168 protein-coding genes, 1 tRNA gene, 2 pseudogenes, 1 CRISPR repeat array and 1 riboswitch (1 of these 173 only partly in view) are annotated in these 230,686 nt (G+C 54.7%); of the genes and pseudogenes, 110 read left to right on the top strand and 61 right to left on the bottom strand.

The features are described from left to right. On the top strand, positions 1-849 hold the 3' portion of the coding sequence (locus QTO31_RS01135) for a hypothetical protein (RefSeq protein WP_301427835.1). 24 nt of this gene lie to the left of the window's left edge; only the last 849 of its 873 coding nucleotides appear in the window; the start codon falls outside the window, past its left edge; it ends in the stop codon at positions 847-849. Here the strand turns inward: QTO31_RS01135 and QTO31_RS01130 are convergent. Next, positions 800-1,747, bottom strand: a complete 948-nt coding sequence (locus QTO31_RS01130; protein WP_301427834.1) for a metallophosphoesterase — start codon at positions 1,745-1,747, stop codon at positions 800-802. The genes QTO31_RS01135 and QTO31_RS01130 overlap by 50 nt on opposite strands. A 237-nt stretch (positions 1,748-1,984) precedes the next feature. Here QTO31_RS01130 and uvrC point away from each other — a divergent pair, with 237 nt between their 5' ends. From uvrC to QTO31_RS01105, 5 genes are all read left to right on the top strand, one after another. After that, a complete protein-coding gene (gene uvrC / locus QTO31_RS01125) occupies positions 1,985-3,928 on the top strand; it encodes an excinuclease ABC subunit UvrC (RefSeq protein ID WP_301427833.1) in 1,944 nt (647 codons plus the stop codon). A 17-nt stretch (positions 3,929-3,945) separates the two neighbouring features. Beyond that, positions 3,946-5,553 carry a carboxyl transferase domain-containing protein gene (locus QTO31_RS01120; RefSeq protein ID WP_301427832.1) on the top strand — a complete coding sequence of 536 codons (1,608 nt, stop codon included), beginning with the start codon at positions 3,946-3,948 and terminating at the stop codon, positions 5,551-5,553. A gap of 7 nt (positions 5,554-5,560) precedes the next feature. Further along, positions 5,561-6,730, top strand: coding sequence for a DUF58 domain-containing protein (locus tag QTO31_RS01115; RefSeq protein WP_301427831.1), 1,170 nt, complete (start codon positions 5,561-5,563; stop codon positions 6,728-6,730). A 55-nt stretch (positions 6,731-6,785) separates the two neighbouring features. Then, positions 6,786-7,703, top strand: a complete 918-nt coding sequence (locus QTO31_RS01110; protein ID WP_301427830.1) for a pseudouridine-5'-phosphate glycosidase — start codon at positions 6,786-6,788, stop codon at positions 7,701-7,703. A gap of 233 nt (positions 7,704-7,936) precedes the next feature. Continuing rightward, a complete protein-coding gene (locus tag QTO31_RS01105) occupies positions 7,937-8,974 on the top strand; it encodes an RNA polymerase sigma factor RpoD/SigA (RefSeq protein WP_031459340.1) in 1,038 nt (345 codons plus the stop codon). Positions 8,975-9,275: 301 nt separating this feature from the next. Here QTO31_RS01105 and QTO31_RS01100 read toward each other — a convergent pair whose 3' ends face one another. The 4 genes from QTO31_RS01100 to QTO31_RS01090 form a co-directional block, all read right to left on the bottom strand. After that, positions 9,276-9,611: a DUF86 domain-containing protein gene (locus tag QTO31_RS01100; protein ID WP_301427829.1), complete on the bottom strand. Its 336-nt coding sequence runs from the start codon at positions 9,609-9,611 to the stop codon at positions 9,276-9,278. Beyond that, positions 9,608-9,910, bottom strand: coding sequence for a nucleotidyltransferase family protein (locus tag QTO31_RS01095; RefSeq protein ID WP_367620626.1), 303 nt, complete (start codon positions 9,908-9,910; stop codon positions 9,608-9,610). The genes QTO31_RS01100 and QTO31_RS01095 overlap by 4 nt, the downstream gene beginning before the upstream one ends. Beyond that, positions 9,885-10,028, bottom strand: a complete 144-nt coding sequence (locus QTO31_RS19205) for a nucleotidyltransferase family protein (RefSeq protein ID WP_367620606.1) — start codon at positions 10,026-10,028, stop codon at positions 9,885-9,887. The genes QTO31_RS01095 and QTO31_RS19205 overlap by 26 nt, the downstream gene beginning before the upstream one ends. A gap of 100 nt (positions 10,029-10,128) precedes the next feature. Further along, positions 10,129-13,674, bottom strand: a complete 3,546-nt coding sequence (locus tag QTO31_RS01090; RefSeq protein ID WP_301429426.1) for a class I SAM-dependent DNA methyltransferase — start codon at positions 13,672-13,674, stop codon at positions 10,129-10,131. Positions 13,675-14,285: 611 nt separating this feature from the next. On the opposite strand from QTO31_RS01090, the gene QTO31_RS01085 reads away from it, so the two are divergent. From QTO31_RS01085 to ftsH, 4 genes are all read left to right on the top strand, one after another. Further along, positions 14,286-14,360, top strand: a tRNA-Met gene (locus QTO31_RS01085). 50 nt (positions 14,361-14,410) lie between these two features. After that, entirely contained in the window at positions 14,411-15,835 is a 1,425-nt protein-coding gene (tilS, locus tag QTO31_RS01080; RefSeq protein ID WP_301427827.1) for a tRNA lysidine(34) synthetase TilS, read from the top strand. A gap of 7 nt (positions 15,836-15,842) precedes the next feature. Beyond that, positions 15,843-16,385 carry a hypoxanthine phosphoribosyltransferase gene (gene hpt / locus QTO31_RS01075; protein ID WP_031459349.1) on the top strand — a complete coding sequence of 181 codons (543 nt, stop codon included), beginning with the start codon at positions 15,843-15,845 and terminating at the stop codon, positions 16,383-16,385. Between the two features lie 200 nt (positions 16,386-16,585). Then, positions 16,586-18,541, top strand: coding sequence for an ATP-dependent zinc metalloprotease FtsH (gene ftsH / locus QTO31_RS01070; protein ID WP_301427826.1), 1,956 nt, complete (start codon positions 16,586-16,588; stop codon positions 18,539-18,541). A gap of 201 nt (positions 18,542-18,742) precedes the next feature. Here ftsH and QTO31_RS01065 read toward each other — a convergent pair whose 3' ends face one another. Continuing rightward, complete coding sequence (locus QTO31_RS01065) at positions 18,743-21,145, bottom strand: hypothetical protein (protein WP_301427825.1); 2,403 nt, start codon at positions 21,143-21,145, stop codon at positions 18,743-18,745. A 60-nt stretch (positions 21,146-21,205) separates the two neighbouring features. Here QTO31_RS01065 and QTO31_RS01060 point away from each other — a divergent pair, with 60 nt between their 5' ends. The 3 genes from QTO31_RS01060 to QTO31_RS01050 all read left to right on the top strand — a co-directional run bounded on the left by QTO31_RS01060 (position 21,206) and on the right by QTO31_RS01050 (position 24,921). Further along, positions 21,206-22,366: an aminotransferase class I/II-fold pyridoxal phosphate-dependent enzyme gene (locus QTO31_RS01060; protein WP_301427824.1), complete on the top strand. Its 1,161-nt coding sequence runs from the start codon at positions 21,206-21,208 to the stop codon at positions 22,364-22,366. A gap of 10 nt (positions 22,367-22,376) precedes the next feature. Continuing rightward, a complete protein-coding gene (locus QTO31_RS01055) occupies positions 22,377-22,694 on the top strand; it encodes a hypothetical protein (protein ID WP_031459353.1) in 318 nt (105 codons plus the stop codon). A gap of 148 nt (positions 22,695-22,842) precedes the next feature. Next, complete coding sequence (locus tag QTO31_RS01050) at positions 22,843-24,921, top strand: hypothetical protein (protein WP_301427823.1); 2,079 nt, start codon at positions 22,843-22,845, stop codon at positions 24,919-24,921. 124 nt (positions 24,922-25,045) lie between these two features. Here the strand turns inward: QTO31_RS01050 and QTO31_RS01045 are convergent, their stop codons facing one another. Beyond that, positions 25,046-25,969, bottom strand: coding sequence for a hypothetical protein (locus tag QTO31_RS01045; RefSeq protein ID WP_031459355.1), 924 nt, complete (start codon positions 25,967-25,969; stop codon positions 25,046-25,048). Then, the gene (locus QTO31_RS01040) at positions 25,966-28,233 is read right to left on the bottom strand and encodes a hypothetical protein (protein WP_301427822.1); all 2,268 of its coding nucleotides are present in this window, start codon (positions 28,231-28,233) and stop codon (positions 25,966-25,968) included. The genes QTO31_RS01045 and QTO31_RS01040 overlap by 4 nt, the downstream gene beginning before the upstream one ends. Positions 28,234-28,376: 143 nt before the next feature. On the opposite strand from QTO31_RS01040, the gene QTO31_RS01035 reads away from it, so the two are divergent. Beyond that, positions 28,377-29,849 (top strand): LuxR C-terminal-related transcriptional regulator, encoded by a 1,473-nt coding sequence (locus QTO31_RS01035; RefSeq protein ID WP_031459357.1) that lies wholly within the window; start codon positions 28,377-28,379, stop codon positions 29,847-29,849. 17 nt (positions 29,850-29,866) lie between these two features. Here QTO31_RS01035 and QTO31_RS01030 read toward each other — a convergent pair whose 3' ends face one another. From QTO31_RS01030 to QTO31_RS01015, 4 genes are all read right to left on the bottom strand, one after another. After that, the gene (locus tag QTO31_RS01030; protein WP_301427821.1) at positions 29,867-31,123 is read right to left on the bottom strand and encodes a glycosyltransferase; all 1,257 of its coding nucleotides are present in this window, start codon (positions 31,121-31,123) and stop codon (positions 29,867-29,869) included. A 7-nt stretch (positions 31,124-31,130) separates the two neighbouring features. After that, positions 31,131-32,288: a glycosyltransferase gene (locus QTO31_RS01025; protein WP_301427820.1), complete on the bottom strand. Its 1,158-nt coding sequence runs from the start codon at positions 32,286-32,288 to the stop codon at positions 31,131-31,133. Further along, a complete protein-coding gene (locus QTO31_RS01020; RefSeq protein WP_301427819.1) occupies positions 32,288-34,306 on the bottom strand; it encodes a hypothetical protein in 2,019 nt (672 codons plus the stop codon). Before QTO31_RS01020 ends, QTO31_RS01025 begins: the two co-directional genes overlap by 1 nt. A 168-nt stretch (positions 34,307-34,474) precedes the next feature. Continuing rightward, positions 34,475-35,224, bottom strand: coding sequence for a hypothetical protein (locus QTO31_RS01015; protein ID WP_301427818.1), 750 nt, complete (start codon positions 35,222-35,224; stop codon positions 34,475-34,477). A gap of 128 nt (positions 35,225-35,352) precedes the next feature. Here QTO31_RS01015 and QTO31_RS01010 point away from each other — a divergent pair, with 128 nt between their 5' ends. Then, on the top strand, positions 35,353-36,453 hold the full coding sequence (locus tag QTO31_RS01010; RefSeq protein ID WP_301427817.1) for a homoserine dehydrogenase: 1,101 nt from the start codon (positions 35,353-35,355) through the stop codon (positions 36,451-36,453). A 15-nt stretch (positions 36,454-36,468) separates the two neighbouring features. Next, a pseudogene (locus tag QTO31_RS01005) lies at positions 36,469-37,286 on the top strand (IS5 family transposase). A gap of 338 nt (positions 37,287-37,624) precedes the next feature. On the opposite strand, the gene QTO31_RS01000 reads toward QTO31_RS01005, so the two are convergent. Then, positions 37,625-40,378, bottom strand: coding sequence for a LuxR C-terminal-related transcriptional regulator (locus tag QTO31_RS01000; RefSeq protein WP_301427816.1), 2,754 nt, complete (start codon positions 40,376-40,378; stop codon positions 37,625-37,627). A 378-nt stretch (positions 40,379-40,756) separates the two neighbouring features. On the opposite strand from QTO31_RS01000, the gene QTO31_RS00995 reads away from it, so the two are divergent. From QTO31_RS00995 to QTO31_RS00980, 4 genes are all read left to right on the top strand, one after another. Continuing rightward, complete coding sequence (locus tag QTO31_RS00995) at positions 40,757-41,905, top strand: sugar ABC transporter substrate-binding protein (RefSeq protein WP_031459364.1); 1,149 nt, start codon at positions 40,757-40,759, stop codon at positions 41,903-41,905. Between the two features lie 119 nt (positions 41,906-42,024). After that, positions 42,025-43,548, top strand: coding sequence for an ATP-binding cassette domain-containing protein (locus QTO31_RS00990; RefSeq protein ID WP_301427815.1), 1,524 nt, complete (start codon positions 42,025-42,027; stop codon positions 43,546-43,548). Between the two features lie 67 nt (positions 43,549-43,615). Continuing rightward, positions 43,616-44,830, top strand: a complete 1,215-nt coding sequence (locus QTO31_RS00985) for a sugar ABC transporter permease (RefSeq protein WP_031459366.1) — start codon at positions 43,616-43,618, stop codon at positions 44,828-44,830. A gap of 1,286 nt (positions 44,831-46,116) precedes the next feature. Then, entirely contained in the window at positions 46,117-47,190 is a 1,074-nt protein-coding gene (locus tag QTO31_RS00980; RefSeq protein ID WP_301427814.1) for a response regulator transcription factor, read from the top strand. On the opposite strand, the gene QTO31_RS00975 is transcribed toward QTO31_RS00980, so the two are convergent. From QTO31_RS00975 to fabF, 4 genes are all read right to left on the bottom strand, one after another. After that, complete coding sequence (locus QTO31_RS00975; protein ID WP_301427813.1) at positions 47,187-48,779, bottom strand: ATP-binding cassette domain-containing protein; 1,593 nt, start codon at positions 48,777-48,779, stop codon at positions 47,187-47,189. The genes QTO31_RS00980 and QTO31_RS00975 overlap by 4 nt on opposite strands. Positions 48,780-48,850: 71 nt before the next feature. After that, entirely contained in the window at positions 48,851-53,965 is a 5,115-nt protein-coding gene (locus QTO31_RS00970) for a DEAD/DEAH box helicase (RefSeq protein ID WP_301427812.1), read from the bottom strand. Next, the gene (holB, locus tag QTO31_RS00965) at positions 53,962-55,002 is read right to left on the bottom strand and encodes a DNA polymerase III subunit delta' (protein WP_301427811.1); all 1,041 of its coding nucleotides are present in this window, start codon (positions 55,000-55,002) and stop codon (positions 53,962-53,964) included. The genes QTO31_RS00970 and holB overlap by 4 nt, the downstream gene beginning before the upstream one ends. A 45-nt stretch (positions 55,003-55,047) precedes the next feature. Next, positions 55,048-56,463 (bottom strand): beta-ketoacyl-ACP synthase II, encoded by a 1,416-nt coding sequence (gene fabF, locus QTO31_RS00960; RefSeq protein ID WP_301427810.1) that lies wholly within the window; start codon positions 56,461-56,463, stop codon positions 55,048-55,050. 110 nt (positions 56,464-56,573) lie between these two features. Here fabF and hisC point away from each other — a divergent pair, with 110 nt between their 5' ends. Genes hisC through QTO31_RS00935 form a run of 5 tightly spaced genes read left to right on the top strand, consistent with a single transcriptional unit; the run spans position 56,574 to position 60,357 of the window. Then, on the top strand, positions 56,574-57,680 hold the full coding sequence (gene hisC / locus QTO31_RS00955; RefSeq protein WP_031460124.1) for a histidinol-phosphate transaminase: 1,107 nt from the start codon (positions 56,574-56,576) through the stop codon (positions 57,678-57,680). Then, positions 57,677-58,462 carry a histidinol-phosphatase gene (gene hisN, locus QTO31_RS00950; RefSeq protein ID WP_301427809.1) on the top strand — a complete coding sequence of 262 codons (786 nt, stop codon included), beginning with the start codon at positions 57,677-57,679 and terminating at the stop codon, positions 58,460-58,462. The genes hisC and hisN overlap by 4 nt, the downstream gene beginning before the upstream one ends. Continuing rightward, positions 58,459-58,785 (top strand): nucleoside triphosphate pyrophosphohydrolase family protein, encoded by a 327-nt coding sequence (locus QTO31_RS00945; protein WP_031460126.1) that lies wholly within the window; start codon positions 58,459-58,461, stop codon positions 58,783-58,785. The genes hisN and QTO31_RS00945 overlap by 4 nt, the downstream gene beginning before the upstream one ends. Next, positions 58,757-59,374, top strand: coding sequence for an imidazoleglycerol-phosphate dehydratase HisB (hisB, locus tag QTO31_RS00940; RefSeq protein ID WP_301427808.1), 618 nt, complete (start codon positions 58,757-58,759; stop codon positions 59,372-59,374). The genes QTO31_RS00945 and hisB overlap by 29 nt, the downstream gene beginning before the upstream one ends. Next, complete coding sequence (locus tag QTO31_RS00935) at positions 59,371-60,357, top strand: PrsW family intramembrane metalloprotease (RefSeq protein ID WP_301427807.1); 987 nt, start codon at positions 59,371-59,373, stop codon at positions 60,355-60,357. The genes hisB and QTO31_RS00935 overlap by 4 nt, the downstream gene beginning before the upstream one ends. Before the next feature lie 15 nt (positions 60,358-60,372). Here QTO31_RS00935 and QTO31_RS00930 read toward each other — a convergent pair whose 3' ends face one another. Next, positions 60,373-60,951: a hypothetical protein gene (locus QTO31_RS00930; RefSeq protein WP_301427806.1), complete on the bottom strand. Its 579-nt coding sequence runs from the start codon at positions 60,949-60,951 to the stop codon at positions 60,373-60,375. 449 nt (positions 60,952-61,400) lie between these two features. Between QTO31_RS00930 and QTO31_RS00925 the strand changes: the two genes are divergently transcribed. Both QTO31_RS00925 and QTO31_RS00920 read left to right on the top strand, forming a co-directional pair. Next, positions 61,401-62,603 (top strand): aspartate aminotransferase family protein, encoded by a 1,203-nt coding sequence (locus tag QTO31_RS00925; protein WP_031460130.1) that lies wholly within the window; start codon positions 61,401-61,403, stop codon positions 62,601-62,603. Positions 62,604-62,670: 67 nt separating this feature from the next. After that, entirely contained in the window at positions 62,671-63,963 is a 1,293-nt protein-coding gene (locus QTO31_RS00920; RefSeq protein ID WP_031460131.1) for an adenylosuccinate synthase, read from the top strand. Positions 63,964-64,411: 448 nt separating this feature from the next. Here QTO31_RS00920 and QTO31_RS00915 read toward each other — a convergent pair whose 3' ends face one another. Genes QTO31_RS00915 through mltG form a run of 4 tightly spaced genes read right to left on the bottom strand, consistent with a single transcriptional unit; the run spans position 64,412 to position 67,844 of the window. Next, positions 64,412-65,182, bottom strand: coding sequence for an NDP-sugar synthase (locus tag QTO31_RS00915; protein ID WP_301427805.1), 771 nt, complete (start codon positions 65,180-65,182; stop codon positions 64,412-64,414). A 6-nt stretch (positions 65,183-65,188) separates the two neighbouring features. Then, a complete protein-coding gene (locus QTO31_RS00910) occupies positions 65,189-65,932 on the bottom strand; it encodes a prepilin peptidase (protein WP_031460133.1) in 744 nt (247 codons plus the stop codon). Next, positions 65,929-66,765, bottom strand: a complete 837-nt coding sequence (gene aroE / locus QTO31_RS00905) for a shikimate dehydrogenase (RefSeq protein ID WP_301427804.1) — start codon at positions 66,763-66,765, stop codon at positions 65,929-65,931. The genes QTO31_RS00910 and aroE overlap by 4 nt, the downstream gene beginning before the upstream one ends. Before the next feature lie 11 nt (positions 66,766-66,776). Next, a complete protein-coding gene (gene mltG / locus QTO31_RS00900; protein ID WP_301427803.1) occupies positions 66,777-67,844 on the bottom strand; it encodes an endolytic transglycosylase MltG in 1,068 nt (355 codons plus the stop codon). A gap of 312 nt (positions 67,845-68,156) precedes the next feature. Between mltG and QTO31_RS00895 the strand changes: the two genes are divergently transcribed. The 4 genes from QTO31_RS00895 (at position 68,157) to rlmD (ending at position 72,427) form a co-directional block, all read left to right on the top strand. Beyond that, positions 68,157-68,585: a hypothetical protein gene (locus QTO31_RS00895; RefSeq protein WP_301427802.1), complete on the top strand. Its 429-nt coding sequence runs from the start codon at positions 68,157-68,159 to the stop codon at positions 68,583-68,585. 19 nt (positions 68,586-68,604) lie between these two features. Then, entirely contained in the window at positions 68,605-69,936 is a 1,332-nt protein-coding gene (gene thrC, locus QTO31_RS00890) for a threonine synthase (protein ID WP_044231803.1), read from the top strand. Positions 69,937-69,954: 18 nt separating this feature from the next. Then, positions 69,955-70,962, top strand: a complete 1,008-nt coding sequence (locus tag QTO31_RS00885) for an STAS domain-containing protein (protein WP_301427801.1) — start codon at positions 69,955-69,957, stop codon at positions 70,960-70,962. Between the two features lie 274 nt (positions 70,963-71,236). Then, on the top strand, positions 71,237-72,427 hold the full coding sequence (gene rlmD / locus QTO31_RS00880; RefSeq protein WP_301427800.1) for a 23S rRNA (uracil(1939)-C(5))-methyltransferase RlmD: 1,191 nt from the start codon (positions 71,237-71,239) through the stop codon (positions 72,425-72,427). A 559-nt stretch (positions 72,428-72,986) separates the two neighbouring features. Here rlmD and QTO31_RS00875 read toward each other — a convergent pair. Then, positions 72,987-73,697: a plastocyanin/azurin family copper-binding protein gene (locus QTO31_RS00875; protein WP_301427799.1), complete on the bottom strand. Its 711-nt coding sequence runs from the start codon at positions 73,695-73,697 to the stop codon at positions 72,987-72,989. Positions 73,698-74,548: 851 nt separating this feature from the next. Between QTO31_RS00875 and QTO31_RS00870 the strand changes: the two genes are divergently transcribed. The 7 genes from QTO31_RS00870 (at position 74,549) to QTO31_RS00840 (ending at position 85,562) form a co-directional block, all read left to right on the top strand. Beyond that, a complete protein-coding gene (locus tag QTO31_RS00870; RefSeq protein ID WP_301427798.1) occupies positions 74,549-77,374 on the top strand; it encodes a response regulator in 2,826 nt (941 codons plus the stop codon). Between the two features lie 3 nt (positions 77,375-77,377). Further along, positions 77,378-79,441 carry a cellulose biosynthesis cyclic di-GMP-binding regulatory protein BcsB gene (locus QTO31_RS00865; RefSeq protein WP_301427797.1) on the top strand — a complete coding sequence of 688 codons (2,064 nt, stop codon included), beginning with the start codon at positions 77,378-77,380 and terminating at the stop codon, positions 79,439-79,441. A 10-nt stretch (positions 79,442-79,451) separates the two neighbouring features. Beyond that, on the top strand, positions 79,452-81,431 hold the full coding sequence (locus QTO31_RS00860; RefSeq protein ID WP_301427796.1) for a glycosyltransferase: 1,980 nt from the start codon (positions 79,452-79,454) through the stop codon (positions 81,429-81,431). Positions 81,432-81,468: 37 nt separating this feature from the next. Further along, positions 81,469-81,804 carry an STAS domain-containing protein gene (locus tag QTO31_RS00855; RefSeq protein ID WP_031460727.1) on the top strand — a complete coding sequence of 112 codons (336 nt, stop codon included), beginning with the start codon at positions 81,469-81,471 and terminating at the stop codon, positions 81,802-81,804. Between the two features lie 96 nt (positions 81,805-81,900). Then, positions 81,901-82,314 (top strand): ATP-binding protein, encoded by a 414-nt coding sequence (locus QTO31_RS00850; protein ID WP_035419693.1) that lies wholly within the window; start codon positions 81,901-81,903, stop codon positions 82,312-82,314. A 159-nt stretch (positions 82,315-82,473) separates the two neighbouring features. Next, positions 82,474-84,315 carry a translational GTPase TypA gene (typA, locus tag QTO31_RS00845; protein ID WP_301427795.1) on the top strand — a complete coding sequence of 614 codons (1,842 nt, stop codon included), beginning with the start codon at positions 82,474-82,476 and terminating at the stop codon, positions 84,313-84,315. A 302-nt stretch (positions 84,316-84,617) separates the two neighbouring features. After that, complete coding sequence (locus QTO31_RS00840) at positions 84,618-85,562, top strand: RNA polymerase sigma factor RpoD/SigA (protein ID WP_301427794.1); 945 nt, start codon at positions 84,618-84,620, stop codon at positions 85,560-85,562. Between the two features lie 636 nt (positions 85,563-86,198). On the opposite strand, the gene QTO31_RS00835 is transcribed toward QTO31_RS00840, so the two are convergent. Genes QTO31_RS00835 through QTO31_RS00825 form a run of 3 tightly spaced genes read right to left on the bottom strand, consistent with a single transcriptional unit; the run spans position 86,199 to position 88,947 of the window. Then, a complete protein-coding gene (locus tag QTO31_RS00835; protein WP_301427793.1) occupies positions 86,199-87,797 on the bottom strand; it encodes an Eco57I restriction-modification methylase domain-containing protein in 1,599 nt (532 codons plus the stop codon). A gap of 8 nt (positions 87,798-87,805) precedes the next feature. After that, positions 87,806-88,765, bottom strand: coding sequence for a XamI family restriction endonuclease (locus QTO31_RS00830; RefSeq protein WP_301427792.1), 960 nt, complete (start codon positions 88,763-88,765; stop codon positions 87,806-87,808). Between the two features lie 5 nt (positions 88,766-88,770). Next, positions 88,771-88,947 carry a hypothetical protein gene (locus QTO31_RS00825; protein ID WP_301427791.1) on the bottom strand — a complete coding sequence of 59 codons (177 nt, stop codon included), beginning with the start codon at positions 88,945-88,947 and terminating at the stop codon, positions 88,771-88,773. Positions 88,948-89,566: 619 nt separating this feature from the next. On the opposite strand from QTO31_RS00825, the gene QTO31_RS00820 reads away from it, so the two are divergent. The 5 genes from QTO31_RS00820 (at position 89,567) to QTO31_RS00800 (ending at position 95,721) form a co-directional block, all read left to right on the top strand. Further along, a complete protein-coding gene (locus QTO31_RS00820; protein WP_301427790.1) occupies positions 89,567-90,532 on the top strand; it encodes a GNAT family N-acetyltransferase in 966 nt (321 codons plus the stop codon). A 470-nt stretch (positions 90,533-91,002) separates the two neighbouring features. After that, entirely contained in the window at positions 91,003-91,650 is a 648-nt protein-coding gene (locus QTO31_RS00815; RefSeq protein ID WP_301427789.1) for a TetR/AcrR family transcriptional regulator, read from the top strand. Beyond that, a complete protein-coding gene (locus QTO31_RS00810; RefSeq protein ID WP_301427788.1) occupies positions 91,647-93,407 on the top strand; it encodes an efflux RND transporter periplasmic adaptor subunit in 1,761 nt (586 codons plus the stop codon). Before QTO31_RS00815 ends, QTO31_RS00810 begins: the two co-directional genes overlap by 4 nt. Positions 93,408-93,459: 52 nt before the next feature. After that, on the top strand, positions 93,460-94,260 hold the full coding sequence (locus tag QTO31_RS00805; protein ID WP_301427787.1) for an ABC transporter ATP-binding protein: 801 nt from the start codon (positions 93,460-93,462) through the stop codon (positions 94,258-94,260). 210 nt (positions 94,261-94,470) lie between these two features. Continuing rightward, complete coding sequence (locus QTO31_RS00800; RefSeq protein ID WP_301427786.1) at positions 94,471-95,721, top strand: ABC transporter permease; 1,251 nt, start codon at positions 94,471-94,473, stop codon at positions 95,719-95,721. A gap of 119 nt (positions 95,722-95,840) precedes the next feature. Here the strand turns inward: QTO31_RS00800 and QTO31_RS00795 are convergent, their stop codons facing one another. Then, a complete protein-coding gene (locus tag QTO31_RS00795; protein ID WP_031461301.1) occupies positions 95,841-96,503 on the bottom strand; it encodes an SH3 domain-containing protein in 663 nt (220 codons plus the stop codon). 1,021 nt (positions 96,504-97,524) lie between these two features. On the opposite strand from QTO31_RS00795, the gene QTO31_RS00790 reads away from it, so the two are divergent. The 5 genes from QTO31_RS00790 (at position 97,525) to QTO31_RS00770 (ending at position 104,123) form a co-directional block, all read left to right on the top strand. Next, a complete protein-coding gene (locus QTO31_RS00790; RefSeq protein ID WP_301427785.1) occupies positions 97,525-99,135 on the top strand; it encodes a gamma-glutamyltransferase family protein in 1,611 nt (536 codons plus the stop codon). A gap of 26 nt (positions 99,136-99,161) precedes the next feature. Next, on the top strand, positions 99,162-100,685 hold the full coding sequence (locus QTO31_RS00785; protein ID WP_301427784.1) for an acyl--CoA ligase: 1,524 nt from the start codon (positions 99,162-99,164) through the stop codon (positions 100,683-100,685). 281 nt (positions 100,686-100,966) lie between these two features. Beyond that, positions 100,967-101,923, top strand: a complete 957-nt coding sequence (coaA, locus tag QTO31_RS00780) for a type I pantothenate kinase (RefSeq protein ID WP_301427783.1) — start codon at positions 100,967-100,969, stop codon at positions 101,921-101,923. Positions 101,924-101,944: 21 nt separating this feature from the next. Then, complete coding sequence (locus tag QTO31_RS00775) at positions 101,945-102,925, top strand: 2-dehydropantoate 2-reductase (RefSeq protein ID WP_301427782.1); 981 nt, start codon at positions 101,945-101,947, stop codon at positions 102,923-102,925. Positions 102,926-103,241: 316 nt separating this feature from the next. After that, a complete protein-coding gene (locus QTO31_RS00770) occupies positions 103,242-104,123 on the top strand; it encodes an ABC transporter permease (RefSeq protein ID WP_301427781.1) in 882 nt (293 codons plus the stop codon). Between the two features lie 256 nt (positions 104,124-104,379). Here the strand turns inward: QTO31_RS00770 and QTO31_RS00765 are convergent, their stop codons facing one another. Next, entirely contained in the window at positions 104,380-107,541 is a 3,162-nt protein-coding gene (locus QTO31_RS00765; RefSeq protein ID WP_301427780.1) for a S8 family serine peptidase, read from the bottom strand. 1,224 nt (positions 107,542-108,765) lie between these two features. Here QTO31_RS00765 and QTO31_RS00760 point away from each other — a divergent pair. The 3 genes from QTO31_RS00760 to QTO31_RS00750 all read left to right on the top strand — a co-directional run bounded on the left by QTO31_RS00760 (position 108,766) and on the right by QTO31_RS00750 (position 110,665). Further along, positions 108,766-109,482, top strand: a complete 717-nt coding sequence (locus tag QTO31_RS00760) for a hypothetical protein (RefSeq protein WP_301427779.1) — start codon at positions 108,766-108,768, stop codon at positions 109,480-109,482. 70 nt (positions 109,483-109,552) lie between these two features. Continuing rightward, positions 109,553-109,951, top strand: a complete 399-nt coding sequence (locus QTO31_RS00755) for a hypothetical protein (protein WP_031459111.1) — start codon at positions 109,553-109,555, stop codon at positions 109,949-109,951. 48 nt (positions 109,952-109,999) lie between these two features. Further along, complete coding sequence (locus QTO31_RS00750; RefSeq protein ID WP_301427778.1) at positions 110,000-110,665, top strand: SOS response-associated peptidase; 666 nt, start codon at positions 110,000-110,002, stop codon at positions 110,663-110,665. Positions 110,666-110,708: 43 nt separating this feature from the next. On the opposite strand, the gene QTO31_RS00745 is transcribed toward QTO31_RS00750, so the two are convergent. Together QTO31_RS00745 and QTO31_RS00740 are read right to left on the bottom strand one after the other, a co-directional pair. Beyond that, positions 110,709-111,452 (bottom strand): response regulator, encoded by a 744-nt coding sequence (locus tag QTO31_RS00745; protein ID WP_031459109.1) that lies wholly within the window; start codon positions 111,450-111,452, stop codon positions 110,709-110,711. Further along, complete coding sequence (locus tag QTO31_RS00740) at positions 111,434-112,156, bottom strand: Maf family protein (RefSeq protein WP_031459108.1); 723 nt, start codon at positions 112,154-112,156, stop codon at positions 111,434-111,436. The genes QTO31_RS00745 and QTO31_RS00740 overlap by 19 nt, the downstream gene beginning before the upstream one ends. Positions 112,157-112,556: 400 nt before the next feature. Here QTO31_RS00740 and QTO31_RS00735 point away from each other — a divergent pair, with 400 nt between their 5' ends. The 19 genes from QTO31_RS00735 (at position 112,557) to QTO31_RS00645 (ending at position 134,167) form a co-directional block, all read left to right on the top strand. After that, positions 112,557-114,488: an ABC transporter substrate-binding protein gene (locus tag QTO31_RS00735; RefSeq protein ID WP_301427777.1), complete on the top strand. Its 1,932-nt coding sequence runs from the start codon at positions 112,557-112,559 to the stop codon at positions 114,486-114,488. Between the two features lie 128 nt (positions 114,489-114,616). Then, entirely contained in the window at positions 114,617-115,810 is a 1,194-nt protein-coding gene (locus QTO31_RS00730; RefSeq protein WP_301427776.1) for an ABC transporter permease, read from the top strand. Between the two features lie 60 nt (positions 115,811-115,870). Continuing rightward, positions 115,871-116,863: an ABC transporter permease gene (locus tag QTO31_RS00725; protein WP_301427775.1), complete on the top strand. Its 993-nt coding sequence runs from the start codon at positions 115,871-115,873 to the stop codon at positions 116,861-116,863. 79 nt (positions 116,864-116,942) lie between these two features. Then, positions 116,943-117,959: an ABC transporter ATP-binding protein gene (locus QTO31_RS00720; protein ID WP_031459104.1), complete on the top strand. Its 1,017-nt coding sequence runs from the start codon at positions 116,943-116,945 to the stop codon at positions 117,957-117,959. A 211-nt stretch (positions 117,960-118,170) separates the two neighbouring features. Beyond that, entirely contained in the window at positions 118,171-119,163 is a 993-nt protein-coding gene (locus tag QTO31_RS00715) for an ABC transporter ATP-binding protein (RefSeq protein WP_301427774.1), read from the top strand. 399 nt (positions 119,164-119,562) lie between these two features. Next, positions 119,563-120,789 carry an exonuclease SbcCD subunit D gene (locus QTO31_RS00710; RefSeq protein ID WP_031459102.1) on the top strand — a complete coding sequence of 409 codons (1,227 nt, stop codon included), beginning with the start codon at positions 119,563-119,565 and terminating at the stop codon, positions 120,787-120,789. A gap of 487 nt (positions 120,790-121,276) precedes the next feature. Continuing rightward, on the top strand, positions 121,277-122,290 hold the full coding sequence (locus QTO31_RS00705; protein WP_301427773.1) for a Gfo/Idh/MocA family protein: 1,014 nt from the start codon (positions 121,277-121,279) through the stop codon (positions 122,288-122,290). Positions 122,291-122,317: 27 nt separating this feature from the next. Continuing rightward, positions 122,318-123,433, top strand: a complete 1,116-nt coding sequence (locus QTO31_RS00700) for a DegT/DnrJ/EryC1/StrS family aminotransferase (protein WP_301427772.1) — start codon at positions 122,318-122,320, stop codon at positions 123,431-123,433. Between the two features lie 49 nt (positions 123,434-123,482). Next, on the top strand, positions 123,483-124,496 hold the full coding sequence (locus QTO31_RS00695; RefSeq protein WP_031459099.1) for an SDR family NAD(P)-dependent oxidoreductase: 1,014 nt from the start codon (positions 123,483-123,485) through the stop codon (positions 124,494-124,496). Beyond that, entirely contained in the window at positions 124,493-125,650 is a 1,158-nt protein-coding gene (locus QTO31_RS00690) for a DegT/DnrJ/EryC1/StrS family aminotransferase (protein ID WP_031459098.1), read from the top strand. Before QTO31_RS00695 ends, QTO31_RS00690 begins: the two co-directional genes overlap by 4 nt. A 17-nt stretch (positions 125,651-125,667) precedes the next feature. After that, on the top strand, positions 125,668-126,675 hold the full coding sequence (locus QTO31_RS00685) for a glycosyltransferase family 2 protein (protein ID WP_031459097.1): 1,008 nt from the start codon (positions 125,668-125,670) through the stop codon (positions 126,673-126,675). A 12-nt stretch (positions 126,676-126,687) separates the two neighbouring features. Then, positions 126,688-127,401, top strand: coding sequence for a polysaccharide deacetylase family protein (locus QTO31_RS00680; protein WP_031459096.1), 714 nt, complete (start codon positions 126,688-126,690; stop codon positions 127,399-127,401). A gap of 102 nt (positions 127,402-127,503) precedes the next feature. Further along, positions 127,504-128,448 carry a glycosyltransferase family 2 protein gene (locus QTO31_RS00675; protein ID WP_031459095.1) on the top strand — a complete coding sequence of 315 codons (945 nt, stop codon included), beginning with the start codon at positions 127,504-127,506 and terminating at the stop codon, positions 128,446-128,448. A gap of 18 nt (positions 128,449-128,466) precedes the next feature. Next, positions 128,467-129,405, top strand: coding sequence for a glycosyltransferase family 2 protein (locus QTO31_RS00670; protein ID WP_031459094.1), 939 nt, complete (start codon positions 128,467-128,469; stop codon positions 129,403-129,405). A gap of 197 nt (positions 129,406-129,602) precedes the next feature. Continuing rightward, the gene (locus QTO31_RS00665) at positions 129,603-130,520 is read left to right on the top strand and encodes a glycosyltransferase family 2 protein (RefSeq protein WP_301427771.1); all 918 of its coding nucleotides are present in this window, start codon (positions 129,603-129,605) and stop codon (positions 130,518-130,520) included. Between the two features lie 346 nt (positions 130,521-130,866). Further along, positions 130,867-131,409 carry an acyltransferase gene (locus QTO31_RS00660; RefSeq protein ID WP_031459092.1) on the top strand — a complete coding sequence of 181 codons (543 nt, stop codon included), beginning with the start codon at positions 130,867-130,869 and terminating at the stop codon, positions 131,407-131,409. 4 nt (positions 131,410-131,413) lie between these two features. Beyond that, complete coding sequence (gene epsD, locus QTO31_RS00655) at positions 131,414-132,418, top strand: exopolysaccharide biosynthesis glycosyltransferase EpsD (RefSeq protein ID WP_031459091.1); 1,005 nt, start codon at positions 131,414-131,416, stop codon at positions 132,416-132,418. Positions 132,419-132,429: 11 nt separating this feature from the next. After that, positions 132,430-133,044 (top strand): serine O-acetyltransferase, encoded by a 615-nt coding sequence (locus QTO31_RS00650; RefSeq protein WP_051871090.1) that lies wholly within the window; start codon positions 132,430-132,432, stop codon positions 133,042-133,044. 16 nt (positions 133,045-133,060) lie between these two features. Beyond that, positions 133,061-134,167, top strand: coding sequence for a glycosyltransferase family 4 protein (locus QTO31_RS00645; protein WP_035419149.1), 1,107 nt, complete (start codon positions 133,061-133,063; stop codon positions 134,165-134,167). A 77-nt stretch (positions 134,168-134,244) separates the two neighbouring features. Here the strand turns inward: QTO31_RS00645 and QTO31_RS00640 are convergent, their stop codons facing one another. The 8 genes and pseudogenes from QTO31_RS00640 to QTO31_RS00600 form a co-directional block, all read right to left on the bottom strand. Beyond that, positions 134,245-135,747: a sensor histidine kinase gene (locus tag QTO31_RS00640; protein ID WP_236631160.1), complete on the bottom strand. Its 1,503-nt coding sequence runs from the start codon at positions 135,745-135,747 to the stop codon at positions 134,245-134,247. 19 nt (positions 135,748-135,766) lie between these two features. Continuing rightward, positions 135,767-136,465, bottom strand: coding sequence for a response regulator transcription factor (locus QTO31_RS00635; RefSeq protein ID WP_301427770.1), 699 nt, complete (start codon positions 136,463-136,465; stop codon positions 135,767-135,769). A 309-nt stretch (positions 136,466-136,774) separates the two neighbouring features. Then, complete coding sequence (locus QTO31_RS00630; RefSeq protein WP_301427769.1) at positions 136,775-137,272, bottom strand: hypothetical protein; 498 nt, start codon at positions 137,270-137,272, stop codon at positions 136,775-136,777. A 197-nt stretch (positions 137,273-137,469) separates the two neighbouring features. Then, positions 137,470-140,460, bottom strand: a pseudogene (locus tag QTO31_RS00625) (aminotransferase class III-fold pyridoxal phosphate-dependent enzyme). A 139-nt stretch (positions 140,461-140,599) separates the two neighbouring features. After that, entirely contained in the window at positions 140,600-147,028 is a 6,429-nt protein-coding gene (gene pulA / locus QTO31_RS00615; RefSeq protein WP_301427766.1) for a pullulanase-type alpha-1,6-glucosidase, read from the bottom strand. A 1,054-nt stretch (positions 147,029-148,082) separates the two neighbouring features. After that, a complete protein-coding gene (locus tag QTO31_RS00610; protein ID WP_081910075.1) occupies positions 148,083-148,421 on the bottom strand; it encodes a zinc-ribbon domain containing protein in 339 nt (112 codons plus the stop codon). An 801-nt stretch (positions 148,422-149,222) separates the two neighbouring features. Then, a complete protein-coding gene (locus tag QTO31_RS00605; protein WP_031460351.1) occupies positions 149,223-150,623 on the bottom strand; it encodes an aspartate kinase in 1,401 nt (466 codons plus the stop codon). Positions 150,624-150,738: 115 nt separating this feature from the next. Further along, a complete protein-coding gene (locus QTO31_RS00600) occupies positions 150,739-151,707 on the bottom strand; it encodes a quinone oxidoreductase family protein (RefSeq protein WP_301427765.1) in 969 nt (322 codons plus the stop codon). A 206-nt stretch (positions 151,708-151,913) separates the two neighbouring features. Here QTO31_RS00600 and QTO31_RS00595 point away from each other — a divergent pair, with 206 nt between their 5' ends. From QTO31_RS00595 to QTO31_RS00550, 10 genes are all read left to right on the top strand, one after another. Further along, a complete protein-coding gene (locus tag QTO31_RS00595) occupies positions 151,914-152,543 on the top strand; it encodes a class I SAM-dependent methyltransferase (protein ID WP_301427764.1) in 630 nt (209 codons plus the stop codon). A gap of 39 nt (positions 152,544-152,582) precedes the next feature. After that, positions 152,583-153,890, top strand: a complete 1,308-nt coding sequence (locus QTO31_RS00590; RefSeq protein WP_031460348.1) for a CpXC domain-containing protein — start codon at positions 152,583-152,585, stop codon at positions 153,888-153,890. Positions 153,891-153,937: 47 nt separating this feature from the next. Then, positions 153,938-155,116: a glycosyltransferase family 9 protein gene (locus tag QTO31_RS00585; protein WP_301427763.1), complete on the top strand. Its 1,179-nt coding sequence runs from the start codon at positions 153,938-153,940 to the stop codon at positions 155,114-155,116. Between the two features lie 31 nt (positions 155,117-155,147). Continuing rightward, on the top strand, positions 155,148-155,534 hold the full coding sequence (locus QTO31_RS00580) for a LysM peptidoglycan-binding domain-containing protein (RefSeq protein ID WP_031460346.1): 387 nt from the start codon (positions 155,148-155,150) through the stop codon (positions 155,532-155,534). A 498-nt stretch (positions 155,535-156,032) separates the two neighbouring features. Continuing rightward, complete coding sequence (locus QTO31_RS00575) at positions 156,033-156,776, top strand: (Fe-S)-binding protein (RefSeq protein ID WP_301427762.1); 744 nt, start codon at positions 156,033-156,035, stop codon at positions 156,774-156,776. Positions 156,777-156,844: 68 nt separating this feature from the next. Next, positions 156,845-158,269: a LutB/LldF family L-lactate oxidation iron-sulfur protein gene (locus QTO31_RS00570; RefSeq protein WP_031460344.1), complete on the top strand. Its 1,425-nt coding sequence runs from the start codon at positions 156,845-156,847 to the stop codon at positions 158,267-158,269. 24 nt (positions 158,270-158,293) lie between these two features. Then, complete coding sequence (locus QTO31_RS00565; RefSeq protein WP_301427761.1) at positions 158,294-158,758, top strand: GNAT family N-acetyltransferase; 465 nt, start codon at positions 158,294-158,296, stop codon at positions 158,756-158,758. Continuing rightward, the gene (locus QTO31_RS00560) at positions 158,755-159,453 is read left to right on the top strand and encodes a lactate utilization protein C (protein WP_031460342.1); all 699 of its coding nucleotides are present in this window, start codon (positions 158,755-158,757) and stop codon (positions 159,451-159,453) included. The genes QTO31_RS00565 and QTO31_RS00560 overlap by 4 nt, the downstream gene beginning before the upstream one ends. Before the next feature lie 6 nt (positions 159,454-159,459). Further along, entirely contained in the window at positions 159,460-160,437 is a 978-nt protein-coding gene (locus QTO31_RS00555; protein WP_301427760.1) for a 2-hydroxyacid dehydrogenase, read from the top strand. Between the two features lie 403 nt (positions 160,438-160,840). Beyond that, positions 160,841-163,018 carry an ATP-dependent RecD-like DNA helicase gene (locus tag QTO31_RS00550; RefSeq protein ID WP_301427759.1) on the top strand — a complete coding sequence of 726 codons (2,178 nt, stop codon included), beginning with the start codon at positions 160,841-160,843 and terminating at the stop codon, positions 163,016-163,018. Positions 163,019-163,036: 18 nt separating this feature from the next. Here QTO31_RS00550 and mads4 read toward each other — a convergent pair whose 3' ends face one another. The 5 genes from mads4 to QTO31_RS00525 form a co-directional block, all read right to left on the bottom strand. Then, a complete protein-coding gene (gene mads4, locus QTO31_RS00545; RefSeq protein ID WP_301427758.1) occupies positions 163,037-163,663 on the bottom strand; it encodes a methylation-associated defense system protein MAD4 in 627 nt (208 codons plus the stop codon). Then, positions 163,660-163,938 carry an AAA family ATPase gene (locus tag QTO31_RS00540; RefSeq protein ID WP_301427757.1) on the bottom strand — a complete coding sequence of 93 codons (279 nt, stop codon included), beginning with the start codon at positions 163,936-163,938 and terminating at the stop codon, positions 163,660-163,662. The genes mads4 and QTO31_RS00540 overlap by 4 nt, the downstream gene beginning before the upstream one ends. Beyond that, a complete protein-coding gene (locus QTO31_RS00535; protein ID WP_301427756.1) occupies positions 163,919-164,923 on the bottom strand; it encodes an AAA family ATPase in 1,005 nt (334 codons plus the stop codon). The genes QTO31_RS00540 and QTO31_RS00535 overlap by 20 nt, the downstream gene beginning before the upstream one ends. Positions 164,924-165,060: 137 nt before the next feature. Continuing rightward, positions 165,061-166,116, bottom strand: coding sequence for an ABC transporter substrate-binding protein (locus tag QTO31_RS00530; protein ID WP_301427755.1), 1,056 nt, complete (start codon positions 166,114-166,116; stop codon positions 165,061-165,063). Positions 166,117-166,160: 44 nt separating this feature from the next. Beyond that, the gene (locus QTO31_RS00525) at positions 166,161-166,964 is read right to left on the bottom strand and encodes an ABC transporter permease (protein ID WP_031460336.1); all 804 of its coding nucleotides are present in this window, start codon (positions 166,962-166,964) and stop codon (positions 166,161-166,163) included. A 152-nt stretch (positions 166,965-167,116) separates the two neighbouring features. Then, positions 167,117-167,241: riboswitch (FMN riboswitch) on the bottom strand. A gap of 562 nt (positions 167,242-167,803) precedes the next feature. Between QTO31_RS00525 and QTO31_RS00520 the strand changes: the two genes are divergently transcribed. Further along, complete coding sequence (locus tag QTO31_RS00520; RefSeq protein WP_301427753.1) at positions 167,804-167,986, top strand: hypothetical protein; 183 nt, start codon at positions 167,804-167,806, stop codon at positions 167,984-167,986. 232 nt (positions 167,987-168,218) lie between these two features. Here the strand turns inward: QTO31_RS00520 and QTO31_RS00515 are convergent, their stop codons facing one another. Then, positions 168,219-169,124: a Uma2 family endonuclease gene (locus tag QTO31_RS00515; RefSeq protein WP_301427752.1), complete on the bottom strand. Its 906-nt coding sequence runs from the start codon at positions 169,122-169,124 to the stop codon at positions 168,219-168,221. A 279-nt stretch (positions 169,125-169,403) separates the two neighbouring features. Here QTO31_RS00515 and QTO31_RS00510 point away from each other — a divergent pair, with 279 nt between their 5' ends. Further along, positions 169,404-169,766: a helix-turn-helix domain-containing protein gene (locus QTO31_RS00510; RefSeq protein ID WP_367620625.1), complete on the top strand. Its 363-nt coding sequence runs from the start codon at positions 169,404-169,406 to the stop codon at positions 169,764-169,766. A gap of 376 nt (positions 169,767-170,142) precedes the next feature. On the opposite strand, the gene QTO31_RS00505 is transcribed toward QTO31_RS00510, so the two are convergent. Next, the gene (locus QTO31_RS00505) at positions 170,143-170,721 is read right to left on the bottom strand and encodes an RNA polymerase sigma factor (RefSeq protein ID WP_301427751.1); all 579 of its coding nucleotides are present in this window, start codon (positions 170,719-170,721) and stop codon (positions 170,143-170,145) included. 1,190 nt (positions 170,722-171,911) lie between these two features. On the opposite strand from QTO31_RS00505, the gene QTO31_RS00500 reads away from it, so the two are divergent. From QTO31_RS00500 to QTO31_RS00495, 3 genes are all read left to right on the top strand, one after another. Then, a complete protein-coding gene (locus tag QTO31_RS00500) occupies positions 171,912-172,676 on the top strand; it encodes a winged helix-turn-helix domain-containing protein (RefSeq protein ID WP_301427750.1) in 765 nt (254 codons plus the stop codon). Positions 172,677-173,158: 482 nt separating this feature from the next. Further along, the gene (locus tag QTO31_RS19200; protein ID WP_367620605.1) at positions 173,159-173,395 is read left to right on the top strand and encodes a helix-turn-helix domain-containing protein; all 237 of its coding nucleotides are present in this window, start codon (positions 173,159-173,161) and stop codon (positions 173,393-173,395) included. A gap of 4 nt (positions 173,396-173,399) precedes the next feature. After that, the gene (locus tag QTO31_RS00495; RefSeq protein ID WP_301427749.1) at positions 173,400-174,065 is read left to right on the top strand and encodes an IS630 family transposase; all 666 of its coding nucleotides are present in this window, start codon (positions 173,400-173,402) and stop codon (positions 174,063-174,065) included. 78 nt (positions 174,066-174,143) lie between these two features. On the opposite strand, the gene QTO31_RS00490 is transcribed toward QTO31_RS00495, so the two are convergent. From QTO31_RS00490 to QTO31_RS00470, 5 genes are all read right to left on the bottom strand, one after another. Then, positions 174,144-174,722: an RNA polymerase sigma factor gene (locus tag QTO31_RS00490; RefSeq protein ID WP_301427748.1), complete on the bottom strand. Its 579-nt coding sequence runs from the start codon at positions 174,720-174,722 to the stop codon at positions 174,144-174,146. 301 nt (positions 174,723-175,023) lie between these two features. After that, positions 175,024-179,663: a CRISPR direct-repeat array (repeat unit 37 nt; unit sequence GTTTCAATCCCCTCGCGGGGATTTTGGTTTTTTGAAG). A 172-nt stretch (positions 179,664-179,835) separates the two neighbouring features. Next, positions 179,836-180,117 (bottom strand): CRISPR-associated endonuclease Cas2, encoded by a 282-nt coding sequence (cas2, locus tag QTO31_RS00485; protein WP_031461333.1) that lies wholly within the window; start codon positions 180,115-180,117, stop codon positions 179,836-179,838. A gap of 19 nt (positions 180,118-180,136) precedes the next feature. Beyond that, positions 180,137-181,156 carry a CRISPR-associated endonuclease Cas1 gene (gene cas1 / locus QTO31_RS00480; protein ID WP_301427747.1) on the bottom strand — a complete coding sequence of 340 codons (1,020 nt, stop codon included), beginning with the start codon at positions 181,154-181,156 and terminating at the stop codon, positions 180,137-180,139. Beyond that, a complete protein-coding gene (gene cas6 / locus QTO31_RS00475) occupies positions 181,134-181,997 on the bottom strand; it encodes a CRISPR-associated endoribonuclease Cas6 (protein ID WP_301427746.1) in 864 nt (287 codons plus the stop codon). Before cas6 ends, cas1 begins: the two co-directional genes overlap by 23 nt. Before the next feature lie 166 nt (positions 181,998-182,163). Further along, a complete protein-coding gene (locus tag QTO31_RS00470; RefSeq protein WP_301427745.1) occupies positions 182,164-183,615 on the bottom strand; it encodes a hypothetical protein in 1,452 nt (483 codons plus the stop codon). Positions 183,616-184,453: 838 nt separating this feature from the next. Between QTO31_RS00470 and QTO31_RS00465 the strand changes: the two genes are divergently transcribed. Continuing rightward, entirely contained in the window at positions 184,454-185,341 is an 888-nt protein-coding gene (locus tag QTO31_RS00465) for a carotenoid biosynthesis protein (protein ID WP_236631297.1), read from the top strand. Here QTO31_RS00465 and QTO31_RS00460 read toward each other — a convergent pair. The 6 genes from QTO31_RS00460 to QTO31_RS00435 form a co-directional block, all read right to left on the bottom strand. Then, positions 185,262-186,068, bottom strand: coding sequence for a lysophospholipid acyltransferase family protein (locus QTO31_RS00460; RefSeq protein WP_031461112.1), 807 nt, complete (start codon positions 186,066-186,068; stop codon positions 185,262-185,264). The genes QTO31_RS00465 and QTO31_RS00460 overlap by 80 nt on opposite strands. Positions 186,069-186,082: 14 nt before the next feature. Further along, positions 186,083-186,565: a hypothetical protein gene (locus QTO31_RS00455; RefSeq protein ID WP_301427744.1), complete on the bottom strand. Its 483-nt coding sequence runs from the start codon at positions 186,563-186,565 to the stop codon at positions 186,083-186,085. 12 nt (positions 186,566-186,577) lie between these two features. Next, positions 186,578-187,666, bottom strand: a complete 1,089-nt coding sequence (gene dusB, locus QTO31_RS00450; protein ID WP_301427743.1) for a tRNA dihydrouridine synthase DusB — start codon at positions 187,664-187,666, stop codon at positions 186,578-186,580. Between the two features lie 322 nt (positions 187,667-187,988). Then, positions 187,989-189,170: a radical SAM family heme chaperone HemW gene (gene hemW, locus QTO31_RS00445; RefSeq protein WP_031461109.1), complete on the bottom strand. Its 1,182-nt coding sequence runs from the start codon at positions 189,168-189,170 to the stop codon at positions 187,989-187,991. Positions 189,171-189,173: 3 nt separating this feature from the next. Beyond that, positions 189,174-190,550, bottom strand: a complete 1,377-nt coding sequence (locus QTO31_RS00440; protein ID WP_031461108.1) for a TrkH family potassium uptake protein — start codon at positions 190,548-190,550, stop codon at positions 189,174-189,176. Continuing rightward, positions 190,547-191,218: a potassium channel family protein gene (locus tag QTO31_RS00435; RefSeq protein WP_031461107.1), complete on the bottom strand. Its 672-nt coding sequence runs from the start codon at positions 191,216-191,218 to the stop codon at positions 190,547-190,549. Before QTO31_RS00435 ends, QTO31_RS00440 begins: the two co-directional genes overlap by 4 nt. A 171-nt stretch (positions 191,219-191,389) precedes the next feature. Here QTO31_RS00435 and QTO31_RS00430 point away from each other — a divergent pair, with 171 nt between their 5' ends. The 6 genes from QTO31_RS00430 (at position 191,390) to cofC (ending at position 197,051) form a co-directional block, all read left to right on the top strand. Continuing rightward, a complete protein-coding gene (locus tag QTO31_RS00430; RefSeq protein WP_031461106.1) occupies positions 191,390-192,124 on the top strand; it encodes a Uma2 family endonuclease in 735 nt (244 codons plus the stop codon). 11 nt (positions 192,125-192,135) lie between these two features. Then, entirely contained in the window at positions 192,136-192,885 is a 750-nt protein-coding gene (locus tag QTO31_RS00425) for a Uma2 family endonuclease (RefSeq protein WP_051871204.1), read from the top strand. A gap of 855 nt (positions 192,886-193,740) precedes the next feature. Further along, a complete protein-coding gene (locus QTO31_RS00420; RefSeq protein WP_031461243.1) occupies positions 193,741-194,493 on the top strand; it encodes an SURF1 family protein in 753 nt (250 codons plus the stop codon). Positions 194,494-194,583: 90 nt separating this feature from the next. Continuing rightward, positions 194,584-195,435: a tetratricopeptide repeat protein gene (locus QTO31_RS00415; protein WP_031461242.1), complete on the top strand. Its 852-nt coding sequence runs from the start codon at positions 194,584-194,586 to the stop codon at positions 195,433-195,435. 51 nt (positions 195,436-195,486) lie between these two features. After that, positions 195,487-196,431: a 2-phospho-L-lactate transferase gene (gene cofD, locus QTO31_RS00410; RefSeq protein ID WP_301427740.1), complete on the top strand. Its 945-nt coding sequence runs from the start codon at positions 195,487-195,489 to the stop codon at positions 196,429-196,431. A gap of 17 nt (positions 196,432-196,448) precedes the next feature. After that, positions 196,449-197,051, top strand: a complete 603-nt coding sequence (cofC, locus tag QTO31_RS00405) for a 2-phospho-L-lactate guanylyltransferase (RefSeq protein ID WP_301427739.1) — start codon at positions 196,449-196,451, stop codon at positions 197,049-197,051. 75 nt (positions 197,052-197,126) lie between these two features. Here the strand turns inward: cofC and rarD are convergent, their stop codons facing one another. Then, positions 197,127-198,038, bottom strand: a complete 912-nt coding sequence (gene rarD, locus QTO31_RS00400; protein ID WP_301427738.1) for an EamA family transporter RarD — start codon at positions 198,036-198,038, stop codon at positions 197,127-197,129. Between the two features lie 315 nt (positions 198,039-198,353). Between rarD and QTO31_RS00395 the strand changes: the two genes are divergently transcribed. The 9 genes from QTO31_RS00395 (at position 198,354) to QTO31_RS00355 (ending at position 210,810) form a co-directional block, all read left to right on the top strand. Beyond that, the gene (locus tag QTO31_RS00395) at positions 198,354-201,323 is read left to right on the top strand and encodes a benzoate transporter (protein ID WP_301427737.1); all 2,970 of its coding nucleotides are present in this window, start codon (positions 198,354-198,356) and stop codon (positions 201,321-201,323) included. A 344-nt stretch (positions 201,324-201,667) separates the two neighbouring features. Continuing rightward, the gene (gene cas10 / locus QTO31_RS00390; protein WP_301427736.1) at positions 201,668-203,821 is read left to right on the top strand and encodes a type III-A CRISPR-associated protein Cas10/Csm1; all 2,154 of its coding nucleotides are present in this window, start codon (positions 201,668-201,670) and stop codon (positions 203,819-203,821) included. A gap of 31 nt (positions 203,822-203,852) precedes the next feature. After that, a complete protein-coding gene (gene csm2, locus QTO31_RS00385) occupies positions 203,853-204,296 on the top strand; it encodes a type III-A CRISPR-associated protein Csm2 (RefSeq protein ID WP_031458474.1) in 444 nt (147 codons plus the stop codon). Positions 204,297-204,315: 19 nt separating this feature from the next. Further along, positions 204,316-205,134, top strand: a complete 819-nt coding sequence (gene csm3 / locus QTO31_RS00380) for a type III-A CRISPR-associated RAMP protein Csm3 (protein WP_301427735.1) — start codon at positions 204,316-204,318, stop codon at positions 205,132-205,134. Positions 205,135-205,161: 27 nt separating this feature from the next. Then, the gene (csm4, locus tag QTO31_RS00375; protein WP_301427734.1) at positions 205,162-206,232 is read left to right on the top strand and encodes a type III-A CRISPR-associated RAMP protein Csm4; all 1,071 of its coding nucleotides are present in this window, start codon (positions 205,162-205,164) and stop codon (positions 206,230-206,232) included. A 19-nt stretch (positions 206,233-206,251) separates the two neighbouring features. Further along, positions 206,252-207,670, top strand: a complete 1,419-nt coding sequence (gene csm5 / locus QTO31_RS00370) for a type III-A CRISPR-associated RAMP protein Csm5 (protein ID WP_301427733.1) — start codon at positions 206,252-206,254, stop codon at positions 207,668-207,670. Beyond that, a complete protein-coding gene (locus tag QTO31_RS00365) occupies positions 207,667-209,142 on the top strand; it encodes a hypothetical protein (protein ID WP_301427732.1) in 1,476 nt (491 codons plus the stop codon). The genes csm5 and QTO31_RS00365 overlap by 4 nt, the downstream gene beginning before the upstream one ends. A gap of 171 nt (positions 209,143-209,313) precedes the next feature. Next, positions 209,314-209,739: a response regulator gene (locus QTO31_RS00360; RefSeq protein ID WP_031458470.1), complete on the top strand. Its 426-nt coding sequence runs from the start codon at positions 209,314-209,316 to the stop codon at positions 209,737-209,739. Between the two features lie 282 nt (positions 209,740-210,021). Further along, positions 210,022-210,810: an HAD-IIA family hydrolase gene (locus tag QTO31_RS00355; RefSeq protein ID WP_031458469.1), complete on the top strand. Its 789-nt coding sequence runs from the start codon at positions 210,022-210,024 to the stop codon at positions 210,808-210,810. 334 nt (positions 210,811-211,144) lie between these two features. Here the strand turns inward: QTO31_RS00355 and QTO31_RS00350 are convergent, their stop codons facing one another. Continuing rightward, positions 211,145-211,804 (bottom strand): HAD family hydrolase, encoded by a 660-nt coding sequence (locus tag QTO31_RS00350; RefSeq protein WP_031458468.1) that lies wholly within the window; start codon positions 211,802-211,804, stop codon positions 211,145-211,147. Positions 211,805-211,962: 158 nt separating this feature from the next. On the opposite strand from QTO31_RS00350, the gene QTO31_RS00345 reads away from it, so the two are divergent. Both QTO31_RS00345 and QTO31_RS00340 read left to right on the top strand, forming a co-directional pair. Beyond that, the gene (locus tag QTO31_RS00345; RefSeq protein WP_031458467.1) at positions 211,963-212,934 is read left to right on the top strand and encodes an AAA family ATPase; all 972 of its coding nucleotides are present in this window, start codon (positions 211,963-211,965) and stop codon (positions 212,932-212,934) included. A gap of 12 nt (positions 212,935-212,946) precedes the next feature. After that, positions 212,947-214,377: a VWA domain-containing protein gene (locus QTO31_RS00340; protein WP_031458466.1), complete on the top strand. Its 1,431-nt coding sequence runs from the start codon at positions 212,947-212,949 to the stop codon at positions 214,375-214,377. 286 nt (positions 214,378-214,663) lie between these two features. On the opposite strand, the gene QTO31_RS00335 is transcribed toward QTO31_RS00340, so the two are convergent. Beyond that, positions 214,664-215,260, bottom strand: a complete 597-nt coding sequence (locus QTO31_RS00335; protein WP_031458465.1) for a CDP-alcohol phosphatidyltransferase family protein — start codon at positions 215,258-215,260, stop codon at positions 214,664-214,666. Between the two features lie 303 nt (positions 215,261-215,563). Between QTO31_RS00335 and QTO31_RS00330 the strand changes: the two genes are divergently transcribed. Genes QTO31_RS00330 through QTO31_RS00310 form a run of 5 tightly spaced genes read left to right on the top strand, consistent with a single transcriptional unit; the run spans position 215,564 to position 222,922 of the window. After that, positions 215,564-217,501, top strand: coding sequence for a histidine kinase N-terminal 7TM domain-containing protein (locus QTO31_RS00330; RefSeq protein ID WP_301427731.1), 1,938 nt, complete (start codon positions 215,564-215,566; stop codon positions 217,499-217,501). After that, complete coding sequence (locus tag QTO31_RS00325; protein ID WP_031458463.1) at positions 217,476-217,856, top strand: response regulator; 381 nt, start codon at positions 217,476-217,478, stop codon at positions 217,854-217,856. The genes QTO31_RS00330 and QTO31_RS00325 overlap by 26 nt, the downstream gene beginning before the upstream one ends. Positions 217,857-217,876: 20 nt before the next feature. Further along, complete coding sequence (locus tag QTO31_RS00320; RefSeq protein ID WP_301427730.1) at positions 217,877-220,750, top strand: ATP-binding protein; 2,874 nt, start codon at positions 217,877-217,879, stop codon at positions 220,748-220,750. Further along, entirely contained in the window at positions 220,743-222,326 is a 1,584-nt protein-coding gene (locus QTO31_RS00315) for a response regulator (RefSeq protein WP_301427729.1), read from the top strand. The genes QTO31_RS00320 and QTO31_RS00315 overlap by 8 nt, the downstream gene beginning before the upstream one ends. Positions 222,327-222,328: 2 nt before the next feature. Beyond that, positions 222,329-222,922 (top strand): ATP-dependent Clp protease proteolytic subunit, encoded by a 594-nt coding sequence (locus tag QTO31_RS00310; protein WP_301427728.1) that lies wholly within the window; start codon positions 222,329-222,331, stop codon positions 222,920-222,922. Here QTO31_RS00310 and QTO31_RS00305 read toward each other — a convergent pair. Beyond that, positions 222,887-223,969 carry an alpha/beta hydrolase gene (locus QTO31_RS00305; RefSeq protein ID WP_301427727.1) on the bottom strand — a complete coding sequence of 361 codons (1,083 nt, stop codon included), beginning with the start codon at positions 223,967-223,969 and terminating at the stop codon, positions 222,887-222,889. The two genes, QTO31_RS00310 and QTO31_RS00305, sit on opposite strands and share 36 nt — an antisense overlap. 9 nt (positions 223,970-223,978) lie before the next feature. On the opposite strand from QTO31_RS00305, the gene mnmE reads away from it, so the two are divergent. After that, positions 223,979-225,337 (top strand): tRNA uridine-5-carboxymethylaminomethyl(34) synthesis GTPase MnmE, encoded by a 1,359-nt coding sequence (mnmE, locus tag QTO31_RS00300; protein WP_301427726.1) that lies wholly within the window; start codon positions 223,979-223,981, stop codon positions 225,335-225,337. 54 nt (positions 225,338-225,391) lie between these two features. Continuing rightward, positions 225,392-226,594: a phosphoglycerate kinase gene (locus QTO31_RS00295; protein ID WP_301427725.1), complete on the top strand. Its 1,203-nt coding sequence runs from the start codon at positions 225,392-225,394 to the stop codon at positions 226,592-226,594. A gap of 714 nt (positions 226,595-227,308) precedes the next feature. Here the strand turns inward: QTO31_RS00295 and QTO31_RS00290 are convergent. Next, positions 227,309-230,491, bottom strand: coding sequence for an SMP-30/gluconolactonase/LRE family protein (locus QTO31_RS00290; RefSeq protein WP_301427724.1), 3,183 nt, complete (start codon positions 230,489-230,491; stop codon positions 227,309-227,311). Between the last annotated feature and the right edge of the window lie 195 nt (positions 230,492-230,686).

Below are 230,686 nucleotides of genomic sequence, written 5' to 3'. Positions count from 1 at the left end.
TATGATCGGGCCTGCGTGATCGAACTGATCCGTACCCAGTCACCTGAAGCGGTACGTGCCCGCCTGCGCGCCGGTGATTTCGATGCTATGCTTGACCCAGAGGGACGTGCCTTATTAGACGAACTCTTGACGGCCTGGATTCAGCGTGCTCTTGGCTCGCTGACATTGCGGGATGCGATGCTTATCGATCCCTACCGGGCACGGCAGGTTTATGGGTTACTCTGCGCACTCTATGTTCGGCAGCGGGTAGCAATTAGCCCTGATCTGGCTGTCTACTTGCCAGCCGCACCGGCCGATCTCCCTTCCTTACCACCGCCTCTCGCCGCTTTACCCGAACTAGCAGCGTTGGCCGATCAGGCAGCACGAGAAGGGCTTGTTTTGGCCTGGCAGGCTCAATACTACGATTTTGCACCGCCGGGGAACTTGAACGATCTGACACCACCGTTGCCACAGCCATACCGTGATGAACCACTGTTCGAGCAACCTACCGGGCTGCGGCGCAATCTAGCGATTGCCCTGGCCTCGCTCGGTGTTGCCCTGTTAGTGGTGCCGTTGTTGTTCGGTTATATTCCCAGACACCCGGCCGGTTTGCCGTTAGCGCTCCTCACCCTGGCCCTATTGATTGGGATCAAGGCCGGCTTCTTCGGATACCTTGGCGCGTTATGTATCTGGTTGATCGCCAATCTACCCGCTTTTCGCCACGGTACCGCGTTAATCGATCTCTGGCCTGCTCTCCCACTGCTCATCGTCGGTTTGTGGCTCTTACGGCTCGACCGTCGGGTGTGGGCGATGTGGCGCTTTATTCATCGCCAGTTTCATCGACGACACGACGCAACCGGAACAGGCTGACTTCCGGTGGACAGCCAAAACGTAGCGGTAGGCCGCCAACACCGCGACTCACAAATAGCTGCATTCGGCCGACCCGGAAATGTCCCATATCGTAGCACCAGCCATGACGGGGAAGACAGAGTGGCCCGAGTCCGGGAAAGCGCACGTGCCCGCCGTGCGTGTGACCAGAGAGTTGGACATCGAAACCGGCTGCTGCCGCTTCGTCGGCAATATCCGGGCAATGGGCGAGCAACAGGCGAAAATCGTGTTCTGTGGCGCCACCGAGCGCCAGCTTCAGATCAGGACGACCATCCCAGTGATCATCTACTCCGGCCAGTAACAGCCGAGCACCGTTACGCTCGATAATGCGGTGTCGGTTGAGCAATAACTGGACATTGTGGTCACGCAGGATGGTTGTGATATACGGCATACCTTCCCAATAGTCATGATTGCCGGGGACGGCGTAGATACCGAATGGAGCTTGCAAGCGTTTCAAGACCTCAGGCAGATGAGAGATAGCTGATCGACGATGCACCAAATCACCGGTTAATACGATGATCTCTGGTTGAGCAGAGCGTAATTGTTCGATTGCCTGATGAGCGTTGGTCAAACTGTAGCGATGCCCCAGATGTAGATCACTCAATTGGCCGATAGTTAAACCGTCGAGACCGACAGGAAGGTTGGGAAAGCGTAGTTCATGGATGTTTAACTGTACGCGGCGAGGTTCGATAGCCAGGGCATAGCCGGCGCTGACCACGCCTGCTCCGGCCAGGGTCATTGCAATCGGTAAACCGCCGTAGAAACTGGCAATACCGGCCAGCATACTCCCGGCCAGACCAGCCCCGATCCAGCGGAGCGAATAGCGCAAGCGTGGCTGCTGTTTCGATTTGGTGCGTGCTGATGAGAGTGTCGTTGTCATAGGCGATACCTGTATGTGATGTTTCATTGCAGTGAATATACCATGTCTTTTACCGTCAGTAGTCAGTGAGTCAAGGGAATAGGGCAGGCTCGTCTATTTACAAAGAATACGCAGGATAGGCATACTCCATACGATTGCAGCCCATCCTGCGTGCTTACTTCCCCCCTCGCTGTTGACAATATACCATTAAGATGAATAATAGCTGAACAAGCGAACAGGAATGTTATACTAGGCACTATGGATCTCAGTCACACTGCTGTACGCGATCATGCCGCTTTTCTTGAGCGGCTCCGCTTAGTTCCCGATCAGCCGGGCGTCTATCTCTGGAAAGACGCACAGGGTCGTTTACTGTATGTGGGCAAGAGTAAACGCCTGCGCGACCGCATGCGCTCGTATTTTGGCTCGCCGCGTAGTCTGAATGGCAAAACCCGACGGTTAGTCAGTCATATTGCCGATTTTGAAATTATTGTCACTCAGAGCGAGTTAGAGGCGCTGTTGCTGGAAATGAACTTGATTAAACAGCACCGGCCGCCGTATAACATTCTGCTCAAAGATGATAAAACATATCCGTACATCAAGGTCACGGTCAACGAAGAGTGGCCACGGGTGTTTGCGACTCGTCAGGTGCTGAATGATGGCGCACGTTATTTTGGCCCCTACGCCAGTGCCGGTTCAGTCTACCAGGCACTCGATATTCTTAATCGGCTGTTCGCATTCCGGCCACCCTACGAGTGCAAAGACGATAAATTCAACCGCCATCGCAAGCAAGGAAAGCCATGCCTCTACTACCAGATGCGCCGTTGTCTAGGGCCGTGTGTACCTGGTCTGGTGACAAAAGAAGCCTATCGGCAGGCGATTGACGCTGTTTGTCGCTTCCTCGAAGGCAAGAGTGATCAGATCGTGCGCGAATTACGTGCGCAAATGGAGCAAGCCGCCGAACAATTGGAGTTCGAGCGAGCGGCCTATCTGCGTGATCGGATACAGGCAATCGAGAAGATATCGGAACGTCAGCAGGTGTTGCGCACCGTAGATACCGATCAGGATGTGATTGCCTTTGCCCGCGAAGACGGGAGTGCCGTCGTGCAGGTGCTCTTCATTCGCGGCGGGAAGCTGATTAACGCCGAGCCATTTACGCTGCAAGGCACAGAAGGCGAAAGCGATGAGGCATTGCTCGCTTCGTTCATTACCCAATTCTACCAGAATGCGCCAACCGTTCCACCTAGTTTACTGCTCGCTGAGCATATCGAAGAACCGTTGATTATCGCTTCGTGGCTGCAACAAAAGAGTGGTCATCGCGTCGAAATTACCGTTCCACGGCGCGGTGAGAAGCGGCAGTTGGTGGAAATGGCGGCGAATAATGCCCGCCAGAAGTTGCGCGAAATTCGCGAGCAGTGGCTCAATTCTGAACAGCGAGCCGTTGCTGCGCTGAGTGAGCTGCGTGATCTGCTTGAATTGCCTGCTCTACCCCGTCGGATCGAGTGCTACGATGTCTCAAATACTCAGGGACAGCATTCAGTGGCCAGTATGGTAGTGTTCGAGCACGGCGAACCGCGTCCTGCTTATTACCGCCGTTTTAAGATCAAGACCGTGAGTGGGGCAAACGATGTGGCTTCACTGCGCGAAGTAATCAGTCGGCGTTTCCGCCGGGCAGCCGAAGCATTAGGTGAGCAGCAGCTTGCCGTCGAAGAAGAAACCTCGACCGGTGAAGCATCCAGTACCGATCAACAGGCACTAGAACGCTGGGCCGAGTTGCCCGATCTGTTGTTGGTCGATGGTGGACAGGGACAGGTTGCGGCTGCTGTTGCCGCGCTACAGGAACTCGGTTTTGACCAGATTCCAGTAGTTGGTGTTGCTAAAGGCCCTGATCGTAACCGGTTTGATCTGGTGCGTATAGGGTGCGAACCGATCGTGCTGGCCCGCGATAGTAAGGCTCTGGCGCTGATCCAGCGGATTGATGAAGAAGCACATCGCTTTGCGATCACGTATCATCGCAAATTGCGTAGCAAAGCTGCGCTTCGTTCACCACTCGAAGATATTCCAGGGATCGGGCCAAAACGGAAGCGAGCGCTGCTCAAGGCGTTCGGTTCGATAGAGGGTATTCGGCGGGCCAGTATCGATGAAATTGCTGCCGTTCCTGGGATGACGCGCAAGCTTGCCGAAGAGCTGAAGAATCTATTGTAGTCGTCGGAGAGCATACTATGTCGATCATTCATTCGCACATTCAAACCAACAGTCCTGATTTTCAGGCCAATTTCGCTTATCATCAGGCGTTAGCCGCCGACTTACGTGCACGGCTGGCTGAGATACGCCAGGGTGGTGGCGCCGAGCAGCGTCGGCGTCACGAAGAACGAGGCAAGCTCTTCGTGCGTGACCGCATTGATACACTGATTGACCCTGATAGTGCATTTCTTGAAATTGGGGCGCTGGCTGCGTATAAGGTTTACGATGAAGAAGTTCCATCGGCTGGTATTGTTTGTGGTATTGGTCAGGTGGCCGGTCGACCGGTGATGATCATTGCTAATGATGCGACCGTCAAGGGCGGTACGTACTTTCCGCTTACCGTCAAGAAGCATTTACGCGCACAGGAGATTGCGCGGGAAAATCGGTTGCCGTGCATTTATCTGGTCGATAGCGGCGGCGCCTATCTGCCGCTGCAAAGCGAAGTCTTTCCCGACCGCGACCACTTTGGGCGAATTTTCTACAACCAGGCCCAGATGTCAGCCGAGGGCATTCCCCAAATTGCCTGCGTGATGGGCAGTTGTACCGCTGGTGGTGCCTACGTACCGGCGATGAGCGATGAAGTGGTGATTGTGAAGGGTAACGGTACCATCTTTTTAGGTGGGCCACCGCTGGTCAAGGCCGCTACCGGAGAGGAGGTCACTGCCGAAGAGCTAGGTGGGGCTGATGTTCATACTCGTATCTCTGGTGTCGCCGACTATTTTGCCAACGATGACCGTGAAGCATTGGCAATTGTGCGCGATATTGTCGCTCATTTGGGGCCGCGTCAGCGTGCACAATGGGAACTCCGTGATCCGGAACCGCCGCGCTACGATCCACGTGAGATTTATGGAATTCTACCCCGCGATTTTCGTCAGAGCTACGATGTTCGTGAGGTGATTGCGCGCATTGTAGACGGCAGTCGTTTCCATGAGTTCAAAGCGCGTTATGGTACAACGCTCGTGTGTGGTTTTGCCCACATTGAAGGATTTCCGGTTGGGATTCTGGCCAATAATGGTATTCTATTCAGCGAAAGTGCGCTGAAGGGTGCTCATTTCATCGAGTTGTGTTGTGCCCGCAGTATTCCGTTGGTCTTTTTGCAGAATATCACCGGCTTCATGGTTGGCAAGCAGTATGAAAATGGCGGGATCGCCAAAGATGGTGCGAAACTTGTGACCGCAGTGAGTTGCGCAAACGTACCAAAATTTACCGTCATTATCGGAGGGAGTTTCGGCGCCGGAAATTACGGTATGTGTGGGCGCGCCTACCAACCGCGTCAGCTCTGGATGTGGCCTAACGCTCGTATCAGTGTAATGGGGGGAATGCAGGCGGCAAACGTGCTGCTGACTATCCGGCGTGACAATCTGCGTGCCCGTGGTCAAGATATGACTCCCGAAGAGCAAGAGCGCTTTATGGCACCGATTTTGGCTAAGTATGAACAGGAGGGACATCCGTACTATGCCAGTGCCCGTTTGTGGGACGATGGGGTGATAGATCCGATAGAGACCAGGCGGGTATTGGCACTCGGTCTGGCAGCGGCAGCCGAGGCTCCAGTACAGCCGACCCGCTTTGGTGTCTTCCGCATGTAGGTCGGCTATGACGCTGCTCCGCTCGATAACCATCATTGCCATCGTCTGGATGATACTCGATCCGAATTTGATCATCGGGATGGTGGTATCCGCTTTGATCGGTGTTCAAGTGACAGGCTGGGCCTGGCCGCGCTTTGTGCGCAACCAGATTTCGTGGCAACGATCCGTACCCTCGGCATTGGCACCCGCTGAGCAGGCAGATGTCGTGCTACGGATTGTCTACCGTGGATGGTTACCCCTACCATACCTGATTGTGCGCGAAGACATTCCTGCCAGTCTGAGTGAGATGCCGCGTCGGCAATGGGTCGTTAGCTTACGTCCGGGTCAACAGTGCACACTCCGCTACCCGATACAGGGGCGGCAGCGTGGTTTGTATTGGCTCGGACCGCTCAAGATGTGGGTTGGTTCGGTGTTCGCGATCAACGAAGTGCAGCTTGGCGAACCGCAACAAACTCCGCTGACTATCGTGCCAATGGTGCTACCGTTCCAGTCGTTTTATCTACCAAATGCGTTGCCTTATAGTCAGGAGCGTTATCACCTGAGCCTGTTCGACGATCCGGCGCAGAAGATTGGGGTGCGTCAATACCAGACAGGTGATCCGCCGCGGCGTATTGATTGGAAGACCAGTGCTCGTGTGGGTGAGCTTCAGGTTCGCGAACTGGCACCAGTGGTCGCTCGTGAAACGCTGATCGTGCTGGCCTTCATGGAAAGCGAATACCCCGGTCGATTTTCGTATAACAATCGTGAGCGTGCGGTCGTTGCGGCTGCTTCACTAGCCGCTGCCTTAATCTATCGGCGTCAGCCGGTTGGTTTTCAGAGCAACGGTTATGATCCGCTGCTCCGCCAGCCTGTGGCGACACTGGCGCCAGCAGCCGGTGTCGAGCATCTGCGTGAAATCCTGCTCAGACTGGGACGAATCGAACCGGCAACCGACGGTGCGCCAATCGATCATATGCTCTCAGATAATCTGGCCCTGAGTCGTGGTGGAACATTGGTGCTGATTACCAGTTCACTCAATGCGCGTATTCTAGCGATCCTGCTGACCATTCGGCGCAGCGGAATCAAGGTTTCCATCGCGCTGGCCGATCCAGGCCCAACCGATCTGCTGCAAGCCAGACAACACGGCATCACAGCGTTCCAGATCAATCGCGATGGGGCAATTGTTCCAGATGTGTAAAACGTCGCGCCATCGAGCGTTTATGCCTGCGGAAGGTACAAGAGGAGAACTGTGTATGTTGCGCATTGCCGAAGAAGTCTCTACTGCTCTCGAAGAGGGCCGTGCCGTTGTTGCACTTGAAAGTACTCTCATCAGTCACGGCTTACCCTATCCACACAATCTGGCCGTTGCCGAGGGGTTGGAAGCTGAAGTTCGGGCAGCGGGTGCCGTGCCGGCAACGATTGGGCTGATTGAAGGGGTGCCGGTCATCGGGTTGAATGGGAATGAACTGGAGCGACTGGCCGCAGGTGGTGAACGAGTACGGAAGTTGAGTCGGCGCGACATCGGAGCAGCTATTGTAGATCACGCCGACGGCGCAACGACCGTTGCAGCGACCATGGCGCTGGCTGCGGCTGCCGGTATTGAAGTCTTTGCAACAGGTGGGATCGGTGGCGTTCATCGTGGTGCGATTCATAGCTGGGATGTCAGCGCTGATCTGACCGAACTGAGTCGCACGCCGGTGTTGGTGGTCTGTGCCGGTGCCAAGGCGATCCTCGATCTCCCGGCCACCCTCGAATACCTGGAAACCCATGGGGTACCGGTCGTTGGCTACCAAACCTCCGAGTTCCCCGCTTTCTACACCCCTCAGAGTGGCCTGCCGGTAGCCGCAGTGGCTGATAATGCGTTGACTGCCGCACGGATGTGGCGTATCCAACGCCGCTACAGTGCCTTTGCTGCCCCAGGTGGTATGGTACTCTGTGTGCCACCACCGGCCCAATATGCGCTTGACCGTGACGTGATCGAGGCTGCAATTGAGCGGGCGTTAGCGCGGGCTGAGGCCGAGGGCGTGCGTGGGCCGTCAGTAACCCCTTTCCTGCTCGCAGCAATGGCGGAAGAGACGGTTGGTGAGAGTATTGAAACCAACATCGCCTTGTTGCGCAACAACACTCGCGTGGCTGCTGAAGTAGCGCTTCGGATCAGCGAACTGGGCTAACCTTCAGGTGAACAAATGGTGTGCAAAGTACTTGACAAATTGTGTTATTGCTCGTATACTAACAAATGCTGTTATTAGATGTAACAGCGTAAACCGTCACATCCTCGACGGTTCACACCTCACACGTTACCCCGTTTCGTTACGTGCTGGGTGCCTCTGGTGGCGTCTCCGCAACGGCGGAGAAACTTGCTATTTGTCCCTTTGGTTGCATAGTTAAGCAGGAGTGCCCGCCAATGCTCAAGCGTCGACCATCAAGCTGGGAAAAAGAAGAGATAACGCTCTACACCCACGAGCACGATGAAAGTTTTGGGCACGAAGAGTCACTGTTTTCTCCCGATCTGAGTGATATTGATCGGGCAGAACCGACACTCGATGCGGTGCAACACTATTTGCAAGAGATTGGGCGTGTTGCGTTACTAACCGCTGCTGAAGAGGTGGAGTTAGCTGAACAGATCGAGCGTGGGAATGAGGCAGAAGCACGTCTGAACAGTGCCGTTGATCTGACCCCCCAGGAACGCTACGAATTACTTCAGGCCGTTCAGCGTGGTCAAGAGGCGCGTCGCCATTTAATTCAGGCGAATTTGCGTCTGGTAGTCAGTATTGCCAAGAAGTATGTTGGTCGTGGTCTGGCCCTGCTCGATCTGATCCAGGAAGGAAATATTGGGTTGATGCGGGCAGTTGAGAAGTTTGATTACCACAAAGGTAATCGCTTCAGCACGTATGCCACGTGGTGGATACGCCAGGCGGTAACGCGAGCACTAGCCGAGCAAGGGCGCACAATCCGGCTACCGGTGCATATGAGCGAGTCGGTTGGTCAGGTGAAGCGGATCGCCGAGCGTCTGGCTCAGTCGCTCGAACGCCAACCCACCGCAGAAGAGATTGCGATGGCGCTTGGTCAGCCGGTCGAACGGATTGAGCGTATCCTCGAAGCAGCACGGCGACCGGTTTCACTCGAAACACCGGTCGGTGATGATGGTGAGCATACGCTGGGCGACTTTCTGACCGACGAAGGACTGCCTACACCCAGTGAAATAGCGGCGCAAAAGCTGCTGCGTCGTGATCTCTGGGCAGCTCTCGACCAGCTCAACGACCGCGAACGGCGAATTATCGATTTGCGCTACGGTCTCCTGGACGGTCGCCGTCGAACGCTGGAAGAAGTTGGCCGAGCACTCGGTATGACCCGTGAACGGGCACGGCAGATCGAAGCCGAAGCGCTACGACGGTTGCGTAGCCCAGAGGTTGGTCAGCATTTGCGCGATTATTTGGAGTGAGCAGTGTTGATTCATTGCTGCGCTGTTATCTATCTCCACTTTCATCGCTCATATTCATCATCTGAGTACGTCTGAAAAATTCTTACCCTTCCTCTTTCATTGTGAGAGAGGAAGGGTCAAGAGTGTTTATCGCTCCGTATCCTTTGGTACGGCATTGTACCCTGTCATCCGATGTCCATACCAGAACCGATGTCGTGCGTTCCATCGTCCGAACATGATCGCACGCTGAGCTGTACCGCTGCTACACCAAACAATTTTTTGTAGGGTTTGCTCGTCTATCATGTAATGCATGCACTCACCTCTACGCATCATTTGTAGAGATGTACTTCTCAATCTCAGCAATAAGTGGTGGCAGTCCTTCCTGCACAGTTTTCCAGAGGATGTCCAGATTGATGTCGAAATAAGCATGGACGAGACGGTGCCGCATACCGACAATCTTGTTCCAGGGCAAGTCGGGCAGCGCTGCTCTGGATTGCGGACGTATCTGGTAAGCAGCCTCTCCGATGATCTCGATAGCTTTGACCAATGCCCACGTAAGCTGACGATCATGATCCAGATCACCCCGGTTACGGTGGCGAATAAATCCTACGGCCTCGCGAGCGGCATCAAGCATGTGCTGAAGTCGGATCAGAATCATTCCGCTGCATACTGTACCTCTGCTTCAGCGATGACTTGACTCCGGAAATACGGACTGAGATCCTCTGACGTGCGCAGGTCAACTGTTCGTCCTCCCAACAGCATCGAGAGTTCCTGTTCCAGGCCAGCAATATCAAAGAGGGTAGGAATGCGGTCTGGCTCGAACTCGACCAGAATATCCACATCACTATCCGGCCTGAAGTCGTCCCGTAACGCTGAACCGAAGACCGCCAGCCGCCGGATGCCGTGCTTCTGGCAGAATGCCGCAATACATTCAGGAGAGAGATGGATGTTTTTCATCATCACTATCCGGCCTGAAGTCGTCCCGTAACGCTGAACCGAAGACCGCCAGCCGCCGGATGCCGTGCTTCTGGCAGAATGCCGCAATACATTCAGGAGAGAGATGGATGTTTTTCATCGCTCAACCTCCGTTATCTTGCTTCCAGATATTCATACCTCTTTGCCTGCTCTTCTGTTGTTACGAGTGGATACCGGGCAGGGAATGCCTCGCCCGGAGTTTATCGCATGGCCTCACTGACTGCCAGCGGTGGGAGATTGAGAGATTCTAACATTTCTCGCACGATGCACCTGGCCTGCCGATGGTCGCGCGTAGCCTCCAGCGCTCGCTGGAGCAGCGTTTGAGCCGTCTCGCGCAGATACTGCTCGTATGCCTGTACCGCCTTGCTGATGATGATGGGATCGACAGGCACGTCGACCATGTACTGTCCTGGTCTCGCAGCGTAAACGATATAACGCGCCTGCTGTTCGTTTCCCTGGAATTTCCCCACCTCGTTATCACTTGCATCGAGCAGCGTATATTCTCCGAAAAAGTCTCTCCAGGATACCGGTCGACCGGTAAGCGCAACATCCATCATCTTCGGACGACCAGCAGGCAGGAAGGCGGTGATTGGCTTCAGACCGCCAGAGAGTCCTTCTCGACGAATTTTCTCTTTGATCTGTTCCAGGCTCAGGCCTTTTTCCCGCTTCTGGCGCGCAGCGCGTAAACCAGGCAGCGCCAGCCGCTCTTTCACCATCTCTACCAATCCCTCGTAGATGTCCGGCAAGTACCGGTCAGGTTCTAAACCCAGTGCTGCAAGAACCGCTTCGTCTAGCGCTCGACGGTCTTTTTGTTTGACTTCCAGGTCAATTTGCATAACTGCTCGCTTTTTTAATTTTTTGTACTCTTTGACTATTTTTCCTCGATTAGCCTCACAGATTTTGGAAGGATCAGGTATAAGAAGGGCACTAAGCTCAGGACCGATGATCTTCAATACACCATCACCGAGATTTTGCCTTCCAAGCATTTCGAGCAAAAGATAGGTCAGGGTGCTATTTACCAGAGACATGCTTAATTCAAACATGCTTGAATCGCTGAAATCCCACTCAAACATAACATCGCTGGCCAGTACTCCGGCATTTTCCAAAATGAAAAAACGTCGGTCGATAAAACCCATGGTGAGGAACGAAGCAGGCTTCCGCTCACCAAGCAGCCACCATGCCTTTCTTCCCTTCACACTGGGCACGTGAGACCAGGATTGACCCTGCGGGGTGTGTTGCTGTTCACCCCATTTCACATATTCATACGCCAATGGATACCTGTCCTGAAGTTCCTGGTGCGGATCGGGCAACGATGGATCAACAGGCGGCAGAAACAGGCGATAGCGAAGCTTTTGCGGCTCCACCACCAGACCGGCGGCTTCTTTCGGACTCTTGATGACCGGACGCAGGCATTCCTCCTCGATTTCCCCTTCCCAGCCCCGTGCGTTTTTCACCCGCAGCGTGCCAGGGGCGCTTCCCGATCCCAACGGCTCCAGGTAGAAGAAGTCGTTGATGCCGGTTTTGATGCCAAAACGCACCTTAGCCACCTGGCTCAAGGGGACAAGTTTGTCGCCAGCCCGCGCCAGAATGTCAAAATAGACCTGAGGCGCGCGGATGTAAAGTCCCCATTTGGCTGTTTCGCCTTTCGTCGTGAGTTCCGCCTCCAGCTCAGCCTGCGGTACCAGGCGGATGCGAAATGCGTCGGTTTCCACCGTGTGAATGCCACAGAGAGATTGTACCTGGCCGGTTGTCGGATCCCAGGCGGTTATACGGGCATCAGCAGTCTCAATGACCCGCACCAGGGCATCCACCTTCTGCCAGCGTTCCGCCTCACGCAGAAGCAGGTCCTGGGGCAGGAGTTCAGCCAGCGGCTTTTTCACCTTCACGAAGCGGACGATATTGCTGTTACGTTGTTCGGCATCTTCACGGCGCTCCAGGATAACGAAGGCCGTGTTGATAGCAGCATCCTCAAACCAGGGTTCGCACCAGGAAGCGACAATCGCAACAATCTTGAAATGGTTCAGGAAAAAGTGCTTGAGTTCTACGCCGTATGCCACATCCAGCCAGGCGTTTGAGGTCACGATCCCCATACGCCCGCCCTCTTTCAGAAGAGCCGCAGCGTGGTAGAAGAGATAGGCATAGATGTCAGCCTGACCGGATAGACGGAGAGCGATCCGTCCATCTTCGATCTGTTTCTGAAGCCATTCTTGACGCCTCGATCCATCATGTGCCATGCGTTGGAGTTCTACATCCCGAATGCCTTTCACAGTAAAAAGGTTTGGATCCTTCCATAACCATTCCCAGGCAATGGCCTGGACGATGGACGTTTTGTATCCCTCGATCTGACGTTCAATCAGTTCCTGGCGGATATACGGAAAATTACCGACCATGCCATCAAAAAGGGGGAGATCAATCGGAATTTTTTTATCGTCTGTCGCTTTTGGCGGAGGGAATGAAAAGGTTTTTCCGGGCTGAACCTGAAAGAAGTCGCTCACAACAATGCGCGGGAAATTGTTCCTGTCCCTCACGTCCTGTCGGAAGAGATTGATCGTTGCTAACTCGGCTGGGAAGTGGGCAACGTCAAATCCCCATAGCCTTTCTAGGATTTCGCAGTGCTTAGCCTGATAGCCGGAAAGCCAGCGTATGCGACTGTAGAGGCGGTTCAGGAAGGTACCCGATCCACAGGTGGGATCCACGTAGTGAGCCTGATCCTGATGGGCCACGAAGCCAATGATGAAATCTACCAGGTCCTCACGGGTGAAATACTGACCGAGCGCATGGCGTTCCTCCTCGGGGATCAACCCTTCCATAATCTGGCCGATGACATCTTCCTTGAGCAGGCCAAAGTCATAGCGGCGAAAATCCTCGAGAAGTTCGCGTAAGATAGACTCTGTGTTGGTGGGAAGTCCAAGTTCATCCAGTGGAGAAGGTTCAAAGACAGCCTGCCAGTCTACTGCCTGTGCTTTGGAGAACGCATCCCGAAGCACGTCGGCAATAGGTTGTGTGGTGTCGGGACGTAAGTCGGGCAATCCCGGATTATTGCGGCGTACTGTGAAGTAAAACAGGATTCGCACTGCCAGGGAATATGCCCAGTGGCGAGCCAGCAGTGCGTCCAGGTCTGTTAAGCCGGTAGGGTATCCCTGCTTCACTGCCCATCGATCCAGATGGTTGCGTTTCTTGAGATCCTTCTTCTGCTGGACGATGTGCTCCTGCAATACAGTAACCAGGCGATGAATGGCCTTCTCCAAAATGCCGATGAAGTAGAACTTATCCGGAACGAAGGGCATCAGGCTTTCCCCGCGTTTCAGACGAGCCAGGTCATCCAGAATGTTTCTGGCTTGCTCGACAGCCGCGGTGCGCTTGGGCACGACAGCCCATTCTTCTAGTGAATTCAGCACCGGCACAGGATAGGATTTGACTGAGCGAAGTGTTTTCCCTGCTACTTCGTAGAGTTCGCCGTTCTGAAAATTCCAGACCACAACATAACGGGCGCCCAGTGCATGAGCTTTGGAAGGAAGTCTGGAGAGGTCTTCCTTCCGACTAGGCGGCTTCAGTTCCCAGAAAGCAAAAGCCTGCTTTACACGCTGATAGGCAGTCCAGATCGTAATATCCGGGTATAAACCGCCAGCACGATGTTCAACAGTAGCTTTTTCAAAAGGAGTTCCGCCGTCCTGAATGATACGATCCAGTTCCGCTGCCAGATCGGCTGCTACTTCTCGTTCGGTAATGGTAGAGGATTGTTTCATCACGTATGTCTCAATCGAACCGGATGTTAGTCGAAAACCGCTTTTTGTCGCTACCACACAAATGATCTCTCGACCAGATTTCTGCGCTGCCGGAAGGAAAACTCTTCATCGGTACGTGTCTCAACGTAACTTTATCTTGTGCAAGAACCTCTGTCAAGCCTATTCTTAGAGAGGGTTTTTCAAAGTTCTCAGTTTTTGATCGAATGAACGGTCTATGAGCTATAAGAATGGAGATACCATAGACGAACATCAGGTTATGCTGATTCTCGACTCGTATCGTTTACCTCGAAGTGTGGTTTTCTAGCTCACATCTGCGACGCATGGTCGGAATACATCGCTTAACCCACTATCAACCCCAAGCCACCCCGCTTGCAAGGGGTAAATCCATTCCTGTCACGTGGAAATAGCATGATGGGCGAGTCAACGAAAGTCTTGTTTCAGACGTTCGTTGAAACGGCAGGCTACACACCTCCGCACGATGGATTGAGCACTCGCATCTTTCGTTAACTCCTCTCCTCACCTCTGCCAGGTAGGGTGAAAACGTTGAATCCCTAATTACCCTAACGAATCTCTTGACGAATTCGCCCTCCAGTGGTACACTTGAATGCCGTGCCGGGGTAGCTCAGCGGTAGAGCAAACGGCTCATAATCGTTAGGTCGCGGGTTCGAATCCCGCCTCCGGCACCAGTCGCCGGTGAGCAATTGCTCACCGGCGTTTCCGTTCATCGTGTGGTGCTATGCTCGACCAGTTGCATCAGTTCTTGCTTGTTGAGGGTGTTGGTCAGCCCACCAATCGGGTATTGGTTGCAGTGTCGGGGGGCAGCGATTCGCTGGCGCTCTTGCATATGCTCTCCATCCTGCGTGCTACCGGTGGGCCGATACCGATTGTTGCTCATCTCGACCACGGTCTGCGCGGGGCCGAGTCGGCCGCAGATGCCGATTTTGTCGCTTCTGTTGCAGCAGCGTGGGGGCTCCGGGCGATCATCGACAACGCTCGCCTTCCGTCGGGGACAACACCGGCTGAGGCGCGGACGGCTCGGTATACCTTTCTCGCTGCTACCGCCCTGGCCGAGCAGGTCGATGCTGTACTTGTTGCTCATCAGGCTGACGATCAGGCAGAAACGGTGTTGATGCACCTCCTGCGTGGCGCCGGTCCGGCTGGATTACGTGGTATGCGAACGCGGGTAGAATGGAGTGAGTGGGCAGCACCGCTGATTGGTGTCGGTCGTGTACCGTCGCATGGTCCGCCGTTGCTCCGTCCGTTACTCACGATCAGTCGGTCAGCCCTGGCAGCCTACTGTGCAACGCATCATCTAACACCCCGTGACGATCCGACGAATCGCAATCTTCACTACGTGCGAGCACGGGTTCGGCATCACCTACTTCCGCAGCTTGCGGCTGAAAATCCGCAAATTGTAGCTGCGCTGAACCGTACAGCTCGCATCTGCGCCGAAGACTATGACTTCATCCAACAGGCGCTTGCAGCGCAGTGGCCGATGCTGATCGTTGAGCAGCAGTCTGACCTAATCATCTTTGATCGCGCTGCCTTACGCTCGTTGCACCCGGCGCTGCGCCGGTATGCCCTGCGGCGGGCAATTGCCGAGCTGAGGGCTGAAGAACCGAGTCTGGCGCAAATGGACACCGCAATCCATCTGATCAATGCGCGGGCTGGTCGGCAGATGCAACTGACGGCGCAGGTCTGGCTGGTGTGCGATCAACGAACTGTTACGCTGCAACATGCTGGGGCGGTGTATCAGCGTGTTCCACAGTTAGAAGCTCCGGTAACGTTGCCCGAATGTGGGGTAGTGATGCTGGCGAATGGCTGGCAGTGTATCGTGCAGCCTGATCCCCCGCCACAGCCAGACCGCTGGTGGTTAGGGTTTATTGCACGACCATCTGGCCCCTTACGGCTGCGGACACGACGGCCTGGGGATCGCATGCGACCGTCTGGCGCACCGGGGCGTCGTCGTTTACAAGATCTGTTTGTTGATCTACGGGTGCCGCGTAGTCTGCGTGATCGATGGCCGCTCCTCGTTGATGCACACGACCAGATTCTCTGGGTGACAGGATTACGGGTTGCTGCCGACATTGCCTCCTCCGATCCGAATCAGGCTACAATGTGGATTGGAATAGTTCATCCGATTGAGGCAACACAGGAGTAAAAGGGATATGCGCCAAGACATCGATTACGTCTTGATCGACGAAGAGCGGCTTAAGCAACGTGTGACCGAGTTGGCTGCCGAAATAACTGCCGATTACCGCCACCTCAATGATCTGTTACTGGTTGGGGTGCTTAAAGGGTGTGCCATGTTCATGGTTGATCTGGCCCGCGCTATCGATCTGCCGCTAGCAATCGATTTCATTGCAGTTGCCAGCTACGGCGCCAGCACCGAATCATCGGGTGTCGTTCGGTTGATCAAAGACCTCGATACCGACATCTCGCATCGCCATGTATTGCTTGTCGAAGATATTATCGATAGTGGGCTAACGCTTGCCTATCTACGCTCGCAACTCTTGCGCCGCAATCCGGCCAGTTTGCGAATTTGTACCTTGCTCAACAAACCAGAACGGCGCACGGCCGATGTGCCGGTCGATTATATTGGTTTCAATATTCCCAATGCCTTCGTGGTTGGCTATGGCCTTGATTACGCTGAACGCTATCGCAATCTGCCGTTCATCGGTGTCTTGCGCCCAGAGGTGTATCAATCTTGATATTGTGATCCAGATTACACTTTGACTGTAATCTGTTCCCTTGCCGCCAGTGATCGGCTGATGTTATAATGCTGTACAAGCGGCAAAAACGATGGCTGATCGTCATCGGCGTCGCAATATCTTCGTTGTGGGGTATTCTCCTCAGCATCAGATGACAGCTCGGAAACTGAGATGAGGCAACCCCTCTAGAAAGACACGATATGAGTGATAACCGTTGGCTCAAAAATAGCTTTGTCTACCTCATCATTCTGGTGGCAGCGTTAGCGCTGTTCTTCCAGTATTTTGGGCAGGGCGCCAGCCAGACTGAAGAGAAAGGTATCGCTGACGTAATCGCTGATGCCCAGGTTGGTCTGGTCAGCGAAATTCAGGCCCAGGCTGGCGATGAGCAGATTATTGTTACTTACAAGGATGGCAAGAAATATCGCTCGCGGGTCGAGACATCAGACAGCGTGATGCGGTTGCTGGCTGATTACAATGTGCCACTGTACGATGAGAATGGTCGGCGGACGATTAACGTTACTGTGCAGCCAGCACCGGCCTGGGGTGGTTTGCTGAGCATCTTTACCATTCTTCTCCCCACGCTGCTGCTGATTGGGTTCTTCGTCTTCTTTATGCGGCAGGCTCAGGGCAGCAATAATCAGGCGATGTCCTTCGGCAAGAGCCGGGCGCGGATGTTTGCCGGTGACAAGCCTACGATTACCTTCGCTGATGTGGCTGGTCAGGAAGAGGCAAAGCAAGACCTGGCTGAAGTTGTTGAGTTTCTGAAGTTTCCTGACAAGTTTGCGGCTCTTGGGGCACGCATTCCGCGTGGTGTTTTGATGGTTGGCCCGCCCGGTACCGGTAAGACGTTGCTCTCGCGTGCGGTTGCCGGTGAAGCGGGTGTACCTTTCTTCAGTATCTCTGGCTCTGAATTCGTCGAGATGTTTGTGGGTGTTGGTGCTTCGCGTGTTCGTGACTTGTTCGATCAGGCGAAGCGGAATGCACCGTGTATCGTCTTCATTGATGAGATTGATGCTGTTGGTCGGCAGCGCGGCGCTGGTTTAGGTGGTTCACACGATGAACGTGAACAGACCCTCAACCAAATCCTGGTTGAGATGGACGGTTTCGATACCAACACAAATGTGATCGTTATTGCGGCAACCAACCGTCCTGACGTGCTCGATCCGGCGCTGGTTCGCCCTGGCCGTTTCGACCGGCAGGTTGTGCTCGACGCACCCGATGTACGGGGCCGCATTGATATTCTGAAGGTTCACGTGAGAGGAAAGCCACTGGCCGAGGATGTCAATCTCGAAGTCATCGCTCGTCAGACACCGGGCTTCTCGGGTGCCGATCTGATGAATGTGGTCAACGAGGCAGCGATCCTGGCGGCACGTCGCTCGAAGCGCAAGATCAGTATGGCCGAATTTCAGGATGCGGTCGAGAGAGTGGCAATCGGCGGTCCCGAGCGCCGTTCACGGGTAATGACTGATCGTCAGAAACTGGTGGTTGCGTACCACGAGGCCGGTCATGCTATTGTTGGTGCTGCATTACCGAAGGCCGACAAAGTGCAGAAGGTAACGATTATCCCACGTGGTCAGGCTGGCGGTTATACCCTCTTCTTGCCTGATGAGGATAGTTTGAACCTGCGCACCGTGTCGCAGTTCAAAGCCCGTCTGGCCGTTTCGCTGGGTGGTCGTGTTGCTGAAGAGATTGTTTTCGGTAATGATGAGGTCACCACAGGCGCTTCTGGTGACTTGATGCAGGTTACGCGGATTGCGCGGGCAATGGTGACGCGCTATGGGATGAGTCAGCGTCTGGGGCCGATGGTCTTCGGCGAGAAGGAAGAGTTGATCTTCCTTGGTCGTGAGATCAGCGAGCAGCGGAACTATAGCGACGACGTGGCGCGTCAGATTGATGAAGAGGTGCGAGCCATCGTCAATGAAGCCTACGAGACAGCGCAGCAAATCCTGCTCCAGAATCGGGCAGTGCTTGATGACATGGCAAATGCGTTGCTCGAATACGAGACACTTGATGGTGAGCAGCTTGAAGAGTTGATCCGGCGCGTCAAGCCTTTGGCACTCGATTTGAGCAAGAGTGCTCAGAATGGACGAGCGGGAGAGCACTCAACACAGCCCGATCAGATGGGTCTCGGCGGCGCCAATCCGCTACCGGCATAGTTGTCGCGATAAAAACTCAGTGACGTCGGTAAGGGGTAAGCATGAGCTTACCCCTTGCCAGTTTTATTGTGGCCGAAACCTGAAATACCACGCCGGCCTACTCGTGCGTGGTATCCCTTACCGTTTTGGATTTCATCATCGGTGTCGCAAACGCGACTGCAAACCGCAAATCCCGAAAGTCCCTAACCGCCAGGCGATGATCTATTCCGGCCAGCGATAGCGTACCCCTGGTGGGAGGTGTAGGGTTTCATCTCCCAAACGGCCAAGACTAAAGGTTGTACCGTCGAGGTTGCGTTCCAAGCGGGCGTACTCTGTCCACTGCACAATCCAGCCATGCCGTGATATTTCACCGCTCAACACTTGACCAAGCGTGGCGCTAACCTCTTCTGGTACGGAAAAACCAGTACAGATATTGATTGCTGGCGAATGGTCGTTACACTGATCGCTCCGCAGCGTCTCGGCCATGTAGAGTTCAATGCCCAGTGGTCGCATCTGAACGATGCCGTCGCGCCATTCGAGGCAGATGCGTTCAAAACATTGTAACCAGCCCCACGCGAACGGAACTGCTGGGGTTAGTGGCCAGCCACCCCGTTCCAGGGCACCGGCTTCGGCCCAGGCGCGCATGAAGGGAGCCGGCACAAAATAGCCAGTCTCGGTGAAAAACATGCCACCCTGTGCGGCAACCGGTATTCTGGCAATTGGTTGGGGGGCGGCTATCGCATTCCCATGCTCGTCGCGCAAACTCACGGTAAGTAGATAGTCGCCGGGTAGTAATGCTGGGGGTAACGTAATGGGTTGCAGATGGTCGATGGAAGCTGACTCTGGCCAGCGCGATGGGGGCAACGCGCCATAGACCAATGGCCGTTCATGCTGCGATATGAGACGCTCGTCGGCAGTGCGTAATTGCACCACAACCGTGAGATCATCCGCTGGCGCAGGAACTGTTCGCTGCCAAATCAGGTTCAAGACCACAAGATCACCAGGCTCGTAGGTGTTTGTAGTTGGTGATGCGATTTGTACGCCAACCAGTTGGATTCCGCCACCAAGCAGGGGGTGCAACGGTGACTGTGTTGAACCGGTAGCAATCGGTCGGTAACGGTCAATTACACCCAGTACACCGTCCTGGGCGTAACGGTGACGGATGATTGCAACCATTTCTGGTGTCAGCCAATTGCCAAGGTAATCGATCAGAATGAGGGGGAATTTGCCGTTTGCCAGCTCGTATAGCACGGTGGTCTGATCGACGTATCCCTGATCGAGTAGTTGGCGAAACTCGAAGACGGGGATGCGGGCGGTCAGGCCAGCACCGCTGGCTAGGCCGGGCAGATCGGTAAAGATGACACCACCAGATGCTTGTAGCTCGTCGGTTAGTGCGGCAGTCGTGCGGTTCAGTGCGGCTAAGACCGCTGCCTCACGTTGCGCATCGGCCCACAACCCGTAGTTCCCCAGGACAAAACGAGGTGGACTTGGCTCGATCAAACCTGCTGGTCGTAGGCGATTGGCGTCCCAAAGCGGAGGATAGTAGAGGAGGCTGAGAACGGTCAAGATGCTTAGCAGTGGTCGTGTACCTGGATAGGAGGATGTTTGGACAGACCACCCTGCACCACTCAGCCAGATTAAAGCAGCGTACCATTCGAAGAAGTAGTTGGCATACGCACCGACTTTACCGACACCAATAGCCTCGATAGTTCCGGCCAACAAGTATGTTAGTGCTGGGATAAGTATTGCCCGCCGAGGACTATACCAGATCGTGATACCACCGATGAGCGCAGTTAGTAATAGCGGCCACCGCAACCCCAATTGTTGTCGCCAGAAATCGGCGGCCAGGTTGGCTTCCCAACGATTAGCATTGGCAGCGACGACATGCAGGAGAAACCAGCCATGGCTCATCCACGACAATGCGGCCACGATGCTGCCGCCAACCAGACCAACGGTCGTGATATATGTCATGGCTGCTTTTGCCGCTGTTGATACTGGTTGGGAACGAGAGCGGTACCATACGACGGACAACATAGCAGCCGCAGCCGCTGGCCCGGCAATCAGTGATGGTTTGGTCAAGAGACAGCCAACGGCCAATAGACCGGCCAGTAGACCACGCTGAACTGCCGACAATCGTTCACAACCGGCTACCCACACTGCCCATAAACCGAGCGCTACGCCTAGCAGATCGACGCGCATCAGTGGCATCCACTCACGCACGACCGGAATGGTCAACCACAGCAGTGCTATCCAGGCTCCACGTTGCCCGATCAGTGCGGCCAGGGCAGCAGTGCTTGCCAATGCACCAAATAATGCTATCAGGCGTCCGGCTAGCAGTGGATCGCCGATGATCCGCGCCAAACTACCGGTAACGACAAGGTACAGTGGCGGGTAATTAACGACCAAAAATGGTGCCTGGGCAGGGTTTGCATATATCTGCCAGAATGCCCGTCCGGCCAGGAGTTGCTGGACCTGTGCCAGAAGTGGTCCCTCTCCGTAATCGAGTGGAAAAGGGAAACCGAGCAACAGGCGGATATGATCACTTGCGTACCAGAGGTACACGGCGATCAATCCGACCAGCGTACTCGTTATCAACCAACGTCCAATGAAGAGTGCAGAGCGCATATGGTAAGATAACAAATGTTGAGCAACGAGGCTCAGCTTTCACGCTAAAGGAGACCCGTTATGAACAGCCAACGTATTGCACGACGCATCCGCGCCGTTCCACCGTCGGGCATTCGCCGTTTTTTCGATATTGCCGCGACGATGCCCGATGTCATCTCGCTCGGTGTTGGCGAGCCTGATTTTATCACGCCTGAGCGAATCCGTGCTGCTGGTCAGGCCTCGATTGATCGTACTACTGCTTATACCTCTAATTCCGGTTTGCTCGAATTACGGATCGCCCTTGCCGATCATCTGGCACGACGTTATGGCGTACAGTACGATCCGGAGAGTGAACTCTTGATCACCGTTGGGGTGAGCGAGGCAATGTTAGGTGCAGCGCTGGCACTCCTCGATCCCGATGATGAGGTTCTGATTCCGGAACCTTGCTTTGTCGCCTACCCGGCGTGTGTTACTTTCGCCGATGCACGAGTGGTATATGTACCGACATCTGTCGCTGATGGTTTTCAAGTAAGTGGCGCAGCGCTGGAAGCAGCGGTAACGCCGCGCACGAAGGCAATCCTGATCGGCTACCCCAATAATCCAACCGGTGCGGTGCTTAGTCGTGAACGGCTGCTCGAAGTAGCGGCTGTTGCCGAACGTCACGATCTCATTGTTATCTCCGATGAAATCTATGACCGACTGGTGTACGGTGTTGAACACACATGTTTCGCCTCATTGCCCGGTATGCGTGAACGTACCGTTTTACTGGGTGGATTCTCGAAGGCATACGCGATGACCGGTTGGCGGCTCGGTTGGCTGGCGGCACCGGCAGAGATCGCTGCCGCGGTGCGTAAATTTCATCAGTATGCGATTATGTCGGCGCCAACCATGAGTCAGTATGCCGGTCTGGAAGCGCTGCTGCACGGAGAAGAGGCGGTGCAGGCGATGGTACACGAGTACAATCGTCGTCGGAAGGTGATCGTCTCGGGCTTGAACAGTATTGGTCTGCCGACGTTTGAGCCACAAGGGGCATTTTACGCTTTTCCACAGGTAAGCCACCTTGGTCTAAGCAGTGAAGCCTTTTGTGAGCAGTTGCTCCACAGCGAGCGGGTTGCCGTTGTGCCAGGTGATTCGTTTGGGCCGAGTGGAGCTGGATTTGTGCGCGCCTGTTATGCAACTGCGCTCAACAAGATTGAAGAGGCACTTGAGCGGATTGAGCGATTTGTTCGGCGTATTGCGTGAGGAGGGCAATATGTCATTGCCTGACGATGAAACAACCACTGAATTGCGTTGCGCTTTGACCGGACGACCGTTGACACCAGAGGAGGCGTATTGGGCGCCACCGCTGATCACTGCCCGACAGTTGATTACAACGTTTTTTAAGACGTTGTTTTCCAATCCGGCGGCGTTGGGAGCGATCTTCTTGAGCGAACTGCCGGATGTGCCCTACGCTCCTGAAGCACGTCCGCTTCTCGCCCGTCGCCGTTCGGTTGAGCAAGCGAAACTGCTTGCCCTGTTACTAGTGATCGCGGTGGTTGTAGTTGGTTTGATCTTTTGGCTGGTGCAGTAGCTGAGTCTGTGCAGGAAGTAAAGGGAGGGTCGGGGGTTCCTGGCCCGCCTTCGATAATGTGTTAAGGATCGGCTGGATGTTCTTCGTTGATCAGATGTGTTCGCGCTCATTCCTCACTTCTTTTCTTCACCACGATTGGTAACCACGTATGCCTGCCTGGAACATCAACCGACCAGGAATTGAAGACACACAGCCGCAACAAGAGGTGCGTTTGCTGGTATCCAGCACTGGTCAGCGCTGGTTGGTAAGTGCGCTCGCGGTAGCCCTGATTGTGGCGCTGGTTCCGGCAGGGCGCGTTTTGCTAGCAACGGGTTTCTGGCTACTTGTACCGGGATATGTTCTCGAACGCCACTTCCCCGGTACTCGCCCTCACTGGCTTGTGCGTATCGTCCTCTGGAATGGTATCGGTCTAAGCGTCTTACCAATCCTCTACCTGTGGTTAACCGCTGTCGGTACTGCATTGCCGCCATGGGTATTGATTGCTGGGGCAGGTGGATTATCAGTTGTTGCGCTGCGTATGGCATGGCACGATCTGGCAGCCATCCAGGGATCACCTTCGGGAATGACCTGGCTCTTGATGATTGTACTGGCAATCAGTGGCTGGCTGCGGGCCGTGCAGATTGCTGATCTGGCGTTGCCGGCGTGGGTTGATTCGGTACATCATGCGCTGATGATACGAGTTGCAGCCGAGACGGGACGGGTACCGTGGACACTGACCCCCTATTTGCCGGTTGTAGACATGCCGTATCACTGGGGCTATCACGTGGTCATTGCAGCCGCCTGGCAGCTTAGCAGTGGCGATTTGCCGACCGTCATGCTGTGGAGCGGACAGCTTCTCAACTGGTTGCAGGGTGTGGCTGCGGCTGCGTTGGCTTTGTTGAGCTGGCGACGACCGTCAGCAGCGGTGATTGCGGCGGCGGTTGTGGGTTGTATCTCGTGGATGCCGGCGTACTATGTGTCGTGGGGCAGGTATACGCAGTTAAGTGGCTTATTGCTCATCGTTGCTCTGGCGATAAGTTGGCACCACGAACTGAATGCCGGATCACGCCGTGAACGGTTTGGCTGGCTCTTACTGAGCGCTGTCATCGTTACCGGCCTGAGTTTGGTTCATATGCGGATGTTTGTCTTCGGTGTCGCCCTCCTTGTCGCGCAGAGTGTCGTCTGGACGTTGCGCCAAACGCGCTCGCGGATTGGTCTGCATATTCTCGAAACGGGATTCGTCGGTCTATTAGCGTTGGCCCTTGCTGGGCCGTGGTGGTTCTTACTGTTACGGCGAGTCCTGTTACCGGCTGCGATTGGCACTCGCAGTTTAACGAGCGGCGGTTCATACGTGCAGTTGAGCCACGATTTGATGTGGATAGGACCAAACGAATGGCTGGTGGCTTTGGCACTGATGGGGGGGATGATTGGACTGATCTATCGCCAACAAGCAGTGGCGGTGATGGTGCTCTGGGTTGGGGGTCTGGTCGTACTAACGAATTTGTGGTTGATCAGTTATCTTGTGCCACTGATCGGGGTCGTTTTGATCATGTACGCCATCGCCTGGCGCAAATGGCGGATAGCCGGTATAGGTGTGCTCTTACTGGCTGTCAATCCGGCGACAATCCGCTTCCCTTTTCTCTGGCTCTTGCCGGTTGATATTGCGGCAATCAGTCTTTTTCTGCCGATCAGTAATCTGATCGGTGGCATCGCTCTGATATGGCATACCACTCGCCTTCGGTGGTTGATGGGCGGTGCGGTTGGGGTGTTGGCGCTCACGCTCTGGGGTGCATACCAGCAGCGCTCAATTGTTAATCCGGTGACAGTTCTGGCAACTGCCGCCGATCAGGTGGCACTCGCGTGGATTGCCGAACACACCCCGCCAACGGCACGGTTTCTGATCAATGCCGCACCGTGGCTGCCCGGTGTAGCCCGCGGTACTGATGGTGGCTGGTGGATTTTACCGCTCACCGGACGCTGGACGAGCACGCCACCAGTGCTCTTTGTTCATAGTCAAGCGGATGTTGTGCAAGCGACCCAGCAGCGCAGTCAACAAATTATCGATTTTGGTAACGGTCAGCCGGTTGATCTTGACCAACTCATCGCCACAGAACGGATTGACTACATCTATACGTCGCCTGCCGGCCCATTACGACCCGAACACTTTGCCGGTAAGGCTGGTTATGAAGCTGTATTTGCGCAAGACGGGGTGGTGATCTATCGGGTGCGAACCAGCTCTGTTCCCTAAATGATGAGGAACGGAGAGTTTTCTAGCGTGGTGATGCGGTCAGAGAGATGTTAATCTCACTTTGCACGCTATGCGACGTAGGGATGCAGGGCTGCTGTGGGCATTTCCTCTCCGTTTACAGGTTTCAACGGCCTGTGGTAGCCAATACGGGCAACCACCATTCACGCATGGCGTATGCGATGGTCAGATAGACCACGAGCACAACCGACCACCAGGTATCGAAGTGCTGCCAGCGCCGAGGTTTTGGTCGAGAAACAAAGCCGACGATACCGATGAAGAGTAGAATTGCAAGACCACTCCCGGTTATATACAGCAGGTAGAGCGGTACATCGCGTTCAACAACGCCGTGCGTCCATTGTAGTAACGTGTTCAGGTCGGACGCAATTGGGCCAGCAGGTGGAAATGCTGGCGCCAGCGTTGCAATCAGGGCGGCAAAGGGATTGCTGGCAGCGACGATAATCGTGGCAATTGTTAGACTGGTGCTTGTCTTGGTTATCAGGAAAGACGCCAGGAACCATCCCAAGATTACAATGTAGGTCACAAACAGGCCAGCCGGTCGCTGTTGAATGAGCGTTATCCCTGCAAGAGCAAGGGTACTGATCAACCATGTTGTCGTCACAACGACGCTTAGCGCCCAACTGATTTCGGCCAGCCTCATGCTACCAAACAACGGTAGGATGCTAAAAAACGGCAATGTCACTATGATGCACAGCACCATGAGTGCCCACAACGCCAGTAAACGAGTGAGGAAATGTGCTGGTGATAACGACGGCGATGGATCAAACACGGGAAAGAAACTGATGGCAAGTAGCGGTGTCACTACCGTCAGCCAGCCCTGAAGTGTGAGACAAAGACCGGTCGCAAAGAGATGACCAATTTGCGCATTGAATAACGGTGTCAGACCGGTTTGATCTGCACCTATTGCTCCTGAGAGTTGGAATAACAGCAGACCAACGAACCATACGACGATCACCGTCCCAGGCAGCAGAAGACTCACGCGACGGTGGCGAATAAGGTGTTGCCACTCTGAGCGAAACAACGCGATCACGGTACAACTCCCCGTGCTCCACTAACAACAACGATGCACCCTATCTGGTCGAGTGTTCCGCTAAAACGTAATCGTAGCTCGCCATTACGCAAGAATCTGGCAGCGGCAGGAATGCTGAAATTGGACGGATCGGTGAGTGTAATCTCATCCCAATTCGCCGTTTGCCAGTTGTAGGCGCTTACCATAAGGTCACGGCCGGTAACCTGGTTCGTCGTCTGCAACTGCATCCGAATTGTATCAGCTTGAAATGATACGAGATCGGCTGGCAGGCGAAGCCGTATCTCGGCGGTACTACCACTGAGTTGAACCCCTTTGCTATTCGGACAAGCTAATGTGTCCTGCGATGAGGGGTCGATTCTTAGCCAGCCCATTGGAAGGATCAACCGTCCCTGGCCGGTAATGCGTAGGCGCATGACCAAAAGCGTTTCGCGCTGACCGATGAATGTTGACGCTGAATCGGTTGGGTCCTGATCAAGCCAGGCCACCAGGAAGGGACCAGGATCAAACCGATCGGGAAGTGCAGCTATTGCCGCATCAATAAAGGTGGTCAGGATGGCAGCCCGCCGTTTGATGTCACGTCCAATGAGCAACCCATTCTCGCGGAGATCGTTGACAATCTGTGTTCCGAGTGTCTCAGGATATGCAGAGCTGGCAAAGATAACCGGCCAGCGAGCTGCTGATCTAACGCCAGGTCGTAAATTCCCAAAAAAGATCATCTGATCGGCATAACTGACAAATACATTGCGCAGGGTAAAGGGACTATCATTTTGAACATCAACCCGTAATTGTTCCTGATCGATCACCAATGTCGCCCGAATCTGTGGTGCCGGTAGTTCCATCGTTGCCAGTATGCCCTGCCTTACCCAGGGGGTCAAGGTTAGGGTTACGGTCTTGGTAGCTTGAGGGAACGGCCCTCCTGTATCCGAGTCGGTGTTGATCGGCAACGGCTGTGTTACCACGGGATAGTTGAACGATACAACCTCGCGCCGTGGCATGGCCGACAACACTGTCAGGGCCGTTTGAGCACGAGCCTGCGTTTGATTGATGGGTTCAATGAGGGTCAGCCGTAGTGCAGTATGAGTCGGTGCTGCATTGGTAGTGGCCCACCACAGACTACCACCCGTACTGATCGTGGCAATATATATGAGCGTCATCACCGGAACGATACGGCGTCGCCACCACCACCATCCCACCACCGCCGGAATCACCAGCAGTGCATAGCCGGTCAGCGCGATGTATCCCTGAGCAACGGTCGGCGTATCAATAGGGGGTAACTGACTTAACACCGGGGTCAGCGTTTCGATTTGGCGACTAGCGATCTGCGAACTCTGCCCAATTCCGGTTGCGAAGAGCACAACCGGTTGCGCCAACGTGGACCAAAATCGCTCCTGCCCTTCCCAATCCTGCAAGGCTTTAGGTTCAAACGCCAGTTGGGTCACTCGGCCGCGACCAAAAGGATATTCAACCCATGGCGTTGAATCTGGATCGCCAACCGCGTATGCACCGCTACGCGGTTGCAACTTGACTCCTATCAGAGGATCGATCATCTCGGCGCCACCGCGCTCGCGTAACGGTTGCCGGTCAAGCGGGGTCACGCCAACAATCTGGGCTGCCCTAAGGTCTGGTGGAAGAAACGACTGAAGTGATACAGCGCTTGGGCCTCCGCCAATGATCACGTGACCACCACCGTATACCCACTCGAGTAGCGCCGATTGCTGTTCGGACGATAACGGGTCATCTAGTGCGAAGAAGGCCAGCACGCTCAAGTTGCTCAATCCGAGCGAATGATCGGGTACATCGGTTGGCTGCAAACTACCGGCTGCAAAGAGATCACTGGCGACCGGTGACGCGCCTAAGACGGCACGCATCCGCTCGACCGGACGCAACAGGAGAGGTACCTCTTGCCGCAACAATACGCTCTCGTTCGCGATAACGGTAATGATAACTGAACTTGTCGGCTGGGCAAGGAAGACGTAGAGCCATACCGTTTTCTCCTCATTGGCAGCAAGATCGATCGTGCGGGTGAATTGGACCGAAGCATCAGCCGGAGTTCCAGTGATCGTTACCGTGGTTGCTGCTCCCTTATTGCTGAGCGTAGCCTTGAGCGGCAACCATGCTCTGACGACATACTGACCGCCAAAGGGTGTAGACAGTTTAAGTGAAATATTTGGTTGAGCGAAGGCTGTTAGCGGCAACCCCCATAGCATTGCCTGAAGAGTCAGGGCCAGCAGGAGCACGATGGTATGTGATCGACAGGATCTCATAAGAACTTATTGTCAGGCTGGATTGATTGCAACTATTATACGTGAACCTTTGTCGCGGTGAATTCATTCCGTCTGCTCACGCCAAGCCACGCTCGCATATGTTATGATCAACGTAAACTGGTTGTATTGTAGTATATCAGGCTATGACGAACGAAAATCCAATCAGCGAGCGTGAGCGCGAGATACTCCGTCTTGTAGCTACCGGGGCAACCAATCAGCAGATTGCGATTGCATTAAACATTAGTGTCAACACGGTCAAGGTACATCTGCGGAACATCTTTGCCAAAATCGGTGTGGAATCGCGCACCGAGGCAACGGTTTACGCAATTCGGACCGGAATCGTGACAGTTGGTGAAACCGATATGTCACCTGCCGACGAGACGGCGTCGGTCAGTGTACAAGAGGGAGCGGCGATTGCCGAAGCAGCACAGCCACCGATTGCCGCACCGTCAGAACCTGAAACACTGCCAGTAGCGACCGGTACACCAACAGCATTGCCTGACATATCATCACCAGCCGATCAGATTTCAGATGCTGGAACAGTGTTGCCTGCAATACAAGAAACACCTTTATTACCGACGCAACCGGCTGCTCTGTCACCAGGAGAACTCTGGTGGCGGCGTCTGGTACCGTGGCTGGTTGTGGGGGTGGCGCTAATCGTCGTCGCTGTTACAATCCTCATGGTGAATGCACGTTCTGCTCAAATCACCGGAACCCCGGATCCAACCGTATCAACGATCATCAGTGGTCAGCAACGCTGGTTTCTGCGCCAACCATTGAGTGATCCGCGCGATCATTTTGCGCTGACCGGATACGATCTCGAACGGCGGTTGTACGTTATCGGTGGCGAACAACGCGGTATGGTCAGCGCCGCAGTTGACCGCTACGATCCCGAAACTGACCGCTGGGTACGGCTCACCGATAAGCCGACTGCGGTGAGTCATGCACGGGCTATTACGCTCCGCGGACGTATTTTCGTGCCTGGAGGAGAAGATGCGACCGGTACAGTGACCGATCGGCTTGAAATCTATGATCCGCGTGAGCAGCGTTGGTTTGTCGGTCCACCGTTGCCAGCACCGCGGAGCCGTTATGCGCTGGTGGCCTGGGAAGGGCAAATGTACTTGATCGGTGGTTGGGATGGTACTGCGCTACGCTCTGAGGTGTTTGTGTACGATCCGGTACGTGAACGTTGGGAAACGGGGCCTGCCTTATCGCAACCACGTCAGAACGCTGGCGTAGCAGTGGCCGGTGGACAGCTCTACATCGTGGGTGGAGAAGGGATCGATGGTGCGCTCCGTGATAGTGCCCGACTTGAGCCGGGCAACGACTCTGATCGACGCTGGATTGCGACCGCGCCACTCCCGCAGGCAATTGCGCGTCCGGTCGCAGTGGGGCTGCCAAGCACCTTGCTCATTTTCGATAGTGAGCGACGCCAGGGACTGACCTACGATATTGCGGCTGATGCGTGGAGCCAGACACCGTTACCGGCTGACGCATATGTCTCTCCTGACGCGGTATTGCTCGAATCGAACATCTATTTTTTGGGTGATAGTCGTGCGCAGGGGCGTTTAAGTGAGTATCGCGCCTTGTACGTTGTCTTCATCCCTGGCCAATAGGTTGCCGAGCTTATTGGTTATCTGCTCTCGTAGATAGTTGCCCAGCGAGCCGCCAGACGTTCCCAATCATAGCGACTGGCCTGAGCGGTTGCCGCAGCAGCCATTGCCATGCGGCGCTCTGGATCAAGCAATAGTTCTTGGATTGCGGCTGCCAGCGCCGCTGCATTTCCCGGTGGTACAACGATACCCGCTGTACCATACCCCAACATCTCGGCCCGATCGCCGATATCGCCGGTAATCACCGGTACACCAAGCGCCAGACTCTCGACAATCTTGAGTGGACAGCGGGCACGGGCAACTGAGTCATCATAGACTGGATCAACGCTAAGATCGGCCAGGGACAGCAATCCACGCACCAGCGCGTGGGGGACGTGCCCGGTCAAGATAACCTGTTCACGCCACGGTTGTCGTTCGATATAGGCCCGGATCAGTGGCAGGTCCTCGCCACCACCGATGATCAATAATGTTGCGTCAGGATGTTGGGCGACTATGAGATTGAAAGCCTGTAGCAACAAGTCAATCGGATGGTTATGCAAGGCCAGGGTGCCAGCATAGGCAATCACTGGCCCAGACTGCAACCCCAGCGCAGCCGCCAGTGCTACCCGAATCGGGAGCGGCGGGGCACGAAAATCTGTAGTCACGCCATTAGGGACAATGATGCATGGGCGGCCAGGCCGAGCCATCTGAGCAGCCAGGTATCGTGTATTCACGGTAATGCCCATTGCCAGTCTTGGCAACAGCCATTGCCAGAAAGCAAAGACAGCTCGTTGCCAATCTGCCGTAAAACGGTTGGCAGTTACTTCGTCATCATCGCAATCAACGAAAAACGATTGACCTCGCCAGAAGCACACTGCAACCAGTGCAGCCATGCCATTGATCGGTTGTGGTTTACCCAGATGGTACCAGGTTGCCGGTGAATGGAGAACCCCCCAAATCATCCCCAGCGTTGATTGCACAACTACGCGCAAGAGTTGAAAAGGGCTAAAACTCTGCGGTATGCTGCCGGTCTTACGGGCATGCATCTGTCCGACATACCAGACTTCTACCCCATCAACAACAAACCGGCGTTGAGTACATGCTGAAAAGTTGGGATGGAGCGCCAGTAGCCGCACCTGGAATCCTAATCGAACCAGACCACGGGCAATGTTGAGATAGCGACGGCCAGACGGACGATCAATCCCCATCGGTAAGAGGAAGACAACGCGGCGTGCAGGTGTCGCGGTTACTTGCTGACGGCCGGTAACGATAGAAAGCTTGTTGACAAGTCTCAGCACAGGGCTACTACTTCTCATTCAGTTCGCGTGCCAGATCGGTAATGATTCTCACCAGACGAGGCCACGACTCGGCTCGTTCGGCTGCTTCGGCCTGCACACGGGCAGCAAGGCAGGTCGCCAGATCATCTTGAAAATAGCGCACAATGGCTTGTGCCAGCGCAGTTGCATCCTGGGGCGGGACAATGAGTCCTGTCATCCCATCTTTGACCACCTCTGGCAGACCACCAACATTAGTGGTAATGACTGGTTTGCCAAAACCGAATGCCAACTGTACGACAGCACTTTGGGTTGCCGAGATATACGGCAACACAACGACATCAGCTGCTGAAAAGATTGCTGGCAGCTCTTCATTTGGTACATAGCGATTGACGAACGTTACTGCGTCAGTGACACCAAACTCGGCAGCATACCGTTCGTAATAGGCTTGTGATCCCCAAATTTCACCAACCACCAGTAAGTGCACATCAAGCTGATGCCGTACCTGAGCCAAAGCTTGGATCAGATACTCCAGACCCTTGTACGGCCGTACAAACCCAAAAAAGAGCAGGACACGCCGTCGATCAAGCAGCCGCCACTGATCGCGCAGCGCAGCAGTCGTTGCGGCTTTCGCTTCCTGCGAGACAGGCTCATATGTAGGTAGGAAGGCTTTGACAATCCTGGCTTGTGGGAGCAATGCTCGTGCCCGATAGCGATCAGGATCGCTGTGGACAATTAGCGCATCTGCACGCCGTAAAACCGTCATTGCCAATCTTCGATCAATCACACCACCGCCATCGTGTGGTAATACATTGTGACAAATCATCGCAATCTTCGTCGCCGGTGGTCGTTTGAGCAGACTTGAAATAACCGTCAGACTGGGTGTCCAATACGGAACCCACCACTGTAAGAGCAAGAGATCAGGCTGATCAGCACGTACCCGACGCACTAATCGCCACCAGGTCAAGGGATTCATTGGATCGAGAAGATACTCGCAATCGACCCGGAGCGCAGTGCGACTCGGATCACGATCACTACGACCGGGAAAGAGCCAGGTGGGATACTGACGGGTAAACGAGTAGAAGAACGTCGTATGACCAGCCGCACGAAGGTGATAAACCAGCATGGTACTGTACTGGGCAATTCCACCTCGAAAAGGATAGGTTGGACCAACAACTGCAAGTCGCACTAGCGAATCCTCCAAATACTCACCCCGTTCTGGCGGTAGATTAACTCATAAAATGGTGAAGCGTCGATCTGTGCTGGATCAAGATACTCGCCACCAGGATTGGCAGCCGGTCCGTTATAGAGAAAATCAAAGCCTGCTGCGCGTAATGCCGCTGCCGCCTCAGCACTGCCTATAGGGAATTGCTGAACTGTCTGATGAAGTACGGCAATCTGTCGCAACGTATCGGGTGGATCAGTCGCTTCAAATCCTACAGCCATTGGTAGTAAATTGGTACGGCGTCCGGTAAGAAAGCTCAACCACCATCCACCATCGCTACCGGCATACACATAACCACCGTAGGCAGAAAATCCGTTCACATAGATCGCCGCATCTGCCGGTAAATTGGTTTTAATCCACTCGGCTGCCGCTATATCAGCCGGAGTTGCCAGTTGATAGGAGGGATCAAGAATGCTGACCTGGATCGAGGTACCCCAGCCCAGTAAGCTCAGGGCCAGTATGATCTGAACTGCGATGATGGAACTATCCTTCCACTGCCAGGCTGATCGCATCAGGGTGGCAAACAGGCGTATCAGTGTCAGCCAACCAGCCCCAGCCGCTGGCGTAATAGCTACATATGCACCAATTAACACTGTAAATGTGGTGATCAAGCCCTGTCCATTCAGGCCGAGTAGTTGCGGATTCGCCGCCAGCCAGGCGAAGATAGCCCAGAGCGTCAGGACAATACCAGCCGCTTGTCGCCGCCACAACAGACTCGCCAGGCCCAGAACTGTCGGCAGGAAAAGACCCGTGCGAAATGCTGCCCCAATGATGTCGAGCGAGATGGGGTTGCTCACTTCAGAACTGGTATTCAAGAGGGCGGAAGCCAGACGCATGATCTGACCTTGTTGTACACGCCATAGCCATGGCCCGACCAGGAGACCTGCGCCGGCAGCACCGAGCAGGCCGACTACACTCATACGAAGCAAATACTGCCACCGGTGCGATGTGTGGAGGGCAAAAGCTGCCATTGCGTAGGCAAGGATAAAGCACATCGTCAGAATTGCTACTCGATAGTGACTGAGTAACAGAGCAGCGCTGGCAATACTGGTCAGGAATAATGGTTTAAGCAGGGTATGCCACGAAAGATGAGGCTGTAACGTCCGATCAAGTAAGGTCATCCAGGCCAGAGCCACTGCCGGTAAAACGGTTTGCCCGGCTAGTTGTGTATATCGTCCCCAATTCACGTAATATGCCGGATAGAGGCTGAGGAATCCGACCATCACGGCCGCCCAGAGACCAGTCAGTCGCGAATTGGTTAGTCGTGCCGTCAGTAAATATGTCAACGGTGCGGCCAACCCATTCATCACCTGCCCAACCAGGATCACTCCCTGTACGGCTGATACACCGCTTAACCAGTGCCACCAGGCCGCCATCGTATGGAAGGCGTAGTGATAGGTAAAGGTTACGGCTGGCGCATACGGTTGCCAGGAATGGAAAAGGCCGCCGTGATCTATCAGCAACTGAGTAATAACAGTATGATGGTATGAGTCACCAAAAAAACCAACTGGTACTTCACGTACAATAAAAAAGCGAACAGCTAGAGCAGTAATTGTGAGTAAAGCGATAGCTAATCCAATCAGATTTCGGTGATGATTTTGATGTAATGTACGTAGTTGTGGGGGCCAGAAAGCAAGGATGGAAAGCATCAGCATCATTAGCCATGCTGAGACACTATTCCAGCGCCATCCAATCAGATCACTCACGAGAAGTAAGAGCGGTAGTACGCCACAACTGAGGCTGGCTGCATATATCAACCGTTCAAACCAGATGAGAGGAGCCTGACACAGCCAGCGTAATACAGCAAGGCCAGGGAGCGTGAAGAGGATGATACCGCTAAGCAGCGTTAGCGGTGCATGAAGCAACGTTTGTGGGAGCCACCAGAGCAATCCAGGCGCTGCCATGCTCACGACAGCCGCCAACCAGATCACAGCTAACCAGATTGTCGAGTGGGATGATGTATCTTTACCTGCAACGATCACGCATCGATCCTCATGATGTCAGCCATAGAAAAGCGTGCTTATTGTAGCATGGCTCTTTACACAGCGTGCAAAAGGATTCCAGGTAGCTGCATCATTATCAATTACCACAAAAACCCTGTGATCACAATGACAGACCACAGGGTACAGTTCTTGTCTGATCAGAGAAAGCTACGCATTAAACTGTGTCCAGAACGCTTTCTCGTACTCTTTTGCGGCTCGTTCCACTTCATCCTTCGACAACATGTTCATCCGTACCAGCAATTGGCCTAAACTGTAACGCTTCCCTTGCTGATCGAGACGAATCTGTTCGGTGAGCACTGCTTCGAGTTGGGCCGCAGTAATATAGCCGTGCTCAACCAGATACTCCCCTAGAACCTGTGGGGCAGTACGGGCCCGGCTCCGTTCTTGCTGTTGAATGATCAATGCCTTTGCCAGCTTTGCTGGTGTGATTAATCCGCGCCGTAATAATAGTTGTCCGATCCGTCGATCGGAGACCAACAGACTACCCCGACGTTGCTCGGCCAATACCTCTTGTAATTCGGCTTCGGTAATGGCACCAATCGAGACGAGAATATCACCAATTAACCGAGGTTTCGGTTGTTCATGAAAGTATGGTGTTTTCACGTCCGAGAGCAGACGCATTGTGCGGATCTCATTCAGGCGTTGTTGGGCAAAGCGGTCGGCCGGGTCTACCGTTAACCGTGCCTCAAGGTAGGCAATGAGCAACTCTTCATCATCAGGTGCAAGGATCGATGCCCGTTCGAGACAATCTTTGCGCTGCTGCGGATCATGCACTAATTTGCTCAGGGCAACCCACGCATCTCGACATTGATGCCCTTCGAGCAAGTGCTTGCGGATACTTGCCATATCTTGTTGATGTTGTGCAACAAAGAGACACGGTACCAGACACTGTTTCATGAGGTTTTCCTACGATATAACGTCGTTGTTATGAAGCCTCTACAACAGAATGTGTGGTAATCTACACGTGTTGTAGATGCGTAGTCTTATATTATACATGCCTGGATTAGAATTGTGTGAGAGTATGTATGGACACTTTCAAGACAATCTTGACTGGTTTGGGCAATATTGGCCGTACTTTCCTCGAACTGCTGGTGGCTGATTCGGAGCGTTTTGCACTTCGTTATGGTTTCCAGTTGCGGATTATTGGGGTTGCCGACTCGACAGGTGTTGCGTTTGATCCTGACGGTTTTGATCTCCCTGCCATTATTGATTGTAAGCGTCGTCGGCTTGGTGTACGAGTGTTACCAACGTTCCGACCGGATCTCGATCCGATTAATCTTGCACGAACTGTTGATTATGATCTGCTGTTAGAAGCAACTCCTACCAACCTCCGTGATGGTCAGCCGGCGCTCGACATTGTTCGGGCGGCTTTGCAACGTGGTAAAGCTGCTGTCCTGGCCAGTAAAGGGCCATTGGTGCTGGCGTTTGCCGAATTAGCTGCTCTCAGCGATTGGGTAGATGATCTCTCACCGTACAGTGTGCGTCCACCGTTGCGGTTTTCTGGCGCCGTTGGCGGTGCGTTGCCAACCATCAATGTTGGTCTTCGTGATCTGGCCGGTGCCCGTATTGAACGGGCTGAGCTGGTTGTCAACAGTACGACTCAGGTGATTCTCGAACAGATGGCAACTGGTGCTGATTTTTCTACTGCCCTGGCCGAAGCCCAACGTCAGGGCATAGTTGAGCCTGATCCGTCTCTCGATGTTGATGGTTGGGACGCTGCCAGTAAGCTGGTTATTTTTGCCAACGCGGTGCTACGGCAACCAACCGTACTAACCGATGTGAACATACGCGGCATCCGTGAAGTGACAGCAGACGAGTTGGCGGCGGCGTGGAGTGCCGGTGGCCGAATCTCACTGGTCGCACGCGCGGATTGGCAGGCAAATGGCCGATATGTCTTCTCGGTTGCCCCAACCAGGCTAGCGGCCGATCATCCACTCGCTCGCCTCTCACGTGGCGAGATGGGTCTGGTGATCTATAGCGATACCGCCGGTCGCTCAACGCTCAGCAGTCTCGAAAATGGCCCACTAGGGACGTGTCAGGCGATGTTGCGCGATGTTATCGAACTCAGGCATCGATTGCGACACGCTAAGAGTGTGTCTGAAATTTTATCTGGTCGAGGGTTTTGATGGATACGTGATGGTATGAACGAACAAAACACACGAACTTCCTATCCTACTGACCTTATGGACGCTGAATGGCAACGGATTGCCCCCGCTCTGCCGGAACAGACGTCACCCCGAGGGCGGCATCGCGTCTATGCGTACCGGGAGATGCTGAACGCCATCTTCGCTATCGTGCGCAGCGGGTGCACCTGGCGGATGCGTCCTGATGACGTGCCTCCTTGGCAGACTGTGTCTCATTCCGTTCGGCGCTGGCAACGGGATGGGACCTGGGTACGCATCCATGCGGCCCTCCGCACGGACGTGCGCGTTGCCGCAGGGCGGGAGGCAGCACCGAGCGCTGCGATTCTGGATAGCCAGTCGGTCACAACGACCGAAAACGGGGGCCGCACGGGGCTGATGCTGGCAAAACCGTCCACGGACGCACACGCCATCTGCTGGTGGATCCCGTGGGCGTGGTGGTGATGGTGGTGGTGCATGCCGCCAATATCCAAGACCGCGACGGGGTGCGGTTGGTGGTGGGCAACCCCCATAGGAAGCAGTCGCGCCTGCGGATGATGTGAGCCGATGGGGGCGATGCTGGCCAGGTGGTGGAATGGGTGCAGCGCGTTGGTGGCTGGCCCCTGGCCAGCAGCAAGCGTCCCGATGGGGTATCGCGCTTCCACGTGTTGCCGAGACGCTGGGTGGTGGAACGGACGGTTGCCTGGCTGGGGAGGTATCGCCGCTTGAGGAAGGACGACGACGCACGCACCGCTACGAGCGAAGCGTTCATTTATGTCGCCATGATTCACGTTATGGTCAGACGGTTGGCCCGCATCCATATCAACGACTCTTCATAGAATTTTCAGACACTCTCTCAGAGGTAGGAAGCGTTGATCAACAGAATCTAGATTTTGATAATGGATGTCTACTCTTATCTAAATGTTCTTTTTTGAACAATGGTATATGCTTTCAAACACTTGGCATTCTAATCAGGTTTCGACCACACTCTGAAAGTACGGTGACAAACCAGCTCTTGGATTAACTGAGTGAATGGCTGACAGGCTGTTATTCAAATCATGCTCATCAGTATGTTTCTGCTCACTACATAGCAACCTTCCACACCTTCAGCTTCTCTTGTAAGTGTGGAAGGGGGGTAAATATGATACATTTTAGGTAAGGAATATGCAAACATGCGCTAAGGAATAAGGCCAAGTCGACGGCCACGAGCCACTGCCTGTGTGCGTGAAGCAACACCTAATTTGCTGAAAATGTTGTTAATATGTGATTTCACGGTACTCACGGCAATAATCAATTTGGCAGCGATTTCGTGGTTGCTGCGCCCTTCTGCCATCAGACGCAGAACCTCGATTTCACGCTGACTCAATGGTTCGGATAAGTCATTCGATGTGGGTGAGGTGGGGATGACCATCGACGATAGGTCATCGTTTTCAAACAGCGAGAAAATATATTCACCAAACGATGATAGCTGTTGACGATTCGCGAGCTGGCTGAGGATGCGGCGAAGTGGTTCACCTGCTTGCGAAAATGGTGCCACGATTCGTTCACCGGCAGCTAGTTCGAGGGCAGACATGATTGGCTCGGTGGCATCTTCACCAGCGGCTGCCAGCGCTAACCCGCGTAGCAGTGCTGCATCAAAGGGTAACAGGGTCTGCCAGAGTGCTCTTCCTGACAGTTCTCTCAGTTCAGTGGCCAGTTCACGGAGGGCCTGCACATCACCATTCGCAGTACCTTGAGCCAGCCGCCATTCATACTGTGCACGAGTGATATGCTCGCGTGCGTAGAAGATGGCCGTCGGCAGGTAGTAAAATTCTTGCGCTACCGATACGCTCTTTGTCAGTAGTTGTCTGGCAGCCGTTATATCTCCCTGTTCGAGCAGGATTTGTCCTTCCAGACCATCCAGTACTGCCAGTACCCAATGAACCTGACGTTGTTGAGCCAGAAAGCGGGTCTGACGGATCACGCGCAGCGCACCGGTCAGATCGCCCCGCGTTCGGGCAACGCGCGCCATGACCATCAAGAGACAGAGATAGCCAGTGATCTGCCCTGATTTGATCGAACTTTCAGCTTCAGCAAGTGCTGGCAGTGCACCGGCAAATTCGTGGCGGATATGGTAGAGTTCGGTAAGCCCTAGCAACGCTAATCCAATCCCTGGTACCGTTTGATGACGATAACGACGCATGATCTGTTCGAGCGTATCGCGACAGGCATGAATGGCCGTACTGAATGCGCCGCGCAGCATAAGGGTATAGGCATAATCACTACTTGCCATTGCAGAGACATAGGGCAGGCCAGCATTCAAACCATTAATCATCGCTTCCTTGAACGCTTGCTCGGCCTGAGATAGTTGGCCCTGAGCAAGGTAGACATAACCTAGGTCGTTAGCTACTCGCATGCGTAACGATTGATAGTCGCTGTGTAACCAGTTTAGGGCTTGCTTGCCCTCGCTGAGCGCCTGTGCGATATTGTCCTGCAAGATTGCCAGTCGCAAGCGCACAGCATTGAGTTCGCCGCGCAAGTTCGCAATCAGGCCAATCGGTGTGGCGGTACCACTCGCGACATCTGCTAGCGCACGTTCGGCCACTGCAATCCAATGGGATGCTTCTTCAGCTTGATAATTGGTGGTGGCCAGCCAGGCTCGCAACAGTGCTATACGGGGATGCTCTTCAAAAGCCTCTTCTGGAATAGCAGGTAACCATTGACGAAGCGTCTCCTCACTAACCTGTGAAACAATTGCCAGACCATTTGGTTCAAGCATAGCCACGATGTCGTCAATGGCATGCGCCTGCAAGGCGTGATGAACTGCCTGAACGAGCATTCCATGGGCAGCGTACCAGACGCCTGCGCGACGATGGAGCGTGGCGACCTGCTCTGGCGAACAACCCACGACTAACCGCTCACGTAAGACATCGGCGAACAGACGATGATACCGGTACCAGATACGCTCGGTATCAAGCGGAAACAAAAAGAGATTGTTTCGTTCCAATTCTGCGAGGATTGACTGACTGTACGATTGCGTCGATTGTCCGCCGACCGCGTAATCATTTACGCCCAGTACAGCATCGCACAGTGCACCACACAATCGGTCGAGGATCGAGGTTTGGAGCAAGAATTGTTGGATATGAGCGGGCAATTGGTTGAAGACATCTTCAAACAGATAATCTGCCACGTAACGATTACTGGGAATAGGATCATCAATCACTTCTCCCCGATTTATACGATCACGTAATGCCAGGGCAGCCAGTTGTAAGCCCGCCGGCCATCCTTCAGTGCTCTCTAACAAGGTGACAATCTGTTCGCGATTGAGAGGCAGTTCCATTATTTCCAGGAGGAACGTTGCAGTCTCTTCTGGATTGAAAGCCAGATCAAAACTACGCAATTCGGCCAGATAACCGCGTGCTCGCCAGCGTGCTAGCGGGAAGGGTGGATCGCTCCGGCTGAGAATGATCAGATGGCACAGGGGTGGAAGATGATCGACCAGAAATGTGATCATGTGGTGGATGTGCGAATCAGTGATCAGATGGTAATTATCCAGCGCAATGATTGTGGGGCTAGCTGTTTCGGCCAGATTATTGAGCAATTCCGCACACCATTGTTCAACATCGATCTCACTATCTTCGTTGATAAACGCTTGTAATCGATCACGCCGCTTGTCAGGCAGATGATGGAGTGCTGCGAGCAGATACGCAAGCATACGGCGAATGTCATTATCGGTACTATCGAGACTGACCCAGGCAATATATGGCCATTCTTTACGAGCCTCAACAAGCCATTCGGCCAGGAGTGATGTCTTACCATACCCTGCTGGGGCTGCAATCAAGACGAGTCGTCGATGCAGGGCCAGTCGTAGACGTTCGTGTAAGCGCGGGCGGGCGAGCAAGAAAGGGAGAGCTTCTGGTGGCTGTAATTTGGTGCGCACAAGCGGCATCATTATGCCACCTCCGTGCAATGATCATTGGTGAGACGATCACAGGTTGAAATATCGTTGCATCTTCTAGTCTACCATAGCTGATGGTAGAACGGTAGGTCATTGCCAGCAGGCCAGCCGAAGCCCTCCGTGCTTCTCGACGCTCTCTTTTCTCACGCCTCACAACTTAAGGGTTTTCCCCTAATTTCCTCTTAGGGGTAACTCCCCAACGGATTTCAGGGGTAGGCTGCTAGGCAAGTCGTATGGATCGTGCTTCAATAGCACCATCTGAATGCTGTCCTGCAATCGACACAAGGAGGTGTATCTACCGGCAAAGAAACGCTGTTTGTGGTTTAGTGCATTGCTCTGTTGTGTTGCCTTTTTACCTCAAGGAGGAATGTGATGTCAAAGAAGACTCTGTGGCTCATGCTGTCTTTGTTGACAGCCTTTGTGTTCCTACTGACTGCCTGTGGCGGCAGCAATACCGGTAATACCGGTGGAAGCAGTGGTGGTAGTACCGGTGGATCGAGCCAAAAACTTGCGGTTGGTATTGTCCTCCCGACTAAAGATGAACCCCGCTGGATTCAAGACGAAACCCGTTTCCGAGAGGCGCTCCAGCAGGCTGGTTACCAGGTTGAAATTCTCTTCAGCCAGGGTTCATCGGCGAAGGAAAAGGAGAATGTTGAGGCGCTGATTTCTAAGGGTATCAAGGTACTGATCATCTGCCCACACGATGGTACCGCCGCTGCTGCTGCGGCCGAGGCTGCACGCGCTGCTGGCGTAAAGGTCATCTCGTATGACCGCTTGATCCGCGAGACTGACGCGGTTGATTATTATGTGACCTTCGATAGCATTGCGGTAGGTGCCCAACAGGCGCAGTACCTGGTCGATCACGCTAGTGGCAGTGGCAATCCGCTCTACCTCTACGCCGGTGCTGCCTCTGACAACAACGCTTTCCTCTTCTTCGAGGGGGCATGGAAGGTTCTGCAGCCCAAGATTGCTGACGGTACCTTTGTGATCAAGAACTCCAGTGAGGCGGTTGCCTTGCAGAATAAGCTCAATCTGACCCGTGATGAGATGGCAAAGATTATCGGTCAGGTCACGACGAACTGGGATTTCAACACGGCGAAGAATCTGGCCGAAGCTAACCTGACCGCTGTTACTGCCGCCGATAAAGGCAAGGTCTATATCCTTGCCCCAAATGACGGTACGGCACGGGCGATTGCCGATGCCTTTGCCGCAGATAAAGATGTCACCCAGTATTTTGTGACCGGCCAGGACGCTGAGAAGGCTTCGGTGCAGTATATCATCGATGGCCGCCAGTCGATGACCGTGTTTAAGGATGTGCGGACACTGGTGAAAGATGCGATCAAGGCTGCGGTTGCTCTGCTCGAAAATAAGCAGCCTGAAGCGCGTGGTTCCTACAACAACGGGAAGAAGGACGTGCCCGCTATCCAATCGCCAGTTGTGACGGTGACACGTGAGAATGTGCGTGCTGCATTGATCGACTCGGGTTACTATAACGCTAGCGACTTCACCAATCTGCCCTGATCATAGCCTCTTCTGGTAGGCGACTGGAATTGTTGAGAGACAATTCCAGTCGCTCAAGCGTACCAGCACAGGCGATACAAAGACTATACATCCAGTACAAAAGTATAAGGCGGTGTAGCATGGAAACCCCGATTCTGGAAATGCGCCAGATTACCAAAGAATTCCCCGGTGTGCGTGCGCTTGATAACGTTACTTTCAGTGTCAAACGGGGCGAAATTCATTGTCTGGTGGGCGAAAATGGCGCCGGTAAATCAACGTTGATGAAAATCTTGAGCGGTGTCTATCCATACGGGTCGTACAGTGGCGAGATTTTGATAAATGGTCAGTCGCAGCGTTTCTTTGGCATCGCTGATAGCGAGCGGGTTGGCATTGGCATCATTTATCAAGAACTGGCGCTTGTTCCAGAAATGACAATCTACGAAAATATCTTTCTCGGTCATGAAATCTGTCGGAATGGTATTATCGATTGGAATGAAACCATCCGCCAGGCTAACGAGGTACTGCGCAAAGTGCGTTTAGCTGTGAATCCGGCAACTAAAATTCGTGATCTGGGGGTTGGCATCCAGCAATTGGTTGAAATTGCCAAGGCATTGAGTCGTGAAGTAAAGATTCTCATTCTCGATGAACCTACAGCAGCACTTAATGAGGATGATAGTGAGAATCTGTTGAACTTACTGCGTGAACTCCGCGATCAGGGTGTTACATGCATTCTTATCTCACATAAACTCAAAGAGGTGCTGTCGGTAGCAGACACAGTTACGGTGCTCCGTGATGGTAAGACGGTTTGCACACTTGACGCCCATAACGGTGAGGTTAACGAACAGGCACTGATTCGGAATATGGTCGGACGTGAAATTACCAATATCTATCCACCACGCAGTCACCGGGTCAGTGACGATGTCGTGCTTGAGTTACGCAACTGGACAGTCTATTCACCGGAGGCCGGACGTTATTTGTTGCGTGATGTGAATCTGCGCGTCCGTCGTGGCGAGATCGTTGGTCTGGCTGGACTGATGGGCGCCGGTCGGACTGAACTGGCTCTCAGCCTGTTTGGGAATGCACCGGGGTATCACATCAGTGGCGAACTATGGCTCAAAGGTCGCAAACGCACCTTCCACCATCCGCGTGAAGCCATTGCTGCCGGAATGGCCTATGTGTCTGAGGATCGCAAGACCAAGGGTCTGATCCTGATTCAAGACGTGCGCCAAAATCTTACCCTGGCTAACCTAAGAGCACTAGCGAACAACGGGGTAATCGACCGGAATGCCGAAATTCAAATCGCCGAGCAATATCGTCAGTCACTGAATATCAAGACCCCCACCATCGAACAGCCGGTCGGGAATCTCAGTGGTGGTAATCAGCAAAAGGTGTGTCTCGGCAAGTGGCTCTTTGTGCAGCCTGATGTCCTTATCCTCGATGAACCAACCCGTGGTATTGACGTAGGAGCGAAGTATGAAATCTACCAGTTGATGAATCGGCTGGTCGAAGATGGCATGAGCATCATCATGATCTCTTCAGAATTGCCAGAAGTTCTTGGTATGAGTGATCGGGTCTACGTCGTCTCTGGGGGTCGGATCAAGGGTGAATTACCGATTGCCGAGGCAACTCAGGAAAAGATTATGGCGCTGGCCGTTGATTATTAATGCTGTACAAGTTACCGACTGATATATCAGATGAAATATCGCCACCGAACATAGCAGGAGAGGTACCATGACGACCAGAGCACAGGTCAAACAGACAACGTTTCTGAGCAATCTACAAAGAGTATTGGGACAAAACATCCGACAATACGGCATGTTTATTGCCTTGTTCGTCATTATGATCATTTTTTCGATCACGACTAATGGTATCTTTATCTCATCTCGTAATCTGAGTAATTTAATCAACCAGACCGGCTATATCGCGGTGTTAGCGGTAGGTATGACGCTGGTGATCGTGATCCGCCATATTGACCTCTCGGTTGGCTTTCTAGCCGGTTTTCTCGGTGCAGTGGCAGCAATTGCTCTGCGTTTTTGGGAATTACCAACCATTGTTGTAGTGCCGATGGTCATGGTGATGGGCATGCTTGCCGGTTTACTGACCGCTTTGCCGGTGGCAGAGTTGAAAATACCATCGTTTGTTGCTTCGCTGGCCGGCTGGTTAATTTACCGTGGTGCATTACAACTGGTTACCGCCGGTACCGGAACGATTATCATCGAAGACGAAACGTTCAACGCGATTGGCAATGGCTTCATTCCCGATGTCCCGTTCAGTCTGGTACCTGGCTACCATACCCTCACCTTATTGCTTGGTCTGGTGGCAATTGTTGCCTACGTTTTGAGCGAAGTACGTACCCGCAGCAAGAAGCTGTCGTACAATTTCGAGGTCTTACCCCTCGATATGTTTGTACTCAAACTGGTCTTCATTTCGACCCTTATTGGTCTCCTGGCGTGGATCATGGCCGGTTACAATGGTCTTTCGTGGACGATGGTCATTGTGCTGGTCGTTGTCGCAATCTATCATTTCGTCACGACGCAGACTGTCCTTGGTCGGCATATTTATGCGGTTGGCGGTAACCCCGAAGCCGCCGAGTTGAGCGGGATCAGTGTCAAGCGGATTACCTATATCGTCTTTGCCTCGATGGGAATGCTCTCGGCGTTGTCGGGGGTGTTGTTTGCTTCGCGTCTACGCTCGGCAACGACGACTGCCGGTACGCTGTTTGAGCTTGATGCAATTGCTGCGGCCTATATCGGGGGAGTATCAGCAGCCGGTGGCGTCGGGAATGTTATTGGCTCGATCATCGGTGCGTTGGTCTATGTATCGTTGACCAGTGGCATGAACCTGATGGGTATCGATATTGCGTATCAATACATTGTGCGCGGCCTAGTGCTGGTCGCAGCCGTGATCTTTGATGTGACAACCCGTCGGCGTGGTCGGGCAGGGTAAGTCTGGTAGACCTATCGGCGGGAGACGTCATCGCAGTGGTGCGCAGGTGGAGTCGACACAACCCTCCAGGCTACCCCGCGAGCGTCACTCCCTTAGCCTCCCGCTTGCGAGCGGCTTGCCAAGCTGCCTGCGGGCAGGAGATAGAACGTAGAGGCGGCTTTCCAAGCCGCCCGCTGGAAGTGTGTAGAACGACGGGGCGGCGTTCCAAGCCACCTGCGGGCAGGAGGTAGCACGTAGAGGCGGCTTTTCAAGCCGCCCGCTGGAAGTGTGTAGAACGACGGGGCGGCGTTCCAAGCCACCTGCGGGCAGGAGATAGACGTAGAGGCGGCTTTCTAAGCCGCCTGCGGGCAGGATAGAACGACGAGGCGGCTTGCCAAGCTGCCTGCGGGCAGGAGATAGAACGTAGAGGCGGCGTTCCAAGCCGCCCGCTGGAAGTGTGTAGAACGACGGGGCGGCGTTCCAAGCCACCTGCGGGCAGGAGGTAGCACGTAGAGGCGGCTTTCTAAGCCGCCCGCGGGAAGTGTGTAGAACGATTGGGCGGCTTTCCAAGCCGCCCGCGGGCAGGAGGTAGCACGTAGAGGCGGCGTTCCCAGCCGCCTGCGGGCAGGAGGTAGCACGTAGAGGCGGCTTTTCAAGCCGCCCGCTGGAAGTGTGGAGAACGTAGAGGCGGCTTTTCAAGCCGCCCGCTGGAAGTGTGGAGAACGTAGAGGCGGCTTTTCAAGCCGCCCGCTGGGAGTGTGGAGAACGTAGAGGCGGCTTTTCAAGCCGCCTGCGGGCAGGAGGTAGCACGTAGAGGCGGCTTTTCAAGCCGCCTGCGGGCAGGAGGTAGCACGTAGAGGCGGCGTTCCCAGCCGCCTGCGGGCAGGAGGTAGCACGTAGAGGCGGCGTTCCCAGCCGCCTGCGGGCAGGGATGAAATCGAAGTCGACACAACCCCTCCAGATTCCCCGCGAGCGTCACTCCCTAAGCCTCCCGCTTACAAGGGGTGGGTTCTACACCCACCCCTTGCAGTGCATTGACGGGCGCGATCGGCGAGACAACAGAGGTTGACCGCAAACGTTGTTGGAACGAGAAGTTGCAGGTTTTCGTATGAGCTGTGGACAGGTCGGGAACCGGCCTCTTCCGTTTACCCCTTTCCTCACCTCTGCCGAGTAGGGTGAAGACCCTGAAAATCCTATCGCAGGTCGCCCCTCCTTGCTTTACATTCCTTTTTCAGCGATAATACTCCTCATCGTGATGCAACATGTGGCGCAGTGAAGCGTGCATCAATCATGGTGAGGACCTGGCGATGGGAACGACTCGCGTAGTACTGGCCGATGATCATGCCGTGGTGCGCGCCGGCTTACGCAGTGCACTGACCAGTGTGCCCGAATGCGAGGTGGTTGGCGAGGCAGCGAATGGCCCACAACTGCTGGCCGTTCTGGCTCAACATCAACCCGACCTGCTGGTTGTTGATGTAGCGATGCCGGACTTCGATCCCATTGCCACCATTCGCCGTATTCGTACTACCTATCCGGCAATGAAGATTCTGGTGGTCAGTGCCTACGATGATCAGTCTTACGTTGTCGGCCTGCTAGCAGCCGGTGTCAATGGTTACCACCTGAAAGATCAGCCGCTCAGTGACTTGCAACTGGCAGTTCAACGGATTATCGCTGGCGGTAACTGGATATCCGGCCCGTTGCTGAGCCGTCTCATTCAGGCCACCCCACAGCTTACCCGTTCACCGCAGATGGCCCTGACCCGCCGTCAACGTGAACTCTTGCGACTGATCGTGCAGGGGTATGACAATCGGCGCATGGCCCAGGAGATGGGTCTCAGCGTGAAGACAGTTGAGAATCATCTAACCGCACTCTACCGTGCGATTAACGTGAGCAGTCGGCTTGAAGCTTATCAGTTTGCACTTCAGCATCCCGAACTTCTTGCCGAGACAGGCTACGACGTTGTCCAGCATCATGAACCATCAGCGACTGGTACAGCACCTCTGACAGTTTTGGTCATCGACGATAACGAACGGTATCGCGTGCAACTCAAGCGGATGATTGCGAAAGCCTGTATCGATGCCTGGCTGTACGACGCCGAGGACTGTCACCAGGCGGTGCAATTACTGCAACAGATAACGCCCGATCTGATTTTTATTGATGTCATTCTAAACGATGGTGACGGAATTCAATGTTTGCGTCGGATCAAGACCCTTCAGCCTGGTGCGCGAGTTGTGCTGATCAGTGCATACCCAGATCGCGAATTCCGTCGTTTAGGGTTGGAATCTGGCGCCCTGGCCTTCCTTGATAAGAAAGACCTCGATGCCGCTGCAGTTCGTCAGGTCGTCGAGGATGCCATCCAGCGTAAGCACAAAGCGCTCTAGTTGATGCCGATCCCTTCGGTGGTTGGAAAGGGCGCCGGGTTAGGAATCTCTACCTGAAGTTCTAACCCGCCCCAGCTTGAAGGGCCGATCTGGAGCGTACCGCGCAGTAGTGAAACCCGTTCACTGATGCTGATCAGACCAAAGTGTCGCTGTTCTGACAAACTGCGCAGATCAGGCGGTGTCTCCATTCCACGTCCGTTGTCGGCCAGCCGAACCATGATCCCTGCAGCTGAGGTACGACGTACCTCCAGGAATACCTGGCTGGCACGGGCATGTTTGCGTACATTGTTCAATCCCTCTTGCACGATGCGAAAGACAGTGAGTTCGATGGTCTCTGACCAGCGATCCAGCGGTTCAACCAGGTTCAGCTCAACATGAATACCGGTTTGTTCACTCCACTGACTTACCAGAGAACGTAGTGCGGCAGCCAGGCCATGACTGTCGAGTGTCGGGGGGCGTAGATCGCTGCATATCTGACGCAACATCGCTACAACTTCACGAATACCGTGCCGGATGTTCTGCAACTCGGCCAGAACGGTCGGTTGTTCAAGTTCTTCTTCAACATGTTCGAGTTGATAGTTGAAGCTCAGCAAGTCTTGAATGACCTGATCGTGCAGCTCGCGTGCCAACGCTTTACGTTCGGCTTCGCGTTCGACGATGAGCCGGTGATTGGCTTCTTGCAATGCTCGATTAAGTTGATCAAGCGCAGTCATTTGGGTTTGTAATTGCCGTACCAACTCACGATTGAGTGAGTCTTGCTCGGCCAGGTTGTGTTGCAGTTGTTGTTGGCGCTGACGAAGCGATTCGGCTTGTTGTTGGGCCTGATAGTAATTCTCAAAGGCCCAAATCAGGGGTGTGACGCGCTCCTGACGAACTGAACCGACCATTAGCTCGACAACTTCGCGTGGTGTGGTGTTGGCGGTTGTACGTAAGGCGGCCTGCCGACCCTGGTACAAGACCAGCAGTCGGTTGGTAATGCTGAAGATCAGGTTGAGATCGTCGCTGCTGAGAATGATGCCAACGCCGGTTGCGGCCCGTTCACGTAGATACTGCAAGACAACCTGCTGGCGGGCGAAACTCAGTGCCGAGAACGATTCATCGAGGATCAGAATACGGAACGGACGCACGAATGCGCGAATAAGTGCAACCAGTTGTCTTTCTTCTTCGTTCAGATCACCGGTGCGTTGGTGGGCAAGACTGCGCGGCAATCCAAATCGTTCCAGCCACTGATACGCAATTGTTGCCATCGCTGCATGATCGAGTCGTCTGCGTCCATATTCACGCCCCAGAAAGATATTATTAAGTACCGGCATAAGTTCAACCAGGGGCGGGGTTTGGGGCACGAACTCAATGCCGAGCCGTTGCGCTGTTTGCGCTCGCCATTCCAGCGTAATACCCTCAATCTGCACGTCACCGCTAATGGGTGGATGGATACCGGCCAGCACCTGCAAGAGCACCGATTTCCCCGCACTGCGCAAACCAACCACCCCTAGGATGTCACCGGCCTGCAGATCAAAGGTGATCCCGCTCAGGATTGGTTTGGTGGCAAGGGTTATATTCAATTCACGTACACTCAGCAGGGGTTGCATACGATTCCATCTGGTATCCGCTTGTAACGTGCCACGAAAGGGCACATCTGAAATGTGCATCTGTTATGCTCTCACACCTTAAACACATCAGGGTATGACCGAATCTGTTCTTCCAGATTACGGTCGTAGCGGATAACGATGACTCGATACCCATGCGCACGGAGTTCACGTCGCACCTGCTCATCACGCGCACGCTGGTGTGGTTCATCGTGAACACTACCGTCACAGAACACGCAGATATTTGGATCGTAGAAAAAGTCAACGACACAATGTACGTCGTCAATCCGCTTTTGCGCACTATCGGGGAGTTGCGCATGCAATGCCTGCAACGTTTTCAGAAATCGCCGCTCAAGCTCGGATTTGGGATCGATCTGGGCCAGCAAGAAGGAAACTTGTTCATCATACGTGCGCCGGTTGTAGTCTTGCTGAAGCTGGGCGTGATGTAACTGGAGCAAAGCGTCACGAATGTGATGACGGTCAATATCTAAGATTTCGCGTTGGTTCGAGAAACTGAGTAAACAGTCGTAGCAAGCTGCGGTGCATTCGGGTTTCGTGTCTAGACCTTCGGTCGTGAAATGGCAGAGATCGAGAGCAGCCTGCACCATACGCTGAAATGCGTCTGGTTCTTCTATCAACCTCCTTAACACGCCAACACCACCTTCACTCTCTTCAATAAACATGAGTGAGAGCCAATCATCACACCCTACGACTTCAGTGGTAATCTCGTTGGTGTCAAGCTGGAATGCCTCGACCAATCCGAACAGTAACGCATATTTCAGGCTTGTCCAGAACTTAGAACTATGACGCCACTCTGGGACGCGGAACCGTATTAAGAGAATGTTTTTGGTCTCCTGAGCGTAGAGGAACACTCTTGTTCCTACCGGCTCGGTGTATGGCGGACCCTCCGCTTCGATGGATTGGGGTTTTTCCTTTTCGCCGATGACCGCACCATTGTTCAGATTGACGAGAAAGCCCTGCTCTCGAGCAAACAACCACCCCTTGTTAATCGTGAGAACGGTTGCCGCAGGAGCGTAGATCATATCGATCAGCGGTGTATTTCCATTGACGATTTGCGCCTTAAGCTGCCGCGTTGCTTGTGGAGCAAATTGGAATGTGGTGATGAGTTTGAACCCACGGCGACGCCGTTCTTCCTCATCGGAAGTGATCCGCTCTCGACGACGGGTGGTTACATTTGGCATTTCGAGGAGTGGGGCCAGATAACTGTTACTGCCATCGAAGCGGGTCTGGCAAACCGGACACAAATCGTGCTCGAGTGTAGTAAACGCACCACAGGTATAGCAGAGCTTCCGATCCATCCGACGGTCGTGCAGGCTAGCGGAGGTGGCGCGAAAGCCGGTTACTTCCCATTTTGCTCCCTCGTGGTAAATGTAGTTACCGGGTGCAAATTCGCGTAATCCCAAAACACGCGGACGGGGAATAAACTCACCCTCACCGCGTTGAATCCATGCCCGCACCGGCAGAGCCGGAAAGTTGTAGCCGGGGAGAAAGCCTTCGCTAGCCAGATAGCGGTATGGGTAGAAGTCACTCTCCTCGCTGGCAACATCGGTCTGCAAGAGCAAGTTGCGCTGACGCAATGCTTCGTTTTGTAGACGTTTTCCGCGTTCCTGATTATCTTTGTCGTTACTGTTGATGAGCGCACTTGCATCTGCTAATTGGCGGAGGGCGATTCGGTACAGTTCACGCCAGCGATTAAAAGCCTCATCAAATCGTCTTGGCGCTTCGGCAAGCGCCTCCTCGAGCCAACGCTCATTGTACCACGGTGCATCACGTCGCAAATCTTCGCTTAAGAGTGCAGCAACTACCTGTTCACGCACCTCACGCAAACTGGCCGGTGAAAGCTGTATCTGGTGCAGAGCATTCGGGTTGAGCGGTAGATCAGGGTGATTGAGATCGATGATGTTCCCAATCGAGTTACCGAGTGGCAGACGTACTGCGGCGAGCCATATCGCATGGAGGTGGGCACGCACCAGTGCTTCACCGGTCAGGTCAATGCGCAGCGCCTGCACACTCCCGGCCACCATCTCTTTCCGATTGCGGAAGAAGTATTGATCGTGTGGCCGATTGGCCCGGCAGTACGTGATGATCAATCCTGGTTGCCCCTGACGACCCGCACGACCACTGCGTTGGGCGTAGTTGGCCGGTGTCGGCGGAACGTTCCGCAGATGAACCAGCGAAAGTTCGGCAATGTCAATGCCTAGTTCCATGGTTGGTGAACAGACCAGGAACGGTAAACGCCGGTTCAGTGTCGGATCGTTCTGATCGGCTTTTGTCCAGCGAAAGCGCTTTTCCCGCCGTTCACGCTCGCCCTGGGCTACTACCTGTGCAGTGTGTTCACGGGCTTCCAATGCCGCAATTGCTTCGGCCTTTTGCAGGTAGAAATTTCGGAAGAAGGAATTTGGTCGGCGGGGATGTCGGTTACTATCGAGCAGGTCAGCGACACCGTTCACGCCGGTGCTTTCCGATCCGTCTGTTCCTGGTCGCCAGCACAAACAGGCAGCGTTGAGTTGAAAGCGCTGATGATCGTCAATGGGTGAGAGACGGGTAACCATGCCGTAAGCGATCAGTTGTTCGAGCAGCTCGCGAATGATGGCTTCATACGTATCCTGATCAAGCCGCATAACCTTGCGTAATTGCCGGGCAAATGCGCTCTTCCAGTTCAGAGAGATACCATTCACCGGCTTATTCGATGTCCCACGGATTTGTGCATACGTCGCCGCCTGAAAATCGTTCCCATCCTCGGTATCAAACCCCCAGAACTCGTTCAGATCGCTCGTGACTCGTTTACGCAATTCGCGCTGGTAATCTCCTTGCAGACAGCGCGTATCGATTGCTCGTCGCTGACGCATCGTATCGAGCAGGTAACGCACAATGTTTGCCCGTCGTTCTGGCGGAATACGCTGTAGCGATCCCTGCCACACCTTCTCATCAGTACAGAACTCGTGCAGCCCCTCGTATTCGATGCGAAGCAGACCAAGTTGTTCAAGATTAGGCTGGACAATACTCCGCCAGCCGCGTTGGAGGTCTTCGTAGAGCCAGTATTCAATCAGATCGGTGAACGTTTGCCAGACTCGCCGCGCCATTGGGGTACCTTCGCGCAATTCTGTGCTTCTGGCAATATCTCGCAAGGTAAGACCGCTGGACTTCACTACCTCCCTGGCGACATTGCTGTCGCGTAGCTCGTGGTGTGTGCGCAGGGCTTCAACCAGAGCGGCTCGAATCACCGCAATATGGACGAGATCGTTGAAGTGACCAGCTTGTAATGCGGCATCCTGGCGATTATCGACAAACGAGAGCAGGCGGTCGTATACGGTGTTGCTATCGCCAGCATCGGCGGCACGCCGTAAAAGCGAGATGGCGAGGATGGAAGTCGCACTCGACACGTTCTCACTGGAGAGGGAGCTGAGTTTCGCGTACTCACTGGTTTTGCCCTGGTACCATTTTTCACAGCGCAGACAGATCGTGAAGGGGCGTGGCTGAAACCACATGCGTTGCCCTGCAGAGAATGGCTGTTCGCTGAATCGACCATCTGGCGACACCCACACCTGTCTAGGGATACGTGCGCGCCAGTTTTTTTCAATGCGGCCTTTCGCGTCGTACCACTCGTCAGGGATCTTTTCATCACTCCAGTCGTCCGATTCCAGGGGCAGCATCAGATAACCACGTTGCTGGTTGTCATCGTTATCGTTATCGTCGATACCGTTGACGAGCATCTGCTCGTTCAGGTTGGGCAGCACATCACGGTTGTAAACGAGAACGTCATAGTACTCCTGACCACAATGACGACAAAAGACAAGGGGCAGGTACAGTCGCTGATTGCTGGTACGGATCAGACCATCGAGTGATATTTCGCGGGTCTGGCGGTCTTCAAGCGTGGCATACACCCGGTTGCTCTGCGAGATGAACTGGTGTAACTTAAACGCGAATGCCTTTCCGCCGCCAGGACGATTGATAGTGCTACCGTATTCCAGCATCTGTTGAATCTTCTGCCGGCACTCCTCTGGTGTTCGACCAACCTGATCGGCCAGTTCTTGCGCGGCTTCGCTGAGCGTGCGCGGTGATCGGCGCACCAGGCGGCCATCGGTGTCGGTCTGTACGCCAAGCGCGAATTCGATCCAGCGTGCCAGTGGATGGCGCTGCAACACATCCCAGCTTGTACTATCAGTGGCCGGCGGCAGCGGAGTTTCCCATGCTGCTCGAAGTTCAGTGTCTGTCGGTGGTCCCCCAATCGTTAGCGGTTTGAGGGTCTCTTCGATCACTTGATCGGCCTCGAACGAGTGTGCGAAGAAACGTGACGCAAAGTCGGCTACGACGCGCCGTCGATCAGTCGCCGAGGTGTTCGCACCAGCGACCATAGTAGCCGAGGTGCCGATGTGCAGAATGTCCTTTGCCGCATACCGTTGTTGCTTTATGCGTCGGATCAACATCGCCACGTCAGCCCCCTGGCGGCCGCGGTAGGTATGCAACTCATCGAACACCAGAAAACGTAACGCCTGCACTGCACCGCCGATCAGAAACTGGTCATCAGGCCGCACCATCATCAGTTCAGCCATTACGAAGTTCGTCAACAATATGTGAGGTGGATTGCGACGCAACTGGTCGCGCTGATCTTCACTGGTTTCGCCGGTATAGCGCGCAAATCGGATCGGGAACTCGTAACCGTACTGTTCACGGTACTGGTTTGCAAGCTGTTGTAATGCCTGCTCTTGCGAATTCACCAGCGCGTTCATTGGATAAATAATCAGCGCCTGCACACCATTGACTGTGTCGCGATGGCGCAACAGATTATCGATAATGGGTAAGAAATAACATGTACTTTTACCGGAACCGGTACCACTGGTAACGACAAAGCTCTTCCGTCGCTGCGCGCATTGAAGTGCGTCATACTGATGCTGATAGAGACGAAATGGTTGGTTCGTTGGCGTGCGAAAGAAGTGCGCCGTCTCTGGCTGAATGATTCCATCTTGTGCCAGCTCATCAACAGTAGGCGCCGCAGCGTATGCCGGACTTACCTGCACTAATGGCTCTGGCCATAGCCGCTGATCAGCAATCGTCCGCTCAACTGCTGCACGGATCCGATCATCGGCGATATGGATGAATGACTCGACAAACTGACGATAATCGTCAATAACCGCAGCGTGGAGATCGAAAATCGATGTTGAGTTCATGTCACATTCCTCCATGAGCCAGAGCGGGGGAAATGCAAGACCAGATGCTCGATAGCCAGTTGTGGATTCACATTCTCGTGCAACTGTTGACTCACTGTGATAATTTGTTGCAAGAAGGCAAACGCTGCTGCCGGTGGTATCTGCTGTGCCAGTCGGGTCAATGTTGCGCGCCGGTCAATGTTCGTCACCGCTTCAGCACAGTTGGCGCCGACGAACAGAATATCGCGCCACCAGCTTTGCCATAGATCAAGCCATTCCAGCACTGTTGCCTGATCGCCGGACCGGTACTCTTTGGCTCGTTGTTCAGCCCATTGCAGCGCAGCGGCCATATCGGCCTCGTGTAATCCAATGAATACGTCTAATCGCTCACGGCGGGTCGCTTGGGCAGCCGGATCGTTCAGCAAGTTGATCGCCCACCCGATCCGGCCATTGCTCCAGGCTGCCAGCGTATCGGCCTGCTCCGGCGACGCACCGCGGGCACGCAAGGCGGCTGCGATCTGATCACGTGGTAATGGGCGTAAACGCAAGACCCGACAGCGCGAGACAATCGTTGGCAGGAGGTCGTTGCTGTGGGCTACCAGCAAGAGGGTGGCGTAGTCGGGTGGCTCCTCCAGGGTCTTCAACATCGCATTAGCCGCCTCCTCGCTCAGCCGTTCAGCATCGTGGAGGATCAAAATTCGCCGTGATGCCTCATACGGACGCAGAGCCAGATCACGTTGCCACTCGCGGATAGTTGCAATTTTCAATTCTTTCTGGCGGGCGGCTTCCTCGGCCTTGGCGGCGGAGGCCTGGGTTGCCATACTGGCAACACGGACATCAGGATGACTCTCGCGTTCGATTCGACGACAGGTTCGACATTGCAGGCAGGGATCACCGGTTTGTTGCTCGCACAGCAATGCCTGGGCCATCCGAAGGGCCAGCAACGATTTACCGATCCCTGACGGGCCGGTAAAGAGGTAGGCGTGGGCGACACGCTGAGTGCGGATATTACTCCGCAGTTGTTCAATTGCCCATTCGTGACCGTATATGTGCCACATGGCTCAGGTCTGGGGTGATGGCCTGTTGTTGTTTAGTGTACCTGATTATGACATTTTGCGAAAGGCCAGGACGGCATTCACGCCGCCGAATCCGAACGAATTAGAAATAGCGACCTGTAACTCCGCCTGACGTGCGATATTCGGAACATAATCGAGATCGCATTCGGGGTCTGGATGTTCGAGATTAATCGTTGGTGGGATCAAGCCGTGGTGAAGGGTCAGAATAGTTGCTGCTGCTTCCACTGCGCCGGCAGCGCCGGTAAGGTGACCAATCATCGATTTAATTGAGCTTATGGGGACACTATAGGCATACTCACCGAATACCTTTTTGATCGCACGAGTTTCGGCAATATCGCCGGCTGGCGTACTGGTGGCATGGGCATTAATGTAATCGACCTGCTGTGGCGCTAGACGTGCTTGTTGTAATGCTCGTCGCATCGCCATAGCCGCCCCCTCGCCATCGGGGTCAGGTGCAGTCACGTGATAAGCATCAGCCGAGACACCGTACCCGATCAATTCGGCCAGAATGGGCGCTCCACGTCGTTGTGCGCTACTTAACCGTTCCAGTACTAATACAGCCGCTCCTTCACCGGGGATAAACCCATCACGGAGTGCGTCGAATGGTCGAGACGCTCGGGTGGGTTCGTGGTTGCTACGTGTACTGAGTGCTCGTAACACGCAAAATGCTGCCAGACTAAGTTCGGTGATCGGTGCTTCGGTACCACCGGCCAGCATAATTTCAGCATCTCCACGGCGAATCACCTCGGCGGCCTCACCAATTGCCTGAGCACCGGCTGCACAGGCCGTACAGATCGCTGTGGTGTAACCGCGCAGACCTAATTGAATTGCGACCTGACTGGAGGGCATATTCGGCAACGCTGCCGGAATGAAGAAGGGGCTGATTTTCATGCCACCACGCTGAACTAACGTGATCATTGCCTGTTCAACGTCTGGCATCGAGGTCGTCCCGCTAGCGATCAAGACCCCGATCTCATCACGGGCCATTCGTTCGAGCGGGAGACGAGCGTGTTCGACGGCCATCCGTGCTGCGGCAACAGCCATCTGGCCAGCCCGTGACATCCGGCGGGCCTCTTTGGCCTCGATAAACATCTGGGGTTGGAAGTCGTTGACTTGACCGGCCAACTGACAGGGGTAGTCACTCGGATCAAAGAAGGTAATCCGTCCAATGGCGCTTCTTCCGGCTGCCAGACCAGACCAAAATGGTTCAATCCCGACACCGAACGGCGAGATGACCCCCATACCGGTAACGACAATCCGCTGATCGGGAGGGAGATGGTCAGCTACGACCGGCTGTGGGTCAGCAACCGGTTCATCAGCCAGCACTTCAGCCAGTAATGCTTCAATTTGCGCTTCTATTGCGTCATCGGGCACATGCTCTCGCACGAGACCGAGCAATTCGGCTCGCAACGCTGCGCGCCGATCTAATGCTCGTGGGGTCATCACTTCCCTCCCTGTCATTCAACTGTTCAAGGTTTGAATTATACCACGCCCCGTTGCGCCTATGGTATCATACACTCTGGTGTGCTCTGTCTTGCCGCCACGGAGTTGCTATGATGTCCGTTATGCCCCATCTTGTTCGTCCTGAGATCGCTGACCTCGAGGCGTATACGCCAATTGTGCCGCTCGAGGTATTAGCTGCCCGTCTCGGTCTGCCGGTTGAGCAGATCGTGAAACTCGACGCAAACGAAAATCCGTATGGCCCCGCACCGGCGGCATTGGCTGCCTTACAAACGACAACAACGTACCATATTTACCCTGACCCCGAACAAACAGCGTTACGCACTGCACTGGCTGCGTATACGGGGCGCTCACCCGATGAAATTATCTGTGGCGCCGGCGCCGATGAACTGATTGATCTGGTCTTACGCCTGATCATCAATCCCGGTGATGCCATTATCGATTGTCCACCCACTTTTGGGATGTACCGGTTTGATGCCGGTATTTGTGGGGGTCGGGTGATCAGTGTTCCACGTCGCGCCGATTTCAGTCTCGATCTACCGGCGATTGTTCAGGCTGCGGCGCAGGGCGCGAAAGCCATTTTTCTCACTTCACCCAATAATCCGACCGGTAACCCATTGCCACGTGACGAATTGTTGCAGATTCTCGAATTACCCCTGCTGGTCGTTGTTGATGAAGCCTACATTGAATTCGCCGAACCGGGTCGCGCACCGGTCGGTGCGAGTGATCTGCTCGATTACTACCCAAATCTGGCGATTCTGCGCACCTTCAGTAAGTGGGCCGGATTGGCTGGGTTACGGGTTGGCTATGGGCTTTTTCCGCGTTGGTTGAGCGAGCAGCTTTGGAAGATCAAACAGCCGTACAACGTATCAGTTGCGGCGCAGGCGGCAGCAGTTGCCTCGCTCGCTGTCGCTGACGAGTTGCGTCAGCGAGTACAGGCGATTGTCGCCGAACGCGAGCGTCTCTTTGCCCGCCTCCAGACATTTTCGTACCTGACCCCCTTCCCCAGTCTGGCGAACTTTATTCTCTGTCGCGTCGAAGGGCGTGATGCCCGTCAGCTAAAATTGGCGCTCGAACGACGTGGAGTGTTAGTACGGCATTACCAGACACCACTGTTGAACGGCTATATTCGGATTAGTGTCGGTACGCCAGCTCAGACCGATGTGCTACTCGCAACCCTGGCTGAGGTGATCCAATGAGTACATCGCTTGAAAAAATGCTTGATTTTGCCCGCCAGATTGCTTACGAAGCCGGTCGGATCACGCTTCAGTATTTTCAACGGGGGGTCACGGTTGAGCGTAAAGTGGATGAATCGCCGGTGACCATCGCTGATCGCGCTGCCGAACGCCATTTGCGGGCCATGATCCAGGCATCATACCCCGATCATGCAGTACTCGGTGAGGAAGACGGTCTGAGTGGGAGCGAACATGCAACCTACCGTTGGGTGCTTGATCCCATTGATGGTACTAAGAGCTTTGTGCGTGGTGTGCCGCTCTACGGGGTGTTGATCGGCCTGTTGCGCGAAGGTGAGCCGGTCCTTGGCGTGATCCATCTGCCGGCGCTCGCCGAAACGGTTGCGGCTGCTCAAGGTCTTGGCTGCTTTTGGAACAATCAGCCCTGCCGTGTCTCGTCCATTTCAACCCTCCGCGAGAGTCTGGTCGTTGGAACCACCGCTCACGACTACGAGCGATACGCAAAGGCGGCTGCTTTCCAGCGTATTCTGGCCCGTGCTGCGCTCTTCCGTACTTGGGGCGATTGTTATGGCTATGTGTTGGTCGCAACCGGTCGGGCCGAGGTTGCCCTTGATCCGGCAATGAACGTCTGGGATGCTGCAGCACTGTTGCCGATCTTGACTGAAGCTGGCGGGACGTACACCGACTGGCAGGGCACACCAACCATTTACAATCAAGAAGGTATCGGGAGTAATCGACACGTCTTACCTGAGCTGTTGGCGCTTATCTCAGGCGAGGAACAGGTATGAACGCCGATCAATATCAACAACTGGCCCTGCGTACTTTGGCTGCCGGTTTGGATGCTCGTGAACGTTTGATCAATGCAGCACTCGGCCTGAGCGGTGAAGCCGGTGAGTTTGCTGACACGGTCAAAAAACACCTCTTCCACGGTCACCCTCTAGAGCGCGAAGAACTGTTGAAAGAGGTAGGTGATATTCTCTGGTACGCCGCGCTGGCCTGCGATGCGCTTGATGCTTCGCTTGGCGCAGTCATGGCGGCTAATATCGAAAAATTACGTCGTCGTTATCCGGAGGGATTTAGCAGTGAGCGAAGTCAGCAGCGCAGTGAATAGGGTTCGGCGGGCAACCATCGAGCGCACCACCGGCGAAACGAGTATTGTACTGTCGCTTACCATCGACGGTAGTGGATACGCTGATGTACAGACCGGGATCGGATTTCTCGATCATATGCTTACCCTGTGGGCACGTCACGGTCTCTTTGACCTTACCGTCCGTGCGCAGGGTGATCTTCAGGTTGATGAACATCACACGGCGGAAGATGTGTGTATCTGTCTGGGACGCGCAATCGATCAGGCGCTGGCCGAGCGGGCCGGGATTGTCCGTACTGCCCATAGCTTTGTGCCAATGGATGAAGCCCTGGCCCTGGTTGCCGTTGATCTGGGGGGACGCCCCTACTGTGTCGTGCAGGCCGATTTTGCGACCCCGCGTGTGGGGCAGTTAGGAACCGATCTGATCGCTCACCTGTTTGAGAGTATTGCTTTCAACGGTCGTCTCAATCTGCACGCACAGGTACTGTACGGGCGCAATGATCATCACAAGATCGAGGCGTTGTTTAAGGCATGTGGACGTGCACTTGATGCTGCTACCCGTATCGATCCGCGTCTGGGTGGGACGGTACCGAGTACAAAGGGCGTGATATGATCGGGTTTATCGCTGCGGCAATCCTCAGCTTTGTACCGGCTTTTATGTACGCTGCGATTGCCTACTGGCTCGACCGCTTCGAGAAGGAGCCACGTCTTCTGCTGTTTGGCGCCTTTCTGTGGGGCGCATTTGTGGCAACACTTGGCGCAATTGTCTGGACGGGTCTGGCACAGGCCTCACTGGCCATCTTTATTGGCGAGGCTTCTGCCGAAATAGCGGGCACAACGCTCTTAGCACCGCTAGTCGAAGAAAGTCTCAAGGGGATTGCCGTAGTAATCATTATGCTCGCCTTTCCCGAAGAGTTTGACTCGCGACTCGACGGCATGCTCTATGCTGCGATTACTGCGCTGGGTTTCGCCGCTACCGAAAATCTGCTGTATCTCTATTTCTTTGGTTACAGTGAAAATGGTGTTGGCGGGCTGATCTCACTCTTCATCCTGCGCGTCATTTTGGGTGGCTGGGGGCACGCTGTCTACACAGCCTGGATCGGGCTTGGCCTGGCTATGTCTCGGCTCCATCCCAACCCACTGATCCGCTTCATCGCTCCCTTTGCCGGATGGCTATTAGCGATTTGCTTACATGCTCTTCACAACACGATGGCTGTCTTCCTGGCCGGTGAATTTGGTCTGACCGGTCTTGGTCTGACCTTGCTGGTTGACTGGTCATCCTGGATTGTCGTCTTGGGGCTGGTCATTTGGGAGATTCGGCGAGAACAGCAATATATCGCGACGTATCTGGCCGAGGAGGTAGCGGCTGGCATCATCTCACCGGCTCATTACGTTGCCGCGAAATCGTTTAGCGGTCAGCTCCGCAACCGAATACGCAGCAAAGCAGCCAGCCGCTTTTACGAAGCATGCGCCGAATTAGCGCACAAAAAACATCACTACATTAACGGTGTGGGTGATCAGCGCAATACCATTGCCCGTATCAATCAGTTACGCCGTGAACTGGCCCGCCTGGCACCAGAAGTGCCCACGGCGTAGCACAAGAGGTGTTGTTTATCCGCCTAAATGGGTGACAATTCGTTGGCGTGTGCGCCGGTACGACCGTTGACACAGCTCGTTCAGCATTCGCTGCTCGGCCTGTACTCTGCGACGCTCTTCCTCGCACCGTTCTGTCTCTTGAATTGCGTGCGCCAACCGCGCTGCCATCGTCTGCAACTCTGCCTGAATAGCCTTGTGAGACGGTAGTGCAGGTTGGATCAGATCGACAACGATTGCCAGCCGACGTAGATTGTTCAGCAGATCGGTTGCCATCCAGGCACCGTCGGCTGGCGATTCTTCCACGAGCTGCCAACATGGTGCATCGGTGCCAACAGCGTCAATCACCTGCTGGCGCACATGGGTGTAGAGGCGTTGAGCTTGCACCTCGCATTCCCAACGTCTTGCCAGCGCTGTCCGCCATGCAGCTAATGCTGCTGCGCTTTGTTCTTGCTGTTCGGCCACCATCGCCCGCAGTTGAGTGTGATACGCTAATTCCTCTTCAGCGAATGGCAATCGGTTCCGTAATTGCTCGAGCAGCGTAATGATCTGGTTGAGTGGATCGGCAGGCGGGGTTTGGAGGATAATGGCTGTCACGGCAATCCTCATTGCATATAGAATACGATCACTACATAGTATCGTAGCCGAAACCTTGCCTGGCGTCTATAGTACCACGGGGTGATTCCCGAATAGGACTTCCTTTGATCTTCCATAAGACCCTGATCAAAAACTCGGAGCACATGCGACTATTGCGAGAGGGTTCCAGGTTCTTTTCCATTCCACTTCCCCTTCCGCAAGCAGCGAGTGACGGCTCAGGGGGAAGATGAGCAGGTACCAGGCATGTGCTGTGGCACAGCCACCGAACACGTTGAAAGCCCCACTATTGTACGTCGTCTCGCTGACGTTCCCCATCGCAGAGAGCCGGTAAAATCATTTGGATACCATCGTAGCGCCTGATCAAAAGCCCAAGGAACATACCTGCAAACGGCTGCCGGTGGTATAATTGCGCTGTGCGTTCTCATGAACTAGAACGGAAAGGACAGACTATGACCGGCGAGCGCGCCGCAGATATTATTCAGGCCGATCACGAGTACCTCTTGCAGAGCTATGTACGGGCCAATTTCGTTATCGAACGCGGCGAGGGTGTCTATCTCTACGATAGCGAAGGTCGTCGCTACCTCGATTTTGTGGCCGGAATCGCCGTGAATGCGCTTGGTTATGGTGATCGTGATGTACTTGAGGCGATCAATGCCCAGGCTGAACGACTGATCCATGTTTCCAACCTTTACCACACACGACCGGCCATTGAGCTGGCGAAACTGCTGGTGCAGAGCAGTCCGGCCTTTGCTAAGGCCTTCTTTTGCAACAGTGGTGCGGAAGCCATCGAAGGGGCGATCAAATTCTCGCGTCGCTATGCGCGTGCCCATTTCGGTGAAGGTAAAACGACCATTGTCGCCTTCGATGGCAGCTTCCACGGTCGTACAATGGGGGCGGTGGCGATTACGGCTCGCGAAAAATACCGTGAACCTTTTATGCCGGTGATGCCTGGCGTGCGCTTTGCTCGCTACAATGATCTGGCCTCGCTGGCAGAAGTGATGGGGCATGATGTCTGCGCGGTAGTTATCGAACCGGTGCAGGGTGAAGGTGGCTTGCGTGCCGCCGAGCCGACGTTCATGCAAGGGGTACGTGATCTCTGTCATCAGTACGGTGCGCTTCTGGTGCTTGACGAAATACAATGCGGTGTTGGTCGTACCGGTACACTCTGGGCTCACGAACAGCTCGGTGTGCAGCCTGACATGATGACCGTCGCGAAGCCGCTGGCCGGTGGTTTACCCATTGGTGCTGTCCTGATGGGTCAGCATGTGGCCGATACAATTCATCCTGGCGATCACGGTACGACGTTCGGTGGGAATCCTCTCGCCACTGCGGTTGGGACAGTCGTATTCCGCAAAATCAGCGATCCGAACTTCCTGAACCATGTCCGGCAAGTGAGTAATTATTTTGACGAGGCGTTACACGATTTCGCTGCCGACCACTCTGATCAGGTGCTTGAACTGCGTGGACGTGGGTTGATGCGCGGTATTCGGATTGCCGGTTCGGCCAGTGCCGTGCGAGAAGCAGCCCATCGCCACGGTCTCCTGGTTGCGACAGCGGGTGAAGATGTTATTCGCTTGCTGCCACCACTGATCATTCAACCAGAACACGTTGACGAGGCGCTCGCAGGTCTGCGTGCAGCGTTGCGTTCCTGATCGTGGTTCAGAGATGGATAGCTGAAGGAATAGACATACTACGCATGCTACCACAAGGAGAGAGACGATGCCTGTTGTTGCATTAATCGGTGCTCAGTGGGGTGATGAGGGCAAAGGTCATCTGGTTGATCTGCTGGCAGCCCGCGCACGACTGGTTATTCGGTATGGTGGCGGTAACAATGCCGGTCATACGGTTGTTAATCATCTCGGCACCTTCAAGCTGCATCTGGTACCTTCGGGAATCTTTGATCCGGGCATCGTCAATGTGATCGGTCCTGGGGTCGTGATCAACCCAGAAGTCTTGATCAAAGAGATCGACGATCTTGAGGCACGTGGCGTATCAACGGCGAAGTTGTTTGTCAGTGATCGCGCCCACGTGATTATGCCCTATCACATTCAGCTTGACCAGTTGCAGGAAGAGGCTCGTGGTGAGGGAAAGATCGGCACTACCGGTCGTGGAATTGGCCCGGCCTTTGCCGACAAGATGAGCCGTTCAGGGATACGGATGGGCGATCTACTGCACGAAGAGACTCTGCTCAACCGCTTACGCCTGGTACTGGAAGAGAAGAATCGTCTGTTGACCCGCTTGTACAATGCGCGCCCACTTTCGTTGCACGATACGTATCTGACCTACTTAGAGTATGGACGACGACTAGCGAATCATATTACTGATGTTCATCCCATCATTCAACGGGCATTAGAGAAGGATTTGCCGGTGTTGCTTGAGGGTGCCCAGGGCGCATTACTTGATATTGACCATGGAACGTATCCTTTTGTGACGTCTTCGCCGCCCGGAGCAGCCGGTGCCTGCCAGGGGAGTGGCATTGGGCCAACGCGCATCAATTCGGTGATTGGGGTCGTCAAGGCATACACGACTCGTGTTGGTGAAGGCCCATTTCCGACCGAGGTTGATGGTGCTGTTGCCGATGTTCTGCGGCAGATCGGTACCCCCTGGGCTGAAGTCGGGACAACAACCGGTCGTTTGCGGCGGGTAGGATGGTTCGATGCGGTCATGACACGCTACGCGGCTCAAGTCAATGGAATCGATACCCTGGCAATTACGAAACTCGATGTTCTTGACGGGTTAGAGACGCTTAAAATCTGTACTGGCTATAAGTTGAACGACGCAATTCTGGAATATCCGCCAACGACGACGGCCCTCTTTGATCAGATCGAGCCGGTTTACGAAGAGTTGCCGGGTTGGGCAGAACCGACCCGCCATGTCCGGCGCTTCGCCGATCTCCCGGAGGCAGCCCAGGCGTATATCGCACGAATCTGTCAGTTGGTAGGCGCCCGGCTTGGCATCGTCTCGGTTGGCCCCGGTCGTGATCATACGATTATGGTGGCCGATGTGTTTTAAATGATTGTTATGACATCTCCGACCTGTGTAGTTATCATCGAGTGGCTTCAAGTTCTCGGCAGAGAGCTTCCGCTTTAGCGCAAGCAATGATTACATGAAGGCACTGGCCGCGTTTAGAAAAGGGATTTTCGGAGTTCTCAGCTTTGGATGACTTTTGATACATAGACTATTCAAAACGGAGCAACACCGATAAACATCACATGCCTGCTTCCGCTGATGCGCGATCTTGCGGTCGCCTGGATGCACGGCTGAAAACCATTGTGTGGTCTGTCAAAACACCATCAGGGGCGGGTTCCAAACCCGCCCCTACCGCGACAGTGATGGACATGATCGCGAGTTACCCGGGAAGAGGCTATTGTCCAGACTCAGACCGGTAACTCGCCTCTTCCGCCCACGCTTCTGCTCTCTTTTGTGCCAGTTAGGTTGAAAACGTTGAGAAGTCTTGAGCCTACGCTCTCATCAACCGACAGGCCTGTGACCAGCCTATTGGCGTACCAATGTCGAGCGCCTGACCGTGTGGAAATGTCACTCCTTCGATGACCAGACCGCGCACGATCGCTGCCTGAAAAACAGCGCCAATGTGCAATTCTGGTCGCGTCTCACCACGCTGACGAGCGGTTCGATCTTCTGCTACCACCTCGTTCAGAACTTCTGTCACTGCTGGTGACCAGATCGCAGCCATCCACGTCCAGCGCAAATCGGTGTGGGCAGGTTTAATGACAATAGCCGTTACTCGACGGCCATCGACATCTAAGGCAACCATATCGGCTGTTTGCGGGTTTGGGCAGGGAAAGAGACCGAGCGTGAGATCGGGTTGTCTTGTGGTATGATGAGCGATAAGGGTCGCGTACACGTTTGCTGGCTCCAGAATGACATCGGGTAAACCGAGGACAACCGTTTGCCCTTGTATGAATGGTAGAGCGGCGGCAAGCGTATACGCTGCACCATACGGTTCGTGGACGACCAAATAGCCCAGGCGTGGTCCGAAAGCAGTACCGTCACCCAAATAATTCAGAATATCCCACTTACCAGGTCGTACCACAATCAATGCCCGCTCGATACCGGCAAGCTGCCATTGAGCCAGCAGATAGGTGATCACAGGACGAGGTCGCGAGCCATTCGGTGTCGTAAAAGCACCGACCGGTAAAAGTTCCTTGCTACACGGTAATGCGCCTAGACGTGTAGCCATACCTGCTGCCGGGATCAAGCCGATCATCATCTACCCTCATGTCAACTGGTACCCACCCAGAGCAATGTAGAGTAACACACCCAGGCATAAATACGCTCCGTAAGGAAGGTATTCTGGTGTCTGTCGCCCGAAGCGTCGGGCTAGCAAAATACCAGCAGCCACAAACCCGGCCATAAACACACCGTACAACAATGCTGGCCCAAGATGGCGCAGACCAAGGGCTGCCCCGATAAAGATTGCAAGATAGACATCGCCCAGGCCAAACGGTGCTGATTTTCCTGGAAACAAGATCAACGCGAGCAGATACAGAAAAAAGAAGCCAACACCACCGATCAGGCCCCCAAGCAGCAATTCACGCCAGCCTGCTCCAACAAATGACCCCCAAATAAAGGCAACTACGGCGCCGCCCAAAATAACAACCGTATAAATCCAGCGGTAGAGCCAGTCAACAACACCGGTGATAATCAAGATTCCTCCAACAAACGTCAGATACGCAAACAGTGGCCCCAAACCGTATAGATCGTAGAGCCGCCACAACCAGAGCGCACTGCCAATCTCAACGAGCGGGTAGATGACGGGTAATGACCGACCATCGGCGGCCCGGCCACGTTGTAGTACCCATCCCAACACCGGTAACAACTGCCACCATTGCAATGGTTGGCCGGTACGAATACAACGCGGCCAACCCAGTAACCGTCGCTCACGCGGTAAGCGAATAATGACGATGTTTAGGAAACTTCCTAGCACCAGACCAATCACAATCACCAATCCATCCATCATGGCCCGTGCTCCACACCAAAGGCAGCCTGCCACATCAACGCTCGCGGCGCTGGATGCCCTGTCCAACGCTCGAACGCCAGTGCTCCCTGTTCTACCAGCATCCCCCGCCCATCACGTACTTGTGCGCCACGAGCGGCTGCTGCTCGTAAGAGGGTCGTCTCACGGTAGACCATGTCGTAGACCAGACAATGCGTACCGACCGGTGGATCGGGAAGGGGTGTCTCATTGTCGCGCCAGCCCAGTGCTGTCGCGTTTATCAAGAGAGTACAACTGGCGACTGCCTCGTCCACTGCCGAATCACCTAGGGCCAGTGCACGAACACGCAACGCTGGCTGATTGGCAGCAATTGCTGCTGCCAGATCAATTGCCCGCATGAGACTTCGATTCACAATGGTTAGGCTGCTCACCCCAGCATCAGCCAACGCAAATGCTGCGGCTCGTGCTGCACCTGATGCTCCCAGGATAACCACCTCTTGACCGGTCGGTGTCCATCGGGCTGCCGCCAGATCGGCCAGCAACCCTGGTGCATCGGTATTTGTGCCCAACAAACGGCCATCAGATAGCCGCACAATCGTATTCACCGCACCAATTCTGGCAGCTATCGGTTCAATCTCATCGAGCAACGGCATCACCGCTTGTTTGTGCGGGAGCGTTACATTCGCGCCAAGCAATCCTGGTTGACGTAATTCGGCAAGGCGACTGACCAGTTCGGCAGTAGTTGTCTGAACCGCTCGATAACGCGCAGCAATGCCCAGCGCAGCCAGGGCAGCATTATGCATTGCTGGCGAACGCGAATGGGCTACCGGATCACCGATCAACCAAATTTCAGCCATAGTTGCTGATGTTATTGACACGCCAGCCACTCCGCTTCATAGACACGAAATTCTTCGATTGTCGTTGCAAATTTGTGTGAACCATCGCGTTCACAACTGGCGACAAAAAAGAGATATGGCGCCGACTCATCAGGTTGAGCAGCCGCAGTCAGTGCTGCCAGACCAGGAGCGGCAATTGGTCCTGGTGGCAGACCGGGCGTAACGCGGGTATTGTACGGACTTTGAATTGCCAGCTCTTCTACGGTCAAGTCGCGTTGCCACCAGGTGCCCTCAACCGGATCGTAGCCCAAGGCGTATTGCACTGTCGCATCGGCGCCGAGTAGACCACCGACGGTAGGCGCAAATTGTGGCTTCAGTCGGTTCCAAAACACTGCACTGATTTTGGGCATTTCGCTCAGTAATACTGCTTCACGCTGAATAATCGACGCCATCGTCACAATCTGGTGCACAGTTACGCCAGGGACACGTACCGAACGCTCAATGGTGCTGTACTGCTCGACAAAACGATCAAGCAATTTCCGCACAATTGTCTCGGCGTCCGCTGATGGCGCAAAGCGGTAAGTATCAGGGAAGAGATACCCTTCCAGCGTTGATCCAGAGGGCAGGCTACTGAGCAAAAAGTAGTCATCGCGGAAGCGATCACCGTTGCGGGCAACGGCGAGAAACTCCTCTTCGCTGACCAGACCGGCTGCCGCCATAATGGTAGCTATTTCTTCCAGCCGTAATCCCTCTGGGATCGTAATTTGAATATCATCAACGACTTTACCGCTCTGCAAGACGATCAAAATGTCGCTCATCGTCATTGTCGGGCTGAGGACGTAGCGACCGGCTTGAATCTGCTGATCTAGGCCACGCCAACGCACCAGGATGCGGAATAACATTGGCTGGCGGATCAGACCGGCGGCACTTAGCCGGGTAGCAATATCGTTGGCCGTTTCACCAGGTGCAACAACGAATTCAACCGGCTCACCAGTGGTTGCTGGGGTTGCCCGTAATTCACTGAGAAGAACATAACCGCCACACGAGATCACGAGCGCCAACAATGAGAGAGCGAGCAACAGTGCGCGGACATGCCGCATTGGTAATCCCTCCTTAACATCGGCAACAAGTGCCGATGCAGTATTTCGTTATCTGCGAGTGTGAGTTGATTGCACAGCAGTCTCTGCCAAAACAGCTCACAATGCAAGAGCAATTATAGCAGACCCAGGGTGTTATACCAATTCTGATACGAGAAACCGGATCTCAGCGTGCCCCCTGCGTTCCGTACCCCTCCAGGCGCCGCGAAAAGCCCTGAATAGCCTCTGCGGTCACGCTCACATGTTGCCCATTCAATGGTATGATAACGTTTGTGCATCGCGTTTCGTCTGATGACGCTTCATACGGAGAAGACAATGCGTGAATCGTCGCAACCATCGCTCTGGCGTCGGCTTCAGGCTGGCTGGTGGTATCTGTACGGTGTAGGCCTCTGCCAGCTTGGTCTGCGCACTATTGATCGGGAGGTATATCGCCGTGCCGTGCAGGCATTTGATCGCGCATTAGCGGCGTGTCCCGATCTCGCGCTAGCGCTCTACCGGCGTGGACTCATCCGAGGGCGTGAGTTAGGTGAGTACTATGCGGCTATCCGCGATCTCGAAGCGGCAACCCGCCTGCGACCCGACTGGCCAGAGCCGTATCTCCAACGCGGTCTCTTCCACCGCTTTCATCACCATAATCGGGCTGCCATTCCCGAACTCACCACGTATGTACGTCTCGCCCCAGCCGGATTCTGGCGAACTGAAGCCGAACGGATGCTGGCGTGTATTCAGGCTGAATTGGAATAGATTGCAGGAGCGCACGACGATGACAACCTATCGCGCATGGTTTGCCGCACAGGATGATCCGGAGGAGCGGTATCCCCTGACTGAGATCGTGTACTACAGCCGCTCAGGAGGATTGCTGGAAGTCCAGCACGATATGAATGCCCTGGCACAGCGTAGCCCCGAAGAGTGGAAAAAACTCTTCGATGATCGCTGGATGCGCACAACCTGGCCGTATGGCAGTGGCGTCTGGGGCAAGAAGGAATGGGTCTGCCCGATTGTGTCTGACGACAACGTGGTCAGCATGTTTGAAGGTGGTACCAATCTCTTCTGGGCTGAACGCTTCGGACGCGAGATCGGGTTGGAAGATCTCTGGATCAAGATGTGTGGCAATTCGCATACCGGCTCATTCAAAGATCTCGGCATGACCGTCCTGGTGAGCGTGGTCAAACAGATGATAAGTGAGGGAAAGCCAATCCGGGCGATTGCCTGCGCCTCTACCGGCGACACCTCAGCCGCACTTGCCGCATACGGAGCAGCAGCCGGTATTCCCACTATCGTTTTCCTGCCGAAAGGGAAAGTGAGTATTGCCCAATTGGTACAACCGGTAGCCCATGGTGCTCTGGTGTTGGCCCTTGATACCGATTTTGATGGCTGCATGCGGATCGTGCGCGAAATTACTGCCAATCCTGATAATGGCATCTATCTGGCCAATTCGCTCAACTCGCTCCGCATTGAAGGGCAAAAAACCGTTGGCATCGAGATCGTTCAGCAGTTTGACTGGGAAGTGCCAGACTGGATCATTATTCCTGGTGGGAATTTGGGCAACACGTTTGCTCTGGGTAAAGGTCTGTTGATGATGTACGAACTCGGCTTGATCGACCGTCTGCCGCGAATTGTGACGGCGCAGGCCGCTAACGCCAATCCGCTCTACCGCTCGTACCTAACCGGCTTTCGGGAATACGCGCCTATCAAGGCCCAGCCTACCGCTGCCAGTGCCATCCAGATCGGTGACCCGGTGAGCATTAACCGGGCGATCAGTATCTTACAACGCTTTAACGGCATCGTCGAGCAGGCCACCGAACAAGAGCTGGCCGATGCCGCAGCCCGTGCTGATCGTACCGGAGCGTATGCCTGCCCGCATACCGGAGTCGCTCTTGCCGCATTGATCAAACTGGTGGAACGTGGGGAAATTAAGCGCAGTGATCGCGTCGTAGTTATCTCTACAGCCCATGGCCTGAAATTCAGTCGCTTCAAAGTAGAATATCATGAAGGTACGCTCCGCGATGTGGTTGGGCAGTACACCAATCCGCCAATTGAGCTACCACCCGATATTGACGCGGTACGACGCATCATCGATCAACGATTCGGATGAAAACAGTGAGGAGGCTACGTGAAAATTACTCAACGACAGTTGGCGTTCATTCTCATGGCGGGTATGGCGGCTTATACCTTTGTGCGAGGGCTGCTAAATCTCGTCTTCGGTGATCCGATCTTAACCATCGTCCTGACGTGGGTTGTTTCGGCTATTTTCGGCCTGGCTACCTGGCTCTACTGGCGGGGCTGGGACGGTGCCCGTTTCTTTGCCACAGCCGGCATAACATTGGTCGTGGCGGCTGCGCTACCCCTAACGCAAGAGACAATAGTGATTTTTACCCCACTGGCATTTGCAGTCGCTATAACCAATACGCAATGGGTCGCCGGTGTTGGGTTGGCAATACTTTTGATCTTGCTTGGCCGTGATGTGCTTGAAAATGGGATCATAGATGGCATATACGCCAACATACCCATCCTTGCCAGCTATCTGGTGCAAGTGACAGCCTTTGCGGCTGCCCGCTTTGCACTCGACTCGGCTCGCATCGAGGCTGAACGCAATGCCGCTCGAGCTGAAGCAGCTCGTGCCGAAAGTGAAGCACGGGCTGTCGCTATTGAACAGCAGCAGCGCGAGTTAATCGAACAAAATCAACGACAGCAAGAGCTGCTCGAACTGGTAAGCCAGCTCGAAACCCCGGCGGTACGCATTGCTGATGGCGTGCTCCTGGCGCCACTGGTGGGCGGTATCGATAGCCGACGCGCTGGAAAGATCACGTCTCGTCTGCTGGAGCTGGTGTACGAACGGCGGGTTAACGTGGTGATCATCGATGTGGCCGGTGTACCGGTGATTGATACCGCCGTCGCCAATGCTTTGACCCAAACGGTGCGGGCGCTACGGCTGCTGGGCTGTCAGGTGATTCTGACCGGTATTTCATCACAGGTGGCCCTTACATTAACGCACATTGGGATCGATCTGAAAGAACTCGATGTAGCATCCTCACCCCAAGAAGCATTGCAGCGTTGGATGGCAGCTCAAGTGTCGATTATTCGTCCACAGCGCAACAATGCTGAGGATACCTTAAATTGAGGAGAGCGATCCCATCTAACGACAATAAGCACTTGTCTGAATGCTTGTCGGCACAAGACGGCGCTTTGCGCCGATAAGTGCATTCCGACCAATGGACATAGCGCACTGCACCGCGACGGGTAGGGCTGGCACTGCTGGGCAGCACCCGACCATTCGCATAGCCTGATCTCGTGATCACTACTCTGCCTTCTCATAGGGGCAGTGCGCACTTCACCTCTACTCCGACAACAGGACGTTTCGATAGGGTTTAATGTTCTCTCTTCGTGACTGGTGTATGACATCTTTTACTGTTAAAACGTTCCACAAGTCTATCATCAACCACGCGCTAGCCGGTCACCCCATCGAGCCGCGCTGTCCGCATACGCGGGAGTGCGGTGGTTGTGCGTTCCAGGATCGAGCATATGCCGATCAGGTCGCGGCAAAAGCAGCGGTATTGCGCGAGCTGTATGCAGCGAGTGGCATCGTCCTTACTGAGATGACCGTCGTGCCTTCACCTGATCCGTTTGGCTATCGCACACGCATGGATTATGTGGCGACGAAAGGACGTTTCGGGCTACGTGCACGTGGTCGGTTCAATTACATTGTTGAGCTAACAACCTGTCATTTGCTTCCGCCGCCAGCCTTTACCGCGGCACAGCATGTCTGGCAACGCGCCGTCACGCTGGGAATCCCCGATTACGATATCCGCTCCCATACTGGTTGCTTACGCTACATTGTGGTGCGGCGCAATCCCAATGACGAACTACTGCTGGCGGCGGTTACCACCGCTCAATGTGAGGAACAGACAATGGCCGAGCTGGCAACAACTGCGCTGAGTCAACCTGGTGTGATCGGTTTTCACTGGTTGATCAACGACACCCTCACCGACGTCTCGTTCGGTGAACGACGTCGGCATTGGGGTGCCGCCGAATTAGCGATGCGCATTGGTGACATCACCTGCTTCATTGGCCCCAATACCTTTTTTCAGAACAATATCTACCTGGCGCCACGCTTGATTCGCGATGCAGTTGCTGCCGCAGTACCCGAACCAGCGCTGCGGGTAGCAGACCTGTATGGTGGTGTGGGCGCGATCGGTTTACATCTGGCGCCACATGCAGATCGTGTGGATTGCGTGGAAACAGTAGCCGAGAGTGTCGATTTTGCAGCACGCAATGCGCTCGCTAATGGCGTAACCAACTTTAATCCCATTTGTGCTGACACCCTGGCATATTTGCAAGCACAGCCGACCGGTAGTTTGTCAGTTGTTGTCGCCGATCCGCCACGTACCGGCCTTGGCCCACAGGTTTGTAACGAACTGTTGCGCATCGCGCCACAACGGATTATCTATATCTCGTGTAATCCACTCACCCAGGTTGCCGATATACGTCTTCTTCAGGCTGGTTATCGTGTCCTCAATGTGCGGGGGTATGATATGTTTCCCCATACTCCGCATGTGGAAACAATGGCCGTATTAGAGCGTGCCTGAACACATTTAGCAAGAGCGTGTTATTCTCTGTACGGCACAGCGGGGGAACGAGAGGTAAAGAGTATTTTGAAATCTGCCCACAGCAATTCGGTGCTTCCTATCTGGTGATGATGCCATCGTTTCCCTAAACGGCATCAGTGTGCTACATAACAGCCGTCTATCACCCTCCTGGGAGCGCGGGCCTCCGGCCCGCCCATCACCCCCCCGCAAGCGGGTAGGAGGAAGTGGCCCCGATCACGCGCTGACGCGCTGCTGCCTGGGAACGCGGGCCTCCGGCCCGCCCATCACCCCCCCGCAAGCGGGGAGGAGGAAGTGGCCTCGACCACGCGCTGACGCGCTGCTACCTGGGAACGCGGGCCTCCGGCTCGCAAATGAGTCAGAAGGTGAACGAACGGAACCTTGTCTTGGCAAGCTATTGTCCAAAGATGCTGCGCAGTGTGAGCGTACCTGGTAATCTTGTGGTTACCCTGAACCCCTTCCACTCCCAAACGGGAGTAGAAGGGGTAAGGTGGAATGCAATTGATCTTCGGGCAAAGAATATTTGGAAACGGGTCTAAACTTATTGAGTCACCGTCAACGTTCCCTTCATCCCGGCCAGATAATGACCAGGGAACGTACAAATGTACAGATACGTCCCAGGCGGTGGTGTGCGGAAGGTTACACTTCCCGTCTGACCGGCATTGAGCATTGCCGTCCAAGCCAGCGCATTCGGTGTATCAGGCGGCGGCACAAAGAGGCCATCAGCATTATTCTGTGCAGCAGTATTCACGGCCTCCGCCACATCGTCGCCGCCATTCACCAGCACCCAGTTGTGTTGGACGCCCAGATTATTCTCGTTGATAAAATCAAGCCGCACAACAGTATTTGCCGGTACAGAGAGTGATTTCTCTACGAAGGCTAACGCATTTGGATCAGCACGCACTTCAATTGTGCGGTTTGGTGTCTCATCAACTACATTCGAGCCACCAGGAGCATTTGCTGCTTGAGCTGCTGGAGGCCGCGTCGGTTGGGCAGCCGCCGGAGCAGGCGTCGGGCGAGGGGTAGCTGTGGGACGTGGGATAGCCGTAGGACGTGGGCCAGCAGCGACAAAGCCACCTGCGCTTGCATTGGAGGCAATCATCACGATCAGCATAATCAAACCTGCGCCAAATGCCAGACCCATCATCACAATGAGCGGTGGGCCGCCAGCACTTCCGCCCGAAAAGGTAGAACCGCCATTACCGCTGCTGCGTGAACGGAAACTGCTTCTTCCAGAACCTCGCCAGCTCATCTGTAACCTCCTCTGTCTCGTCAGTGTGTGATATTCGGCACATTCCTAGTGTAGCACAAAATAAATCATTGATGTATAACGGATTTGCTGGTAGGAAAAGAAGATGTATAAAAAGATAAACGGTGTCTGATGTAGAACGGCTGGCTTCCTAGAGCCTTCCGAAATATCTTGTTGCAGGAATGAAGATTCAGGTGAGGCGGTTCACGAACCGTCTCGTGGCACGGTCGGGGCGCAGCGCCGCCGCGCCCGTCCTTCAAACGGTGAGAACACTGCCCTCTCGTTGGGAACCGGTTTTTCAAAGTATTCATTCTGCACGGCAGCGGAGAATATAGGGAAGCGGCAAGCGAAATGAACGTAAAAGCGTTAGCCTTCCGCTCGCACCAGAGGCGAGGAAGGGGAAGATGGCGGTAGAGCGAGAACTCGCTTCTCCCCATCCCTCTTTTCCTCATCATACCCGTCACGCAAGGTTAGTGGGGGATTCTAACCTCGCTACAGTGAACCTGGGGCGATGGTAATGGTTTCTAACCGTGTACCGCACAACGGAGGTTTGAAAGCCCGTGCTCCATAGAAAAAAGGGTAAGTTGGAGATGGTCGTGCGGGTATGAACGATGTTCATCGGCAAACGTGACTAAACTCTGAGATCGCCGAAACTCCCTCCAACCACAAGCGGGATTACCAAATGGGCACTGCACAGCTCTTCACTTCTGTTAGGATTTTGTAATTAAGCGTTTCGCTACCGTCGTATCACATCCCATGTGCAATAACGTTCAATGGGGTATGATAACAGAAATGTTATGATGTCACTGGGTCTCGGCTATCGCTAAGGTAAGTTATAGCCGAGGGAGTACAACATGAGCACAAACGTCAACGACCTGCACGCTCGTTTTGCCGCGTTGCAACAACAGTATCTTGATCAGCTTGCGAATAAGGTGGCGCAGATTGAATCTCTCTGGTCGCAGTGGCAGTCTGGTATCCTGACAGCAGGCGATCTGACGCAGTTACAGCGGATTGTGCACAATCTGGCCGGTTCAGGAGCAACATTTGGCTTGAAGGAGGTGAGTGAGGCGGCACGTGCGCTTGATGTTGCTCTACAAGCCTGGGTGAACGCTGCCGATCCGATGGGTGAACGGCCTGATCTGGTGCCGTTGATGGATCGACTGCTCACGAGCCTGCGGGAACGAACGCTGCAATCGTCGGTGTCTATCACCGCTGAGCCGGCAGTCCATGATGCAATTCTGATCTACGTTGCCGGTCGTAATGCTGAAGAGACCGCTGAATTGACTCGCCAGATCGCATATTTTGGCTATGCGACCGAGAGTTTTTTGTGTGGCGCCGATGTTGTGGCCGCCGTGGAACGTCAACAACCCCAGCTCGTTATTCTCGATGTTGATCTGCAAGAAGGTGCGCAAAGTGGGATCACGACCGCCGCTCTCTTGCGTGATCGGTATGGAGAAGGATTGCCAATTATCTTTACGGCCAGTTCCACCGATTTTAGCTTACGCCTGGCAGCGGTACGAGCTGGTGGACGTGGCTATTTTACTCGTCCCATTGATATTGGTCTGCTGATCGATCACATCGATCAGATGACCCAACGATTGCATAGTGAGCCGTATACGGTGCTCATCGTTGACGATTCACCCCTGATGGCCGAAGTTTACGCTCTTGCGTTGCGTACTGCCGGGATGCACGTTGTGCCAACAACCGATCCGATGCAGGTATCGAATTTGCTGGCTGAACTGCAACCTGATCTGATTTTGCTCGATATGTATATGCCTGATTGTAATGGGCAGGAACTGGCTGCAGTGATTCGTCAACAACCGGAGTATCATAGCATACCGATTGTTTTTCTTTCCGGTGAGACCGATCGAGCGGCGCAGTTGGCAGCTCTGGCACGGGGTGGTGATGATTTTTTGACTAAACCCATCAATCTGGATCATCTGGTCGCCGCCGTAAGTTCGCGGATTCAACGGGCGCGCACGATGCGTAGCCTGATGGTGCGTGATAGTTTGACCGGTCTCTTCAACCATAGCGTGACGCACGAGCTGTTGATGCGCGAGATAGCACGGGCACAGCGTCTTTCGCAACCCCTGTCAGTAATATTGATCGACATTGACCATTTCAAGCAGGTGAATGATCAGTACGGTCATCAGGTGGGTGATCGGGTGTTAAAGAGTCTTGCTCGTCTGTTACGCCAGCGGTTGCGGGCAACCGATATCGTTGGGCGCTACGGCGGTGAAGAGTTCTTGATTGTCATGCCTGATACTCGTGCCAGTAATGCTGCAATGGTGATCAATAGCTTGCGCGAACGATTTGCCCACATCGAGCATCAACGCGAGGGTGATCCATTGCGCGTGACCTTCTCTGCCGGTGTCGCAGAATGGAGTACGGGCCTGGATGCCGGTGCTTTGATTGAAAAGGCTGATGCCGCTCTGTATCAGGCGAAACAGAATGGACGTAATCAGGTGGTTGTTGCCGATAGAACCATCGGTCAGGCTCCGCTCCGTCATACTCTGCCGTTGCCAGCGCCCCGTTTCAGTCAGGCGCCGGTCGTGTTGGTCGTAGATGACGATCCCGACATCTGCCGCCTGTTACAGGTCTGGTTGTCTGAGGCTGGCTATCGGGTGGAAGTCGCGCAGAGTGGTCCTGGAGCGCTTCAGCGTATTGCCGAAGGTGATATTGATGTCGCGCTGGTCGATATTCTCATGCCGGAGATAAGCGGACTGGAGGTGCTTGATCAGATTCGTCGGCATGGGCCGGAGCCGGCAGTGATTATGACCACTGCATTCGGTTCCGAGCAGATTGCTGTCAACGCCATCCGGCACGGCGCCGACGATTATTTGCGGAAACCGATTGATCGCCACGAATTGTTGCTCGTTCTTGATCGTACCCTGACGAACCTGCGGCTGCGACGTGAGAATATGGCGTTGCAACGGCGACTCGATCAAAAGCGCCGTGAACTGGAAGCTGAAATTAAGCATGCAGCTCAGATTCAAGCTGAAATGCTCCCCCAACAGATACCACGCTTGCCGGGGTACAGTATTGCGGCGCGGTGTATCCCGGCGCGTGAGGTCGGCGGAGACTTTTACGACTGGCACTTTCCGGCACCCCATCTGTTCAATCTGACGTTCGGTGATGTGATGGGGAAGGGGATGTCGGCAGCACTACTGATGACCACTACTCGCGCTGTGATCCGTTCGGTCGCACGCGATACCCCCCCGGAAGTGAATATGCGCTATGCGGTAAATGCGCTTTATGCCGATCTTGATCGGACAAGTAGCTTTGTCACTTTGTGTCATTTGCAGTTGAATCTGCTCACCCATTCGCTTGCCTTCGTTGATGCCGGTCACGGCCTGGGTTTTATTCGTCGGTATGGTGGACGCTTCGACCGGCTTGAACCACGTGGTGCGCCGTTGGGTATCTTTGCCCACGAACCGTACCAACAGGGTGAGACGAAGCTGCATCCCGGTGATGCGTTGATTTTGTTTAGTGATGGCCTACTTGATCCATGGCCTGCGCTGACACGGGATCCACTGCAAATCAATGATCTGCTCGATGATGGGATGTCGGCAACGGCAATTGTCGATCGTTTGCTGGCTGTGCCTGCTCTCCTTGGCCCGCAGACCGACGATTTGACGGTCGTAGCATTGGTGCGTGATCGGAAACTTCCAGAAGAGTGATGTATGGTAGCCAAGAATATGATACGCCTCAGTCTGGTGCTCTTCCTTCTCGCTCAGTTGCTCGTTTTCCCAAGGCCAACGGCAGCGCAGGGCACAGTACTTCGCTTCGCAGATTTGGGCTACGGTGACCGCACCGCATTCGGTATTGATGCAGTGCTCGACTACTATTTTCCGATCCCAACCGGTCTGCGTCCGCTGAGCGATGGTCGGCTGACGTTGCGTTTTACCCATTCCCCGCTGTTGCGCGCCGACCGTTCGACATTGAGTGTCGTTTTGAATGGACGTGCGCTAAGCAGTGTGCGACTAACACCAGATAATGCTGATGGTGGAGAACTGTCGGTCGAGTTGCCGATTGCCGGTTTCGATGGGCCGGGTTTGTTTATTCAGGTCCGGCTGCATATGCGTCTGACTGACGATGAATGTGAGGAGGTACAAAATTCGGCTTTATGGACAGTTGTCCACGGCGATTCAACGTTGCAGATCGATCTACAGCCGGTTGAATCCGGTACGCTAGCCGATCTTGCTGCACTCTTTGCGCCGTTGCCTCTTAGTGCGCCAACGGTGCGATCTCCGCCTACGATTGTCTTGTCGCCGTTGAACGAAGCGGCGACCCGGATTGCCGCTGGTCGGGTTGCGTTTGCTATTGGTCGTTGGGCAGCGTTAGCCCGGCAAGCCCCTGTTCTGACGGTAGCTGATGCGATTCCTGGTCAACTACCATCAATCGTAGTCGCTCTGGGAACATTACCGGCTGGCGATTGGGGATCGGTGCGATGGAACGGAAGAATGTATGAAGTGGACGGACAGGAAGTGCCCGCTGAACACGGTTTGTTGGCGCTGGCGCCTACTTCGCCACCGCGATTACTGGTAGCCGGAGCAACCCCAACTGCTTTGCAACAGGCGGCATTGGCCCTGACCAGACCACTGCCGGCGATGTCGGTGGTAGCCGTTGCGCAACCGCCACCACAGGTAGGGGCAGCGGCATGGCGCGATGGCGCGGCTAGCTTTGCCCAACTGGGTGTTGAGCGTCGAAAAGTGACAGGTGCAGGCGAACATCAAATTGACATTGCTTTCGAGCGACCGGCGCATTGGGATTTGCGAGTAGGGGGAACGCTCGATCTGCACATTACAGCGGCGGCTGGTCTGACAGCGCAAACCTCTTGGGTAACGGCGATTGTCAACGGGATTACACTCGGTTCACAGCGTCTGCGTATTGAAACCAATTCACCCGAATCGTATCGGTTTGCGTTGCCCGCCGATCTGCTTAATAGCGATCTCGAAGGTACGCCGATCCGTCGGCTTGATCTCCAGATACGGCTCTATCTCGATCTGCCGAATATTGGTTGTGAAGAAGTGGATACTTCGGCTGCCTGGGCTGTAGTTGAGCCGACGTCGGCCTGGCGTTTACCTAGCGATCCGGCAGCCGCTCATGATCTTGGTCGCTTCCCGGCAACGTTGCTCGCCGATAGGGAAGCTCGCCTGGTACTGCCCGATCAGCCGACATTGGGTGATGTGCATGCCGGGCTAGAGTTGGCCGCAGCCGTTGGTCGTTGGGCCGCAATCGGTGATATGCGCCCGCCGTTGTTGCTGACGGCGAACGAGGTCGGGGATGATCGGCGTGGGCCATTGGCAGTACTGGGTCATCGTGAGCGTCATCCACTGATGGCGATGATCAACGATCCGAACGAGATGCCGTTTGTGTATCGTCCGGGGCGCACCAGGGCGGCAACACTGAGCATCGTACCGTCTCCCTGGCAAGCCGGTATGAACGTACTGGTGATCGATGCCACAGATAGCGATGGTTTACGGCTTGGTGTGCAGGCATTGCGTGAACGAGAATTGTTACAGGTGTTACGCGGCAATCAGGCCCAACTCGCCGCCGATCCTGATCCCGTCGTACTCTCGTTGTCGTCACCGCTGGCAGCGCCGCCCCAGACATTAACGCCGCGGGTTGAAGTTGTCTTGCTCGAACGATTCCCGGCCTGGCAGGTCGTTGGCGCGATCCTGTTGATTGCGCTTGTAGCAACTGCAATACTCGTGATCCGCATTCGCTGGTTGCGGCGGCGATAAGAGGTGATACATGCGTGTCGTATCCACCGCTCCTACGCGACAACGCCTCATCGATTGGGGGCGGGAAGAATGGGCTGCATTTCGGCGCGGCTTAATCAAAATTCTGGTTGTGACAAATCTGGTGCTGGGGGCGTACTATTTGCTCTGGCGGGGTACCGCTTCGCTGAACTGGGACGCCTGGCTCTTCGCCCTTGCCCTGTTCGCTGCAGAACTGTACAGTTACATAAGCAGCTTCTTGTTCGGGGTGACCGTCTTTCGCTTGCGTGAACGGGGTGAACCACCGCCAGCGCCGGCAGGATTACGGGTTGATGTCTACATTACCTGTTACAACGAACCAGTTGAACTGGTGCGCAAGACTGTGCGAGCGGCTGTGGCGATTCGTTATCCACACCAGACGTACCTCCTTGATGATGGCGACAATCCGGCCATGCGAGCAATGGCGTGTGAAGAGGGGTGTGGATATATCACCCGCTCAGCGGTGTGGAAGGGTTTTGATCGGCACGCAAAAGCCGGTAACCTGATGAATGCACTTGAGCAAACAACTGGTGACTACATTCTGGTGCTTGATGCCGATCAGGTTCCACTCCCGCAGATTCTGGATCGCACGCTAGGCTATTTTAACGATCCACGTGTGGCATTCGTGCAGACACCGCAGTATTTCATTAATGTGCCACCCGGCGATCCGTTTGGGAGCCAGGCGCCACTTTTTTACGGGCCAATTCAGCAAGGAAAAGATGGGTGGAACGCAGCGTTTTTCTGTGGCTCTAATGCCGTGCTACGACGTGAAGCGCTGGCCCGTACCGGCATTCACTTCTTTGTGCGTGATGTTGAGCGACGTATTCGGCGGGCATTGCGCGAAGCCGATACCGTGATACGACGCGCCCAACGAAAGTTGATGCGGACAGAACGGCAGCAGATCGCTCCGGCGTTACGTGCGCTGTGTCGCGCCGTCAGCGATGCCAGGCGAGAGCTGAATCGTGGTGATACGTTTCAAGAGGTAACTGAGCGCTTTCAGCACCGGGTCGAAGAAGCAGCCCGAATGGTTGTCGCTGCTGACTTGCAGCAAATTATGGCCGACCTGGCTGAAATCCAAGCGGCTGAAGCGGCTGAAATTATGCGTTCGCTGCACGATGAGGCTGTCCTTGCTGAACTCGCCAGGCGTGATCGATCACCACTGGCCGCCATCGAGACGGTACGCCAACTTGTTCCACTGCTCGTTAATGAGGCAATGGATTATCTACCTATCTCGACCATCTCGGTGACGGAAGATATGTCAACTTCAATGCGTCTCCATGCGACCGGTTGGCGTTCTGTGTACCACGACGAGATTCTGGCCCATGGGCTGGCGCCAGAAGATTTACGGAGTGCGTTGCAGCAGCGTCTACGCTGGGCGCAAGGAACGATACAGGTCTTTTTACGTGAAAATCCACTGCTGTTGCCGGGGTTGAGTATCGGGCAACGTATCGCGTATCTTGATACGATGTGGAGCTATTTTTCCGGTGTACCGACGGTCATTTACCTTATCGCGCCTGTGTTATTCCTCATGTTTGGCTTGTTGCCGGTGAATGCTCTTTCAGCAGAATTCTTCTGGCGCCTGACACCTTATCTGCTCGTCAATCAGTTGCTCTTTGCCGTTATCAGTTGGGGGAGACCGACCTGGCGTGGTCAGCAATATAGCCTGGCGCTCTTTCCGCTTTGGATTAAAGCAGTGGTCACTGCCGCGGCAAACGTCTGGTTTGGCAAGAAGCTGGGGTTTATCGTCACCCCAAAAACGCGCCAGGCAGGACGTTATCTGGGGTTAGTGCGCTGGCAGCTTTTGATGATGGTGTTGATAACAGTGGCCATTGGCGTAGGATTGTCGCAACTGGCATTAGGATGGCGTAGCGATGGCATGCCGGTACTTGTCAATGTCTTCTGGGCAGTGTACGATCTGATTATGCTCAGCGTGGTGATCGATGCCGCATTGTACCAACCCCCAGAGGAGCAGTAGATTCGCTATGCTAGACGATATTATTCGAGGAGCAGTGATGGAAATTACAATCAATCCGGCGGGTGAACAGGCAGCAGTGGTGCAGTTGCGAGGTAGACTTGACCTGTTAGTGGCGAGTGAGGTCAAGCAACGACTGGCAAAGGCCGTTCAAGAAGGCTTCCGGTTGCTGGTCATTGACATGAGTGACGTGAGTTTTGTTGATAGTTCGGGGCTTGGCGCCCTGATTGGTGGCCTGAAAGCGGCCCGCATGGCTGGCGGCGATCTACGTCTGGCGAGCGTGGGGGCACAGGCAATGGCAATGCTGGAACTGACAACGCTTAACCGTGTTTTGCGACCGTACCCAAATGTCGCCGAAGCGTTGCAGGCCGGTTGATAGAGCATGAGAACCTGAGATGTGAGCTGATGGTTGAACCTACCCGTAGCTCTCGCGATCTGAACAGCAGGTGAGGCAGCGGGGCAAGAGATACGTATGGATCGAATTGAGCACAACTATGAATTAAGTCCTGTGCCTGAAGAAGGAGTTGCTCAACTCCACGCTGCCCTGGTTGCTTTCTGGGCCAATACCGATATTGCACCCGACATCCAGATTCGGTTTACCATCGCTCTGGCTGAAGTGGTTGCAAATATTTTACAGCACGCCGTCGTTCCCGGTGATGCGCCGATCAAATTGCGTCTCCGCTGCACGCCGACCAGTCTTGAGGCGAGGCTAGTAGATAAAGGGCGTTCCTGGACGATGCCGACTACCGGATTTACCTTGCCCGCCGACCACGCAGAGAGAGGGCGGGGCCTGGCGATTGCCAATGCAGTTCTTGATACATTACAGTACCGGCGTTTTCGTGATCTGAATTGTTGGCGGTTAGTCCTGTTGCATCGTGCGGACTGATCCGATGCCGGGGTGATGAACGGAATAGACGGGAGAGGCGAAGCTTTTTTGCCCTCGTGCGTAATCGCGCAACCTGGAGTATAATGACAGTAGCCTTGGCGCTCAGGTTGAACCTGAGCGTTTTTTACGCATCTAACGGCTAACGACAGTGAAATGGGTATGATACAGCGAACTGATCTGCGCAATATCGCAATAATTGCTCACGTTGACCATGGTAAAACGACGTTGGTTGACGCAATGCTCAAACAGAGCCGCATCTTCCGCCACAACCAACAGGTAGAGGAGCGCGTCCTCGATAGCAATGCTCTCGAACGCGAACGCGGCATTACCATTCTGGCTAAAAACACTGCTGTGACCTACCGCGGGGTGAAGATTAACATTGTTGACACCCCTGGCCATGCCGATTTCGGCGGCGAGGTGGAACGGGTGATGAACATGGTTGACGGCGTGCTCTTGTTGGTCGATGCCGTTGATGGCCCCATGCCGCAGACGAAATTTGTGTTACGTAAGGCATTGCAGGCCGGTCATCAGGCAATCGTGGTCGTCAACAAAATCGACCGCCCCCAGGCCCGGCCCAACCACGTTGTCAACGAGACCTTCGATCTCTTCATTGATTTGGGGGCAACCGATGAGCAAGCTGAATTTGCTACCATCTATACCAATGCGCTCCTCGGTCACGCCGGACGCTCACCGCTCAAGTTGCACGATTCGCTCGAACCACTTTTCGAGTGTATTCTTGAGCGCATTCCACCGCCTACTGTTGATATTGAAGGTCCGGTGCAGTTTTTGGTAACGACCAGCAGTTACGACGAGTACAAAGGCAAGATTCTTACCGGCAGACTGGTGCGCGGTACTATTCGCAAAGGGCAGCCGCTGGTGCGCATCACCCGCGATGGCACGACTATACCGGTCAAAGTGAGCCAGATTTTCGTCTACAACGGACTTGAACGTCAGGAAGTGGAACAGGCGCAAGCCGGTGATATTATTGCGATTGCCGGTGTTGCTGATGCCGCCATTGGTGATACCATTGCTGATGCTCTCGCCCCCGAAGCGCTGCCACCGATCAAGGTCGAAGAACCGACGGTGCGCATGACCTTTGGTGTGAACACCAGCCCCTTCGCCGGTCGTGAGGGAACGTATGTCACGTCGCGAAAACTGCGTGAACGCCTCTTTCAAGAGATGGAACGTGATGTCGCGCTGCGTGTTGAAGAGACAGATAGCCCTGATGTCTTCATCGTTGCCGGACGTGGTGAATTGCACTTGGGCATCCTTATCGAAACAATGCGTCGCGAAGGCTACGAGTTTCAGGTCTCGAAGCCAGAAGTCATCTTCCGTGAAGCACCTGATGGCACACGCCTCGAACCGATGGAGCTGGTCGAGATCGAGGTGGCCAGTGAATATCAGGGCGTAGTCGTTGAACTGATGGGGAAGCGGCAGGGGCAGATGCGCGATATGCGCATTACCGAAGACGGTTCTGTTCACTACGTCTATCTTGTGCCAACTCGTGGTTTGCTCGGTTTTCGTCAGCTCTTTCTCACCGCTACCCGCGGGACCGGTATTATGAACAGTATTTTCTTCGGCTACGAACCTTACGTCGGTGAGATTGAGGTGCGTACCAATGGCAGCCTGATTGCGGCTGAAAGTGGTGTCGCGACAACTTACGCTATTCACGCTTTACAAGATCGCGGCGTTTTCTTCATCACACCCGGTCAGGAAGTTTACGAAGGCATGGTGGTCGGTCAACATATCCGCGATAACGATCTGGAAGTGAATGTCTGTAAAGAAAAGCATCTGACCAACATGCGTAATAATCGTGGCGCCGAGACGATCCGCATCGATCCACCACGACAACTATCACTCGATGACGCTATTGAATATATCGGCGACGACGAGCTGGTTGAAGTGACTCCCAAAGGGTGGCGTATCCGCAAGCGCCTGCTGAGCGCCGATGACCGGCGGCGTGAGAAGAAGCGCCGCGAGCTTGCGTTGAACGAACGCTAAATACTCATCGTTTTCTCATCTTTCTTTAACCTTCTCTTTATGCTACCCATCGATACTTTGTTTCGATGGGTAGCGAGTGTAACCACCTGATTCACAATCTTCCCCCTCACTCGCCACTCGCAGGTATCAGCGTATGCATGACGGCACTTCAACACCGGTGCCACCATCCCCGTGCCGTCAGCGCAACGGCAACATAATGTGCTGTTGGAAACCGCAGCGGTCAACACAACGTCATACAAGTAACCTGCAAGCGGTTGAGATGGCAGACACCGGCAGGTAGTACCGGTGCTCAAGGAGGTGTAATGAGTAACCCAACCACAATTGGCCGCAATGCATCCGATCCGATTGTGCTTTACCTGAATGAAATTGGTGCCGAACCACTGCTCACGTTCGAGCAAGAGCAGCAACTGGCCCAAACCATCGCGCAGGGACGCCGTGCCACTGAACGACTGAATAACGAACCGTTGCTGCCGGTTGCCGAGAAACAGCGCCTGATGGCGCAAGTCCATGCCGGTGAACAGGCACGGGCTCAGTTGATTAACTCTAACCTGCGGTTGGTTGTCAGTATCGCCCGGCGCTACCAGGGCCACGGGCTGACCCTGCTCGATCTGATTCAAGAAGGAAGTGTCGGGCTTATGCGCGCCGTCGATAAATTCGATGCCAGTCGTGGCTTAAAGTTTTCAACGTATGCCACCTACTGGATTCGGCAGAGCATTGGCCGCGCCATCGCCGATCACAGTCGCACAGTGCGTCTGCCGGTCCATCTCGGCGAACGGATCAGCCGTCTGTCACGTTTACGCCAGGAACTGGCGCAGAAACTTGACCGTGAACCAACCCTTGAGGAGCTGGCGGAAGCGTCTGGTCTGACTGTTGAGCAGGTGGAACGGGCCGAGCAAGCCTGTCTGACGCCAACATCTCTCGATGAACCCCATACCGACGATGGTAGTGGTGCGCTGGCCGAGATTCTGACCGATCCGCTCCAGCCCACACCGTTCGATGAGGTCAGTGAGGCAATGCTGCAAGCCGATGTGCAGCAAGCGTTAAAGCAGCTTTCACCGCGCGAACGCAACATTCTGCGCCTGCGCTACGGGCTAGACGGTGAACAGATACATACGCTGGAACAGATTGGTCAGCGGCTCCACCTCACTCGTGAGCGTGTGCGTCAGCTCGAACACGAAGCGTTACGAAAGCTCCGTGATCCGGCGTTACACCCACAGTTGCAGGGGTATGTGAATTCGACTTCGTAGTAAATCCGTAGCGCCCCTCACCTTCCCCTCAGCCCCCTTCCGCTCCCATCAGGGGAATAGGAAGGGGGTGATAGTTTGTCTGCTCAGTCCATCTTCCGCTCCTTGCCGAGGAACGGAAGGGGGAGGTGAGCGAGTGAGGATCGAGAAGGGAAAAGAAGGGCTGCTATGTTACCTACTTGGAACGAAACGCTGCATAAAGAGGCAGGAATCATCCACCCGACGCTAGGGCAATTGATCCACCATCCCCCCTGATGATGTTCTCATCGATATGAGTGTAGTCAGCAGTGCCGTTCTATTCCGTCAACCCGTGGTGCACAACGGTTTCAAGCGTCTCTGCTTCGATGCGTGCAATCGCTTGCGCCACACGTGAGATCAGCGAGGAAGAACGACAGTAGGGCAACGGCGCATTACGCAGTCCGGCAGCACGTTGGACGAGCGATCAAGCGTTGCAGCCAGACTAGTCTCACGGACTTCTTCATCGTCGGGCTTGCGGAGGGTACCCTTCGGATTGGCTTGCAATCGGCGTCATCGGTCGTACAGTCTCATGTTCGATCATTACCGATAGATTGGCTGGCTCTATGAACATGACGCTTCAAGCCGTATTCGTGTTGTGCTATCTTTTTCCAACGAACATCCTCAACCATCAAACAAGGTGTACTGATGGTGTGACGATGTACGCAATTCAGGCCAGCGCTCGACAAACGCCAATGCTGAAATGCGGGCGAGTTCGCCCGGTTCAATCTTATGGAGACCTCCCCCATAGACTCGCCCTTCACTCCGCAATTCATCCCCGGTCACTTGTGAAAGCAGTGCAAACACATCGGCAGCAGCATCAGGGTGCTGCTGCAAGAGGCGCTCCAGTCCGCCCTTTGGGTAGAGCATCAGGTAGAGATTGGTTGCAATCGCGTGCGATTGGTTCCAGATAAACCGGAATGGCCGCTTTGTCCCGACACCACGTCCCATGTATGTGCAGAGGAACGGCGCCGGATCACGCTGTTCCTGGCGATACCAGGGTTTTCGCCGGTCGATCAGGTAGCCATGCCTGATTCCGAGTGTCTCGGCAGTCTGGAGATACTCCCAGAGTGTCGGGAACTGCTCACATAACACCGATTCCGGCAGATCACAGTCAATAATGCACAGTTGTGGTTCGATGAGAGGATAGCCTTCCTGATCTGACGTAATGACTGTTGTTTTTAGGAAGCGGGGAGCTGGCAGGATGGGACGCAGGCAGCAAGGTGGAAATCTTCGTTGCTCGGCTATACGACGTTCGAGGATGAAAAACCGATTAGCGCCTGTTGCAATCCCGCGCCGGATGTGAAAGAGATCGCCCAACGTTAGGTCATCATTGGTACTCGATAGCCAGCGATCAGTCTGTGGATTATACGGGTAAACCGTCCATTTCCGTGCATGACGAAGCTGTTGGAGAGGTATGCTGTCACCGACCCTCGGGCTTAACAGCGTGCCTCCGAAGGTAAACTCAACGACGTGATCGGCAGGTGGTGGAGTCTTGTAGAATACCAGCACAGCCGATGATACCAGCGCATCGCTGAACTGCACGTCTGCCGGATCGAAGCGGTGAACCCGCATCAGCGTGACCTGGTCGGTTAGATAATGTCTCAGTGCCACACCATAGTTAACATCCATAAACTCTGAAGGAATCAGCCAAGCGGCGTAACCGCCATCTGCCATCCATGCAGTTGCCAGCAACACGAAGTAGACGTACAGTCCTGCGAGACCATGCACCTGAACGCCGGTTAGGCGAAATGTCAGTGCACGTAGTCGTTCTTTTTCTTCACAACTGAGATGATGATGGCGCACATACGGTGGGTTGGCAAGGATCAGGTTGGGCGAAACCGATCGGGGAAAACCGTCGATGATCCGAGTAAAATCTTCCTGCACAACATCGAGACCAGACAGCGCCCACAGGTCGCGGGCGGCATCACACAATGTCGGGTCGAGCTCGATACCAATCGCCGAGATAATCCGCTCTTGACCAAACACTGCAAGCGCAGCAGAAAAGAAACTGCCAGTACCGAGCGCAGGATCAGCGAAGCGGATCGTTGGGAGCTTGCTTCCTGCAATACGTTTAACATAACGAGTTATCTCGACTGCGAGAGGATAAGGAGTTGCAAACTGACCAAGGCGGTTTCGCTCGGTCGCAGGTTTGCTTATATCGAACGCAGCCTGGAAGGCCTGTCGCTGCAATTCAATCGGACGCACGTCGTTTGCTAGCATATCATCCTCTACAGCCCTAGATGTTTCAATTCATCGATTCGGTGTTCCCAAACCCAATCGATACCTTCAGCCGCAACGTAACCAAGGTAGTCGCTACCAAAATATCCGCACAGGAAGAGTACGAAGGTCACGTTTTGCCCAAAGGTCTCCCTTAACTGGCGAACCTTCATTGCCTCTTCCTTACGGCGCTTGTTCGTATTCGTGAAATCACCCGCTGATTTGGCTTCAATCAGCACTGGCAACCGATCTTGTCGTGGTTGGACTGGTTGAATAACAACATCAATCGGAATATTTACTTTGTGTATTGTACCAACAAGGACTTTCAAATGAAAAGTGAATGTTCCTGCTTCCATTTCTGTAATTGGCTTTTCTAAAGGGTGTGGCTGTTTGCGATAGCCGAGCTGTTCGAGATATTTACCGATTAAGGTGAGCTGTCGTTGCTCTTGGGCATTGCGAATGATTGGATTTGCTACTGAGCTGCATCGCCTGTCGGCGATAATAGTTGCGGATCGGTCACGTTCCTGGTCGTTTGGTGTCGTGCCACTGACCAGCCATGGGAAAATATCCCGATCTAACAATTGTGAAAGAATATCACAGATTTTCGTCAACGCTCTATCGAGGTCAGTAGACACAATTCTGTCTGGTAGTTCATCCTGTTCTAATCGTTCAATCAAGTTCCTGCTGACGCCTGTCAGTCCAACGAGTCGGTCAACGGCGAGCGGTGGTGCAGTACACATGCGCAGCGTAGGGAGTATGCCAGGATGTGAACGCAGTGTGGTCACATCGAGGCGACGCAGATCATCCGTTACGTGAAGCGCACGGATAACATGTTCAGTTGTGACTACCCGTGTCATTCGAAACGTCTCAGGCGCAAAGACGACAAACCATTGGTTGAAATAGTCAACCGACGCCGCAATATCTTTCTTCCAGCGATGTGGTTTATCGGCGTTGACAACTTGGCGACTCATAGCGATTATTCTTCCCTCCCGGCAATCTCGCCGAGGTCGCGGATCACCACGACGATGGTCTGCCAGTCGAGGTCGCGCCGCTGGATCGGTTGGGTCGTGAAGCCGCCCTGCTGCAGGAGGGGCAGGAGGGAGGTTGCTTCGTCGGCTGGAATGTCGATGGCAATATTCTGTTCGTAGGTCATCGGCGTTGGTTTGGTAGGAATAGGCGTTTATGTAATTATAGCATATCAAAACGTTTCAAAGTGCTTTTCCTACCCGATCAATCGTGATGGAGAAAATTAGGAGAGAGGACGGAGAAGCGGGTTTCCTAATCACCAGTAACGTTGAGGGAGCGCTCATCTTCCCGTGTAAACGGTGATCATCTGCTCTACCTCCCCCTGCTTCTCGCCACGTGGGAATGACTGTGAGGCGTGTCGGCCAACCTCAGCCGCTCTGACGCCTAATCACACCTTTCCGCTCCCCGTGGGCGCGGACGGGGGCTGGGGGGAGGGTGAGGGAGCAACCTCCCCCTTCCTCTCCCTCAAAGGGAGAGGAAGGGGGCTGGGGGGAAGGTGAGGGCGCCAGCCGTGCTCTAAATTCGTTGCACAGCGACCCTCGTTCCGAATAAGCGCCGACTCTCCTGCCGCATTGGTTCAACGCAGCCTCCACAGGGTTTACCCGATCTCAGATTGCCTCAGTCCCGAACGCTTTTTTCTAACAACATTGTCACACCAATTAGGGAATATTTCCCTGATTCTGGGCTTTATCGATGTGGTACAACAACTCACGACGGATGCTTCGGAAGTTAGGCTGAGGAACAGAATGCGTATCATTCAACCAGTTGAACCGCAATGCTGGTGGGAAATCGCCCGCGCTTGCTCGTATGCCACCTTCTTCCACACCCCACTCTGGACAGAACTGGCATGTGAGGTTAACTGTATGGTGCGAGATCGGACGATTGCCGCTATCTTTCCTAATGGCACCCGTGCTGTGTTGCCATTACTTGAGATTCGGCGCTTCGGTCCATTCGCATCGCTGATGTCAACCTTTGAAGGATGCTACGGTGGAATTATTGCCGATGGCCCGCTGAGCGCTACAGATGCGGCTAAACTCTATCGGCAGGTCTACCGTTGGGATATTAGCAACTTCTATTACCTGGCAAACCCGTTGGCGCCACCAGAAACCGTGGATACGACTTACCAGTTCGCCAATGAGATTACGTATCTCATCCATCTTGATCAAGACTTTGAAAGTATCTTTAGTCGCTTTGACAAGAGTGCGCGTACCAACTATCGGCGGGGTCTGCGTGAAGGAGTACGTATTCGGCGGGCAACATCGCTTGCCGACTATGAAGCCTACTATCGCGCCTACCGCGAAGCGGTGCGACGCTGGGGGGAAGATGAGCACTACGGGTATCCGTGGGAGTTCTTTACTCACGTCTTTGACTTCGAGCGGCGCTATCCCAACGAGATCACGCTGTGGGTGGTCGAACTAGATGGCGCTGTCGTTGGTGGTACGCTGGCTTTCTATTGGAATCAACACGTTACTGCATGGCATGGCACTGTTACCAACGAAGCCCTCAAGCGACGAGCGATGGTCGTGCTCGATGTTGAAATTGCCCGCGATGCTGCGGCGCGCGGGTTTCGCTATTACGACCTCAACACCAGCGCCGGGATCGAAGGTGTGATGCAGTACAAGCGCAATTTTGCCTCTGCCGCATATGCCATTGCCCGCTGCCGCTACCGTAGCCCGCTGATTCAGTCAGTCCGCGCTCTCGTTCAAAGTTAATCTCGTCGTTGCTCACTTATCCGATATCGGCGAGAATCATGGTAAAGCCGGGCATCGAATCTGCTCCATCGTTCCAACAATATTAGCCTATCTCAACAAGCTATCGAGACCGGGTTGGCGTCTGTCCCTACTGGTATGGCAACGATCTCATGTTCGCTTCCTGCAGATCACCCCGTTCGCTCCCGAACCGGGGAGCGGAAGTCGGGCAAAGCGACCAACCCAACCTGCCCTAACACCCAACCTCCCCCTGTGAGCGCGGATGAGGGCTAGGGGGAAGGGGCGGGCGCAACCTCCCCCCTCCTCTCCCACAGCGTGGGAGAGGAAGGGGGTTGGGGGGAAGGTGAGGACGATACCCACCCCCTTCTCACTCACAAAAATGGACAAAATCTTTGCAATATGTTGACAAAATATCTGCGCCGTGGTATATTACTGACCGGTTGGTAAGAATTTACTAGATTGATGTTTTAAAAATGACCGAAGCCGATGTGATGCCCGATCCACGCATTAGTGATAGCCCTACCGCATTGCGTATTCTCGATGTGGCGGCCCAACTCTTCATGCAGCGTGGCTATCGAGCAGTTTCTATCAATGACATCCTGCAGGCTGCTGGAGTTACAAAGCCAACCCTGTACTACTACTTCAAAGACAAAGAGGAACTCTTTGTGCAAATGGGGTTGCGCGTGCTGGCAGGAATGAGTCAACCACTGACCGGGCTGGCTACTGCTGACCGGCCTATCGATGAACGGTTGCGTGCTATGGCAACCGTCCTGGTGACCGGTTACGAGGGTGACATGCGCATGATGCGGCACGAGATGATGGAGCATCTCGACGAGCCAGCTCGGCGCCAGTTGAGTGCAGCGTTTTACCATCATCTCTTTAAGCCACTCGTGCGTGTGATGCGTGACGCGGTTGCCCATGGCCTGATCCGAGAGCATATCTCACCGGAGATGGCGACGATGTTGTTTCTCAACCTCTGTGAGGCGTTTCATGAACTAACCCCGCCAGGCCCTATGGCAGAGTGGGTTGGCCCGGTATCACCGAATCTTTTGGTTGAGCTTTTTCTGTACGGTGTCAGTACGCGAGTCGCACCGTATCCTTTGGAGGGAGTGAAGGAATGAGTACATTACCCCAGGCCCGACCTCGTTTTGGTTTACCACGTCTTTCCTGGCCGATGTTAATTGCAGGCGTTTTGCTGATCGCAGTACTCGCGACTATTCTGCTGCGCTTTTCCACCACGACAATCTCCGATTCATTGGCTAATCTCACGCTGGCGCCGGTTACTCGCGGCGATTTGCAGCTTACGGTTAAAGCAACCGGTTCAGTTGAACCAAACCAGACCGCCGAGTTGAGTCTGACCCTCCCTGGTCGAGTGCAAGAGGTACTGGTAACAGTTGGGCAAATGGTTGCCGCTGGCGATCCATTGTTACGGCTTGATGATCGTCAGTTGCGCGCCGACGTTGCGGCGGCTGAGGCTGCGGTAGCGCTGGCGCGGGCCGATTTGCAGGCGTTGCGCGAGCGTGCTACGCCCGAACAGCGCGCCGAAGCTGAGGCACTGGTAGCCGCTGCTCAGGCCGGTTTGGCACAAACGCAGGCCAGTGTAACGCCAAGTGATATTGCTGCGGCGCAGGCTGCGGTTGTTGAAGCCCGCGAGCGATTGCAGAAGTTATTAAATGGTGCGACAAGTGAACAGCGGACACGGTCAGAAGCGGCGCTTGTGCAGGCTCGGGCCGAGCTTGACCGGCAGCGCGAGCTGCTGTCGGCTGCCAAAGCAGAGGCTCAGGCCCGTGTTGAAGCGCAGGCAAACGCGCTCCGCAATGCGCAAAGTGCCTATAGCGATGCCTACTGGAACTGGGAGCATGTGAAGGCAAAGGGTACTGATCCCCGTACCGGACGCCCACTCAATGATGCCGAACAGCGTGACTACGAGCGGGCATTTGAACGGGCAGCACGAGCGCTAGCCGATGCTGAAGCAGCACTGGCACAGGCGCAGATTGCATATCAGACGGCTGTGCAAAACGAGATCAGCGGTCTGGCAGCCGCTGAAGCACGGGTGGCCAGCGCCAAAGCCGATCTTGATGCCTTACTAGCCGGGCCAGACAAAGATGCGATTGCCGCTGCACGTGCTCAACTGGCCCGCGCCGAGGCTGAATTGGCCCGACTGACCGGTGCGGCACGCCAAAACACGATTGCTGCTCAACAGGCACAACTGGCAGCCGCACAGGCCCGGCTGGCTCAGTTAACCGCCGATCCGCGGGCCAGTGATCTGGCTCGTGCCGAAGCGCGTCTGGCTCAGGCTCAGGCTCAACTGGAAGCAGCGCGCATTCGCCTGGAAGAAGCGACGCTCCGGGCTCCCTTTGCCGGTATGGTCGCTGCCGTTAATGTCGCACCTGGTGAAACTGTATCTAATCAGGCGCCAGTTGTGTTGATTGATGTTAGCCGATACCTGGTCAAGGTGACGGTTGACGAAGTTGATATTGCCCGCGTCAACGTAGGGCAGCCGGTTGAGGTAAGGGTTGATGCCCTTTCCGCACCGCCGTTCCGCGGTGAAGTAGTGAATATCGAGCCACTGCCTGCCGGTACGAATGGTGTAACTGCCTATCGAGTGACGATTGCCTTCGATCCGTCCGGTCAACCGGTACGACCGGGTATGACAACGAGTGCGTCAATTATTGCGGCGACGCGCACCAATGTGTTGCAGGTTCCGGCAAGTGCGGTGCGTAATGTTGGTGCTAAGACGCTGGTTGATGTTGTGACAGTCGATGCAAACGGCCAGCGCACGATCAGCGAACGCGCTGTGCTGGTTGGCTTGCGGGCTAACGGTTTGGTAGAAATTCAGAGTGGTCTGGCTGAGGGTGAGCAGGTTGTTGTGCGTTAGCCGTCAGATGAAGGCTAACGCCTATTCTTCCACTAGCAAGGAGTGATCGGCAATGACAGAATATATTGGTCGTCCGATTGTCGAGCTGCGCAACATTCGTAAGACATTCCCGACCGGTGATGGCGAGTTTGTTGCCCTTGACGATATAAGCCTGACGATTGAAGAAGGTGAGATGGTGGCGATTATGGGGCCGTCGGGAAGCGGGAAGAGCACGCTGATGACGATCATTGGGCTGCTCGATAACCCAACGAGCGGAGAGTACATCCTTGATGGAATGGATGTCTCACGCCTGAGCCGTCACGAACAGGCGCGTATTCGCAATCGCAAATTAGGCTTCGTTTTTCAGAACTTCAATCTCCTCCCCCGGCTGACTGCGCAGAAGAATGTCGAATTGCCGCTGGTCTACGGGCGGGTCAGTGCCCGTGAACGAGCTGAACGGGCAAGAGCTGCATTAGAGGCAGTAGGTCTGGGCCACAAACGTGACAGTCTGCCCAACACGCTGTCAGGTGGTCAAAAGCAGCGCGTGGCAATTGCGCGTGCATTAGTGCACGATCCGGCCATTATTCTGGCCGATGAGCCAACCGGCGCTCTCGATACTCGTACCGGCGCCGAGATTCTGGCGCTCTTCCGCCAACTCAATCGCGATCAGGGGCGCACGATCATTATCGTGACCCACGATCCTGAGATTGGTCGGCATATGGATCGCGTCATTGGGCTGCGCGATGGACGACTGGTTGATAACATTCTTAGCGAGTACTACGGTGTTGAGGTCTTGGAAGAGGTTGAGCGGTCGCACGGTCTTGAACCGGTACCGGTACCGGTGGTGCGCCGACCAACTGAAGAAGCCGCTTAGCAAAACGGCGTTACCCTGTACGCCTCGTGTCTCTGATCTTCACCTCTGTTGCTTACCCAGTTCGTTTTGGCACTGCTCCCTCTCGTGCGAGAGGGGGCAGGGGTGAGGATGGTCTGCCGGAACATGTAGTCGCACGTTCCGCAGAGCTGTAACGGATACATCTCTTGAGCGACATTGTTGCGAGAACTTCACAAATGCACAGAGGAGCCTATGCTCACCGAGTTGATTGGAATGGCTTTCGATAGCCTGCGCGCCAATAAGTTTCGTTCATTGCTGACCATGCTGGGTGTCATTATTGGCGCCGGTACCCTGGTAGCTGTGTTATCGCTGGGGAATGCGTTACAGGGGCAGGTGTTTGAACAATTTGTTGATTTGGGCACACGGCGCATTGCGGTAACACCGGGTGATCCTCGGGCGAAAGGGGCGCGTGATGTTCCCGGCTATGGCTTGCTCTCGCTCCAGGACTACCAGGTGCTGAACACGTTAGTGTCCAATCACCCTGACATCTTTCGGGCGATTGCGCCAGAAATCACGGTCAACACCCGAGTACGCGCCGGTGCGGTGTCTTTACAAACGTTGTTGGTCGGTACCAGCGCCGATTATCCACAGGTCCAACGCACGCCGATGCTTCACGGACGGTTCCTCACTCCGGCTGATGAGGCAGAAGGGGCACGAGTAGGTGTCTTGGGATGGTTGGTGGCCCGTGATCTCTTCGGCGCCGACAAAGCAGCATTGCGCGATGTGATTGGGCAAACTGTAGAGATTAACGGTCAACCAATCGAGATCGTTGGCATCATCAACGAAAACGGTGGCCCTTTCTCGACCGACAGTCGAATTTTTACTCCGGTCAGCACCATGCGGCTTCGCCTGATCGGTGATCTCGATCTGCCGGGGCGTGGATTGCGGATGAGCAGCATTCTGCTCGGTTTGCAGAGCGAGAAGCAGGTTAATGAAGCTGTAGCGTTGATCGAACGTACACTGCGTGCTGCACGCAACGTTCCCGATGGCGCTATCAACGACTTCAACTTGCAGACCCCAACGCAGGCGCTGAATGTACTGGCCGGGATCAGCACTGCCATTACCGGGTTTATTGCTGTGGTCGCCGGGATCAGCCTCGTTGTCGGCGGCATCGGTATTATGAACATTATGCTGGTGGCGGTAACCGAACGTACCCGTGAGATTGGGGTGCGTAAGGCACTGGGTGCTAGCGATGGCGATGTGCTCGGTCAGTTTGTGATGGAAGCAGTTGCGCTAAGCCTGGTAGGGAGTTTGATCGGGGTCATCGGCGCAATTGGGATCGTCTGGCTTATCAGCACGTTTAGCGGAATCAATACCGGTATCTCGTGGATCGGAATTATCCTGGCTTTGACATTTGCATCGGCTATCGGCGTTGGATTCGGCTACTATCCGGCGCGCCGGGCAGCGTTATTACCACCGATTGAAGCATTACGTTACGAGTAGGTGTTCAGCGTGCTGCACCCCCGCGCATCGTCCGGTGGTGACCAGCGCAATCGTAGCCACTTCCCCCTTCCTCTTCCCTTGTGGGAGAGGAAGGGGCCGGGGGAAGGTGAGGGGGCTATCTACTGGTTCTCATCGGTAACCAATTCGGTACCGGCTACCCACCCCTCTCGACCATCGGCAGTACGAATCTGCCACCACGGATAGCCGTCCTTCTCGTGAGGGCCGGCCAGTAATGTCAGTTTGGTACCGGGAGGTAGTCCATCGAGGACGGTTGACTCGAGACCGGGGGCACTGCGGAGACGTAGATTTTTACCACCCGCCTTCTGAACATACGCGGTACCGCCGATGTGTAGGCCATCAGTTGCCGGTGTGTCTGTTGCCAGTGTGCTTGTTGCCGGTGTACCAGGGCCAATCTTGAGGACACCGCTCGTACCAAAGGCGCCACTTACCGAACCGGTGATGCTCCCTGGTGCAGTTGTTGTTTCTCCGCCTGAAGTACTTGCGCTCTTACCACCACTTGAGGCACCGGTACCGGTTGCGGCTAGTTGATCTTTCAACCGTTTCAGCTCAGCTTCCATCTGCGCCATACGTGTTTCAGCATCGGCCAGCGCCTTACGCACCTTTTCGGCAGCAGCAGCATCCTGCTGTGCAGTTTCGAGCGCCTCTTGCAACCGCTTGATCTCTTGGGCCTGTCGCCCAATTTGATCGCTCATTGAGCGCATTGCCTCGCTAATCCCCTGATTCTTGTCCCCCTCGTCCTTCTTGCCACCGAAATTAATCATGTGAGGCTCCTTCCCTGTTTACGGTACCAGTACATGGTTCATTATAAGGCTTCGGCGATGATGAGAGTAGGATCAGCGTGATCAAAAACCTGGTCTTTTGATGCGGCTCGACAATAGCATCTCCATAATGGTCAGGGAAACGTTGGTGGATAACGCATGCGTCTCCCCGGCGGTTTCAGCGTCTGTGCTGTGGAGCACGCCTGGCGGCCCTCACCTTCCCCCTGGCCCCCTTCCTCTCCCATGCTGCGGGAGAGGAAGGGGGAGAGGACGGGGGGAGGGGGGGCTGCGCGCTGGGGTTCGGATACCACGTGCCCGCACCTACACAGACCTGCCACGCTGCGGGAGAGGACGGGGGGAGGGAGGGCTGAGAGAAAGAACGCTGAAAACCCCCTCACGTAAGCGTCGCATGAGAACGGTACGCGCCTGATGAAACGTTTTTGATCACCCTCTGAGAGATTGGCAACAGCGGCGTATGCAACAACTGCGATGAGGCAAGTATGCAGGATTAGGACGATCCCCAGACAATGGGTTAAAAAAGGGGGTAGCGCGATTTCAGGCATTGGACGGGGTATCGATAGGGGAGACGGGGCCGGAGGTGCAGCGGTGCTGCATCAGGCTCTGCTTCCATTCCCTGAGCGTGTCTCTGAATATTCCCTTGCTGACCAGGGATTGAAGGAATCATTAGCTTGCTGAAGTCAAGTTTTGGCATTTTACATAACTCAACTTTTTTCAGATGCGCTCAGAGGGCTGGCGGATCATTACAGGATCTCTGCGAAAAAGCTTAGTCTAGCGGAACGAAATCTGCCATACTAAGAGCCTATCCGGAATACTCTGTCGCAGAAGAAGATCGGTTGGGGCGCAGCGCCGCTGCGCCCGTACATCTATCAGGTTTCATCCGCTGTACTGTGAGATAATTATTTGGATAGGCACTAAAAACAATCCGCTTCTGTCACCCGATAGTTCGGTTCATTGTATAATCAAATATCTCATCACAATGTGTTTCGTGCAAAGGAGCCTTGTCATGGAACTCAACCTGCACTACTTCCCCTACCCTGGACGACGGATACCGGTAGTTGCCGAGCGTGGTGTGGTTGCCAGTAGCCATCCGCTGGCATCGCAGGCCGGTATGCAGATATTGCAGGCTGGCGGTAATGCGGTCGATGCCGCCATTGCTACTGCTGCGGCACTGACCGTTCTGGAACCGACTTCAAATGGTCTGGGTGGTGATGGCTTTGCGCTCATCTGGGCCGGTGATCAACTGTACGGTATCAACGGTTCGGGGGCAGCACCGGGCAGGTTGAGCGTTGATGCGTTGGCTGTCGCTAGCTATACCGAAATCCCCACCCATGGTTGGTGGCCGGTCACAGTACCGGGCGTCGTTAGATTGTGGGGTGATATGCACGATCGGTTTGGTCGGCTTCCCCTGGATCAGGTGCTGGCCCCGGCGATTACCTATGCTGCCGAAGGTGCACCAACTCCGCCGATGGTAGCATACTTCTGGGCACGCGGCGTAGAAGCGGCCCGCACCCGCCATGGCCCCGAATTTGCCGGTTTCTTACCAACTTTTAGCATCGATGGTCGTGCGCCGCGTCCTGGAGAACGCTTTGTCAGTCCTGGGCATGCCCGCACCTTACGCCTGATAGCCCGATATGGGGCTGATGTCTTCTACCAGGGTGAGATCGCTGAGGCGATTGATCGCTTTGCCCGTGAAACCGGTGGTCTGCTGCGTGCCGAGGATCTGGCTCACCATCGTTCTGAATGGGTAACGCCGATTAGTATGCAGTATCGCGGTTATACCGTTCACGAAATTCCGCCAAACGGTCAGGGTATCGCGGCGCTGATGGCCCTCGGTATTCTCGATCAGTTCGATCTTGTGCGCTATCCCCGTGACTCGGCTGCAGCGTTTCACTATCAGATCGAGGCGATGAAGCTAGCGTTTGCCGATACCTTCGCCTACGTAGCCGACCCGCGCAAGGCCGCTGTCCCGGTGGCCGATATGCTGAACCGTGAACGGTTAGCTGCTCGTTCTCACCTCATCGGTGAGCGCGCCAACACGTTCCAGCCCGACAATCTGCCACGTGGCGGAACCGTCTATTTCGCAACGGCTGATCGTGATGGTATGATGGTGAGCATGATTCAATCGACGTATATGGGGTTCGGTTCAGGGGTAGTGATCCCCGGCTACGGTATTGCGATGCACAATCGTGGTTGTGGTTTTGTGATGACACCCGGCCATCCGAATCAGGTTGCACCGGGCAAACGTCCATTTCATACCATTGTCCCCGGTTTTCTGAGTAAGGATGGCTTCCCTATCGGTCCCTTTGGCGTCATGGGGGCACATATGCAGCCGCAAGGTCACGTGCAGGTGATCGTTAACACGCTTGACTACGGCCTGCATCCTCAGGCAGCGCTCGATGCACCACGCTGGCGTTGGGAACGTGATGGAACTCTTCGGCTTGAGCTTGAAACACCCCGTCACGTTATCGAGGGGTTAGCAGCGCGTGGTCATCAAGTCGTGGTCGAGAGCGAATTAGGCGGTTTCGGGCGTGGTCAGATCATCTGGCGTCTGGCAAGTGGATGCTACGTAGCCGGTACCGAACCTCGTTGTGATGGATTGGCGATTGGTTGGTGACAGGTTCCATAGCAGGTGAGTACGTTATGACGATTAATCGCACATTGTTTGATCTTCTGTCGAATGGCGCCGACCGTGATGCGGCTTTGATTGCGCCGGGTGGTCCGGTCTGGAGCTTTGCCGATCTCCGTTCACAGGTACAACGCCTGGCCGAATGGCTCCAGAACCATGGACTAGGGCGTGGAGATCGGATCGCTATTGCGCTTGGCAACGGGCCGGCAATGGCAATCACCTTTCTGGCTGCGGCTACTGCCGCCACTGCTGCACCGCTCAACCCGAAATATCGACGTGATGAGTTTGCCTTTTACTACGAAGATACCAACGCTCGCGCCTTGATTGTAGCCCCCAACGAAGGTGAAGAGGCACGAGCAGCACTGCGTTCGGGCATGATGCTGATTGAAGCGTCATTTGATGCTCAACACCAGCTTGTGTTTGTCACCTCTGCTCAGGATGCTCCTGCTCGTCGTGATGGGCTGGCAACGCCTGACGACATCGCTATGATTCTGCACACCAGCGGGACGACCAGTCGCCCTAAGCGCGTACCCTTGCGTCACCGCAATCTGGTTGCCTCAACCGCAAATATTATTGCGACCTACCAGTTATGTGCTGCTGATCGATCACTCTGTGTGATGCCACTGTTCCACATTCACGGGATCGTTGCCTCGCTGCTCAGCCAATTGGCCGCTGGTGGTGCAGTTATCTGCCCACCTGGTTTCGATGGTCTCAAATTCTGGAGTTGGGTAGAGCAGGAACGACCAACCTGGTACTCGGCTGTACCAACAATGCACCAGGTCTTGCTGGCCCGCGCCAGCCGCAACTCGGCCATCATTGCCGCTCATCCGTTCCGCTTTATCCGCTCGTCGAGTGCACCATTGCCGCCGGTAGTAATGGAACAGATGGAACAGGTTTTTGCAGCGCCGGTCATTGAGAGTTATGGCATGACCGAAGCGGCCCACCAAATGACTTCAAATCCACTTCCGCCCGCCCGCCGAAAACCGGGGTCGGTAGGAATTGGATTTGGGGTAGAAGTGGCTATCATGGACGAAGAAGGCCACTTGCTGCCGGCAGGAACCAAAGGTGAGGTCGTGGTGCGCGGCCCAAATGTGATCGACGGTTACGAGAACAACCCCGAAGCAAATGCGGTGGCGTTCGTTAACGGCTGGTTCCGTACCGGTGATCAAGGGTATCTCGATGAAGATGGCTACCTGTGCCTCACCGGTCGTATCAAAGAGCTGATCAATCGTGGTGGTGAGAAGATTTCACCCCTCGAAATTGATGATGTGCTCTTGCGGCACCCGGCAGTTGCTGAAGCATTGGCCTTTGCCGTGCCTCATCCAACGCTTGGTGAAGAGGTGCACGCCGCTGTCGTGTTACGCGAGGGTATGAGTGTTGATGAGCGTGCATTGCGCGAACATTGCGCCCGTATGTTGGCCGATTTTAAAGTGCCACGGGCAATTCACATCCTGAGCGCGCTGCCACGGGGTGCTACCGGAAAGTTGCAACGCATAACGATGGCAAAGACGCTAGGGTTAGACAAGACAACAACTTGATCGGTGATGGATGTTTAAGAGGCAGGTTATGTCTTTCTATTGCGATAGTGGCTTGCTCCCTTTCCTTAGTTTTATGGATGGAAGGGGCAGAAAAAGGTGAGAACTGCCAGTTGTGCTCTGTACAGCCATGCGCTGGGCCACCGGTTCTGCTACCTGATCGGGCCGGCTTTCACTAGCGTATTGCTGGTGCGAAACAGGCGGTAGTCAGGAACCCTGTACCTTCCTCGAAAGAGTAGTGTATTGGTTTTAAATCCACTTCCCAACCGGAGACAGGAAACGGCATGATCCCGAAGCCAGAACTCGAACGCCGCCTTTCGCCATACCTGAGCTTTTCACGCTCAGAATGGGCAGCACTGCGTAACGGAACACCACTACCTCTTAGCGCAGACGAATTAGACTCATTGGTCAGCTTAAACGACAGCGTCTCGATGGAAGATGTTGCCGACATCTACCTGCCGCTGGTGCGGTTGCTCCAACTCTACTACGAAAACGCCTGTCACTTGTATCAGGCGACCAGCACCTTTCTTGGCTCGGCAACAGCGCGTGTGCCGTATGTCATTGGCATCGCGGGGAGTGTCGCGGTCGGTAAAAGCAGCACTGCCCGCATCTTGCAAGCCCTCCTTTCGCGTGGTCCTGGGCAACTCAAGGTTGATCTGGTCACAACTGATGGCTTTTTGTACCCTAATCGCGTCCTACAAGAACGGGGTATCATGCATCGGAAGGGGTTTCCCGAAAGCTACGATCGTCGGCGACTGTTACAGTTCATGGCCGACATCAAGTCGGGTTATGGGCCGGTAACGGCTCCGGTTTACTCGCACCTGATTTATGATATAGTTCCTGACCAAGTTCAGGTGGTCGATCATCCCGATGTGTTGATCGTCGAGGGGTTGAACGTTTTGCAACGTGGCGCCAATACCAGGAGGGAACCACAACTTTATGTGTCGGATTTTTTTGATTTCGCGATCTACGTTGATGCGAATGAACATGATCTGGAACGATGGTATATTGAACGATTTTTACGGTTGCGCGAAACAGCATTTCGTGATCCCTCGTCGTACTTTCGCCGTTACGCCGAACTGAGCGAGAGTGAGGCTATTGCAACTGCACGTCGCATCTGGCGCGAGATCAATTATGTGAATCTCAAGCAAAATATCGAACCGACACGTTGGAGCGCCGATCTGATTCTGGTTAAGGGATCACGCCATGAGCTTGAACGAGTGTATCTACGGAAACTCTAGTACTTAGCGAGAGGACAGCGTATGCGTATCTGCATTGTTGGCGCTGGTGCAATCGGCGGCTGGCTCGGCGCCAAACTGATTCAGGCTGGCGCTGACGTAACATTAATTGCACGGGGTGCACATCTGGCAGCAATTATCGCTAATGGCTTAACCATCGAGTATAGTGATGGGCGTCGTGAGGTCGTATACCCGACACTGGCGACAGCCGATATGAACGTTGCCGGGCCACACGATCTGGTCATTGTTGCCGTCAAAGCGCAGGCGTTGCCGGCACTCGCAGCCCCGATGCGTGTGCTTTACGGCCCTGATACAGCCGTTGTCTACGCTCAGAACGGGATTCCCTGGTGGTATTTCTTTCGACACGGCGGTCCATACGAAGGTCATCGGATCGAGGCAGTTGACCCCGGCGGGGTTATTGCGGCCAATACCGAGATCGAACGGGTTATTGGCTGTGTCGTCTATCCAGCAGCCGCCATTGAACGCCCTGGCGTAATTCGACATATCGAGGGCAATCGCTTCGCTCTTGGCGAACCAGACGGTAGCCGCAGCGAGCGTGTTGTCCGTCTGAGTAAATTACTCGAGTCGGTCGGTTTGCGTGCGCCGGTCAAGACTGATATTCGTAATGAAATCTGGCTGAAGCTGTGGGGTAATCTCTCATTCAACCCGATCAGTGCCCTGACTCGTGCGACCATTGATCGGATTATTGCCGATCAGGGTACCTATGCTCTGACAGTAGCAATGATGGCCGAAGCACAGCAAGTGGCCGAAAAACTGGGTGTTCGTTTCCCTATTTCTATCGAGCGTCGTATCCGAATGGCGGAAGAGATCGGCGCTCACAAGACGTCAATGTTGCAGGATATAGAAGCAAAACGTCCAACCGAGATTGATGCACTGTTAGGGGCAGTTGTTGAGCTGGCCGAATTGACTGGAACGCCGACTCCCACCCTGCGAGCTATTTATGCCGTGACCTCACTGCTTGATCGGATCAACTGTGGACGATGAAGGTATCTCGTTGCCCGTCTCGGGTCTGGGTACGATGGTTGTTTCGGTCATACCCTAGACATCATTCTGTTGCGGACACCTGCACGATAATGCAGATGCCGGGAATATGTTACCGGCAGGCGAATACGCTGAAATCTATCCCTACAATGTGAGTGTTGATGCGCGTTCTAAACGGTTTCGCAATCTACCTGTGGCGAACTGAAGCGCGAGCCGACGAGTGTAAGCACAACCAACCGTTCGTCTTGAAACCGAACCATTCTGGCGCCGATGAGCATTCATACCGGTTGATAATACGATTTCTCGCAAAGGAGCATCCATGCATCTGCCAATCGTCAATCCTGTGTTGACACGAGAACTCTTTGGCCGCATTCGAGGGCGTAACGCATGGCTCATTCTAACCGGCTACCTGACCATCATCGGTGCGATTACCCTCTTGATTTATGCCGTATTTGTCAGTTCGGCTATTCCCAACGATCCGGAAACTTCGCTCAGAATTGGTAAAGGTATCTTTTTTACCGTCATGACTGTGTCGTTAATACAGGTGTGCTTTCTTTCGCCCTCGCTTACGGCTGGTGCGATTGTTGGCGAAAAAGAGCGACAAACGTATGATCTGTTACTCGCCTCACCGCTCTCACCACTTCAGATTGTTACCGGTAAAGTATTGGCGGCGATTGCCTTCGCTTTGTTGCTGATTATGGCCTCTCTGCCCATTGCTGGTCTGGCCCTGTTGTTTGGCGGCATTACCGGCCAGGAAGTCTTTATCGGCGTCGTTGGTCTGTTGATAACGGCAATTGCATACGCCGCCATCGGTATATTCTGGTCAACTGTAATGCGCTCAACGCTCGGTGCAACGGTGATGGCTCAGGGCACAGTGCTGGTTATTTTACTCCTGGTGCCATTCCTCTATTTCGTTATTTCATTACTGATCGGTGCTTTTGATGGTCCCCCGTCGCCTTTGTATATCTACATAATGGGTACATTCCTATGTCTGCATCCGTTCATTGCCTTGGGGATGACCGTCGGCGCCCTCGAAAGTGGGAATGGCCCGCTCTTGTGGCAGCTTTCTTCCAGCATTGGCGATTTGTTCGTGCCCTCACCCTGGCTGGTGTACTCGGTTCTGATGATTCTGGTGACGATCACCTGCTTGGCTCTTGCTTGGCAGCGCATACAGTCGGCTGAAGATGATAGCGGTAGCTAGCCTGTCTGTGGTGTGCTGAAGCAACTCGCCACAGCGATCACACTGTTCTATCATCGTTGCAGCGAGGAATAAAATCCGTTGCACGAGGTCAGTGTTCTCGTAGGAAGCCGCAGTGGAAACGGCTTGATTCGGTCCGCACCTATCTATGCTGGAAGAAGGTCATTTGCTGTCACGATAGCGGGGCGACCAGATTGGACGCCCCGACTAGCAATGATGGAACAGATTACGGAAACAGTTTCATCCGTATTCATTCACATCAACGCACAATGATCGCACTGGCCTCGCGGCCTTCCGGCGCAAAGGAGTAGTGTAACAGAATACCCGAATCAGTCACATCAGCCGGGGCGCTAAACCGGTAGATTGTGGTATTGAGAGATCCCCTTTCCGGTACTACCCCACTCCCGACGTCAACATCAAACCGCGGTGCGCCCAATACAGTGCTCATACCTTCGATCTTGCTTAGCTCAAAGCCGGTAAAGTAATTGTCGTAGGTATAGGCATCAACATTGATCTGCTGACCAAGGCTGGTAACACCGATCTGACTTCCGCACATCGTCAGGACAGTGTTCGCGCTGTTGGTAGCGTGGCTGGTGAAGAAGAAGGCGCTGTACGGACCAGCCAATGGGCCAACAAAGAAAGCATTCCGGCCATCAGCCGCAAATGCTCCCGATGGTAGACTCAATTCTGCTGTAAAGCCAACATAGTCGGGTGTCCCATCGCGGTCGGTATCGAAGAGCAGGTCTATCTCCACCGGATAGTTTGAATGAGTGATTCGCTGGTGGGTAGTCACTGCAAACTGAACGATCGGGCTATTTGCCGGGCAGAAACCTGGGATACTGAAAGCTCGCACACCAACGTAGCGCAAATCCATTGGCGGCATTTGTATGCCGGCGCCAGGTGATGCTGTCACAAACGGATTTTCACCGATTAGCGTAAACGGATCGACACTCACCGGATTAGCGCCGGTGTTGGTTAAGCGGGCAGTGGCGGGGCTGGTTGTGGTAGCGCGCACTGAAGTTGGTGCACTAACGGTTCCCGCTGCACGTGGTATGACATGCCATGGCATGGTTAAGTCGTTGGTCGTACCTGCCGCATCAAGCACCAGGTAGCCATCATATTCAACGTCAGTTAGTGCCGCTCCGTTCCCGCCATTTGTTCCTGAATTCAAGACCCAGGTTGGTAGTTTCGTTGGATCGATACGCAGGGTCAGGGTAAAGGTACGCCGACTACGTGGTGGTACCGTAATTGTAGAAACAGAGGTACTCGGTGTCACTGCTCCACTGGCTGCATCGTTGCTATAGCGGAACGTGGGCGTGATGGTGTAGGTGAGAGGTGTATCACCATAGTTACGGACAACAATCGTCCGGCGCAGCGTTGTCGGATTACGTGTCGCATCAACTAATCCAAACGAAATCGTTGCCGCTCCATTTGAAAGCTCCCAGGCGCTGGCCTGCGCGGCAATTGCCCGGTTAATGCGTACTTCGCCACCGCCAATGCGTGTGATAGGAGCCAGCGCTGGGCCGAGGAAGGCCGGTGGACCGTTGTAGATATTCGTTTCAGCAGTGTTGATCAAGCGCGCTTTCAATTCCCACGGTGAGAGGCTCCAGTTCGACGCATTGTACAGTAGTGCAGCCGCTCCGGCCACCATTGGGGCTGCACCGGAAGTACCACCAAACGGCGCCACCCCAGTACCACTACCGGCTACTGCCGAAATGGATGCACCCGGAGCGCCGATTTCGGGCTTAATGATTTGACCGTACATAATCTGATTGCCGTAGGTCATCTGCCCTAACGTTGGCCCACGTGACGAGGTACCAACCACACTGCCGGCATTACTGAACGGCGTATCAAAACCAATCGTAGTAGTATTTCCCGTGCGCGCTTTAAGCGTATTGCCAGCAGCCTGTGTAATTGAGAGTACCGGTACGGTAGGTGTACCACCGCCAAAGCCAAAAACAGGCGGTACTGCACCGGCAACGTTGTTAGCTACAATCACTGCCACTGCACCAGCGGCAGCACCGTTTGAGCCCTTGATACTGATCGCACAGACACCCCGATCAACCAACAGGATTTGCCCGGTCAATGAACCAGGTGAATACGCTGTACAGCCGAGCGCGTTTCCCAATGCCTGACCGTATACCAGTGTTCCACTTACGGGCGTATTGGGAATCGGTGCCCACGGTTGGGCTACTCCGTAGACTGTCGTACTAAGGACGGTAATCGGGTACGAGGCATCGCTCGGCACAGCCGTCTGTGCTACCGAGAGGGCGGTTCGAGCGCCGGCCGGGGTACCGGTAATGTACGGACGATCCGCACTATTGCCGGCTGAAGCGACGACTAGGATGCCAAGCGGTTGCAGATTATCAACCGCAATGGCGGAATCATCGTCATAGTTTTGCCCATACGCAGCCCCAAGCGACATGTTCACAATGTGCATCCGATCATCGGTTACCCCGTCACCGTTAGGATCGGCAACCCAATCGAGACCTTGCAAGATGGCAACCCCGCTGCACGATGAAGATACCGCTGAACAGACCTTCACCGCAAAAAGATCAACTTCTGGTGCAACTCCTTGCTCACCACCGATAATGTCGGCGACATGGGTACCGTGACCGCCAGCACACGTGCCGCTGCTCAATCCAGGCGCGCCACAATCAATCGGATCAGGATCAGGCATCAGGGGCCCATTTGGCCAGACTTCGCCAACAAAGTCGTAACCGCCCTTCACGCGATCGGTTGGAAACAGTCCATCGAGAGTCTTGTTACGTGGATCGGCAGGGCTTGTCCCGTAGGCTGCCTGATAGGCTGCCAGCGTCCCAGGGCCACCAAACGCGGCATGTGTATAGTCAATACCGCTATCGAGTACAGCCACCCGTACACCTTTGCCCCGATAACCAGCAGCTTGCACCTCAGGTGTAGCCCCGATGTATGGTACCGTCTCCATCGGTGGTTGCGTTTCCCGTTCGTAATTCACGACTGGATTAATACGCACCACTTCAGTGTCACGAGCCAGCGCCGGTAACGCTGTACCATCAACCTCAACAATAACCGCATTCAATGCCACTCGCAACCGGGCCAGTTCGTTCAGGGTCGGATCGATAGCCCGTAAGCGCGCCAATACGCGCTCTTGCTGCTGGGTAATGCGTTGGAGCTGTGCCGCTTGCGCAGCCCCCTCAGGTACACGTGCCGTCGGATTTTCGCTCAAGCGAATGACAACCTCTTGCCGACCGCTAGCCCCAATGAGACTGGGAGAAAGGACGAGAGACCGGCCTTCAAGCATCGCCGGTTCTTCCAGACGTAGAGCTTCAATGTTTGGTAGCGGACGTGGCGGTTGTGCAGCGGATGGGGCAACGAGAGCTACGGTAAGGCCAATGCTTATGATCATCGCAAATAGATGACGTTTTGTGATCGATCTCATACACTCCTCAGCTTGTCAATGATACTACCAAACGAACAGGCTATCACACTGGTTGGTGCAACAAACGCTGATCACTACTTTGTGAGTTGCGAATTCCTCCTTTTCTAGGACGTGCGTAATCCTCCAAAATGCTGACGCATGGGTGAGATGAGTGTTCAGAATAGCGCACAGCAACACGTCAGAGTGTTGGATGCACTCTGCACACTCAGCAGCAACGTCGCTGGCAAGATAAGCTGAGGTGAGATGGAGATTTGCAGGCAAAAGGGTAAACTGATTAAACGTATTTGTCAAGCAGAATTTTCTGATCAACAATTAAAAATTCTTCATCTGAGTCATTGCTGCGATGACGTTTTGTTTATCTTTCCTTTACGGAATGCAGAAGCAATCACTGTAGAGACTGCACTGATACATCGTCGTTTTGGCAAGAAATAAAACCTGCCGTGCGGCGGTCAGTACAATTGGATACGGGTTTGTCTGCTGCCAGGGGAAGCCTGGACCTTGCCTAGCCTGCCCTACCCAGTAGAGGCGGACTCACGATCCGGCACTGGGAGAGTAGTGAACCAGAGGTTTTCAAAGTTTTCAGTACTCGTACTGCGAAGTGTGCCTCGTTTTCACTACCCGACAGTGGTGAGGTGAGGAGTGAGGGGCAGAGTAAAGAGAAAAGAGAGGACGAGTGAGCGGAAGAGGCGAGCGCCTAATCTGTTCGCAGCTTCTCATTCCGCTGGTGCTTTGCACCCAACCCCCTGTAGTATCACTGCATCACGCTCGTCAGCACATTGGAGGGACACCCCCCGCTGGCGGGGAGCAGGGTGGTGTGCTGAAATGCCAATCGATGGCTGCCAGTTGCATCCTGCACAATGCGGGCCGGAGGCCCGCGCTCCTAGGTAAAGAGGGGGAAAGATGGTCAGCTCGTTCCGATGGTGCTTTGCACCTAATCCCCTGTAGTGTCACTGCATCACGCTCGTCAGCGCATTGGAGGGACACCCCCCGCTGGTGGGGAGCGGGGTGGTGTGCTGAAATGCCAATCGATGGCTGCCAGTTGCATCCTGCACAATGCGGGCCGGAGGCCCGCGCTCCTAGGTAAAGAGGGGGAAAGACGGTCATTGGTGATCACGACCAAAACCTTAAAACGTTGAAAATCGTCAAAGGTTGAACTCACACCTTTCTCATTGTGGGCAAGTTGCGGTATACTACCAACAACACTACTCACCGCGGAGGTCCTCAGTGTCTGCCATTGATACGTTGTCAGTTGTCATTTCTGCTAGCGACGGCGCCCATCTCGAACGAGCGGTTATGGCTGCGCATATTGCCGCAACCCGGTATAGCCGTCACCACGAAATTATTATCGCCGCTGGCCCGACGGCATCTGCCGTCGCTACTCGCCTGGCTACGACCCGGCCACTCGTATATGCCACGTATCATTCTCAGCCACGTCGTGCCGCCTACTTGCTGCGCGATGCATGTTCACTGACAAGCAGTGATATAATTCTGGCGTTTGAAGCAACTGCCCCACCATCAACCCTGGCGCTCGAACGTCTGCTGGCAGCGTATACTGGTCAGGATGTCCTGGTTGGAATGCGGACACCGGCGCCGACCCATCCGTTGCAACGAACACACGCAGCTCTTATTCGTCGCATCCTGGTTAGCGATCAGGTTGATCCACTTCTGCCACTGGCACTCTTCCGGGCTGACCTGACCGATCTCCTCCCTGGTGATGGTGAATTAGCGCCGCCCCTTGCTCACTTGTACGCTATCGCTCGTCGCCGTCAGTATGTGACGGCTCAGATTGCCCTTCCTGCGCAGAGCGCTGGTGCCTATCGCACTGGAATCGCTGATCTGGCTGCATTACTGGGCCACGGTCCGGCTCGTGGTGCGCCGCCAGCGCTGGGGGTGCTGGCGGTTGTTGGCAGTCTCTGGTTGTTGTTACGCCGACGACGCTAAGTGCAACACATGGGTGTTGTCCTTCGTCTTCTATACTAGATGTAAGAGGAGTAAGACAAGGAGCAAACGTATGAGTCAACCTGAACAACAGCCCGATCAGTCGCCTGATCTCGGTGCAGAGCTTCGTGAGCTGGGTCAGCGCATCGAAACTGCTTTGCGGAGTGCCCTTGAAAGCGAGCGCGCTCGGCAAGTGCAACACGAACTGCTCAGTGGGTTGCGCACACTTGGCGAACAGGTGCAAACGGCAGTCAAGACGATTGCGGAACATCCGCGTGTGCACGAGCTGGCCGAACGTGGTCAACAAACGCTACATCAACTCCAGCAGAGCCAGGCGGCCCAAGAACTTCAACAAACGCTGGCCCGCGGGATTGCCCAGCTTAATGAACAACTGGCTGAGTTTATTAAGCAAATGCAATCACCGCCACCCGCTACCGGTGAGACGACTCGGCTCGATAAGGATGAATCTTGAGCTTCATCGGTTATCGCTGACCGCGTTTTCTCATCAAAAGGCTTGATCATGTGTGGACGGTACACGCTTGCGGTTTCGCCTGGAAAGCTATCAGATCGTTTTGCAGTCGAACCGCCATTTGATCTGAAACCGCGCTACAATATCGCCCCTACACAGGCAGTTGTCGCTGTGCGTGAGATCGACGGCCATCGCGAACTCGTTTCATTACGTTGGGGATTGATACCGGCGTGGGCAAAAGATGCCAGTATCGGTAATCGTTTGATCAATGCGCGGAGTGAAACGATCCTTGAAAAGCCGTCGTTTCGGACGGCTTTTCAGCGGCGGCGTTGTTTGATCCCTGCCTCGGGCTTTTACGAATGGCAAACACTGCCAGATGGTAAACAACCTTTTTACTTTACCCCTAGTGATGATGCTCTGATAGCATTTGCCGGTGTGTGGGAGCAGTGGCGTGCGCCTGATGGCTCGCTCATAGAGAGTTGCACAATTTTGACCACTAAGGCCAATGAAGTGGTGGCGCCAATTCACGACCGCATGCCGGTTATTGTGCCACCCGATCTCGATGCAGTCTGGTTGTATCCGACAAGTGATATTCAGCAGCTCTATAAACTTTGTCTTGCGCCGCCACCGATTGCGTTACGATGTTATCCGGTTAGCAAGGCCGTTAATCAGGTACGTAACGATAGTGAGGTATTGATACAGCCACAGGCGCAGTGAGCGTCTTTCCCTTTCTCCTATATTGTGGTAGCCGTAAAACGGTCTATTCTTCATCTTCACCGCTGCCCGACTGAATCTGCTGCGGAGTCTCAATCCAGCCACGACGCAGTGCGAGGATCACCGCCTGGGTTCGGTCATTGAGTGACAGTTTACGGAGAATTGATGAAATATGGTTTTTTACTGTCTGCGTACTGATCCCTAGCTCATCAGCGATCTCTTTGTTGCTATGCCCGGCAGCAATGCGTTCAAGCACTTCGATCTCACGTTCACTCAGGGGGGTAAAGACCTGTAAACTGGGATCACCGCCTACTGTCTGCACTTGCGGCAAATTACGAAACTGCGACAGGATTCGGCTTGCAACACGCGGTTCTTCCAGCAAAACATCGTTGATCACGTATTCACCGTAGGCCACCCGCCGCAGCGTTTCGGCGAGTGCTGCTGGTTTAATATCTTTTGAACGGTACGCTGCTGCACCGGCGCGCAGCGCATTAAACGCTGCTTCATCACTCTCGTGCATACTCAACATTACTACGGCGATGCTGGGGTACTGGCGACGAATCTGGCGTGTTAGCTCTAAACCACTCATGCCGGGCAAGTTCAGGTCAACAAGCATCACATTCGGTTCGTGACCGGCATCAACCTGTGCCAGCCAATGTAATGCTTCTTCACCATTCGCCGCCTCGCCAACAATCTGGATGTCCGGTTCGTTTGCCAGCGCCCACCGTACTCCCTGGCGAAACAGTGGATGATCATCAACAACCAGTAGTCTTACGGTTGAATTGACCATGGCGGTGGTTCCTTTCCTTGATTGCGCAGCCATGCGTGATATGCCTGTTCTGGGTCGATAGGAGGTTGTATACCGGCAACCTGTAACAACCTGGCTACTGCTGGTAACGGTAATCCTACTACATTGGTGTAGCTACCGTCGATGGCAGCAATCAGTGCAGCACCGCCACTTTGCAGGCCATATCCGCCAGCCTTATCGAGCGATTCGCCTGATGCAACATACGCGGCAATTTCATCCTCGGATAAAGAACGCATCGTGACCCGGCTGACCACCAGATCAAATAGCACCCGTCGTTGATCGTAGATGAACCCCTCAGTCCCCATATCGGGATGCATTACGATGCACAGACCGGTAAGAACGGTATGGGTACGACCGGCCAGCCGACGAAGCATCGCTATCGCATGATCTTGATTCTGTGGCTTACCCAAAACTGTTCCATCAATTGCAACTTCGGTATCGGCAGCCAAAACGATTGCATCAGGGTGTTGTTGACTGACATCAGCAGCTTTACGCCAGGCAACCAGGGTTGGATGCGCTTCCAATGGCAACGCAAGCGGTAACGCCGGTAGATGTTCGACCAAGTCAGGCGGTGGTGGCGCCGGATAGTCTTCAACCTGACTGACCAGACAGGTATACGAAACCCCAAGTTGGCCGAGTAATTCACGTCGGCGTGGCGACGCTGAAGCCAGGATGAGCGAACGCATAACCCTCCTGTTGTGACGTTCTATGACGACCTCAATCATAGCATGGCCGATAGTGACGCGCAAGACAAACACTTACAAAAATACCCTGCTATAAATCAGGAAGTTTTTCGGTTGACAGTCGCAAACACAACGAGTATAATCCCGCCTAACGATGTACAGTCTCTTCAACAATCGGTAGTTGTCGTTGCACCACGCCTCACGCTATTCAGTCCGCAAAAAGCAGGTTTGTATTATCTCAACATCTAAATTGATAGTGCAACCGGATAAGCGGCATGTAGATTCTGGAAAGGAGGTGCGCGGCAAAGAGTAAACGCAATGGCGCGGTTCGACTACCGTAGCGAAAAGAGGCTGGAAATCGTTGGTTTTATTGCCCTCAGATATTTAAGGAGGACACACACAGATGGTTAGCTTTACCAAACGCGCTGTTGCCATTATGATGGTGATGGCAATGGTTATTCCCATTCTGGCCGCATGTGGTACTGCACAACCGCAGGTGATCCGCGAGACGGTTGTTGTGGTGCAGACGGCCGAGCCAGTCCGTGAAACGGTTGTTGAGACGGTCGTAGTCACTGAGGCGGTTGCTCCAGAGCCGTACACCACACCACACCCGATTTTGAGTGACATCCGTGTGCGCCAGGCAATTGCCTACTGCACCAATCGCCCAGAGCTGATCGCTTCGGTTTACCCCTATCTCACGCCTGAGCAGCAGCAGGAACTGCTGATGGACACCTTCCTGCCGAAGGCGCACTGGGCAGCAGCCAAGGAGAACATTACCGTTTATCCGTTCGATCCAGAGAAGGGGAAGCAACTGCTCGAGGAAGCAGGCTGGACTGGATCACCGATCCGCAGCAATGCTAACGGTGAACCGCTGTCGTTGAGCTTTACGACAACTAATGCCCAGTTCCGGCAGACCTGGTCGGCTGTCTTTATTCGCCAGATGCAGGCATGTGGTATCCAGATTATTCCAACGTATGCGCCAGCCTCATGGTGGTTCGGCAGCAGCACCGGTTTGCGGCGCCGCGATTTCGAGCTGGGCGCCTTCGCTTGGGTTGGTCAGGCCGATCCCGGTGGTCAGACGCTCTACGCCTGTAATCAGATTCCGCTCCCCTCGAATAACTGGGAGGGTCAAAACTATATGGGTTGGTGCAACGAGCGGGCCAGCCGGGCGATTATTGCTGCCAACAATACCCTTGATCGGGCCGAGCGTATTCGCCAGTACGCCATCGTGCAGGAGGAATTCACCAAAGATATGGTGAGCCTGCCGCTCTTCAATCGGCTAGAGGCGTATGCTGCGACTAACCGACTCAAGAACTTCAAGCCAAACCCAACTGAGTACTACACGGCGAACGCCGATGAGTGGGAGTTGACCGAAGGTGACACGATCGTGTTAGGCTTCACCCAGGAGCCGCAGACAATGTGGAGCCTGATCGAGAGTGCTGCTGTACAGCGGGTTGCTTCGAACCTGCTCGGTGTTCCGGCAACGACCAGCTATGACTACGACTACCAGCCGGTGGGTCTGGATGGTCTCTCAACCATCGAAAGTGGCCGCGCTACCAATGTTGATGTCGAAGTTAAGGAAGGCGACATCGTCTGGAATACCGATGGTGAGGCAGTCCCGCTGGCGCCGGGTGTCGAGATTACCACTGCCGATGGTGAGACGATCACCTATCAGGGTGGTACGGTCAAGATGAAGCAATTGACCGTCACCGACAAGTGGATTTCGGGCATCAAGTGGGAAGATGGTGAGCCGTTGAAGAAGGCCGATTTCGAGCTGGCTTACAAGATCAACTGTGATCCGGATTCAGGTGCTACGTCGCTCACCTACTGCAACTCGATCAAGAGCATTGACTTCAAGAGCGATACCGAGTACACTGTTACCTTCCACCCTGGTGTGCAGTGGCCGACCTACTTCGCTGGCGCTGGTCTCGGAGCCTATCCGTCGCATCAGGTCTTGAGCGATGGCCGCAAGCTGGCTGATGTACCGGCAGCCGAGTGGCAGACCTTGCCCGAGATCATCGAGCGTCCGCTGAGCAATGGCCCCTACATCCTCAAGGAGTGGGTCAAGGGTCAGAGCATGACCTTCGAGGCGAACCCCAACTACTACAAGGGTGAGGTTAAGGTCAAGAAGGTGATCATTAAGTTCATCGCCGACACCAACCAGGCTGTGGCTCAGTTGCTAACTGGTGAAGTTGATGTACTGGGTAGTGAGACACTGGGCGCCGGTTCTGAAGTGCAAACCGTGATTGAGGCAGGTAAGGAAGGCAAGATTCAGGCCTTCGTGGTTGCCAGCCCGACCTGGGAGCACATTGATATGAACCTCTTCACCAAGTAATCGTTACCAGAACGGAAACAAGATGGCGGTGGGCAGTGTTGTTGCCCATCGCCATGCTATCTGTACTACAATAGTAATCCACGTCGGTAGACGTGACGGGTTTATGGCTACATCTAAGGAGCACTCCTATGGCAGGTTATCTTGCCCGTCGCTTCTTACAAATGTTACTCGTGGCATTAATTGCCGCCATCTGTTCGTATGGTATGTTGTACCTGGTTCCCGGCGGGCCGATTGATCAGTTGCTGGCAGAGCGGCAAAATACCGGTCAAAATCGAATTACAGAAGACGATATTCGCCGCTTTCGTGAGCGTTTTGAATTGGATATCTATTTACCATTTCGTTTTACCCGTTGGCTCATCGGCTGGCCAGCCGGGCCGTTACCCGGTGGAATCGGCGCTGACTGGCAGGTGGGTTGTGCCGTCCCAGGGCAGGTACGACTGCGTTACCCTGATGGTCGGGTGGAGGTCGTAGAAGAGGGCTGTGAAGTGCCAGTGACGATGACCGATCTCGTCGGTCGGAAGGTAAGTCGCGGCATTGTCTTCGGCGATTTTGGTATCTCGCAAGTGATGCTCCGTGGCCGTCCGGTCACTGACTTGATTATGACCCGTCTGCCGTACACGCTCTATTTAATGGGTGCTTCAATTTTCCTGTCGATCCTGATAGCGGTACCAATTGGGGTCTATTCGGCGGTCAGGCAGTATTCGCGCTTCGATTATGTGATGACAACGGTCGCCTTTATCGGCGCCTCACTCCCCAGCTTTGTCTTCGGTATCTTCGCTATTCTGCTCTTCTCAGTCCTGGCTAAAAATGCTGGGCTGCCATATCTCCCACCTGGCGATGCGGTTGGGGTCCGTGATTACACGATACCCTGGATCGGAACCGTCCAGGCCGGATCGTTCCTCGACCGGTTTCTGCGCTTCCTGATGCCGTGCGGCGTCCTGACGTTTATCAATATCGCTGGTTGGAGCCGTTTTGTGCGCGGAAGTATGCTTGAAGTGCTGAGCCTTGATTATGTGCGTACTGCACGGGCCAAAGGTGTCGCCGAACGAGTGGTTATTCTCAAGCATGCCCTGCGTAATTCGTTGATCCCCTTTGTAACCCTGTTGGCCGGTATCCTGGTTGCGCTCTTCAGCGGTGCATTGATTACCGAGACGGTGTTTAATTGGCCGGGTATTGGTCGCTTGTTTATTGATGCTCTTGGTCGTAATGATTATAATGTGGTAATGGCATTACTGATTATCAATGTTGTGTTATTGCTGATCGGGATTCTCATTACTGATATTCTGTACACGATTGTCGATCCGCGGATTCGACTAACGTAAATCGGTATTGCGACTGACAAAGGTGTTAGTCGTAGGTCAATCAATTCAAGGAGAGCTTTGATGACCACTAGCACGACTGCCGTGCCGCTTGAAGAGGTCGTCCCTCAGCGATCGGAAGGGCAATGGGCGATAGTTTTTCGTCGTTTTCGACGGCATCGGCTGGCAATGTTTTGTATTGGCATATTGGCGCTATTGCTGCTCTTATCGGCGGCAACGCCGCTTATCGCACCTTACGAACGCGATCAACCAAACCTGACTGGGCGCTTTCTGACACCACTGGGGGTTGATGCGGATGGTGGCTTTCACCTGCTGGGCACCGATCACCTTGGCCGCGATTACGCAACGCGATTGCTGTACGCTTCGCGGGTGTCACTCGGTACGGCGTTTATCGCGACTCTGATCTCTTCAACCATTGGCATCTTGCTGGGCATGCTGGCAGGATATTTTGGTGGATGGGTTGATACAATTATCAGTCGTACCCTCGAAATTGTTGCAACCTTCCCTACGCTCCTCCTCCTGCTGATTCTGGCATCAATTCTGGTACAGAACATCAACGCTGTACCGTTACCGTCCTGGGGGGCTTCACTGCTGGCGTTCATCTTTGCCGTTTCAGAGCGTGAAGCCCGCATCATTTTTGCGGTGATCCTGGTATTGGCCTTCTTTGGCTGGACGGGAACCGCTCGTTTAATGCGCGGAATGGTGCTCTCGGTACGCGAAAATGTCTACATCGAGTCGGCGCGTGCGCTGGGCGCCAGCAATGCGCGTATTCTGTTTCGGCATGTCTTTCCCAATGCCTTACCGCCGATGATTGTCGATTTCACGTTGGGCGTTAATGGTACGCTGGTTGCCGAATCGGCGTTGAGTTTCCTCGGTTTCGGCATTCAGGACCCAACACCAACCTGGGGGAATATGCTCGGCTACGCCCAAAGTTATATGTTTCAGTATCCATGGATGCCGCTTATCCCGGCAATGCCGATCCTGATTGCCTCAATCGCGATTAACTACATTGGTGATGGTTTGCGTGATGCGCTTGATCCGCGTCAGCGTGGCTGAAAAAGAGGCTCGTAGTTCCTTTTGCTCTCTAGGATCGCTGAGGGCATGAACGCTTGAGATATAAAGATACGGAGTAACTGTGGCAACTGTATCTCGTGTCGTAACCGGTGCAGAACGTTCGGTTGCCCGTCGTGGCGCTGAGTTACTGCGTGTAGAAGGGTTAAAAACCTACTTTTTCACTGAAGAAGGCGTGGTGCAGGCGGTGGATGGGGTCGATTTTACCCTCCACCGTGGTGAAACGCTCGGGATTGTCGGTGAGTCGGGGTCGGGTAAGAGCGTAACCTCGCTGTCAATCATGCGCCTGGTCAGCCCGCCTGGCCGTATTGTCGAGGGGAAGATCATTTTTGATGGGATCGATTTGCTTACCCTCGATTCTGAATCGATGCGCAAGATTCGCGGTGATCGGATCGCGATGATTTTTCAACAGCCAACGACTGCGCTGAATCCGGTATTCCGGGTTGGCGATCAAATTATCGAGACACTGGAGATTCATCAGGGATTGAAGGGTGAAGAGGCGCAGAAACGCTGTATTGAACTCCTTTCAATGGTCGGTTTACCCGATCCTCAGCGTCGGATGCGTCAGTATCCCCATGAATTGTCCGGTGGCCAATGTCAGCGGGTGATGATTGCCATGGCTTTGGCGTGTAATCCAGAGCTTTTGATCGCCGATGAACCGACAACTGCGCTGGATGTGACGATTCAGGCCCAGATTCTTGATCTGATGCGCGAGTTGCGCGAAAAGATTGACACGGCCATTATGTTGATCACGCATGATATGGGGGTGATCGCCGAAATGGCTGATAGTGTGGTCGTGATGTATGCCGGTCAGGTCGTTGAATATGCCGATGTCCGGTCGCTCTTTAGCGATCCAAAGCACCCCTATACACGCGGTTTGCTCAATTCTATGCCGGTACTTGGCGATACCCGCGAAGAATTGGAAGTTATCCCCGGCACAGTTCCCAGTTTGATCAATCCACCAAAGGGGTGTCGGTTTGCTTCACGTTGTAGCAAACGCTTCGAGAAGTGTGATCAGCCCCCACCGATGATCGAGCTAGGAACACAGCGGCGAGTGCGGTGCTGGCTGTATGAGGAATGAAGCGGGATGCGCGTTACAGCCTGGTAGTGCTCTTGCCGGCTTCTGATCGTAGAAAGTGTGATCAAAACAGCTTGCAGACGTTCGCCAGGCGTGATGATACGGTGATCTGGTAGGGTAGCATCCCCTCGTCCTACGGGTTTCCGTCTGTAGGAAAGCAACATCTGTCGCGTCCTGCAAAGCTGTTTTTACGATAAGTTCATGGAGTGAACGAATGGCGTCAATCTCATCGATCGATGACCCCTTACTTGAGGTTCGTAATCTCAAAAAGTATTTCCCGATTAAAGGTGGTTTTTTGCGCCGCACCGTTGCTGAGGTACGGGCAGTTGATGATGTCAGTTTCACCATTAAACGAGGTGAAACGTTAGGGCTGGTCGGCGAGAGTGGGTGTGGAAAGACCACGACTGGTCGCACGATCCTCCGTCTGGAACGGGCAACCGCTGGCGAAGTTGTGTTTGAGGGTCAGGACGTCATGCGGGCCAGTGGTCGCACCTTGAAGGCCCTGCGGCGCGATATGCAAATTATCTTTCAAGACCCTTATGCCTCACTTGATCCCCGCATTACCATCGGGGAAAGTGTGGCCGAAGGGTTAGTGATCCACGGGATCGGAACGCCGGCCGAACGGCGTGAGCGGGTGCGCGAGGTGCTGGCAAAGGTCGGTTTGAGCGCCTCGCACATGACACGCTTCCCCCACGAATTTTCCGGTGGTCAACGGCAACGAATTGGGATTGCTCGCGCTTTGATCATGGAGCCGAAACTGATTGTTTGTGATGAGCCGGTTTCTGCTCTCGATGTGTCGATTCAGTCGCAGGTGCTTAATCTCCTGCGTTCGCTGCAACGCGAGTTTGGTTTGACCTATCTTTTCATTGCGCATAACCTGGCAGTGGTGGAACACATCTCAGATCGGGTCGGTGTGATGTATCTGGGCAAGATGGTCGAACTGGCAACCAGTGAGGAGCTGTTCCGGGAACCACTCCACCCGTATACCAAAGCGTTAATTTCGGCTATTCCCAATCCTAATCCGTTTGCCAAACGGGAACGGATTGTATTGCAGGGTGATGTTCCCAGTCCTATTAATCCACCAAGCGGCTGTCGTTTCCATCCACGTTGCTGGATTGCCCGGTCTATCTGCAAGGAGCAGGAACCGGTCTTTGAAGAGAAACGCAAAGGGCATTGGGTAGCCTGCCATTTTGCCGGTCAGTTTTGATAAAATGAACCCCTTGCTGAGCTGATCAACCCTTCTCTGCACCAGCATAGTGTGCAGAAGGAAGTAATACCAGGCAAATATGAAACGGTTGTGAAGCCAATGTGCCATCGGTGAGCTGGTTGTCTGGAAGGCATGTGCGGTGAGTGGCTGATACCTTTCGCCTTCTTCCTGGCCCTCTGTCGCTCCTCTACCAGGAGCAACAAAGGGAAGTAGAAAGCGATGGATGACACACTAGTTGCACATTATCAGTACGCTCTGATGGATGATAAGAAACCCGCTCCTCGCGATCCAGCACGCCAGGAGCGGGTAGAATCACCTGGTGACACGTTGGTACAAGTTGATGGAAGGGATACCGCGTCGTTGCGCTCGTAAGCTCTACAATGTCCTGCTGAGGTCGCAATGATCCGCATGCTGCATCTGGCCGATCTGCATCTTGGGATAGAGAACTACGGTACTATCGACCCACGGCGTGGCCTACATTCGCGTCTGCTCGATTATCTTGAACGTCTTGATGAAGCAATCACCATTGGTCTAGATCACCAGATCGATATCTGTCTTATTGCTGGTGACGTATACAAAAATCGTTCTCCCAATCCGACGGTACAACGTGAGTTTGCCAGTCGCATTCGTCGTCTCCGCGAAGCAGGTGTCGCAGTTGTCATTTTGACCGGAAACCACGACATCTCACCGGCGCAAGGGCGTGCCCATTCGGTCGAAATCTTTGCGACGCTGGCGTTAGAAGGGATAACAGTAGCCGATCGCCTGCGGCTGCATCGGATTGATACTCGTCATGGGCAGATACAACTGATTGCTGTACCGTGGGTAACCCGTCAGATGTTGTTAACCCGTGAAGAGATGGCAGGTGCATCATTTGCATCGGTAGAATACGAATTACGACGGCGAATCGAACAGTTTATTGAACGTTCCGTCGAGGCGCTTGATCCCGACATCCCAACCGTTCTCGCATTCCACGGTACCGTTGAAGGCGCCCAACTCGGTACCGAGCGGGCTATGATCCTGGGGCAAGACCTGAGCTTGCCCCGTTCGGTGTTGGCTCAACCTGGCGTTGATTACGTGGCGTTAGGTCATATCCATCGCCACCAGTGTCTTGGTGAACGGCCACCAATGGTCTATCCCGGTAGTATCGAGCGCGTCGATTTTGGCGAGCGTGATGATCCAAAAGGATGTGTCCTGGTTGAACTGGTACGCGGTCAGACACGCTGGCAATTCGTACCCCTGGCCGCCCGTCCATTTGTCAGTATCGAGCATGATCTGCGGCGGAGCAGTGATCCGGTGCACGCACTACGTACATTCATCGAGCGTCACGATCTGCGTGACGCCGTTGTGCGTGTCCAGGTTCGATTGTCACGGGAACAGGCAGCTTTGCTGAAGGAAGAACAGGTACGTGAGTGGTTGCGTGCTGCGCGGGCTGGGGTCATCGCTACAATTGTGTTCGATGTCGAACGACCCGCCCGCCAGCGCTTTGCCGGTGTTGCCGAGGAACTGAGCAACGGTCTGACACCGTTACGGGCGCTGGAGCTGTACCTTAAGAGCAAACAGGTACCACCAGAGCGGATTGAGCAGTTACTGGCAGCGGCAAATGAGCTTATTGATAACCGCGAGTAATCGTGGTAGCGCGGAGCATAGCAGATTCTAGGGATTGTGTCTGAATTCATATCTGCTCTGATTGCCACGCTGTGAAATCTCATCAGGCGAGTAAGGTTGAGAAGCCTTATATTCCTATCGCTCGACGGACGGGTGGGTGAACGAAGTGTCTTTGCCCACCCAATTTGATTGTCGCTTACAGTGTCTTGAAATACGTTTGCACAACGTCTAACGAGATTTGACTCAAACGATGGCGGTCAATATCAACCCCATAGCATTGGTCTCAACCGTAATGCGTATTGTCGATGCAAAGGATCATCATTTTGCTTCACTTATCAAAGAACCTCTCATACCCTCCTGTAATTCTTTCACGTTCATATCATCTTTCCTACGTATGATGGCAGTGGTAAGACAGTGGTACGTTCATTCACTTATGATCACAGAAGTAAGGACAGAACCACTGTTCATTTCAATCTCATTGCAATCTCTGACAAAGGCAGGTGTCATCATGGTCGGAATTGGCGTCATTGGATATGGCTATTGGGGCCCCAATCTTGTCCGTAATTTCGCTCAGGTCACTGGCGCACGGGTAGTGGCTGTCTGTGATCAGCGTGCTGAACGACGGGCACTGGTCGAACAGGTGTATCCGTCGGTAAACACCTACGCTGATGTCAGCGAGATGCTCCGCAATCCGAAGGTAGATGCGGTAGCCGTAGCAACACCGGTCTCGTCACATTTTGAGTTGGCACTGATGGCATTGCAGGCCGGTAAGCATGTGCTGGTTGAGAAACCATTTACCGCTACCGTCGCTCAGGCTGAGCGATTAGTTGAAGAGGCTGAACGACGCCAATTAACGCTGATGGTTGATCATACGTTCATCTACACTAGTGCGGTGCGTAAGATTAAAGAACTGGTGGATAACGGTACACTCGGCACCCTCTACTACTACGATTCAGTGCGCGTCAATCTCGGGTTGTTCCAGAATGATGTGAATGTGCTCTGGGATCTGGCGGTGCATGATTTGTCGATTATGGATTATCTGGTCCAGTCGAGCCCGATCGTAGTCGCTGCGACTGGGATGGCGCATGTACCAGGAAAACCGGAAAACATGGCATATTTGACGTGTTATTTCCCCGATAACCTGATAGCTCATTTTCATGTGAACTGGATGGCGCCGGTCAAGATTCGTCAGACACTGATCGGCGGTTCGGAAAAGATGATCGTTTATGATGATATTGAAATGAGCGAGAAGGTTAAAGTCTACGACAAAGGCATTATTGTCAGTGAGAGTGAAGATGCGGTATATCAGCGCCATGTTGGCTACCGAACCGGTGATATGTGGGCGCCACGGCTCGACAATGTCGAGGCATTACGAATCGAAGCCGAGCATTTCGTTGATTGTGTACGAACTGGTCGGCGTCCGCTATCTGATGGTTACGCCGGTTTGCGCGTTATCCGCATTCTTGAAGCTGCTACGCAATCAATGGTCAATCGTGGACAGCCTGTTACGTTGTCGTGGTAACAACCAAGGCATATAAGGGAGTATCACATGATCCCGTTTGTTGATTTGAAGGCCCAGTATCTTTCCATCAAAGAAGAGATAGATCGGGCAGTTCTTGACACCCTTGCCAGTACCCAATTTGTGTTGGGGAAAGAGGTTGCGGCGTTTGAAGCGTTGTTTGCTGCGTATACCCAGTGTCAGTACGCGATAGGCGTCAACTCAGGCACTAGTGCTCTTCATCTTGCGTTATTGGCTGTCGGCGTAGGTCGTGGCGATGAAGTAATCACCACCCCTCATACCTTCATTGCAACCGTCTCGGCCATAGATTACACTGGCGCCCGTCCGGTCTTTGTCGATATTGATCCAGTGAGCTTTACCATTGACCCGAAACAGATCGAAGCGGTGATCACACCGCGCACCAAAGCGATTATTCCGGTACATCTGTATGGTCAGCCTGCTGACATGGATCCAATTATGGCCATTGCTCGCAAATATGGGCTGGCTGTAATCGAAGATGCAGCTCAGGCGCACGGTGCTGAATACAAGGGACGACGTGTCGGTAGCATCGGTGATGTAGGCTGCTTTAGTTTTTATCCTGGCAAAAATCTGGGTGCGTATGGCGAAGGTGGGGCAGTGACCACCAACAATCCTGAACTGGCCCGTACCATCCGAATGTTGCGTGATTGGGGCGCCGAGCGACGCTATCATCACGATCTGAAAGGGTTTAACTACCGGATGGAGGGAGTACAGGGGGCAATTCTACGGGTAAAGATGAACTATATCGAACACTGGACTGAGCTGCGGCGGGCGGCAGCGGCGCGCTACGATGCAATGCTGGCGCCGATGGGTATTCGTACACCGGTCGCTCTTCCTGAGCGTCGTCATGTCTACCATATTTATGCGATTCGCGATCGGCAACGTGATTCACTCCAGGCCTATTTGAACGATCATGGGATAAGTACCGGTATTCATTACCCGATCCCGGTTCATCTCCAGAAGGCATTCGCTGAATTGGGCTATCGGCCTGGCGATTTTCCACAGGCCGAAGCGGCAGCAGCAGAGGTGCTTTCATTGCCCATGTTTCCTGAGTTGACTGTTGAACAACAGCAGGTTGTGGCCCAAGCATTACAGGGTTGGATGGCGCACGTCGCAGCAAAGAGCTGATAATCTTTCGGACCGTATTTCGTGAGATTGATGTTCCAGGATAAAAACAATGACAGCAAAACGGATTTTAGTAACCGGCGGTGCAGGTTTCATCGGTAGTGAGCTGGTAACACAACTGGCTACTGCCGGTCATCGAGTTATTGTGGTTGATAATCTGGTCAACGGGAAACGGGCGAATCTGGCCCATCTGGCCGGGGCCGATGTTGAGCTGGTAGAGGCTGATATTCGTGATCGTGACGTCATGGCTCGCTTGTTGCCTGGTGTTGAGATTGTCTACCATCTGGCCTGTCTGGGTGTCAGACACAGCCTTCACAATCCGTTCGAGAACCACGAGGTGAATGCAACCGGTACGCTGATCTTGCTTGATCTGGCTCGACGTGCCGATGTACCGCGTTTTGTCTATGTGTCGAGTTCGGAAGTGTACGGTACTGCCCGATGGGTTCCTATGACGGAAGAGCACCCGACCTACCCGATGACCGTGTACGGTGGTGGAAAACTGGCCGGTGAGTGCTATACTCGTGCCTTCTGGGAAAGTTACCGCTACCCCACAGTAGTAGTACGTCCGTTTAACAGCTTTGGGCCACGGAGTCACCACGAGGGCGATAGTGGTGAAGTCATTCCCAAGTTTATGTTACGGGCGATGGCTGGTAAGCCGATGGTGATCTTCGGCGATGGCTCGCAGACCCGCGATTTCACGTATGTGAGTGATACAGCGCGAGGTATCATCCTGGCTGGCATGGTAGATGCTGCGGTCGGCGGTACGTTTAATCTTGGGCAAGGGCGCGAAATTTCGATCAATGAACTGGCACGCACCATTGCAGCGGTTGTTGGTCGGCCCAATGCACCAATTACGCATGATGCCCCACGTCCGGGCGATGTTTTGCGGCTCTACGCCGACAGCACCCGAGCTCAGCACGTATTGGGTTTTGTACCAACTGTCTCGCTTCACGAAGGCCTACAGCGTTTACATGAATGGTATCTGGGATGCGGAGTTGCGATTGAGGATTTGCTGGCCGAAGAGCGGGTCTACAACTGGAAAAAAGAGGAGAAGGTTAGTCTATGACAACAACAGCAAAACGGCATATTCCCCTCACCAGACCGGTAATGGGAGCGCCTGAGGCTGAAGCAGCCCAACGTGTTATTCTGTCGGGATGGATTACACAGGGGCCGGAGGTTGCTTCCTTCGAGCAAGAGTTTGCTGCCTATACCGGTGCTGAATATGCTGTAGCTGTATCAAACTGCACGACGGCATTACATCTGGCTTTGCTGGTGGTAGGTGTTGGCCCAGGCGATGAAGTGATCACGGTCAGTCATTCCTATATTGCGACGGCGAACAGTGTACGCTACTGTGGGGCCGTGCCGGTTTTCGTCGATATTGATCCGATGACACACAACATGGATCCGACCCTGATTGAGGCGGCTATTACCCCAAAGACAAAAGCAATTTTAACGGTTCATCAGATGGGGATGCCAGCAGATCTCGAGCGGATCCTGGCTATTGCTGATGCTTACCATCTGCCGGTTATCGAAGATGCGGCATGCGCGATTGGCAGCGAGATATTATTCCATGGGCGCTGGGAACGGATTGGAAAGCCGCACGGTGTGATTGCGTGCTTCTCATTCCATCCGCGCAAGGTGCTCAGTACTGGCGATGGTGGCATGCTAACGACGAACAACCCGATGTATGCCGAGCAGTTCCGCTTGTTGCGTCAACACGGAATGAGCGTTAATGATCGCGTGCGCCATTTAGCCAATCAAGTGATTTTCGAGGAATACAACGTGATAGGCTATAACTACCGTATGACCGACATTCAGGCGGCTGTTGGGCGCGAGCAGTTGCGGCGTTTGCCCGAAATCATTGTAGCGCGTCGCCGGTTAGCCGAACGATATGCGCAGATGTTGAGTGCAATCCCAGGAATAGAGGTACCGGTAGAGCCGCCATATGCCCGCACGAACTGGCAAAGCTATCCGATCTACTTGCCGGAATGGTGTGACCAGCGTGCGGTCATGCAATACATGCTCGATCACGGTGTTGCCACCCGGCGCGGGATCATGTGTGCTCATCGCGAAAAACCGTATTGGCGTCAGGAGGGATACCATCTACCAAAATCGGAATATGCACAGGATCGTAGCATCTTGCTCCCATTCTACCCGCAGATGACACCTGACGAGCAAGAGTATGTTGTTGCAACCCTGGCAGCAGCCTGTGCATCTTGATTATCAAGGAGTTGGCAATGACTGCCAGTAATGATTCGCCATTGTTATCAGTTACCGTTCTGAATTACAATTATGCTCATTTTCTGAGCCATTGCCTCGATTCAATCTTGCAGCAGAGCTTTACCGACTTTGAGGTTATTCTGATCAATGATCGTTCGACCGATAACTCATTAGCGGTCATCAAGCCATATTTGCGTGATCCACGAATACGATTCGTTGACCATGCACAGAATCAAGGATTCGTTGCCTCGTTGATTGAAGGCATGCAATTATCACGCGGGAAGTATCTCAGTGTGATTTCTGCCGATGACTGGGTGGTTTCACCACACGCCTTTGCTCGGCAGATCGAAATTCTCGAACGCCACCCACAGGTGGTGATGGCGTTTAGTGCTTACGGGCTTTATGCCGATGAGCAAACACTTAGTTTTGTGAGTCGAGCGGCGCCCGCTAGTTACGTGCGTGATGGGCGATCAGTCTTTGCCGATTTCCTGCTAAAAGGGTATCCACAACACAGTGGCACGATGATCCGGAAGAGTGCGTATCAGGCGATTGGTGGCTACGATCCGAAGTTACGCTGGTCACTTGATGCACAGATGTGGCTGGGATTGTGTCATTTTGGCGACATTGCCTATATCGATGAGATGCTCTACGCATATCGTCGCCATCCATCGAGTATGTCGAAGGACCCAACAGCGTTACGCAACGCGATTATTGAACTATTTAACATTTTTGACTGGACGTTTGGCCTGATGCCGGAGACCGAACGACGCAAACAACAATGGCTGTACCGCAAAGCACGTCAGCGGGCACTGATCTCATTTGCAGCCGATGCAGTCTTCAGCGGGAATGTCAGGTTAGGCTGGCAGTTTTACAAAGTCGGCCTGCAAGTAAGTCCGTGGGAGACCCTATTCCAGAAAGGAACGCTGGCCATTGCGCTGCGGGCGTTGTTGGGTGCCAGGCTGTATGATCGTTTATTCCGTCGTGCAGCGTCAACGTCCTCCGGGCGTCCAGTGGTGTCAGCCTGAGTGAGGAGCATTATGAATTTGCGTGCCACTGTTACCCGTACTATCGATCAGCTCGGCAATCTGTTCCTCAGTCCACCATACGGTGGGTTTGGTTACTACCACAATCATGGGCCACGCACGCGACGGGCAGTAGCCTTTACCTTCGATGATGGGCCGAGTAAGCCTTGTACCGAATTGTTACTCGATACCCTGGGTGAACTCGGCATTAAAGCGACATTTTTCTGCGTTGGGTTGAGTGTGCAGTGGCATCCCGATGTGGTGCAGCGGGCATTTGCTGAGGGACACGTTATCGGCAACCACTCAATGATGCATAGCCGTAAAGCTGGCTTGATGCCGTGGGGCGGTGACCACATCGATGAAGCAACCACCGCTATCAAGCAGGTGATTGGTCGGCGACCGCGTCTCTATCGGCCACCATGGGGCTGGTTAACGCCATGGGAAGGGTGGCGTCTGCAGCAGCGCGGATATACAGTGATTGGGTGGGATATTTATCCTGATGATTGGAAAGTGCCAGAGGTGCCGGCTGAACAGTTGGTTGCCCAAATCAAGCCATTGATCAGACCCGGTTCGATTATTTTGATGCATGACTCGGTTTCTAACCAATTTCGGTGGGAAAAGACTGAGACAGCACGAGCAGTACGTTTATTGACACCATGGTTGCTTGATAAGGGTTATGAGATTGTGACAGTGCCAGAGTTGTTAGGCGTACCAGCATATCACGTATGACATGTGTCTGTTAGCTGTGGTGGAATGTCATATCTGTATGAAGATCTGCAAGCCGGAGCGCCATCAGGTTGGTGAAGATAGGTGTATGATAGGGGCCAGGAGATGTGTAGGCCAACCATTAGCGCTGTAATCTGTACCCGTAATCGTGGTAAAAGCATCTGTGCAGCAGTCGCAAGTGTTCTAGCGAACGATCATCCTGCGTTTGAACTCATTGTCATTGATCAAAGCACGGATACCGTAACAGCCACCGCATTGCAGCAGTTTAAGCATGATCGGCGTTTGCGTTACATTGCTACCCACACGAAGGGTTTGGGTATTGCGCGAAACATTGGGTTGCGACTGGCCCATGCACCTCTAGTAGCCTTCACTGATGATGATTGCCGGGTGCCGACCGATTGGTTACGGATTATCGAAGATGAGCTGCACCGTGAACCTCAGGCTGCCGTTCTTTTCTGCAACGTACTGGAAGGACCGCACGATGCCAATGCCGGCTTTATCCCAGGCTATCAACGTCGCCAAAAAGTGGTTGTCAAAACGTTCAGTGGCAAATGTCGAGCTCGTGGAATTGGGGCCGGTATGGCGGTTCGGCGTGAATTGGTGTTAGCACTGGGTGGATTCGATGAAGCGTTGGGGGCTGGTGGACGTTTTCCATCGGCAGAGGATGCCGACATTGCGGTACGTGCGATTGCTTATGGGTGGAGTGTGATCGAGACACCAGCCACGTATGTTATTCACGATGGTTTTCGTACCTGGCGTGAAGCACGTGAGCTGGCTGCACGCGATTGGGAAGGTTTAGGAGCAGCTTACATTAAGCCGTTACGCGCTGGTCACTGGCGGGCTGGCATTGTGTTTTTGTACGAATTACTGGTGCCAGCCCTGCTTGAACCATTGTTGCCATTGCTCCGATTACGGCGACCCCGTGGCTTAGGACGGTTCATAGCATTTCTTCGCGGCAGTTTACGTGGTCTGGCTCATCCGATGGATCGTGAATACATGGTTTATCAGGGGGTGGCGATCCATCCTATGGTGATAGAGCGGTCATTGTAACTGTTAAGGATGAGATACATGCTAGTGTCGATCATTATTCCCACCAAACAGCGTCCACAGCCATTGTACAGTGCGGTGCAAAGTGTTTTTCGGAGTACGTATCAACCATTTGAACTCTTTGTGGTTGATCAAAGCTCTGATGATTCAGGTGCTGTGCTTCTGGAATCATTTCGCAGCGACCCTCGCTTTCATTATCTCTCCAATCGGCGTTCGGGCTTTGGGGCGGCTAGCTCACGCAATCTTGAAATTGCAGCCGGTCATGGCGCGATTGTCGCGTTGATTGATGATGACGTTGAAGTTACGCCGAACTGGTTAGAACAAATTGTTGCTGAGTTTAGCGCCGATCCTGAACTTGATTTCATTGCCGGACGGTTGACAGCTTCGCCATGCGATTCTGCGCAAGGGTATACACTTTATGCCTGGCCTGGATTGTCACGATGGCACTTTTCCCTGCATGCTTCAGGCGCAAATTTCAGTATGCGTCGGCGTCTGTTTGACCGTGTTGGCGGCTATGATGAATTTTGCGGGCCCGGTAGCCGGTTACGAGCCTCTGATGATACCGATCTATGCTGGCGGATTGTGCGCAGCGGTGCCCGTTATAAGATTTGTCCGCATATTGAGGTTATTCATACCCACGGCTTTCGACCACGCGATAAAGCGGAAGCTCTCTTTGCGCGTTATCAGTATGGGAATGGCGGTAATTTTGGTCGCTTTACGCGACGTGGCGATCTCTTCGCGGGGGTATGGTTTCTAGCTCGCGAATTCAGGCATATAGTACGTGCACTAATAGCAGTGTTAGGCGGGGATCGGCGTGAGTGGCTCTATTCCAGACAGCGGTTACGAGGTTTATGGGATGGTTTTTGTTTGCCACCCAATGGGGGATTTGTCAGTGGTAGCCGATTACAGCAGATGGCACTTTCTCTGGCCTTTACCTCAAGCGACTGTAGTTATCCATGATCTAAGGACGGTGGATTGGGTTGATACAGGTTGATCGCAGAGCGCAAAATTGTTGAACTGTGCAATACAGTACAGATGGGTCTCTCGTGTATAGACAGGTGGTATACAGGTTTCTAGAGTGGTCATCATCACGGAGCAGAAACCACGGTTTCCGATTAGAGAGCATAGGAGTGAGTAAGTATATTTTTCAGGTACTTATGAAACCACCAACTATCAGCGTTGTTATTTGCACGAGCGATCGTGGAACACAAATCATCAGTGCGGTCGAAAGCATTCTTGCTAATGATCATCCGGCTTTTGAACTGATAGTCATTGATCAGAGTAGGGATACGGCCACTGGATGTGCGTTACAACGGTTTGCACAGGATCGACGTTTCCGCTACATTCCTGTTCGGTTTAACGGATGGGCGCGTGGTCACAATCTCGGATTGCGCATGGCGCGATCGCCAATTGTTGCGATAACCGACGATGATTGCGTGGTACCCCCCGATTGGTTGCACACGATTGAGCAAGAATTGCAGGCTGAGCCACAGGTTGTGGTACTCTATTGCAATGTCTTGCCAGCTCCCCATGATCCCGATGCTGGGTTTGTGCCAGAGTTTCAGTGTTCTCAGCGTCTGGTCGTTCATACATTGCAAGATAAGTGGTATTTGCGTGGGATAGGGGCCGGGATGGCTGTTCGTCGCGACCAGGCACTGGCCATAGGTGGATTTGATGAAGCGCTAGGCCCTGGTGCTCGCTTTAAGTCGGCGGCAGATGTTGACATCGCGATACGGGCTATTTTGTTCGGTGGTTCTGTCGTAGGAACACCGGCGACGTATGTGATCCATTACGGTTTTCGCACTTGGGAAGAAGGCCGTCATTTGACAGCTCGCAATTGGGAGGGATTGGGTGCAACGTTTGTCAAGCCGTTGAAGGTTGGCTACTATCAGGCTGGGATTTTGATCTGGTACGAGTTGCGATTCGTTTTACTCGAACCGCTCCTGCCGCTCTTGAAATTGAAACGCCCTCACGGATTGGGACGATTTGTCGCGTTTACGCGCGGGGTGCTACGGGGATTAGTCCATCCGATAGATCGGAAGTCGCTGAAGTACAGAATTGAAAGTAGGTCTTAGGCCTCTCGTTGCGACGGTTCTCTTTTCGTATGGGAATAGGTTTCTCCCCCTCTATGCCTGTTACCGCACGAGTGGGGTAGGGTTCAAACCGCTCTGCCAGGGCATGAGTAATGATCGTTCCACACAATGCTGGGGCACAGAGCCGTTGCGCCTCTATCATGGTGTGGGATTGCTTCTCGCCGTCCACTCGCTCCTGTCAGGATGCAGGACGGATATTCGTATTGCCAGACCATCATTTGCAAAGAAACGTACAACGAAACTGTCAGCCGGTGAGATTGTTTTATTTAGCATTCGTTCATATCGCACGGGTAATGTGCATGTGGAATAATGATAGAGGGGATCGGTCATGTCGTCACGATCGCTAACTAATGTTGTGAGTGACATTCTGGCCGTGTTACGGGCACGCTGGTATTTGCGTAGTGCTGAATTAGGGCCGCGAGTCCGTTTGTGGGGGCGTCCCGTCGTTCATAATGATGGTCGGTTGATTATCGGTGAGCGGGTACGGCTCGTTTCGACGATTGTCCCGCTTGAGTTGGCGGTCGGGCATGGCGCTCGGCTGGAGATTGGGCCGGGAACGTTCATCAACTATGGTTGTTCCATTGCTGCAACCGAGCTGGTACAAATCGGCCCACGTTGTAATATCGGTACCTATGTCATGATTATGGATAACGATTTTCATCGTCTTGAACCGGAGCGGCGTCAGGAACGACCACCATCAGCACCGATAGTCCTAGAAGAGAATGTCTGGCTAGGTGGGCGGGTGACCGTTCTGAGTGGCGTTACCATTGGCAGTGGCAGTGTAGTTGGAGCCGGAAGTGTAGTAACCAAGAGTATTCCGCCGCGTACCCTGGCTGCCGGGGTACCGGCACGGGTCATTAAGCCATTGTAAGCGTATGAGTGATAAGCGATCTTTGTCTGTCAGCATTGTCATCCCAACGTATAACCGCCTGCCCCGCTTGCAGCGGGTGTTAGCGGCGCTGTCGGCACAACAGTATCCGTTGGATCAGTTTGAAGTGATTGTCGTCTCCGATGGCTCGACTGACGGGACGGCTGAGTATTTTCAGCAAGCTCGGTTTCCATTCGAGCTAACGTTTATCCAACAGCCCAATGCCGGGCCAGCAGCGGCGCGTAATCGTGGCGTAGCGGCGGCACGGAGCACAATGATTTTGTTTCTTGATGATGATGTTGTACCGGTACCTCATCTGGTGAGCGAACACCTTCGTTTGCATGCGGAACGGTCGTGCCGGGTCGTACTTGGGACGATGTTGACACCACCCGATGCTCAACTCTCGCCCTGGGTAGCCTGGGAGCAGGCAATGCTCGAAAAGCAATATCAGGCTATGACTGATGGTATCTGGCCGGCAACCGCTCGCCAGTTTTATACCGGTAATACATCATTGGCCCGTCAACTCGTCCTGGATGCGGGTGGTTTTGATGAGCGGTTTCGCCGTGCGGAAGATATTGAGCTGGCGTATCGGTTAGCTAAACTGGGTGTTGAGTTTGTCTTCGCACCGCAGGCTGCCGGTTATCACTACGCTGAGCGTAGTTTTGCTTCGTGGCTGACTACTCCTTACATTTACGGGCGTAACGATATTATCTTTGGCCGTGAGCAGCAGGTTGATCTGATAGGGTTTGTCCGTCGTGAGTTTGCGCAGCGGAATCGTCTGACCCGCTGGTTAGTTTGGACATTACTTGACCGTCCGCGGGCCAGCGCTGCGGCGCTAGTGCTCATGCCTAAGATTGCCCTGGTAGCTCATCGTTTACTTGGTGAGCGAGGTAGCCGACCGATTTACAGTGCCATCTTCAATCTTCGTTACTACCAAGGGGTGGCCGATGAATTGGGTGGACGAGATCACTTTCTGCGACCAGAGCATACTGTGAAGGCGGCTCATACTTGAGGGAGGTTTTCATGCTTGAACTCTTTTTGCAAGATGCCCGGCGTTGGGTTGTACCCGGCCAGATCAGCACGGCGCCGTTGAGCTTACGCCAGATTTTAGGCTTGCTCTTCCGTCACCTGCCGCTACGGGCAATGCTCTGGTTTCGTTTTGGCTCGTGGTGTAAGCAGCGCGGCATTCCCTTTATTCCCGGCTATGTACAACGACGGCTTTACCGCCGCTACGGGCTGGAAATTGTGGTAGGCGCCGATATTGGTGGTGGCCTGTATATTGCGCATCCAATTGGTACAGTGGTAGCACCCCAACGGATAGGTCGCAATTGTACGATTGTGGCCGCAGTGACAATTGGTATGCGTAATGAATGGGAATTTCCCATTATTGGCGATGAAGTTTTTATTGGCGCTGGCGCCCGCGTTTTAGGAGGAATTACCGTTGGTGATCGCGCACGGATCGGCGCCAATGCCGTTGTGACTCGTGATGTGCCACCTGGGGCGACAGTGGTCGGAATTCCGGCACGGGTAGTAAAGAAGGATGGAACCGAATCAAGCGCTGAGCAACTCTCCATCGCTCATCAAACGGCAGACAGTAATATGCAGGAGCCTGTGTCGCAGATAGAAGGAACTTCTTAAGTTAAGGAATAGTGATATGATCCGAGGTCTCTTTATCCTCGAACAGCATCTCGGACATCAGACATACGCGACGAATCTTCGTTGGGGCCTGGCGCAGCAGACAAAGATTGTGCCTGAATGGGCAGCAATTACATATGAAGCCTGTGGCTGGCTTGAGAAGATACCGTTACCGGCCAGGATACGGGGGGCACTGCGCGGACGATGCCAGGTGCGCACGATCCTTCGTCGAGCCAGGTATGATGTCGCCCTCTTCAATACACAGGTGCCAGCGGTGCTAGCGGGAAACATTGTTCAGCAGCGACCGTACCTGATTGCAACCGACATTACGCCGCGCCAGTATGATGCAATGGCGGCGTTTTATCAACACCACGCCGACCGGCCCGGTCTTGTGTCAACCATCAAACATCGGTTGAATGTCCGTTTGTTTCAGCGGGCAGCTTGGGTACTACCCTGGTCACATTGGGTTCGCGAATCGCTGATTCACGAGTATCATGTAAACCCCGAACGGATTCGCGTCATCCCGCCTGGACTCAATCTGTCGCAATGGCGGCCACGTGATGAGCGCACCGATGGCCCATTTCGTATTCTATTCGTTGGCGGCGATTTTGTGCGTAAAGGTGGTACGACACTCCTGGCCGCATTACAGCAACTGAAAACACCGGTCGAAGTTCACATTGTGACGCGCAGTGCCGTCGAGCCGACAACCGATGTCTATGTGTATCGTGATCTCACCCCTAATGCACCGCGCCTGATCGAATTATACCGGCAGGCCGATGTGTTTGTCTTTCCAACGCAAGCCGAAGCGTTCGGGATCGCTGCACTTGAAGCCATTGCCTGTGGGGTACCGGTGATCACTACGTCGGTGGGAGGTCTGACCGATATTGTGCAGGATGGGATTAATGGTTTTTTGGTACCGCCCAATGATCCGGAGGCGCTGGCCTCACACTTGCAACTCTTGATCGACCGACCGGAGACAAGGTGGCACATGGCGCGGGAAGCGCGGTTGCATGCAGAACGTCATTTTGACGCGATCAAGAATGCAGACTTTATTGCCGATCTGATGGTACAGACAGTTGAGCAGATCGGTTTGTCTCAGCCGGCGTATCGTCAGGTGCAATCGTGAGCGGCATGCCGGTACATCTGTTTGCTGCGCTAGCTTGCCTGCCGATTCAGGGTGACCGCGAAGGGAGAGACCTCCTCCTACCGTACCGCTTTGGAGGCAGACCGTTCCGGGGTCGGGATTACAGATGGTGTGTTTTCCAGAATGGACTGCCTGGATTGCGGCAGTGATACCGGTAACGAAAAGCTTACCGTGGTACCTTGACCGGGGGTACTGGTAGCCCAGATTTGCCCGCCATGTGCTTCCACCAATCGGCGGGCGATGGCTAAGCCCAGACCAGCTCCACCGCTGCTTCGACTGCGCGCTCTGTCAACCCGATAGAATCGTTCAAAGATGTACGGAAGATCTGCCGGATCGATGCCGGTACCGGTATCACGGACTGTAAAGCAGATACCGTTTTGATCACGGTGAGCGCTCACCACTACTTCACCACCAGTCGGAGTATGGCGCAGGGCATTGCCGATCAAGTTCCCCAACACCTGTGTAATCCGCTGCGGATCGACTTCGATGTCTGGCAGATGATCTTCAACGACGCTACTCAATTGTACTTCACGCTCAGTCGCCAGGGGGGAGAAGGAGCGCACTGCCTCGTTCACCAGCATAGCCGGTGATACTACTTCTCGATACAGCGGAAGTTGACCGGCATCGGCCAGAGCAAGTAAATGGAGATCGTTGATTAGCCGTTCGAGCAGGGCCACTTCGCTCAAGAGGGCTTCGATCTGTTCAGCATCTGCTTCATAGATACCATCCTGGATTCCTTCCAGGCGACCTTTAATGATTGAGAGCGGGGTACGCAGCTCGTGTGCAATATCGGCAGTAAGTTGGCGACGTTGTTGATCGGCGCGTTGCAATGCTTCGGCCATGCGGTTAAAACTATCGGCCAGTTCTGCCAGTTCGCGGACATTGGCCGGTTGAACACGACTCGAGTGATCACCACCGGCAATAGCCTGGGCGGCGCTGCTGATGTGGCGCAGGGGAGCACTGATCTGCCGGGAAAAGATCGTTGCCAACACTAATAAGACGGCCGTCAGGCCGAGACCAGCGCTTAGAATGCCCAACACCAGCGGACGTTGATTGAACGCACCAACCGGAAATGCTTCTTCGGTGTCAACTACCGAGATCACCAGCGTACCAACGTGTTGCCCTTCAACGACGATGGGAATGCGCCGCACGGCTTCGTTGCCGCCACGAGGTTCAAGCAGTCGGCGGCGACCGGCTACAACGCGCCCTCGCTCGTCGAGGAGCGATGCTGTACCTTTGATCCCGCCAAATGTCTGTGGCAACGGCCCCAGCCGTCGTTCGACATGACGCCACGAACCGTTTTGCCGGTAATAGGCAGCGAGGCGATCCACTTCGGCACGAGCAGCCTGTTCGGCCTCTATCCAGCGGAGACGTTCCGGATCACTTTGCCGCACGACTAACCAGAATGCAAGCACCATGCCACCGATCCCCAGGATGATGACCAGGATAAAGGCGGTGAGCATAAGATTGAAGATACGTGGCATCTTCTTCGAGCGCTGGTTGGTAGTGACCAACGTTGTCTCTTGCTGAAGGGTGCCTGGCCGTTCATCCGTTGCTGGCATAGTTCCCTCACTCTGGCTCCTATTCGCGATCGGCAAACTTATATCCTACGCCGTAGACAGTCAAAATGAAGCGCGGTGGACCGTCTGGATCAGGTTCGATCTTCCGGCGCAAGTTTTTAATATGAGCATCAATAGTACGGTCAAAACCGGTATAGCTGGTATTGTAGAGCTGATCGAGGAGTTGGGCACGTGTGAATGGACGTCCCGGTGCACTGGCCAGGATTGCAAGGAGGTCGAATTCAGTTGCAGTCAGATCAATAGTCTCCTGCCCACGCCTGACTATGCGGCGTTCGAGATCGATGATCAGCTCGCCAGTGTTGATGATTCTGGTCGGTTGCAGTGCACCTTCGCTCCGGCGTAACACGGCTCTGACGCGAGCCACCAGTTCACGTGGACTAAATGGTTTAGTAATGTAGTCATCGGCGCCCAACTCTAACCCGATCAAACGGTCGGTCTCTTCAACGCGGGCTGTGAGCATGATGATCGGAACGTGTGCAGTGAGCGTATCCTGGCGCAGTATTCGCGTGATGTCAAGACCATCCATACCGGGGAGCATGAGATCGAGCACGATCAAAGCCGGTTGTTCCTGCCGGGCTAAACGAAGGGCAGTTGGTCCGTCGCCAGCACTAATAACCTGAAATCCGGCACGTTCGAGGTAGTCGCGGGCAATCTTGACAATGCCAGGTTCATCATCAACTACAAGGATGGTACGCGCCATAGGTCACTCTTTTCTACGCTACCGCGTTCATCGCTTGTCTTTCACCGGATGTACCCAGCACATCCGAGTAAGAGTATTGTACTCCGGCCAAAGGTAGATTGGGTTGGGTAGGTGGCAGATGATGCGTACTCGCCAAGACTGAAAGTGATGATGTCCTTTCGACGACTGCCTCCGGCAAGAGTGTATACAACCTGTGTTAACGTTATCTTCGGGGCACGGCATGCCGTGCCCCAAAGCACCGTCGTCTTCCTGGTAGTTATCCTGTTAGATTGCTGATCAACGGGCAGTGGCACCATGGAAGACTTGCCACTATTCTACCCGTGGATCATGACCGGCTGGTGTGAGTGGTGGTTGTGGGGTTGTTGGTGGATTGGTTGACGGAGGTTGGTTCCTGCGCTGACGGAAAATCTTGAAGCCTAGCCATATGAGTAGTGCTAATGCTGCCAGTTTGAGCAGGCCATCGATAAACCTTATCAACCCACCAAACCAGTCTCGACCACCCATCACACCAAAGCCGTGTCCCCTGATACCGGGGTTCATCCATCCACCATGATCACGCCATGCCGGTGGTGCAACCTGCCCACGATCACCGCGTCCACGTCCTGGCGGCATAGCCTGACCTGGTGGTCCTCCACGTTCACCCCAACCGGGAGGCGCGACTTGTGGTGGGTTCGACCAGCCGGGCATTGTCCACATACGCCATGCCGACTGCTGGCTTACTGCCATGCTCCCGAATGCGACGATCAGTGCCACGAGTGAGACGCCAAGCGCTATCCAGGCTGGCCAGTTTGTTCGTTGTTGTTCCATCGTCCGTACTCCCTGGTTTATGATGATGTTACCTTCACTATCAGGATAGTTGGTAATTGTGAAGATATTGTGAAGGGATAGTGGATACTTTTCGATGCTGGTTGCTATCGGTATTATCGGTAGGAGCACGACGTTGCCTGGGGTGTGGACGAAGTGCCGCCTGCCCCTACCCATTTCGGATTGGGGGGATGATGTGTTCAGAGGCACACCGAGCGAATAATAAAGGTTTCGTTCAAAATTGCATCGAGCCGTTCGAGCAAGATAGTCAGTGCCGGACGGTCGAACGTTAATGGTGGCCGAATTTTCAGAACGTTATCGTAGGGGCCTTCGGTACCGATCAGGATGCGTTCGGCGCGTAATCGCTCTTTCACATACTTTGCCGCAGCCGAAGCTGGTGTTAGCGTTTCGCGGTTGGTTACCAGCTCGACGCCGATAAACAAGCCCATTCCTCGTACATCACCGATGATCAGGTGTCGTTGCTGGAGTTCGCGGAGACCGGCCAGCAGTTCGCTGCCGATCTGCGCTGCATGTGCCATCAATCGTTCTTCATCGACGATTCGTAGTACTTCTCGTCCAATCACGCACGAGAGGGTGCTGCCACCAAATGTTGAGAAGAATTCAAGACCGTTATCAAAAGCACGGGCGATTTCGGCTGTGGTAATAACGGCACCGATGGGATGGCCGTTCCCAAGCGGTTTGCCTAATACAACAATGTCGGGTACCACGTTCTGGCTCTCAAATGCCCAGTAGTAATGACCCAAGCGCCCTAACCCTGTCTGCACTTCGTCGGCAATACAGACGCCACCAGCAGCGCGCACTCGACGGTACACTGCCGCCAGGTAGCCAGGTGGTGGAATGATTTGCCCGGCTACGCTGGGGAAAGTTTCGGCGATAAAACCGGCCAGGCGTCGCCCACGATCAGCGATACGCGCTAATGCCTGATCAACCTCGGCAGCGTACCGCTCACTATCGGCACCGTAAGGGCCACGGTAGGGATCGGGGGCCGTTATCACTTCAACCCAATCGGGTTTACCACTACCGGCGGGATGGTTGAATTTGTAGGCCGAAATGTCAATCGCACCGGTTGTATGACCATGATAGCCGTGGTCAATTGTAATCATATCTCGCGCACCGGTGTAGGTGCGGGCCAGACGGAGTGCCAGTTCGTTTGCTTCTGAGCCAGAATTGACAAAGAAGCACACACTCAACGCTGGTGGGAGTTTGGCGAGAAGTTCGTGAGCGAACGCGATTTGGGCGGGATGCAGGTAGCGCGTATTAGTGTTGAGCATTTGCATCTGTTGAGCGACAACTGCCTGAAGTCGGGGATGGGCATGACCGACATGCGGAACATTGTTGTAGGCATCAAGGTACGTATGACCCAGCTCGTCGAACAGATAGTGTCGCCAGCCGCGGAAAAATGTGCAAGGTTCGGTGTAGCTAAGACGCAAATTACCGGCAAAGTGCTGGCGTCGTTCACGCAGCAGGTTGGTTTGGTCAAGCGGTTGGTATGCGACATACGCAGCGGGCAAGTTGAGGAGTGGTGCCGGATTTGGACAGACTGCCCGCCACCATTCCCATTCGGCAGGTGCAGCTACGCCAGGCCAGCTTCCGGCTACGGCGCGCAGATCAAGAATAAGCTGGAAGTGAAGGTGCGGCTGCCAGCCACCGTTGTTTGTGTTATTGCCCAGTGCGGCAAAGAGCTGTCCGGCTTCTATTGCTGAGCCTGGCCGGATATGATGAGTGCTGAGCGGATCGAGATGCCCGTAAAGGGTATAAAAACGATTTCCGTGAGGTGTCTGGTGTTCCAATACCACCATCCCGCCGAAGTCGAGCGGTGTGTTGAAATGCTCGATAGCTACCACAACCCCGCGCAAAGGTGCACAAACCGGTGTACCGGCTGGTGCGAAGAGGTCAACGCCGAGATGAATGGTGCGGCGTTCAGCCAGTGGCTGGTAATCAGTAAAAAAGGCTGCATCAGTATAGATTAAACGTGGTTCGCCGTAACGCCCGATGTGAACGGTATCCGGTGATGAGTCAGTCAATGCGTTCGCTTCAGCTTTTGTCAGCATGAAGGGGTCTTGCGGGAGTGGTCGTTCTGCGACAGCCAGGCAGACGAGCGGCGCATGAGTTAGATCGTGGCCCAGCACTGGGGCAAAATGACCACTTTCTGCCTCCAGCCATGCCAATACTTGCTCTGCTGCATCACTGATTGGTAGATGACAGGCGGCACGTAGTCGTGCAGCAACCAGATCAGCCTCCGTCTTAGCCGTTGCCGTCAATAAACGCCAGGCCGCAGCTTCCGAGATCGTAACTTAGGGATCGTCTGGTCGTTGCTGTTTCATTAGCGCCGCATTGATAACACTTACGGCCAGTCGTGTTCGTACCAGCGGCCAGAGCAGATCGATCTCGGTCGCAGTCAACGGCCATTCGGCGTGGTAGCCGGTGATAAGTTCACTCAGCGCACGGATTGGATCAGACTGATCGAGCACAGCATACGCCGCTGCAATAGCAAGTTCGCAGATACGGGGGGCAGCGCATAAATCGCCAAAGTCGAGAATACCACTAATAGTGATATGGCCGCAATCAGTTGCCGATACGAGCAGATTGTAGTCATTGAGATCATTGTGGATCGTCGTATGTTCTAGGCTGAGCAGTTGTGGTTTAAGACGGAGATACGTTTCCAATACTGCTGCAATGAGTTGACGGCGATCAGGGTCGTGAATGACCGTCAGGTGTTCGTAAGCCCATTCTGCCTGGAGAAGATTCCACTTTAACGGTCGATTCAGTTCTGGATGGGTAAAACTGAGTAACGCGAGATCAAGTCGGGCTGCCATTTGCCCCAAACCGGTACGCAGGGCTGCTGTTTGTGGCCGGAATGTGGCATAGGTTTCGCCCGGCAGCGCAGAAATGAGCCAAACGTATCGATCATGTTCGTTGACGTACATTGCACCGGTCGCTGTGCGTATAAGGCGCGGTACCGGTAGATCAGGGGCGAGTGTAGCCAGATGTTCGAGCACCATACATTGCAGTTCGACGAACGCTGGATCACAGTCTGGTCTCATCACCTTAAGGACATACCGCGTTTCGTCGGTTGTGGTTACCAGTAGATTGAGATCGTATTCTCCGGGTAAAGGGGTGAGACTGCCGGTGATACGGTAATGATCGGCAAGGGTGTCTTTCCACGACATAGAGTGTACTCCGTATGATTGATCTGACCGATCATACCATAGGAGTGGATAAAGAGTGACAGGGCGGGTTGAGACCTGCCCTGTCGATGTGCTTCACACTACTAACGGACAATCACTGACGGTTCCGTACCCCCTCCGATCACCACATGATTAATGGCACAAAGATGCGATGGGTTTGAGGAGCTGGCCCTGTTGCCGTCGCCGTCGGGGTCGCCGTTGGTGTGTTGGTCGCCGTCGGTGTGTTGGTCGGTGTGTTAGTGGGCGTGTTGGTCGCCGTCGGTGTGTTGGTCGCGGTGGCAGTCGCGGTCGGTGTGTTGGTGGGCGTGTTGGTCGCCGTTGGTGTGTTGGTCGCCGTCGGTGTGTTGGTCGCCGTTGGTGTGTTGGTCGCCGTCGGTGTGTTGGTCGCCGTCGGCGTGTTGGTCGGTGTGTTGGTGGGCGTGTTGGTCGCGGTGGCAGTCGCGGTCGGTGTGTTGGTGGGCGTGTTGGTCGCCGTTGGTGTGTTGGTCGCCGTCGGTGTGTTGGTCGCCGTCGGCGTGTTGGTCGGTGTGTTGGTGGGCGTGTTGGTCGCCGTCGGTGTGTTGGTCGTCGTCGGTGTGTTGGTCGCGGTGGCAGTCGCGGTCGGTGTGTTGGTGGGCGTGTTGGTCGGCGTCGGCGTGTTGGTCGGCGTGTTGGTCGCGGTAGCAGTCGCCGTCGGCGTGTTGGTGGGCGTGTTGGTCGCCGTCGGCGTGTTGGTCGGTGTGTTGGTGGGCGTGTTGGTCGGCGTCGGCGTGTTGGTCGGCGTGTTGGTCGCCGTCGGCGTGTTGGTCGGCGTGTTGGTCGCCGTCGGTGTGTTGGTCGGCGTCGGCGTGTTGGTCGGCGTCGGCGTGTTGGTCGGCGTGTTCGTAGCTACTGGCGCAAAGTTGGCAGTTAGTGAACGGTTATTTGTTGCCGGGAAGCTATAACTGGCAGTTGTGGCGACCACTGTAGACCCTTCCGTCCAGTTCACAAATGTGTAGCCACTTGCCGCTACTGCATTGACTGTCACCAGAGCGCCGTGCATATACACGCCGCCACCGCTCACCGTTCCACTCCCGCCTGGGGCAGCGTTGACCGTGATCTGGTATTGCGGACGGGCGTTGATGTGAATGGCAAAGGCATCCTGCGCAGACAGGCTATAGTTCACGATTTGACCACTGGCATTGACTTCAATCAGGGCACTGGCCGGTACCGGTGTTGTGGTACCGGAGAGAACGCAGATACCATTGACAAAGTCGTAGTGGACAATATCGCAGTAGAAGCCTGCTGGCAAGCCAGTTTGGTAAGTGGTTGTTGCTGACGTCAGACTGTTGTTAATGGCTACAAATCCTTTGTTGCCGCGCCCAAAGGCAATATGGTTGGTCGGTGTGCCACCAATGTTTTGCCAGTTGGTTACCGGTTCGCCGTTGGTCGTCTGGCGAAACTGCACCATGTTTGCAATAGCCGGATGGCGATGCTCGCAGACCCACTTGCCAAGATCGGCACTGGTGACGGGGTTGGGGTAGCTACCGGCACAGTTCGCCGGATATGCGCCTGCTGGCTGTCCAGGGCCGTATACCGGACGGGTATCGGCTCCCAGGCCTGGCCCCCACGTTGTGCCTCCATCGTTGCTGCTTGGTGGGCCAAGACTATCGCCAGCGTTACTGTTGGGATTGGTTGTCCAGTAATAACTCGACATTACTGATGGATGGCCGTAAGGGTAGGCGAGTGTGAAGATGTTCGCCAGCAGGTGTATTTTACCGTCGCGATGGTCAACGACACATGCACCACCGGGGCCGTGACCACGCTGATTGTCGTGGTTGTCAACGAAGATTTGGGCAAAGCGTGATGGCAGCAGGCCGTTGGTGAGGGTTTGCAGGCTGCTCAGAGAGCCGCCGCAGTTAAAGCTATTACCGATGACGCTCACACTGTAAGCAAATTCTGTGACATCGCCATAAGGCGTATATTCCCAGTCGCGGATGCGTTCGGTGGTGTCTATATCGATGACTTCACTAAAGATGTAGGGTTTGCTGCCCCCAGGGAGGGTCAAACCGGCAAGGATTGCACCAACTTCATGAGCAGCCATGTGTTTGGCAGCGTCGATACGGAAGCCTCGTACACCAGCATTGAGCAGGGATTGCAGGTAGTTGCGTAGTTTAGTTTGTACATCTGATTTGCCGGTATCGAGATCGGGTAACCCTGCCAGTTGGCAGCGCTGTACCTGATGACGATCCTTGTAATCAGTGATGAGACAATCGGGATGGAAATCGTCGGGCAGATATTGGGTACCGTAGAAGCGACTGGCTGCCGGTTGCGACTTGTATTGGGTACCCGCCGTTCCAGTAGCCGGGCTGCCAACTTCAATATCGGCCATGTGGTTGATCACCGCATCAACAATAACGTCTACACCGGCATTGTTGCAGTCGGTAACCATCTGCTGGAACTCGGCCCACGTCCCGCTGCGACTGGTAAAGCGCGTGGTATCGTGAGTAACCGGTTGGTAGCGTGCCCACCATGGGAAGTCGTTAGCGGGGTTCCCACCGAGATCAGCAGTCGGCACGATATGCTCGTTTGGTGGTGAGACTTGGACACCAGTGTAACCCTTTTGGGCAAGGAAGGTACATTCTTTAGCGACGTCGGCCCAGCGCCACTCGAAGAGATGCACAAAGACACCACCTGCCAGTTCAGGAGCACTGTCCGCAGTCGGGATAATCGTGATCAGACCGTCGCCCTGGTCGTCATCGGTGACATTACCGTTGATGTCGTAGCTATCTCCTTTCCACTTTGGCCCTTCACCTGGCTTCTTACAGTAGGTGGTAAAACCATAGGTACCCGGTGTCAGACTCTCTAAAACCGTCTTGGGGATCGTTGCCCGATACTCATCATTGTTCCCGATGTCGGTATTGTAGACCATTGGAAGATCGTTCCACGGCTGACCGTAGCGCCCCCAGTGCAGGTAACATGCGATGCCCGCTCCCTGCCCGACGCCAGGTGTCACCCCGGCCTCGTACACCTGTATGTAGACATCGAAACCGGAAGGGGCAAAACTTCCCTCGTTGATGGCATGGGCAACGCCGCCACGTGGGTACATCAAGCCAACCCAGTCAATCGTACTCGGTGGTTCAAGTGCTTGTGTTGAAACGAAGACAACCGTTGTCCGTGGTGGAATGGTAAAGGTATCGGTCGCGTCGTTGAAGGTTGCAGTAGCGATAACCGGATCATCATCTATACCATTGGTATGAAGTGGGTGTAGGGTGAAGCCGTTGGCGTTAGGAATCGTGATCGACTGAGCAACTTTGTTCGCGTTGAAAAAGACTAGAATATTTTCCCAGTTTGGATCGAGATCAGGATCAACCTCATCAGAAAGTCGCATCACGATCAGCGCATCACGACTGTTGTCGGTGTTGTAATGGCTGACACGGGCATTAATGGCCGACTCGGTGGTTAGCCGAAAGAGCGGTGAACTCATACGCAAGCGCAGGGTCTCGCGCATGTGTGCAGCAGCGAAGTTCATGTCGCTCGACGTAGGATCGAGTGCGTTGTTATTGAGCAAGGGCGTCATTATACCCCAGCGCGAAGCGTTATCCCACGACGGTGGCAAGCCGCGGCCAAAATTGTTGGCGCTGCGATCCCAATAGACACGGTTAAACCAGTCACCTGAGTCGTAGCTGTTGCGATCCAGCGATTTCGAGCGCAGAATATCCTGTCCCATGTGGAAGAAGGGAATACCCTGCGCTAAGCCGATCAGGCTCACCCCCATGTTCTGGCTACGGACGCGATCACTCATTGAAGTGGTTGGAATGCTACTCCCGATCCAGCCAGGGTTACCACTGCCGTCCCCGTTAGGTAATTTGAAAATATTCTGATCAAAGAGGGTTTCGTTGTCATGTTTTTCGACGTAGTTAATGGCCTCTTGTGGATCATCAGTGAAGGGGTTCCCCTGACCGTTCCAGTCGGTACCACTACCGCGCAATGCTGAACGCAGGGTATCCATGGTTACATGGAGATCACTCTGGAAGCGGTTGGGATAATTGTAGCCGTTCCAGTCGTAGCTCAGACCGTTGATAAAACCCTGACGGCGAATACCAACGCTGTCGGTACTGTAGCCACCATGAGCGGCATCGCGAATCACATCGTTAAAGAGACCGATGCCGCTGCCGGTCATATTGTGCTTGTGGGCATAGCAGTGCGGACAGACAGTAAGACCTTTGTCTTTGGCCGATCCGAAATCCCACCCTTCGCCGTACAGATATATTTTGCTCCCATCGACACCGTGGCTTGCCGGGGTGAGCGCTTGCAACGCCGCCTGTACATTGAGCATATTCTGACGGGTATGCAGGTTCATCAAGTCGAAGCGGAAGCCATCGATCTTATACGCTGTGGCGAAGCGCACGACCGTATCGATCATGAGCTTCTCCATCATGGCGTATTCGCTGGCGGTGTCGGCACAGCATGATGACTGATACAGGGTGCCGTTTGTGTCGTAGCGGTAGTAGTATCCGGGCACAATCTTATCAAGCACCGATTTGTCAGCCTGACCGCTGGCCGCCGTGTGGTTGTAGACAACATCCATTACCACCCGCAAGCCATTCTGGTTCAGAGTTTGTACCAGCTCACGGAACTCAAGGATGCGTGTCACTCCATCGGGATTGGTACTGTATGAGCCTTCTGGCACACCGTAATGATACGGGTCGTAGCCCCAGTTGAAGCTGTCGGTGTTCCGCGCTGCACCAACTACGGCCTGTGGATTACTCGAAGCCCGATCAGTGGCCGGGTTGAACGAAATTGTCGGTTCAGTACGGTCACTGGACTTCTCGATCACCGAGGCAATATCGAAGGTCGGCAGCAAATGAATGTGGGTCAAACCGGCTTGCCGTAACTGAAGCAGGTGGTTCATGCCGTCAGATAAGATGGTGTTTGGATGCGGGCCGGTACCATCGTAAGTAAAGGCGCGGTACGTGCCACGGTCGGCTGGGGCAACCGTAGAGTCATTAGCGCTAAAGTCACGAATGTGTACCTCGTAGATCACAATATCTTCCGGGTTGACAAGCGCCGGCTTGCTTAGCGTATCCCAACCGGCCGGTTTGAGGTCGGCATCATTGAGATTAACGAACTGGCTACGCACATCGTCCGCTGCTGCACCGTCTTGCGAGAGACTGACAGCGTAGGGATCGGTCACCAGGTTTGTGACCACTGCATCGAGTGACGGGACATAGACTTCAACGGCAAACAGATAAAACTGTCGATCCCAACTGGCATCACCGGTAATGCTCCAGACACCACTGGTCGGGTCGAGCGTCATTGGGTGGTCGGTGTAGGTGCTGGTCGTCGAGTTTGCAAACCGCCGTAACGAAACTGATTTAGCCGTTGGCGCCCAGAGTCTGACGGTCGGTATTGCACCGCTATAGCTTACCCCTAGCGTCTGAGTCGTGGCACTGGCTGCGTAGAGGTCATCGAGGACACCCTGAATCTGTACGCCGGTCGCGTCAATGCGCGACCCACTACCGTTATAAGCGGCAACCACCACCTGACCACGCAACAGATGACGCGCATCAGCGGCACTCAGCCCGGTCAGCAATCGGGTAAGGCCATTGGCATTCGGGTTCTTGACCGACCCGCTCACCGTGCCGCTTGCTGTCAAGGGAACGTAGCATGGTGTGGTCGGTGTTGGGAAGGTACATGTCGTTGTCTCGGCAGCGGTTGTTATCCCACCGTCAGGATCGTACAACAGGCGAAAGCTGGCTGCCGGGCCACCATTCCAGGCAATGGTATTCAGATCAAGCCACAGCGCCCGTGTCTGGGTTGGGGAAATTGCACTCGTTCCACTGCTGACGGTATAACTGTAGTTACTACTGCCGTTCGTATCGTAAGTGATCGTCATCAGATCAGCATCAGCACCGGCAATGCTGCTGACATCACCAGAACTAAACACGTAATAACTCACCGTGGTACCGGCGCTCTGAGCCGGAATGGTGGCACTGAATGATGTGCCACTGCCGGTCATCTTCACCACCGTCGAACTGCTCCAATTACCGTTGAGCGCATATCGTAGCCAGAGTGCCTGTTCAGAGGGTGGCGCCACATTCGTTGTCGCCGTCACCGTCACTGCCTGCCCGGCGGTGGGTGTTGTTGGCGTGCGGCTTACCCCGGTAATTGCCGCCGGTGATGCAGTAAGCTGGAAGACTACCCCACGCCCATCACCATCCCACTTGAAGACGTAGTAGCGGCCACTGATGTGGTTAAAAGTTATATTAGGTGCGCTGCTATTACTGCTGAGACCAGTAAAGATGCTACCAAAACTGATCGGAGTCGGGTCAAATTTTCCATACCACAGATTACTATTCTTGTAGAACTTGAACTGGGTGCTGGGATTGTCGGGGTTAGTTATTTGACCACTGACGTAGATAAAGGTACCACCGAGCGAGGCAGACATACTCCACGGTGTGGTACCCCAACCGTTCAAATTACTACGCACCTCTTCACCAGCGGCCAGAGCGGGTGGCGGAATGAGTAGGCGTAGCAAACCGGCGACGATCAGGAGCGCAATGAGCAGGTGGAAGGTGCGGCGGTGCATAACTTGACCTCTTTTGTGCGACAAGGCAGGCTGACTCCATTGGCATTTTGGTCTGGTGGTGGAAACCGGAAGCAATTATACCATGATTTAATTTTTTATGCAACAGTATTTAGGGCAACAATACCGTTTCGTATAGTTTTTTACCCTACTCGTCAGCGGTGAGGGGAGAGGAAAGAGAAACGAGTGCAGAAGAGGTTACATCCTGTGCTGATAGAGGTCTGTAGCTAGGCTCTCTGTGTTCTTGTCGATCACGCCTGTCAGCGCACGGCCAGGGCGAGTTTCACCTGCCTGCGCTCACTGACATAGATTTGCCAGCACACCAACGCGGGCCAGTGGCGTGCGTACCCATGGTTTGCGTAGGACCGTTGGCGGAAGGGGGAGGCTGGTCACCTCACCGCCAACTACCTGCCTCGGCTCTCCTTCCTCATAGCGGGCCGAATGATGGTGCACTCAAGCGATTGTGTACTGTGGGGGATCAGTGGCGGAGACGAGATGTTGGTTGGTGTCACTACGTTGTTGTATCGTCTGGTCAGCGCAGGTGCCCCGAAGCTGATCACGCTACACTTCTTCTCTGATCATTTGGACTACTGAAGACATGCTTTAGCAGTCTATAGCCCTTGCAGGCACTCTCCATACAGACGCTCAGGGATGTGCTTAGAAACATTGACATTCGGAAGCGCGTATGAGTCGGCGTGGAAGTCAGTGAACGGATAGAATCGTTACACGATGTTACACGATGTTTGCCGTGTGATATATGTTGCTTTTTGACAGAACTGGTGTTAGCTTAGTGCCTATCTGAATAGCTCGTTGTCATTTCACGTCAAATATGTCAATGGAAGCAACGCGATGTACGACAGGTCTGATGCTGGTGGCGTCACGTGTAGGGGTGAGGCATTGCCTCACCCCTACGATCGGATTGCGATGATTGTCGAAGAGTCTATACGTCTGATCAACAAACCGGCACATCGGGTGTACCCTGTGCGCATCACGCCGTAGTGGATATAGGCGAGGTGTGGTTTGCTGCTATTCCTTCTGAATGGTTACGGGCAATGTCTCAGAACGTCGTGCGCTGACTACTGCGCATCCGGTTGAAGCATGCGCTACAGTAGACCGGTTTTGTGCCACGAGGTACGAAGGGTACAGTTGTCTCCTGACCACAACCGGCACAGGTCACCTTATAATTCACTCGCTCGCGAGTTTCTGAGGGTGCGTTTACCGGTCGTCTACGTTCAGATGATCCGCTCATCTGGGTCTTGCGCGCCTTCCGGCAAGACGGGCAACGCACCGGCTCATTGATAAAGCCTTTGGTGGCGTAGAATTGCTGTTCGCCCGCTGTAAAGACGAAATCCATCCCACAATCCCGACAGGTAAGGGTCTTGTCTGCGAAGCTCATGGCTCGCTACTCCTCTAACAGAACAACGAAGGGTTCATTGGCCGGTGGGGTTGCGTTGCGTCCGTACTCGACCGAGGGGGACTCAGTGGGGGATCGCTAGCGCGTACCAGATCCGTACCATTCTTGTAAAGTTGATTATACCAAATTTTGACTACTATGAGAAGTGGTTAAGTGGTGGGAGTATGGGTTTTCGGAGTTATCGGATTTTGGTCGTGGTTTTCACACACGCTCATATTTCCGATCCCCATGATTTCCCTAGGTGCGCGGGCCTCCGGTCCGCAGTGTGCGGTGCGTGGCGATAAACCATCGGTTGGCGCCTCAGTACACCAGCGGGAAGGAACCCGTCCCTCCCTGATTTCCCTAGGTGCGCGGGCCTCCGGCCCGCAGGGTGCGGTGCGTGGTGATAAACCATCGGTTGGCGCCTCAGCACACCAGCGGGGAGGAACACGCCCCTCCCTGATTTCCCTGGGAGCGCGGGCCTCCGGCCCGCAGGGTGCGGTGCGTGGTGATAAACCATCGGTTGGCGCCTCAGCACACTAGCAGGGGCGGGTTTCTAACCCGCCCTGGCAGGTTTCCCTGGGTGCGCGGGCCTCCAGCTCGCAGTGTGCGGTGCGTGGTGATAAACCATCGGTTGGCGCCTCAGCACACCAGCAGGGAGGAACCCGCCCCTCCCTGATTTCCCTGGGTGCGCGGGCCTCCGGCCCGCAGGGTGCGGTGCGTGGTGATAAACCATCGGTTGGTGCCTCAGCACACTAGCAGGGGCAGGTTCTAAACCCACCCCTACTCAAGCTTAGGGTCATCTTATTTCACAAATGCCGCGTGTATCGCCCGGACAGCAGTATCGGCGTCGGGTTCGGCAACGACCAGTGAGATGTTATTTTCGGTACTACCCTGGGCAATTGCGATCACGTTCACACCTGCTTTCCCCAGCGCTCCAAACACCTGACCGGCAATGCCCGGTGTTCCGCGCATTCCGGAGCCTACCACTGCTACGATGACAACCGGTGCGATAATGCCGATATGCTCAACATCGTGGGCGGCGAATTCGCGGTCGAGTTCGCAGCGCAACTCCCGCACAACTCGCTCGGCTTCTTCACCCGGTATCGCGAAGCAGACACTCTGTTCACTACTCGCCTGTGAAATGAGCAGAATGTTCGCTCCCACTCTGGCAACGGCGCCAAAGATGCGTGCGGCCACGCCGGTAAGGCCCAGCATTCCCGGCCCGCCAACTGTAATTAGGCTCAGCCCCTTAATTGCAGTAATTGCTCGTACACTTTCGCCATCGCCTTCGGCATCGATCAGTGTGCCGGGATGGCTCGGATTAAAAGTGTTGCGAATCCGGATCGGAATGCGCCGGTGAACCAGCGGTTGTACCGTCTTGGGGTGCAGCACATTAGCGCCGTAGTAAGCCATCTCACCCATCTCGGCATACGAGAGCCGGGGTAGCGTTCGTGCTTCGGGCACGACTTTGGGATTGGCCGAGAGTACACCATCAACTTCTTTCCAGAACCACACTTCATCGGCATCGAGATCGGCGCCGAGAATGGCACAGGTGTAGTCTGAACCGCCCCGCCCAAGCGTGGTTGGTACACCAGCCCGTGTAGCACCGATAAAACCGGTGACTACCGGTATTCGTTTGGCTGCCAGCATGGGTAACAGTCGGGCACGGCACCGCTCGCGAGTGTCGGGTTCGATAGGTGAGGCATTCCCGTAACGTTCATCAGTTACAATTAATTCGGTTGCGTCAATTGCTTCAGCATCAATGCCGGCGCTGCGGAAGGCGGCAGCGATCAAGCGGGCATTGAGCCGCTCACCAAGCCCGCTAAACAGATCGAGAGCACGTGGTGTCAATTCTCCCAAGACGGCAATGCTACGCGAGAGGTTGCTCATATAATCGAGCATCGCCTGAATCTGTGGTTCAAGCGCAGCACATTCCGCCGGTGAAGCTACTTCTGCTGCGGTACGCATATGGAGATCGAGCAGACGTGGTGCAATTTGTGCCGTCGCATCGCCGTTACCGGCAGCAGCCGCCTTTGCTGCCGCAATCAGGGTATCGGTGGTACGCAGATCAGGCGCGTTCATTGCTGAAACCACCACGACCACTTCATGATCACGGGCATACGAACCAACAATTTCGGTCACACGTCGAATGGCATCGGCACTGCCAACCGAGGTGCCGCCGAACTTCATCACCAACCGCATTGCAATGACTCCTCTCCATGACAATGATACAAAAAACGTCGCAGCGCGCCGATTTGCGCATCTCCGCGACGTAGATACCATCTGAAATCTGTTGATGTTTCCAACGTTCCGTAAGTTACGGGATCAGAAGCAGCTTGCCGGTCGTTGCGCGACTGGCAAGCGCGATCTGGGCCTCAGCCGCTTCGTGCAAGGGATAGCGGCGGTAAATCCGTACCTGTAATTCACCGGCGCCAATCCAGGTGAACAAATCGTTGGCGCGCCAGCGCAACTCTTCAGGCGTAGCGATGTAGTGAAACAGCGTTGGTCGCGTCATGAAGAGCGATCCCTTGCTGCTCAACATCAATGGTGAGATGGGCGGCAATGGGCCACTGGCATTCCCGAAGGTCACAAACATTCCCCGTGGCCGGAGGCTGTCGAGACTACCTTCGAGGGTACTTGCGCCAACCGAGTCGTAGACGACATCGACTCCACGACCGTTGGTGAAAGCGCGTACCCGCTCAACAAACGACTCACGGGTGTAGATCACAACTTCATCGGCACCGGCTGCTCGTGCCAGCGCAGCTTTTTCATCGCTAGAGACAGTGCCAATGACGCGCGCCCCCAGGCGTTTGGCAATCTGAATCAGTAAAAGACCGACACCGCCAGCCGCTGCATGTACTAAGCACGTATCACCCGCTTTCAAGGGAAAGGTGCTTAAGGTCAGATAGTGCGCTGTCATGCCCTGTAAGAGCACCGCTGCTGCTGTTTCTAGATCGACGTTATCGGGTATGCGTACCAGCTTATCGGCGGCCGCTAGCGCATATTCGGCATATCCACCAATAGCCGTCGTGCAGCCAACGCGATCACCAATTGCCCATTCGGTCACACCTTCACCCACGGCATCAACCGTACCGGCTACTTCTAAGCCCAGCGTGAATGGTAGCGGTTGTGGATAGAGACCGGTACGATGGTAAATGTCAATAAAATTGACCCCGGCAGCCGCAACCTTTATCCGCACCTGTCCCGGTGCGGGTTCGGGGATGGGCACATCAACCACCTGCAACTGTTCTGGTCCACCGGTCTGATGAATTTGGATTGCCCGCATGATCATACCCTCGCTGCAAGCTCGCCCTTGCGCTCAGATTGAAAACCGACCTATACTATAACATAGCGCTATTTTTTTTGGTGTAATTCGGTTCACGTCTGTTAAGGTGAGAACTGATTATCGATTTTTGCTGTGATTGGCCTAGAGATAGCTGGTGTTGCCCAATACGATGCACATCAGGATGAACATACGAGAAGAGGACGGTAGTGCGGCAGAGTGGTTTTCCACCCGAGTACTTTGAACGTTACGATGAGAGCGATGATCGGCTCTTCTACCTGTATCCCCGCTTAACAGCGCACATTGACAAACTGGCCTGTCAGGCCGTTACTCAACTTATTCGTGAAGAATTACCGCAAGGTGGCTGTATTCTCGATCTGATGAGCAGTTATGTTAGCCATCTGCCGACCGACATTCCGCTAACGCGGGTCGTTGGACTTGGCCTGAATGAAGAGGAGATGCGGCTCAATCCACAGCTTCACGAGTATGTTATTCACGACCTCAATGCCAATCCACAATTACCCTTTGCCGATGCTACATTTGATGGAGTGGTCTGTACCGTCTCTGTGCAATATATGACGCGCCCGGTAGAGGTGTTTGCCGAAGTGGCACGTATTCTCAAGCCAGGTGGTCCTTTCATTGTAACTTTTTCCAATCGCTGCTTTCCCAGTAAAGCAGTACGGATTTGGCTGGCGACTAACGACCGTCAGCATCTCGAACTAGTACGCTGTTATTTTGAATTGGCCGGTGGCTTTACCGAAATCCGGTGTCTTGATCGTTCGCCTCACCACTGGCTCAGTGATCCCCTCTACGCCGTAGTTGGGCGACGAGTGGTATAATCAGCGACTAGTGAAGAGATTTGACACTGGAGAAAACCAATGCCTTCGGCACCGCCACAACCGGTTCAACTGAGTTGTCCATCCTGTGGGACTCGTTTCCGCACGGCCATTTATACGTTGGTAGATGGTGGTGAGCAGCCTGAATTGAAAGCAGCCCTGCTTACCGGTCAACTCAATATTGCTGTTTGTCCACGCTGTGGAATGGCGAGCATGCTCAGCGCTCCGCTCATTTACCACGATGCCGGGAAACAGCTCTTTTTGGTCTATGTTCCGCAAGAACTCAATAGTCAACCGCAGGAGATTGATCGTTTCATCGGTGATGCGTCGGCATTTTTACTCCGTGCATTGCCTAACGATGCGCCACGTGGCTATTTGCTTGCCCCACGTCGTTTTCTGAGCTTGCAATCGCTCATCGAAGCAATTTACGAGGCCGATGGGGTTTCGGCGGAAGATTTGCGACGGCAGAATCGGTATGTCGAAATCCTCACCGAACTGGTGAACACAGTTGATCAGGACGAACAATTTACAGCCGCGCTGCAACGTTACTCGGCGGAACTGACGCCGGAATTCTTTGCGACCCTTGATGCGTTCATTAACGCGACCAATGATGCTCAGGCGCAGATGCGTACGATGTTGGTACGGGTACGGGAAAAATTGCTTGCATATACGGCGCGAATAACGGCCCAGGCAGCCGCTGAAGAACTGAACGCTGCTATTGAACGTCTGCGTTCGGTTAGCGACGAAGAGTTACCTGCCGTTGTGCAAGAGTTGCGTCCGTTGATCGATTATGGTTTCTTCCAGTTGTGGACCGAACAGATTGAGGCAGCTTCGGCCGCCGGTGACAACACGACTGCCCAAAAGCTCACCGAGCGTCGCTCCCGCATTCTAGAGTTAGTCGAAGCGATTGATCGCGCTGCCCAGGAGATGTTTGAACGGGGAAGCGCTCTGATCGATGCTGTCCTGGCGACGCCCGATCCGGTTGCTGCCCTACGAGAACGGGCTGTTGAAGTTGATGAAGGATTACTAACCGTCATTTCGGCGAGCATCGCCGCTGCCCGGCACGCTGGCAGTGACGATCTGGTCAAGCAACTTGAAGCATTGGCCGACGCTGCCCAAGACATCATCAACTCACGACTGTCGCCTGAAGATCGCTTTATTAACGAACTCCTGGCCCAAGAGACGACCGTTGAGGCAACGCGCTTGCTACGCAAAAATATGACACGAATTACGCCAGAGCTGGCTCGTCGGCTTAATGAACGTGCCGCAGAAGAGGAGAAGCGGGCCAATCAGGCTGATGCAGAACGGCTCCGTCAGCTTGCCCGTGAGGCTAGTGCACTCTTGTTCTAATTTCAAAGCCAGAGGGTGAAGCAAACCCTCTGGCTTTTAACCTGCCTATGCGATACGTTGTGCTCCGCTGGTTGGTGATGGTTGCGCGGCCATTCGTGCGTCGCTCAGCGGTGTATCCTCCCCGAAAAGTCTTGCTGATCAAGCCCGATCATCTCGGCGATCTCCTGCTGGCAACGCCGGCATTGCATGCGCTGCGCAGGGCACTTCCTGCGGCCCGTATTACTGCGCTGGTCGGGCCGTGGGCGGCTACGATGTGGCAGAATCTTGCTGAAATCGATGAGCTGGAGACGTTGCCATTTCCGGGATTTGATCGGTCTGGTCCTAAGCCGATGCTTCTTGCGCCGTACCTGCTTTTGCTACGCACCGCCTATCGGCTTCGCGCACAGTCTTACGATGCTGCGCTGATCCTGCGTGATGATCACTGGTGGGGAGCAGCACTTGCGCTCTTGGCCGGTATTCCGCAGCGTATTGGTTTTGCGCATCCGCTCTGCACACCGTTCCTGAGCACAGTACTCCCGTACCGTCCTCGCCAACACGTTACCCACCAGGCGCTGGAGATTGTTGCCGCTCTTACTGGTGTTCCTGCTGTTTCGGGACCATTGCGCTACACGCCAACGCACGCCGCACAAGAGTGGGCGACTGTCTGGATCCAACAGCAGCTCAAACCCGATGAACACCTGATCATCATTCATCCGGGTACTGGCGGTTTCACCAAACATTGGCTGCATAGCCACTGGATTACTCTTATTCACGGCCTGAACCGACCAGGACGCCGCATTCTCCTCACCGGTAGTCCGAACGAAGCTGAGAAACTGGCAGCGATCGTTGCTGCTGCGCCACCCGGTCTACTTGCGCTTAGCCAGGAACTGACCATTGACCGGCTGGCAGCTCTGTTGGGGCGGGCAAACCTGGTTATCGGGGTAGACAGTGGCCCGTTACACATTGCTGTGAGCCAGGGTGTTCCTACCCTCCATCTCTTCGGTCCCAGTGATCCCCTCCGCTTCGGGCCGTGGGGTGATCCCCAGCGCCAGCGCGTGTTGAGCGCGGGTCTTCCCTGTAGTCCGTGCGGCGTTTTTGCCACTTGCCCACGGGCGACTAATCCACCTGAATGTATGGCTGTCATCGATCCCGCCTGGGTCTTGAGTAATGCTGAGGAACTCTTGGTGAGTAGGCCGACACCCACCATTGACTCCGGTCAGACAGATTGCTACAATACTTTGTCGTAATCAACGTTGTGGCGGCGATGAGGTGGCAACCGTGCGGTATAAGCTCTGGCTCTGTGTCGTGTTTCTCATAATCGGCGCAAGTAGCATGGGATTGTCCGCTTGTCTACCCGATCCGCCTCGGCACAACCGTCCGACCTTTCCGGCTATTCTCGACATTACTCCCGCACCCACTATCGATATTGATGCCACGGCGACCGCATACGCTAGTGCGTCACGTTCGACTCCTGTGATTACAGCCCTCTATGTTGTGCAGGCTGGTGATACACTCAGTGCGATTGCCGAACGTTTTGGGGTAACCGTTGATGAGCTTGTAGCTGCGAATAATCTTACCGATCCAAATGTTCTTCAAGTCGGCCAAACGCTGGTCATTCCATCCCTGCTCACAACACCACGGCCAAGTCTTACGCCAACACCATAAGGCTGTACGAGTTGACACGAAGGAATTGCCGTTCCTCCTCCCTTCTATCCTTTTCGCACGCTGGAAGGAAAGACGTGGTTCAACACCGTACCTTTCCCGCTGTACGCCTTGTCGGAGCGTTGTACTGCTGCGTCCACCCTGCGGAGCATGACCGACATCGCTCACCTCCTTCTTAACCCCTCGTGGTAACAGAAGATAACTTGAGAGTCGCTTTGATACGACAAACGACGGCTGCCAGGCGTGCACCCACGTGACTGCGTGGTTCAGTGATTGTCTTGAGCGCATAAGTATTGTGCGTGACACGCCATACAGTTACCGGGCAGTGGCTCGAAAAACCTGTCCCGACTGTGCAGTGACACATGCCACCATTCCCTGATACATTCCAGAGGGAGAGTGGTTACCGACGCATTCTGTTCTGCTCTGCGCACTGCAGGGGGTGCGGCAACTTGAGTTATAATGCTAATTGAATACACTTTCAGCCCCAGAGGAGATGAGACCGTGACTACTGGCAGCCGTCGCATTACTTTTTTTTCGACTTGTATTGTTGATCAGCTCTACCCAACGGTTGGGATGGCTGCGGCTTGCCTGCTCGAACAACAGGGTGTGAAGGTTGAGGTACCCAATGACCTGTTGTGTTGTGGTCAGATGGCCTTCAATGCCGGTTTTCGTGATGACGCCTACATAATCGCCGGCCGCACACTGGAAGTACTGCGTGGAAAGGGTGATGTTGTATTGCCTTCAGGCTCTTGTGCAGCAATGATTCGTCATCTCTATCACGAGCTATTTGCCCATACACCGTTTGCCGCTGCTGCCGAAGAACTGGCACATCGCACCTACGAATGGAGCGAATATCTGGTTGACATATTAGGGGTGACCGATGTTGGTGCCCGCTTTAGCGGTCGAATCACCTATCACGATGCCTGCCACGGGCTGCGCTTTCTGGGTTTAGGTAAGCAGGCGCGCACGTTGCTGCACCACGTGGCAGGTGCGGAAGTCGTACCACTGCCTGGCTGTGATCAGTGCTGCGGATTTGGCGGTCTGTTTGCGATCAAGCAGGCCAGTATCTCTACTGCAATGCTCGAACGTAAACTGGAAGCGATTGAATCAACAAAAGTAGACCTGCTGGTAACCGGTGATGTTTCCTGTATGACGCAGATTGCCGGTGGGCTGAGCCGTCGTCAAAGTGCTATCCGTGCTCGACATCTCGCTGAAGTATTGGCAAATATGGTTGATGCACGGTGAGGGAAAAACCGGTCGGTGATAGGCCGACGATCCCGTTTCCGTTGCCGTGCCTGGAAGAAATACGTCCTATGACGCAAACTATCGCGTTCTACGATCGGGTTGACCAGGCCCTCCACGATACTTCGTTGCAAACTGCGTTGAACAGAGCAACGACACGCTTTATTGGTAATCGGGCCAGTGCTATCGGGGCATTGTGTGAGGCCGACCGCTTGCGCGATCAGGCGCGGGCGATCCGTGCCTATGCGTTAGCACATCTTGATGAGCTGTTGCCACAATTAGCCGCCAATGTCGAGGCACGTGGTGGTCATGTTTGTTGGGCCAGCGATGGAGAGGAAGCGCGCCGTTATATTATCGAACTCGCCCGTGCGCGCGGGGTGCGTAGTATTGTGAAGTCGAAGTCGATGGCTTCTGAAGAGATTCATCTGAATGAAGCCCTGGAGCACGCTGGGTTTGAAGTCGTCGAGACCGATTTGGGTGAGTACATTATCCAGCTAGCAGGTGAAACGCCGTCGCACATTATTGCTCCCGCCATCCACAAAACTCGCGAACAGGTGAGTGCTCTGTTCGAGCAGCATTTGGGAATGCCGCCAACGACTGAGGTGCCGCCAATGATCCGCACGGCCCGGCGTGCGTTACGACAGCGCTTTCTACGCGCCGATATGGGGATCAGTGGAGTTAATTTTGGGGTGGCCGATAGCGGTGCAATCGTGATTGTGGAAAATGAGGGCAATGCCCGTCTTTCTACGACAGTGCCACGCATCCATGTTGCGATTATGGGCATTGAGCGAATTGTAGCCCGTCTCGCCGATCTAGGCGTGATGTTGCAGGTGCTGGCGCGTTCGGCAACCGGTCAGAAAATGAGCGTTTATACCAGCCTGATCAGCGGTCCCGCTCGTCCCGGTGAAGCCGATGGTCCCGAAGAGTTTCACCTCGTGCTCCTCGATAATGGTCGTTCGCGAATGTTAGGCGGTCAGTACGCCGAGGCGCTGCTCTGTATCCGCTGTGGTGCGTGCCTCAATGCCTGCCCGGTTTATCAGGCGATCGGTGGTCATGCTTATGGTGGTGTCTACTCTGGACCAATCGGTGCCATTCTCACCCCGTTATTGCAGCCTGATCTGCCTGATGCTTATCTGCTGCCACAGGCTAGCTCACTCTGTGGCGCCTGTCAGGAAGTTTGTCCGGTGCGCATTGCAATTCCCGACATGCTCTTGCGGCACCGGGCCGACGCAGTACAGGCTGGGAAAGCGCATCCGCTCGAAAAGGCGGCTATTCGTGGTTATACCTTGACAATGACCCATCCGGCGATCTACCGGGCGAGTGGGAAGGCAGCGCGGCTGTTCAGCCGCATCCTGGCCCGCAAAGGTCGCTTTCGCCGCTTACCACCACCGTTACACCTCTGGACGAAGCAGCGTGATTTCCCGGCGCCACCACCAAAGACGTTTCGGGAATTGTGGGCTGAGCATCAGAAACGACGACACCAGAATGAAGTGTGATGTTGTCTGAAGTCTATGAACGGTATGCAGATTTCAATCCACGCCGAGCGACCGGACACCGCTGATGCACAAGCGTTGATTGCCGAATTAGATGCTGAGCTGGCGCCACTCTATCCACCGACCAGCCAACATGGCTACAGTATCGAGCAGTTGATACGCGAGAAGGTTGATTTTTTCGTTGTACGGGTGAACGGTGAAGCAGTTGGATGCGGTGGTGTACAGTTCTACGCTGATTACGGTGAAGTGAAGCGGATGTACATACGTCCGATGTTTCGAGGTATGGGGCTGGCCCAGCGTTTGATCGAACACCTGATCGCTTACGCGGCTGCACATCAGTGCCGACTGTTGCGGCTCGAAACGGGTATTCTGCAACCTGCTGCTCTTCGCTGTTACGAACGGGCTGGGTTCTACCGCATCGGGCCGTTTGGGAACTACCCCGACGATCCACTTTCACTGTTTTACGAGCGACCAATTGGAGTACAGGGATGAGCCGTGATCAGATATTAGCCGCTATTCAAATCAGCCTGAACGCGAACCGGCCACAGTTGTTGGCTGAAGCTGCGCGTGTCACCCACGAACCACCGCCGTTTGTGTTACCGGCCCAGGATGATTTGGCCGGGCAATTTGTGGCCGAGGTGCAAAAACTTGAAGGAAAAGCCTACCGTGTTGCAACTGCTGAAGAGGCGCTGGCAATAATCGAGCAACTGATAATCGAGACGCAAGCCAGGCAGGTTATCGGCTGGGATGTTGACCAGATTGAATTACCCGGCCTGGCTGCGTTACTGGCTGCCCATGGCGTAACTCCTGCTATCGCCGATATTCGCGGTGAGGCGCGACAAGCCCGCTTGCAAGAATTGGAACCGATCCCGATCTGTTTGTCGGGGGTTGAGCTGGCGATTGCCGAGAGCGGTACACTGCTGTTGCGCCATGGCCCCGGTCGTCCGCGGCTTGCTTCTCTCCTGTCGCCGTGTCACATCGCGATTGTCTTTGAACGTCAGTTGGTGCGTGGTCTTGGGGAAGCACTGACCATCCTGCTCAAACGTTATGGTGAAGAGATTTTTGGTCCCACCAGCAATCTCACCTTCATTACCGGCCCATCGCGCACGGCTGATATTGAAATGACCCTCTCGCTGGGCATCCACGGGCCGCCCCAGCTTCACGTCATTCTGGTGGCTGAAGGTTGATAGCGTATGAATGCGGTAAAACCACGAGTGTTCGTTACCCGCCGGTTGCCCGATCCGGCGCTGGCTATCTTGTACGAGCACTGTGCAGTAACGTTGTGGGATCAGGTGGAAGTTCCGATCCCTCGTGCAGAATTGTTACGTGGGGTTGCCGAGGCAGAGGGATTGCTCTGCTTAATCACCGACCGGATTGATCGCGATGTGATTGCCGCTGCACCCTCTTTGCGCGCTGTATCCATCATGGCAGTAGGCTACGACAACATCGACCGGGCAGCACTGGCAGCGCGTGGGATCACCTTAACCAATACGCCAGATGTCCTCACCGAGACAACTGCCGATCTGGCCTGGGCGCTCATGCTGGCGGCTGCCCGCCGCGTTGTCGAAGGTCACAAGCTCATTGAACAGGGGGGCTGGGGGCCGTGGTACCCGATGCAGATGGTTGGGCAAGACATTTACGGGCGAACGTTAGGCGTGGTCGGAGCGGGCCGGATCGGTCGGGCGGTTCTCCGCCGTGGGCAAGGCTTTGCAATGCGCTTGTTGTACCACAATCGCCGTCCTGATCCGCACGTCGAAGCTGAACTGGGTGCTACCTACCGCTCACTCGACGATTTGCTAAGCGAAAGCGATGTTGTGGTGGTCACCGCACCGCTGACCGAAGCGACGCGGGGGATGTTTGGCGCAGCGCAATTTGCCCGTATGAAGCCAACCAGTGTGTTCGTCAATGTTGCCCGCGGGCCACTGGTGCGCGAAGATGACCTGGTTGCCGCTTTGCGCGCCGGTCGGCCATGGGCTGCCGGTCTCGATGTCTTCGAGCGTGAACCGATCAGCCCTGATCATCCGCTGCTGACGCTGCCCAACGTTGTGCTTACACCGCACATTGGGAGTGCGACCTTCACCACCCGCCTGCGGATGGCGACCCTGGCTGCTGAAAATCTGGTGGCGGTGTTGCACGGCCAACCGACACCACACATTGTCCCCCTTAAGTGATTGCGGTGTTTGAAAGCTATGGCGGGCAAAGATACATCGTCGTGACAATCTTACCGACAGGAAGGGTCAATCTACCCGATAGGGTACTGATGCGCCAACCGATGGGTTTCAGCCGCGCATTCCAGGAACTGCGCGGAAGTCAGTGCACGCTTGTCTTCTTCCCTTCCCCCGTTCTCTGTCCAGCATCTTGGGGTGGTTCCGGTTACGTCCTCTCGCGCCGCATCAGCACGCCATCGCTTGCAAGAACGGGCCGGTATTTTGGACCATGGTCTTGCTATAGGCGGGTTGGGAACTCGTCCTGACCGTTTACGCCGCATACCTTCTCTTTGTATGTGCAGAGTGACTATAATTGTCATGCCGGATTGATCACCGACTGAAGTAACCCAAAACGGCTTAACTCGATATGCACGAACTTGATGGCATCCTCGAACGGATTACCTTCCAGAGTGAAAGCAACGGCTACACCGTGGCCCAACTACGACCCACCGGCAAGCGTCATACCGTTACGATTGTTGGGAATCTGATCGGTGTACAACCGGGTGAGCAACTCATTCTCGAAGGGGAATGGTGTGATCATCCGACCCATGGTCGTCAGTTTCGCGTGCAGCGGTATCGCACCCGTCTACCGGCGACGATTGACGGCATTCGCCGCTACTTAGGCAGTGGCTTGATTAAAGGTGTTGGGCCGGCTACTGCGAAGCGGATTACCGAAACGTTTGGGAAATACACACTCGATGTACTAGATCGTGAACCTGAGCGACTCTGCGAGGTGCCAGGGCTGGGTCGCAAGAAGGCAGCGTTGATTGCCGAAGCCTGGCGAGCACAGCAGCGCATTAAGGATGTGATGCTGCTCCTGCAAGACCTTGGCCTGCCAACCGGAGTTGCGGTGCGTATCTACCGGCATTACGGTGATGACGCCTTACGGGTGGTGCAGCAGGAGCCGTATCGATTGGCTGATGAAGTGGATGGAGTGGGCTTTCGTACTGCCGATGCCATTGCAACCGGTCTTGGCATTACCCGCGATGATCCACGCCGGATTGCTGCTGGTTTGCGGTATGCTCTAGGTCAGGCCTCGAATGATGGTCACTGTTATCTACCGATGGTCAAGCTGATTGAACGTGCGTCCGGTCTCCTTTCGGTGACGAAAGCTGCGGTATCTGATGTCTTTACCCAGATGTTGGCACATCATCAGCTCTGGCGTGATCCGGTTGTCACGGCTGCCGATCCCGATCAATACCCGATCTATCTGCCGCCGCTCGCCTTTGCCGAGATTGGAGTGGCGAATGCTATTCGCCGCCTTCTCCAGCAATATTCATCCATGGCCGACCACTATGTACCTAGTCGCTGGGAGCTTGTCTTTGCCCACCTGGCAAAGCGACACGGTATGAACCTGAGTGCACAGCAGCGCACTGCGGTGCGTACTGCGCTGACAACGTCGGTGATGTTACTCACCGGTGGGCCGGGCACCGGAAAAACCACCAGCCTGCGCGCCCTGGTTATGCTCTTGCGTGCTCGTGGCTATCGTCCACTGCTGGCCGCTCCCACCGGACGGGCCGCTCGGCGGTTGAGTGAAGCGACCGGTATCGAAGCGCGCACAATTCATCGCTTGCTCGAATACGGCCCTGACGGCGAATTCCGGCGCAACGCCGATAACCCGCTCGACTGCGACCTGTTGGTGATTGATGAAGCGAGTATGCTCGATATTGTGCTGGCGAATCAGCTTCTGAAAGCCCTGCCTGGCGGTGCGCACTTAGTGATTGTCGGTGATGCCGATCAACTGCCGAGTGTCGGCCCTGGTCGCGTCCTTGGCGATCTGATCGAGAGTGGTGTCGTGCCACGGGTGCATCTTGATGCGATCTTTCGCCAGGCTGCCGGTAGTGGAATTGCTGCCAATGCCCGCCGGATCAACGACGGTCAGATGCCTGAATGGGGAGCACACGACGACTTCTACTTTTTTGCTGCTGATACGCCGGAACGTTGTGCAGCTCTAACCGTAGAGCTGGTTGTCGAGCGCATTCCGCGCCGGTTCGGAGTCGATCCGCGCCGTGATATTCAGGTTCTCAGTCCCACGCACAAAGGAGTGGCCGGGGTTGCTGCGCTCAATGCAGCCTTGCAAGCAGCCCTCAATCCGCCGCGTCCTGGGGTTGCCGAATACCACAGCGGCGGGACTACTTTTCGAGTAGGTGATCGAGTGATCCAGCAGCGTAACGATTATGACCGTGATGTGTACAACGGCGATGTTGGTGAAGTTATTGCGATTAAGGCAGAAGAACAGACCGTTGTCGTGCGCTTCGAGGATGGCCGCACGATACGCTACAGTGGTCTCGATCTTGATGACCTTGCCCTTGCGTATGCGCTCAGTGTTCACAAAAGCCAGGGGAGCGAATACCCGGTCGTTGTTATTCCGCTCCTGCTTGCCCATCAGCCATTATTGCAGCGCAATCTGCTCTACACGGCAGTCACCCGTGCTCGTCAGTTAGTCGTAATTGTCGGAGATCGGCGTGCGGTTGCGACAGCGGTTGCCACGACAGAAGTTGAACGACGCTACACCGGGTTGAGTGTGCGGCTTAGGCGGGGGTGAGTGCTGGTACCTAGATCGTCAGGCTGGAAACCATTGCTGGAGGACTGAGCGTAATCGCTGAAATGCTCTATCTTGACATCTGGTGAGACTGACCTGTCTGGCTAGTTCCGCGTAAAGTGCTGGCGAGCGGGGAATACGTTTGATTCTTAGTAGGCTCTCCATTACCTCTTTCGGGGCGCGAGGTTTTCCATTGGGAAAGCAGTTGCAGGCTTCGAGTGTCCTACGATAGAGTTCTTCATCGCCGTCTGCAATCAGGGTAACGACATGAGGAGAATTTGTAAAGACCCAGATTTCTAGCTCGGGATCTAAAACCATGGTGGCACAGCAATAGCAATCTTCCCATCCTGAAACCCGCAAAAGTTGCTCGACTTCATTTTCCAAATCTGATGAACTTCTGCGTTCTCTCCCACAACCCTGCCGATCAAACATGACAAGTGCGTATCGGTAATTTGCTCGCAAAGGTCTCAGAAATTCATGAGCCTGACGTAATACGCCTAGATCGCGTTCAGGATGTCTGAAAATATTAAAGGTAAGACCTTCTCGTATTCCCAGCGCATGAGAACGTCCTAACAATCCGCGTATAGCGTATTCCATATCCAAATCTGCGACCAGCACAACTAGGTCTTTTTGCTGTCCGTTGCTCATCCCAAAATCCCACTGGCCAAAAGGTTGCCTAAAGACACCTCAGAGCGCCATTCTTTCAGGTACGGATGGCGGTTGCCAGGAACAATGTCAGTTGCACCGCGTTCATTTAGCGTAAAGCAGAGAAGTTCATTTGGAGTAGCAAGGTTCAAAAAGATCGGTGAATGGGTTGCACAGAATACTTGACCTTCATACACAGAAGAAAGTGACTGGTACACAGCTTCGAGAGCGCGAGGATGCACACCGTTTTCCGGTTCTTCAATGATGTAAATGCCCATCGCCCATCTCTTCTGGAAGATACGCCAAAACCGTCATTGCCAAAAGTCGTAGCGTTCCATCTGAGAGAAGCCACGAGGGAAGCTGCCTGCCCTCTTCAGTTTCTACCACAAGGTATCGGTAGCGATCCTCTTCTCGCTCCCTAATGGAGATCATGCTGATCGCTGGCAAGACAGTGCGCACGTGGTTTACCCATTGGTGTAATCGCACGGGATGATCTTGTAGCCGTTCCACAACCAGCGCCAGATTAGAGCCGTCCGGCTGAAATGTTTTAGGTGCTTCTGGAGGGCAAGGCCAGCGCATCACCTGACTGTTCAGCGTAACAAAGTGGAGCTGTTCTGTAAGCATATTGCGCAGCCAGATGCTTACCGGGAAACGTTGTTCTTCGGGAATGAGAATGAGACCGGCCCGGTCCTTTCCGGCATTCAAGGGAAAATTCCATTCAGATGTTTCAGAGCGCACATACATCCGACCGTCAGCAGTGCGGGACATCACTTTCCGATACCCAGGCGGCACCCGTCTCCTGGGTTCTTTCACGATAGATGTTGGTGGTTGACGTTCTTTGGGGAATACTATCTCTGGTCTATCGTGCAGCACACGGGCAGTCTGTGCGTGCTTCCGAACAAGCCAGAGATTCTCGACCAGGAATGTGAGCGTTCCCGCATTATCAGTGCCAATGCGGAGTTCATAACGTATGCGAGAGTCTTCCTTTTCTCTACTGTGAAGATGTTCTGGAATCTGGAGTTCGACAGCGATTTCGATTGGTTCAGCACCCATCTGCCAGACGAGTTCTCGTATGGAACGGGCGCGTTTCTGTACGGCCTTTTGCAAACCGTTGCGAAGGATGTCTTGCAGGAAGACGACCACGTCTAGAAAGGTGCTTTTCCCGCTGGCGTTGGGACCCACCAGAATCTGAAAGGGCTGTAGCTCTTGCCGAATGTGGCGAAGGCATTTGTAGTTCAGAACCTCTATCGTATGCAGTATCATGTTGCATTGACGCTGTTTTCTCCAGACATGTACACCATAATGTACCACTTCTGCACCATTCTCGGCAAGTTCTTCGTGCATAAACAAGAGAGGCGCACGGACAGGGCGCCTCTCTAAGCGTCACTTCTTCGCTCGGATCAGTACGATCCGCCGGGCACAAACTCATTCGTAAACGCCTTCTGCACATCAACCGGTGCCGACAAGAGACCCGCAGCGCGCATAAATTCTTCGGTGCGCGCCCAGAGTTGCCCATCAGTGTAGCCCAGGCCATACTGAGACGTCATGTCGCTCTGCCAGAACGGTAGACTCTCGATCAGCACCTTGCGTTGGAGGTCGGGATTGCCAAGCTGTGCTTCAGGAACGAACTGTAGACTCAGTTCAAAGGCTTCATCAGGATTTGCCAGGGTATCGGCTAATCCGCGCAGACTGGCCCGCACGAAGCCGCGCACAAGCTCGGGTTCTTGCTGAATCAATGCCTCGCTGACAGCAATACCGTTGGCAGCCAGATTAAAGACATCGGCGGCCAGTAAGACGTTTACGGCTATGCCCTGCTCGCGCAATTGTACCGGCTCGTTCATCGCATAGCCGGTCGCTATCGATACTTTATCTTCCATGACCGCAGCCGTCTGCGTAAAACCGATCTCTTGCACTACCACGTCTGCCTCTGTCATCTTCCCGGCGTATAGTGCGGCAAGCAAGGCGTAGAAGCTTTCGCCAAACCGACCCGGAATACCAATGGTCTGACCGCGCAGATCGTTGACGCTCTGCAAAGGCACGTTGGCTTTGGCGAAGAAGGCAATCGGGAACCGCTGGTAGAGGGACATCACCGTTTTAATCGGTAATCCCTGCTGGCGCGCTAGTAAGACAGAAGTGCCGCTGGTGGTGGCAAATTCAACCCCACTCGCCGGCCAGGTCGCTGCCCGCTGCGATACATCGTTCTCGAAGTTATAGTCGAATATGACCTCAATGCCTTCCGCAGTGTAGTATCCTTTAGCGGCTGCCACATAATAAGGCGCGAATTGTACATTGGGAATGTACGACATCGCCAGTGTAACACGGCGCAGCGTTGGTTGTGCCTGCGGTGCAGATGCCGCAGTTGGGGCCGTTGTTGGCGCTGTTGTCGGAGTGGATGTTCCGCAAGAACTTAACATCATTGAGAGTATTGCGAAGAATAAAAAGAACCGTCCTTTCATAAAAATATTCCTCCCTAAAAACAGCATCAAAAAGAGATCGATTCCTATGCTTCCCAACGAACCAATAGTCGTTCTAGTAAACCTGCCAGAATGTAGAGTATCAATGTAATCAGAGCCAGTGTGATCAACGCAACAAAAATCAGCGGTGTGTCAAACAGCCCGCGGGCAATATTGATCAGCGCCCCCAGACCGACCCGTCCGGCGACGAATTCCCCAACGACAGCGCCAGTGGTTGCCAGCGACAGACCGGTTCGTATACCGCCGAAGAGCACGGGTAGCGCCAGTGGCACTTCGACGTAGCGTAATAATTGCCAGCGATGAGCGCCGCTGATATAGGCCATTTCAATCAGTTCGCGTGGAATACTGCGGATCGCCACAATAGTACTGATCAGGATCGGCAGGAAGGTGATCAGAGCAGCGACCAGTACTTTAGAGGTCATACCGGTACCGAACCAGAGGATGATCAGCGGTGCCACCGCCACCACCGGAATTGCCTGACTGGCGGCCAATACCGGTGCCAGAGCCTGTTCGAGCCAGCGTATATGCGCCAGTGTGTAGCCGAGTACGACGGCGATGATGAGTGCCAGCGCAAACCCGCCAAGGGCAGCGCTCAGGGTCGCCGAGGTATGTTGCCAGAGTATCCCACTACTCAGCGCCTGCCAGAAGCGTCCGGCAACCAGGGTTGGGGAAGGAAGAATAAAGGCCGGATAGCCACTAAACGTTACGCCAGCTTGCCAGAGTAGCAGCAGAATCATGAGTGTTACCGGCAGGCCAAGAGCAGGCCGCTCGAAGTGCCGAAAGATCTTCGCCCGCGGCGATACGGTTGGCATTGGTAGTGTTTGTTGCATCTCAACAACTCCTTTCGCGGCGGGCAATGAAAAAACCCCGCCGAGCGAACGCTCTTCGGGGGACAGATACGGAATTGCGACAGATGATTGTGCTGCCGCTAATGCAGACAAGGCCAAGGCATACAGTGCGCCGTTGCCCTCGCTCGCCATATCTGGATCTTCTTTACATCCGGACTGTAACCGTCGGCCCCGGAGTTGCACCGGATCATGCGTGCCTCTCAACACGCTCGTGGGCTATACCACCGATCGGGAATTTCACCCTGCCCCGAAGATCGTTTTTCATTCGTGATGATAACATTACCGGGAGTGTAGTGTCAAGAAGGATGAAGACAGAAGAGTTTCCTGGGGGCATGCCCCCAGCCCGCTTGTCCAGTGTATAGTCGGCATCCCTCAACGACTCTTTCTCTCTTGACCGCAGTTAGATGGGTTGGAAACGTTGCACCCCCTCTCAGATCCTGATCAGAAACTCGTGGTCTTGATCAGGCGCTCAGCAGGGGTGTCGGCTGAAGTGGCGAGCACCTCAGTGCCTCATCAAACACCTGGGCTGTTACTAAGGCGCGACCATAGCATCGCCAGCATGGTACAGGGAACGGTGATGGACAGCTGACGGCCCTCACTTTCTCCCTGGCCTCCTTCCTCTCCCGTAAAAGGCGAGGAAGGGTGAACGTGGGGTGGCTGGCGCGAAAGCATGTTGGCAGTCCCTCACGCAATGATTGCGCGAGTACGATACGTTCCCAATAAGAAATCCGGGTTTTTGATCAGGCTCTGAGTGATCATGCTTGATGCGCGTATATCGGGCAGATGCTCTGATACCTTGCGCATAAGCGCCTGCAAACGTCATGGCAGACAACCTCACGCTTACCATTGGTAATCGTCGGCCAGGAAAGATGCCGCATGCTCAGACGCAGACTTCTGATGTGAAAGATGTACGGTCTCGACAGCTCTTCAACGTGCTCGAGTTCGGAACACTTCGAGAACTGGATGAAGCAGCACACATACAGACCTTCGTCAGTGTAGCGTAAGGCGACCGAGGATTGGATATGATGCACCTTTGCCAGGGTGCGCGGGCCTCTGGCCCGCATCCTCAGTATCGTAAGGTGACCGAGGATTGGATATGATGCACCTTTGCCAGGGTGCGCGGGCCTCTGGCCCGCATCCTAAGTATCGTAAGGTGACCGAGGATTGGATATGTTGCCCCCCTATCGTCCATCGCGATAGGGGGAGCGCTGCTGTACGTATCGCTGATCATTCCGCTCATCCACCACGCAACCGCCGCAACTCGGCCTCTAGCTCACGCAGACGGGCTTCAAGCTCGGCCCGCGCTGCCGCTTCTCGCTGGGCCTGTTCCTCCGCCTCGGCCCGCGCTGCCGCTTCGCGCCGGGCCTGTTCTTCCGCTGCTCGCGCTCGTGCTTCCGCCTCCGCCCGCGCTGCCGCTTCGCGTCGGGCTCGCGCCTCAGCTTCTGCCGCCTGCTGTACCACCGTCGCGTAGTCGCCAAACGCCGTGCCGTCGTCGGCGTAGCACACCACGTGGTCGCCTTCCACCCCCACCCACAGGTCGGCCAGTTCCAGATACACCCACCCCCGCTCGTCCGGCGGTTGCAGCCGGTAGGTGTCCCCCACCAGCCGGTAATCGAGCAACCGGAGCTGCCGCTCCCCCCGCCGTCCAATGTTGTCCACAATCACATACTGCGCCACCCCCGCCCGTGCGTAGTGCGCCACCTTCCACACCACGTCGTTCTCCCGCGTCTCCGGCGAGGTGATTTCAATCATCAACGCCGGTCGCACCCCCTCCTCCGCCACGTCAAACGTGCTCCAGTCGCGCCGCTCGCGCAGTCCCGGAATGACCATCACGTCCGGCCCGTGCGGCCGCAGGTCGGGCACGTCCCACGCCACCCGCACGTCACTCAGCACGATAGCCCGCCCGTACGCTTCGAGCCGGGCGCGCAGCACTGCGGTGAGGTACATCCGGTCGGTTTCGTGGCGGTCACTGTGCACGATGAAGTCTCCCACGTCGGGATGCAACACATCTTCGAGGGTGAGCGGCACCGGTTCGAGGTGGTCGGGGTCGTCGGGGGTAGGCCGACGGACGTAGCGCCAGCCGTAGCGGAAGGGGTCGTCGGCCGGTGGCAACGCCGGTGTGGTGACGGTAGGATGGGTCATCGCAGTTCCTCCTTGCTGTGGTAGGTGGGTCTGCCGGTATTGTAGCACAGCGCTGGGCAGGATGCAGGGGCAACGGCGGCAGCGCAACGGGCAGCGGGTGGTGGTGTTTCCCATTCATCGTGTTTTCCTGGCGCTCAAAACGGTGCTCGATAAAGAAACCGTTTGAGCGGCCAAAAAGTTACACGAAAAAAACGCGGCAATTGCGGGTGTGGAGCATACCGGTGTGAGCGGTACGAAGCGCCGCTCCGAATAATCGTCTCACCGTACAGCGGATGAAACCTGATCGATGGACGGACGCAGCGCCGCTGCGCCCCAACCGATCTTCTTCTGCGACAGGGTATTCCGGATAGGCTCTTAGAAGCCCGGCTGCTGTCGTCTCTCGCACGGTACAACGGGATGGTGTGCCGGTATCGCGATCTTGCGGTCCACTTGTACCATCGGCGTGACCCTGATCTCAGATGCCTGGTGCAAGCCCGGATGCCCTATCTGCGCCGGAAACTGGAGCCGGATCCGCAGCAGACGCGCTATGTGCACACGATGCGCGGGATTGGCTATCGGCTGACGATGACACCGATTGCCAGCAACGGCTCGCCGGAGATGTGCCGGACGTTGCAACAGGCCGTGCTTATCAAGGGGTGCTGATGGGTGCGGGGCGCCGCGAGGGCGGGTTGCGCGGCCACCGGCTGCCGATGCAGCGACGGACGGGCGTCGTTCACGCATGATGCCGCTGACCATCCCGGTGTCGTGCGTCGTGCAGCGCCTGCCTGCCCCCGCTTGTGGTTGGGGCGGATCGAGCCCCCGCCCCTACCACATCCGACGGTGTATTCTGTTCCAGGCGTATCCCTCCGAGGCAGGACGCACCTCGGAACAGTCCCATCACTTGCTATCGGGAGTGACTCGCCGCGTGCTCACATCCACAATCTTGCCGGGTGCTGTCGGGCAACACCTGATGGTATCCACGGAGGGGCGGTGCGCGCACCGCTCCTCGCGTGCTGTGACCGGAGATGTCGAACCGGCGCTACGCCATCGGCGGCGACGGGATCCGCTCACCGTCCTGGTCATCGCTGCCCATCCGTTCGCGGAGGAGCTGCACGGCGCGTGTCTGGAGGGCTTTGGTGGCACCCAGCGTGCGTCCGAGCTGGCGGGCGGTCTCCGGCAACGAAAGATGGTACTCAAAGCGCAAGAGCAGCACCTGGCGGTAGGTCGGCGGCAGGCTCGCTAGCGCCATCCGCAGCGCCTGGCTCTCGGCCAAGAGGGTGAGATGGGTCTGGCCGTCGTCAGCGCTGTAATCGGCCACGACCATCGCACTGAATGGAATGGTACGCCCCTGGCGTCGCTGCAGATCGATGCTCAGGTTGCGGGCGAGGCGGAAGAGCCAGGCAATGAGCGGCACACCACGGTCTTCAAAGGTATCGGCCCGTTCCAAAAAGCGGACAAACACATCGTGGTGGGCATCGCGGGCGAGGTCGGGGTCACCGAGGCGACGCAGGAGATAGCTGAACAGGCGTGGGCCGTAGGTTTCGTAGACCCAGCTCAGCGCGTGGGGGTCACGATTCCGGATAGCGGCAATCAGGTCGTGCGGGGGCAGGGATGACATCGTGTGCTCCAATCGGTGTTCAAGAAGCGGATCCTGATACGACCTACAATAGCAGGAATAAGCGGGGAAAACGGTAACAATTTGGCGACAGTTTTGCGCGCACGGGGGGATGGGGTGAACGGAAGGAGGGATCGGCAGGTCGCTTGGCAATTCCGTGCTACCACCCACGCGCACCAATCCGTTGGTAGCAAGAGCATCACAGCAGGAATTGTCCGCACGTCTCCGGAACAGCTCGTGCCGCAGCAGAATCCAGACCTCCTAGGCGGGTTCCGTCACCGGCACCGTCGGGAACGCCCGCGCCGCACGCGGGCGGACGCCTGGAACGCCTGGATCACTGCCCCGGCTTAGCCCCCCACCGACCCACCTGCGGCAGGGGTACCACCGGTGGTCAGTCCGCGTGCGTGCGGCGGCGCCATGCTCTGCTGGATAGACACGCACGGGACGGGCGAACCGGTGGTACGCGGCCTAGATGCCTCCTATCGACGGGATGACATCGTCCTCCTGTGCGTGCGCCGCGAGTCGACCGTCGCGCCGACCGGTCAGGCACGCCAGCCGGTGCAGCGCCTGGCACTCGGACCGCGACGTGGATGGGTAGGGCACCAGGGGCGCCGTCACGCACGTCCCGCAGCGGATGGCGGGTCCGCTGACGATGGCAGCGAGGGCCGACCACGCGGAACCGTGGGTGCTGCTGACCGATCTGTCTCCTGTGCCCGTGGGACGAAGCGGGCGTTCGCCAATGCACGTCGATGGGCTGGGCTGGGCAGCGCGGCCAACTGCCGTTGTCGGGCAGGATCTGGTGGTGGCGGTGGTCACGCGGTAGATGGGAGCCGTCGGCACGCGGATCGACAATGCTGAACCGTCGGGGGTTCCGCCCGGTCGTCGGTGGCGCAGGGGGAGATCAGCCTGCGCTAGTGGGGGATGCACTCGTGGCGTTGGGTGCTGCGCACGGGTGATGGTGGCTCCGCTGGTGGTTGTGCCTGAGACCTACGCCTCAAAGCGATGACAGGATCACCATGCCTATCGAGACCCCGTCCCAATGCTTGAAATCGTCCTACTCCCCCCTTTTTTAAACATCCCTGCGTTGGAGCTAATGTATCTATTGTTAGATACTTTGTGAAGATTTGCACACATTTGAATCTTCATTTATACTATCCCGCACAGTTCGCATATTATCGCTCCGGAGCCTGCCGATGTACCACGGGATTGTGTTGTTACTGGAACCTGATGAAACGCTACGCTCTGACCTGATGGACTGCCTGCACGAATGGTCGTGGGCCGTGTACCCCCTTACCGATGTCGCAAGCGCCATTGACGCGCTCGCCCACCCGCTGGTTCGCTGGTGTCTCCTCCATATTGCCGACCACCCGTCGAATGTCGACACCCTCGCGCACCTGCACGCTGCGCTGCGCCCGGAGCAGCGGGTCCTTGTTGCCATGGCAGGCGATCCGGCGGGCTCGCTTGCAGAACTATCCTCACCGCAGATGACCTGGGTTGCGGCTCCCTTGACCCGTACCGTGCTCGAACAGATGCTCGAACCACGCGGTCGACCCGCCCCTGATCCGACGGATGACGATGAGCAGGCGGACCAGGGGGCTGGGCCACGATTGAAGATTGATCTGACAAGACGCCGTGCGTGGGTTGGTCAGCGCGAGATCCGGCTTAGTCGCTTAGAAGCTCGGCTGCTGTCGTATCTCGCACGGTACAACGGGATGGTGTGCAGTTATCGCGATCTTGCGGAACACCTGTACCATCGGCGTGACTCTGATCTCAGACGCGTGGTGCAAGCCCGGATGCAATATCTGCGCCGGAAACTGGAGCCGGATCCGCAGCAGACGCGCTATGTGCACACAATACGCGGGATTGGCTATCGGCTGACGATGACACCGATCGCCAGTGATGGTTCACCGGAGATGCGCCGAAAGTTGCAACGGGCCGTACTTATCAAGGGGTGTTGATGGGTGCGGGGCGCCGCGAGGGCGGGTTGCGCGGCCACCGGCTGCCGATGCAGTGCCACAGTACCGGTACCGTGCGTCGTGCAGGAAAGACCTGAACACGATGGTGTATTGGTATTGGGGCGAGTGCTCGACCCGCCCCTACCACATCCGAGGGTGTATCCTGTTCCAGGAGTACCCCTCCACGGCAGGACGCACCTCGGAAAGTGCCATCACCTGCTACTGGGAGTGACTCGCCGCGTGCTCACAGCATCTTTCCCGCCCCACCTCGTGTCGATCAACACCACCCATCCGACACTGCGCGCACGTCCGGCAGGGTTGGACAGACTACGCATGCCTGCGTGCCTGTCCGAACCATTGTCGCACGGTGCAACGAATAACACGCGCCGACGGCGGAACACGCAACATAGAACCACGAAACTTTTTCGGGACGGGAGCTGATATGGCATACTGGTGGTATCGCCAGCAACGAAGAGAGGTACGCCATGCCAGCTCCCCGATTCGTGCGGCCGCGTCGAGCGTTCACGCAAATGCTGCTGTTCTCCGCTCGTGGCCAGACGGTGCCGGAGATTGCCGACCTGACCCTTTGCGATGACGACACGGTGTTGTACTGGCTGAAGCGCTATGAGGCTGAGGTCTCGGCGGGCCTTGCCACCAAACCTCACTCCGGGAGGCCACCCAAAAGCTGCTACCCCCTGCCTAGCGGGGCCACGCCGAGGTGAAACGGTGCGCCACCATCTGCACACCCTCGGCTACGCCGTGATACGGCCAGTGCTGAGCATGAGCAGCCCGGATGAGCGCTACGCTGAGAAGGGGGAGAAACTGCGCGCCCATCAAGCGGTAGCCAAACGTGGCGAGGTTGTGCTGCTGTTCGATGACGAAACGGACCTTCATGTGCTGCCAAGCATCGCTGGGTGTTGGACCAAGCGTGGCAGCCAACGTAAGGTTCCAATGCCTGGCAAGAACCAGAAGCGCTACAGCTTCGGAGCGGTAAATGCGGTCACCGGTGCGGTCACGCGCCTGATCCGCGAACGGAAGAATAGCGAAAGCTTCTGCACTCTTGTAGAAGCGATTGTCGAGGCCTACTGTCCTGGCGAGTGCCGGAAAGGGACGAAGATGGTGCGAGTTGTGGACAATTTCATCATCCATCGCAGCAAGGCGACGCGCAAACTGCTGGGGCAATACGCCGATTGCCTAGAGGGGTGCGAGCGGCCGACCTATGCACCGCAGCGCAACGTGATGGAGTTGCGCTGGAAGCATCTGCAGCGCAAGGTGACGCATAACCACCTGTTCGCGTCGGTCGCCGCCCTCGTCGCTGCGGTCGAGCAGTTCTCTGCGGAGTTGGACAACCAACCGGCGACCGTCCTGTCTGTCATTGGCTGTGCCGAATGACTTCTGTGGTTTTATTTAGACGAGGGACGGTGCGCGCACCGCCCCTCGCGTGCTGTGACCGGAGATGTCGAACCGGCGCTACGCCATCGGCGGCGACGGGAGACGCTCACCGTCCTGGTCATTGCTGCTCATCCGTTCGCGGAGAAGTTGCACGGCGCGCGTTTGGAGCGCTTTGGTGGCACCCAGCGTGCGTCCGAGCTGGCGGGCGGTCTCCGGCAGGGGAAGATGGTACACCACGCGCAACAGCAGCACCTGGCGGTAGATCGGCGGCAGGCTCGCCAGCGCCAGCCGTAGCTCCTGCCGCTCGGCCAGCCGGGTGAGATGGGTCTGGCCATCGTCAGTGCTAAAATCGGCCACGACCATCGCACTGAACGGAATGGTACGCCCCTGGCGTCGCTGCAGATCGATGCTCAGGTTGCGGGCGAGGCGGAAGAGCCAGGCGATGAGCGGCACACCACGGTCTTCAAAGGTATCGGCCCGTTCCAAAAAGCGGACAAACACATCGTGGTGGGCATCGCGGGCGAGGTCGGGGTCACCGAGGCGACGCAGGAGATAGCTGAACAGGCGTGGGCCGTAGGTTTCGTAGACCCAGCTCAGCGCGTGGGGGTCACGATTCCGGATAGCGGCAATCAGGTCGTGCGGGGGCAGGGATGACATCGTGTGCTCCAATCGGTGTTCAAGAAGCGGATCCTGATACGACCTACAATAGCAGGAATAAGCGGGGAAAACGGTAACAATTTGGCGACATTTTTGCGCGCACGGGGGGATGGGGGTGACAGAAGTATTGGAGCGATAGTAAGAAGTTGAGGATGCGGGGCAATGGGAGGCGGGGCGGCAGAGGTGTTAGGGAGATTTTAATGCGGATATCGTTGACGTTTACAACAACGGATTCCGTGCAGGGATTTTGGTTTTTTGAAAACATACTCGATCAAAACACGAGCGCAAACAGTGTATGGTGGTTTCAATCCCCTCGCGGGGATTTTGGTTTTTTGAAGAAACGACGGGTCTTCGGGTGGGATAAGCAGCGGGGCGTATGTTAGTTTCAATCCCCTCGCGGGGATTTTGGTTTTTTGAAGATTACGGGGCGCTACGGCGGGGGCAAAACTGCTCTCGCTGTTCAGTTTCAATCCCCTCGCGGGGATTTTGGTTTTTTGAAGCGAGGTAGCGGGTCTTGATCCACATTGTGTTCAAACTTCGGTTTCAATCCCCTCGCGGGGATTTTGGTTTTTTGAAGGTTCAGATAACTGGCCGCTACGGAGGGGGCAAAACAGCGTTTCAATCCCCTCGCGGGGATTTTGGTTTTTTGAAGCAACAATGCGAGCGTATCGGATTTGGGAAGGTGAAAAGAATGTAGGTTTCAATCCCCTCGCGGGGATTTTGGTTTTTTGAAGCGGTATGAATGACGTCATCGCGTGGTTTATTGCGGCAGCAGTGAGTTTCAATCCCCTCGCGGGGATTTTGGTTTTTTGAAGTTACAAACCCCCCGCGCAGGCCGGGGATGTCGCCGGAAAAGCGTTTCAATCCCCTCGCGGGGATTTTGGTTTTTTGAAGTCAAAGGGCCGTTTTGTGACAGAAAATGACGCCTAATAACGTTTCAATCCCCTCGCGGGGATTTTGGTTTTTTGAAACTTTACTGAAGTTGTCGCGGAACAACTCCCCGCAAAGTATTTGTTTCAATCCCCTCGCGGGGATTTTGGTTTTTTGAAGCCCACTCATCCTCGCGCTTGCGGTGCAGACTTCCGCATACGGGGGTTTCAATCCCCTCGCGGGGATTTTGGTTTTTTGAAGCGGCAACGGTTTCGGAGTTATCGAGTTCGACGGTTGGGAACTGGGGTTTCAATCCCCTCGCGGGGATTTTGGTTTTTTGAAGACACGAGGTCATCTCGTTCGTCGGGGAAGAGTTGGGGAGCTGGGGTTTCAATCCCCTCGCGGGGATTTTGGTTTTTTGAAGGCGACGTTACCCGTCGCTTGAGAATGCCTGCGTTTTCTAGCGTTTCAATCCCCTCGCGGGGATTTTGGTTTTTTGAAGACTCTACCCTTATCGCCACCGACGGCTACCAGTTGGTGGCGTACAGTTTCAATCCCCTCGCGGGGATTTTGGTTTTTTGAAGCTACGACGGGTTAGGGGTCGAAGGAAACGTCGCAACGTTGAAAGGTTTCAATCCCCTCGCGGGGATTTTGGTTTTTTGAAGGAAGTTGTCAACGACGCGGACGGCTACGTTGTCAATTAGTTTCAATCCCCTCGCGGGGATTTTGGTTTTTTGAAGCGCAGATCGCGGAATCGCGCTCGCGTTTTTCGCAATCGAGGTTTCAATCCCCTCGCGGGGATTTTGGTTTTTTGAAGGAAAATTTAGCAGGGTGGATTACTCAAATTACGACAGCACTATAGTTTCAATCCCCTCGCGGGGATTTTGGTTTTTTGAAGCCACATTCACCCGCTCACTGGCCGAATACACCCGCGCTTAAGTTTCAATCCCCTCGCGGGGATTTTGGTTTTTTGAAGGGAAGACTACCAGATTATTTACGACCGCGAAACCGGCGAGTTTCAATCCCCTCGCGGGGATTTTGGTTTTTTGAAGTCGATCACCCGCCGCCATCCGGCAGCGGCCAGTTCATCTAAGTTTCAATCCCCTCGCGGGGATTTTGGTTTTTTGAAGATGCGGGTCTGGCAAATCTGGCGGGGAACAAAGAACTGGTTTCAATCCCCTCGCGGGGATTTTGGTTTTTTGAAGCCCCACGGTAGGCGCAATGCGTGCGTAGCGCTGCGGTCAATTTTCAATCCCCTCGCGGGGATTTTGGTTTTTTGAAGGGGTCCGACGAGTATTGACGATATTGTCGAGCATGACGGTCGGTTTCAATCCCCTCGCGGGGATTTTGGTTTTTTGAAGTTAAGTTTATGAGTTTCGTTGAAAACGGTTCCGTAGTTGAGTTTCAATCCCCTCGCGGGGATTTTGGTTTTTTGAAGTCGGAACGCGGAGTCTCCCTCCCGGAGCCGACGACTGCCTGCCCGTTTCAATCCCCTCGCGGGGATTTTGGTTTTTTGAAGCCATAAAAAGAGAGTTGGCGTATCTGAGAAAATACGGTAGCTTGTTTCAATCCCCTCGCGGGGATTTTGGTTTTTTGAAGTCATTGTCGATGAGGCTTGGCAGTATCTGGCTTTAGATGCGTTTCAATCCCCTCGCGGGGATTTTGGTTTTTTGAAGGGGAAAGCGACGAACTTATACAAAGTGTTGGCGTCACTTTAGTTTCAATCCCCTCGCGGGGATTTTGGTTTTTTGAAGTCAGTATGCGCGTTCTCGATCAACAAACGTACACTGTAGAGTTTCAATCCCCTCGCGGGGATTTTGGTTTTTTGAAGCTGAGCTTGGTTAACTTTTGTGTAGACAGCATATTCTGTTTCAATCCCCTCGCGGGGATTTTGGTTTTTTGAAGACAAGGGAAAATGGAGTTGTTGATTACGATACTATAAAAGTTTCAATCCCCTCGCGGGGATTTTGGTTTTTTGAAGTCTACAAAACCTCGTATGTGCAGGTGCCGCACGAGCAGGGTTTCAATCCCCTCGCGGGGATTTTGGTTTTTTGAAGGGGAGCGACTACAGCGACTACGAGCTGGTGGAATTTAAGTTTCAATCCCCTCGCGGGGATTTTGGTTTTTTGAAGGGATTTGGGAAGGTGTTAAGAGCTGGGTGCGTGGATACGAGTTTCAATCCCCTCGCGGGGATTTTGGTTTTTTGAAGACAGCTAAGTGCGGCTGGTGGCCGCTTCTGTTGAATATGTTTCAATCCCCTCGCGGGGATTTTGGTTTTTTGAAGGGCTTCGATGGGATCGTTGGTGACAATCCGGGGTTTATCGGTTTCAATCCCCTCGCGGGGATTTTGGTTTTTTGAAGCGTACTACGCGATGGTGGAGCGCGCAGGCTTTACCGTCGCGTTTCAATCCCCTCGCGGGGATTTTGGTTTTTTGAAGGCTACGGTACGAAGAGCTGCGCCGTAGCTGATCAGCCGGAGTTTCAATCCCCTCGCGGGGATTTTGGTTTTTTGAAGGACAACACTGAACAGATCAAGATAGAGTTTATCCCAGCTGTTTCAATCCCCTCGCGGGGATTTTGGTTTTTTGAAGTTACCCTCGGCCTGGCTCGGCGCGCTCGGCGACAGCGACGGTTTCAATCCCCTCGCGGGGATTTTGGTTTTTTGAAGGTACGAGACGGCGACCGGCGGGATTGTCATTCATCAGTTCGAGTTTCAATCCCCTCGCGGGGATTTTGGTTTTTTGAAGGACTGAGATTCACACGGGGTTGGGTAGCGCGACGGATTTGTTTCAATCCCCTCGCGGGGATTTTGGTTTTTTGAAGGCCACTCGGTTTCACTGTCTACCCTTACAAAGACGTTACATCGGTTTCAATCCCCTCGCGGGGATTTTGGTTTTTTGAAGTGACATCAAACCCGTCGAGCGTGTTTTCAACAAGCTCGGTTTCAATCCCCTCGCGGGGATTTTGGTTTTTTGAAGGTAGTGAAGGTGGTGTCAGTAAAGGAGGCGTAAATGTATCGGTTTCAATCCCCTCGCGGGGATTTTGGTTTTTTGAAGTTTGATTGAAGAGCGCGGATTGCTGGCGCTGGCCAGCAGCGACGAGTTTCAATCCCCTCGCGGGGATTTTGGTTTTTTGAAGCGTTCGTCGGCGAGGAACTCGGAAGCTGGACAGTTGAAGACGGTTTCAATCCCCTCGCGGGGATTTTGGTTTTTTGAAGCAAAGTAGTTCAGCAATTGAAGCCGTTTCTACCAGAATAACGTTTCAATCCCCTCGCGGGGATTTTGGTTTTTTGAAGCGTTCGTCGGGTTTGACAGGGAAGTCACATACACTATAGTTTCAATCCCCTCGCGGGGATTTTGGTTTTTTGAAGCTGTATATCAACGGCACGTTGGCAGATCCGCGCCACGGCGAGTTTCAATCCCCTCGCGGGGATTTTGGTTTTTTGAAGTTGTGATTTTTCTGCGAGAGGGCGCGGTCTGGCCGGAGTACGTTTCAATCCCCTCGCGGGGATTTTGGTTTTTTGAAGTTAGCGAGATGGCGGTGGAGGGGAACGCGGTCAGTCTGTTTCAATCCCCTCGCGGGGATTTTGGTTTTTTGAAGTGTCCGGCAGTTCGTTACTGCGCGTTCGCACGCGGGCAAAGTTTCAATCCCCTCGCGGGGATTTTGGTTTTTTGAAGGGAACAATCGCGGAACTGATTTCCGCGTCTTCAAGACAGGTTTCAATCCCCTCGCGGGGATTTTGGTTTTTTGAAGCTGGCGAAGGGAGTGGATTGAACGAGGTAGGATGAGTTAACAACTTTCAATCCCCTCGCGGGGATTTTGGTTTTTTGAAGTAGATCTCGTGGCATGCGGTCCGCACTGCCCGGTATTGATTGCCTTTCAATCCCCTCGCGGGGATTTTGGTTTTTTGAAGTGAATGAAGTTGCGGCAATCGCACTTCATACTGCTTTCTGCGACTTTCAATCCCCTCGCGGGGATTTTGGTTTTTTGAAGGTAACTATACCAAGTCTACGCGCTTGCGAGTACGGCAGTGCCTTTCAATCCCCTCGCGGGGATTTTGGTTTTTTGAAGATACCACATCTGCGACCGCTTCGCAAGCGGCTCTATTGGGCTATTTGCGCGGTGAGTGTCTGCTGACGTGAATGTGTAAAGAGTTTTCATAGGTTGGCAAATGGAAAAGTGCCGTTTTTCTGCGTTCTGATGCGATTCCGCGCCGTTTGTGTGCCGGAGCTTTGCCCTGCGCTTAGAAGATGTAGATGTCTGGACTCGTCTCTGGCGGTGGCCCCTCGCCGATGACTTCGATGTGGTACCGACAGGCGTTGCAGAGTTGGTAGATGCGTAGGCGGTCGCCTTCGTCTGTTTTGATGAGGCGGTTGAGTTTCTGACGGAGCTGACGGTACGCTGCCGGTTCGAGGTCGCATTCAAAGACGCTCTCCAGGACGCGCTGGCCGTAGCCTTCAAGCAGGCGGGCAACTTTGAGCCGCCGTTGGTCGATGCTAATGTCGTAGCTGATGAGGTAGAACATTAGGTCGCTCCTCCGTCGCTTAGCGCGCTGTGAATGGTTCGTAGTGCTCTTGTTGGCCACGAATGACGCGAGCAAGGCGACGGGCTTGCAAGATGATACAGCGGCTGTAGGGAACTCTTCCCGGCCCACTGTCGGCGCCTTCGGGATGGGTGGCTTCGGTGTGCATCCGCTCTTCAAAGGCGGTGAGAAAGGCACGTTTGCCTTCATCGGTGATGACCACCGGACGATCTTCGTCGCCAGGCTGAAAGTGTTCGGGCCGCAGCCGACCGTCGTTGCAGACGCGCACGACTAGTGAGTCGACAAGCAGTGGCCGGAACTCTTCCATGAGGTCGAGGGCCAGCGAGGGCCGTCCGTAGTCGAGGCTGTGCAGGAATCCCAGGTAGGGATCGAACCCGGCTGCCTGCACGGCGCCGAGAACTTTGTGGGCGAGAAGTGTGTAGCCGAAGGACAGCAATAGGTTGACCGGATCGGGTGGCGGGCGCCGCTGCCGACTGCGGAAATTCCATTCTGGCCCGATTAGACTGCGTAAGCCGGCGAAGTAACGGGCAGTAGCGCTGCCCTCCACACCGAGAAGCGCACTGTGACGAGTGGTGCGGCCAACACGCTTGATGTAGGCGTTGAGGTCGTCAGCCGCGGCAATAGCTTCCGGTGGTGGTGAGGCGCGGTTGCGGCTGAAGCGTTGCAGGAGTACGCGCTGGTTGCGGAGTTTGCCTTCAACGAAGCTCTGCGCAAGTCTGAGCGATCGTGCGCTGTCGGCTGCGTAAGCGTATTGGGCCTGGCGCAATGCAACGTGGGCAGTGGTCTGCCCGATCAACCGCCCCTGGTAAGCTCCATCTACCGTCATGAAGGTTACTTCAATACCGCGATCTAGCAGTCGTTTGATCGCCGGTGTGCTGATGCCGATGTTGCCGAAGATGACAATGTCTTCGATTTTGACGAGCGGCACACTGCCGATGGTTTCACCGGTACGACGAATGATGATCCGTTCGCCGTCACAGCCGATTTCTGCGCCTTGTTCAATCAGATAGAGTGTCGCCATCGTTGTTCGGCTCACGGTAGTGCTGGTCAGTTGGTTTGGTGAGGAGACGGGCCTGTCCAAAGCCACGGGTGGTACCGGCGCCGATGCCACTGTAAAAGGCAAAGCGGGCCAGGACGTCGATGCAGGCTCGCCAATAGCGGTCGTGGTTGATGCTGCGAAAGCTGCATCGGCCAACAGCGCCGATTTGAATGACGCCACCGCTCGTTGGACTGGCAACACTGCGTAGCTCATAACGGTTGATGACCAGGCATTCAGCGGCGTATCGGCGTACTTCCTCTGGTAAAGCCAGCTCTGATGAGGCATTCCACTGGTCGAGCAAGCTGCCGAAGACCAGGTCTGGTAGAGGAATAGGAACGTTGATCCCACGCTGGCGAAAGGTAGTCGGCGATGCGAATTGAAATGTCCAGACGGTAGGAAGATGGTCAGGACGACTAAGAAGTGGCATGGCCAGCTCTTGATAGGTGGCGCTTCCGGCCCACGCATGGTCGGTGTTGCGGTCGGCACGAGCAATGACCTGCCAGGGCAAACCATCAAGGTCGAGTGGCGCAAGGGCATCTGGTGTCCATCCGGCAGCGATGTGTTCGAGTTCAGGGCTGAGAACGGTTACCCGCAGGTGGTAGTTCCGTTCAGGATCAACGATCACCTTTGGTTCTCCACCGAGTTCCCAGACGTTTGAGACGGTAAGCGGTTTACGTCCGTTGTCGTCGTGGATGCGGGCAGCCAATGCCGGATCGGCGCGCTGAATGAGGCCAAGAATGGCGGCATGGGCTGCCCGATTGAGATGACCGGCCACCTGTGCGGTGGCAAGCGGCCGAATGGTGAAGACGATAGCCTGTGGCATTGCGAATCCCTCATCGATAGAGTTATGTTGTTGTTAAGGTACCACATCAGTGTTACGAGTATACAGTATATGCAATACAAACTGATAAGGCAATTGTTACCTCCCGCAAGCGGGGGGAGGGGGCAATTCCTGCAACAGGATTTTTTTCGGGTTCGGCTCTCAGCTTTCACTCTTTACTTTGCAGCAAGCGCTCGAGGAGGTGATTGATCTGTTGGTACGGTGATGGCGGTAGTGGTTGTTTGCAGACCGCTTCGTAGAGCTGTTGTAGATGCGGTACGATCTGGTCGGCAGCGGTCGAACTGGCCTGCTGTCCGGCGAAGGCCCGCGCCAATCCGATCTTCTGCACGCCCTCCAGGTGATGGGTGAGTTCGTTCCGTCGTTTAACCAGCTCGCCGAGCCTATCAATCGCCTGGAGCAATGCTTGTTGGTGGTGATTAGGTGGATAAAGAAGGTGGCCGATTAGTTCCCGCAAAACCGAGCGGTCGACCGGCAAATCGCGTTGCCGGTCGCGGTCGCGCGACAGAGTGAACGGCTGTTGTTGCAGCCATTCGCGGGCAAGGTAGGGGCCGTCAGGGTCAGAGCTCCCCCGTCGATTGCGGAATTCAGCGCCTTGTAATAGACAGAGATAGCGGAGCAGATTCTCTTCAAACCGCACGACCTGAACGAGAAAATCTGCGTAGAGGCCGATCTCGTAGCGGGCAGCAGCGCCATGTACGACTTCAGCCAGAAGCGAGCGGCGGTCAGGACTGACGACCTGGGCTTGCAGGGTAGCTAGTTCAGTTTGCCATGGGCCAGCATGATCGATTTTCGCCAGTGCTTTGCGGGCATTGGCAAAGTCAAAATTGAAGCGGTAATGAGCGTAGGCGAGTAAAGGGTCAATCAGGCTGGCCGCCTTCGGATCAAGACGGTCGGTAATAATCGCCTCTTGTTCGAGGAAGGTACGGGCAGCAGCAGCGTAGGCGTAAGTCGCTGCGTTTGAGCGCAGGGTAGCACGGAGTGGCGTTGCCAGCAATCGTTTGCCGGTATTGAGGGCAATCGGTATTTCCTGTGCGGGGTGAATGGAAAGAACCTCGGCGCGACTGCCAAACACTTCGGTGCTGGCAATCAGTAGACCGGTTGTCATTGCCGGTGTGCCGCCAGTCACCTCTAAGAAAGCAGTGTGTTGAGGGTATTGGTACTGTAATTTGGTCAACTGACGTTCAAGGAAGCGCAGAGTCAGGTCGTAATCTGATGGATCACAGCCTCGGTCACGCTCGTTGCGAATAGTCCAGATGGTGATTTGCTCAGTTGGTAGTGCTGGATAGGGCGTGTGCCCCTCACTGAGCAGACGACGAATGATCGCTGCCGAGTGGATGGTGTCGCTCGACCAGAATTGATCATTACCGTCAGGCGGTGGTGGTTGATCGGATGCGATCAGAATCACGTGATCAAGAGCTATCTGACGTTCGGCCAGGTATTGCAAGGCTTTGCCGATGATGGGCAACCGTAACGTGGTGTACAGTTCGTGATAACGGGCCAGAACGGTCTCTGCCCATGTCCGTTCGCCGATGTTGTCTTTTGGGAAGGCCTTACTTACGACGTCGCGCCCACCGACATTACAGATCAAGATTGCGTTCATAGGTGAATATCCTGAATATAGAGATGAGATGTGAAAGTAATGATACAGTGATTTTACCGAGTGAGGGGTGAAGGGTGCACGGGGGTCGGCGCCCGACCTCCCTCGCCGGCGTGCTGATAGGGTGAGCGCGGAGTGTACGCTGAAGTCTGTACCTGCGAGGGGAAGTGATGCGGGTCGGTGGAAGGAGTTTTCTGCTTCGGCTCCTCTTCACGCACCTGGGTGCGCGGGCCGCGCAGCGAGATATTGTCAAACCGGTCGAGATGGATGTTCCTCTTCGCGCACCTGGGTGCGCGGGCCGCGCAGCGAGATATTGTCAAACCGGTTGAGACGGATGTCCCTCTTCACGCACCTGGGTGCGCGGGCCGCGCAGCGAGATATTGTCAAACCGGTCGAGATGGATGTTCCTCTTCGCGCACCTGGGTGCGCGGGCCTCCGGCCCGCGTTCTTCGATATGCGGGTAGAATCTTCCGGTTGACGCATCGAGCCATCATCACCTTTTGACCTAACGCTTGCAGGGTCTGGGTTGAAAACCCGTTCCTACGTGTGGGGCAACAGGCAGGTGCTTCAGACTACGGCGAGGCGGCGGGCGGGTTGAGAACCCGCCCTACAATACGCTGACGACATGAACGACGTGCGAAGTGTGGCATAGGAAGACCGCTGGCGGAACGGGAAGCTGCGCACCGCTGCGCGCACTGAGAAGGTAGAGTCTCGCCTCTGCTACTCCCGTTCCTCTCCTCTCTCTTCTCATCTTTGTTCTTCGACCTGAACAGCTATGTGCTATGGCTTTGACAGGCCATGAAAGCGAATCTATAATCAACTATAGGGGCTACCGAATGGTATGACCCTTTCGTCTGGGGTCTGTTACTCTATGCTTTCCGATCAGTCTATTCTGCAGAACTTACGTCGAACTGTTGTTGCATTATTCACGCTGTACCTCTTCATTTATCCGTTTGCGATTGTCTTGGTAGCACTTGATAAAGTGCCGGTATGGGGGACATGGATGGGCGGCGCACTCCTGATTTTACAGGGTGCGCTGATAGGGTTTTGGTTGACGATACGGTATCGCTGGTGGGGAGCAACGGCTGCCAGTTTGATTTTGGTGATCTCGTGGGCAGTAGAACATATTGGAGCGACAACCGGATTCCCGTTTGGAAGCTACACCTACACCGATGTGCTCCAACCGCAAGTGCTGGGTGTTGTCCCACTGGCTATTCCGTTCGCATGGTTGCTCATCGTGGTGGCAGCAGTCGGTGTGGCCGAACGCATTCTAAACCGTGATGGGAAGCCGATAAATGACCGTCAGCTTCATTCAACACGAGTGCTAACCGCAGCTTCATTCGCACTCTTGCTCGATGTCACCATTGAACCATTTGCCGTCTACATCAATCGTTACTGGGTCTGGTCGAATGCCGAAAGTGGTTTCTATTACGGTATCCCGGCATCGAACTTTGTGGCCTGGTGGATCACCAGTCTGTTGTTGTCGTGGATTCTGTTGTACCAGCGCCGGGCAGCCGCACACCGTGGCTATACCCCACTATCATTTATGACCTGGCTGCCACCACTCCTTTATCTTACGAACCTCACGATGTTTGTGGTCGTCAATCTGGCCCGTGGTCAGGTCTTACCGGCGCTCATCGGTGGTCTGATTATGCTCGTGCTCGCAGGCGATTGGCTGCTGCCGCGGCTGGCCCGTCGTCTGCGCCGCGTCGCCGAAACCAACCTCTAACCGCATCCCAGGTGCGGTCAATTCCCCAGCGTCCGTTGAGCAGCGGCTGGAATCGTCCCAATCGCTGCTCAATCACATCGGCTCGCAGTTTGTCAACCGCAGCCGTCAGGCGGGCAGCCACATCACTCCGGATCGCTTCAATATCGTCCCGGCTGGCCGGTGGGTGAGGTGGGCCAACTTGAACAAAGGCGTGCGGCCATTGCTGACCGAGGAATTCGTAGCGCAGCGCAATTGGGCAGAGGGTCACATCGCCAACTAGAGCCGCAATTCGGGCAATTCCTGGGTAAATGGTGAGGGGACGGTAGTCGTTTGCTTCGATCCGCCCCTGCGGGAAGATATAGAGTGCCCGATCACGCCGTTCGCGCAACAGATTGGCGGCATAGATCTGCGCACGCTGTGCATCGTCGGGATCACGTCGTTCGATAGAAAATGCACCGCACCAGGTAAAGAAGCGGTAAGCACGCAGTTGGCGTTCTTCCATCATCAGATAGCTATCGAAAGCACGGCGCATAATAGCGCGATGGATCAGCATCAACATGTACCCATCCCACCACGCCGAATGATTAAGGTAAAAGATATATGGGCCACGACATGGATCGGGGCGAGGACCGTATTGGGCAAACCAGACGTGATCAAAGCTCCGTTTGAGCGCCGGCCGGGCGAGGATGTAGTAGATCGCTTCATCGGCGATCCAGATTTTGTTGGCAGGAATCCGTGGCGTGATCATAGCAATAGACAATTTCAATGAGGCAATGCGTTCGGTGCGAGATTGGCGCGGGCAGTAGCGTATGCTGCTTGCACAGACGTTACCGGTGGCGGGTCGTGATCGGCGAGCGCGTGGGCAGCGGTTATAATCAGTCCACAGGTTGCCGTTACCGCCTGGAGCTGGGGAAGAACAGCGCGAGCATGCTGACCAATAGTGACCAATAGAGCATAACGACCGCTGATGCCAGCGGTGTAAGTGGCGCGCAAGAGGTTGTTAAGGCGATTCGGTAATTGCGGTGTAGTTGCCGGTGCAACAATAATGATCAACTCTGCATCGCGCATATCGGCAACGACGTCGGCGAGAAGCCGGTCGGGCTGATCGGATGGCAATCTGCCCAGGAATGCCGCTCGCTTCACCGGTGGTAACGCAGCCAGGAGCTGGTTCAGAATCACCGGCGCCGGATCGTCCTCTTCTGTGCTGCCACAAATACCGAGGGTAAAGAGATAGCCGTCGTGCATAGATACCTTCTATCAGAGCAATACCTTATCATGTTCGGTTGGGCCATGCGATAGCTCCAGCGTTGATGCAGCCTGATCGGATTCAACCCACGGCGCGAAAAATCGTTCAATCGCCTCTCGTGCAGTCTCAAGACTGGTGGATGTATGTACGGCCACGCGCAAATGATTACTTCCGGGCAAACCGATGTGAAACTGGCCGATTAACTGCTTGATCTTATTGAGCGCCAGGCGTTCGGGTAGTTCCTCGGCGCAAATCATCATGTATTCAATCAGCAAATTGCGTTTGTCAGCCGGTGTTGGCATAAATGGCGTCTCACCGCGACGGAGATCGGCGATCTGCCGAAAAATCCAGGGATTAGCCATCGCCCCACGCCCGATCATCACGCCGTCGGCTCCGCTATCACGCAGACGGATCAGCGCGTCGTGAGCGGTTGTGACATCGCCACTACCGATCACCGGAATAGAAACCGCCTGCTTAAGCGCCGCTACACGCGACCAGTCGGCCTGACCTTTGTACCCTTGTTCACGGGTGCGCGGGTGAAGCGTGATGGCAGACACTCCTGCCGCTTCTGCCCGCTTGCCGGCTTCGATAAAGTTGAGCTGCCGTTCATCCCAACCGGCGCGGAGCTTAAGGGTAACCGGAATCTGTACCGCTGCCCGAACTGCCCGTAGCAGTCGTTCCATTTTGGGCAGATCACGCAACAGGGCCGAGCCATGCCCGCCGCCGGTGACTTTCGGTGAGGGACAGCCACAATTAATATCGATAATATCGGCACCTAGTTGTTCGACCACACGCGCCGCGTTGGCGACGAGATCAGGATCATTGCCCGAAATCTGCATCGTCAATGGTCGTTCTTCGGGCAGGTAGTCGAGCAGCCGGTGACGGCGCAGCGCTTTGGGGCTGACACTGGCCGCGTTAGTCATTTCAGTGCTCACCAGACCGCAGCCGCCAAGTCGCAGGATCATGCGCCGGAAGATACTATCGGTGACTCCCGCCATAGGAGCGAGAATGATATTTGGTTCGATCCGGATATGCGCAACGTTGTAGGCGGTTGGGAGTTGCGCAATCTCTTCAGGTGTGATCTGATGCTGATGGCTCATATCGAATCTGATGCTCTCTCACGAATGTCGGCATGCAGGAAGGCCATTGGCCTTTGTTTGCTCAAGACCTGTTTCCAAGACTGTCGAATGGATAGGGCAGGCCTGTCGCCTGCCCACTTTAATTATAGCAGAAGTCTGGCAGAGGTGTAAGGGTCGTATAAAGGGGTCAACATTCTTACCTGACATGGCAGCAGTGTGGAGCGAGGGGGAACAGAGTGTCTCCCAACCTATCCGCAGCACGCACGTGCCGCGACGGACTACGATAGGTTGGGAATCTGTCTCTTCGCTCTCTCTGCTCACCTCTCGTTTCTCACTCCCAACATCAGACAAAATGTGCGAACACCTGATTGCCAAGCATCCGTCCTCGCGATGTCAACCGTACCCGTTGCTCATCACACTCGATCAATCCCTGTGCACTGAGCTGGTCGAGCGTTGAGCCGTACATTTCACATAATGATCGACCGACACGAGCAGCAAAATGGGCAAAGCCGACCCCGATGTCGAGGCGCAGACCCATAAACATCGTCTCGGCCGCTAGATCGTCGGTAGTAAGCTGAATTGTCTCTGCGATGGGGCGGCGACCAGCCTGTACTGCGGCAATATAGCTATCGATTGACCGTAGATTGGCGTAGCGCTGCGGAAAGACGTGACCATGAGCACCGGCGCCAGCGGCAAGATAGTCGCTGTTAAGCCAGTACGCCAGGTTGTGCTGACAGGCCAATGCCGGAGGTGCATCTGGCCGGTCGGTACCGACGGGCCGTACCCAGTTTGAAATTTCGTAGTGACGGTATCCAGCCTTGGCGAGCATCTCTATCGCCAACTCATACATTGCGCCGGTCAGGTCATCGTCAGGTACGCGCAAGCGCCCCGCAGTAACCTGGGCATAGAGCGGTGTATTTTCTTCCAGAATAAGAGAGTAGAGTGCGATGTGATCGACATCCCACGCGATGATCTCGTTGAGTGTCGCTCGCCATTGGGCCAAATCCTGCCCTGGCAGGCCGAAGATGAAATCCAAGTTGATCGAATCGAAACCAACCGTGCGGGCATCCTCAAAGCTGGCCCGCGCTTCGGCAGCGGTGTGAATGCGGCCGAGCATGCGTAATGTCGGGTCGTGCAGACTTTGCACACCCATACTCAACCGATTCACACCGAGACTGCGCACATCGCGCAGGTAATCGCGGCCCAAGACGGTACCGGGGTTAGCTTCAAGCGAGATTTCGGCTGTGTTGAGCGGGATTATCGTATCTGCTGCCTGGAGAATGCGTTCGATCTGTGCAGCGGACAGCATACTCGGTGTACCACCACCAAAGAAGATAGTGGGCCGCAGCGCAGCCGCTTCAGGCGAGACCGGTAGCGGTGGCAGGTGATCGCGCAACATCGCCAGCTCGTGGCAAAGTGCGTCAACATACGCCTCAATTCGGTGCTCCATATTTGCGTAAGTGTTGAAATCGCAGTAGGAGCAACGCCGATGGCAGAAGGGAATATGGATATAAAGGTGTCGCATGCGTTATCCGATCAGAATTTGCTCTTCGGGGTATGTGACCGGTTGCGGTGCAGTGCTCTGGCGGGCGATGGCGGTAATGATCGTTAGCGCTCCCAACCGCCCCCAAAACATTACTGCGATGATAATCAACTGCCCGAAGGTATTCAGTTCACCGGTGAATCCCAATGTAAGACCGCAGGTAGCAAACGCTGAAACTACTTCAAAGACAACCTGATCGAGGGTGGCATCATGGGTTGCCACAATCAGCCACGACGCGAGCAAGACAACGAACAGCGAAATGGTTAAGACTGCAGCCGCACGACGCACCATCCCGGTTGCCAGACTCCGTCCACCAAACTGAGCGGTGGGCAAACCGCGAGCGTAGCTCCACAACGAGATGGAAAGCACGGCAAAAGTACCGGTTGTAATCCCACCACCCATTGAAGCCGGGGCACAGCCGATAAACATGAGGGTAATCAACAGCAACTGACTGGCCGGTGTTAACGACTCAAAGTTGTCCATCCCCGAAAAACCGGCAGTGCGGGCCGAGATAGACTGAAACAGTGACACAAAAATCTGCCGGTCAAGCGGTTGACCGTGGAGGCTGCCATCGCTATCGAATCCTTCACTGAGCCAGAGACCCAGTGCTCCCAGACCAACCAGCAAGCCGACGACAATCAGTGTAATACGTGTGTGCAGTGATACTTTCCGTTCGCGAGCGTATGAGATAAGATCGGCGATCACGGGGATGCCAAGGCCGCCGGTGAAGATCAGAACACCCATAATAAAGAGCGTGATACTGTCGCGCGGAATGCCATTTTCAAAGCCAGGCGTACCGGTGAAAAGGTCAAATCCGGCGTTACAGAAGGCCGATACTGCATGAAAAAGTGCAAAGAAGAAGGCCTGTCCTTCACTCAGTCGCGGATCAGTCCGCCAATGCAGGTAGAGGAGCAGTGCGCCAATCGCTTCAATGGTCACGACCGTAATCAATACTCGCCGCGTCAAGGTAACGATAGCCGCCGGTGAGAGCAGCCCGAGCGAATCGCTAAGCGCGATCCGGTCGGTGAAACTGATCCGGCGACCGAGGAGACGGAAGATAATCACGGCGACGACCATGAATCCAACGCCGCCAATCTGGATCAGCAGCATCAGGAAGATTTGCCCCATCAACGAAAGGTCACGTACTGGCGTAATGATCGACAATCCGGTGACGCTAAGCGCCGAAGCTGCTGTGAACAAGGCTTCCATAAAGGTCAGCGGTCGGGTACTGCTGACCGGGAGAAGGAGCAGGAGGGTACCAATTGCGATCAGCAAGGCCAGGCCACTCACCAGTCGAATTGGTGGCGGAATCGGTTTTCGCCGCAGTCTGGTCAGATTGCGGCTGGTTGCAAGCGTAGTCATGACGACAAATCGCAGAATGTACTGATGCTCGAATCGGCGCCGATGATCAAAATCCGGTCATCACGGCTGAACACGTAGTCTGGTGGTGGGGTCACGATCATCTTCCCGTTGTGCTTCACGGCCAGGACATTAATGCCATAACGCCGACGCAGGCCACTCTGCATCAATGTTTGTCCAATCAGCGGCGCAGGTACTTGCACTTCTGCCACGCTAAACCCAGAGCCGAGGTTGAGATGTTCAAGGACGTGTGGTTCTGAGAGTTGCCAGGCTAGGCGGGCGCCGGCTTCGTGTTCGGGTAGCACTACCATATCGGCGCCGACTCGGGTTAATATGTATTTCTGTCGTTCATTGAGCGCCTTGCAAACAACCCGCTTAACCCCTAGGCTCTTGAGGGCAACCGTCGTCATCAGATTCGCTTCAAATTGCGAACCGATAGCAACCACAACCGTATCAAATGACATAATGTCAACTGCACGCAGTGCATCCTCATTGCTCGAATCAAGTGCTACGACCTGAGTCATCTGATCGGCCAGTTGCTGCACAATGTTCGGATCACGGTCGATTCCCAGCACTGTGTGCCCGCGCTCAATTAGACTAAGCGCCACACTGCGCCCAAAACGGCCAAGGCCGATAACGGCAAATTCGAGCCGACTTGGCTTACGTGCCATCGACTCTTCCTCCTGTATGCAATTATGCCAGCCAGTAATGGCTATCAGCTATATTGTACCGCAGATGTCGGATAGAATAGAATAATGTTGCTCTTTTCGCTCGCTCTTGCATAACATGAACTGACCGTTTATACTTGCCATAACACGTCATAATCAGGGAAAGAGCTTGATATGAGCGTGGATACGACAATTGTCACTAGCCCTGTTGCACCCACCCCGCCCGACGAGCGACCGCCACTTAATTCGGGCGACCGCTTGACTAGGGCTGAGTTCGCTCGACGCTATCAGATGCACCCTGAAATTAAGAAAGCTGAATTGATCGATGGGGTTGTTTACGTGGCTTCACCAACTCGTCATCGGCAGCACGGCAAGCCGCATGGCCTGCTTGTGGGATGGATCATCACCTATGCAGCAGCAACTCCGGGAGTGGATTTCAGCGACAATGCGACGGTGCGGCTCGATCTGGAGAACGAGCATCAACCCGATGCTCTCTTACGCCTTGAACCAAGGCACGGGGGGCGTTCGCACGTTACTACCGAAGACTACATCGAGGGGCCGCCTGAACTGATCGTCGAAGTTGCCGCCAGTAGTGCTGCTTACGACCTACACGACAAGAAGCGCGTTTATGCGCGCAGCGGTGTGTGCGAGTATCTGGTCGCGCAGGCGTATGAGCGTCGGGTGGACTGGTGGGAACTGCGCGAGGGGGTGTTTACCCCACTGCCGCTCGCAGCCGATGGTACGCTGCGCAGTCGCGTCTTTCCTGGTTTATGGCTCGACCCGGCGGCATTGTGGGCAGGGGATGCCGCTGCGCTGCTCGCTGCGCTCCAGCGCGGTCTGGCCGATCCCGAGCACGCCGCATTTGTCGAGCGGCTGCGTATGACTTCCGGGAGCGCTCCGGCATCGTGAAGGGAGAGACGATGAGCGTGGATACGACAATTGCCACTAGCCCTGTTGCACCCACCCCGCCCGACGAGCGACCGCCACTTAATTCGGGCGACCGCTTGACCAGGGCTGAGTTCGCTCGACGCTATCAGATGCACCCTGAAATCAAGAAGGCTGAATTGATCGATGGGGTTGTTTACGTGGCTTCACCGACTCGTCATCGGCAACACGGCAGACTGCACCTGCTCTTGGTTACCTGGCTGGGTGTGTATAGTGCCGCAACACCGGGTGTTGACGGCAGTAACAACGCGACGGTACTCCTCGACTTAGAGAACGAGCATCAACCCGATGCTCTCTTGCGCCTTGAACCAAGGAACGGGGGGCGTTCGCACGTTACCACCGAAGACTACATCGAGGGGCCGCCTGAACTGATCGTCGAAGTTGCCGCCAGTAGTGCTGCTTACGACCTGCACGATAAGAAGCGCGTCTATGCTCGCAGCGGTGTGTGCGAGTATCTGGTCGCGCAGGCGTATGAGCGTCGGGTGGACTGGTGGGAACTGCGCGAGGGGGTGTTTACCCCGCTGCCGCTCGCAGCCGATGGTACGCTGCGCAGTCGCGTCTTTCCCGGTTTATGGCTCGACCCGGCAGCATTGTGGGCAGGGGATGCCGCTGCGCTGCTCGCTGCGCTCCAGCGCGGTCTGGCCGATCCCGAGCACGCCGCATTTGTCGAGCGGCTGCGCGGGGAAGATGCGGAGGATCGTCAGAGAGGCAGTGAAGGTCGCTAGATATATTCTGTGTACGCCATCTGGGGTGAGTTCGCTCTTATACCAATCCTGTCTGCGACAAGCAGGTATCATTTTTCCCAAATGTATGCGTCAGTTCATAGTACTACGGATGCCTTGCAGCGATGGAGGAACGCCGATGGCCGACCCGCCGTATGTCGATGGGATCACCTAATCGGCTACGGTAGCGCCGTTCCCCCACGCGCACCCATGGTCTCTCAGAAGGGGCGGTTCACGAACCGTCCATACCCCATTGGCGACTGTGCGGGTGTCGCATCATTCGGATGCACCGATTCCCATTCCAGCGGTGGGCTATGTCCTTCGTTTGTGGTGGGGGTAATGCCAGCCCCACACCGCACAAGGCGGGCCGGAGGCCCGCGCACCCAGGTGATGGTGGGGCGGGGAGCGCACAATAGGATGCAAACGTTTAACTTCCCGTTCTAGTGGTGGGCTATGCCCTTCGTTTGTGGTGGGGGTAATGCCAGCCCCACACCGCACAAGGCGGGCCGGAGGCCCGCGCACCCAGGTGATGGTGGGGCGGGGAGCGCACAATAGGATGCAAACGTTTAACGGCCCGTGCACCGGATGATCGTATCGGTCGGGAGTCATCTTCAGCGGATGCGTGGTATTCATTGGTTTCACTCTGCTATTGCATCGTCCGAATCATGGTGGTGACCCGAAGCTGAGCGCGCTGAAAATCTTTAATTCTCCACCCGTACCTACTTTCTGCCTTGATCTTATCTGGCGCCCCTCACCCGCCTGTGATCCGCTAATCGTGGTATCATTTGTTGTAGCAGATGTTACCTGCGACGACATTGCTGCATCATGATAGATAGATAACCTGGAATTGTGCTGACTATGACATCAACAACCGTTGGCGGGTATCATCATCTCTTGCGGGGTTGGTGGATCGCCAAACATCTGTTCGCAGTGGTTATTTTCGTCACCCTCATGAGCCTTGGTTTCTGGCAGCTTGATCGGCTTGGTCAACGGCGTGCAGCGAATGCGGCCCGTCTTGCCGCGCTCGAGCAACCGACAATTCCGCTTACCGCAACAACCGATCCGGCTACCGTCATTGGGCGGCGCGTGGTGGTCAGCGGTACGTTCCGCAATGAAGAGAGCGTGGTCTTACGAGGGCGTCGTTCGGATAATGGTGTTGATGGTGTACATTTGCTCACACCCTTGCAAATTGCCGGGAGCGAACAGGCGGTACTGGTTGATCGGGGATGGATTCCATCCGCACAAGGAGCAGCGACCGCATATGCCGTAACGCGCAAGGTAACGATTGAAGGAATCGCGCGTGCTCCACAGGTGCGGCCTGATAGTCTGTTGGCCGGGCGCGATCTACCACTACCGGGTGAAACGCGCATCAATGCCTGGCTGCGAGTCGATGTACCGGCTATTCAGCGTCAGGTCGGTGTGCCGTTGTTACCGCTCTTTATCGAGCAACTTCCTGACGGTAGCAGCGGTCTGCCGCGACCGCCTGATCCGTACCGTCTGGATGAAGGGCCACACCTTGGTTATGCGCTACAATGGTTTACCTTCGCCGGAATTGTTGGTGTAGGTTATATCTTCCTGTTGCGTCAGGAATTACGACCCAGGAAAGATTGACAATCTTCTTACATATTACAGACACTTCTTCAACAGCTTTTCTGGTACACTACAATGCAGAGATATACTATCGGTGCAAGGAGAGAAAGAATGGCCATCGGAGTTTCGAATAAAGTTGGTGTAAACGTCACCCAAACTGCCGTGATTGATGTGAGCGAAGCTACCTTCGAGCGTGAGGTGTTGCAACGCTCGCAAACGGTGCCAGTTGTCATTGACTTCTGGGCGCCGTGGTGTGGGCCTTGCCGTGTGTTGGGGCCAACACTCGAACGGCTGGCCCGCGAGGCTGATGGCGCCTGGGTTTTGGCGAAAATCAATGTCGATGAAAATCCGCGTCTGGCCCAAATGTTCCGGGTGCAGGGTATTCCGGCAGTTAAAGCAGTTTATCAGGGAAAAATTGTTGACGAGTTTACCGGTGCTCTCCCCGAGAGTCAGGTGCGGGCCTGGTTGAAGCGAATCGTTCCGGATCGCAATGCCGATCTGCTGGCAATGGCACAAGCGCTCGAAGCGACGAATCCGGCAGAGGCAATTGCCCGTTATCGTCTAATCTTAGGTCAAGACCCGAAGAACGAGACAGCTTTGTTCAATTTGGGTCGGTTGCTCACATTGCGCGGCGATCCAGAGGGGATTACCACTCTCAAACAAGTGCCAGCAGGGAGTCCCTTTGGTGGGCGAGCTATTGCCGGATTAGCCATCGCCGATCTGGTTAGTGCGCCGACCGAACCGGCTGAAGGAAGTGAAGGCCTCTATCGGCAGGCGGCAGCAGCGGTACGCAATGGCGATTACGCTACCGCGATTGAACATCTGCTGACGTTGGTCGGTCGTGATCGGGCATTTCGCGACGATGGTGCTCGGAAGGCATTGCTGGGTCTTTTTGCGTTGCTTGGCGATGATCATCCGCTGGTAGGTCCGGCGCGACGGCGGCTGGCAAATCTGTTGTTCTGAAACAATGCCGGTGTGCGTTGGCACGCCGGCGTGTTCTGCGATACCCTACCTATGATTGTTGTCCTCGCCGGCGGTGTAGGCGCCGCTCGTTTCCTGGAAGGACTGGCTGCAATTGTCGCGCCAGAGCGAATCGTCGCCGTGGTGAATACCGGCGACGATATGATCATGCATGGCTTGCACATTTCCCCCGATCTCGACATTGTGACCTGCACCCTGGCTGGTGTGATCGACCGCGATCAAGGTTGGGGCATTGCCGGTGATACTGACGAATGCATGCGGTGGCTGGGGCGATTGGGTGCCCCCACCTGGTTCAAGCTCGGTGATCGTGATCTGGCATTGCATATATACCGCACGGCTCGTCTACGCGCTGGGGCCACCCTCTCGCACGTCGCCGACGAAATTCGGCGTGCGTTGGGGGTGGGAGTGAACATTATCCCGATGAGTGATGAACCGGCGCCAACCCATGTGATAACCGATCAGGGGGAGCTGCACTTTGAAGAGTACTTTGTCCGTGAACGTTGTCAGCCGACGGTGCACGCTGTACGTCTCCACGCTGCCGGGCCGGTGCGACCGGCGCCTGAATTGTTGCCGTTTCTGTCTAGAGCCGAGGCAATTATTATCGCGCCGAGTAATCCGGTAGTCAGCATTGGGCCAATTCTGGCCATCGCAGAGCTACGCACAGCCATTGCCTCTAGTCACGCGCCGGTTGTAGCCATCAGCCCGATTGTGGGCGGTGCGGCGATCAAGGGGCCGGCAGTGCCACTAATGCGGTCGGTCGGTCTCGAACCAACCGCGTTGGGAGTAGCCGAGGCGTATATTGACGTCATCGATGGGATTGTGATCGACAATGTTGATGCGCACCTGGCACCGGCAATTGAAGCGCGTGGGATTAAAACGCTGGTCACTGACACCATTATGCGAGGGATGCCGGAGAAGATGGCGCTCGCACGGGCAACGCTCGAACTGGCGGGCCTTGCTGCAATGACACCCCACTGACAGCAAAGGTAGCGTGCGTGATCGGGATTGTTGTTCCTGTCAAACGCTTACAACAGGCTAAATCGCGTTTGAGCGGGTTTCTGGAACCGGCAGCACGACAGCAACTTGTGATAACCCTGGTGCGTCACGTGATCGATACCGTTTACCGTTCCATCGTTTCGCAGTCCATTCCGGCACGAATCTGGCTGGTCAGTCCTGATCCGGCCCTGCGTGACGTTACTGATAATAAGGATGTGGAATGGTTTCCCGATCCGGTTGAGGAACTGAATGCGGCGCTCACGGCGGCACGTCATCATTTGCAGCAGTGTGGTTGTTCGTCAATGATGATTTTAGCCGGTGATCTTCCTTTTTTGACCGTCGATGATGTACGTTTACTCATAGCAGCACTCACCAATTATGATGTAGTACTGGCGCCCGATCAGGAACAACGCGGCACCAATGCGTTGGGGGTACGATTGCCTTCTCCGCTTCCGTTCGGATTTGGGACGGATAGCGCTGCGCATCATCTGCGCAGCGCAGCGCGTCTCGGCCTTCGTGTTCACCTAGTTCATACGCCAACCCTGGCCTTCGATCTCGACGATGGTGAACGGCTCCAACAGTACTACCGCAGTCTGGCTTGATGGTAGCGAGCTGGGCTGATTGTATGAATCGCGATGCACATTCATCGGCGTTCACCTGACCCATCGTGAACAGATTTATCCCCGCTTCTGCTCTGGCGGTGTGATCGGCTGATAGCGACGAGCGGCCAGGATACTGTCTCCCGTATAGATGACCAATGCTGTCCAGATTGCGCTAAAGCCGATCAGTTGGGCGGTAGAAAAGGGTTCTCCATAGACCAATACCCCCAACAACAGTTGCAGCGTGGGCGCTAGGTATTGCAAGATACCGATCATCGTCAGCGGAATCCGGCGGGTGGCCGCACCAAAAAAGAGCAATGGTGCGGCAGTTACTACACCGGTACTGATCAGCAACAGCCATAAACCGGGATCGTGATAGATACCACCGTTATGACCGGCCAGCCAGCTTAACCAGAGAATGGCCGGCGGGAACATCCAGAGCGTCTCGACGGTAAGCGCTTCAAATGATCCGAGAGGCGTCTGCTTGCGTAGGAGGCCGTAGAAGCCAAACGATAAAGCCAGTGCCAGGGCGATCCACGGCAAAGCACCGGCGTTGTAAGTCAACCAGGCGACGCCGGTTGCGGCAATTACAATTGCCAACCACTGCGCTAGACGCAATCGCTCGCGCAGCACGATGACGCCAAGTGCAATACTCACCAGCGGATTGATAAAATACCCCAGGCTGGCCTCAACAACGCGATTAATCTGTACAGCCCACACATAGACACCCCAATTCACTGCCAGAAGTGTTGCACTGGCCAGGTACGTTAGCCGCAAACGGCGCTGTTGCCGTATAATCTGCAACCAGTTCCATTGCCGTCGCACTGCCAGTACTCCCAGTAGGAACAGAAGCGACCAAATCATCCGATGAGCCAGAATCTCGGTGGCCGACGCCCCATTCAGCGCTTTCCAGTACACCGGCAATAATCCCCAAAGTGCGTAGGCGGCGATAGCAGCACCAATGCCTTGTAACGTTGTTTTGTGGGTCATCGTTATTCCTTGCGATAAAATGTAGTACTACAATTTCTCGTAAAACGGTTCTTCTCTCATTTCTGACAAAATATTCAGATTGAGAATGAAATATTATTAATGTTCTACCGCTCTCGGTACCTCCGTCTGGTGATTGATCGCATACCCAAGGGATGATCCACTCAGTGCCATCGTGACACACTTTCTATTGATAACACTTTTCTCACCTTAAGCACAAACAGGCGATCATCCGGCTCTTCGGTAATGCTTCGGTATGGGGGTTCGGTTAAAATTCGGTTGAATCGAAGCTCTACATCGTAGTTTGGGAGAAGAGCCATGAAACGCCCGATACTGCAAGCAACGCTCTCACTGGTGCCTATTGTCTCTTTGCTCGTCATTTGGTCGCTCACGACGTTACCGGCCCTGGCTGCCAGTAGCACCTGGATTGGTGGAAATGGCAACTGGAACGATCCGGCTAATTGGAGTAATGGGGTGCCCCAGAGCCGAAATGATGTGGCGATTTTTCCGAATGCGTCAATGCCACGTGCGGTTAATCTTACCAGTACGATTGAGATTGGTGAAGTGCGTTTTGATAGTGCCATGCCTTATGCGCTTGTGAGTAGTGGTGGTACTGGTAGCCTGTACTTTCCTCCCGCTAGCGCCGGTACTATTCGTGTCTTGCAGGGTAATCATAGCATCTTTGCAACAATTGATTTGCAGAAAACTGTCTCGTTCGATATAGCTGCTAACAGCAGTTTATTTATCTACAATCCCAACAATCTCCTCCGTGGCAGTGGCGGTATTACCAAGACTGGCGAAGGTGATCTCTATCTGTTAACTGCCAACGAACACAGGGGTAAGACGATCATCAATGGTGGTGGGCTCATGTTTGCCCACGATCAGGCCTTTGGTACATCTAAACTTGACCTGCTCAGTGGAAAACTGGTTGCTATGGGTGGTGATCGTCTGGTCGCAAATCAGATCACCTCGCTCAATAATGGCTTTACATTTGATAGTACCGACTATCGCCTCAGTTTCAGTACCCCTCTTTCGCTACCGGGTAACCGTGAGATTACTGTTGAAGGTGATGTCACATTCGCAAAAATTACCGATCCGGCTGGCTCGCGGAATCTGCGCAAGAACGGGACAGGTGATCTCTCGATCAATCTGACCGCGAGCGGCTCTAATATCGGTTCCTTTGTGCGCAATCAGGGCAGTGGCCGGCTCAACCTCTACGGATCGGGAACGGTCGGGGCGATTGTGTATAACCCAACCTCTGGCGGTGGTGAAATCGGTATCGGCGATTACCGCGATCTCACTACTGGTACAGTCATTCGTCGCCGTGGCGAACTCTTTGTGGAGGGTGATGGCAGCGGTGTGCGCCTCCATAGCTCAAATATCAGCCTGCACTTTGAAGTCGGTCCCGGCGGCGATAGATTGGTGCTGAATAATACCACGAACAATCGTACCAACAACGCCAATATTGAACTGATAGGCTCAGGTAATCCGGCAGGGGCCGCCCTAACGCTAGCTCTTGTTCCAGGTTATACTCCTACTGTTGGTAATACGTGGACAATTATCGACCACCAGAGCGGCGGGTCTGGCGGGATTATTGGCACATTCCGCGATTTGCCCAACGGTGCGGTGATTAATGTCGATGGTTATCCGTTCCAGATTGTCTATACCACGAAACAGGTTTCACTGGTAGCGTTACCAACCCTAGTCTTAGAGATGCGTGGCGGTAACAACCAGAGCACCGTGATCAATACCGACTTTGCCCAGCCGTTGCAGGTCTGGGTTGGCGATGAGCACGGTAATCCGTTGCCGGGTGTCTATGTGGGCTTTACCGCACCCGCCGGTGGCGCCAGTGTTACCTTTCCAGGTGGAAATGGTGCAGTAAGCAATACGAATGGCATAGCTCAGGTACCGGTGCGTGCTAACAACATTGTCGGAACATATACCGTTACGGCGAGGGTTGGCAGTGCTGAGGTCTATTTCACGCTGACCAACATTGACCCGACGGCAACTGCCACTGCAACGGCAACGCCGGAGCCGACCGCCACTGCAACGGCAACTGCCACTGCAACGGCAATGCCGGAACCGACCGCCACTGCAACGGTAACGCCGGAACCGACCGCCACTGCAACGGTAACGCCGGAACCGACCGCCACTGCAACGGCAACACCGGAACCGACCGCCACTGCAACGGCAACGCTGGAACCGACCGCCACTGCAACGGCAACGCCGGAGCTAACGGCGACGGCTCTGCCGACGGCGACCACGTCACCGGTTCCGACGGCAACCACGTCACCGGTACCGACGGCAACCACGTCACCGGTACCGACGGCGACCACGTCACCGGTACCGACGGCAACTACGTCACCGGTACCGACGGCGACTACGTCACCGGTTCCAACGGCGACCACGTCACCGGTACCGACGGCGACCCCGTCACCGGTACCGACGGCGACTACGTCACCGGTTCCGACGGCAACCACGTCACCGGTACCGACGGCAACCACGTCACCGGTTCCGACGGCAACCACGTCACCGGTACCGACGGCGACCCCGTCACCGGTACCGACGGCGACCACGTCACCGGTACCGACGGCGACTACGTCACCGGTTCCGACGGCAACCACGTCACCGGTTCCGACGGCGACTACGTCACCGGTTCCGACGGCAACCACGTCACCGGTACCGACGGCGACTACGTCACCGGTACCGACGGCGACTACGTCACCGGTTCCAACGGCGACCACGTCACCGGTACCGACGGCGACCACGTCACCGGTACCGACGGCAACCACGTCACCGGTACCGACGGCGACCACGTCACCGGTACCGACGGCGACCACGTCACCGGTACCGACGGCGACCACGTCACCGGTTCCGACGGCGACTACGTCACCGGTACCGACGGCGACCCCGTCACCGGTACCGACGGCGACTACGTCACCGGTTCCGACGGCGACACCTTCAGCGACACCTGCGCCAACACCCGGTGAAGCGCCTCGCCTGGAGTTACGTCTGCCGCCATCTATTCCTGTGGGTAGTGTTGTTCAGACTCAACTGAGCGCTTCAGGTGGTAACGGCAGCTACACCTATCAGATCAGTGGGAATCTGCCGACGGGTCTCGTGATGACCGAAGATGGCCGACTGGAGGGTCGGGTAACTCAAGTTGGAACTTACAACTTCACGATTACCGTCACTGATGCTAACGGGCAGAGCGCCAGCTTCACCTATGAAATTGTCGTAGAGCCGATGCGGATTTTCGTGCCGGTCATTATGAGAGTTGCGCCCTAGACTGCTATCCCCTGCCAGTACTGTCTCCCGGTACTGGCAGGTGTTTTACCCTGCGGCTATACAGCGCAAAGACACCAGAGCGTACTGCCCTGGTGTCTTTGTATTGTTGTGTGGAAGATCAGGAAACCGCATGCACAAAACGGTCAATACCTCTTAAAATCGCGAAAATTTCATGATCAATTTTCACATTTGTGAACGCAATTTTTGCTATACTAGGTGCGACGACGATAACTACAATAACCGGCGATCATCGCAAACGATGTGAAAGGTGAAGAAGAATTACTGATATTCTTAACTATGGTTTATACTGTAGAAGTCAATCTCACGATAGTGGAGCAAACGCTATGACAGCAACCGAACCGTTTGATGTCGCCTATCAGGTATTGCAAGCCTGGACGACAGCAGCGACCGGTGAGCAGGTAACAGCACCACCAGCGCTGACCGCAGCGGCCTGGCAGCTTTGTGGGCAGTCACCTCAGTCGACGTGGCCCTCGCTACCCGATGCGTTGGATACCATTTTTACTCGGCTACGCACTGGTTCGAGCCAGCAGCGCCAGCAGTGGCAGAAACCGGCGATGCTACGTTGTGACGAAGATACCCTCTTTCCGCAGGACAAGCCGGTGAAGCCGGATAACGCGCTTGCCGATAATCTGCGGCAGGTTTTGCAGGCGGTTGGGCAGATCAATGATCCCGAACAGCGTGTCGAACGCTTGCTGTTTGGTTTGCAATGGTACGCCTGGTCTTTGCCGTCGCCATTACCGGCTGTCTCGCTCTACGACCTGGCCCGCCTGCACGCAGCGGTTGCCGCTGCGCAGACGGCCGATCCCGAACACCGCATTGCACTGGTGGGTGGTGATCTTTCTGGTTTGCAGGAGTTTCTCTACAGTATCCCGGCAGAAGGGGCGGCCCGCCAGTTACGCGGTCGTTCTTTCTATTTGCAATTGCTGACCGATGCTTGTGCCAACTATGTGTTGCGCGAGAGTGGGATGCCGCTCTGTAATCTGCTCTACGCCGGTGGCGGGCGCTTCTATGTTGTGGTGCCGGGACACGTCGTCGATCAGGTTCTAGGCTGGCGAAAGCACCTCGGCAGGATATTACTCAAAGCCCATCATGGTTTGCTCTACCTGGCTCTGGGTGCAACCCAACCCTTTGCGCCTGATACTTACAGCGATACGACGTGGATTGAATTGACGCAGGCGATTGATCGCGATAAGCGGCGACGGTTCGCTGCGCTCGATCCTAATGAGTTTGCGCAGATGTTTCAGCCGCGTATGCCTCGACCACCGCGGAGTGCCGACGAACAGCCTGATGACCGGCTAGGCGAATCCCTGGCCGAGTTAGGTCGTCAGCTTACGCGGGCGGTACTGTTGCAGGTCGGTACGGCTACCGAACCTCTCGCTGGCGAGACATGGCGAGCGGTGACGACGCAACTGGGCTGGCAGTATGAGTTCCTTCCTCAGCCACCAGTCCGAGCGGGGCGTTTCCGCATTCTGGCACTTGATGATGAAGCAGCGCCACATTCACCAGCGCAGGCTATTTCGGTAGGGCCGCGCTATACTGTGACCGAAGCCTACCGCCTGCAAGAGGATGACCTGCGCGAGCCGTCGGATGAAGAGCTTCGGCCCGGTGATGTCGCTCCTTTCACTGTGCTTGCCCGTCGTAGCAAAGGTGTTGCCCGCATTGCTGTATTGCGGATGGATGTTGACAATTTGGGCGATCTCTTTGGGAAGGGATTGGATCGACCGGCCGGCCTGGCCAGCCTGGCTGTGACCGCAGCCCTGAGTAGCGCGCTGAGCCGCTTTTTCGAGGGTTGGGTCGGCGAGTTGTGCCGGCGGATGAATCAAACTGAAGGCGGCATCTACGCCGTGTATAGCGGTGGCGATGACCTGTTTCTCGTTGGTTCGTGGCATGTGATGCCTGAACTAGCCCGCACAATCCGCAATGATTTTGTTCGCTATACAACCGGCATCATCCCGGACGGCATCCCACCGGTGAGTGTGTCGGCGGGCATTACTCTGCATCAGGCTGGGTATCCGCTGTACCAGGCGGCTGAAGATGCCGGAAATGCGCTTGATGCAGCGAAGAGCTACACCCATCCCGATGGTCGCAACAAAGATGCGGTCACGTTTTTAGGTCAGACGCTAAGCTGGCAGGAATTTGCTCTGGCTGCGTGCTTAAAAGATGAACTGGTAGCGTTAATCGAGCAGGGTGCGCCGCGAAGCCTCCTCATGACCGTGCAACGTTTATCGTTGTACGCCCGTCCACGCTACAACCGGGCTGGGGTTGAGCAATTGACCGTTGGCCCGTGGGTGTGGCAGGGTGTTTACCAGTTCACGCGCCTGGCCGAACGTTCATCAGACGAGGTCAAGCAGAAGATTGTTGATCTGCGCGAACGATTGCTGAGCAGCGAGGGAATTATGGCGCGAACTATCATCCCTGCCGGATTAGCCGCTCGCTGGGCACAGTTGTTGCTGCGCAGTCGTGATCGTAATCGGTAGCATTGGTTTATGTTTGGCAAAGGGAGGTTGTATGAATCGTCAGCGGGGTGATCAATCACCATCGGTTCAGCCTATTTCAGCAGATGATCTAAAAAAGATCATGACCGAGGAGTCGGCGGAAGCTATTCAGTTGTTGATAAAAAAGGCCGATGAGTTGGGAAAAGAGCTGAGTGGAAAGCTTACCACTTCACAGATCCGCAATATCTTTGGTGAAGTACGCTCAATCGAGCAAGAGGTAGGCCTTGAGGAAGAGACGCTGCCACTGAACGTCCAGCGCCGACTGCTAATGTTAAAGCCCAAGATGGCGTATCAGATTGGTCGCTTCAGCAACAACAACGCATTGCGGGCATTAGTTGACACACTCTCGCGGGCGATTGACCTGATCGGGAATGATGTTCGCCGTTTTCATACCTTCGTCGATCTGTTTGAAGCGATTCTGGCCTACCACCGTCGCTACGGTGGCAAGACGAGTTAATGCTTGAGGAGGCTATCCCATGAGCACACGCACTGTTACCCTGCACGGACGGATCATGTTGCGGGCTGAGATTGAGTTGCTGACCGGTCTGCACATCGGCGGCGCCGCTGGTGGGCTTGAGATTGGCGGTCTTGATAAACCGGTTATTCGTAATCCGCGTACCAATCAACCCTATATTCCCGGCTCCTCGTTGAAAGGCAAGCTGCGTTCACTGATGGAAAAGGTCTACGGTGCACCGCAGACGTTCAAAGTCAACGAAGGGGTGTATATCCACGTGCCAACGAACGAAGATGAGTACCGTCGCTTCTACCAGATTGCTGGCGTGTTTGGCACGTTACCCAATCACAATAGTCTAACGATCAGTGTGCCGACGCGCCTAATAATGCGGGATGTGCCACTGACCGCCAAATCAGAAAGCGAACTGCGTCAGCTCCGTACCGATCTGCCGTATACCGAGATCAAGTGGGAAGCCGCGATTGATCGTGTCACTTCGGCGGCTACACCGCGCCAGATCGAGCGCGTGCCAGCGGGTACTGTCTTTGGGCCGGCAGAAGCGGTCTACAGTCTCTACGTCGGGAATGGTGAAACGCTCGCCGATGTTATCAATCTGTTCGGTTCACTCTACGAGGCCTTCACTTATCTTGAAGATGACTACCTGGGTGGGATGGGATCGCGTGGCAATGGTCAGGTGCGTCTGCGTCATGTTCAGATATTTGCTCGTCGGCTTCAAGCCGGACAGTACGATGAGCTGACGCTCGTAATGGAAGCGCCAACCCTGCCTGAGCTGAAGCGAGACGAGCTGCTGATCAAGTTGCAAGAGTATTTCGCCGCAGCGTAGGTGTGGCCATTCTCCGGAGAAAGCTCTATGCCGACGATACTTACCGTCTACCACCTGAATCCACCACCTGGCGCGACAACGCTTAGCTTTCACTTTGGTCGGCAGGGGATCGGTCTGGAAGAGACGAGCGAGACGTTAGCCTCCGATTCGTTCTTTGCAGCGCTGGTGGCGCAGGCAGCACTTAGTGATGATCAACGTACACCTGATGGCGCACCGGTTTGGGTTACGCCGTTTCTCAATGGGCAACCACCGTTTCGCCACAGCTCACTTGTTCCCCGGATCGGTGATCTGCCGTTGCTGCCACGTCCGTTACTGCATTTACCCGATACTGCCGCAGTAGCCAGCAAGAAGCTCAAGAAGCTGCGTTATCTCTCGCCGGCCCTCTTCGTTGCCGTCTGCAAGGGTGAGACATTGCCCGACTCTCCGTTGATCCTGCAACAAGGCAAAATCTGGCTGAGTGAAGAAGAAGCGCGACGCCTGCCATCGCCGTGGCGACCAGCCGCTAGCGAAAGTACAGAGTCCTGGCGGGCGCGGTTGAGTGCAACCCCGCTCTGGCAGATTGACGCCACACCACGAGTAACCCTTGATCGGTTGAGTCAGGCGTCGGCCTACTATGAAGTCGGTCGTATTATCTTTTCGCCCGGCGCCGGTCTGAGTGTGGGCGTGATGTTTCACGATCCGCAAGCCCAACGAGTGTTCGAGTGCCTGCTCACCTTGCTCGGTGAGAGTGGCCTGGGGGGGAAGCGCACTAACGGCTATGGCACCTTCACGTGGCAACGCGGTGCGCCGCTTAGTCTCGATCTGCCGCAACCTCACCGGCGTGCTGTCTTGCTCTCGCGTTATATCCCGACCCCGGATGAGCTGGCGTTTGTACGCGATGAATCCTCGACGTACCAACTGGTCAACGTTGGCGGGTGGTTCCTGGCTGCCGATGGCACTACCTACCGTCGGAAATCGATCATGATGATCGCCGAAGGCGCTGTCCTAACCTGCGCCAATGTCTTGCCGCGTGGTCAGATCATTGATGTGAGACCGGATGTGAACCTGCCACACCCGATCTACCGCAGTGGCCTGGCACTGGCTATTGGTTTACCGTAGCAACCGAATGAGGAGCGTTATGCCATCGATCAATCGGGTGTATCAACTGCGGATCGAAACCCTCAGCCCGCTCTGTGTGCTGAGTGGGAGCCGGTTGTATGAGCAAGTCGATTTCTACGCCGACCGCGAGACAACCTACGTCTTCAATAGTGATGCTGTCCTCGATCTTGTGTTGCAACGCTGGCTGGAACGTCAACCTTCTCGCGAACAACAACTGGCACGTTTGGCCGAGCGTGAAGAGCGACTCCAGCGTCGGAAGCAAAAGAATATCGAAGACATTAAACGTTTCGAGGCGTCGCCGCCCAAAGACCCACGCAAGGCGCAAGAGATGGAGCAGCGCCTGATCGCCGAGGCGAACAAAATTAAAGAGGAACTGGCTCGCCTGAAGGCCGAACGGGCCAGTCTTGAAACGGCAGCGACCACTATCGTTGTCCCGCCAGAGCTGCTCCAAAACAGTGGTTTTAACGACTTGCTTACAACCAGGCTATTGACAGTTGACGATCTGCGTACCGTACCGGGTCTGCTCCGCTACTCTTGCACTGGGCGCCCCGAAGTCAAAAGTGAGATGAGCGAGATTCTGGCTTGCGTGAAAGACCCCGCCGACCGTCTGTATCTCCCCGGATCAACGTTGAAGGGTGCGCTCCGCACCGTTCTGGCCTGGGCGCTGGCACCGAAGCGAGCGGCACAGGTGCTGGCGCAATTTGCCGACGCAGAAGATAAGCGCAAGGCCGCAGCAGCCATCGAGCGCAACATCTTTTACGGACGCAAGCAAGGCGATTCTAGGCGGGTTAGTCACGATCTGTTACGCGACGTGATGCGCACCGTTCATCTGAGCGATACTCAACCGGTTCGCCAGAACCCGTTGTTGGCTCAGGTACGGGTGTTTCCCAAGGGTTCGCCGATGACAGTTGAAGCGGCGCCGGTTGGCGTCACGTTTACTGCCGTTTTACAAATCGAACAGTATCCGTTTACCGGCCAGATAGCCCGCTCGGTGATCGACTTTGGCGATTGGGCGCAACAACTCCAACCGGCGCGCCTGGCAGAGCTAGGTCGGCAGCGCACTCGTGTGCTGATCGAAGGCGAACGAGCATACTTCCAGCAGCGCCCAGAGCCAGAAGCAGCAGCAATTGCCCGCTTCTATGCCGGCTTAGCCGAACGACTGGCCGAGCTAGAAGGAACAAATGCGTTTCTGCTGCCTATCGGCTGGGGGGCCGGTTGGCGCAGCAAGACTCTCGACAACCTTCTGCGAGAGGGTAATCGCGAAACGATCTTTGTGCAGGCAGTGCATCGATACAATCTGAAATTAGATCAACAGCGATCACAGCGGTTTCGGGCTGGTGATCGCTTCCCGGCTACACGCAAGCTGGTAATGCAGAATGGGCAACCCTGGCTCCCGCTGGGCTGGGTTTGCCTGACTATCGAGGAGCGTAAGGTATGAAAATCCTGATCATGTGCAATCTTGGCAACAGTGATCTCTTGGCCGACGGCAAGCGGCCCAATAACCTGCGCGTTGAGGGTGAGCAACTCTGGCAGACCTTTGCCGAACACCAGTTTGAATTACCGCTGATCGAGCCGTGTTTAAAATTCATCCAACAGAAACATCCTGATGCGGAAGCGCGACTGATCTGCTTCTACACCGACCAGCCGGAAAATCCGAAAACGATGCAAGCTGATCGTTTTGGGGTGAGATTGCGTGACAAAGACACCGTCTGGGTGGCGTGGATCGTGCAGCGGCTGGTTTCCGAGCGGTTTGCGAACTGGATCGAGCAGGTGCAACCGGTTCGGATTGAAAACCGGTATGGCCCCGATCTCAACCCCAGTATCTATGACGAAGCGTTCGAGGCTTACGCCTACTTGTTGACGCGCGTCGAACACGATGTCGATGCGTGCTACATCTTGACGGCTGGCGGGATTCCGGCTTGCAATTTTGCGTTACAGCTTCAGGCGATTATCGCCTACGCCGACCGCTGTCATTTCGTCTATCCGCCAGAAGGTGGTCACGTTACCGAGCTGGGGATCGGCGAAAAGATGAGTAGAGCCTTTCAGCGGATCAATGCAATGACGGCCCTTGGTCAGTACAACTTCCCGGCTGCCCTGCTCAGCGCACGTCATGCCGGGGTTGAGGAGTGGATTCTCCGACTCCTTGAATATGCTGTCTACCGCGAAGCATTTGATTTTCGACGTGCACAGGATGTTGCGACGAAGGCAGAACGTGTCGCGTCAGGGACAAACCGCGATCTCTGTCGTGAGTTGAGTGCCGACCTCAAACAGCTCGAAAAAAACGATATGGCTGCGCTGCTCCGTGAAGTGGCCTACAGCGCCGAAATTGCCTGGCGCAACAGTCGCTATGCCGATATGCTGGGGCGTATCTTTCGGTTTCAAGAGGGCGTCTTACGCTGGATCGTCGAACGCTACCTCGGCCTGCCTACCGATATGAGTAAGGAGCTGCGTGAGGTCAATGTGAAACGCTACCGTGAGCAGATCGAAGCTACGCCGGATTTACGCAGGTTTTTGGAACAACGCACCATTGACAATCAGCCGCTGCGCTACGCCGATGGCCCAAATCGACCGGTCATGCAGGCGATGTTTGAATTTGTGCTTGAAGGGGGAACACGAGCAGATGGTACACCATGTGCGACAAAGAAAGATCGCGAGCGGTTACAGGGCGTTCATGCACGTTTGAACAAACTCGATGCACTGGCCGAGCTGCGTAATCAGAGCGTGATTGCGCACGGTTTTGCCGGCGTTTCAGAGGAAGCCATCAATAACCTCTACCAAGGCGGCGCCAAGCAGATCGTTGACGATCTGAAAAAGATCATCGAGCTGCTCGGTATCGAAGGCGCTACATCACCGTTTGATCGAATCGTCGAGGTTGTACAACGAGCGCTTAAGCAACGACTGGACACCTGATTCTGGGTATTTAGAACCTATCCGAATCATCGATTACAATTTGACAAAACTGTTATTGTATCCTAGGTGAAGCTGTGCTACACTAAAGATAGGAAAAAAGTACTATTGTCACCAGCGCCACCGTAACTGTCCATCTTTGCAACGGCGCAGGGATAGAGACGGGGGGCTTCTATGAGCAGCAATCCTCAGACTGCGCAACCTGTGCGCATCTTGCTGGTAGAAGATGATCATCACATTGGGCGCATCATAGAGCTTGCAATGCAGGGCATAGGGATACCTTACGAGTTTGTGTCAGTTCTCAGTGCAGAAGAGGCCCTAGAGCGCTGGAAAGAGCAACCATTCGATTTCCTGATTAGTGACTACAATCTGCGCGGTATGAATGGCGTGCGGCTGGTGAAGACATTGCGCGAACAAGGGTACAACCCAATTACCTTGATTGTCACGGCCTATGATTCGTCCGAAGTGCGTCATGCTGTAGCCGAGGCGGATGTTCATAGTTACATGACCAAGCCGTTCTTCATCGATGAACTGATTGAACGTATCAAGCAATTGCTCTCCACCAACTGGTCGATGAAAGAACGTATGCTCAACGCCTGAGACGATCAGGCGTAACAACGTCTATCACCTCTATCAGCTCTCCACATTGTTTCGCATCAGAATACGAGGGCGGAGCATTCTTTTCCTCTCGATACCCCTGTACGCTGCTGCCAGTGCAGGAATGCAGGCTCACGCTCCTGGTGAGACGGGATTGTCTGGTGATCACTGTAAAACTGCGAACGCTGAACACCCCTACCAAGAAGTCGATCTGCCTGTGGTAATGGTCAGTTGTGATACTATTGCACGGTACATACATGCTGATTGTTACTACCTGGAGCTAGCATGCAACCGATTCCACGTTACGACGGTTATATCTTCGATCTTGATGGGACGATCTACCTGGGTGATATGCTCTTACCGGGTGCAGCCGAACTGTTGCATACTTTGCGTCAGGAAGGTCGCCGGATCACATTTCTTTCAAACAACCCCACCAAAACACGGCAGCAGTATGCCGCCCGTTTGCAGCGACTTGGTATTGTGGCTGAGGAACACGAGATTATTACGAGTGCGGCAGTGATGGTTGAGTGGCTGCTGGCACATGCGCCTGGTGCACCACTCTTTGTGGTCGGTGAAGCGCCGCTGATCGGAGAGCTTGAGGCGGCCGGATTCCCGTTGAGTGAACGGCCTGGTGAGATCGCATTTGTTGTTGCTTCGTTTGACCGTACTTTCACGTACCGCAAACTACAAATTGCCTTCGACGCAATCCGGGCAGGAGCGCGATTGGTAGCGACGAATCCCGATCGCTTCTGTCCTGTGCCTGGTGGTGGTGAACCTGATGCAGCCGCGATCATTGCCGCCATCGAAGCCTGTACCGATACCCGCTGTGAGGTCATCGTCGGCAAACCCTCACCGATTATGGCACGTACTGTTACCAATCTGATCGGGTTGCCGCCAGCACGGTGCATTATTGTCGGTGATCGCCTGATGACCGATATTGCGATGGGTGTGACTGCCGGTATGGATACGGCCCTTGTGCTGACCGGTGATAGTCAGCGCGCCGATGTCGAGCGATCTCCATATCGCCCAACGTATATCCTGGAACGCATCGATGAATTACTCGGTTCATCGTAGAGTTTGAAATACGACGGAAGCCCGAAAACGTTGACAATCCCTCACGTCCCTCCAGTCCATTTCCTCTCATACAACGCGAGGAAGAGGATGCATGAAATGGGTGGTCTCCGCTGCTCCCACCAGGGTTTTTCAACGTTTTCAGGTTTTGGCTGCGTTCGCCAACAGATGTCGTTCATACCCGTATGACAAGGCCGCCAGCCCACGTCGTGCAAGAGGAGCGAACCCGTCACTGTATTGTAGGGGCGGGTTCCAAACCCGACCCTGCCAACGCGGAGACATGCACAATCGATGTACCAATGAGAGGATTGGTCGCAGACCATCACCCCGAACCTTATCACTCTGCGATTAATAACGATCGCAGCGTTGCTACCGAGTCGGCCAGAGCAAGGGGTGCAGCATAGTACAGCTCCTGGTATTCCCCGTAGCCATACGTCACTGCAACACATGGCATACGGTGCGAACGGGCACCGATAATGTCGTACACAGTATCACCGACCATCACCGTCCAGGCGCGGTCGGCACGCAGACAAGGCAGAAGCGTTGCGATCACCATGGCCTTATTGCCGTTGCGGTCGTCCGGATCAACGGCTGCAATGGCTTCAAAGAACGGTTGTAAGTCGAAATGGGCCAGAATGCGTTCGGCTGAAGGGCGAATCTTTGACGTAGCAACGAACAGCCTGATACCGTGCGTTGTGAGATCGGTCAGCAGTTCAGGAATACCAGGAAAGACCATATTTTCATATAGACCAATTTCCCAGTACCGTTGTCGATAATGAGCAACCGCCTGATCGGCTAGTACCGGATCGCCGAGCAAGTGCTCGAAAGAAGCGTGAAGGGGCGGCCCGATCCAGCGGCGCAATGCCGGATCGCTCAGTGGTGGGTGGCCAAGTTGGTGAAGGGCATAGTTAACACTACGTGCAATACCGATGAACGGATCGGTGAGCGTTCCATCAAGATCGAATAAGATAGCGCGGAAACGGTGTTTTCTCTTCATGCTGATAGTATACCGCAAGGATGACAACCGGCAAATGCGCGGAAACAGTGTTATAATGAAAATATCCGGTTGTCATAAGAACTCCATTGGTGCATAACAGCGATGGAATGACTTGACAGTCGCTAGCTTCTGCAAACCATCACAGAAAGGCCCCTGGCATGTTTCATTCAATGGCCGATGTGCGTGAATTATTAGGGCGACAGAACTACATCGCCTCCGACGAGATTAGCACGGCAATTTTTCTCGCCGAACGATTGGGTAAGCCGCTGCTAGCCGAAGGCCCGGCCGGCGTCGGCAAGACCGAACTAGCGAAGGCCTGGGCCGCAGCGCAGGGTCGTGAACTGATCCGTCTTCAATGTTACGAAGGTCTCGATGAGACGAAGGCGCTCTACGAGTGGGAGTACGCAAAGCAACTGCTCTACACCCAACTGCTGCGCGAGAAGCTATCTGATCTGCTTGGTGATGCGCAAAGCCTTCGTGAAGCGGCTGATCGGCTTGCCTCGCAAGAAGATGTCTTCTTTTCCGAGCGCTTTCTCCTGCCGCGTCCGTTATTGCGGGCGATCATGAGCGACCGACCGGTCGTCTTGCTTATCGACGAAATTGACCGCGCCGATGCCGAATTCGAGGCATTTTTGCTCGAGGTGCTCAGTGATTTTCAAGTCTCCGTTCCCGAACTGGGGACGCTGAAGGCCAAACATGTGCCGACGGTCATCCTGACCTCAAATAACACGCGCGAGTTGAGTGAGGCTTTGAAACGCCGTTGTCTGTACATTCACATCGATTATCCCGATCTCGAAGCTGAACTGCGCGTCGTGCAGTTGAAGGTACCGGGTCTGGCGCCAAAACTGGCACGCGAAGCGGTTGCGTTGGTGCAACGTTTGCGAACGCTTGATCTCAAGAAGCATCCGAGTGTCTCTGAAACGCTTGATTGGGCGCGGGCACTGGTAGAACTGAATGCACGCCAGCTTGATAAGGCGACGCTCGACACCACCCTTAACGTCCTCCTCAAATATGAGAGCGACTTGCAGCGTGCTCGCCGTTTGTTGCAGCAGGGAGATCGACCTGATCGGCCCGACCGCCCCGATCGGCCAAAGGGTGGTTATCGGGGTAGCGATTGGACCAATAACTAAGTGGAGTGAAGTATGGATCGACGCATTACCGAATTTATTGCAGGTTTGCGCGCTGCCGGTGTGCGGATCAGTGTCGCTGAGTCGGCTGACGCAATGCGAGCGATTGAACAGGCAGGGATTGCCGACCGAAATATCTTTCGGCTGGCATTGCAAACCGCACTGATCAAAGAGCGTCAGGATCAGGCTATTTTCAATGATCTTTTCCCGCTCTATTTTGGCAAGGATTCCCCCCCTGCTCTGCAACCGGCCGGTGGCGATCAACTCTCACCGGAAGAGCAGAAACAGTTGTTACAGCAGTTGCAGCAGTTACTCGCCCAGCTTCCCCCCGGACCCCTCCGCCAACTCTTCCAAAGCATGGTAAGTGGACAACCGCTCAGCAATCAGCAGATTCGGGCAATGCTGGCCAATGTCTCGCCTCCACACCTGAGCGACCCGCGTTATCGAGACTGGATGACACGCCAGGCCATGCGTGAATTGCAGATGAACCGTCTCCAGCAGGCGCTACGCCAACTGCTCGAACAATTGCGCGAACAAGGGATGCGTGAAGAGGCGCTGCGGGCAATCGAACAGGCCGCCCGTGCCAATCTGCAAGCGCTTGAGCAGCAAATTGGTCAGCAGGTCGCTCAACAAATGCAAGAGCAAGCTCAGGGACAGGGACCACGCCAGGGCAGGGGCCGACCCACTGAGCGCGAATTGCTTGATCTGCCCCTTGAACAACTCGATGAGAGTCTCCTGCCTGAGATGCGAACTCTGGTACGTAAACTGGCCGCACGGTTGCGTACACGATTGGCGCTGCGCCAGCGTCGTGGGAAGACCGGGACACTCGATGCCAAGGCAACAATTAGAGTTAATCAGCGTTTCGGTGGGGTGCCGATGCTGGTGCGCCATCGCAAGCGTCACCTCAAACCGAAACTGGTCATTTTGTGTGATCGGAGTGTTAGTACGCAGCACGTTATGTCGTGCATGCTCCTCATGATCTACGCGCTGCACGATCAGGTTAGCCGTACCCGTTCGTTTGCCTTCATCGATCGGCTGTACGACATGTCGCATTACTTTGCCGAATCACGACCTGAACAGGCGATTACCCAAGTCTTGCGTGAGATTCGGCCTACGCGCAGTTACAGCACCGACCTGGGGAATGCACTGGCCGAGTTTTGTCGTGATCAATTGCACCTGATTGATCGCCGTACTACCGTGATCGTCCTTGGTGATGGACGTAACAACGAGAACGATCCGAATCTTCCTGCGTTCGAGCAGATTCGACGGCGGGCGCGCCGCATAGTCTGGTTCGCCACTGAAGAGCGCTGGAAGTGGGGTGTCTACGATCCCGGCTCGTTGAGCAGCGACATCTACAAGTATGCGCCAATGTGTGATGCGATGCACGAGGTGACGACGCTTCGGCAATTGGCCACGGCTATTGATCGCCTGTTTTTGCATCCGTAGTGGCCGATAGATGTGCTGTGCTCTGAAAGTTTATCCGTCGTTCTGTAGCGCATTTCTGCGATAGAGAAGACCTGATTCGCCGAATACGGCTTGACGGGATACCCTAGACAATGCGGTGGGGAGCCGGTATCGTTGGTGATGATACGAAATACTGCTCATACCGTACCCCATCTGGCATTGGATCGATCTCATGGTGTCCCGTCGTATTTCATTTTTATGATGGTTGCAGTGACGATAATCATTCGGTCAAGCTCTACAAACGCTGTAAAGCCTTCTGTCTCTCCTGTTACGATGCGTGCGGTATCCATCCTCGCCGCAGTAGCGGCCAGGCTTGCCAGAGATATTCGACCCCTGAGCCAACGGTCCAGAGCAGTGCCAGCCCTATTACTATGGGCCAGAGATCGAGGAGAGGAACCAGATACCCACCAAAGATAGTGCCCAGGAATCCTCCAGTTGCTGCATGGGCTGCCAGTAAGCGCCAGATCAAAGCAACTACCGTAATGACCAGCTTCTGCTTGCCAAAACGGCGGGCCGAAATCACGATTCCTTCAGCAGCGGCGAATGAGCGGAGACCGGAAACTACAAATTCACGGATAATAATAGTGAGAGCCACCCAGGTTGGGAGAAGACCAACCTCGATCATCGGCAACAGGACACCGGCGACAAAAATCTTGTCGCTGATCGTATCAATGAACACGCCGAGTGGTGATACGACCTTGAGATGGCGGGCCAGACGACCATCGGCCATATCACTCAAAGCCATGAGAAAGAGCAACAATGCTGCACCAAGATAGGCCATGGGCGTGGCAACTAGAACCATCCAGGCTAGAATGGGGGTGGCGACAATGCGGAAGAGACCTAGCAGATTGGGAAGCTGACGCATGGCGGTTTCTCAATTCTATGCCGGTACTGCTGCTCAGATTATAGCATAGATTGTTTCATTGCACTTTACATAACAATCTTATACCGTCCTCGCTGCTACTTGCTATGGTATAATCCAGACTAACTCTTCAGTGTGCAAGTAGTCCGGGAAAGGAGGATGGGTTCAATCATGGCTCCTGTGACACTCTTGTAAGCAATGGTGTCACTGACGTTATTGGTTAGATGCGACTCTCTATAAACATACATTATCGTAAGGTTGCCTCTTGTGTTATACGTTCCTACGTAATGATATTTGTATACTGCTATGGTAGCTCTACTTGAACGCATTAATGAAATTCTCTTCGCCGCAGTATTAATTGTTAGCTTCTCACTATTAACGTATATTACTTTGCAAAATTGGCGTAGCGATATTGTGCGTGCGTTAGGGGTTTTACTGACGGGTGTCATTATTGCTTACAGTGGTGATCTGTTGCTCTCGCGTGCACAGCGTCCGGAAACTATCGAATTTCTGGGGCGTGCGCAATGGTTAGGCATTGTATTGGTGCCAGCGGGCTATATTCATTTTGCTAATGCTTTGCTGTCATTCGGGAGCGCCAATGCGCTGGCGCAGCGGTGGCGAAAGAGTGTATATGCTGCATACATTGCCAGTCTGGTAATCTTTCTGCTTGTCGTCCTTGGTACTAATCTCGTCATTCACACGGGTACTCCCAGCGGGCCGATTGCACGTTTCAAGGCCGGGCCAATCTTTTGGTTTTATGTGCTCTTTTTTGGCCTGGCTACGATCTCGGCGCTTATAGCGATTCTGATCGTGCGCCGTTCAGCCTTAACCCCTGCCCAACAACGGCGGTTGAATTATCTAGGTGCCACCTTCGCTGCACCGGGCATTGGGGTGTTTCCCTTCTTGTTAATAGCATCACCGAATATGGTGCCACTCACGTTGATTTTGGCCTTACAAGCAATAGCCAGTATGATCGTTATCGTAATGGTGACGGTTATGACCTATTCGGTGGCGTTCCAGGGGATGCTTATTCCTGAACGGCTTATCAAACAAGATTTTGTTCGTTGGTGGTTGTACGGTCCCTTTGTCGGTATTTCCACGATTTTGTTTATTCAAGCCGTGCCCGTGATTGCGCAGTATTTGGGTCTGCCGCCCGAAACATTGATTACGTTTGGGGTTATGGTCATGACCGTGCTGATGCCTATTTTTGTGACTCAGGTAAAGCCATACCTCGATGCACTGATCTATCGCCAGGATCATTCTGAGATCGATTACCTACGCAATTTGCCGCGCAATATGTTTACTCGTGCCGATCTCCGTGCCTTGCTAGAAAACTCACTGGTGGCTATCTGTAGTGCGTTGCAGGTGCAGACCGGCTTTGTTATTGCCCCAGGTGAAGATGGTTTTAGCGTGAAGGCGATTTGGGGATCACGGCGTGCGATTCGGCGTTTTGTCAATGAGCATCCGATTGTTGAGTTATTGCCGCAACTGGAGCGTATGCCCTACGACGCCAGCACCAGTCTGGACAGTGGTTCTTTTGTGGTGGTGAGTACGTTTTGCCTCTTACCATTGCGTAGTCCTGATGGTATTTTTCTCGGTGCGATTGGTCTTGAAGCGACAACCGAACATTTACAGCGGAACGGTGGGATGTCGCCAGAGATGCGACGGATGGTTGTCGGTCTGGCGCACCAGATTGAGTTAGCGTTGACCACTGTTCAGATGCAACGACAGATTTTTGATGCCCTGCGCGGTCTTGCACCTGAGATGGAGTCGTTGCAAAAACTGAGTTCGCGTCTAGAACAGGCAACCCCGGCGACGTTAAGCAGTCTCGAAGATGACATCGTGCTGCATCCCGATTTTCCACAGTTGGTGAAGGATGCGCTGAGCCAGTTGTGGGGCGGGCCGAAGCTGGCCGAGAGTCCATTGCTTGGCCTGCGGAGTGTACGACGTCTGTTGGCCGAACAGGGGGGAAGCCCAACACGGGCCCTACAGGCGGTGTTACGCCAGGCTATCGCCAATCTGCGTCCTGATGATCAGATCGACCCCTCGGCGCAGGAATGGTTGTTGTACAATTTACTGGAAGGTCGCTTTTTACGCCGTCAAACCGTGCGCGATGTTGCTCATCGCTTGGCGATGAGCGAATCGGATTTCTATCGTAAGCAACGGATTGCCATCGAAGAAGTTGCTCGTCAGATTGTCTTGATGGAAGAGCACGAATATGAGAATTCTTCTGGCCGAGGATGAGCCTGATCTACAATTTATTATCGGTATGGCGCTCGAAGGCGCAGATCACACCGTGGTTATGGCGAGTAATGGAGTGGAGGCGCTAAAGCTGCTTGAACACAATTCGTTCGATCTCTTACTGATTGATGTGATGATGCCGCTGATGAGTGGGCTAGAGTTGTGCCAACATCTGCGACACCATCCTGTCTGGCAGCGTATTCCGATCATTTTGTTGACGGCCAGTCCGTTGTTAGGATCGTTAGTGAATGATTTACCTCCTTCTGTCTGTGGCTGGATCGAGAAGCCGTTTAATGTTTTTGATCTGGTTGATCGTATTAAATCCATTATTCCCGATCATCAGGCGTCATCTACCTGATTCTGACTAGGGTAAGCATCGTGCATATCTCTGATCGAGCAATTTTGCTGGCGACATTGTGCCGACAGATGTATCGGGCAACTGCTCGCGAAGAAGTATGGCAGGTTTTGCTCGAAGGGGTATGTAGTGTGGCCGCAGCCGATGTGGCAGTCCTGTATCAGTTGGATCCTGACGGGAATCAGTTGTACAGGTTATTAAGCCGTGGTGTTTCCCCTCCTCCCGCTCAGATCACCATTCCGCACTATCTGCTACACGACCTGCGTCTGCTCCGTCGTCCTCTCCAGTTCGCCCCTGGTCAGCAATTGGCTCCTCTGGCGTCTGCACTCATCGAGGCTATCTGGGTGGACTATCCTCCAACGAGTGTCGTGGTTTTGCCATTTTGCGAACAAGGTCTCGTACAGTCGCTGTGCGTGTGTGGTTGGTCGATCCCGATAACTGAGGAACATGTCGGCATTTTGCAATTTCTTGCTGATGATGCAATGTATGCCCACGCCAAGTTGGCGCATGCCGGGCATACCAACTATGGAAATGGTCTATCGCCCGAGGCAATGATCGATTTGACATTGCTCTACACCCATACGCTTGATCAGTTGCTCGAGGCAGCGCTGGAACAATTAATTATCAGCGGTGGTGCGGCCGCAGGTGCAATCTATCTCTACGATGATGTAACGCATGAACTTCATCTGCAGGATGTCAAAACACATCCCAACGCAGCAGCCCTCGCCACCATCCTGCGCCAACTGTGGCAGGCTGATCTTGGGTGCCAGTGCCGGTATCTGGCCGATTCACTCCTTCGTTCAGATCACGAGGTTGCCTATCAGGTCTCTGATCCGTCACCTCCGCAGGAGCTTGCGGCACTCCATACGTTTTTCAGGACATACGCAATCCATGGTGTGCTTTCAATTGCAATCCTGGTTGGTGGATGGCAGGCGGGTGTCGTTCAATTGGTACCATGGCCGGGTCGTGGCTTCAGCGAACGACAATGGCAGTGGTTACGATTATTGGTGCGACAGGTTGGTGTCGCGATTGAGCATTCGCGTTTGTTTGAGCATTTGCGTACCGAACTTGATCGTGCGCAGGCGGTTGTCGAAACAACAAACGATGGAATTATCATGATTAGCCCCCAGCGCCAAATTGTGATGGTCAATCGCCGGGCTTGTTATTTCCTCGGCCTCGCTGAGCACGATTTAAAAGGTCACTCGTATGACGATCTCTTACTGCTGTTCGGTCGGGTGTTTGCTAATCCTGCCCGGTTAACATTCTGGCTCAGTCAATTGCTCGGTTCAGAGACCGATCGGGCGCACGAGGAGTTTCAGGTTGTCTGGCCGAAGCCCCGTCGCTTACTTTGCTTTTCGGCGCCTGTGGTTGATCGCCGCGAACAGTATCTGGGGCGAATCTTGATCTTCCGCGATGTCACTCGTGAACGTGAAATCGAACAGATGAAGAATGAGTTTGTTTCCACCGTGTCGCACGAGCTGCGGACTCCGCTCATGAACGCGCAGGGATCGCTTCAGTTGCTACTCGGTGATGCGGAACGTGGTAAACCTGGTCTGGTGCCGAATATGTCGGCTAAAGCCCGTGAGTTGTTACAGATTGCTTTGAATAATACCAACCGGTTGTTACGCCTCGTCAATGATATGCTGGACATTGCCAAAATTGAACGTGGGCAGTTGCAGCTTCAACGTAAACCGGTTGCGCCAGAAGAGATTTGCCAGAGCGCGGTTGATAATCTCTCGAGTGTCGCCCGTCAACATGACATAATTATAGATGTCGCAATAGCGCCGAATCTGCCTTTGATAGACGTTGATCGCGACCGTATTGTGCAGGTTGTAGTTAATCTACTTTCTAATGCGATAAAGTTCTCTGCGTCAGGTCAGCGCGTGCTCTTGAGCGTCAGTCCTGATCAGGCGATGGTACGTTTTAGTGTCCGTGACTGGGGGCCGGGTATTGCACGTTCTGATCAGGAGAAATTGTTTAAGAAGTTTCAGCAGCTTGATCAATCGATTAGCCGCCAGAAGGGCGGTTCAGGCCTGGGTCTGGCGATCTCTAGGGAATTGGTGGAATTGCACGGCGGGCGGATATGGGTCGAGAGTGAGGTTGGGCAGGGCAGTACATTCCATTTTACCGTACCGCTGGCTAAAGTGCAGCGTCTGCCAATATCGGATCAGCCGCCGTTGGTGCTTGTAGGAGCTGATCGACATCCCCTGGTAACGGCGTTGCAAGCCGAAGGAACGGCGACATCAGGTTGGGAGATGATAGTACGATCTCCGGCAGAGCTGCTAACGATGTTACCGGAACGCCAGCCCGCAGTGGTTGTTCTGGTGCATCCTGAAAACGTAGACGAGTTGCTGCTCCGGTTGCGTGCTATTCCGCTTTATCAGATGACGCCAATGATCGTAGTTGGTGATGAAGCGACAGGTCGCTTGCCAAAGGATATGCTGTTTTTGGCTGAGCCGATCTCGACTGAGCAGCTTATTGCTGCGGTGCACGAGCAGATTATCAGTCCAAAACCTCTTATTATGGTAGTAGACGATGATCAAAATGTACGTTTGACATTGACGAAAATCCTCCAGCGGAATAATTTTCGAGTATTGTCCGTCAGTGGTGGTGAAGAGGCGCTGTCACTGGCAGTGCATATCCGGCCACATGCGATCTTGTTGGACTTGCGCATGCCGGAGGTTGATGGCTTCGAGGTACTCCGCCGATTACGGGCAAATCCAGACACAACGACAATTCCAGTTGTCGTTTTGACGGCAAATGATCTGGGACCTGACGCTCCTACTCACGCATCTGCACTGGGTGCAAACGGTTTTCTCGAGAAGCCTGTCTCAGCTGATCGGTTAATTGCTGCGCTGACCTCCGTCATCACCAGAAATGAGGAACACTATGAATAAGTTGTCGCCGGAGGTTGAACGATTTATTCACCAGCTTGTCTCGCCGCTCACGACGGTACAAAACGCAGTAGATTTGCTCGCTCACCATTATGGTAATAGTCAGGATCAGCGGTTGAATAATTTAATCGCTGCGTTACAGCGTGCGACAACCCGCTTACGACAGTTTGCACAGAATCTGAACGGGCGAGTGCAGCAGGAAGGCGAGGAGATTGTGATACGTCTCCCATTGACGTTGTACCGTCAGGCCGATGTGACGGTCACCATGGCAGCAAACCTACCGACCGCAGCGTTGGGTACTGGCCAGGCAGTGCTGGTTGGCGAAGCTGTGCTCGATGAATTGGCCGGTGTATTGCAGACAGTTGGCTGGCAGGTGGAACGAGTGCGGTCGTTCGTCACGGCGCTTGATATGGCCCGGTATCGGCGGCCACGTCTGTTGGTATTCGCTGATGCGGAAGCGGATGTTGATCCGGTAGAGTGTGCTCAAATTGTACGCACCGATCCGGAAACGTGCGATGTTGTGGTAGCGCTGGCCGGTCATGGTCACCCGTCACGCGACATTGCAGGCATTCCATGGCTTGATCTCCAGCAGCCGGTGCTTGAACAGATGTATCGTCTGCTGCATACGCACGTTCGCACTGAGCATGGATTGCCTCGTATCTTACTAGTTGATGATGAACCGGACATTCGATTTATTCTTGGGCAACAGTTGATCAGCAATGGTTTTGTCGTAGTCACTGCACCTGATGTCAGAACTGCGCTCCAACTGATCCGTGAACAGTATTTTGACCTGATTATCCTTGATCGGCTCTTGCCTGATGGTGATGGGTTACAAGTCTTGCAAACGGTACGGGCAGACTCGACTGGGCGAATGATACCGGTGATCCTCCTCTCGGCGGTGAGTGCCCTTGATGAACGGGTACGAAGTTTACAGCAAGGCGCCGATGACTACGTGGTGAAGCCGTGTAGTGTGACGGAATTAGCGGCCCGCATCCGTGCTATCTTGCAGCGGAGTGAGCGTGACCGTAGTGTCAATCCGATTTCACACTTACCCGGCAATGCTGTCATTGAGCAGGTCATTCGCGAACGATTGATGAAACAAGAGCCGTTTGCCGTTAGTTACATCGATCTCAATAATTTTAAAGGGTATAATGATTATTATGGTTTTTTCAAAGGTGATGCTGTCATCTTGCATACCGCTCGTGTGTTGACCAAAGCAGTTCACTGGTATGGCGCGCCAGACGATTTTCTTGGTCACATCGGTGGTGATGATTTTGTTCTAGTTACAACCCTTGAACGGGCGCAGCAGATTGGGCAGGCTGTGATCGAACAGTTTGATGCGACAATCCCGTATTTCTATTCGGCAGAAGATCGCGCACGGGGCTACATCCAGGGTCATGACCGGCAGGGGCAACCATGCCAGTTCCCGTTGTTGAGTCTCTCGATAGCAATCGTACCAGTCCCACCCGCTCGCTATCAACAACCTTATGAAATTGCAATGCGGGCAGTTGCCATCAAGCGCCAGTTGAAGTTGGGAAATGGGAGTTGTGTTATTGTCGATGATGGAGAAAGAGGATAGGTATGCCTTCAGTTCCAATACCAACGATTGTGGAACGAACGAGTCGTGGCGAGCGGAGTTGGGACATTTTTTCGCGTCTGCTGAAAGAACGAGTTATTCTGATCGGTGAACCGATCGACGATGAGCTGGCATCTTCAGTCGTGGCTCAGTTATTGGTCTTGCAGCAGCAAGACCCTGAACGTGACATCTGGATGTATATCAATAGTCCCGGTGGTGTGATTCGCGCAGGGCTAGCAATCTACGATACGATGCAACTGGTAACTCCTGATGTGTGTACGGTTTGTGTGGGGCGAGCCGCCAGTATGGCGACGGTGCTTCTCTGCGCCGGCACGAAGGGCAAGCGGTTTGCTTTGCCACACGCCACCATTCATTCCCATCCGGCAGGTGGTGGCGCCGAGGGCTATGCTCCCGATGTCCAGATTGCTGTCGAAGAGATGTTGCGGCTCCAGCGGTTGCTGCGGGAAATTATGGCCAGGCATTCTGGACAGCCGGTTGAGCGGCTGGAAGCCGATTTTAACCGTGATTTCTTCATGACGGCGACGCAGGCCTTGGAATACGGGCTAATTGACGCTATTTTGCCGCCGAATCGCACTTGAGTTCGCCAGGTGTTGGTGTAGCCAATCAGCCGTAAGCCTGATACAGACCAGATCAATCGGCAGTGAAATGTGGCTGGCAAATGGTAGCAAATGGTATTCAGCCCAGCCTTGGGCCAGGTCGGCAATTTCGGCTGCGGCCTCGGGCGGCACGATGGCATCACGCCCGGCGTACACCAGAATGGTTGGCGGTTTGAGCACCGCAAGCGTGCGGAGGCTGCCAGGAACATCGAGGGCGTCAAACAAATCCCAGGTGCTGATGGTGGCTCGAATGCCACTGGTTTGCCAGGCCTTAATCACATGATCGATGGCACCATCGTGGAAGAGGTGCAGCATTCGCCATTGAATGATTGCCAGTGCTTCTCGGATCTGCACCTGCCGGTATGCGTAGGCATCGAGGCGTAGGCGTGGCGGTACTTCCCAGAGTGCCAACGCATCAACACTGGCGCCATCGGCAACGGCGCGGGCCAGTACTGCGCCACCGAGGCTCATACCGATGGCGCCAACCCGCTCGTATCGCTGCTGAAGCCAACCAATCGGGTCGGCAACGCTATCAACCATCTGGGGGAAGGATTGAGGGCGTGGACTCTCGCCATGACCGTCGAGATCGATTAAGAGCACAGCCATGCCGCGCTTTATCAACGTATCGACCAGACGCCAGGCGTAAAAGGTTTTGTCACAGCCAGAACCATGCGTAACAATAATTGCCGTCCTGGCGCCGCCGAGCGGCACAATATGAAGAGCGGGCACCGGCCCATGGCGCGCCGGAACGTCGAGACGAATAATCAGCCGATCACGGTAATGCCCCGGTCGCAACTGTTGGCGTGGATCAAGCCGACGTCGTCGCAGCGTTGCCAGCACGCATTGAACGATAAGCGCTGGTATCATGAGAACCAGATGGGCCGACCAGCTCAGGGCTGGCTGGCTCCAGGTCAGGGTCATCAGTGGTAAGGCCAGGCGGTCACTCCAGCTCAGGCCGCGCAGACCACTCAGATGAGCGAGAGCGTTATAGCATGTGATCAAACGCAACAAGGTCGTAAGGAGACGCACAGAACCTCGATGAGCGACACAATTGCAGCGATTGCGACTCCACCCGGCGAGGGTGGTATTGGCATTATACGACTAAGTGGGCCTGATGCTCAACCAATTGCCTTACGCATCTTCCGACCGGTGCGGCCAGGGCGGTTACGCAGCCATCGGGTGCGCTATGGGCATGTGATCGGACCGGATGGTCAGGTGATCGATGAGGCATTGCTCACGTTTATGGCTGCACCACATAGCTTTACCCGTGAAGATGTCGTGGAGATTTCGTGTCACGGTGGGGCGTTACCGGTGCAACTTACGCTTGAGGCAGCGCTGGCAGCCGGCGCCCGGCTGGCGAATCCTGGTGAGTTTACGCTACGAGCATTCCTCAATGGCCGCATCGATCTGAGTCAGGCTGAGGCAACTCTTGACGTGATCCGTGCTCAGACTCGTGCCGGGTTGACAATCGCGCAGGCCCAATTAGACGGATGGCTGGCGCGTGAAGTGCGCGCCGCTCGCCAGGCGATACTCGAACCCCTGGCGTATATCACGGCATTGATCGATTTTCCTGAAGAGGGAATTGAACCACAAACCGTGGCCGGGCCGATTGCCCAGGCATTGGCAACCGTTGAACGATTATTGGCCGGGGCCGAACAGGGAATGGTCTTGCGTAACGGTGCGCGAGTGGTGATCGTAGGACGACCAAACGTTGGAAAATCGAGTTTGCTCAATGCCCTATTGCGGGTTGAGCGCGCAATTGTGACCCCCATTCCCGGTACGACTCGTGACACGCTTGAAGAACTGGCCAATCTGGCCGGTGTGCCGGTTGTGTTGATCGATACTGCCGGGATGCGTACCAGTACCGATCCGGTTGAACAGATTGGGGTTGAACGGGCAGTAGCTGCACTGACTCGGGCCGATCTGGCATTACTGGTATTTGATGCTTCACAACCATTGACTCCTGAAGATGATGCGATGTTGGTTGCTACTGCGGATCGCCCAACCATTCTTGTCTGGAATAAATGTGATGACCCTGCATTGCCGCCGCCACCAACACCTCACCACCCCCAATGCAAGGCAGTGGTCGCCTGTTCAGCTCGTTACGGACACGGGATCGATCTTCTGGCCCAGACGATTGCGCGTACATTGCTAGGAGGGACGCTCCCGGCAATGGCTTCAACGCATTTGGTCAGTAATCCACGCCATCGGGCAGCACTGCGGCGAGCGGAAGAGTTTCTACGGGCGGCGCAGGAGACGCTGGCTATGGGTGCGGCAACCGACTTACTGGCGGCTGATCTGACCGGTGCAGCAAATGCGTTGGGTGAGATTACCGGCGAGACCGTTGGGGAAGACCTGCTAGATATGATCTTTAGCCGTTTCTGCATCGGCAAGTAAGTGCTGTGTTACAATGACGGTGTGCCGTTACAGCGCAAACAAAGGAGGATGCGCATGAACAAGAAAACCATCCGTGATGTGGATTGGGCTGGAAAGCGGGCACTGGTGCGGGTTGATTTTAATGTCCCCATCGATGATCAAGGACAAATCACCGACGATACCCGGATTCGAGCCGCCTTACCCACTATTCGCTATTTGCTAGAGCATGGCGCCAGTGTGGTTCTGATGTCGCATCTTGGACGACCGAAGGGGAAACCCAACCCGAAATATAGCTTGCGACCGGTTGTTGAGCGGTTGTTTGAGCTACTCCCTGAAGCAAAAGAGGTTAAGAAGACCGAAGCGATTACCGGCCCAGCCGCTGAAGCGGCTGTTGCTATGTTAAAACCGGGCCAGGTGTTGGTACTCGAAAACACCCGTTTCGATCCACGCGAAGAGGCCAACGATCCGGAGATGGCCGCTGAATTGGCCCGGCTTGGTGATGTCTTCGTTAACGATGCGTTCGGTACGGCCCACCGGGCTAATGCCAGCACCGAGGGGGTTGCTCACTATTTGCCGGCCGTTGCCGGTTTTCTGATGGAAAAGGAACTGACATACATCGGTGGTGCACTAAGCAATCCTCAGCGTCCGTTTGTGACGGTTATCGGCGGGGCCAAGATCAGCGACAAAATTGGCGTGATCGAGAATCTGCTGGGCAAAGTCGATGCGTTGCTCATCGGTGGTGGGATGGCAAACACCTTTTTGCTGGCCAAAGGGTTGAATCTGGGTGATTCACTGGTTGAACCAGACAGTGTATCCGTGGCGCAACGATTGATGGCGTTTGCCGATGAGCGCGGCGCCCGGCTCTTGCTACCGGTGGATGTGGTCATTGCCGATGCGTTCAGCGCCGAAGCCCAGCATCGTATCGTTGACGTCGGTGAGATTCCCAATGGCTGGCGGGTGATGGATATTGGCCCCAAGACCATCGAACGCTACAGTGCCGAGATTCGAGCGGCGCGCACTGTAATTTGGAACGGGCCGATGGGTGTGTTTGAAATGGAACCGTTTGCCGTTGGTACTCGCGCTATTGCCCAGGCGATGGCCGAAGCATCGGCAAATGGGGCGATTACGATTGTCGGTGGCGGCGATAGTGTGGCAGCCGTGGAACAGGCTGGTTTGGCCGATAAGATGTCACACGTGAGCACGGGTGGCGGGGCATCGCTTGAGCTCCTTGAGGGTCGAGTATTACCTGGCGTGGCCGCATTACAAGATGCCGAGTAACAGCCGGTTGTGATGCGAAGGGCACGGCTTCGATTCTCAATGACTGCTTAGCGCCCGTCCGAAATCTCCTGTTCCGAGCGATGAGGGCGCAGGTTGTCCCCGGTCAGAGTGGTGTGCCATCCGAACACGTCATTTCTCTGCGGGGCGACGACGGTCGGTTGCATAGGCGCTGTGACCATTTCGTAGACACGTGTGGGGGTGAGGAACCGCCTCGCCCTTGCTTAGTACCTATCCGAATAATCGTCTCTCGGCACAGCAGATGAAACCTGATGAATGTACGGGCGCAGCGCCGCTGCGCCCCAACCCGATCTTCTTCTGCATGCAACATAGTGCGTGAAATGCCAGGCCGCTTCACACATCGAGCGAAAACCTCCTGGGTCAGAGGTTGGTCTGACGCGAAGAATGCTGAACCTGCCGATGGCTTTGGCTCCGGTCGAGAACCTGAACGTCCACCGCGTCTTTCCCTCCACCAGAGTTGACAGCATGTGTTCCGCAAGAGTGCCGCTGCCTGCGATTCCACCTTCGACGCTGACGGGATGAATGGTCGCCACTCCTTCCAGAGTACACCTCACTGTTACGTGATTTCCCTTCTATTCGTTCGGGGCAGGCCGGTTCTACCTTCAGGAAGACCTGCCCTCATCCCACATTTCCCTCGCTCATTGCGCTGGCGTAATGTACACGTCGTCGAAGTAGCGAATGCCGGTGGCGCCATCGTTAACGTTGGATTGACGGCACATAGACTCGCTCGTGCAGGAACAACCACACCTCCCCGCCATTGGCCCAGTTGGTCGTGCCGATGTAGAGGCGGTTGTTGTGCTCCACCATCGCACCGGTCCAGACATAACCATTATTGCTATCTCCCAGACCATCCAGAGAAACCGGCTCCCAATTCGTGCCGTCCGATGTGCGGTATATCTGCACGCCGGTTGAGTCGTTCCGGACAGCCGCATAGAGGTGGCTGCCAAAGACTGCACCGCCATAGATGTACTGATTTTGCGGATTGCCAAATCCGTTGTCCATGACCTTCGTCCAGTCGCTCTGGCTGGTGCAGACGGTCGCTGTGCAGCGCCAGATTTCTGCGCCTTTGGACGTGCCTACAACGTGGGAGACGTAGGCATACAGCGCATTGTTGAACACGATGAGCTTTTCTACTCGATGGGCTTCTACGTCGCCGAAGCCAGAATTGTTGACCTGAGTCCAGGTAGTGCCGTCATAACGCCAGATCTCGCCACCCAGCGGACCATCGGGATGTGCATCATTCTGCCAGTCCCCATGGCGCGTGCCGGCATATAGATAGCCGTTGTATTCCGCAAGGGAGAGCACATCGGTGTTATAGGGGTCGTTCTTGAAGCCTCCTGTAGCGACCTGTTGCCAGTTTTGTCCGTCGGCTGTGCGCCAGATTTCAGCGCCAAGGAGGTTTTGGTCTCCCCTGCCCAGCGTCGCATACAGATACCCACCAGCGGAGAGCATCACAGGAACCCACCGATAGTCGCTGCCGATACTGCCAGGAGGGGTGACATTTTCCCAGGTCGTTCCGTCCGCTGTGCGCCAGAACTGGGGCCCATTCGTGTGCCAGGTGTTGCAGTCGGGGTCATCGCAGACGAAGGTGAAGGTGGCAGCGTAGAGATGGCCATTGAAAACGGCCATTGCGTCGATTTCGCTATTGGTGGAGTCCCCAAACCCAAGCGTGCTAACCTGGCTCCATGTTCCATCGGGGGCCATACGCCACACGTAAGACTGGTAGCCTGTAGCGTAGAGTGCACCCTTAAACGATATCAGGCTGCTGATCCACAGATTCCGCCGCTCCCCGAACCCGTTGATGTTCACCTGCTTCCACCCCGGCACGCCGGGGGCGAATTTCTGGATGCGGTGGTTGAGATATTCAGCAACATAGAGGTTGCCAGCGCTGTCCACTGCTAACCCATCTGCCTGACGCATTTGTCCGGTGTGGTTGCCTGAACTGCCGCCGATGGTGGTCAGGTAAGCGCCTGTGCTATCAAAAACTTGCACACGCCACCCCCAGCCATCAGCTACATAGATGCGTCCAGCCGCATCGACCGTGATGCCGATGGGATTGCTCAGATGGCCAAAGTCGCTGCCCGAAACGCCGGTCTCACCGATGATAGTGCTGCAAGTCCAACTACCGCTGCCGGGAACGCACTTTTGCACCCGGTGATTACTCAAGTCCACCACGTAGACATTACCAGCACTGTCTACAGCCACATCGTATGGTTCGTTAAAGTGGCTGTTATCACTGCCGGACACGCCGGTTGTACCGATAGTGCCAACGTAAACAAAATTGGCGTCATAGACTTGGACACGATGGTTGTAGCGGTCGGCTACATAGAGATGGCCGTTTTGAGCCACAGCCAGACCGTGTGGAGATTTGAACTCATAGTTGCCGATTCCCCAGCCCGTACCCAGCGTAGCGTAGTAGTTGCCGCTGCTGGTGTAGATTTGAATCCGGTTGTTGGCCGAGTCGGCGACATACACACGCCCCGTGTTATCCAGGGCTACGTCTTCCGGGTAGCGGAAATGGCTGTTGTCATATCCGCTCACCCCCGGCTCGCCAACTGTCCATTGTGGTGTGCCGTTGGCATTCAGTTTGACCAGGCGCTTCCCCCTCTCTTCCACAATGTAGATGCTTCCATCCGAAGCCACAGCTACGCCGGTAGGGTAATTGTAGTGGTACCCGTCCGTCACATAGGGAAAACCTGTAGTGCCGTAAGTGCGGACATATTGCCAACCGCTGTTGTACTGTTGTACTCGATTGTTGTAGACATCGGCAACGTAAAGATTGCCTGCAGTGTCAACGGCCACATCAGTCGGAGTGCGGAACTGATAGTCGCCGCTTCCCGAACCGCTCCCAACCGTTGCTACATAAGCTAAAGTGGTGCGGTTAAAAATCTGCACCCGGTCGTTGCCGCTATCTGCTACGTAGATGTAGCTGGCGTCCACGGCCACACCGGTTGGCGAGGAAAGGTGGTTATTGTCGCCTCCTTCTTCTCCCGAGACACCGATGGTTGCCTCCCAGGTCGGCGTGTAAGGAGAGCTGATGTTGAAGATCTGTATACGGTGATTTCCCGAATCAGCGATGTAGAGCCTGTTCCCTGCAATGAAGATGTGTTCTGGTCCGTCAAAATGATTGTTGTCAGTGCCAGCTTGATCGGTGACCCCTAAAGTTGTCTTGTAGTTACCATTAGCATCGAAAATCTGAATGCGGGCGTTGTTGCCGTCGCTGATGAAGATGTTTCCAGCAGTGTCAAAGGCCACGGAAGCAGGTCCATCCAGTTGGTTGTTGGAGGATCCAGCATTCCACCTTTCGCCTATCTCCATCAATATCTCACCAGATGGCGAAAACTTGACCACATGGGAAGCATCAGCATCCACGACCCAGATATTCCCGTCTCCATCTACAGCCACGTCGGTGAGGCGGGCTAAACTTGTTCCTGTGGCCTCACGGAAAGATGCCTTTCCAATTTGCCCCTGGTAGTTGCCAGTATTGTCGAACTTGACGACACGGTTGCCATACATTTCGGCAATCCAGACAAAGTTACCATCCGTTGTTATTCCCCAAGGGTTGTAGTGATGTGTGGTGTCTTCGATGTAACCCTCCTCCGTCACCCCGAACGTCTGCACATAGCGGAACGACAGCCCCGGCTGGCCGAGGGGGATGGAACTGACTCCAGTGCTCTGGAGCCTTGTTGTTGGGTCTGCGGGACGGACAAAGGGCTTACCGAACTCCGGCTCCCAGGGCGGGACACCCTCCGGCAAGCCTGGTCCTTGGGGCGAATACGAGGGGGCCGGTGGTTGCGGCCCCTGGGCTGTCGCCAGCCCGCTCAGTAGCAGGATTGGGATAGCGAGGAGTATGATGACGCGCAAGCTGTTCGCTTTCATCTTGACCTCCTGTCTAACATCATCGGATCGCGCCTAACGGCACTCGGCTCAGCGGCTGTAACCGAGTGAGCAAAGCGAGGGAGCGGTCATCCGGGATGCTAGTTGCACACCCATGATCGTATTCATAAACTGTGGGATTAGTGCATGAGGGTTTCGCAGATGAACCAGTTCGGGATTGGTGACGCACGGGTCGGA

Origin of the sequence: Chloroflexus sp. MS-CIW-1 (assembly GCF_030444705.1) — a bacterium.
In the GTDB taxonomy this organism is placed as follows: domain Bacteria; phylum Chloroflexota; class Chloroflexia; order Chloroflexales; family Chloroflexaceae; genus Chloroflexus.
Note: the sequence above shows the minus strand (reverse complement) of the source record. Positions and strands in the feature narration are given on the sequence as shown.

Excerpts from the sequence above, each read along its gene's own strand:
- tilS (WP_301427827.1), top strand. The coding sequence starts at position 14,411 with ATGCTCGACCAGTTGCATCAGTTCTTGCTTGTTGAGGGTGTTGGTCAG.
- QTO31_RS01010 (WP_301427817.1), top strand. The coding sequence starts at position 35,353 with ATGGACACTTTCAAGACAATCTTGACTGGTTTGGGCAATATTGGCCGT.
- QTO31_RS00640 (WP_236631160.1), bottom strand. The coding sequence starts at position 135,747 with ATGCCAGCAACGGATGAACGGCCAGGCACCCTTCAGCAAGAGACAACG.
- cas6 (WP_301427746.1), bottom strand. The coding sequence starts at position 181,997 with ATGCCACAGGCTATCGTCTTCACCATTCGGCCGCTTGCCACCGCACAG.
- QTO31_RS00970 (WP_301427812.1), bottom strand. The coding sequence starts at position 53,965 with ATGAACTCAACATCGATTTTCGATCTCCACGCTGCGGTTATTGACGAT.
- QTO31_RS00915 (WP_301427805.1), bottom strand. The coding sequence starts at position 65,182 with ATGATGATCGGCTTGATCCCGGCAGCAGGTATGGCTACACGTCTAGGC.
- QTO31_RS00820 (WP_301427790.1), top strand. The coding sequence starts at position 89,567 with ATGCGTATCATTCAACCAGTTGAACCGCAATGCTGGTGGGAAATCGCC.
- mltG (WP_301427803.1), bottom strand. The coding sequence starts at position 67,844 with ATGCGGCATGTCCGCGCACTGTTGCTCGCTCTCTCATTGTTGGCGCTC.
- QTO31_RS01100 (WP_301427829.1), bottom strand. The coding sequence starts at position 9,611 with ATGATTCTGATCCGACTTCAGCACATGCTTGATGCCGCTCGCGAGGCC.
- QTO31_RS00500 (WP_301427750.1), top strand. The coding sequence starts at position 171,912 with ATGTACCACGGGATTGTGTTGTTACTGGAACCTGATGAAACGCTACGC.
- QTO31_RS00840 (WP_301427794.1), top strand. The coding sequence starts at position 84,618 with ATGAGTAACCCAACCACAATTGGCCGCAATGCATCCGATCCGATTGTG.
- csm2 (WP_031458474.1), top strand. The coding sequence starts at position 203,853 with ATGAATCGTCAGCGGGGTGATCAATCACCATCGGTTCAGCCTATTTCA.
- mnmE (WP_301427726.1), top strand. The coding sequence starts at position 223,979 with ATGAGCGACACAATTGCAGCGATTGCGACTCCACCCGGCGAGGGTGGT.
- QTO31_RS00850 (WP_035419693.1), top strand. The coding sequence starts at position 81,901 with ATGGATCGAATTGAGCACAACTATGAATTAAGTCCTGTGCCTGAAGAA.
- QTO31_RS00420 (WP_031461243.1), top strand. The coding sequence starts at position 193,741 with ATGACATCAACAACCGTTGGCGGGTATCATCATCTCTTGCGGGGTTGG.
- QTO31_RS01095 (WP_367620626.1), bottom strand. The coding sequence starts at position 9,910 with ATGAAAAACATCCATCTCTCTCCTGAATGTATTGCGGCATTCTGCCAG.
- QTO31_RS00660 (WP_031459092.1), top strand. The coding sequence starts at position 130,867 with ATGTCGTCACGATCGCTAACTAATGTTGTGAGTGACATTCTGGCCGTG.
- QTO31_RS00710 (WP_031459102.1), top strand. The coding sequence starts at position 119,563 with ATGATCCGCATGCTGCATCTGGCCGATCTGCATCTTGGGATAGAGAAC.
- ftsH (WP_301427826.1), top strand. The coding sequence starts at position 16,586 with ATGAGTGATAACCGTTGGCTCAAAAATAGCTTTGTCTACCTCATCATT.
- QTO31_RS00785 (WP_301427784.1), top strand. The coding sequence starts at position 99,162 with ATGACGATTAATCGCACATTGTTTGATCTTCTGTCGAATGGCGCCGAC.
- QTO31_RS00325 (WP_031458463.1), top strand. The coding sequence starts at position 217,476 with ATGAGAATTCTTCTGGCCGAGGATGAGCCTGATCTACAATTTATTATC.
- QTO31_RS01090 (WP_301429426.1), bottom strand. The coding sequence starts at position 13,674 with ATGAAACAATCCTCTACCATTACCGAACGAGAAGTAGCAGCCGATCTG.
- QTO31_RS00755 (WP_031459111.1), top strand. The coding sequence starts at position 109,553 with ATGAGTCAACCTGAACAACAGCCCGATCAGTCGCCTGATCTCGGTGCA.
- QTO31_RS00540 (WP_301427757.1), bottom strand. The coding sequence starts at position 163,938 with ATGGGCATTTACATCATTGAAGAACCGGAAAACGGTGTGCATCCTCGC.
- QTO31_RS00835 (WP_301427793.1), bottom strand. The coding sequence starts at position 87,797 with ATGCTAGCAAACGACGTGCGTCCGATTGAATTGCAGCGACAGGCCTTC.
- QTO31_RS00340 (WP_031458466.1), top strand. The coding sequence starts at position 212,947 with ATGGATCGACGCATTACCGAATTTATTGCAGGTTTGCGCGCTGCCGGT.
- QTO31_RS00975 (WP_301427813.1), bottom strand. The coding sequence starts at position 48,779 with ATGCAACCCCTGCTGAGTGTACGTGAATTGAATATAACCCTTGCCACC.
- QTO31_RS00680 (WP_031459096.1), top strand. The coding sequence starts at position 126,688 with ATGAATTTGCGTGCCACTGTTACCCGTACTATCGATCAGCTCGGCAAT.
- QTO31_RS00550 (WP_301427759.1), top strand. The coding sequence starts at position 160,841 with ATGCACGAACTTGATGGCATCCTCGAACGGATTACCTTCCAGAGTGAA.
- csm3 (WP_301427735.1), top strand. The coding sequence starts at position 204,316 with ATGAGCACACGCACTGTTACCCTGCACGGACGGATCATGTTGCGGGCT.
- QTO31_RS00740 (WP_031459108.1), bottom strand. The coding sequence starts at position 112,156 with ATGCGTTCGCTCATCCTGGCTTCAGCGTCGCCACGCCGACGTGAATTA.
- QTO31_RS00790 (WP_301427785.1), top strand. The coding sequence starts at position 97,525 with ATGGAACTCAACCTGCACTACTTCCCCTACCCTGGACGACGGATACCG.
- QTO31_RS00455 (WP_301427744.1), bottom strand. The coding sequence starts at position 186,565 with ATGCACGACGGCTATCTCTTTACCCTCGGTATTTGTGGCAGCACAGAA.
- QTO31_RS00555 (WP_301427760.1), top strand. The coding sequence starts at position 159,460 with ATGAATGCGGTAAAACCACGAGTGTTCGTTACCCGCCGGTTGCCCGAT.
- QTO31_RS00430 (WP_031461106.1), top strand. The coding sequence starts at position 191,390 with ATGAGCGTGGATACGACAATTGTCACTAGCCCTGTTGCACCCACCCCG.
- QTO31_RS00705 (WP_301427773.1), top strand. The coding sequence starts at position 121,277 with ATGGTCGGAATTGGCGTCATTGGATATGGCTATTGGGGCCCCAATCTT.
- QTO31_RS01115 (WP_301427831.1), top strand. The coding sequence starts at position 5,561 with ATGACGCTGCTCCGCTCGATAACCATCATTGCCATCGTCTGGATGATA.
- QTO31_RS00570 (WP_031460344.1), top strand. The coding sequence starts at position 156,845 with ATGACGCAAACTATCGCGTTCTACGATCGGGTTGACCAGGCCCTCCAC.
- QTO31_RS00440 (WP_031461108.1), bottom strand. The coding sequence starts at position 190,550 with ATGACTACGCTTGCAACCAGCCGCAATCTGACCAGACTGCGGCGAAAA.
- QTO31_RS00425 (WP_051871204.1), top strand. The coding sequence starts at position 192,136 with ATGAGCGTGGATACGACAATTGCCACTAGCCCTGTTGCACCCACCCCG.
- QTO31_RS00805 (WP_301427787.1), top strand. The coding sequence starts at position 93,460 with ATGACAGAATATATTGGTCGTCCGATTGTCGAGCTGCGCAACATTCGT.
- QTO31_RS00875 (WP_301427799.1), bottom strand. The coding sequence starts at position 73,697 with ATGAGCTGGCGAGGTTCTGGAAGAAGCAGTTTCCGTTCACGCAGCAGC.
- QTO31_RS00990 (WP_301427815.1), top strand. The coding sequence starts at position 42,025 with ATGGAAACCCCGATTCTGGAAATGCGCCAGATTACCAAAGAATTCCCC.
- hpt (WP_031459349.1), top strand. The coding sequence starts at position 15,843 with ATGCGCCAAGACATCGATTACGTCTTGATCGACGAAGAGCGGCTTAAG.
- QTO31_RS00945 (WP_031460126.1), top strand. The coding sequence starts at position 58,459 with ATGAACGCCGATCAATATCAACAACTGGCCCTGCGTACTTTGGCTGCC.
- QTO31_RS00800 (WP_301427786.1), top strand. The coding sequence starts at position 94,471 with ATGCTCACCGAGTTGATTGGAATGGCTTTCGATAGCCTGCGCGCCAAT.
- QTO31_RS00645 (WP_035419149.1), top strand. The coding sequence starts at position 133,061 with ATGATCCGAGGTCTCTTTATCCTCGAACAGCATCTCGGACATCAGACA.
- QTO31_RS00315 (WP_301427729.1), top strand. The coding sequence starts at position 220,743 with ATGAATAAGTTGTCGCCGGAGGTTGAACGATTTATTCACCAGCTTGTC.
- QTO31_RS00335 (WP_031458465.1), bottom strand. The coding sequence starts at position 215,260 with ATGCGTCAGCTTCCCAATCTGCTAGGTCTCTTCCGCATTGTCGCCACC.
- QTO31_RS00630 (WP_301427769.1), bottom strand. The coding sequence starts at position 137,272 with ATGGAACAACAACGAACAAACTGGCCAGCCTGGATAGCGCTTGGCGTC.
- QTO31_RS00415 (WP_031461242.1), top strand. The coding sequence starts at position 194,584 with ATGGCCATCGGAGTTTCGAATAAAGTTGGTGTAAACGTCACCCAAACT.
- coaA (WP_301427783.1), top strand. The coding sequence starts at position 100,967 with ATGATCCCGAAGCCAGAACTCGAACGCCGCCTTTCGCCATACCTGAGC.
- dusB (WP_301427743.1), bottom strand. The coding sequence starts at position 187,666 with ATGAGCCATCAGCATCAGATCACACCTGAAGAGATTGCGCAACTCCCA.
- mads4 (WP_301427758.1), bottom strand. The coding sequence starts at position 163,663 with ATGAGCAACGGACAGCAAAAAGACCTAGTTGTGCTGGTCGCAGATTTG.
- QTO31_RS00330 (WP_301427731.1), top strand. The coding sequence starts at position 215,564 with ATGGTAGCTCTACTTGAACGCATTAATGAAATTCTCTTCGCCGCAGTA.
- QTO31_RS00830 (WP_301427792.1), bottom strand. The coding sequence starts at position 88,765 with ATGAGTCGCCAAGTTGTCAACGCCGATAAACCACATCGCTGGAAGAAA.
- hisN (WP_301427809.1), top strand. The coding sequence starts at position 57,677 with ATGAGTACATCGCTTGAAAAAATGCTTGATTTTGCCCGCCAGATTGCT.
- epsD (WP_031459091.1), top strand. The coding sequence starts at position 131,414 with ATGAGTGATAAGCGATCTTTGTCTGTCAGCATTGTCATCCCAACGTAT.
- QTO31_RS00825 (WP_301427791.1), bottom strand. The coding sequence starts at position 88,947 with ATGACCTACGAACAGAATATTGCCATCGACATTCCAGCCGACGAAGCA.
- QTO31_RS19205 (WP_367620606.1), bottom strand. The coding sequence starts at position 10,028 with ATGAAAAACATCCATCTCTCTCCTGAATGTATTGCGGCATTCTGCCAG.
- QTO31_RS01015 (WP_301427818.1), bottom strand. The coding sequence starts at position 35,224 with ATGAAACAGTGTCTGGTACCGTGTCTCTTTGTTGCACAACATCAACAA.
- QTO31_RS00360 (WP_031458470.1), top strand. The coding sequence starts at position 209,314 with ATGAGCAGCAATCCTCAGACTGCGCAACCTGTGCGCATCTTGCTGGTA.
- aroE (WP_301427804.1), bottom strand. The coding sequence starts at position 66,765 with ATGGCTGAAATTTGGTTGATCGGTGATCCGGTAGCCCATTCGCGTTCG.
- QTO31_RS00295 (WP_301427725.1), top strand. The coding sequence starts at position 225,392 with ATGAACAAGAAAACCATCCGTGATGTGGATTGGGCTGGAAAGCGGGCA.
- QTO31_RS00815 (WP_301427789.1), top strand. The coding sequence starts at position 91,003 with ATGACCGAAGCCGATGTGATGCCCGATCCACGCATTAGTGATAGCCCT.
- csm5 (WP_301427733.1), top strand. The coding sequence starts at position 206,252 with ATGCCATCGATCAATCGGGTGTATCAACTGCGGATCGAAACCCTCAGC.
- QTO31_RS00700 (WP_301427772.1), top strand. The coding sequence starts at position 122,318 with ATGATCCCGTTTGTTGATTTGAAGGCCCAGTATCTTTCCATCAAAGAA.
- csm4 (WP_301427734.1), top strand. The coding sequence starts at position 205,162 with ATGCCGACGATACTTACCGTCTACCACCTGAATCCACCACCTGGCGCG.
- QTO31_RS00635 (WP_301427770.1), bottom strand. The coding sequence starts at position 136,465 with ATGGCGCGTACCATCCTTGTAGTTGATGATGAACCTGGCATTGTCAAG.
- QTO31_RS00750 (WP_301427778.1), top strand. The coding sequence starts at position 110,000 with ATGTGTGGACGGTACACGCTTGCGGTTTCGCCTGGAAAGCTATCAGAT.
- QTO31_RS00670 (WP_031459094.1), top strand. The coding sequence starts at position 128,467 with ATGCTAGTGTCGATCATTATTCCCACCAAACAGCGTCCACAGCCATTG.
- QTO31_RS00600 (WP_301427765.1), bottom strand. The coding sequence starts at position 151,707 with ATGCGGGCAATCCAAATTCATCAGACCGGTGGACCAGAACAGTTGCAG.
- QTO31_RS00775 (WP_301427782.1), top strand. The coding sequence starts at position 101,945 with ATGCGTATCTGCATTGTTGGCGCTGGTGCAATCGGCGGCTGGCTCGGC.
- QTO31_RS00395 (WP_301427737.1), top strand. The coding sequence starts at position 198,354 with ATGAAACGCCCGATACTGCAAGCAACGCTCTCACTGGTGCCTATTGTC.
- QTO31_RS00355 (WP_031458469.1), top strand. The coding sequence starts at position 210,022 with ATGCAACCGATTCCACGTTACGACGGTTATATCTTCGATCTTGATGGG.
- QTO31_RS00770 (WP_301427781.1), top strand. The coding sequence starts at position 103,242 with ATGCATCTGCCAATCGTCAATCCTGTGTTGACACGAGAACTCTTTGGC.
- QTO31_RS00310 (WP_301427728.1), top strand. The coding sequence starts at position 222,329 with ATGCCTTCAGTTCCAATACCAACGATTGTGGAACGAACGAGTCGTGGC.
- holB (WP_301427811.1), bottom strand. The coding sequence starts at position 55,002 with ATGTGGCACATATACGGTCACGAATGGGCAATTGAACAACTGCGGAGT.
- cas2 (WP_031461333.1), bottom strand. The coding sequence starts at position 180,117 with ATGTTCTACCTCATCAGCTACGACATTAGCATCGACCAACGGCGGCTC.
- cas10 (WP_301427736.1), top strand. The coding sequence starts at position 201,668 with ATGACAGCAACCGAACCGTTTGATGTCGCCTATCAGGTATTGCAAGCC.
- QTO31_RS00605 (WP_031460351.1), bottom strand. The coding sequence starts at position 150,623 with ATGCGGTTGGTGATGAAGTTCGGCGGCACCTCGGTTGGCAGTGCCGAT.
- QTO31_RS00535 (WP_301427756.1), bottom strand. The coding sequence starts at position 164,923 with ATGATACTGCATACGATAGAGGTTCTGAACTACAAATGCCTTCGCCAC.
- QTO31_RS00350 (WP_031458468.1), bottom strand. The coding sequence starts at position 211,804 with ATGAAGAGAAAACACCGTTTCCGCGCTATCTTATTCGATCTTGATGGA.
- QTO31_RS00290 (WP_301427724.1), bottom strand. The coding sequence starts at position 230,491 with ATGAAAGCGAACAGCTTGCGCGTCATCATACTCCTCGCTATCCCAATC.
- QTO31_RS00345 (WP_031458467.1), top strand. The coding sequence starts at position 211,963 with ATGTTTCATTCAATGGCCGATGTGCGTGAATTATTAGGGCGACAGAAC.
- QTO31_RS00505 (WP_301427751.1), bottom strand. The coding sequence starts at position 170,721 with ATGTCATCCCTGCCCCCGCACGACCTGATTGCCGCTATCCGGAATCGT.
- QTO31_RS00530 (WP_301427755.1), bottom strand. The coding sequence starts at position 166,116 with ATGAAAGGACGGTTCTTTTTATTCTTCGCAATACTCTCAATGATGTTA.
- pulA (WP_301427766.1), bottom strand. The coding sequence starts at position 147,028 with ATGCACCGCCGCACCTTCCACCTGCTCATTGCGCTCCTGATCGTCGCC.
- QTO31_RS01120 (WP_301427832.1), top strand. The coding sequence starts at position 3,946 with ATGTCGATCATTCATTCGCACATTCAAACCAACAGTCCTGATTTTCAG.
- rlmD (WP_301427800.1), top strand. The coding sequence starts at position 71,237 with ATGACATCTTTTACTGTTAAAACGTTCCACAAGTCTATCATCAACCAC.
- QTO31_RS01105 (WP_031459340.1), top strand. The coding sequence starts at position 7,937 with ATGCTCAAGCGTCGACCATCAAGCTGGGAAAAAGAAGAGATAACGCTC.
- QTO31_RS00665 (WP_301427771.1), top strand. The coding sequence starts at position 129,603 with ATGAAACCACCAACTATCAGCGTTGTTATTTGCACGAGCGATCGTGGA.
- QTO31_RS00910 (WP_031460133.1), bottom strand. The coding sequence starts at position 65,932 with ATGATGGATGGATTGGTGATTGTGATTGGTCTGGTGCTAGGAAGTTTC.
- QTO31_RS00520 (WP_301427753.1), top strand. The coding sequence starts at position 167,804 with ATGGCAGACAACCTCACGCTTACCATTGGTAATCGTCGGCCAGGAAAG.
- QTO31_RS00460 (WP_031461112.1), bottom strand. The coding sequence starts at position 186,068 with ATGATCACGCCACGGATTCCTGCCAACAAAATCTGGATCGCCGATGAA.
- QTO31_RS00925 (WP_031460130.1), top strand. The coding sequence starts at position 61,401 with ATGACCGGCGAGCGCGCCGCAGATATTATTCAGGCCGATCACGAGTAC.
- QTO31_RS00470 (WP_301427745.1), bottom strand. The coding sequence starts at position 183,615 with ATGAACGCAATCTTGATCTGTAATGTCGGTGGGCGCGACGTCGTAAGT.
- QTO31_RS00565 (WP_301427761.1), top strand. The coding sequence starts at position 158,294 with ATGCAGATTTCAATCCACGCCGAGCGACCGGACACCGCTGATGCACAA.
- QTO31_RS01060 (WP_301427824.1), top strand. The coding sequence starts at position 21,206 with ATGAACAGCCAACGTATTGCACGACGCATCCGCGCCGTTCCACCGTCG.
- QTO31_RS00365 (WP_301427732.1), top strand. The coding sequence starts at position 207,667 with ATGAAAATCCTGATCATGTGCAATCTTGGCAACAGTGATCTCTTGGCC.
- QTO31_RS01040 (WP_301427822.1), bottom strand. The coding sequence starts at position 28,233 with ATGAGATCCTGTCGATCACATACCATCGTGCTCCTGCTGGCCCTGACT.
- hemW (WP_031461109.1), bottom strand. The coding sequence starts at position 189,170 with ATGCGACACCTTTATATCCATATTCCCTTCTGCCATCGGCGTTGCTCC.
- QTO31_RS01130 (WP_301427834.1), bottom strand. The coding sequence starts at position 1,747 with ATGACAACGACACTCTCATCAGCACGCACCAAATCGAAACAGCAGCCA.
- QTO31_RS00490 (WP_301427748.1), bottom strand. The coding sequence starts at position 174,722 with ATGTCATCCCTGCCCCCGCACGACCTGATTGCCGCTATCCGGAATCGT.
- QTO31_RS01055 (WP_031459353.1), top strand. The coding sequence starts at position 22,377 with ATGTCATTGCCTGACGATGAAACAACCACTGAATTGCGTTGCGCTTTG.
- QTO31_RS00675 (WP_031459095.1), top strand. The coding sequence starts at position 127,504 with ATGTGTAGGCCAACCATTAGCGCTGTAATCTGTACCCGTAATCGTGGT.
- QTO31_RS00810 (WP_301427788.1), top strand. The coding sequence starts at position 91,647 with ATGAGTACATTACCCCAGGCCCGACCTCGTTTTGGTTTACCACGTCTT.
- QTO31_RS00865 (WP_301427797.1), top strand. The coding sequence starts at position 77,378 with ATGGTAGCCAAGAATATGATACGCCTCAGTCTGGTGCTCTTCCTTCTC.
- QTO31_RS00980 (WP_301427814.1), top strand. The coding sequence starts at position 46,117 with ATGGGAACGACTCGCGTAGTACTGGCCGATGATCATGCCGTGGTGCGC.
- thrC (WP_044231803.1), top strand. The coding sequence starts at position 68,605 with ATGACAACCTATCGCGCATGGTTTGCCGCACAGGATGATCCGGAGGAG.
- QTO31_RS19200 (WP_367620605.1), top strand. The coding sequence starts at position 173,159 with ATGCCAGCTCCCCGATTCGTGCGGCCGCGTCGAGCGTTCACGCAAATG.
- fabF (WP_301427810.1), bottom strand. The coding sequence starts at position 56,463 with ATGACCCCACGAGCATTAGATCGGCGCGCAGCGTTGCGAGCCGAATTG.
- QTO31_RS00795 (WP_031461301.1), bottom strand. The coding sequence starts at position 96,503 with ATGATTAATTTCGGTGGCAAGAAGGACGAGGGGGACAAGAATCAGGGG.
- QTO31_RS01050 (WP_301427823.1), top strand. The coding sequence starts at position 22,843 with ATGCCTGCCTGGAACATCAACCGACCAGGAATTGAAGACACACAGCCG.
- cofD (WP_301427740.1), top strand. The coding sequence starts at position 195,487 with ATGATTGTTGTCCTCGCCGGCGGTGTAGGCGCCGCTCGTTTCCTGGAA.
- QTO31_RS00735 (WP_301427777.1), top strand. The coding sequence starts at position 112,557 with ATGGTTAGCTTTACCAAACGCGCTGTTGCCATTATGATGGTGATGGCA.
- rarD (WP_301427738.1), bottom strand. The coding sequence starts at position 198,038 with ATGACCCACAAAACAACGTTACAAGGCATTGGTGCTGCTATCGCCGCC.
- QTO31_RS00525 (WP_031460336.1), bottom strand. The coding sequence starts at position 166,964 with ATGCAACAAACACTACCAATGCCAACCGTATCGCCGCGGGCGAAGATC.
- QTO31_RS00765 (WP_301427780.1), bottom strand. The coding sequence starts at position 107,541 with ATGAGATCGATCACAAAACGTCATCTATTTGCGATGATCATAAGCATT.
- QTO31_RS00745 (WP_031459109.1), bottom strand. The coding sequence starts at position 111,452 with ATGGTCAATTCAACCGTAAGACTACTGGTTGTTGATGATCATCCACTG.
- QTO31_RS00585 (WP_301427763.1), top strand. The coding sequence starts at position 153,938 with ATGCGATACGTTGTGCTCCGCTGGTTGGTGATGGTTGCGCGGCCATTC.
- QTO31_RS00725 (WP_301427775.1), top strand. The coding sequence starts at position 115,871 with ATGACCACTAGCACGACTGCCGTGCCGCTTGAAGAGGTCGTCCCTCAG.
- QTO31_RS00995 (WP_031459364.1), top strand. The coding sequence starts at position 40,757 with ATGTCAAAGAAGACTCTGTGGCTCATGCTGTCTTTGTTGACAGCCTTT.
- QTO31_RS00590 (WP_031460348.1), top strand. The coding sequence starts at position 152,583 with ATGCCTTCGGCACCGCCACAACCGGTTCAACTGAGTTGTCCATCCTGT.
- QTO31_RS00870 (WP_301427798.1), top strand. The coding sequence starts at position 74,549 with ATGAGCACAAACGTCAACGACCTGCACGCTCGTTTTGCCGCGTTGCAA.
- QTO31_RS00515 (WP_301427752.1), bottom strand. The coding sequence starts at position 169,124 with ATGACCCATCCTACCGTCACCACACCGGCGTTGCCACCGGCCGACGAC.
- QTO31_RS00610 (WP_081910075.1), bottom strand. The coding sequence starts at position 148,421 with ATGAGCTTCGCAGACAAGACCCTTACCTGTCGGGATTGTGGGATGGAT.
- QTO31_RS00985 (WP_031459366.1), top strand. The coding sequence starts at position 43,616 with ATGACGACCAGAGCACAGGTCAAACAGACAACGTTTCTGAGCAATCTA.
- QTO31_RS00560 (WP_031460342.1), top strand. The coding sequence starts at position 158,755 with ATGAGCCGTGATCAGATATTAGCCGCTATTCAAATCAGCCTGAACGCG.
- QTO31_RS00920 (WP_031460131.1), top strand. The coding sequence starts at position 62,671 with ATGCCTGTTGTTGCATTAATCGGTGCTCAGTGGGGTGATGAGGGCAAA.
- cas1 (WP_301427747.1), bottom strand. The coding sequence starts at position 181,156 with ATGGCGACACTCTATCTGATTGAACAAGGCGCAGAAATCGGCTGTGAC.
- QTO31_RS00895 (WP_301427802.1), top strand. The coding sequence starts at position 68,157 with ATGCGTGAATCGTCGCAACCATCGCTCTGGCGTCGGCTTCAGGCTGGC.
- QTO31_RS00855 (WP_031460727.1), top strand. The coding sequence starts at position 81,469 with ATGGAAATTACAATCAATCCGGCGGGTGAACAGGCAGCAGTGGTGCAG.
- QTO31_RS00730 (WP_301427776.1), top strand. The coding sequence starts at position 114,617 with ATGGCAGGTTATCTTGCCCGTCGCTTCTTACAAATGTTACTCGTGGCA.
- QTO31_RS00860 (WP_301427796.1), top strand. The coding sequence starts at position 79,452 with ATGCGTGTCGTATCCACCGCTCCTACGCGACAACGCCTCATCGATTGG.
- QTO31_RS00465 (WP_236631297.1), top strand. The coding sequence starts at position 184,454 with ATGACCCTTTCGTCTGGGGTCTGTTACTCTATGCTTTCCGATCAGTCT.
- typA (WP_301427795.1), top strand. The coding sequence starts at position 82,474 with ATGATACAGCGAACTGATCTGCGCAATATCGCAATAATTGCTCACGTT.
- QTO31_RS01000 (WP_301427816.1), bottom strand. The coding sequence starts at position 40,378 with ATGATGCCGCTTGTGCGCACCAAATTACAGCCACCAGAAGCTCTCCCT.
- QTO31_RS00695 (WP_031459099.1), top strand. The coding sequence starts at position 123,483 with ATGACAGCAAAACGGATTTTAGTAACCGGCGGTGCAGGTTTCATCGGT.
- hisC (WP_031460124.1), top strand. The coding sequence starts at position 56,574 with ATGATGTCCGTTATGCCCCATCTTGTTCGTCCTGAGATCGCTGACCTC.
- QTO31_RS00935 (WP_301427807.1), top strand. The coding sequence starts at position 59,371 with ATGATCGGGTTTATCGCTGCGGCAATCCTCAGCTTTGTACCGGCTTTT.
- QTO31_RS01065 (WP_301427825.1), bottom strand. The coding sequence starts at position 21,145 with ATGCGCTCTGCACTCTTCATTGGACGTTGGTTGATAACGAGTACGCTG.
- uvrC (WP_301427833.1), top strand. The coding sequence starts at position 1,985 with ATGGATCTCAGTCACACTGCTGTACGCGATCATGCCGCTTTTCTTGAG.
- QTO31_RS01110 (WP_301427830.1), top strand. The coding sequence starts at position 6,786 with ATGTTGCGCATTGCCGAAGAAGTCTCTACTGCTCTCGAAGAGGGCCGT.
- QTO31_RS00715 (WP_301427774.1), top strand. The coding sequence starts at position 118,171 with ATGGCGTCAATCTCATCGATCGATGACCCCTTACTTGAGGTTCGTAAT.
- QTO31_RS00690 (WP_031459098.1), top strand. The coding sequence starts at position 124,493 with ATGACAACAACAGCAAAACGGCATATTCCCCTCACCAGACCGGTAATG.
- QTO31_RS00685 (WP_031459097.1), top strand. The coding sequence starts at position 125,668 with ATGACTGCCAGTAATGATTCGCCATTGTTATCAGTTACCGTTCTGAAT.
- QTO31_RS00435 (WP_031461107.1), bottom strand. The coding sequence starts at position 191,218 with ATGGCACGTAAGCCAAGTCGGCTCGAATTTGCCGTTATCGGCCTTGGC.
- QTO31_RS00650 (WP_051871090.1), top strand. The coding sequence starts at position 132,430 with ATGCTTGAACTCTTTTTGCAAGATGCCCGGCGTTGGGTTGTACCCGGC.
- QTO31_RS01035 (WP_031459357.1), top strand. The coding sequence starts at position 28,377 with ATGACGAACGAAAATCCAATCAGCGAGCGTGAGCGCGAGATACTCCGT.